This is a genomic window from Roseomonas sp. WA12 (assembly GCF_054165765.1).
In genome coordinates this window covers 2,699,654-2,922,375 of sequence record NZ_CM135108.1, presented here as the reverse complement: position 1 = coordinate 2,922,375, position 222,722 = coordinate 2,699,654, and the positions used below count along the sequence as shown (strand labels likewise).

Below are 222,722 nucleotides of genomic sequence, written 5' to 3'. Positions count from 1 at the left end.
CGGAAGACAATAAATTTTTCATATCAATGCTTTGGCACTCTCGCTCCGCGAGTGCTGCCGGACTTGACGGAAAGGGGGGTGATCCCCTAGATCGCTGGCACTCACCGGGGGCAAGTGCTAACGGGCCCTCGGGGGCCCTGGCCCAGGCTTCCCGGCCGGGTTCATCCCAAGAGATCAGACTGAGGAGAGAACCGCATGACGAAGTTTCGTCCCCTGCACGATCGCGTTCTCGTCCGTCGCGTGACGGCCGAAGAGAAGTCCAGCGGCGGGATCATCATCCCCGACACCGCCAAGGAGAAGCCCCAGGAGGGTGAGGTCGTCTCCGTCGGCGCCGGCGCGCGCAACGAGGCCGGCCAGGTCGTGACGCTCGACGTTAAGGCTGGCGACCGGATCCTGTTCGGCAAGTGGTCGGGCACCGAAGTCAAGCTCGATGGTGAGGAGCTCCTGATCATGAAGGAGTCCGACATCATGGGCATCGTGGAGAAGGCCGCCTGATCGCTCCGTAAGGAGCTGATCGGCGCTTTCCCAACACAAGAAAGGACATTCAGATGGCTGCGAAGGACGTCAAGTTCGGCGCCAGTGCCCGCGAGCGCATGCTGCGCGGCGTGGACATCCTGGCCGATGCCGTGAAGGTCACGCTGGGCCCCAAGGGCCGCAACGTCGTGCTCGACAAGAGCTTCGGCGCGCCGCGGATCACCAAGGACGGCGTGACCGTCGCCAAGGAGATCGAGCTGGCCGACAAGTTCGAGAACATGGGCGCGCAGATGGTGCGCGAAGTGGCCTCGAAGCAGAACGACTTGGCCGGCGACGGCACCACGACCGCGACCGTGCTGGCCCAGGCCATCATCCGCGAGGGTGCGAAGGCTGTGGCCGCTGGCCTCAACCCGATGGACCTGAAGCGCGGCGTCGACAAGGCCGTGGCCGTGATTGTCGCTGACCTGCAGAGCAAGACCCGCAAGATCACGACCTCCGCCGAGGTCGCCCAGGTTGGTTCGCTCTCCGCCAATGGCGAGACCGAGATCGGCCAGATGATCGCCGAGGCGATGGAGAAGGTTGGCAACGAGGGTGTCATCACCGTCGAGGAAGCCAAGTCCATCCAGACCGAGCTCGACGTCGTCGAGGGCATGCAGTTCGACCGCGGCTACGTCTCCCCGTATTTCATCACGAATGCGGAGAAGATGATCGCCGAGCTCGAGAACCCGTACATCCTGATCCACGAGAAGAAGCTCTCCCAGCTGCAGCCGATGCTGCCGCTGCTGGAAGCCGTCGTGCAGTCCGGGCGTCCGCTGGTGATCGTGGCCGAGGACATCGAGGGCGAGGCCCTGGCCACGCTCGTGGTGAACAAGCTGCGTGGCGGCCTGAAGATCGCGGCCGTGAAGGCCCCGGGCTTCGGTGATCGTCGCAAGGCGATGCTCGAGGACATCGCCATCCTGACGGGTGGTGAGGTGATCTCCGAGGATCTCGGCATCAAGCTCGAGACCGTGACGCTCAACCAGCTCGGCCGTGCGAAGAACATTCGCATCGAGAAGGAGAACACCACGATCATCGACGGCGCCGGCGAGAAGTCCGCCATCGAGGGCCGCGTGGAGCAGATCAAGGCGCAGATCGAGGAGACCTCCTCGGACTACGACCGCGAGAAGCTGCAGGAGCGCCTGGCGAAGCTGGCTGGCGGCGTTGCCGTTATCCGCGTCGGCGGTTCGTCCGAGGTCGAGGTGAAGGAGCGCAAGGATCGCGTCGACGACGCGCTGCATGCGACCCGCGCCGCGGTCGAGGAAGGCATTGTTCCCGGTGGTGGCGTTGCCCTGCTGCGCGCCAGCCTGAAGCTTTCCGAGCTCAAGGGCCTGAACAACGACGAGCAGGTCGGGATCGAGATCGTTCGGCGCGCCATCGCGGTGCCGCTGAAGCAGATCGCCGAGAACGCCGGCAAGGACGGCGCGGTGATCGCCGGTGAGGTGCTCCGCTCGGACGTCTACGAGTACGGCTATGACGCCCAGACCGACGAGTACAAGAACCTCGTCGAGGCCGGCATCATCGACCCGACCAAGGTCGTTCGCACGGCGCTGCAGGATGCCGCTTCGGTGGCCTCGCTGCTGATCACCACTGAGGCGATGGTGGCCGAGCGTCCGTCCAAGGCGTCGGCCCCGGCCGGTGGCCCCGGCGGCGGCATGGGCGGCATGGGCGACATGGACTTCTGATTTCCGCGGGGATCGGTTTCGGTCCCCAGGGTCAGCGGTTACGAGAGGGGGCGGTCCGGCGACGGGCCGCCCCTTCTTCGTTGATGGGTGGGTTGTACAGCGCGGAGGTGGCGCGATGCCGACAGGCACGGTGGTCTGGTACCAGCCCCACAAGGGGTATGGCTTCATCCGGCCGGATGACGGCGGGCCGGATGTGATGGTGCATGAGACAGTGGTGGAGGCGGCCGGACGGCGGGAGCTGAAGAAGGGCGAGGAAATTGCCTATGAGGCCGAGCAGCTTCCGAAGAAGCCGGCGCCGATCGTGACGCGCATCATTCCGGGGTAGAGCGGCGGCGGCCGAGGCTCAGGTTCGTCGAGCGTATCCGCGGCATTCAGGTTCAAGGCCTTAAAGGCCCTCAGAGATCCTGGCGATCCAGGTCACTAGACGCTTCACCGGCCCGCACTGGCGGCGGGCCGGAGAGGCTGGTCATGGCGCAGGGGAGCTGCCGCCTTCTTGGCCGCCTTCGGCTAGGGGAGCGGTGGATCGCGCTCCAGCCGCCAAGGCGGGGTGTTACTCCTCCCAGACGCGCAGCGCGGAGACCTTGCGGAGTACGCCCTTGGCGCGCTCGGCCTGATCGGCATTCGCGGCGTCCACCACCAGGGAAACGACGGCCTTCTCGGAATCGGGCTTCACGTCGGGGGCCGCGGCGGAGGCGACCCCCTCGCTGGCCGCACCAGCGCCAAGGCCGGCGATCGCGGCCGCGGCGATGGCCGGAAGGGCCGCGCCGCCCGTGGCGATCACGGCACCAGCCGCCGCCATCCCGGCGCCCGAGGCAGCGAGGCCGGTACCCATGGTGCGGAGGTTGCGGTGCTCGTCCTCCTGCAGCTGGCCGTCGGTCTCGTTCGGGGCCTGGGGCGGCTGCTGGGAGACCTCGGCGGTGTGCAGCGTGATCTGGGCACGCGGAATCGCATCGGCGTTCAGGTACTGCAGGGCCGCCTCGGCGTCCTCATGCGTGGCGAAGGTCGCGATGACCTTGATGTTGGACTGGTTCGTCGTCTCGGGCATATCATGCTCCCTTCGGGATGTCATGGCCTGCAACGCGGCTACCGCGGGGTTGTTGCCCGCGAGAGCGGCGCGACGACGGTGGTTCGATCGAAGCGGCGGCGAGCCGCCTTTTCCGAACGAGGGCGGGGTAAGCGGGCGAGCGACCAAGCGCGAGGAAGTCAGGCGCTATCGCTCCGGCAAGTACGCCTCTCTTCCTTCCCGGGCCGCCTGGAACAGGCCCAGCTCGGCGCAGCGCTCGACGGACATCGTCACCATGCGCGGGCCCGCTGCCGACTCGTAATGCACAACCGCCACCCGGCGGCCGGCCGAAGGGTCGAACACCTCCTGGGTGGCGATTACCCTGATCCGGCCAGGCGGAAGGCGGAGCGTCATCCACCAGGGTTGTGCGCTTTCCGCGGCCTGCGCATTAGCCTGCGCTAAGGAACGTCCTCCGGCCGGAGCCGGGGAGGTCAGATGATCTGGAAACGCGCCTTGGCGGCCCGCTCGATCGCGCCGGCGATAAGGCGGTCGAGGTCGAGGGTGATTCGAAAATCCTGCAGGAAGCGGAGCTCATCCTGGCTGGCGTCACCGTCGGCGGCGGCGATCTCGCAGGCCAGGAGATAGGCCGTTTCGCGCAGGCGCTGGGGCAGGGCGTCGCGGATCATCTCGGCGGCGCGGTCCAGGCCGTCGGCCTCGTCGAGCAGGGCGAGGACGATCTCGGTGACGGTGTCGATCTCGCTGGCGTGGAAATCCCCGAAGACCGGCAGTTCCCGCACCAGGCGGGACATGGCGGCGAGTTCGGCATCGGTCATGCCGCGGTCACTGACGCCCATCAGCACCATGGCGCAGACCAGGGCTTCCTGCGCGGTGAAGCGCGTGGGCAGGGGGGTGGGGGCTGAGCCGTCCATGATGTGCGTATCCATCTTGGGGGAAGGGTTCGCCCGCCGGCCGCGGCGCGTCAATCGGCGGGCTGATCACCATTCAGGAAGCGCCGCGTTTCCCGCACGGCCTCGGCCAGGCCCATGCGACGGGGGATGACGCCTTCGGGCAGGCCGGCGAGGAGGCGGGTGGGCGCGCGGGCGTCCAGCAGGACGAAGACGCCGCGGTCGTCGGCGCGGCGGATCAGGCGGCCGAAGGCCTGGCGCAGGCGGTGGCGGGCGATGGCGTCGTCATAGGATTTGGGCCGCCCGCCGGAGAGGTGGGTGCGGCGCTCCCGGTGCAGGATGGTGGGGCGGGGCCAGGGGATGCGATCGAAGACGAGGAGGCGGAGGGAGCGGCCGGGCACGTCCACGCCGTCCCGCAAGGCATCGGTGCCCAGCAGGCAGGAATCCTCCTCGGCGCGGAAGACGTCCACCAGGGTGGAGTTGTCCATTGCGTCCACATGCTGGGCGTAGAAGGGCAGGCCGGCAGCCTCCAGGCCGGGCGCCATGCGGGCATGGGCGTCGCGCAGGCGGCGAATAGCGGTGAAGAGGCCGAGGGCACCGCCGCCCGAGGCGCGGAAGAGCTGTTCCATGGCCATGGCGGCCTGGGGACCGTCCCGGGAGACGTCCGTCACCACGATGGCGAGCGTCTGGTTCGGGTAGTCGAAGGGGGACGGCACCGCCGCGCGGATGGGCGGGGAGGGGAGGTGGTTAGCACCGGTGCGGGCCTCGGCCTCTTCCCAGGCGGCTTCGCCATCGGGCTCTCCGCTGTCGCGGAGGGTCGCGGAGGTGATGAGCAGGCCATGGGCGGGGGCGGCGACGATGGCTGAGAAGGGCTCGGTGGGGTCGAGGAAGTGGCGGTGCAGGGCGGCGTCGATCACCCGGCCCTCGCGGCGGGTGATGGCGAGCCAGTCCACATTGGCGGGACGGGTGCCGGGCTCGGGAGGGCGCTGGGCCAGGGATTTGAGCATGGCCCGCCAGGCGCCGAGGGGGCGGAGGCCGCGCCGGTCCACAGTGCGGCGGGCGGTGTCCAGGCGGATGCGGTCGCCGGTCTCGAGTTCCTCGTCGGGGTCCTCAAGCAGGCCGGTGATGCGGGCGTGGAGAGCGCGGAGCGGGGTTTCGATGAGAGAGAGGGCCTCTTCCAGCGCGGCGCCGGCCTCCCCGACCCCGGGGTTGAGGGGGTGGAGATCGCATTCGGCGTCGTAGCCCGCATCCGCCTCGGCGGAGCGGGCAAAGACCTGGAGGATGACGGTGCGGAGGAAGGCTTCTCCCGGGTTGGTGTGTGCAGGATGCCCGGGAAGATCGTCCTCGCCCTCATAGCTGTCGCGGTCGTCGGCCTCGCCGAGGCGGGAGGACCAGCCGGGGCCGGGGAGGCTGCCCGCGTGGCGCAGGGCTTCCTCCACCAGGGGGAGAAGGGCGGGATGGTCGGTGGTGATCTCCTCCAGGCGCCGGCGGAGGCCGCGGGCGCGGCCGCGGGCGCCCTCCGCACCGAGGAGCCAGCGGCGGAGCTCGGCCATTTCGCCACCGGATATCTCGGCGGAGAAGGCGCTGTCTGCGGCGTCGAAGAGGTGGTGGCCCTCATCGAAGACGTAGCGCAGGGCGGGCTTGTCCTCGCCACCGCCCAATGCGGCCTGGATCATGACGAGGGCGTGGTTGGCGATGACGAGGCGGGCGGTGCGGGCGCGGCGGATGGAGTGCTCCACGAAGCAGCGGCGCCAGTGCGGGCAAGCGGAGTGGATGCACTCTCCGCGGCGGTCGGTGAGGCCGGCGACATGGCCCCAGGGGAAGAGCTCGGCGATCCAGCCCGGGAAGTCGCCGCCCTGCATGTCGCCGTCCCTCGTGGCGGCGGCCCAGCGCGACACCAGGGAGAGGGCGAGGAGGCGGGAGGGCATGGCGCCGTTCACTGCTTCCTCGTGGTTCAGGAGGCAGAGATAGTTCTCGCGCCCCTTGCGGATGACGACGTGGCGGCGGCGCTCCTCCGGGTCGGGGTAGAGGCGGAACAGCTCCTGGTCGATCTGACGCTGCAGGTTGCGCGTGTAGGTGCTGACCCAGACGGGGGCGCCGTTGCGCTCGGCCCAGAGCGAGGCGGGGGCGATGTAGCCGAGGGTCTTGCCCGTGCCGGTGCCGGCCTCGGCGAGGACGAGACGCGGTTGGCCCTCGGCCTCGCGTGGGGCGAAGGCCATGCTGGCGGCGCTGGCGTAGTCGGCCTGGGCGGGGCGGGTCTCGGCGCCCTGGCCGAGGATCTCGGCAAGCCGCTTGCGGGCCTCCAGCGGGGCGACGGGAATGGAGGCGGGCGGGGTGGGAGGGGCGGTCTCCTCCCATTCCGGCAGGTGGCGCCAGACCTTCAGGCCGTCATTGGCGGCGCGGGCCTCGGGCTGGCCGAGCGCGGCGAGGATGCTGGGCGCCCAGACCCAGTCATTGGCGTCACGCAGCCGGGCGGCGAGCTGGGCGGCGTCTCGGTTCGGCAGCGCGTGGCGGGTGGTGGCGAGACGGCGGAGGAGGGTGGTCGCGATCTCTGACAACAGGATGGCAGCGGCCTCGTCGTCCTTCGGAGCGTCCAGGTCGAGCGCCAGGGCCAGGCCGCGCGGGGTGGGGGCCGCGGGCTGGGCGGGAAGGACAAAGGCGAAGAGTTCGAGCAGGTCGTAGGCGACCGGGAAGGGGACTAGGCCCAGGCGGCGCGCGGTGGCGGGTGCGTGGACGAGGATCGGGGGCGGGAGATCAGCCAGACGCCGGGTGAGGGTTCCGGTGGGAAGGGTCTCGATCTCGCCATCCGGGGTGAGGAGGGTGGCGCGGCCAATCCCGGCCACCAGGGAGGGCGCCTCGGGCAGTAACAGGCGGGGGGTGGCGGAAGCGGGAGCCAAATTCGGGGGCATCGGCGGCTCTATACCCGCTTTGTTCGCCTGGGGGAGCCCGGTTAGGGCAGAGGGGAGGCGGATCGGTGATGTGCCGTCCAGTCCGGCGGCTGCGCGTCGGTGAAGGACGAGGCGGTGTTGTTCTCTCCCCAACGATAGTCCGAACCTATCCACCGTATGGGGCATTTGTATTTCACGCCCGGGAATCAACTCCCTAGCATCGCGCTCTTGCTACGACATTGCGGGAGGCACAGACGATGTCGGACCAGACCAAAGGGGTAGGGCTGACCACCCGCCAGGGCCATCCTGTCTTCGACAACCAGAACACGCGCAGCGTCGGTTCGCGTGGGCCGCTGGTGCTGGAGGACTATCAGTTCTTGGAGAAGATGTCGCATTTCGACCGGGAGCGCATCCCGGAGCGGGTGGTGCATGCCCGCGGCGCGGCGGCGCACGGCATCTTCGTGCCGACGGGCAAGGCGGGAGATGATCCCGTCACCAAGTACACGCGCGCCAAGGTGTTCACCCCCGGCACGCAGACGCACATCTTCCTGCGCTTCTCCACCGTGATCCATGGCGGGCACAGCCCGGAGACGCTGCGGGATCCGCGGGGCTTCGCCATCAAGTTCTACACCGAGACCGGCAACTGGGACCTGGTGGGCAACAATCTGAAGGTGTTCTTCATCCGTGACGCGATGAAGTTCCCGGACATGGTCCATGCCTTCAAGCCGGACCCGGTCCACAACCGGCAGCAGATGAACCGGTTCTTCGACTTCGTGAGCTGCACGCCCGAAGCCACGCATATGATCACCCATCTGTTCTCGCCCTGGGGCATTCCGGCCACCTATCGCGAGATGCAGGGCTCGGGCGTGAACACCTACAAGCTGGTGGATGCCGAGGGCGGGACGGTGCTGTGCAAGTTCCATTTCCAGCCGCGGCTGGGGGTGCGGAACCTGACCGCCGAGCAGGCCTCGGCCATCCAGGCGATGGATTTCAACCACGCCACTGGCGACCTGTGCGACGCGATCGAGCGCGGCGAGTTCCCGGAATGGGATATGTTCATTCAGGTGATGAGCGACGACGAGCATCCCGAACTGGACTGGGATCCGCTTGAAGTTACCAAGCTGTGGCCGGAGGAGCAGTTCCCCTTCCTGCATGTCGGGCACATCCAGCTGAACCGGAACCCTGCCGACTACCACAATGAGGTGGAGCAGGTGGCCTTCGGCACGGGCGTGCTGGTGGACGGGATCGACTTCTCGGACGACAAGATGCTGCAGGGGCGGACCTTCGCCTATTCGGACACGCAGCGGTACCACGTGGGCCCCAACTACCTGCAGCTGCCGATCAACGCGCCGAAATGTCCCTATGCCATCAACCAGCGCGGCGGGCAGATGAGCTACCATGTGGACGGGGCGGAGCAGGGGACGAACCGCCACGTCAACTACGAGCCGTCCAACTTCAACGGTCTGGTGGAGCAGCCGCGGCTCGGGCCGCCGCCGCGGGTCTTCGTGCAGGGAGAGGTGGGGCGCCAGAAGCTGGAGCGCACCAACGACTTCAAGCAGGCGGGCGAGGCGTATCGCCGCTTCTCGGAGTTCGAGCGAGACGATCTGGTCCGTAACCTTGTCGGCGCGCTGTCAGAATGCGCGCCGGTGATCCGGGAGAAGATGGTCTGCTACTTCATGCAGGCGGATCGCGAGTACGGCGCGCGGGTTGCCGAAGGGTTGGGCATCGCGGTGCCGGTGCGGCAAGAGGCGGCGGAGTAAGGAGGCGTCCCAAGCGGGGCACCATGAAAGGGGCCGGGGGCTTGGGCCTCCCACCCCTTTCTGCGTCACGCGGCGTTCTCGGGCGGGAGGGGGCGCGGGTGGCCGTCCTCGCCGAGGGCGACATAGGTGAAAAGGCCTTCGGTGACCTTCTCCGGCGGCTTTCCGCCGCGCGGGCGGGCCCAGGTCCCGATCCTCACGGCAACCGAGGTCTCGCCGGATTTCTCGATCATGCAGTAGCAACTCACCTCGTCGCCGACGGAGACGGGGCGGAGGAAGCGCATCGCGTCGATGCTGACTGTGGCCACGGGGCCGCCGGCGCGCTCGGCGGCAAGGGTTCCGCCGGCCAGGTCCATCTGGGAGAGGGTCCAGCCGCCGAAGATGCTGCCGCTGGCATTCGTGTCGCGCGGCATGGCGATGGTGCGGAGCTGGGCGCCGCCGGGGATCTCGGGGGGCGTTTCGGGCAGGATCTCGGTTCCTTCGGGGGTCTCCGAAGGAAGGCCGGGAGGCCGGGGAGAGTTCCCTCTCCCCGGGCCTTTCTTCAAGCCGCCAATCTCAGGCCGCGAGCCTGACCGGCAGGGCTTCGGCGATCTGCACCGCGTTGAGGGCGGCACCTTTCAGCAGCTGGTCGCCGCAGACGAAGAAGTCGAGGCCGCACTCGCCAAAGACAGGGTTGGCGCGGATGCGGCCGGCCTCGACGTCGTAGCGGCCGCTAGCGGTCAGCGGCATCGGGTAGATCGCGTTGGCCACATCGTCCATCACCTTCACACCAGGGGCGGTGGAGAGGATGCGGCGGGCTGCCTCGGGGGTGATGGGGCGCTCGGTCTCAATGGTCACCGCCTCGGCATGGGCGCGCAGCGTGGGGACGCGCACGGCCGTGCAGGAGATCAGGAGATCGGGCAGGCCCATGATCTTCCGGGTCTCCCAGGTGACCTTCATCTCCTCCCGCGTGTAGCCGTTGGGCTGGAAGCTATCGATGTGCGGGATGAGGTTCATCGGCAGGGGATGGCGGAACACGCTGTTCTTCGGCTGGCCGCCGTGAAGCAGCATCTCCTTCAGCCCGGCCTCCAGCTCCTCCATGCCCTCGGCGCCTGCGCCGGAGGAGGCCTGGTAGGTGGAGACGATCACGCGCTTCAGGCCGAAGGCCTTGTGCAGTGGGGCCAGTGCCACGGCCAGGATGGCGGTGGTGCAGTTCGGGTTGGCGATCAGGCGGGCGCCGTTCGCGGCCCCGGCATTCACCTCGGGCACGATCAGGGGGACGTCGTCCTCGAGCCGGAAGGCGGAGGAGTTGTCGACAACCACGGCCCCGGCGGCGACGAGCTGGCGGGCATGGGCCTTGGACCATTCGCCGGAGACGGCGAGCAGGGCGAGGTCGAGGGCGGGCGGGTTCGCCTCGTCATAGACCTCGATGGTTTTCTCCCCGAAGGGGGTGGGAATTCGGGTGCCTGCGCTGCGGGTCGAGGCGAAAAGGCGCAGCTCGGTCACGGGAAGGCGGCGGTCGCCCAACACCTGCACCAGTTCCTTGCCGACGGCGCCCGTCGCACCGAAAACCCCAACGCGCATGACCTGCGATCCTTCCGAGGCGTTGTTGGGGGGCGGACCATAGATGGGGTCCTCCCCTGCCAGTGTGGCCCGGGGGTTATACAGGCGGCGGGGCCCGATGCGAGACGCGCGTTCCGTGGGGCAGGAATGCCTGCATGGCCCCGATCCCGGCAGGTTTCGCGCTGCGCGCGTTGACCGCGCGGGGACGCGGGGGCATGTGGGCCCGGCCATGGAACGTCCTCCCGCCGACCCGTCCCTGCGCGACACGCGCGCCTGGCCCTTCGAGGAGGCGGCGAAGGTCGCCGACCGCGCCTCGGTCAAGGCCAAAGGAGTGGCGCTGTTCGAGACGGGGTACGGCCCCTCCGGCCTGCCGCATATCGGGACCTTCGGCGAGGTCGCGCGGACGGGCTGGGTGCGGCAGGCCTTCGAGCGGCTGACGGGGTTGCCGAGCCGGCTGCTGGCGTTTTCCGACGACATGGATGCGCTGCGGAAGGTGCCGGACAACGTGCCGAACCCGGAGGTCCTGCGGGCGAACCTGGGCAAGCCGGTGTCGCGGATCCCGGATCCTTTCGGGACCCATGAGAGTTATGGCGCGCACAACAATGCGCGGCTACGGGCCTTCCTGGAGGCCTTCGGCTTCGAATTCGAGTTCGCCTCCTCCACCGACTACTACTCGTCCGGGCGCTTCGATGAGGCGCTGCTGCGGATGCTGGCGGTGCATGAGGAGGTTCGGCAGGTGATCCTGCCGACGCTGGGGCCGGACCGCCGGGCGACCTATTCGCCCTTCCTGCCCATCCATCCGAAGACCGGCATGGTCATGCAGGTGCCGATGGAGGAGGTGCGGGCCGAGGCCGGCACGGTGGTGTGGCGCGACCCGGCGACGGGGGAGCGGTTCGAGACGCCGGTGACGGGCGGCCATGTGAAGGCGCAGTGGAAGGCCGACTGGGCCATGCGCTGGTACGCGCTGGGCGTGGATTACGAGATGTCCGGCAAGGACCTGATTGACAGCGTGAAGCTGTCCTCGGCCATCTGCCGGGTGCTGGGTGGGGAGCCGCCGGTGGGCTTCACCTATGAGCTGTTCCTCGATGCCCAGGGCACCAAGATCAGCAAGAGCAAGGGCAATGGGCTGACGATCGACGAGTGGCTGCGCTACGCGCCGCCGGAGAGCCTGTCGCAGTTCATGTACCAGCAGCCCGGCAAGGCGAAGCGGCTGCATTTCGACGTGATTCCCCGCGCGACGGACGAGTATCTGTCGAATGTGGAGAAGCTGCGGGTGGCGGCCGATCCGGCGAACCCGGCCTGGCACATCCATGGCGGGGCGCTGCCGAACGGGGCGGGAAGCCCGATCACCTTCACCTTGCTGCTGAACCTTGCTGTCGCGGCCAATGCCGAGACGCCTGAGATGCTGTGGGGGTATCTGCGGCGGCATGCGCCCGAGGCGACGCCGGAGACCTCGCCGATGCTGGCGGTGCTGGTGGAGCGGGCCTGCGCCTATTACCGCGACATGGTAAAGCCCACGAAGCGCTTCCGCCCGGCCAGCGAGCCGGAGCGGGAGGCGCTGCTGCACCTGGCCGCGCTGCTGCGGGAGAACCAGGCGCGGATTGAGGCCCTGCCTGCCGGCGAGCGGCCGGGGGCGATCCAGGACCTGGTCTATGACGCGGGGCGGCGGGAGCCCTTCCTGCAGCCGGGCAAGGATCCGTCCCGCCCCGGGGTTTCGCGGGCCTGGTTCGCGGCCATCTACCAGGTGTTGCTGGGGCAGGAGGAGGGGCCGCGTTTTGGCGGCTTCGTCGCGCTCTACGGCATTCCCGAAACCGTCGCCCTGATCGAGGGCACCCTGAGCCGGAGCGCGGACGCCGCATGACCTGGGCGCTGTTCCGCAAGCACGGACCCACCGTTTTCGGGCTGATCCTGCTGGTGGGCGCGCTTTACGTCGTGCAGCGGGAGTTCCGCAACCTGTCCGTTGCCGATGTCGGGCGGGCATTGGAGAATACGCCGGAACGGCAGCTGTGGATCGCGGGCGGGTGGACGCTGCTCGCCTATGCGGTGCTGACGATCTACGACCGGCTCGGCTCGGTCTATGCGGGCAAGCCGATCAGCTATCTGCGGACCTCGCTGGCCTCCTTCTGCGCCTATACGCTGGCGCATAATCTCGGTTTTGCCGCGGTTTCCGGTGCGGCGGTTCGGTACCGGTTCTACGCGGCCTGGGGGCTGACGCCGGTCGAGATCGCCAAGGTGATTGCCTTCACCTCCCTCACCTTCGGGCTGGGGGGATTTGCACTGGGCGGGTTGGTGCTGTTCCTCGAGCCCTCCGTCCTGCCCTGGGTGGGGGAGGGCGAGGCGATCTCGCCCTGGGTGGCGCAGGCCGTGGGCGTGGGGATGTGGGCGATCGTTGCGGCCTATCTCGTGCTGTCCCGGGTCTGGCCGCATTTCGTCATCTTCGGGCACCAGATCGATCTGCCGGGCTTCCGCATGGCGATGGCGCAGGTGGCGTTGGCGAGCGTCGACGTCGCGGTGACGGCGGCGATCTTCTACTGCCTTCTGCCCGAGGCGCCCGGCCTGACCTTCTGGAAGTTCCTGGGCATCTACATTGCCGCCTATACGGCGGGGCTGGCGGCCAGCGTGCCGGGCGGCCTGGGCGTATTCGACGGCTTCATCCTGCTGAGCCTCGAGCCCTACCTGCCCTCCGCCCAGGTGATCGGGGCGGTGCTGCTGTTCCGGCTGTTCTACTACATCGTGCCGCTGTTCCTGGCTGGCGGGCTGTTCGCCGCCTTCGAGATCGGGCAGCGGCGGCCCTCCCTGGGGCGGATGCAGGCGGAGACCCGGGTGACGGGGGCGCTCGAGGTGCCGGTGCTGTCCGGGCTTTCTGGGCTGGGCGGGGTGGTGTTGCTGTTTGTCGGCGCGCTGCCGGCGCGGGCCACGGACATCGCCGCATGGGGCGGGGAATGGGCGGCGCTGGCGAGCCAGTTCGCGGCCTCCATTGTCGGATCGCTGCTGCTGGTCGTGTCCTATGGGATGGTGCGGCGGCTGCGGATCGCCTGGTGGGCAGGGCTGGTCCTGCTGGCTAACGCGGTGTGGATCCTGGCGGTACGAGGTGATCCCTGGTGGGTGATCGTCGGCTATCTCGGCACGGCGCTGTTCCTCGCGGCAATGCGGCACGCCTTCTATCGGGACGCCCGGCTGACGGGCGAGCCGCTCACGGCCTCCCGCGTATTCTCGCTGGCGGCGGGGGTGATTTGCGGGCTGACGCTGGCGACGGTGGCCTATCACGGGCGATTCTCCACCGCGGCCTGGTGGGAGGTGGTGGTGGAGTCCGGAGCGCCGGCGCCGCTGCGCTTCGCGGTGGGGGTAGCGGTGGCGTTGCTGCTGTTCGCAGCCTTCCGGCTGCTGCGCCCGGCGCGGATCCGGGCGGAGGATTACGATGAATCGGCGCAGGCACAATTGATGGCGCTGGGCGCACGGGTGCCTGTTCACGCGGACGGGGTGGTCTTCGCGGACGGCGGGCGGGGGGGCTTCGCCTTCCGCCGGCTGGATGGGGTCTGGGTGGCCGATGGCGATCCGGCCGGGACGGCGGAGGCGCGGATCAACGCCATCTGGAGGTTCCGCGACTTGTGCGAGGCGGCCGGGGTGGCGCCGGCCTTCGCCGGGGTCGGACAGGAGATGTTGCGGGCCTATGAGCAGGCCGGAATGGCTTCTGTGACGCTGCCCGGCGGGGTGGTAATCGCGCTGGCCGGCGACCAGGATCCGAAGAAGGTGCTGCGGCTGCTCTCGACGGGCGCGGCGGGGGACTGAATTAGTTCTGGCCGGTCTGCGGAATGCAGGGCCGGCCGGAGCCGCACTACTGGCTGGCCCAGACGATGCGGTGCATCCAGGTGAGCTCGACGAGGTCGAAGCTGTAATTCGGATGGGCGGGGTTGAGGCTCGCCAGCTCGATCCGGCGGGCGGACTGGCGCAGGAGTTCTTTGGCCATCACCTCGCCGCCCTTGGTGCGGACAACAACGCGATCGCCGCGTCGAACCGGGGCGCTGGGGGAGACGATGATGACATCGCCGTCTCGGAAGACGGGCTCCATCGAATCGCCGCTGATTTCCAGCGCATAGGCATTGGGGTCGCCGACTTCGGGAAGGCTGATTTCATCCCAGCCGCCGCCGACGGGGTAGCCGCCGTCGTCGAAATAACCGGAGCTGCCGGCCTGGGCGAGGCCGATCAGGGGGATTCGCCGGCTGGGCCGGGCGGAGGCGCGAAGGTTGCCGGTGATGAGACTGGCGAACTCGTCCATCCCGGCCCCGGTGGCGGCGAGGACCTTGGCAACGCTTTCGGTGGAGGGCCAGCGAGCCCGGCCATCGGGGCCGATGCGCTTGGAGGGGTTGAAGGCGGTCGGATCGAGCCCTGCCCTGCGGGCGAGACCGGAGGCGGAGAGGCCGTTTTCTGCCGCCAGTGCGTCGAGCGCCCGCCAGATGTCGCTGTGCTGCATACACGTAATCATATAGGCGAGGAATCTGTGGGCAACAGGAATTACATCACAGAATCGGCTTGACGGTCACAAGCCCGTGGGTCGATGTTCACGCTGTGTTCACAACCGATAGGGATCAGCCCCCGATGACCCGTCCTGCTTCCGGTGCGCTCCGCAGCACATCTCCGACACTCTCCAGCCTGGACAAGGTCCAGCCCTTCCACAGTGCGGAGGCGGCTTGGTTCTGGACCATGTCCGCCCTTATCGCCCGCCGTGACGGCGCGCGAATCGTGTCCGGGCGCGGGCTTGTCTCCCGCCCTTGCGAGCCCGACGACGTAGTGAAGTGCCTGGATCGGCTGTACCGGCACCGCCGTATCGATCTGGCCCATGCGCGAATCATGCGGATCTGGGGCGAGCGCGGCACGGCGCCGGACCCGACCGTGCTGCGCGAGCGAGGCGACCATCGACTGTGGCGGGAGGCGATGGACCGCCTCGATTTTCCGTTGCGGGCCAAGGGCATCATCACCGGGCCGGAGCCACGCGAGGAGACCGGGGCGGTCGTGGCCTTTCCTGCCCGACAGCCTGGCTGAGCCCTGCTTTCTTTCATGAGTGCCGCACCTTTCGTGCCGGCTCCCGACCTGCTCGCCGCCGTTCCGGGACACCGGGGCGGCGGTGCCGCGTTCGGGGGAGCGGCGCATCGGCGGGCCGCCGAGGCGCGGCCGCAGTCATTGTGGATTGCCTTTGGCGGTGGTGTTGATCAGGGCTGGATGCGGCTGCTTCGGCCGGGCTTCCGGCATTGCTTCGCGGCGCTGCGCGACGAAGCTGGCTGGACGGTGCTCGACCCGCTGTCCGGGCGATTGCTGGTGACGCGGCTGGAGGTCGATTCGGCGTTCGACCTGCCGGGGTTCTGGCGCCGGGCGGGCTGCCGCGTGCTCGGGCCCTTCGTGCCGGGCGCGCCTGCGCGGGCACTGCCGGCGGTTATGCCCTTCTCCTGCGTCTCGCTCTGCCGGGCCTTGCTTGGGCCGGGCGCGCCCTTCGCCGTGACACCCCACGGTCTCTTCCAGAGGTTGGAAAAAATCCCTCTTACAAAGGAAAATGTTCTTGACGAGGAGCGTTCAGTGGCGTAGATCCTCTCTCGTCAACGGGCGAGTTGCGCCCAGTCACTTCCTCCCGAACCCTGAACCTTCAGGCCTGGCCCGGATCCCTCCGGCGCCAGGTCTTTTTTCGTGGGCCCGGGCTTCCGCAGCAATCCGCATGAAGGAGCGAGCCGGCGCATGGGCGACAGCACCACTTCCCTGCCGCACCCCGAGGGAGGGGTCCTGGCATGACGCCCGAGGAAATCATCGTTCGCGCCGAGCGTGCGCTGGAGCGTCGTCGCCCTTGGGAGGGCGTCTGGCGGGATTGCTATGATCACGTACTGGCCGCAACGCCGGGGGCAGGCGGGCCTTCTCTGCATGACGGTACGGCGGCGGATGCGGCGGAGAACCTAGCCGCGTCGCTGCTCGCCGAGTTGACGCCCCCCTGGTCACGCTGGTTCGGCCTGGCCCCGATGGACGAGGGGGCCGATCCGGAACTGGCAGGGGTGCTGGAGCGTGCGGCGGAGATGCTGCAGGGCCACCTGGACCGCTCCAACTTCGCGCTCGAGATGCACCAGGCCTTCCTGGATCTGGTCGTCGCCGGTACGGGGGTGGTGCTGGTGGAGGAGGCGCCGCCGGGCGAGCCCTCGGCGCTGCGCTTCGCCGCGGTGCCGCTGCGCGAGGCGGTGCTGGAGGAGGGGCCTTCCGGCCGGCTGGACACGGTGTTCCGGCTGGTACGTCTGAGCGCCGACGCCATCGCCGCCCGCTACCCCGGCGCGATCCTGCCGACGGACCTGTTCCAGGGCGGTGATCCCGAGGCGACGCACAAGGTGATCGAGGCAGTGTGGCCCCGTTACGGCGGCCCGCGCTTCGCCGCGGTGCTGGAGCGGGACGGCAAGGGCACGCTGCTGGCCAAGGGACGGTTCGAGGACAGCCCCTTTCTCGCCTTCCGCTGGATGAAGGCGCCGGGCGAGACCTATGGGCGCGGGCCTGTGATGAAGGCGCTGCCGGATATCCGCACCGCGAACAAGGTGGTGGAGCTGGTGCTGAAGAACGCCTCCATCGCGGCGACGGGCATCTGGCAGGCCGATGATGACGGCGTGCTGAACCCGGCGACGGTGCGGCTGGAGCCGGGGGCAATCATCCCGAAGGCCGTGGGGTCATCCGGGCTGACGCCGCTGAAGGCGCCGGGATCCTTCGACGTGTCGCAGCTCGTGCTCAGCGACATGCGCGCACGCATCCGCTCGGCGCTGTTGGCGGATCGGCTGTCCGCGCCGCAGCACGCGAACATGACCGCGACCGAGGTGCTCGAGCGCAGCGCGGAGACGGCGCGGCTGCTCGGCGCGACCTATGGGCGGCTGCAGGCGGAGCTGCTGACGCCGCTGGTGTCGCGCTGCCTGTCCATTCTGCGCCGCCGCGGCGAGGTGCCGATGATCCTGCTCGATGGGCAGGAGGCGCGGATTGCCTACCAGTCGCCGCTGGCCCGCGTGCAGGGCCGGGCGGAAGCGGCGAACACGATGTTGTTTCTCCAGGCCATCGCCGCCCTCGGGCCGGCGGCCTCCTCCGTGGTCGATCTGCCGGCGGCTGCCCGGCACCTCGCCCGCACCCTTTCCGCGCCGAGCGCGGTGCTGGCGCCGCAAGCGCCCGCTGCCGTTCCGGCGCCCGTTCAGGAGCAACCCGGCGCATGAGTGAGAACCTGCTGGAGATCGGGCCGGAGACGGAGCCGGCCCCCGTTGTCGGGGCGACGCCTGCCCTTGCGGAGAAGCCGGAGGACGTGCCGGACAAGTTCTGGGATGTCGAGCGCGGCGTGCTGCGCATGGAGGCGCTGCTGAAGTCCTATCGCGAGCTGGAGCGGAAGCTTTCGGCGCGCTTTGCCCCACCGGGCGACGACGCGCCGGAGGAGGAGCGGCTGCGCTTCCGCCGCGCAATCGGCGTGCCGGACACGGCCGATGAATACGCGGTGGAGCCGAAGCATGAGCTGATCTGTGCCGATCCAGAGGTGAACCTAGCGCTGCACCGGGCAGGCTTCACTCCGGCGCAGGTGCAGCTGGTATACGATCTCGCGGCGGAGCGGCTGCTGCCGATCGTGGCCGAGGCAGCATCGCAGTTCGAGGCGGAGCGGCAGCGCGACCGGTTGCGTGCCGAGTTCGGTGGCGAGGAGCGGTATCGCCGCACGGCGAGGCAGATCGCGGACTGGGGCCGCGCCAACCTGCCGGCGGAAGTGGTCTCCGCGCTGTCCACCACGGCGGCCGGCGTGATCGCGCTGCACCGCATGATGGAGAAGGGTGAGCCGAGCCTGGCGCGCCAAGCAGCTGTACCGGAAGCGATGGACGAGGCGGCCCTGCGCCGGATGATGCGGGACCCGCGCTACTGGCGCTCCCGCGAGCCGGACTTCGTGAAGCGCGTGACGGACGGCTTCCGCCGCCTCACGGGCGGGTGATCGGACGCGCTCACCCGAATCTTCAGGAATTTCCGCTAAGGCGCTGAAACCTGAGTCGCGCCGTCGCGTTTTCCGGGTGTCCTACTGCGACGGGCGGTCACTGACTGCATCCCCCCAAGGGTGATCCCCGTTGCCGCCGGTACCGCATTCCCCCTCGTGCGGTCCGGCTACGGGGGCGGGTGGCACCCTACTTCCCCCTGGTGCCACCCGCCCCCGTCCTCTTCTCCGGAAAAGGCCCCAGCCGCTGCGCGGTTGGGGCCTTTTCTCGTTCCAGCCCCATTCCGGCGCGATCAACCCGCTCAGCCCGTGACAGCTGCTGCGGGCGCGCGTCGTTTCGCGCGTCGTCCGGCCCCGGTTCCACCCCGCTTGCGGGCACGGCGCCGGGCCAACCGGGTGGCGCGCACTCACCCCACCCTGCCGAACCCATTCCCGAAGGAGGACACGCGTGTCCGCCACGATCGACCAGGCTTTCGTCAAGCAGTTCCAGGCCGAGGTGCACGAGGCCTATCAGCGGCAGGGCAGCAAGCTGCGCCCGACCGTGCGCTCCAAGACCGGCATCCAGGGTGCGTCTACCGTATTCCCGCGGGTCGGGAAGGGTGTTGCCGCCGCCAAGGCGCGCAATGGCGTCGTGCCGGTGATGAACCTCGAATACTCCGCCGTCGAGTGTTTCCTGCAGGACTACTATGCGGGCGAGTGGGTGGATAAGCTCGACGATATCAAGTCCAGCGTCGATGAGCGCGCGGTGGTGGCGAATGCCGGCGCCTATGCGCTGGGCCGCAAGACCGACGAGCTGATCATCGCCGCCCTCGACACCGCGACGCAGGAAGCGGTTGGCACTGCGGCCGGCACGACCGACACGGACGGGCTGACCAAGGCGAAGGTGCTGCTGGCCTTCGAGGCGCTCGGCGCCGCGGACGTGCCGGATGACGGCAACCGTTATGCCGTGGTGGGCTGGAAGCAGTGGAGCCAGCTGCTGCAGATCCCGGAGTTCGCGAGTTCCGACTACATCGGCGAGGCTGACCTGCCCTGGAAGGGCATGCAGGCCAAGCGCTGGCTCGGCGCGCTGTGGATGCCGCTGTCCGGCCTGACGAAGAGCGGCAACCTGCGGTTCTGCTACTTTTACCACAAGACCGCGATCGGCCATGCGGTGGCGCAGGACATCATGACCGACATTACCTGGCACGGCGATCGCGCGGCGCATTTCGTCAACAACATGATGAGCCAGGGCTCGGTGCTGATCGACAATGGCGGTGTCGTGCGGATGCGCGCGGCGGAGTGATGGCCGCGGATGCGCGCGGCGGTTTGAGCGCGCGGATACGCGCCGCCTGACCGCGTGAACGGACCGCGCGCGACGAGAGATCGTCGTGCGCGGACCACCCCTGACGACGAGACGATGCGCGCGCTGCCCATCCCCCGGGGCCGGCGCGCGCTGCGCGTGGGGCCGGCGACCCCTGGGTTGCACCGCCTGTTCCGCGCCTAGCGTGGGCGCGACGTTCGCGGCCGCACCGGCGCCGGCCCCCGCGCATCCCCTTCCTCAACCCCTGATCCAGGGAGCATCGACCTGATGGCGCTTTCCGCCCTCGCCCTCTGCTCGCGCGCGCTGCTCAAGGTCGGCGCGCAGCCGATCACCTCCCTCGAGGAGGGGACGGCCGAGGCGGAGGTGGCTGCCAACCTGTATCCCGGCACGCGAGATGCGCTGCTCTCCTGCCATCCCTGGTCTTTCGCCACGGGGCAGATTGGGCTGAACCGGCTGGAGGCCGTGCCGGTGGCCGACATGGTCAACGCATTCCAACTGCCGCCAAACCTGCTGCGCGTGATCTCGGCGGGCAGCGGAGGTGGGCGCGGTGTTGCCTACCGCATCCATGAGGGACGGCTGCATGCCGATCCGGCGCAGGTGACGATCACCTACGTCTTCCGTTCGGAGGAGGAGACCTTTCCGCCTTTCTTCGCCTCCGTACTCGTGGCGAAGCTGGCGGCGGAGTTCTGCCTGCCGCTGACGGAGAACACCTCGCGCGCCGAGATGCTGCACCGGATCTCCGAGGGCGAGCTGCGGCAGGCGCGGCTGGCAGACAGCCAGCAGGCGACGCCCAAGGGCATCCAGGACTTCCCGCTTCTGAACGTGCGGGGTTGAGCGCCATGCCCGTGATCAAGCGCGCGAAGACGGCCTTCACGGCCGGCGAGCTGGCGCCGGAGCTTCTGGGGCGCGGTGACGTGCCGGCCTGGGGCAACGGCGCGGCGAAGCTGCGCAACGTGTTCATCCAGCCCACGGGCAGCGTGCAGCGCCGCCCGGGGCTGCGGCATCTGGCGGGCCTGCCAGGCCCGGCGCGACTGCTTCCCTTCGAGCTCAGCACGGAGATGACCTTTCTCATCGTGCTGGTGAACGGCGCGGCACGGATCTTCCAGGGCGACGTCCTCGTCACTGAGGTTCCGGGTGCGTGGACAAACGCGATGCTGCCGCAGATCACCTTCACGCAGAGGGCGGGCATGATGCTGCTACTGCATCCCGCCATGCGGCCGCAGATGATCTGGCGGAATGCGACAGGCGCATGGTCCGTCACGCCCTTCGCCTTCGCGGCCGAGCCCTTCTTCCGGCACGTACCCAGTTCCGTCACCATCACCCCGAGCGGCACGGCCGGCCTGGTGACGGCCACCACCTCGGCCGATGTGTTCGCGCCCGCGCATGTCGGCGCGCAGCTGCGGATCCGCGGTCGGCGCATGGTCATCACGGCGGTGAACACCGCCGCCACGGTGACGGGCCAGGTGGTGGACAGCCTTGTCTCCACTGACGCCACGGCGGAGTGGGACGAATCCGCCTTCAGCGGGGCGCATGGCTGGCCCGTCAGCGCCTGCTTCCACCAGGGGCGCCTGGTGCTGGGCGGCTCGCGGGACCTGCCGAACCGGCTCTGGTTCTCGCGCACCGGCCAATTCGAGAACTTCGACCTCGGTGATGGCCTGGACGACCAGGCGATCGAGTTCGCGCTGGTGTCCGACCAGCTGAACGCCGTCCGCGCGGTCTTCGCGGGGCGGCATCTTCAGGTCTTCACCTCCGGCGCAGAGTGGATGGTGACGGGCGATCCGCTCACCCCCGCCTCGATCCAGGTGACGCGGCAGACCCGTGTCGGGTCGCTGATGGACCGCAGCGTGCCGCCCCTGGACGTGGATGGCTCGACCGTCTTCGTCGCGCGCTCCGGCCGGGCGGTGCACGAGTTCTCCTACACGGACCTGCAGCAGGCCTATCAGGCCGACGATTTGGGCCTGGTGGCGCGACACCTCATCATGGCGCCGGTCTCCATGGCCTATGACGCGCGGCGCCGGCTGCTGCACCTGGCCATGGCGGATGGCGGCCTCGGCACGCTGACCATCTATCGCGGTGAAGGGGTAACGGGCTGGACGCGGCAGGAGACCGAGGGCGCCTTCCGTTCGCTCGCCGAGATGGAGGGCACGGTTTACGCCGTGGTGGAGCGCGCTGAGGGCTTCCGGCTGGAGCGCTTCGACGACGCGATGGGCGTCGACGCCGCCGTAATGGCGACGGGTAGCGCGGGCGGCACGCGGTGGTCGGGGCTCGGCCACCTTGAGGGCCGCACGGTCGCGGTGCTGGCGGATGGTGCGCCGCGCGGCGTGGCAAGGGTGGTCGGCGGTACGATCGCGCTGAATCTCGCAGCCGAGCGCGTGCAGGCCGGCCTGGCTTTCGCCCATGTGGTGGAGCCGATGCCGCCCGAGGCGCTCTCGGCCGCCGGGGCGCGGATGGGCCCGTTCCGGCTCGTCGCCGTCACCTTCAGGCTGCTCGCAACGGGCGCCCTGTCGGTTGATCTCGGCCGCGGTGTGCGGCCCGTGCCCTTCCAGCGACTGGACACGCCGATGCTGGACGCCGCGCCGCTCGCCTTCACCGGTGACGTGACGCTGCGGGGCCTCGGTTGGCGGCGGGACTCGCTCGCTCCGCTCTGGCGCATCGAGGGCGACACGCCGCTGCCCTTCACCCTGCTTTCCGTGAACACCGAGACGAGGACCACCGACTGATGGCGCAGCTCGCACCCGTCGTAACGCTCGCCGCCACCGGCGCCTCCATCTACGCGCAGAGCCAGGAGGCGAAGCGGCAGAAGAAGAATGCGCAGGTCCAGCAGAGAAACGCGCTGGTCCAGCAGGATGCGCAGCAGCAGGTGCTGGCCGTGCAGGCCACCCAGGACGCGGCCGAGCGGCAGCGCGTGCTGGATCGCAGCATCGCCTCCTCCCGCGCGCGGCTGGCCGCAGGTGGGGTAAACCCGGATGAGGGCTCCGGCGCCGCGATGGCCGCCGGGCTGCGGGCCGCCGCGCGTGAGGCGCAGGGGACGGATGATGCGGTCTATGCCGCCCGGCTCACCGCGGGGCGCAAGTCGCTGCTCGACCAGGACGCGTCGCTGACGAACTGGGTGCGCGCGGGGCAGGGTCTCGGCCGCATCGTCAAGAGCCTGCTGGACTGACCTGAACACGCCCCCGCGGCAGAACTGGAGAACCCTTGATGGCCGAGCATATCCGCATCGGCGACGTCGCGCCGCGCGTGCACTACGTGGCCGACGGCGCGCAGACCGCCTTCGTCTTTCCTTTCCCGGTGTTCAAGACCGACGATGTCGAGGTGCATGTCGACGGTCTTCGCATCGCCAGCGGCTACGCCGTCTCGGGGGCCGGGAACTCCACGGGCGGCTTCGTCACCTTTGCCGCGGCGCCCGCCGCGGGTGCAAAGGTGGTTCTGCGCCGGCGCATGATCATGGAGCGCGTCACCGACTATCAGCCCAACGGTGTGCTGCGTGCCAACACGTTGAATGACGAACTGGACCGGCAGATGGCCGCGCTGCAGGAACTGCGTGAGGACACCTCCGGCGCGCTTCGCCAGGCGCCGGGCGAGGTGGGCGGGCAGTTCATGTTGCCGATGCGCCTGGCCCGCGCCAACCGCCTTCTGGGCTTCGATAGCCTCGGCAACGTCGCCACCTTCTCCCGCGGGGAGGCAACACTATCAGTACCCTTTCCCGGAGGGATCCCGCGCTCGGTCGAGGACAAACTCTCCGAGCGCCTCTCGGCCCGCGATTTCGGCGCGATCGGCGACGGCGTGACGGATGACGGGCCGGCGTTGCAGGCGGCGATGAACGCCGCCGGCGCCTCGGGCAAGCATCTCGACATCGGCGAGGGGACCTACCGCACCACCATTCCGCTGGCACTGCCCGGCGCGGCGGCCGGGCTGACCATGCGGGGCGCCATCCTCTATGCCGGTGCCGGCGGTGAGGCCGCGCTGACGCTTGGTGAAGGGGGCGCGGTCCGCAATTGTACGAAGATCTACCAGGGGCTCCGCGTGCTGCGCGCGGGTCTTTCCTCCTGGGAGGATGAGCGCGACATCGGGATCCTGATTCGCAACCAGGATTCCGGCCTGATCGACGTGCGCCAGGTGGAGATGTTCACCATCGGTGTGCAGACCCTGGGCGTGGAGCGCGGCTTCGAGGACAGTGTGCTGTATCTCGGACGTATCGTGGACAATCGTTATGGGCTTGATGTCCGTACGGCGAGCGCGGCGGCCTGGAACACCTCCGTGCGCTATTATGGTGGGCACTTCGCCCATTCGCTGGCGACCTATCCGGACAAGGACCGCTACGGCATTCGCCTTTCAGCGGCGCCGGGTGCCTATGTGGCGCACAACCGCCACGTCTTCGACGGGCCGGCCTTCGAGTTGCAGTCACGGGACCGCCCGATCGACGGCATTCCGTTCCTGATCGAGGTGAATTCGCGCGCCGTGGTCGCCCGCAACCTGCGCATGGAGGGCTGCGATCCCTTCGTGGCGCGCCACACCGGAGGCGCGCAGGACCATGTCTATGAAGTGGCCTGGGCCAGCCAGGGCTACGGCGTGGACATCGACTACGCGGGCACGGCGACGCGCGTGGGCAGCATCGTGCGCGCCATGCACCAGGCGGCCGCGCACCGCGAGGCGAGCCGGACGCTGGCGCATGTGCCGAACCTGCGCTCTGCCGCCATCCGCTGGAACGGCACGGAGACCGGCTTCGAGACGCTGGCCTGCCTTTCCACGAATGTGAGCGGGCCGGCGACGCTTCTGCAGCATTTCACCTTCCAGGCGCTGGACAGCTACGGGCTGACCGACCGGGGCGTGATCCTGACCGGCGGGCGCGGCCTCGGCTTCGTGGTCGATACGCGGCGGTGCAAGGAATTTGCCCTGTCGGTGGACGCTGACGACCCGCGCATGGTCATCCAGTGCTTCGGTGCGGGAAACGTGCTGTTGACCGAGGCCGATGGAAGCATGGTGCGCGCCTCGGGCATGTCGCTCACCTATGTTCCTGGCCCGCGATGGTGGCAGGGGAACGCGGACAGCAACGACGCGAATCTCACCCGGTTACAGATGATACGGCTCGCGCCGCAAGTGCAGACCGCGATCATTGGCCTGGTGCGGGTCGGCACGGATTACGAGGTGCGGAGCATGCGACTGTCCTGCGATCCGTCGCAGAGCCCGGCCGTGCTCTACGGCACGCCGGAGCTGCCGTATGGCGTGCGGGACCTCAAGGCGGAGATGCCCTGGGATCCGCCCTCCATCGCTGCGGGCGTCTCGGCCAGTCTCAATGTGCCCTGCGCGGGTGTGCGGCCGGGCGATTTCGTGCAGGCGGCGTTCAGCCTCTCCACCTCGGGCGTGATGTTCCTCGCCCAGGTGGGCGCGCAGGACATCATCACGGTCACGGCCTGGAACCGCAGCGGGGCCGCGATCGACCTCGGCGCGGGCACGGTGCGTGTGCGGGCGGTGAAGACGTGATCCCGCTCACACCGGAGGAGCTGCATCGCGCGGTCCGCAAAGTGGTGGCGGATTACGAGGCCTTCGTCTCGCGCGGCCCCGCGCCGGGCACGCATGAGGACCCAAAGGCCTTCACCGCGCACCACGCGGCCGCGCGCTCCGCGCTCGCGCATCTGGAACACCTGATGAAGCTCAACCGAGGCCAGGTACAGACCGATGCGGTCGCCGAGGCGGGCGCGCTGATCACCGAGGCGCGCCGGTCCATTCAAATCGCCGAGTTGGAAGACCTGGAGGGTGAAGAACGTGCGGAGGACGACGACACCGCCTGACACGACGGAGCATGACTTCCTCGAGTTCCTCTACGCCTGGAATCTGCGCGCTGGGGTGAACACCCCCGGCGTGCATCGCCGCATCGCGCGCTGGCTGATGGCACGCCATGCCGGCGACGACCACCGCCTGCTGCTGATGGCTTTCCGCGGCTGCGGCAAGTCCACGCTCATTGGACTGTGGTGCGCCTGGCGCCTGACGGTGCAGCCGGAGCTGCGCATCCTGGTGCTGGCGGCGGACCACACGCTGGCGGCGCGCATGGTGGCAACGGTGCGCAGGATCATCGAGCGCCACCCGCTCTGCCGCCACCTGCTGGGCGGCAATGAATCCTGGGCGGCGGACCGGTTCACGGTGAAGCGCCCGGGTGCGATCCGCGAGCCCTCGATGCTCGCCCAGGGCATTGGCGGCAACGTCACCGGCGCGCGGGCGGAACTGATCGTCTGCGACGATGTGGAGGTGGCCGGCAACTGCGACACCCCAGGCAAGCGCGAGGAGCTGCGCGAGCGCCTCGCGGAATGCGAGTTCATCCTCACGCCTTCCGGCACCATTCTCTTCGTCGGCACGCCGCACTGCGCGGAAAGCCTTTACCTGCCGGCGGAGGCAGAGGGCGCCTATCTCGCCACCTACCGCCGCCTGCGCATTCCGCTGCTGGATACCGCCGGCCGCAGCGCTTGGCCGGACCGCTTCCCGCGGGAGGGCGTGCAGGTGCTGCGGGACCGCGTCGGGCCGCTGCAGTTCCGGCGGCAGATGCTGCTGGAATGCGCATCTTCCGGCGCCGCGCGCCTCGATCCCGCGCTGCTCGTCCGCTACGGCGAGGAGCCGGATTACCGGGAGGCGAACGGGCGACCGATGCTCTCGCTTCTGGGCAAGCGGCTGGTCTCGGGCGGTGGCTTCTGGGACCCTGCCTATGGCCGCCCGGGGCAGGGGGATTCCAGCGTGCTCGCCGCCACCTATGCGGACGGGGAGGGGAACCACTACCTGCACCGGCTGGCCTACATCACCCAGGACCCGGATGGCGAACCGGATCCGGCGACGCAGCAGTGCCGTCGCGTCGCCGCCATCGCGCGGGACCTGCTGCTGCCGGTGGTGCGTGTGGAAACGAACGGCATCGGCAAGTTCCTGCCGCCCCTGTTGCGGCGAGAAATGGCGCGCGCCGGCGTCGCCTGCACGGTGATGGAGCACAACAGCCACAAGGCGAAGCAGGACCGCATCCTCGGCGCGCTGGACCCTGTCATGGCCGCACGCCGCCTGCACGCGCATGAGGCTGTGTTCCGCACCGCCTTCCCGCAGGAGATGGCGGAGTGGAAACCGGGGGCGAGCGGCGTGCGGGACGATGCGCTCGATGCGGTCGCGGGCTGTCTGCTCGCCGAGCCGGTGCGTATGCCCTCGCTACCTCCGGCCTCACGCGCGCCGTCCTGGCGGGGATAGGGCCGAGAGGACCGGATTTGTTGCTCACTCTTTCGTCAGAGTGCCTGCATCCGGAAGGGCAGTCTCCCCGACGGATCTCTCGCGCCTCAGGCCACAGCCTTCTTCAGCACCTCGGTCCCGTGGCGCGCGGCCCCAGCCCCGGTCATTGCGAAGCGCCCGGGCGAGACCTCCTCGGCTAGCCCCATCCCGCACAGGCGCCTCAAGCAGGCCTCGTCCGGCAGCCCCGCCGGGCGGGTTCCGCCATGGGTCAGGAACAGCCGGTGCAACGCCGACCGGCAGCAGGTCTCGAGATACGGCTCGTTCCACATCGTCAGCACACAGCACCCTTCGCGGCGTCCCGGCAAGTCGGGGCGGCGCGCCCCCTGGTCAACCCTCGCGCCCCTGCGCGCAACCGGCGATCCCCGAAGGAGGACCCATGCCGTCCTTGCCCCCCGAACCGCAGTGGATCGCCGCCGCGGTGGAAACCCCGCTCATGGCCCTGCTCGCCTGGATGCTCCACTCCCTCCGCCGCAGCATCGCGCAGAACCCCGAGGCCACCCTGCCGCCGCCCGGCTCCGACCTGTCGGAGCACCAGGCCGCGCTGGACCGCACGCGGGACGAGCTGGCCGCGTTCAAGATGGAGGTGGCGCGCACCTACGTCCCCCTCTCTCTCATCCGCGACGTGGACGGGCGCCTGACCGCCCATCTCATCCGCATTGAGCAGAAGCTCGACGAAGCCACCCGTGCCGCCCACAGCACCGCCGCGCAGATGCGCGTGCTCGCCGAGGACCGCTGAGCCCGATGGACATGACCGAGACCCTCGCCCGCACCCTCTACGCGGAGGCCGGGGCCCGCCCCGTGCGCGCGATCGAGGCGTTGGCGGCGCTGGCCGTGAACCGCGCCCGCGCCGCCATTCCGCGCCCGCCTCGCATTCCCGGCGCCGCGCCATTCGCCCGCGGCGGCCATGCCCGCCTTGCCGAACCCGGCCCGCGCGCGCTGGAAGACACCTGCCGCGACCCCTTCCTGTTCCCCAGCCGTAATCCCCGCCACCAGGACCACACCCGCCTCGCCGCTCAGGCCCCCGGTGATGCAGCGCTCGCCATCTGCCGCCGCGTGGCCGCCCGCGCTCTGTCCGGTGCCCTGGCTGACCCGACCGGCGGCGCCACCCACTGGCACCCGGAGGAGCGACTGCCGGGCTGGGCGGTGGCCCGGGAACCGGTGGCGGAGATCTCCGGCCTCACCTTCTACCGGATCGAGACGGGTGCCGCCCCGGCCCAGCCCGCCGCCCCCGTGCTGGTGGCGAGGAGGCAGGCGGCCGCCTGAGGAAGGGGTGGGGCGTGCCGATGCCCCGCCCCTGGGCTATGACGCCGCCCATGGCCGAAGCCCCCGAACCCCTGGTCCACACACTCATGCGCGGCGCCGACTGGCGCGCTGCCCAGGCTGCCGGCGCCTATTACGGCAGCGCCGACGACCGCCGCGACGGGTTCCTCCACTTCTCCACCGCCACCCAGCTCCGCGCCAGCGCCGCGAAGCACCGCGCGGGCGAGCCGGACCTGTGGCTGATCAGTGCCGAGAGCGCCGCGCTCGGGGTGGCGCTGCGCTGGGAACCGGCCGCGGGCGGCAGCCGCCCGGGCCTGTTTCCCCATCTCTATGCAGCGCTGCCGCTCACCGCCGTGCGCGGCGCGGTGTTCCTACCCCTCGGCGTGGACGGGCTGCATCGCTTCCCGGATTGGGTATCCTAGCGCGCTGTATCCACGGTCCGCCCGATCCAGTCGGCGAGCCAGTCCGCGAGCTCCAGCGAGTTGGAGTCCTGCATCAGCATGTGGGAATTGCCAGGGATGCCCATCTCGGGCAGCACCGCGATCTCCACCTTCCCGCCCGACGCATTGGCCGCGCGCGCGAAGTCGCGGCAGGCTGCCAGGCGTGGTGCCCAGCGGGTCGATTCCTGCACGAAGTCGCCCCACAGGACGAGGATCGGCAGCCCGGCATAGGGCTTCATGTCGCCATTTGCCGCAGGGCACGCCCCTGGCTCGATCGAGACGATCCCCGCGATCCCGTCCCGGCTCAGCTCCGCCGTCTGGAAGGGATAGATGCCGGATTGCGAATGGCTGATCAGCACCGCCCGCTCCAGCCGCCGCGCCAGGGCGGAAAGCCCCGTCACCGTCGGGTTCGGCGTGGGCACGGCGAAGTTCCAGTCCGGCACCATCTGCCGCCAGAACTCCTCCAGCCCCGCCAAGGGGAAGAGCAGCCCCGGGAAAGTCTCGGGATGGCGCCGGCCGAAGCGGAAGATGGCCCAGGCATCCTCCTGCCCGGCGGCGAACACGGTCGGAAGCCCCTCCACCCCCGCCCGGCCCATCTTCACGGCGTTGATCGTCGTGGGATGGGAGGCGGAGCGGCCGCGCCAGGCCTGGTCGATCACATAGGTCGGGTGGCCGCGGCGCAGCAGGTACTCATCCCAGCCCATGCGCCCGTCCGGCGTCGTCTCCCAAGTCTTGCCCGTCAGGCAGCAGCCATGGATCAGCACCAGCGGCACGCGGGACCCGGCTTCGGCCGGCACCTGGTATCGCACATACACCTGGTCGACCGTGATCGTGCCGCTCGCCCCATAGGCGGGCTGGGTCGAAAGCGTGTCCGAATGCAGCGACCGGCCGCCGACAAAGAACGACCCTTGGCGCGCGACCGAGACCGGCCCCTGCGACACACGCGCCAAATTCGTCGCCGCCTGCGCCAGCGGCCCGACCGCGCCGGCCGGCGGTGCAGTCTGGGCGGCGGCGGGCGTGAGGGCGCCGGCCGCGAGCAGCGCGGCGATCCCCGCCGCACGGGACAGGATGGACATGGGCATCTCCTCCGTCCCGTCGAGCGCGGGATCAGGGCAGGGTAGGGCGCCCGCCCACCCCGCCGTCAATGCGGCCCTTCAATGAGCCCCGTCAGTGAGACCGGCGCTGCGCCATCACCCCCGCGAAGGCCACCACCGCCGCCCCGGCCCAGACAAGCGCGGGCGGCCACAGCCCCCACACCGTCACATCGGCGATCACCGCGAAGATCAGTGCGGAGAACTCCAGCGGTGCCAGCCGCCCCGCCGAGGCGTACCGAAACGCCGCCGCCAGGGCCACGGTCGCCCCGCCCGCCAGCACGCCGTTGGCGGACAGCGCGATCGCGTCCGGCAGCGATGGCGTCACCCATTCAATAACGGCCCAGGGCAACAGCAGCGGGAGCGCAGGCCCCGCGCTCCAGAAGATCAGCCGCGCCATCCCCGGCTCGTCCCGCAGGCTGCGGTTCAGCACCAGCACCATGGCGTGGCAGAAGCTGCCGACCAGTCCCCAGCCATAGGCCGCCCAGGACCCGCCCGCCGAGATCCCCGGCCACAGCGCCAGCAGCACGCCCAGGAACCCCACCCCGCACCAGGCCCAGGCCGAGGCCGCCACCGGCTCGTGCAGCAGGAAGCGGAACAGGGCCAGCAGCATGAAGGGCGCGGTGAAATAGACGAGGTAGCCCTCCGCCAGCGGCAGGACCTTCAGCGAGAGGAAGAACCCGGCGCCCGAGCCCACCATGAACGCCGCCCGCAGCAGCTGTGCCCCCGGCCGCCGCGTCGCCAGCCCGCCCCCGGCATGCCGCCCCAGCGCCACCCGCGCCGCGCCCAGCAGCACCAGCAGCACCGCGTAGCGAAAGGCCAGCACCTGACTGACATGGTAGCCGCCCGACAGCACCTTCGAATTGGCGTCGAGCACCGCGAAGAAGGCGAGCGCGGCCAGCAGGAGCAACGGTCCGCGCACCCTCTCGACCCCCCGGGGATGGTTCCCGTCGCTTCTCCCGCCCCGACGTCCCGTCGTCAACGCGATGCCTAGGTCTCCTCCAGGGCGCTCTTCACGGAACGGCCCCTGGCCCTTCACCCCGCACTGCGGCACAAACCTGCCCGATGCGCCCCGCCCTTGCCTCCGCCCTGATGCCGCTCGTCCGGGGCCTGGACCCGGAGGGCGCACATGAGCTCTCCCTCCGCGCCCTGACCTGGGGCCTCGCCGGCCGTGACCGGGGAAGGGATGACCCCATCCTGGCCGTCCGCGCCATGGGGCTCGACTTCCGCTCCCCGCTCGGCCTCGCCGCCGGCTTCGACAAGAATGCGGTCGCGGTGCTGCCGCTCATGCGGCTTGGCTTCGGCTTCGTGGAGGTCGGCACCACCACCCCGCTCCCGCAGGCGGGCAATCCCAAGCCCCGCATCTTCCGGCTCGAGGAGGACCGCGCGGTCATCAACCGGCTCGGCTTCAACAATGCCGGGCTGGAGGCCTACGCCGCCAATCTCGCCGCCCTGAAGCGCCCGCTGCCCGCGGTGCTCGGCGCCAATATCGGCATCAACAAAGACAGCACGACGCCCGAGCGCGACTACCCCGCCCTCTATCTCCGCGTCGCGCCGCTGGCGGATTACGTGACCATCAACGTCTCCTCTCCCAACACCCCGGGGTTGCGGGACCTGCAGGGCGAGGCACGCCTCGCCGCCATCCTCGACGCGACGCTCGCCGCCCGCGCCGAGCTGAAGCGCCGCCCGCCCGTTCTAGTGAAGATCGCCCCCGACCTGACCGAAGACGCGGTGGAGGCCATCGTCGGCACCTGCACGAACCGCGACGTGGCCGGGCTGATCGTCTCCAACACCACCATCGCCCGGCCGGACACGCTGCGCTCCCCGCAGAAGGGCGAGGTCGGCGGCCTCTCCGGCCGCCCGCTCTTCCAGCCCTCGACCGAGCTGCTCCGCCGCGTCCACCGCCTCTCCCGCGGCCGCCTCACCCTCGTCGGCGTCGGTGGCGTCGAGAGCGGCGAGACCGCCTATGCCAAAATCAAGGCCGGCGCTTCCCTCGTGCAGACCTATGCGGGCTTCGCCTATGCCGGCCCTGCCCTCATCCCGCGCGTCCGGCGCGAGCTCGCGGCCTTGCTGCGGCGGGACGGGGTGAAGACCCTGTCGGACGCGATTGGGGCCGAGGCCTGATGCGCGTCCTCGATGGCATCGCGGAGCTGGCGGGCCGCTACCGCGGCTTCGTGCTGGACATCTGGGGCGTGGTGCATGACGGCCGAGCCGCCTTCCCGGGCGTCGCCGACGCGCTGGCCCGGATGAAGGACGCGGGCGCCCGCATCGTCTTCCTCTCCAACGCCCCGCGGCGCTCGCATGTTGTGGAGGCCCAACTCACCGGCTTCGGCATCGACCGTGCGCTCTACATCCAGGCGATGACCAGCGGCGAGATTGCCTGGCGCCTGCTGCGAGACCGCACCCACCCCTTCGTGCGGAACCTCGGCCCCCGCGCCCTGCATATCGGCACGGTGCGTGACCACTCGGTGGTCGAGGATCTCGGCATCACCCTGACCGAGCAGGCGGAAAGGGCCGACTGGCTCCTCAACACCGGCCCCGACCCGGAGCGCGGCGCGCAGTCGCTCGATCCCTACGAGCCCGCTCTGCAGGCGGCGCTTACGCGGGGCCTGCCCATGCTCTGCGTCAACCCGGACCGCCGCGTCGTCTCCGGTGGCCGCCTGCTGCTCTGCGCCGGCGCGCTGGCCGAGCGCTACGCCGCCCTCGGTGGGAGCGTGCTGGAAATAGGCAAGCCCGACCCGGCGGCCTACGATCCCGTCATGGCTTTGCTGGATCTGCCGCGCAAGCACTGCGTCGCGATCGGTGACAGCCCGCACACCGATCTCGCTGGCGCCCAGGCCGCGGGGCTGGACGCGGTCTGGGCCCTAGGCGGCCTGGCCGCCGAGGAAGGCCTGGCCGAGGCCGACTCCGCTACCCTCGCCGCCCGTGCCACGGCCGAGGGCGTCACCCCCGTCGCCGCACTCCGCGCGCTCCGCTGGTGAGCGTGGGCGGGAAGGGTTCCGGGCCGCCGCCGGCCCTCTGGCTGCTGGTGGCGATGACGGGGCTCGGCCCCTTCACCATGCAGATCCTCATCCCCGCCCTGCCGCGCATGGCGGTGGACCTGGATGTGCCCTACGCCGTCGCCCAGCTCACCCTCACGCTCTATCTCCTCGGTGTCGCTCTCGGGCAGCTCCTCTACGGGCCGCTGTCAGACCGGTATGGGAGGCGGCCCGTGCTGCTCGGGGCGCTTGGCCTCTATCTCCTCGCCTCCGCCCTCTCGGCCTTCGCGCCTTCCATGGCCTGGCTCGGCGTGGGGCGGGTGGCGCAGGCGATGGGGGCCTGCTCCGGCATGGTACTCGGCCGCGCCATCATCCGAGACGTCTGGCCGCGCGAAGAGGCCGCGAGCCGAATCGGCTATGTCGTCATGGCCATGACGCTCGCGCCCATGGTTGCCCCCATGGCCGGCGCGCTGATCGAGGAGGGCTTCGGCTGGCGCGCCTCGATGATCGCCTGTCTGCTCTTCGGCGCACCGCTTCTGGCCGCCGTCTGGCTGCGCCTGCCGGAGACCCTGCGGGAGCCGCAGCCACTGCCCGGCCTCCGCGGCATGGGCCTGGCCTACATGTCCCTTCTGCGCCTGCCGGCCTTCCGCTGGATCGGCGCGGTGGGCGCTGCCTCCACCGGCGTGTTCTTCGCCTTCATGGCGGGCGCCCCCCGCGTGGCGGAGTCGATGGGCTACACGCCGCGCGACTACGCGACCGCCTTCCTCGCCATCTCCGTCTGCTTCGCCGGCGGGTCCTGGCTGGCTGGGCGTTACTCCGCCCGATTCGGCCTCGCGCGGATGCTCTCGGCCGGGCTCTGGATCATCATCCTCGGTGCGGGCGTCATGCTGGCGGTGCAGCTCCTCCTGCCGCACACGCTGATGGGCTTCTTCCTTCCGATGGCGCTGATCGCCATCGGCAACGGCATCAGCCTGCCGAACGCGGTGGCCGCCGCCATAAGCGTGCGACCTGAGCGCGCCGGCACTGCCTCCGGCCTTCTGGGCGCGATGCAGATGGGGTTCGGCGCGCTGATGACGCTGGTGAACGGTGCCTTCGAGAACGGCTCTGGCGTGACCACCGCCCTCGTCATGGCCGGATGTGGCATCGCCTCATCGATCGCACTCCAAGGTGCACGTCGAAATCTCTGACGGCGCGACCCCTCGGTCTGCGGCTCCCCGGCGTAGGTGAACACTTTTCTTCGCCTTGGGGACGGAGGAAGCACCGCTTCCAACACGTACAGCCAGTAAACCCGTGCGCCTTCAGACGATCGGCGCTCCCGCCCGCGCCTCCTGCCAGGCGATGCGGGAGAGCATGACAAGGCACGCGCCGTAGTAGTCCGTCGCCTGCGACACGCGAGGCAGCTCCTGCAGCCTGCGAGTGCGATCCGCCGTCGCCGCGGCCAGCATGGCCACGGCCTGCACCCCGGCATGTCCGGGATAAGGGGCAACGGCGTTGCTTCGCAGGTCGGCCCAGGCGGGCAAGCTGTTCATGGAATGCGGTGTCCAGAACGCGATGCTTGCCTTCAGTGCCGGGCTATCCACATGGCGGCCCCAGGCAAGATAGAGCGGCACGCGCACCGCATCCCAGGAGAAGCGCGTGGGCCAGGAGGAGGCCATGCGCATCTTGAAGCTCGCCTCGCGCGGCAACTCGATCCAGTCCGCCGGCAGACCCCAGCGGCCGAAGCGCGCCTCGCCCACGATGAACAGCCCGTCCGCCACCAGCCGGCGCCACTGCGGGCCGGGCACCACCCGCTCGAAATCCATCAGGGCGGGGAAGATATAGTAGGAGGGGTTGAGGACGACGTGGTCCTGCTTCTCGAAGCCCCGCATGGCCGGCAGCAGCACCAGGCGCCCGGCGACCTCCCGCGTGCAATGGGTCAGGATGTCGCGGGCGATCAGCCCGGCCTCCCGCGCCAGGGCGGGGCGGGAGAACAGGTCGGCGCCGCGCATCAGCGCCCAGGCGATCAGGATGTCGCCGTCCGTCGCGTTGTTGCGGTCCGCAACCGGGTCCACGGCATCGCCGCGATAGCGCCACGCGTGCAGGTTGTCCCGGTCATGCCGGAGATGGCGGCGCGTCCAGTCCAGGATGCGGTCGAATGTTGTGCTGTCGCCAGCCTCAGCGGCGAAGAGCATGCCGAAGCCCTGGCCTTCCGTATGGGTCTCGTCGCCCTTGGCGATATCGAGCACCCGGCCCTCGCGCGTGACGCAGCGGCCGCGGAACATTGCCCATTCGGTCTTAAGGTCTGCCAGCCATTCCGGCATTCCCTGGCCATGCGCCGAACGTGAAAGAAGAGCGAGGGACGGCGCCGCAAGCAGCCCGAGCAGAGCTCCGCGGCGGGTTGTCCTGGCGGAGGAACGAACTTCCGCATGCCTGAACGCGGAGTTACGGAGGGCGGGCTGTGCCCGGATCGGAGAAAGAGTAGGCGGTGGCGAGAGCAGAAAATCAGGCATTTTGATCCAGGCCTACAGAGGGGATCCGATCGACGTGTGTGGAACACTCAAACACAGCCCATAGTTGTATTGAAGCCGGTATTTTCTCCTGGTCAGGATTGAATGTGGCTTTTCTCCCACAGCCGCTTATGCAAGGACGGCCGGCCTGCGCGTTGACCCTGCGTTCACACGGGGGCAACCTTCGGCCGTGAGCGCGATCGACCCTGAAGTAGCCAGCCAATTGGCAGAGGAACTGCCCCGCGACGTGTTCGTGAGTATCGTCCGGACCTTCGAGGAGGATCTCGCGCGGCTGGTGCGGCAGATGGTGGATGCCGCACGGGCTGGCGATGTCGTCGAGTACCGGCGCGCCGCCCACAGCCTGGCCGGTGCGGCCGGCTCGATCGGCGCGAAGGCGCTGGAAACCCTGGCGCGACAGGCCATGCGCTCGGACGACCGCACCCCGGCCCAGCAGATGATCCTCGGGATCGGTCAGGAAGCAAAAGCGGCGCTGTCGGAACTGGCGGAGCTGGCCGCGGGAGAGGACGGCGCGGTCTAGCGCGTCCCGCGTCGCTACCCGGCGGTGGGGACCGGCGCCATCCCGATGGCGAGGGTGAGCTGGTCCCGCTGCACGGGCTTGGACAGGTAGTCATCCATCCCGGCCTCACGGCACTGGCGCTCGAATTCCGGCCCGACGGCGGCGGTCAACCCGACAATGCGCGTCGCCCGGTTCAAACCGCCGCCGCGAATCGCCCGCGTGGCCTCCAGCCCGTCCATGACCGGCATCTGCAGATCCATCAGGATCACGTCGAAGACTTGGGAGCGGCAGACGTCCACGGCCACAGCCCCGTTGCCAGCCACCGTCACCTCCGCCCCGATCCGCGCGAGCAGCGCGCGCATGAGGAGCTGGTTAGTGGCGTTGTCCTCCACCAGCAGGAGACGGCGCTGCCGCTCTTCCGGCGGGGGCAGGGGAGGTGCGGGTGGGGGTAGCCGGCCCACGGGAGTCAGTGCTTGGGCCACCGCCTCCATCAGCCGCTCGGGCAGGGCCGGCTTCAGCAGCATGGCGTCCACCAGGCCGGGCGGGGGACCACCAAGGGGCATCTGGTGCGCCTCTACCCCGAAGCTGCAGAGGATGAGAGCCGGATTGCCGAGCGCCGCCGCCTCGGTGCGGACATGGCGCGCCAGCTCCAGCCCGCCCATCGCTGGCGCCAGCGGCGCGCCCCCGGCCTCCAACCGCGCCGACGTTCCGGACGGCGCCCCGGCCGCGCCGTCGCCCTGCATGGTCAGGTCCAGCACGGCGGCGTGGAACGCCGTGCCGCGGCGGGCGGCCAGGCGCAGCAGGTTCAGCGCGGCGGCCCCGCTGTCAGCGGCCAGCGCCGAGGCGCCGGCGGCGGTCAGCTGCCGGACCATCACCTCGCGGTTCAGCATCAGGTCGTCCACCACCAGGATGCGGCGCCCGGCAAGCGGGGGCGGCACCACCGGCTCGGGCTGCGGCAGCTCGCCCACCACGATCCAGAAGCGGAAAATGCTGCCGCCATCCTGCCTGGGCATCGCATCGATCCCGCCGCCCATCTGCTCGGCCAGCTTGCGGCAGATGGCCAGACCCAGCCCGGTGCCCCCGTATTTCCGGCTGATCGAGGCATCGGCCTGGGTGAAGCGCTCGAACAGCATCGGCACCTGGGCCGCGTCCACGCCGATACCGGTGTCGGCAACGGAGCAGGTGAGGCACAGAGCCCCTTCCTCCTCCTCCAGCGGCGCGGCGGAGATCGCCACCTCGATCCAGCCGCTCTCGGTGAACTTGATGGCATTGCCGACAAGGTTGAACAGGATCTGCCGGAAGCGCCCGGGATCGCCCAGCACCTGGCGCGGCAACTCGGGCGGAAGTGACGCCACCATCTCCACGCCCTTGGCGGCCGCGCGCGCCGCGAACAGTTCCACGATGGTCGCGATCTCGTTCTCGAGCGTGAAGGGGATGTGCTCGTGCTCGATCATCCCCGCCTCGAGCTTGGAGAAGTCGAGGATGTCGTTCAGCACCATGAGCAGGTGCTCGGCGCTGCCCTGGATCGTCTCACCGTAGCGACGCTGGATGGGATCGAGGTTGGAATCCAGCAGCAGCCCGGTCATGCCGATCACGCCGTTCATCGGCGTGCGGATCTCGTGGCTCATCGCGGCCAGGAATTCCTCCTTCGCCGTCGTCGCCGCCCGCGCCTCGCGCTCGCTCTCGATCAGCGCGTCGCCCTGTGCCTTCAGCAGCGCCGCCTGGCGGGACATGAGCCAGAGCGCGACGAGCATGATGGCCGCGATGGCGATGCCACCGCCGATCAGCAGCGCCGCCAGCCGCTCCACACCCTCGAAAGCAGCCGCTTTCCGCCGAGCCGCCTCGATCACCAGCGTGCCCTGCCGGATGGTCGAGAAGGAGGCGAAGACGTCCTGCCCGTCCTGGTCGATGCCGGAATAGGTGCCGCTCTCCCGCCGGGGAAGGAAGTCGCGGAACAGCCAGGAGGAGGGATTGGCCTCGCCCACGCCTTCCACCCGCCCATCCGAGCGCGCCAGCAGCAGCCCGTTCAGCGCGTGGATGCGCACCGTGACCCCGAAGGCCTCCGCGTGCCGGCGACCGACGGAGATGAGGTAGTCCGGGTTGAGCAGGGCCACGGCCGCGCCGTTGAAGTCGCCCCGCGACGTGCGCAGCCCGCGGGCCAGCGGGATGGACCAGATCCCCGCTGCCTGGATGGCGCGCGCCTGCATCGCGGCCGAGCCGCCGAGGAAGCGCCCCGCTTCAGGCGAACCCAAGCGCAGCGCGGGGCCGCCCAGCCGCAGCACCCGGAACCAGTCCCGGTCCGCGACCGAGGTGCCGCGCAGGTTCTCCACCGTGGAGGCCGTGACGGTGCCCGCCGCATCGACGATCAGCACGGCGCGGAGCTGCGGCACGTCGCGGATGCGGCCGGCCAGCGCCCGGGCGGTGGCGGCGGGATCGGCTTCGGTGCTGCGCTCGGCCATGTCGAGCAGCACGAAATCCACGGTCTGGATTGCGCGGGCCAGCTGGTCGGCCAACGCTGCGGTCACGCCCATGGTCAGGCGCTCCGCGTCGTTCGCCGCCTCCCGCTGGCCTCGGTCAAAGAGGATAAGGTAAACTGCTGCGAAACAGACGCCGACCACCATCACTGTCGCCGCGAACAGGCGCCACGGCCGGGGCGTGGCCGGCTTGGCAGGGCCCAGATTGAGAACCCGGCGAAGGGAGGATGGTGTGTTGTTCATACGTCGCGCGACCGCCGCAATCATCGCAGGGCTCTGTCTCGTTTGCGAGACCGGCGGCGCGCCTGGGAGCATTTTCAATACGACTGTCGCTCAAAATCCAGATCAAGGCACAGTCTCAGGTAGTAATTCCGTGGATTCAGACCGTCTGGCGGCCGTGAAGGCGCGGCGCGAGCTGTTGATTTGCACCGTGCCGGATCTGCCTGCCCTATCCTGGCGAAACATCCGGAACGGGCAGATGGAGGGGCTGGACGCCGATATGGCGCGTGCCCTGGCAGCCCGATTTAGCGTGCGCGCGGTGTTCGTGGAGGCCGTACCCAGCACAGTGATCGGCATGATCGAGCGTGGCGCCTGCGACGTGGGGATGGGCGGCCTGGGCATCAGCCCGTCGCGTGCCACGCGGGTCGCCTTCACCAAACCCTTCCTCTCCGGCCCCATGGCCGCCGTCACGCAGCGCGCCAGCGAGCGGGTGCCGGGATGGGTCGGGATGGACCGCGATGGGATCGTGGTGGCGGTCGTCGGCGGATCGGTGGCAGAGGAGGTGATGCGCCAGCGCCTGCGCCAGGCCGAGCTGCTGACCGTCACCCCGCCCCTTATCCCCGAGCAGGAGATCGGTGCCGGCCGGGCCGATGTCTTCGTGACCGACTACGCCGATTCCCGCCGGCTGCGGGGGGACGACAGCTGGCGCGTCTCCGATGCGCCGCGCGCGCTGGGGGATACGCTCTACGCCTATGCCGTGCCGCGCGGTGATGCCGCCTGGCTGGCCGAGGTGAATGGTTTCCTCGCCTCCGTGAAAGGCAACGGCACACTGCCCCGCACGGCGCAGCGCTGGGGCCTGGGCGGGATGCTGGTGAACTGATCCCTCAGCCGAAGGAGAGTGATTCCAGCCAGCGCCGCTTGCCGCCCCCGGCCACATGCGCCTCGCCCAGCGCGCGAGCGCGGACAGGATCGCCCGCCTCGACCGCCGCCAGCATCGCCGCATGCTCCGCATTGCTCTCGCGCATGCGGTCGGGGCGGGAGAGGGAGCGCTGGCGGGCCAGGTGGCTTTCCCGGAGTAGCGAGCCGTAGAGCGTGGCGGCGCGGCGGTGCCCGGCGGCCTCGTGCAGCGCCTCGTGGAAGGCGAGGTTGCCCTGGTAGTAGGCGGCGGCATCGCCCGCGGCGGCATGCGCCTCCATCGCCACCACCTGCGCCCGGAGATCGCCCACCAGCCCCGCGGGCAGCGTGCCCGACGCCGCGCGTTCGGCCAGCCGGGCGAGGATGAAGCCCTGCAGCAGGGCGCGCATGTCATAGAGCTCCGCCAGCTCCTCGGGCTCGATGCGCCGCACGCTCATGCCCTGCCCGGCGGGGCCCGCGGTGACCAGCCCATCGCGCTCCAGCCCGCGCAGCGCTTCCCGCAACGGTCCGCGCGAGAGGCCGAGCCGCGCGGCCAGCGCCACCTCGTTCAGCCGGCTGCCGGGCGCCAGCTCGCCCGAGAGGATGAGCGCCTCCAGCGCCGCCCGCGCGCGCTCCGGTAACGGGCCCTGTGGCGGAAGGCTGTCCATGCAGGGCAGGGCATCACGCATGCGCGCTCGCTGTCAACAGGCTGTTGACAGGCTGGCCCGAAGCTCTCAGCCTCCGGGCCAACGGAGGACCAGCCATGCTCGACGCCCCCAATTCCGCCCAGGCAGGCGAAGCGGACAGGATCGCCGCGGGCGCGCTCTCCCGCTTCACCGTGCTCGATCTCACCCGCGTCCGCTCCGGCCCCACCTGCGTGCGGCAGTTGGCGGATTGGGGCGCCAAGGTCATCAAGATCGAGATGCCCGAGGGGCTGGACCAGGGCGACCCGATGGGCGGCCCCCGCGGCGGCCCGGACTTCCAGAACCTGCACCGCAACAAGCGCGGGCTGACGCTGAACCTGAAGTCGCCCGAGGGCGTCGCCATCCTGAAGAAGCTGGCCCGCGAAGCCGATGTGGTGGTGGAGAACTTCCGCCCGGACGTGAAGGACCGGCTGGGCATCGGCTACAAGGACCTCTCCGCCGAGAACCCGCGCCTCGTCTACGCCTCGATCTCCGGCTTCGGCCAGGACGGGCCCTATGCCGGGCGCCCGGGCTTCGACCAGATCGCACAGGGCATGGGCGGGCTGATGTCCATCACCGGCCTGCCCGGCCAGGGCCCCGTGCGCGTGGGCATCCCCATCGCCGATCTCTGCGCGGGGCTGTTCGCCGCGCAGGGCATCATGGTCGCGCTGCTGGAGCGCGAGGTGTCGGGCAAGGGGCAGTGGGTGCAGACCTCGCTGCTGCAGGCCCAGGCCTTCATGCTCGACTTCCAGGCCGCGCGCTGGCTGCAGGCCGGCGAGGTGCCGAAGCAGGCGGGCAACAACCACCCCACCTCCATCCCGACCGGCGTGTTCAAGACGAAGGACGGGCACATCAATATCGCGGCCACCGGCAACGCGATCTGGAAGCGCTTCGCCGCCGCTGCCAATGCACCGGAATGGCTGGAGGACCCGCGCTTCAAGGATTCCGCCGGCCGCTCCGACAACCGCGACGCGCTCAACGCGCTGATCGACGCCAAGATCGCCGAGCGCACGAGCGAGGAATGGGTGACGGCGCTGAACGAGGCCGGCGTGCCCGCGGGCCCGATCTACAACATCGACCAGATGTTCGCGGACCCGCAGGTGCAGCACCTGGGCATCGCGGCCACGCTGGACGAGGGCGGGAAGTCGCAGACCTATGTCGCGCAGCCCATCGGGCTGTCGCGCACGCCCAGCCGCATCGCCACCCACCCGCCCGCCATCGGCGAGCACTCCGCCGAGGTGCTGCGCGAGGCCGGCTATTCCGATGACGAGATCGCGGGCCTCAAGTCCCGCCAGGTGATCTAGGACCGATACGCAGATGCCCGACGCGCTTCCCCCGCCGAACCCGGCGCTTGGCACCGACAAGATGCTCTCCCGCAAGGAGGGCGGCGTCGGCTGGATGATTTTCAACAACCCCGAGCGCCACAACGCCGTCTCCATGGAGATGTGGATCGCGGGCGAGAGTATTCTGGCCGACTTCGCCGCCGATCCGGAGGTGCGCGTGGTCGTCGTCACCGGCGCGGGCGGCAAGGCCTTCGTCTCGGGCGCTGACATCTCGAAGTTCGAGAGCGAGCGCGGCAGCAAGGAATCCGTCGACGCGTACCAGGCGCAGACGGCCAAGGTGTACGAGGCGCTCTCGAACTTCCCGAAGCCCACCATCGCCGCCATCCGCGGCCACTGCATCGGCGGCGGCAGCGCCCTGGCCGTGTGCTGCGACATGCGCATCTGCACGGAGAAGTCCTCCTTCGGCATCCCGGCGGCGAAGCTCGGCCTCGGCTATCCGCTCGCGGGCATCCGGCGCCTCGTGCATCTCGTCGGCCCCTCCTTCGCCAAGGAGCTGTTCTTCACCGCCAAGCGCTTCTCCGCCGAGGATGCGCGGGTGATGGGCCTGGTAAACCGCGTGGTGGCCGATGACGCGCTGGAGACGGTGGTGGGGGACTATGCCACCACCATCGCCGGCAACGCGCCGCTGACCGTCGGTTCGGTGAAGGCCATCGTGGCCGAGGCGCTGAAGGCGCAGCCTGACGAGGCGCTCTGCGCCCGTCTCGTCGCCGAGTGCTTCGCCAGCGAAGACTATATCGAGGGCCGCCGTGCCTTCATGGAGAAGCGCCCGCCCGAGTTCAAAGGGCGGTAGCACCCCAGCGTTGAACCGGCCCCCTGAGAGACCCGCGACAGACGGGCCCGGGGGTGCCGAGGAGAGGAGCGATCCGATGGTGAACCGCCGCACCCTTCTGGGCGCGGGGCTGGGGGCTTCTGCCCTCTCCCTGCCAGCCCTTCGCGCCCTGGCGCAGGAGCCCTGGCCCAGCAAGCCCATCCGCTTCGTGGTCGGCTTCGCCGCCGGTGGCGCCACCGACATCAGCACGCGGGTGATGCAGCCCAAGCTCACCGCGCTGCTCGGCCAGCCCGTGGTGATCGACAACCGCCCCGGCGCGGGCGGCAATCTCGCCACCGAGATCGTGGTGCGCGCCCCGGCCGATGGCACCACCTTCCTGATGGGCACGATCGGCGCCCTGGCGATCAATCCCACCCTCTATGGCAGCCTGCCCTTCGACCCGCAGGCGGATTTCACCCCCGTCGCCATGGCGGGCAATGTGCTCAACGTGCTGGTGGTGCCGGCCGACCGCCCCTGGCGCAGCGTGGCGGACCTGATCGCGGCCGCGAAGGCACGGCCGGATACGATCACCTACGGATCCTCCGGCGTCGGCGGCGCGGGGCATCTGGCGGGCGCGCTGCTGGATCAGATGTCGGATGTGAAGACCGTGCATGTGCCCTATCGCGGTGGCGGGCCGATGATGACGGACCTGATCGGCGGCAAGGTGGACTACGCCTTCTCCACCGCGCCGACCGCGCTGCCCCAGGTGCAGGCCGGCCGCCTCCGTCTGCTCGCGGTTCCCACTGCGCAGCGCGTCCGCGCGATGCCGGACACGCCGACGGTGGCGGAGACGCTGCCGGGCTACGAGGTGCAGAACTGGTATGCGCTGGTCGGGCCGAAGGGGCTGTCGCCCGCCATCGTCGCGCGAATGAACGCGGTGATGCGGGAGGCGCTGGCGGATCCCGCGGTCGCGGCCTCGCTGGAAGGGCAGGGGGTGGAGCCGCTGCCGAGCTCGCCGGAAGACCTGGCCCGCTTCATCCGCGAGGAGACGGCCAAATGGGCCCCGATCGTGCGCGCGACCGGCGCGAAGGCGGAATAGGCCCATGGAACTCGGAATGCGCGGCCGCCGGGCGCTGGTGATCGGCGGCTCCTCCGGCATCGGCCTGGCCACCGCGGCCTTGCTGCTGCGGGAAGGGGCTACGGTGACCATCGCCGCGCGCGATGCGGCCCGGCTGGAGGTGGCGGCGGGCTGGCTGCGCGCCGAGGCGGGCGGTGCCATGCCGGAGATTGCCGTCTGCGACCAGTCCGACCCGGTCTCACTCGCAGCGCTGGTCGCGGGATGGGGTGATACGCCACTGCACGCGCTGGTCTGCGCTGCTGGCGGCAGCCGCCGCAGCGCCTTCGAGGACCTGTCCGACGAAGCCTGGCTGGAAAACTACGAGTTCAACATCCTCGGCACCGTGCGCGCCGTCCGCGCGCTGCTGCCGGCGCTGCGGCGGGCAGGGGATGGGCGGGTGGTGCTGCTCGGCGCCGTTTCGGCGCGGCAGCCGACGGCGCATCAGGTGGTCTCCAATGTCCACAAGGCCGGGGTGCTGGCGCTGGCCAAGACGCTGGCGATCGAGCTGGCGCCGGAGGGGATCGCGGTGAACAGCGTCTCGCCCGGCCGCGCGTTGACGCCGCTCTGGCGCAATCGCGCCGCACAGATGGCGAAGGACGAGGGGGTCGAGGTGGCCGAGGTGCTCTCCCGCGTTGCCGCCGATATCCCGATGGGCCGCCTGGGCACGCCGGAGGAGGTGGCGGCGATGGTCGCCTTCCTGGCCTCACCGGTCGCCGCCTATGTGACCGGCCAGGGCATTGCTGTGGATGGCGGGCTGCAGCGGGGCATCTAGTTCAAGCTCGGGCGTTCAACGCGAGCGCGGTGAGCTTGGTGAGATCGGTGCCGACGGTCCGCACACCGCCCACCGTGCCGGCGCCGAGCAGCGCGATAAGCTCTGAGAGCTGTTGCAGCCGTGCTGAGGCCGCACCTGCCGCCTGGCCCGTCTCCACCATCCTGCCGAACAGCGCGGTGAGGTCAACCGACGCTCCGTTCGGCACCGTGCTGCCCGTGGCGCGATAGCCGCCGATCGCGGCCGCCACTCTCGCCGCGCAGCGCCACGCGCATCATGTCCGCATCAGGGGAGCCGAACAGTTCGCGCACGGAAAGGCTGTCCCTCGCGCGCGCCGTGAATGTGGCGGCGGGTAGGGGCACACGGATGTCCACGATGTCGGCCGGCGCGGTGCTGCCCGTGGTGGAGCTGGACGAGGCCGCGGCGACGTAGCCGCTCGGGAGATTGGCGTAGAAGGCGGCCGTGCTGCTGCCAATGACGCTGGACACGGATGGCCTCCGCGATGTCCCTCGACCCTGCCGGCCTCTTCCTTAACCTTTGGTGAACGCGGCTTCCTGGGGTTCTAGCCCACGCGCAGCAGCGTCGGGCCGTGGCGCCGCAGCCATTCCTGCGCGGCCTCCCGGGCCGGGTTCAGGCGGGTGACATGGGCCCAGAAGCGGTCGGAGTGGTTTAGCTCTCGCAGATGCGCCACCTCATGCGCCACCACGTAGTCCAGCACCCAGTCCGGGGCCATCACCAGGCGCCAGGAGAAGGCGAGGGTGCCATCGGGCGCGCAGCTTCCCCATCGCGACCGCGTGTCCTTCAGCGTGACGCGGCGGATCTTCACCCCCAGCGTCGCGGCATGGCCTGCCGCCAGCACGGCGATGCGGCGCTTGGCTTCCGCCTTCAGGAAGTCTCCCACCCGGCGGGGAAGGAAGGCCTTGTCCCCGGCCACCACGATCTCGCCGTCCCACAGGATGGCGGGGCCGCGCACATTCGGATCGTGCCGGATCAGGTGTGGCACGCCGCCCAGCGGCACTCGCTCTCCTTCGGCCAGCGGTACCGGCGGCGCGAGGTTGTCCAGCCGTTCCTTTACCCAGGTCGCATGGGTGTTCAGCAGCGCCATCCCAGCCTTGCGGCTGGAGCGGGGCGGCAGGGTCACCACCACCTCTCCCGCCCGCGGGTCGATCCGCAGCGAGACCCGGCGCGCGCGCGTGGACCGGTTCCAACGCACCGGCGTCGGCGTCGGCAGGGCCAGCGGATGGGCGCGAAGGGGAACGCTCTCGGTCTCGTTATGTTCCATGCAACGGAGAATGGACCTTCGGCGGGGTCCGGTTCAACGGGTTGACAGAACCGGCCCGCCGCGTGTGGTGGGCGGGATGCGAGGGGTGCCCGAAATCAGTGGCCTGGCCGAGCCGCCGCCGCGCATGGCCTTCGCCCATGGGCTGCGCGGGCTCGCCGCACTCTCGGTGCTGCTGAGCCATTACACCGAGCATTTCTGGGACTTTCGCGAGGTAGCCGCGGCCTTCCTGGGCGCGCCTGCATGGGCAGGTCCCGCCCCGTGGTTGGCCGGGCTGCACCGAGCCTTGCCGGAGGGCTTCGCCGGGCATTTCGGCGTGGCGCTGTTCTTCCTCATCAGCGGCTTCGTTATCCCCTTCTCTCTGCTGGGTCGCAGCCGGGCCGGCTTCGCCCTCGGGCGCCTGCTGCGGATCTGGCCGACCTATGCGGTGGGTCTGTCCATCACCATGCTGGCCGTCTGGGCCTGTGCCCGGCATTTTGGCAGCCCCGTGCCCTTCGGGGCCCTGCAATGGGCGGCCCAACTCCTCTTCATCCGGGACCTGCTGGGGCTTCCCTCGATCGACGGCATCGTCTGGACGCTCGAGATCGAACTGCGCTTCTACCTGCTCTGCCTGGTTCTGGCCCCGGCTCTCCGGGTTGGGCGGGCGCGGCCGGTGCTGTCAGCGGCGCTGGGTCTTGCGGGCGCGACCGCCCTGCTCGCCGCCCTGCCGCTTCCGCCGGGCGGCCGGGCGGCGGCGGGGGAGCTGGGGGTGAGCGCTCAGATGATCACCTTCATGCTCCTCGGCACCCTGTTCTACGCCTGGCACCGGGGCACGGAGGACCGGGTACTACTGTTGGGCGGCGGCGCGGCGCTGCTGGTGCTGTTCGCGCTGCAATGGGCCGGCGGGGTGATGGCGGGACAGTTGGCGCCGGGGCTGGTGGCCTATGGAGCGGCGCTGGCGCTGTTCGCGGGCTGCTTCGTGGCGCGCGGGCGCATCGGGCGCGTGCCGGGCCTGGCCGATGCTCTCGCACGGATCAGCTACCCACTCTACGTCGTGCACGGGGTCGCGGGATACGCGGTGATCCGGCTGCTGCTCGAGGCCGGATGGCCGCCCATGGCCGCCATCCTGGCCGCGACATCCCTGGCGCTGGCTGCCGCGATCGCGCTGCACCTACTGGTCGAGGTACCGACTCAGCGGGCCGCCCAGCATCTCGGCCGGCAATCCTCTGTGTGACTCCCCGCGCCGGACTGGCGCGGGGGTCGGTCAGCCAGGATGCGCCTTGAATTCGATCTCCACGAAGGAGAAGGGCACGGTCCCGGCATTGACCACGTTGTGCTCCACCCCCGGCGGGCGGGTGTAGGAGACGCCGGCCTTGATCGTCGCCTCCCGCGTCGCGCCGCCGGGCTCCTCCAGCATCATCGTCCCGTCCGTCACGGGGACGACGAGATAGCCCCAGCCGTGTCGGTGCCACCCGGTCTCCGCGCCGGGCGGAAAGTCCCAGCGGGTGACGCGGGCGGTGTCGTCATCCGCCTGGACGGTGGCGGTGGCAGGGATGCGGCAGCGCAAGGGTTCGGACATGGGGCTCGCCTGGTCTGGTGTGCCTACTCGGCTGCAAGCGCCATGCCCGCATCGGCCAGGCCGGGCAGGGGAAGCACACCGGTCGCCTGCCAGGCCTGCCAGACGCGATCCGCTTCCTCGGCCGTGAGGCGGGTGTGCGGCGGGCGGATGTGGCGCCAGCCCTCGTCACCCGTGCTGCGCGCCAGGATTTCCCGCAAGCCGGGGATCAGCGACACGGTGGCAGCGGCATCCCGCCCGGCATTCATCATGGCCTGGGCGGCATCGGCTTCGGGGCCCGTGCGCTTGGAATAGACGATCTGGGCAAAGCGGCAGGTCAGGTTGGTGGCGGCCGTGATGCAGCCGGCGGCGCCCAGGCCCAGCAGGTGCTGGAACAGGCTGTCCCCGCCCGGATACAGCTCGAAGCCGCGGGAGGCGAAGGCGGAGAGATAGGCCTCGCCCTGCGCCCGGTCGCCCGTGCTGTCCTTCAGCCCGCGCACCACGCCCGGGAAAGCGTCCAGCAGCCGGCCGACGAGGGAGAGGGTCAGCGGCACGGCCGACTGTGCAGGGAAGTGGTAGAGGTAGATGGCCAGCCCGCCGCCGATCCGCTCGATTACTTCGGAGTAGTAGGCGTAAAGGCCGTCTTCGGTCGGGTCCTTGTAGTAGAAGGGCGGCAGGACGAGCACGCCCGGGCAGCCGAGGTCGCGCGCGTGGCGCGACATCTCCACCGTGTCGGTGATGTTGGTGAATCCCGTGCCCGGCATCATGCGCGTGACGGGGATGTCATGCGCAACCAGCTTCTCCAGGATCGTGCGCCGCTCCTGCAGGCCGAAGGAGTTCGCCTCGCCCGTGGTGCCGAGCACGCCGATGTTGTTGCAGCCATTCGCCAGCAGCCACTTCGCCAGATTTGCGGTCCGCTCGTGGTCGGGCGAGAGATCCGCGTGCACGGCGGTGATCAGCGCGGCATTCACACCGCCATAAAGCGCACCGGTCATCCGGTCTTCCTCCCGTTCCTCTTTGCGGCCGCTACCGCCGCGCGCGGTGCCCCGGCCCCCTTGCGGGATCCGGCAGGCCACCGGCCGGGCCACGTCACCACATGGTCCTCGAGAGGGCCAGCCTCGCGCTCGGAAATCGCGCGGCCGCGCACGGAAATCCCGGCGCGGTGAACGCTCTCGGGGTCGCCCGACACCAGCGGGTGCCACTCCGGAAGGTCCTCGCCTCGGGCGAGGAGATGGTAGGCGCAGGTGGGCGGCAGCCAGTCGAGCGCGGGCAGCATCTTCGCCTTCAGCTGCACGCAGTCCGGCACATGGTCCCGCCGGTTGGGGTAGTCGCGGCAGCCGCAGCCCTGGGTGTCCAGCAGGCGGCAGGCGACATTGGTGAAGTGGATCTCCTCCGTGTCCTCGTCGCGGATCTTGTGCAGGCAGCAGCGGCCGCAGCCATCGCACAGGGCCTCCCACTCCGGCCGCGTCATGGCCGAGAGGGATTTCCGCTTCCAGAAGGGTAGGGGGGTGTCCGACACGGCCCCTCCCTACACCCGCGGGCCCGCGTACTGGAAGCCGGCGCACTGGAAGCTTGACCTGCCTTCCGACTCGGCGTGAATCGGGCCATGCCTCTGGACCTCACCATCCCCGAGCGCACGGCCACCACCTGCCGTGCCGCCATGCGCTTCTGCGCCCGCAACCGCTGGGCCCCCCTGGCCGAAATGCCCATTCCCTGCGGGCGCCGGCTGGACATCATGGCCCTGACCCCCGAGGGCTGCCTCTTCGCCATCGAGGTGAAGTCCGGCCCGCGCGATTTCCTGACCGACAACAAATGGCACGAGTACCGGGACTGGTGCGACCGGCTGTACTTCGCCGTCGATGTGGACTTCCCGCAGGAACTGATCCCCGAGGAGATCGGGCTGATCGTCAGCGACGGCTTCGATGCCGTGATGGTCAGGGACACCGAGCACAAGCCGCTGGCCGGCGCCCGGCGCAAGTCGCTGATGCACCGCTACGCCGTGCTGTCGGCCGGGCGGCTGGCGGCGATGTGCGATCCGGTCGGTGCGCAGGAGATGCGGGCCGCGCTGCTCTGTGAGTAGGGCGATCCGTCAACCCCCGCCTCCGCGACCTTTGATCCTTTCATCCAGCGGAACCCCCTTGCCTCTCCGGTCGTTCTGAACAGGCGCCTGCCCCCCGGGGCGCCACCACCGGAGACACGCCGACATGAACCGCCGCTCGATCTCGCTCGCCCTTGCGGGCGCCAGCCTTCTTCCCGTCGCCGCCTTCGCCCAGACCGGCGGCAACACCGCCGATAGTGGCCGCGCCCCCGGTCCCGGCGCCACCCCGCAGGCCAGCACCCCGCCCGCCAACCTGGCCAATGCGCGGCCGGAGCAGCTGGCGATGATGGCGCACCAAGCCGGCGCCTTCTCCCTCGCCACGGCCCGGTTGGGCATGGAGCGCGGCTCCAACCCCGACGTGAAGCGCTTTGCCAATTTCGAGGTGCGCGAGCAGGAGGGCGTGGCCCAGGCGATGAAGCTGGCCGGCCACAACTTCCCCGAGCCGCAGTTTGGCGGCGAAAAGTACCAGGTGATGCAGCGCCTGCAGGCGGCCAGCGGCGCCGAGTTCGACCGCCTGTTCCTGCAGGTGCAGGAGCAGGGCCACCAGGAGCTGCTGAACCTGACCACCGCGATTGCCGAGAGCCAGGCGCCGGTGGCGGACAAGATCACCGGCCTGCTGGCGAGCGACCGGATCCGCGAGCACCTGATCGATATCGGAATGCTGCAGGGCCGTCGCTGAGCCGGCTGGGGTTTCCGTTGCGCGCGGCGGGCTGGCCCGCTGCGCGCCCACCGGGAAACCCCGATGATCGAGGGCGGTACTGGCGGCGGTACTTCTCCCGCCTAGCAGCCCTTCAGACGAAGATGGGGGGTGTCCAGAGGGGAAATTCCTTTTCCCCTCTGGAGCCACCGCCTCAGTTTACCCCTCAGCTGTCAGGCAGAAGTTCCGCAAGGCGCACGACACCGCCCCATTCCTGCACCATGATGCCGCCCGCCACCTCCTCGAGCCGGTGGTCCGCGCCCTTCACCAGCAGATCGGGGCGAATTGCCTCGATCAGCGCCAGCGGGGTCTCCTCCTCGAAGAAGGTGACGAGGTCGACCGTGGGCAGGGATGCGAGAACGGCCGCGCGCGCCGCCTCCGCCTGAATCGGCCGTGCTGGGCCCTTGAGGCGCCGCACGGTGGCATCGGTGTGGACGCCGACGATCAGCCGGTCGCACCAGCGCCGGGCCTGCTCCAGCAGATGGATATGGCCGGGCTCCAGCAGGTCGAAATTCCCGTCGGTGAAGCCGACGCGCCAGCCGCGCCGACGCCAGCGCTCCGCCACCTCGGCAGCCCGGCCGCGGGAGACGATCTTGCGCAGCGCACCGTGCTCACCGCCCAGGACCTCCAGCATCTCCGTATCGCGCGCGACGGCAGTGCCAAGCTTGCCGACCACCAGCCCGGCCGCGAGATTGGAGAGCCGCGCCGCGACAGGCATGGGCAGGCCGGCGGCCAGGCCCGCGGCCACCACAGCCACCACCGTATCGCCGGCGCCGGAGATGTCCGCGACTTCGGCCGCTTCGGCGGGGAAGTTGTGGGAGGTGTCGCCATCCAGCAGCGTCATGCCGTCGCGCCCGCGGGTGACCAGCACGGCGCCGATGCCCAGGCGGTCGCGCAGGACGCGGGCGGCGGCGAGGATGGCGTGCTCGCTGTCCACGCTCATCCCCGTGGCCCGGCGAAGCTCTGCGCGATTGGGCACCAGCAGGTCGGCGCCGGAATAGAGAGTGAAGTCCTCGCCCTTGGGGTCTACCACCACCCGCCGCCCGGCCGCGCGCGCGGCGGCGATCAGCCGCTCCGGCACGTCGCCCGAGAGGACGCCCTTCCGGTAGTCCGACAGCACCATGACCTTGGTGGCCGCCACTGTGTCCTGCGCGATACGCACCAGCCGGTCCGCCAGCCGCGGGTGGATGGACTGCGCTACCTCCTGGTCGGCGCGCAGCAACTGCTGACCGGCGGCGATGAAGCGGGTTTTCGTAGTTGTGGTGCGGCCGCCCTGGACGAGCAGCCAGGGCTCCACCCCCGGCTGGCCGCCGATCAGCCCGGTGAGGTCGGACCCCGCCTGGTCGTCGCCCACCACTGAGAGAAAGGCGACGGAGGTGCCGAGCGCGGTGAGGTTGCGCACCACGTTCCCGGCGCCGCCGGGCATCGCCACCTCCCGCTCCACCGTGAGAACGGGGACGGGGGCCTCGGGCGAGATGCGGTTCACATGGCCATAGACCGTGCGGTCCAGCATGGCATCGCCGACCACGAGCACGGAGGCGCGCCGGAGGGTTCGCACTGCCTCGGCCAGGTCGGCGGCGGCCATGGGCGGAATGGGGGTTTCGGGCGCGGGGCCAGTCATCACTCTCGGCGTAGCCCGCCGCCGGGGCGGGTGGCAACCGGCCGGGGGGCGCGGTGACGGAGCGTTAACCCCTGGGGCGGCAGATTCCCCGGTGCGATGATCCCCTTCACGCCTTCCTCCGCGCCGCTGGCCCATGAGGTGCCACCGATCGCGTCCCTTCTCTTCCGCCCCGGCCCTGGGCTGGCGCCGGAGGCGCATCGGGTCGCCCGCGCCCTTCTGGAGGATGCCGCGCGCAACCGCGGCGGCCGGGTCTCCGATGGCGGGGACGGTACCTGGCGGCTGGAGGCGGCGCCCCCGGCGCTGGAGATGGCCCGCCGCACCCTTTCCTCGGTGCTGAACGGGCGCGACGCCGCGCTGCTGACCGAGGCGCTGGCCGCGCCGCCATCCCCGCCGCCCTTCGGCACCGGGCCGGAAGCGATCCTGACGGCCCGGCCGATCGATTCTTTACTGGAACGCCGGCCGATCCTCGGCTTCGGCCCGGGCGGGGTGCCGCGGCCGGCCGGTCTGCGGCTGCTGCCCTCCTCCAGTGCCATTGCCGCTGCGCTCGGGCCGCGCTGGGCCGGCGAGCCGTGGCAGGCCCATGGGTGGGAACTGGTGGCACGCCGGGCAACGCGGCTGGTCCCATCCTTCGGGGGGCAGCTTCACCTGGATATGCCGCCGGAGGCGCTACGCGACGCCCCGGCCGATGTCCTGCCCCTGCTGCCCGCCCAGTCGCTGGCCTGCCCGCCCGCGCGGCCCTTCGCCGTGGTGGCACCGGGTGCTGTGGGGCTGGCCATGCTTGATCCGGCCCATCTGCCCGGAACCGTGCTGCATCTCGTCTTCGATCCGGCGCTGGACGGCTTGCCGCCTGGCTTCTGGCACGCGCTGAGCCCTGGTCGGGTGGTGCTGGAAGGGGTGGCCGACGCGGCGGCGCTGGAATGGGGGCTGGCGCGGGGCATGGCGCGCTTCGCCGGCCCGCAGCCCGACCGGCTTCTCGCCGCGCTCCGGCGCCGGGCGGCGGGATGATCCCCGATCCCGGGATCGTGCCGCAGCCCATCCTGCGTGCGACCTGGCCGGAGGCGTCCCGGCCCAGGAGCTTCGGCATGGAGGACCCGCCGCCGCTGACAGGGCCGGATGGCGGCGCGGCGGATCTTGCGGCGCTGGTGCGGCGCTGCCTTGCCTCGGGTTCGGTGCGCGATGTCCTGTGGCTGCGGCTTTCCCGCCTGCCCAAGGGCCTGGACCGACCGCATCACCGCCGCCTGCTGCGGGAAGCGCTGGCACTGCCCCAGCATGCCCGCCGCGCGCGGGTTTTCCATCTGCCGGATGGCGACATGGCCGTGGCGACGGCGCCGCCGGATACGCTGCGGCCTGCTGTGCTCCGCGTGCTGGACGGCGCGGCGGATGAGGCAAGGATCGCGCAGTTGGTGCTCGGCCTTCGCCTGCCCGAGCAGTCTGGCGCCCTGCTGGCCGGATTGGAGGAAAGCCTTGGCCTGGCCCGCCCCCTCGTGGAGGCCGCGCCCGAGCCTTCGGTGCTGGAAGCCGAGGCCCTGGCGGCAACCCTGCCCAGCCTCGAACGGGCTGATCCATCCCCCTATCTGCGCCGCCAGCCGATCCTGCGCCTGACGCCCGCGGGGGAATCCGCCGTGGTGGCGGACTCGCTCGTTCCGATGGTCGGTGCATTGCGCGACCGGCTGCTGCCCGGCTGCGGGCTGGACGGGGCGCCGGCGCTGGCCGCGCGGCTACGGCTGGCGCTGGAGATGCGGATGCTGGCGGGTGTCGCCCGGCCGGAATGGCTGGCGGTGCCGCGTCCGCTGCATCTGTCGCTCTCGGTCGCGGCGCTCACCTCCGATGCTTTCCTCGCACTGGATGCGCGGCTGCCGGGGGCGGTGCGGCCAATGCTGACCCTGGCCGTGGCGGCGGGGGAGGTGCTGTCGGACCCGGCGGGCTACGCGCTCGGACGGGACTTGGCGCTCAGCCGCGGCTACGGGCTGGCGCTGGAGGCACCGGGCGGCGGGGCGCTGGCGCTGCTGCCCCCGGCGCGGATTGGGGTGGGAGTGGTGCGGCTGGCCTGGAGCGATTTCCTGCCCGGTGATCCCGGACCTGCTCGTGCGCTGGGGCGGGCCGGGATGCCACTCGTCCTGACGGGAGCGGACCGGGCAGCCGCCATTGCCTGGGGCTGGGAGAACGGGATCAGCCTGTTCCAGGGCCGCGCGACGGACCGGCATCTCCGGCACTGACAGGTTGTGAAGACCGGCGTCCTGGCGGGGCGCTAGCGGGCGTCCTATGCCCGTGCGATGCGCAACACCGCCATTGTCGCCGAACCCCAGGACAGCGCCAGGATCTGGGCCATCGCGGCCGAGGGACTCACCAAGCGCTACGGCGAGACGGTGGCGGTGGATGCCCTCTCCTTCACCATGCCCCGGGGCGCCACCTTCGGGCTGCTGGGCGGCAATGGCGCGGGGAAGAGCACGACCATCGCCATGCTGCTGGGGCTGCTGATCCCGAGCGCCGGGCGCGCGCGGGTGCTGGGGCATGACATGGCCACGGACCGTTTCGCGGCCTTGGCGCGGGCGAATTTCTCTTCACCCTACATCGCCCTGCCGCATCGGCTGAGCGTGCGGGAGAATCTGAAGGTCTACGCGCATCTCTATGACGTGCCGGATGCGAGGGCGCGGATTGCGGAACTGGCGGTGCAGCTCTCGCTGACGGATCTGCTGGACCGGCCGGCGGGGGAGCTCTCTGCGGGGCAGAAGACCCGGGTGGCACTGGCCAAGTCCCTGATCAACCGGCCGGACGTGCTGCTGCTGGACGAACCGACGGCGAGCCTGGACCCGGACACGGCCGATTGGGTGCGGGGCTGGCTGGAGCGATACCGGGAGGAGAGCGGCTGCGCGATCCTGCTCGCCTCCCACAACATGGCCGAGGTGGAGCGGATGTGCGGCCATGTGCTGATGCTGAAGCAGGGACGGCTGGTGGATAGCGGCTCCCCGGCCGAGTTGCTCTCGCGCTACGGGCGGGACGATCTGGAGGAGGTGTTCCTGGACATCGCGCGGAACCGGCGGGCGGGATGACGCGCGTGGACCCACGCCCCAGCCGGTCCTCTGGCAGCGGGGCCTATGAGCAGCTGCTGGAGGCGATCGAGGGCGGCGCGCTGCCGCCTGGCACCCGGCTGCGTGAGGCGGAGCTGGCCGAGCGCTTCCGCATCAGCCGCACCCCGGTGCGGGAGGCGCTGAAGCGGCTGGAGGCGCAGGGACTGGTGCTGCACGAGCCGCATCACGGCGCGGTGGTGGCGAGCCTCGACTACGCGCAGATGACCGAGCTGTACCATATGCGCGAGGTACTGGAGGGCACCGCCGCGGGCCTGGCCGCCACCCATGCGACGCCGACCGAGGTCGAGATCCTGCGGGAGATGGTGGAGCGCGACCGCGGCCTGCTGGAGAACCCGGCGGCGCTGGCGGGCACCAACCGGTCCTTTCACCGGCAGATCCGGCTCTCCGCCCGCAACCGGTTCCTCAACACCAGCCTGGAGACGCTGCGGGTCTCGCTGGCGCTGCTGGCTGGCACCACCCTGGCCGTGCCGAAGCGCGGCGCGGAATCGGTGGAGGAGCACGCGGCGATCGTGGCCGCGATCGAGGCGCGGGATGCAGAGGCCGCGGAGGCCGCGGCCCGGCGGCACATCCGCAACGCCTTTAAGGTCCGGATCGGGCTGGAGCACGGGCCCGGCGCGGCCGGCTGAGGCCTCTGTCATGCCGCGCCCGCCAGAGCCGGCTTGATCCGCGCCCGGCGAAATCGTATCCGCTGGTATACAGTTGGAGGGCGCGATGCCGGATTTCTCGCGGGTGTGGGACGTGCTGGTGATCGGGGGAGGCAATGCCGCCCTCTGCGCCGCCGTGACCGCGCGCCAGGCGGGCTGCTCCGTGCTGCTGATCGAGCACGCGCCCAAGGCCTTCCGCGGCGGCAATTCCCGCCACACCCGCAACATGCGGACCATGCATCCCGAGCCGACCAAGGTACTGACCGAGGCCTATCTCGAGGACGAGTACTGGGACGACCTGCTGCGGGTCACCGGTGGAGAAACCGACGAGAACCTGGCGCGGATGACCATCCGCCTTACCCATGATGCGCTGCCCTTCATGGAAGAATGCGGGGTGCGGTTCCAGCCCTCGCTCTCGGGCACGCTGTCCCTGTCCCGCACCAACGCCTTCTTCCTGGGCGGCGGCAAGGCTCTGGTGAACGCCTATTTCGCGACGGCCGAGCGGCTGGGGATCGACATCCTCTACGACACGGAAGCCGTGGACATCCGCATGGATGACGGCTTCGTCCGTGAGGTGGTGATCGACCATCGCGGCTTCCCCGAGACGGTGCGCGCGAAGGTGGTGGTGGCCTCCTCCGGCGGGTTCCAGGCGGATCTGGAGTGGCTGGAAAAGGGTTGGGGGCCGGCAGCGCGCAACTTCCTCATTCGGGGCACGCCCTACGCGAAGGGCAAGGTGCTCAGGAACCTGCTGGATCAGGGCGTCGCCTCGGTGGGCGATCCCACCCAGTGCCACGCAGTGGCAATCGACGGGCGGGCGCCGAAATTCGATGGCGGCATCGTCACGCGGCTGGATTGCGTGCCCTTCTCCGTCGTCGTGAACAAGCATGGTGAGCGCTTCTACGACGAGGGCGAGGATGTCTGGCCCAAGCGCTACGCCATCTGGGGGCGGCTGGTGGCGCAGCAGCCGGACCAAGTGGCCTATGCCATCATCGACGTGAAGTCCGAGCGGCTGTTCATGCCCAGCGTCTTCCCCGCCATCAAGGCGGACAGCGTGGGTGAGCTGGCGGTGAAGCTGGGGCTGGATCCGAAGGCGGTGGAGAAGACCGTCGCCGAGTACAACGCGGCCTGCGTGCCGGGCGAGTTCAACTCCACCCGGCTGGATGGCTGCCGCACCGAAGGGCTGGAGCCGCCGAAGACGCACTGGGCGCGGCCGATCACGGATGCGCCTTTCATCGGCTATCCGCTGCGGCCGGGCATCACCTTCACCTATCTCGGCGTGAAGGTGGACGAGACGGCGCGGGTCCTGATGGATGATGGCCGCCCCTGCGCGAATCTGTTCGCCTCGGGCGAGATCATGGCCGGCTCCATTCTCGGCAAGGGTTATCTCGCCGGCTTCGGCATGGCGATCGGGACCGTCTTCGGGCGGATTGCAGGCAGGGAGGCCGCACGCAATGCGCGAAACTGAGGCCGTCACCGAAGCCCGTCGCTCGATGGAGGTGTGCAACGCCTGCCGCTACTGCGAGGGCTATTGCGCCGTCTTCCCCGCGATGACGATGCGCCGCGAGTTCACGGGCGGCGATCTGAGCTACATCGCCAATCTCTGCCACAACTGCCGGGGCTGCTACTACGCGTGCCAGTACGCGCCGCCGCATCCCTTCAACATCAACCTGCCCCAGGTGCTCGCCCAGGTTCGGTCCGAGACCTATGAGGAATATGCCTGGCCGGGGCCGCTAGCGGGGCTATTTAAGCGGAACGGCACCATCGTGTCGCTCGCCCTGGTCGCGGGCATCGCGCTCGCGTTGATCCTGACGATGGCGCTGGTGGACTCGCGCGTGCTGTATCAGCCGCAGGTCGGGCCGGGCGCCTTCTACCGCGTGATCCCCTGGTGGTTGATGGTGACGCTGGCGGGGGGAACCTCGCTGTTCGCCGTGCTGGCGCTGGCGATGGGGTTCCGCAACTTCTGGCGGGATACGGGCGGGCGGGCGGATGAGCTGCGGGCGGGCAAGCCGCTGATGGTCGCGCTGCACGACATTCTCACGCTGAAGAACCTCGGCGGCGGGGGCGGGGGCTGCAACGACGTGGACGAGGGGTTCTCCCAGGTCCGGCGTCGGTTCCACCACTTCATGTTCTACGGTTTCATGCTCTGCTTCGCCTCGACCACGACGGCGACCTTCTACGACCACTTCCTCGGCCAGATCGCGCCCTATCCCTTCTGGAGCCTGCCCGTGCAGCTCGGCACCTGGGGCGGGGTGGGGATGGTGATCGGGACGGCGGGGCTGATCTGGGTGAAGATCGTGTCCGATCCCGCGCCGGCTGCGCGCAATCTGCTGGGCGCGGATTACGCGCTGCTGGTGCTGTTGTTCCTGGCCGCGGCCACCGGGCTGCTGCTGCTGGGCCTGCGCGACACGGGCGCGATGGGCGTGCTGCTGGCGATCCATCTGGGCGTGATCTTCACGCTCTTCGCGGTGATCCCCTACAGCAAGATGGTGCACGCGGTGTACCGCTCGGCGGCGCTGTTCCGGCACGCCCTGGAGCGGCACCCGACGCCGCCGCCGGGCAACAAGCCGTCCGACCGGGCCCTGGGTTCGGCGGCGTAAAAACACTGGCCCGGCGCGCACGGCGGGCGGAACATGCGGAGGCGGCGCCAAGCCGCCCGAGGCCGAGGAGGAGCGGATGATGCTCGAGAATGCACGCAAGACGCTGCGGATCAGCCCGATGCGCGAGCGTGTCACGCCGGCCGAATGGCAGGCGCGGATCGATTGCGCGGCCTGCTACCGGCTCGTCGCGCATTACGGCATGGCGGACATGATGGCGAACCACATCTCGGTCCGTGTACCGGGGGAGGATGGGGCGTTCCTCATCAACCCCTATGGCATGATGTACGAGGAGATCACGGCCTCCTCTCTCATCAAGGTCGATCTGGACGGCAACATTCTCGCCAAGCCGGGATACGGGGATTTCAATTTCGGCATCAACCGCGCGGGCTACGTGATCCACTCCGCGATCCACGGCGCGAAGCACGAGGTCGACTGCGTCATACACACGCACACCTGGCCGGGCATGGCGGTGTCCTCGCTGGAATGCGGGCTGCTGCCGATGACGCAGACGGCGATGCGCTTCACCAATATCAGCTACCACGAATACGAAGGCGTGGTGCTGAACCTGGACGAGCAGGCGCGGCTGATCCGCAACCTCGGCAACAACAACGCCATGATCCTGCGGAACCACGGGCTGCTGACGATCGGCAACACGGTGGGCGAGGCCTTCAACGCGCTGCACCGGCTGGAGCTGTCCTGCCGCGCGCAGATCGCGGCCATGTCCTGCAACACGCCCCTGCATCCGGTTCCGCAGGCGGTGCTGGACGCGACCTTCCAGAACTACCAGCCGAATGTCCGCCGTCCCTACGGGCTGATGGAGTGGCCTGGGCTGCTGCGGATGCTCGACCGGCTCGACGCGAGCTACGCGGAATAGGGAGGCGATGCGCGCGGAGCCGGCCCCGATGCCGCGGCTCCGCACGCGACCCGATGCGCTACTCCACAGCGGCGCCGGAGACGCGGACGACCTCGGTCCAGCGCCGGATTTCGGAATCGATATAGGCGCCGAACTCGGCCGGGCTGTTGCCGACGGGATCGGCGCCCTGGTCCACCATCTGCTTCTCGATATCCGGGCGCCGGAGGATGGCGGCCGTATCCGCCTGGATCTTGGCCACGATCTCCCGCGGCGTATTTGCCGGCGCCACCATGCCGAACCAGGAAGAGGCGTCGAAGCCCGGGTACCCCAGCTCCGCCATGGCCGGCACGTCCGGCGAGGAGCGCGAGCGCTGCAGGCTGGAAACCGCCATCGGGCGCAGCTTGCCCGAGCGGATCTGCTCGATCACCGAGGGGATGGTGGCGAACATGAAGTCGATGCGGCGCGACAGCAGGTCGTTCAGCGCGACGGCGCCGCGATAGGGCACATGGGTGGTGCGGATGCCCGCCATTTGGTCCAGCAGCGCGCCGGAAAGATGGGACGAGGTGCCGACGCCGGTGGAGCCGTAGGAGAGCTCGCCGGGCTTCGCCTTCGCCAGCGCCACCAGCTCCGCCACGTTGCGTGCCGGGAAGTCCGGCGCGACGACGAGGATGTTGGGTACGCCCGCCAGCAGGGTGATGGGCGCGAGGTCCTTGCGGGAGTCATAGGGCATGGACTTGTAGAGCGACATGTTCACGGCCAGCGGCCCGACCGAGGCGACGAGCAGCGTGTAGCCATCGGGCGCCGAGCGGACGACGTATTCCGTGCCGATATTGCCGCCCGCGCCGGGGCGGTTCTCGATCACCACGGGCTGACCCCAACGCTCGGAGAGCTGGTTGCCGACGATGCGCGCGATGATGTCCGTCGTACCGCCCGCGGTGAAGGAGACGACGATGCGCACCGGCCGGTCCGGCCAGCGCGCGGGCTGCGCATGTGCAAGCACGGGTACGAGGGCAGGGGCTGCGAGCATCAGTCCGCGGCGCGTGGTGTTCATGGCGTCCTCCGTGGTCCGCGCTCCGGCGGCTCCGTTGATCTATCGTGGCAAGCGTGCGCGGTGCGGCGCAAGCGCCGATCACGCATCGGGTGAACCACCCCGGAACGGGGGACGAAGGGGAGAGAGGGATGGTCGAGACGACGCGGCGCAGCCTGCTGGCGGGTGCCAGTGGCATGGTTGCGATGCCGGCGCTGGCACAGCGCGCCTGGCCTGACCGGCCGGTGACGCTCGTCGTGCCCTATGCGGCCGGCGGCTCGAACGATGTGGTCGCGCGGCTGCTGGCGCCGAAGCTGCAGGCGGTGCTCGGCCAGTCCTTCGTGGTGGAGAACCGCACGGGGGCGGGCGGCGCGATCGGCATGGGGCAGGTGGCGCGCGGGCCGGCGGACGGCAGCGTCTTTCTCGTCTCCTCGGCCAGCAACCATGTGATGAATCCGATCGTCGCGCCCGCGCAGTCGCCGGACCCGCGCACGGCCTTCGCCGGCGTGTCGATGCTGGTGGACGTGCCGCTGGCGCTGACAGTGGCGAACCGGCTCGGCGTCTCCGACCTGCCCGGGCTGCTGGCGCTGCTGAAGCGCGAGCCGGGCAAGCATTCCTTCGCCTCCTCCGGCGTCGGCGGGTCGCAACATCTTGCCGGCGAGCTCTTCGCGATGACGGCGGGAGTGGACATCGTGCACGTGCCATATCGCGGCGGCGGGCCGGCGCTGAACGACCTCGTGGCTGGGCAGGTCTCGCTCGCCTTCCTCAACCTGCCTACGGCGCTGCCCCAGGGCGAGGCTGGGACGGTGAAGATCCTGGCCGTGGCAGGAGAGCGACGGTCGGCGCTGAAGCCGGAGATCCCGACCGTGGCCGAAAGCGGCGTACCCGGCTTCGCGGTACGGTCCTGGACCGCGCTGTTCGCCCCGCGCGCCACCCCGCCCGAGATCGTGACGCGGATGAACGCCGTAATCCGGGACGTGCTGAACGACCCAGCGACCCGGGCAAGATTGGCCGAGCTGGGGACCGAAGCCGAGCCCTCCGAGCCCGCCGAGCTGGACCGCTTCGTCCTGACGGAACTGGATCTGTGGACCCCGGTGATCCGGGCGGCGAAGGTGACGGCGCAGTAACGGCGCCGTGTGATCCCGGGGAGTTCAGGCCCGCGGTGGTTTGACCGCGGGCTGTCCGGCACTAGGTTGCGCGCCATGGCCGATCTCCACTCCCCCGCCGCGCCGCCGCGCCGGCTGATCCTCCTCCTCGGTGCCGCCGCCGCGCTGCCCTGGCCGGCACACGCGCAGGACGCGCCGGCTTCCGTTGTGGAGCGCTTCCACGGCACGTTGATCGAGCTGATGCGGAACGCCCGCAGCCTCGGCACACGGGGGCGCTACCAGCGGCTGCAACCGGCGATGGAGGCGGCCTTCGACCTGGCGGCAATGACGCGGATCGCGGTGGGCCCGGCATGGTCGCGTATGGCACCGGCCGAGCAGTCGGCGCTGGTGCAGGCCTTCTCCGAGTGGTCGATCGCGACCTATGCCAACCGCTTCAACGGCTATTCCGGCGAGAGCTTCACTACCACGGGCGAGACCACACTGCAGAGCGGCGACCGGCTGGTGCGCACCTCATTGAACCGGGTGAGCGACGCGCCGGTGCAGCTGAACTACCTCATGCGCAGCGCGGGCGGCGGCTGGCGGATCGTGGACGTGTACCTGACCGGCACGATCAGCGAACTCGCCTCGCGCCGCTCGGAATTCGCGGGCGTGCTGCAGCAGGGCGGCGCGGAGCGGCTGACGGCAGAATTGCGGCGGCGGACGGCGGAACTGCTACAGGGCTGAGCCCGCGTCAGCGGGCGCCCGGGTCCTCCAGCACGTCAATGCGGTCGCCGGCATCGCCCGTGCGGCCCAGCTCGGCCTCGCGGCGCTGCTGCCACACGCTGCGCAGCCGCGCGTAGAAGTCGAGCGAGCCGCTGCGGAGCGCGTCCAGTCCCTCAATATTCTGTTCGCGCAGGTCCACGCCGCCGACGACGGTGCGGGCCACGTTGCCCTCGAAGGGCAGGAGCCAGCTGATCGGGTTCAGGAAGCCGTCGCCCACCGTGCCCACCGTGTCCCGCACGTTAGATGGGCCGGCGAGGGGCAGCATCAGATAGGGGCCGGACTCCACGCCCCAGGAATGCAGCGTCTGCCCGAAGTCGCCGGTGCGGCGCGCGATGCCGAAATCGGTGGCAACGTCGTACAGGCCGGCGAGGCCGATGGTGGAGTTGAAGAAGAACCGCATCGTCGTGTGGCCGGCATCCAGCAGGCGGCCCTGGAGGATGTTGTTCGCGAAAATCCGCGGCTCCGACATGTTGTCCAGCACGTTGCGGACACGGGTGCGGGCGTATTCCGGCACCACCTCACGATAGCCCAGCGCTACCGGGCGCAGCACCGCGTCGTCCACGGCAAGGTTCACGTCCAGCACCTGCCGGTTCGTCTGCTCCAGCGGGTCACCGGGGGTCGAAGCCAGCTCGCCCCCTGCGTCCCGCGTGGCGCAGGCGCCGAGGGCAAGCGGGAAGAGCAGGGCGAGGTGAAGGAATCGAACCATGAAGGCAGCATAAAGGCGGCTGCGCGCCGGCACAGCCGCGATTCACGCAAGAGGTCGTGATGGCGCGCGTCAGGCCTCGGGCGGCCGAGCGAGAAGGGCAGGGCGGAAGAGAAGGGTAACCACGATCTCCCAGCCCAGCGAGATCATCAGCAGCCGCCCCATGCTGGCCGTGCCGGGATGGCTGGAGAGCCAGAGGGCGCCGAAAGCGGTGGCTGTGGTCAGCGCACTGAAGATCACCGCCCGGGTCAGGCTGGATTGCAGCAGGTCGTGCTCGCCCGCCCGCCAGGCGACCACGAAATAGATGTTGAAGGCCACGCCGATGCCGAAGAGCAGCGGCAGGGCGATGATGTTGGCGAAGTTCAGCGGCAGGTCGAGCGCGGCGCAGGTTGCGAGCGTCAGCAGCCCGCTGAGCAGCACCGGCAGCATCGCCAGCATCACATCCCGCACCCGGCGCAGAACGAGGGCGAGGAGAAGGGTGACGGCGATGAAGGAGAGCACGCCCGCCTGGATGAAGGCCGTGACCACGCTGTCCCCCGCCGCGCGGATGGAGATGGGCGGCCCCACGGCTTCGGGGGAAACAGCCTGGATGGCATCCGAGAAGCGGCGGAGCGTCGCGTTGTCGTTGGGGTCGCCGCTAGGATAGGCCTCCACCCGCGCGCGGCCGTCCCGCGCCGTCCAGTCGGCGGCAAGCTCGGGCGGTAGGTCGGCAGGGGTGACCGGACCGGCGGTGAGCAGCGCGCGGGTCTGGGCCAGGAGGGTGGCGAGGGGTGCGGAGACCGCTTGCGCCGCCGCGGCGCGCTGGGTTGGCCTGCCGGCAGAAAGGCGTTCCAGAGCGGCGGCAAGGCGGCGCGCGGCGGTCGCGGCGGTGTCCCCGGCGTCCCCGGCCGTGCGACGGAGTGCGGCGGCCGTACCGGTCATGCTCTGCACGAGGGCGGCATCGTCGGGCGGGAGAAGGGGCTCCACGCCTTCGAGCGCGGGGGCGAGGAAGGTGGCGGCGTCCTGCACCAGCGCCAGCTTCTCGAACTGCCGGGTCGGGATGAAGCTGCTGAGCGTCACCGCCCGCGAGACCTCGGGAAGGGCCTCCAGCCGCTTTGCCATGGCATCCGCCGCCGCCTGATCGGGCAGGAGGATGCTGATCGTGTTGGGTGTGCGGTCCGGGTCCGCTGAGAGGTCCCGCAGGGTGGACATGGATTCCACATGCGGGCTGCGGAGATGCAGCGGGTTGAAGTCGAAGCGCACGAAGGGAAGCAGGGCGATCGAGGCCGCGGCGGCCAGGGCCGCGGCGGCGAGGACCGCGCGACGGTGATCGCCCAGCGCCTGCTCTACCGGAGCAAGGGCGTGGTAGCCGAACTCGGCCCGCCCCTCGGCTGGCGGGCGCAGCAGCACGAGCAGCGCCGGTAGCAGCGTGATGGCGAGCAGGAAGGCGACGCCCATGCCCAGCCCCGCGATCACGCCCAGCTCGGCGACCCCGATATAGCTGGTGGGCAGGAAGGCGAAGAAGCCGGCCGCGATGGCGGCGGCGGCCAGCGCCAGCCCGCGCCCCACGCCCGAGCCGGCGGCGGCGAGGGCATCCCGGATATCCGGATGGCCCAGGCGCTCGGCCAGGGCGCGGACGCTGAGCTGGATGCTGAAATCGATGCCCAGCCCGACGAAGAGGGGGATGAAGGCGACGGAGATGAGGTTGAACCGCCCCGTGGCCAGCAGCCCCAGCCCGGCCGTGACGATCAGCCCGAGGATGGTGGTGAGAAGGATGGCCGCGACGAAGCGCGCCGAGCGCACAGCGAGCCAGAGGATGACCAGCAGCGCCGCCACCATCGCGCCGGTGACCAGCTCCGCATCCTCGGCGAGGCTGGCGAACTCCTCATCGGCCAGCGGCACGGGGCCGGTCAGGCGGAGGGTGACGCCGTGGGCGGGGTCCAGCCCCAGGCTGCGTGCGGTGGCGCGGATGGCCTCGCTGCCGGCCGCGCCGGGCTGCAGGGCGCGGAAGTCCATCACGGGCTGGACGAGGACGAAGCGCCGGAGCTCGCGCGGGCCGGGCGGCTGGCCGGCGAAGAGGCTGCGCCAGGAGAAGAAGGCAGGCCGGCCGTCCAGCACCGCCTCGAAGGTGCCGGCGAGGGCGTCGGCGGCGGGCGCGATGTCGGCCAGCGCCGCCCGGCCCTGCGAGACGCCCTCCAGCGCGGTGGAGAGGCTGCCCATCACCCCGCGCAGGCTGGGGTCGGCGGCGAGCGGGCCGAGGAAGGGCTGGGCGCGGATCAGCTGATCCGTGGTGGCCTGGACCTCCTCGAGCGGCAGGAGAAGGAGGCCGTTGCGGTCGAAGAAGGCGCCGCCATCGGGGCGGCGGACGGTGCGGAACAGGTCGGGCCGGGCGCGCAGGGCTTCGGTCAGGCGGGCCGCGGCGGATTCCGCGATCTCCGCCGTGGCGCCGTCCACCACCGCGACGACCAGGTCCTCCTGCTGTGGGAAGGCGGCGTCATAGGCGATCTCGCGCTGCCGCCATTCGAGATCCGTCGAGATCAACTCGGCGGTGTCGGTTGTCATGGCGAAATGGCGGGCGCTGTAGACCAGAGCCCCTGCCGAGAGGACGAGTGTAAGAAGGAGCACCAGCCACGGATGGGCGGCGCTGAGCGCGACCAGCCGGCCGGTCAGCGACGCACGTGGCGGTGCGCCAGGGCTGGCGGTGGTCAGGCGGCCCCCAGCTGCGGCAGGATCTCGTTCCGCGCGCGCAGCACATCCGCCTCGAAGTCGATCTCGATCCAGGGCAGGGCGGTGATGTCCTCGGCCCGGAAGCGGGCGGGTTCGGCAAGGATGAGGTCGCGGATCGCCTCCTCGTATTCCAGCTCGGCACGGCCGGCATCGACCAGACCGCGGGCACGGTCGGCCAGCGCCGCGGCAGTGGAGGCGGAGAAGCGGAAGAAGCCGACGGATTCACCGTGCCGGTCATGCGCGTGTTCCGGCCGCTTGCGGAAATCGACGATCACATCGTCCCGGAAGCAGATCTTCACGGGCTCGTCGCCGGGCTCGATTTCGCGGTCGAGCAGCAGGACGTTCTCGCCGGGTGCGGTGGTCAGGGCGCCGATCACGCGGGGGTCGTAGAGCACGTCGCCATCCATCAGCAGCACCGGTCGCCCGGCGCGCAGCGCCGCCTCTTGCACCGCGAGCGAGACAAGGCTGCCCTCGCGATAGCGCGGGTTATTGACGAAGCGCACCCGGTCCGTCCAGCCAAGGCGCGCGACCTCCGCCTGGATCTGCGCGCCTTCGAAGCCGATCGTCATGCTCACCTCGCGCACGCCGTGGCGCTCCAGCGCGTCGAGGTGCCGGGCGAGGAGGGTGCGGCCGCCGAATTCAAGCAGGATTTTCGGGCGGTCATGCGACGCGCCGAGACGTCGTCCCACCCCCGCGGCCAGGATGATCGCGGAGGGGGTTTCGGTGGCAGCGTTCAAACCGGGTGTCCTGGAAAGGCCTTCAGGCCATGTGAAACTAAAGTTACTATATAGCCCTGGCAAGAATGGCCATTCTGGCAGACCCGGATGATCCTCAGCGAAGGAAGAGGAAGCGTTTTGAGCAAGACCAGCCTGTCGGGTCCCCGCGCCGCGGACGCCCCCGTGACGCGCTTTGCCGCGCTGCGGCGCGAGATCACCTCGCCCTCCTTGTCCTTCTTGATGGAGGCGCATGACGGCCTCTCGGCGAAGATCGTGCAGGAGGCGGGGTTCCGCGGCATCTGGGCCTCGGGCCTGACGACATCCGCGGCGCTCGGGTTGCGCGACAGCAACGAGGCGTCCTGGACGCAGGTGCTGGACGTGCTGGAATACATGGCGGACGCCACCACCCTGCCGATCCTCGTGGATGGCGATACCGGGCACGGCAACTTCAACAATGTCCGCCGCTTCGTGCGCAAGCTGTGCGAGCGCGGCATCGCCGGCGTGTGCATCGAGGACAAGCTGTTCCCCAAGACCAACTCCTTTATCGGCGAGGCGCAGCCGCTGGCGGATGTGGACGAGTTCTGCGGGCGCATCAAGGCGGGCAAGGACAGCCAGACCGACGATGATTTCGTGCTGGTCGCGCGCGTCGAGGCGCTGATCTCCGGCCAGGGCATGGAGGAGGCGCTGCGGCGCGCCGAGGCCTATCATGCAGCGGGTGCGGACGCGATCCTGATCCATTCCAAGAAGGCGGATGCGGACGAGATTTTCACCTTCACCGAGCGCTGGGCCAACCGCGCGCCCGTGGTGATCGTGCCCACGATGTACTACGCGACGCCGACCGAGCTGTACCGCCAGGCCGGCATCTCCACCATCATCTGGGCGAACCATCTGCTGCGTGCCTCCATGACCGCGATGCGCGAGACGGCGGCGCGGGTCCATGAGGATGAGTCGCTGGTGCGCGTGGAGGGCAGCGTCGCCACAGTGAAGGACATCTTCCGGCTGATGGGAAATGCGGAGCTGGAGGAGGCGGAGCGTCGCTACCTGCCCGCGCGCCCCGCGCCCTCGGCCATCGTGCTGGCGGCTTCGGGCGGCGAGCTGGGCGGTCTGACGCTCGATCAGCCGAAATGCATGCTGGACATCCGCGGCCAGTCGCTGCTGCAACGCCTTGTCGGCACGCTGCGCGAGACCGGCGTGCGGGACGTGACGGTGGTGCGCGGCTATCGCAAGGAGGCCGTCTCGCTGCAGGGCATCCGCACGCTGGACAACGACCGCTATGCCGAAACGGGCGAGGCCTGGTCGCTCGCCTGCGCGCGGGAGACGATAAAGGGCGAGACGATCGTCGCCTATGGCGACGTGCTGTTCCGCCCCTACATCCTGGAAAGCCTGCTGACGAGCCGCGCCGATGTGGTGGTGGCCGTTGACACGCTCGGCGTGCAGCCGCATCCCGGCCGGCGCGACCTCGTCGCCGCCGATCGCCGCTTCTCCGGTGACTATCTCGACGACCGGCCGGCGCATCTGGAGCACATGGGGCTGGACGTGGCGCCCGATGCCCTGTGCGGCGAGTGGATGGGGCTAGTGCGCTTCAGCGCGCGCGGCGCCGAATGGCTGCGCGACGAGATGGCGGCGATGGAGGCGGAAGGGCTGCTCGAGGGTGGTGACCTGCCGCTGCTGCTCACGCGCATCGCGGCCAAGCACCCCGTGCGCGTGAAGTACTTCACCGGCCACTGGCTGGACGTGGACACGCTGACTGACCTGGCCGAGGCCCGCAACTTCACATGATCACGGCGGACGACTTCATCGCCGAGGCCGGGCGTGCCGGCTTCGACTTCTACACGGGCGTGCCGTGCAGCTTCCTCACGCCTCTCATCAACGGCGTGCTCTCCACGCCGTCCCTCGCCTATGTCGGTGCGGCGAGCGAGGGGGAGGCGGTGGCCATCGCCTCCGGCGCCTGGCTCGCGGGGCGGCGGACAGTGGTGATGTGCCAGAACTCCGGGCTGGGGAATGCGGTGAACCCGCTGACCTCGCTCAACCACCCCTTCCGCATCCCCACCCTGTTCCTGACCACCTGGCGCGGGGAGCCCGGCATCCCCGACGAGCCGCAGCACGAGGTCATGGGGCAGATCACCCAGGACCTGATCGCGCTGATGCGGCTGGAGCAGGCGCCCTTCCCGCAGGCGACGCAGGCGCTGGCACCCGCGCTCGATCACGCGGTGGAGCGGATGGAGGCGACGGGCCTCCCCTATGCCTTCGTAATCCGCAAGGACGATGTGGCGGATCGCGCGCTGAACCAGCCGCCGCGCGCGCTGCCGGGGCCCGGCCGGCGCGAGGATTTCCCGGCCAATGGCCCGCGGCCCAGCCGTGCCGCCGTGCTGGAACGCTTCCTCTCCATCGTGCCGGACGAAGCCGGGGTGATTGCCACCACGGGCAAATGCGGGCGGGAGTTGTTCACCCTCGCGGACCGCAGGCAGCACCTCTACCAAGTGGGTTCCATGGGCGGGGCAAGCGGCATGGGCCTCGGCGTGGCGCTGAACAGCAACCGGCCCGTGGTGGTGCTGGATGGCGATGGCGCGGCGCTGATGAAGCTCGGCACCTTCGCCACCATCGGTGCCCATGGGCCGGAAAAGCTGATCCATGTCCTGCTGGACAACGGCGTGCATGATTCCACGGGCGGGCAGGCCACCGTCTCGGCCTCGGTCGATTTCGCGGCCATCGCGCTGGCCTGCGGCTACCGCTACGCCGCCTCCGCCACATCGCTGGACGGGTTCGAAGCGGCCTTCCGCGCCGCCACCGCCCATGGCGGGCCGGCGATGATCCATTTGCGGATCGCGCCGGGCTCGATGGAAAAGCTCGGCCGGCCCACGGTGAAGCCGGCGGATGTGGCGCGGCGGTTCCGGGACTTCCTGGCGGAGCCCATGCCCGCGTGATCTGGACCACCGCGGTCAGCCTCGCCGTCGGGCTGGCCATTGCCGTCGCGCTCATCCTCGCCAACGATCCCGGCGAGATCCTCCGCCTCCTGCTGGAGACGGGGTGGTGGATGCCTGCCGTGCTGGCGCTGAACGTGGCGCAGATCTTCGCCTCCGGCCTGGGCTGGGGGCCGCTGATCGAGGATCCGCGCCGGCCGGGGGTGCTGGGCCTCGCCTGGCTGCGCTGGATCCGGGTTTCGACCAACGCGCTGCTGCCCATCGTGCAGGCAATGGGGGAGCTGATCCGGGCGCAGCTCCTCCTGCGCTACGGGGTGGACAAGCTGCGCGTGATCGCCAGCCTCGCCATCGATCTCGGCACGGAGATGGCCTCCCAGATCGTGTTCTCGCTGCTTGGACTGGCGGTGCTGCTGGCCATCCCGCATGCGGGCGGCAGTTCGGCAATGACATGGGCGGTTGTCGGCACCGCGCTCGGCGCCGGGGTGACGGGGGTGTTCATCGCCGCCCAGCGCTGGGGGCTGTTCCGGATGGTGGAGACGATGCTGCCGAAGCTGGCGGCGCGGGTGGGCTGGACCTCGCTCGGGGAACTGTCCGGCCTGCATGACACGGTGGTGCGGCTCTACGGCCAGCCCGGGCGGCTGTGGCGCAGCGGGCTGTGGCACTTCGCTTCCTGGCTCATCGGCGTGCTCGAGACCTGGGCCGCGCTGCGGGCGCTGGGGCTGGAGACGAGCCTGGCCGAAGCGCTGGTGATCGAGAGCCTGGGCCAGGCGGCCCGCAGCGCCGGCTTCTTCATCCCCGGCGCGCTGGGGGTGCAGGAGGGCGGCTATGTGCTGATCTGCGCGCTGTTCGGCATCCCACCGGACCGCGCCATCGCGCTGGTGCTGATCCGCCGTATCCGGGACATCATCCTGGGCCTGCCGGGGGTGATATCCTGGCGCTGGGCCGTCGCCGCCGACCGTGCCCGCCCCGAAGCCGCGGCGAGGAGCCCTTCATGAACGACAGTCCCGTCCTCCTTACTCCGGGGCCGCTGACCACGGCGGTGGAGACGCGCCGGGCCATGCTGCGGGACTGGGGTTCGCGCGACCCGGCTTTCATCGCGCTCACCGCCGAGCTGCGCGCACGCCTTCTGGCCGTGGCGGGCGGGGAGGGGACGCATGTGGCGGTGCCGCTGCAGGGTTCGGGCACCTTCATCGTCGAAGCGGCGATCGCCACGCTGGTGGGTCCGGCCGACAAGTTGCTGGTGCTGATCAACGGCGCCTATGGCGAGCGCATGGTGACGATCGCGCAGCGCCTTGGCCGCGCGGTGGAGACGCTGCGCTGGGCGGAGAACCGGCCGGTGGAAGCCGCGGCGGTGGCCGATGTTCTGCGGGCTGACCCGGCCATTACCCATGTCGCGCTGGTGCATTGCGAGACCACCACCGGCATCCTGAACCCGCTTCCCGAGATCGCGGCTGTGGTGGCGGAGGCCGGGCGGGCCCTCTTGCTGGATGCGATGAGCAGCTTCGGCGCGCTGCCGATCGATCTGGCCGCCGTGCCGGTCACCGCCGTGCTCGCCTCCTCGAACAAGTGCCTGGAGGGGGTGCCGGGGCTCGGCTTCGCGCTCGTGCAGCCGGCCGCGCTGGAACGGGCGGCGGGGAACTGCCCCTCCCTGTCCTTCGACCTGCACGCGCAGTGGACGGGCTTCGAGAAGGACGGCCAGTGGCGTTTCACGCCGCCCGTGCAGGTGGTGGCCGCGCTGGTGGAGGCGCTGCGGGCGCTCGAGGACGAAGGCGGGCCGGCGGCACGCGGGCGGCGGTACCAGGACAACTTCGACACGCTTTGGGCCGGGATGCGGCGGCTGGGCTTCGAGCTGTTTCTGGATGAGGCGGTGCAGGCGCCGATCATCGCGACCTTCCGCATGCCCAAGGACCGGCCCCTGGCCTTCCGCGCCTTCTACGACGCGCTCGCAGCGCGGGGTTTCCTAATTTACCCGGGCAAGCTGACCCAGGCGGAGAGCTTCCGCATCGGCTGTATCGGGGCGCTGGACCGCCGGGATTTCGAGCGGCTGCTGGAGGCCGTGGAGGAGACTTTAGTGGCCTTGGAGACCGCGTAGAGGTCCCGTCCCAGGATCGCCGGTACAGCTTCGCCAGCGCGCCAGCGCCAAACCCCAAAGATAGAAGGGGGTCTGGGGGGATACCTCCCCACGCCCTTGCTTCACGCCCGCTGCTGCCGCGTCCCTGCGACGGCGAGGTAAACGGCCGCGAGCGGCGTGATGATCGCGGCCGCCCAGAGCATAGGCACCGTCGCGCCCACCCAGATCAGCACGGGGACGAGGGCCAGCAGGTCGTCCGGGTCGATGGTGATGCCCGGCGCGAGGTCGTAGCCGCGCAGCGTGCCGATGCGCAGGATGTGCAGCTGCCAGAACAGCGCGCCGATCGCCGCCCCCGCCACGGCGCCGAGGATGAGGCCGGTGCTGCCGAGGACGGCCATCTGGCCGATGCCGATGCCGACGAAGGCGATGATGTTGGAGAAGCAGTCGCTCAGCAGGTCGTAACGGTGCCCGGCTGGGCTGGTCTGGCCGGTGGAGCGGGCGAGCTCGCCATCCGCGCGGTCGAGCAGCATCGACAAAAGGAAGATCGCCCCGCCGATATCCTGCCAAACCCCGGCATCCCGCGCGAAGGCGAGGGCGGCGGCGATTCCGGTGACCAGCCGAACCGTGGTGATCTGGTTAGGCGTCACCCCGCTAGGCGCAATGGCGCGCACAGCGGGGCGAACAATCCGGTGAATGACGGTGTTGGCGCTCATCGCGGAACCTTCAGGCGGCGGCCGGACGGGGCTTGCCCATGAAGCGGCGGCCGATGCGGATCCAGAAGGGCACGGTGGTCGGCCGCAGCAGGCGGCGGTCGTAGCCGGCCATGCGGCGGTCGTTCTCGGCCAGGCAGATGTCGATGAGATCGGCCGCGCTCATGCTGATGCCGATGGAGTCGGACGAGGCCGTGAAGTTGGTCTGCTTTGAGGAGCTGCCCATGTCGCGGGCCAGCACCAGCCGGTCCCAGATCAGCACGGCCCAGACGGCGGCGGTCTTCGCCAGGAAGTACGGCTTGCGCCACAGCGGCTGGCGCGCACGCTGCCAGGCCGCCCAGTTGGCGAAGAACAGGATGTGCCGCGCCTCCTCCTGGATCACCGGCTCGAAGGTGTCCACGAGATCGGGGGGGAAGTAGCCGGAGCGACGCGCGGCCTCGAACAGGCCGAAAGCGAAGAAGCTGTCGATGCACTCGCTGTAGCCGGTGCGCATCCAGCCCCATTCGACGTCACGATAGCCCGTGTATTCCGGCTCCGGCTCCAGCACGACGCCATAGGCCTCGACGAGGTTGGACAGCACCTTCTTGTGCCGGGCCTCCTCGTTGCCATCCATCACCATCGCCTCGTTCATGAGGGGATCGGTGATGGTGGCGGCGTAGTCGAGCACGCGCAGCGAGGCGCGGCCCTCGGTCTGCACGGCGATGTCCCAGATCGGCAGGCTGGTCAGGCGGGCATGAGCGTCCGCGTCCAGCTTCGGCCAGTCGAGCACGCGCGGCTTGTAGGGGTTGTGCGTCTCCAGCAGCATGCGGGCGAACATCACGCCGTGCTCGTCGCTGCCGATGCGCACGGGGCCGGGCCGGTCGAAGGTCCAGTTACGGGCGTAGTGGTCGGCTTCGGCGACCTTGGGGCTGTCGAGAGGGACGGTCTCGGCAGGTCTGGACGACATACGCGTTTCTTCCGGAACAGGTGGCGGCGCAGCGGCGCCGGGCATCGATTAATCGGTGCCTGGTGCGAAAGTGCAACCCGGTGCGCGGAACCGGAACGCTCTCTCGACTGGGTTATAGGCAATCGGAAACCCCGCGCCTAACCTCTGTAACAGGGGTGCCTTACAGGCGCCCAACGGCGAGAGGATCTGGTGCGCATGCGGGTTCTGCTGGCCCAGCCCCGGGGGTTCTGTGCGGGGGTGGTCAGGGCGATCGACATCGTCGAGCGCTCGCTCGAACGCTTCGGGGCCCCCGTCTATGTCCGTCACGAGATCGTGCACAACCGCCACGTCGTCGAGACTCTCCGAAGCAAAGGGGCGGTTTTCGTCGAGGAGCTGTCCGAGATCCCGGACGGTGCGGTCACCATTTTCAGCGCTCATGGCGTCGCGCGCTCGGTGGAACAGGAAGCGGCGGCGCGCGGGCTGCCCGTGCTGGATGCGACCTGCCCGCTGGTCGCGAAGGTTCATGGCCAGGGCAAGCGCTATGCGGCGCGCGGCCGAACCCTCGTTTTTATCGGCCATGCAGGCCATCCGGAGGTGGAGGGCACGCTCGGTCAGCTAGACGGCCCGGTGCATCTCGTCTCCTCCGCCGAGGAGGTGGCGCGGCTGGACCTGCCTGCGGATGCCCCACTCGCCTACATCACCCAGACCACGCTGAGCGTGGACGACACGCGCGGCATCATCGCCGCCCTCCGGGCCCGGTTCCCGGACATCGAGGGGCCGGACGTCTCGGACATCTGCTACGCCACCCAGCACCGCCAGGCGGCGGTGCGGGAGCTGTGCGGGCAGGTGGACTTGCTGCTGGTGGTGGGCAGCCGCAACAGCTCCAACTCGAACCGCCTGCGCGAAATCGGGGTTGAACATGGCCTGCCGAGCCACCTCATCTCGGACGGCGGCGAGCTGGACTTGTCCTGGCTGGCCGGCGTGCGGACGGTCGGGCTGACCGCCGGGGCCTCGGCGCCGGAGGAGCTCGTCCTGGATGTCTTGGCTGCCCTGCGTCGGCATACGGAGGTCGAGGTTGCGGCGATGACAGGAATCCACGAAAACATCGAGTTCCGCCTTCCGGTGGAGCTTCGGGACCCTGAGCCACGGGACGTCGAGACCAGGGCGCCATCCGCCGCGACGCTCACCCAGCCAGCCGAATAAGAGGAGCGCAGTTTTGGGCATTCCCGTGCTGCAGGCCGCCCGTATCGGGGCGTATCTGATGAAGCAGCAGCTGTCGGGGCGGAAGCGCTACCCGCTGGTGCTGATGCTGGAGCCGCTGTTCCGCTGCAACCTGGCCTGCGCCGGCTGCGGCAAGATCGACTACCCCAACGAGATCCTGAACCAGCGCCTGACGGTGGATCAGTGCATGGAGGCGATCGACGAGTGCGGCGCCCCCGTCGTCTCGATCGCCGGCGGCGAGCCGCTGCTGCACCGGGACATGCCGGAGATCGTGCGCGGCTACCTGGCGCGGAAGAAGTTCGTCATCCTCTGCACCAACGCCCTGCTGCTGGCGAAGAAGATCGACGACTACAAGCCGAACCCGGCCTTCACCTGGTCCATCCACCTGGATGGCAACGAGGCGATGCACGACAAGTCCGTCTGCCAGACGGGCGTCTATGACAAGGCGGTCGAGGCCATCAAGCTGGCCAAGTCCAAGGGCTTCCAGGTCAGCATCAACTGCACCCTGTTCAACGATGCAGACCCCGAGCAGACCGCCCGCTTCTTCGACGAGATGAAGGCAATCGGGCTGGACGGCATCACGGTCTCCCCCGGCTATGCCTATGAGCGCGCGCCGGACCAGCAGCACTTCCTCAACCGCAACAAGACGAAGGAGCTGTTCCGCGGCATCCTCGCGCGCGGGCGCGGTGGCAAGGAGTGGCCCTTCACCCAGTCCCGCATGTTCCTGAACTTCCTGGCAGGGAACGAGGCCTACAAGTGTACGCCCTGGGGCAACCCGACGCGCACCGTGTTCGGCTGGCAGAAGCCCTGCTACCTGCTCGGCGAGGGTTACACCAAGACCTTCAAGGAGCTGATGGACGACACCGAATGGGACAAGTACGGCGTCGGCAACTACGAGAAGTGCGCGGACTGCATGGTCCATTCCGGCTTCGAGGCCTCGGCCGTGACGGACATGATCAAGAACCCGATCAAGGCCCTGAAGGTCCAGCTTGGCGGCATCCGCACCGAGGGGCCGATGGCGCAGGACATCTCCCTCGATAACCAGCGTCCGGCCGACTACGTCTTCTCCGGCCATGTGGAGAAGAAGCTGACCGAGATCCGCTCGGCCAAGCACGGCTCATCCAAGGGGGCCGGCCAGCCCGGGGTGAAGCGCGTGGTGGCCGCGGAGTAACGCCCGGAAGGCCCGCTCGGCCTCCATCCCCGTCCGGATCAGGGCGGGGAGCTGGAGGGGGTGGGCCAGGAGCGAGCGCAGGACGGCGGGCAGGTCCATGCCCCCGTCCGGGCGCATCCCCACCCGCGCGGCGGGGGGAAGGCTGCGATCGGCAGCATCAGAAATCACGCGGGCGGCCGCGAAGGGGAGGTTGTGGCGCTTCGACAAGCGGGCCGCGATCTGCGACTCCATGTCCACGGCCAGGGCGCCGGTTTCGCGGTGAAGGGCGGCCTTACCAGCCGCTTCCGCGATCATGGTGTTGCTGCCAAGGATCGCGCCACGCCATGCGCCAGGCAGGGCGGCGGCGAGGCGGTCGGCCCAGGCCGCGTCGGTCGGGAAGGCCTCCGCCCCGGCCAGCACGGCATCCGCCACCACCCAATCGCCGGGCCGCAGCCCTGGCGCCAAGGCCCCGCCGATTCCGATACTGATGAGGCCCCGCGCGCCCGGCGCCAGACGCCCCAACGCCGCCTCCAGCCGCGCGCGATCGCCGCCGCCGGCAACCACCTCCACCCCCGGCCCGGAGAGGATCCGCGCCTCCCGGCGCAGCCCCGTGGCCGCGAGGATCATCACATTCCCTGCGCCGGCCGCCGCGCGTTGCTGCGCTTGAGGTTGCGATAGCGCGCCATCGCCCAGAGCGGGAAGAACTTCGGGTAGCCGTGGTAGCGAAGGTAGAAGACGCGCGGGAAGCCGCCGCCCGTATAGGCGTCCTGCTGCCACAGCCCCGTCTCGTCCTGGTTGTCGCGCAGCCAAGCAACGCCGCGCGCCACGGCCGGATGGTCCACCTCGCCCGCCGCCATCAGGGCCAGCAGCGCCCAAGCGGTCTGGGACGCGGTGGAGGGGGCAGGCTCGTAGCCGCGGTAGTCGAGGGAGTAGCTCTCGCAGTCCTCGCCCCAGCCGCCATCCGGGTTCTGGATGGAAAGCAGCCAGTCCGTCCCGCGCCGCACGCTCGGCGCCGTGCCGTCCAGCCCCGCCGCGTTGAGTGCGATCAGCGCGGACCAGGTGCCGTAGATGTAGTTCACGCCCCAGCGGCCGAACCAGCTGCCATCCGCTTCCTGCTCGCGCTCGAGATAGGAGAGAGCGGCGCGCATGCGCGGGCTGCCTTCCGGCGTCTCGCCGAGCTGGGCCATCATGCCCAGGCAGCGCGCGCTGACATCGGCGGTGGGCGGATCGAGCAGCGCGCCGTGATCGGCGAAGGGGATATTGTTCAGGTAGTAATGCGTGTTGTCGACGTCGAAGGCGCCCCAGCCACCATTGCTGCTCTGCAGCCCCTCGGTCCATTCGGCGCCGCGCGCGATCGCCTCGTCATAGCCGGTGCCGAGCGACAGCTGGTGCCGGGCGCGGTCCATCGCCATCACCACCACGGCGGTGTCGTCGAGATCGGGGTAATGCGCGTTGCGGTACTGGAAGGCCCAGCCGCCCGGGCGGACATGCGGGCGCTGCTCGGCCCAGTCGCCGCGCACCTCCAGCTCCTGCAGCGGCTTCAGCCAGTCCAGCGCTTGCGGGACGGTGGATTCCGCCAGCTCGCCGCCGGCCTCCATCATCGCATGCGCCGTCAGCGCCGTGTCCCAGACCGGAGAGACGCAGGGCTGGCAATAGGCCTCGTCCTCGCGGATCACGAGGAGCTTCTCGATGGACTGGCGGGCGATGGCGCGGTCGGGGTGGTCGGGCGGGTAGCCCAGCGCGTCATACATCATTACGGCATTGGCCATGGCCGGGTAGATCGCGCCCAGCCCGTCCTCGCCGTTCAGCCGCTCAGTCACGAAGTTTACGCAGCGCTCGATGGCATGCTGGCGCAGGCGGCGGGGCCAGAGCGGCTCGGCCACCTTCAGCCCGCCATCAATGCCGTTGAAGAACAGGGCCCAGGCGGGATGGCGATGCGTGCGCGCCCGCTTCCAGGCCAGGCGCGGGCGCGTGAACAGCTCCTGGATTTGCACGCCGCGCGGGTTGCGGGCCCGCACGCGCAGGGTCTGCAGCACCAGCAGCGGCACCAGCACCGTGCGCGCCCAGTAGGACATGCGGCCGATATGCACGGGAAACCAGCGCGGCAGCAGCATCACTTCAACGGGGATGGTGGGCACGCGGCGCCAGGGGATTTCCCCAAACATCGCCAGAAGGATGCGGGTGAAGACATTGGCGCGGCCGGCGCCACCATGGGCGAGGATAGCCGCGCGGGCGCGGGCCATATGCGGCGCATCCGGGCTGTCGCCGATGATCTTCAGGCAGAAATACGCCTTCACCGACGCGCTGATGTCGAAGGCGCCGCCATGGAACAGAGGCCAGCCGCCATGCTCGCCCTGGATGCGGCGCAGATAGGCGCCGATTTTGCGCTCCAACTCCGCATCCTCGGGCTCGGCCAGGTGCTGGCGCAGGAGCACGTATTCGGCGGGGATGGTGGCGTCCGCCTCCAGTTCGAACACCCAGTGGCCGTCCGGGCGCTGCTGGCGCCGCAGCGCCTCGGCCGCGCGCGTCACCCCGGCCTCGACCTCGTCGAGCCAGGTATCGGCGGGAAGCAGGTCCACCGGCCCGTCCGTCATGCACCGCCCGCCATGGCCTGGGCGCGCCCCTTCCACATGCCGCCCTTGCCGCGCCAGACCTGCCAGGCGGATTGCAGGGTGAACAGGGTATAGGCGGCGCCGATCACGGGCAGGGCGAGACCCCAGAGCGGCGAGACCCGGTAGAAGCGGAGCATGGGCTGGAAGGCGAGGGCCATCATCGCCCAGGCCGCTACCCCCACCAGCCGCGCCGCACCAGCCCCGAAGAGCGCAAGGCAGGGCGGCACCAGATAGGTGAGCCCCATGCCGGCCACCGTGCCCGCCAGCAGCAGCGGCGAGTAGCCGAGCTGGGCATAGGCGGAACGAGACACCATCCGGCCGATCTCGGCCACGCTGCCATAGGGGCGGAGGCTCTTCGCGCGGCGGGTCAGGCCCAGCCAGATCGGCCCCTGCGCCTTCAGCCGGCGGGCCAGGGCGCAGTCGTCGATGATGGCGGTGCGGATGGAGGCGATGCCGCCCGCGCGCTCCAGCGCCTCCCGCCGGACGAGCATGCAGCCGCCGGCGCCGGCGGCCATGCGGCGGTGCGGGTCGGAGGCCCAGGCGAAGGGGTAGAGCATGGCGAAGAAGAAGACGAAGGCGGGGATGAGGAAGCGCTCGGCCGGGGTGGCGCAGGACAGCTCGGCCATTAGGGAGACGAGGACGCGGCGGCCGCTCTCGGCGCGGGCGACCAGGGCGCGGAGGTTGCCGGGCTCGTGGCCGATATCGGCATCGGTCAGCAGGATGAACTCGGGCGCGCCCTTGGTGCTGGCGTGGCGGATGCCCTGCTCCAGCGCCCAGAGCTTGCCGGTCCACCCGGCGGGCAGGGCAGCGCCCTGAAGGATGTCGAGCGGCGCCTCGCCGGCCACCCCGCGGGCCGCGGCGGCGGTGCCGTCCGTGCTGCCATCATCCACCAGCACCACTCGGAAGGGACCGGGATAGTCCTGGCGCATCAGGCTGCCGATGGATGCCGCGATCACATCCGCTTCGTTCCGCGCGGGAACTACGGCGACCACGGCGGGCCATGCGGCGGGCGCGGGCGGCTCATTACGATCGTCGCGGTCCCGCGCCAGCCAGAAGCCGCCGCGGGCGAGCAGCAGCACCGCCCAGATGGCCAGCGCGACCAGGCCGAGAAGCAGCGCCACGGTCACAGGTAGCCCGCGCCCCGGAACCAGCCGAGCGCATCCGCCACCCCCTCCTGCCAGGGGCGCGCGCGGTAGCCCAGCTCGCGCTCCGCCTTGGCCGAGGTGAAGAACATGCGGTAGCGGGACATGCGCAGCGCATCCACGGTCAGCAGCGGCTCCTTGCCCGTCAGCCGCGCCACCGTCTCGGCGCCGAGCGCCAGCGGATAGAGCGGGCCGCGCGGCAGCTTCACCCGCGGCGGCTTCCGGCCGGTCAGCCGGGCCACCTCCGCCAGGAACCCCTGCAGGAACACATCCTCGCCGCCCAGGATGTATCGCTCGCCGATGCGGCCGTGCTCGAAGGCCAGCAGATGGCCCGCCGCGATGTCGTCCACATGGGCGAAGTTTAGCCCGGTCTCCACGAAGGCCGGGATCTTGCCGCGCGCGGCATCCAGGATGATGCGCCCCGTGGGGGTGGGGCGGATGTCGCGCGGGCCGATGGGGGTGGAGGGGTTCACGATGACGGCGGGCAGCCCGTCCCGCTCCACCATCGCCTCCACCACGCGCTCGGCCATGGTCTTGCTGCGCTTGTAGGTGCCGATGGCCTCGGTCGGCGCCATCGGCGCCGTCTCGTCCACCGGGGCGGTGGCGCCGGCGACACGTAGCGTGGCGACGCTGCTCGTATAGACCACGCGCTCCACCCCGGCCCCGAGCGCGGCCAGCATCAGCGCGCGCGTGCCCTCCACATTGACGCGCAGCAGCACCACCGGATCGGGCGCCCAGAGCCGGTAGTCGGCCGCGACATGGAACAGGTGCCGGGCGCCCTGCATGGCCCGGCGCAGGGAGGCGGGGTCGGTCAGGTCGCCCTGCACCGGCTCGCAATCCAGCCCGTCGAGATTGCCGCGCGGGCTACTCGGGCGGACCAGGGCCCGCACATGTAGCCCACGGGCGACGAGGAGGCGCGCGACCGCGGAGCCGAGGAAGCCGGAAGCGCCTGTCACCAGGACGGTATCGCCCGGCCGGAGTTCCGCCGCGGCGGGGCGCGCGGTGTCCTCGGCGGGGCCGGTCGGCGGGTCGATCGACCGGTCAGCGTGTGAGATGTCCCACTCCCGTTCCTGTGAGCCCGGCGCCGGTGATGCAGGCCTGCCGGCGGGGGCGGACACTAGGCCAGATGGCCCGCGCTTCGCAATTTTTGACACGCGATCAGAGGGTATCCCCTGCTGTATGGCAGCGCTGTAATCAGCGCCTTGGCGCAGGGTTTTGACGGTTCAGCCCGCAGAGCGGACCGGGCCGGCGTCCTGCCCCGGCGGGCGCAGGTCTCCTTCGAGCTCCCACGAAGGCGGGAGCGGTGCCTTGCAAAGGTGTCGGGCGCATCGTGACATCGCCGTGGGCGCGGCGTTTGCATCGCTCGGCCTGTTCCGACCCGAGGGTGAAGCCTGATCCATGCCGCTCCACGTCGCCCTGACCCACCGCACCAGCTACCGCTACGACCGGCCCGTCTCGCTCGGGCCGCAGACGATCCGGCTGCGCCCTGCGCCCCATGCGCGCACGCCCATCCTCTCCTACGCCCTCTCGGTCGAGCCGAAGCCGAATTTCGTCAACTGGCAGCAGGACCCGCAGGGCAATTTCCTCGCCCGCGTGGTCTTCCCAGAGCGCGTGACGCATTTCGACGTAACGGTGGACCTGCTGGCCGACATGGCCACGATCAACCCCTTCGACTTCTTCCTGGAGCCCGAGGCCGAAACCTGGCCCTTCACCTACGATCCCATGCTGGAGCGGGAGCTCGCGCCCTTCCGGCGGACGGACGAGGCCGGCCCGCTGCTCTCCGCCTTCCTGGCCGACATCCCCCGAAATGAGGGGCAGGGGACGGTCTCCATGCTGACCGCGCTGAACGGGCGGTTACAGGGGCAGGTCTCCTATGTCGTGCGGATGGAGCCGGGCGTCTGGACGCCCGAGGAAACGTTGGGCGCCTGCAAGGGCTCCTGCCGGGACAGCGCCTGGGTGCTGGTGCAGGTGCTGCGCCATCTCGGGTACGCCGCCCGCTTCGTCTCCGGCTACCTCATCCAGCTCGTGCCCGATGTGAAGCCGCTGGAGGGGCCGTCGGGACCGACCGAGGACTTCACCGACCTCCATGCCTGGGCCGAGGTCTACCTGCCCGGTGCCGGCTGGATCGGGCTCGACCCCACCTCCGGCCTGCTGACGGGCGAGGGGCACATCCCGCTCGCCGCCACGCCCGAACCCGCCTCCGCCGCGCCGATCACCGGGATGATCGAGCCGAGCAAGACGGAATTCGATGTCGAAATGAAGGTCACGCGAGTGCGGGAAACCTCGCGCGTGACGAAACCCTATTCCGAGGGCCAGTGGGCTGCGATCCGCGCGCGTGGCGCGGCAGTGGACCGGCTGTTGGCCGCCGGCGACGTGCGCCTGACCATGGGCGGCGAGCCCACCTTCATCGCGGCCGACGACATGGACGCGGCGGAGTGGAACACGGCCGCCCTCGGCCCGACCAAGCGCCGCTATGCCGGCCGCCTGCTGCGCCGCCTGGCCGCGCGCTGGTCGCCCGGCGCCGTGCTGCAATACGCGGCGGGCAAGCACTATCCCGGCGAGCAGCTGCCGCGCTGGGCGCTGTTCTCCCATTGGCGGAAGGATGGCGAGCCGATCTGGAGCAATACCGCGCTGCTCGCCTCCGACGAGGATACGGACAACGCGACCGCCGCTGACGCCGCCCGCTTCCTGGGCACGCTGGCCGAGCGCCTGCAGGTGGATCCCGCCCTGGTCACGCCGGCCTATGAGGACATCCACTACTTCCTGTGGCGCGAGCACCGCCTGCCCGCGAACGTGCTGGCGGAGGACGCCAAGCTGCGGGACCCGTTGGAGCGTGCGCGGATGACCCGCGTCTTCGCGCAAGGGCTCGCCTCGCCCGTGGGCAGCGTGCTGCCGATCCGCCGCGTGATGCAGGACGGCACGCGCCGCTGGCAGTCCGGCCGCTGGTTCCTGCGCGGGGAGAAGCTGTTCCTCGTGCCCGGTGACAGCTCGATCGGCTTCCGCTTGCCGCTGGAAAGCCTGCCCTGGATGTCCGAGGAGGATGCGGCGCGGAACATCGAGCCGGAGCCCGATCCCTTTGCCCCCGTCGCGCCGCTGCCACCGCGGGAGGTGTTCGGGCGCGTGATGGCTCCGAACGCAGCCGTACCCGCTCCGGCACCGGCGCTGGCACCTGCGGCGCAGCAGCCCTTCCGGCGTGTGGCCGGGCCGGACGAACGCGGCACGACGAACGGCCTCGCCAATGGCGTGGAGGGCTTCCGCCCTGTGCCGCAGGACCTGCCGGTGGCGGGCAGGAGCGACCCCGGCGTGGTCCGCACGGCGATGACGGTGGAGGCCCGCGGCGGCATCATCCATGTCTTCTTCCCGCCGCTGCAGCAGGCTGAGGACTGGCTCGACCTCGCCGCCGCCGTGGAGGCTACGGCGGAGGAAATGGGCCGCAGGGTGGTGCTGGAGGGCTACTTGCCCCCGCGCGACCCGCGTCTGCTCAGCTTCTCCGTCACCCCCGATCCTGGCGTGATCGAGGTGAACGTGCATCCCTCGGGCTCCTGGAACGAGCATCTGGAGCGGACGGAGGCGCTGTACGAGGACGCCCGCCAGCTCGGCCTGGCTTCCGAGAAGTTCATGCTGGACGGGCGCCATGTCGGCACCGGCGGCGGCAACCATGTGGTGATGGGCGGCGCGACCCCCGCCGACAGTCCCTTCCTGCGGCGGCCGGACCTGCTGAAGTCGCTGCTGGGCTTCTGGCACAACCATCCCAGCCTTTCCTACCTGTTCTCCGGCCTTTTCATCGGGCCGACGAGCCAGCACCCGCGCGTGGATGAGGCACGGCAGGACAGCATCGCGGAGCTGGAAGTCGCCTTTTCCCGCATCAAGGCGGGAGAGGAGACGCCGCCCTGGCTGGTGGACCGGCTGTTCCGCAACCTGCTCGTGGATATGACGGGCAACACGCACCGCACCGAGTTCAGCATCGACAAGCTCTTCGCGCCGGAAAGCGCCTCGGGCCGGCTCGGCCTTGTGGAGTGGCGTGCGGCGGAGATGCCGCCGCATCCGCAGATGGCGGCGGCCCAGGCCCTGCTGCTGCGCTCCGCCATCGCCGCCTTCTGGCGTCATCCCTATGAGCGTCGGCTGGTGCGCTGGGGCACGCGGCTGCATGACGATTTCATGCTACCGCATTTCGTCGCACAGGACTTCCACGATGCGCTGGACGAACTTGCCGCGCTGGGCTGCCCAATGGAGCGCGACTGGTTTGCGCCCCATTTAGAATTCCGCTTCCCGCTCATCGGCGAGGTATCGCTGCGCGGCATGGGGATCGAGCTTCGCCACGCGCTCGAGCCCTGGCACGTGCTGGGGGAGGAGCCCGCCGCTGGCGGCACGGTGCGCTACGTGGACAGCTCCACCGAGCGCGTGCAGGCGCGCGTCACGGGCTGGGTGGAGGAGCGGTTCATCCTGTCGTGCAACGGGCGCGCGGTGCCGCTGACGCCCACGGACCGGCAGGGCGAGTATGTCGCAGGCGTGCGCTTCAAGGCCTGGGCGCCGCCCTCCGCCCTGCACCCTACCGTGCCCGCGCAGTCGCCCCTGGTCTTCGACCTGTATGACCGTTGGACCGGGCGCAGCCTGGGCGGGCTGACGCATCACGTCGCCCATCCCGGCGGCCGCAACTACGAGACGCTGCCGGTGAACGCGAACGAGGCCGAGGCGCGGCGCCGTATCCGCTTCCAGCCCTTCGGCCACACGCCCGGGATGATGGAAGAGCCGCCTCTCGTGATCGCGCGCGAGGCGCCGCGCACCCTCGATCTACGTCGCGGCGCGGTCTGAGCGGAGCGGCCGCCCGCCGCCATCCGGCAGCGGGCGGCTACCCTGTCAGCTGTTCGTGCTGCTGCCCCGCACGAGGTCATGGATGAAGCCGAGCTTCCCGATCACCGTAGGGGACAGAACGAAGGGGTAGAGATCCGGCTGACCCATGCTGCGATTCAGGCTGTTCACCGCGAAGGCGAGCGGCAACCAGTCGTCGATGATCCGGATAAGGTTCGGCTCCTTGTACGGGTCGTAGTCGATCCGCGCCTGCATCTCGCCGGTCGTGTCCAGCTTGGGCTGCACGCGCAGGCCGAAGGAGCTGGCGGTTTCCAGCGTGTCGATGATGTGCAGGTAGTGCGCCCAGGTCTCGGCGAAATCCTCCCAGGGATGAGTGGTGGCGTAGGCGCTGACGAAGTGCTCCTGCCAGTCGGCCGGAGCGCCCTCGTTGTAGTGGCGCTGCAGGGCCGCGCCGTAATCCTGGCTATCGTCGCCGAACACGGCGCGGCATGCATCGAGCCGGCCGCCGTCGCGCACCAGCTTGTCCCAGAAGTAATGGCCGACCTCGTGCCGGAAATGGCCGAGAAGGGTGCGATAAGGCTCGCCCATGGTCTTGCGCCGCAGCTCGCGCTCGGCGTCGTCCGCCTCGTCCAGCGCGATGGTGATCAGGCCGTTGTCATGCCCCGTCATCACCTTCGGGCCGGACGGGTCGGGTGAGGCCGCCAGGAAATCGAAGGAGAGGCCTTCAGGGTCCTCATTGCGTGTCGCTAACGGCAGGCAGAAGCGGACCAGGCTGTAGAACAGCCGGTGCTTGGCCGCCTCCAGCTTCCACCAGTTCAGCCGGTTCTCCGGTACCGAGGTGTCGGGGATGAGGTGGTTGTGCCGGCAAGCGGCGCAGTAGCGCTCGGGCGACTCCGCCGGGACGGTCCAGTTGCACACGTCCAGTTCGGCATTGGCGCAGAAGCGCCGGGGCTGGTCGGGCGTGGCCAGCGGGCGCCAGGCATCGCCCTGGCCTCCGTCCGGCTCGCTCGCCGGCTCCAGTGCGGACAGAACGGCGCCATCGGGCAGGTAGCCCAGGCGGAAGCTGCAGCGCTCGCACCGGGTGTTCTCGAAATAGAGCATCTGCTCGCAGTTCTGGCACCTGAACAGCCGCATGGGTCGGATCTCTGCGCGGGAGTGGACGACCGGGGTCGTGACGGGTGGGAACGCCCCGGGGCGGGCTCCTGTTGCAGCGCGGCGCGCCGGCCGGCGCAGCGGCGGAGGTTCACGGCGCGTCGGCGGCGGTGCAGGATCGGTTCGGTTTTGGGAACGGGGGATGCGATGGCGTCGGAGGGAGGGCTGACGGGCCGTCGTATCCTCGTGGCCGAGGACGAGTTCTTCATCGCCGACGAAGTGGTCCATGCGCTGGAAGGGGAAGGGGCCGTGGTGATCGGCCCGGCACCGACCGTCGCGCAGCTACTTGCCCTGATGGAAGCGGCGGAGCGGATCGACGGTGCGGTTCTGGACGTGAATTTGAACGGCGAGATGGTCTGGCCGGCCGTGCCCGCCCTGCTGGCCCGCGGCGTGCCCGTCCTGCTCGCCACCGGGTATGATGCGGCGGTGGTGCCGGCGGATTATTCTCATCTGCCGCGCTGCGCGAAGCCGGTGGCCATGGCCGACCTCACCCGGGCGCTGACCCGCGGGATGGCCTAGGCGAAGGCTCTCCAGAAGAACACGGCCGTCATCGCAGCGCTGAACAGCACGACGAAGCCTCGCAGCACCGGCGCGGGCAGCCGGCTGGCGAAGATGGCGCCCACATATCCACCGATGATCGCGGCGACGAGCATCACCGCTGTCTCCGGCCAGTGCACTGGCCCGGCCACCGCGAAAATCACCACTGCGACGAGATTGGCCGCGCTGACCAGCAGCGTCCGCAGCGCGCTCATCGCCTTGATGTCCATTTCGCCGAGCAGGCCCCAGACGGCGAGCATCATGATGCCCACTCCGCCGCCGAAATACCCGGCATAGACCGAGAGCAGAACCTGCGCCACGATCACCGCCCCGCGCCCCACGCGCACCCGCTTGCGCAGCGCGGCACCGAGCGGTCGGCCGAAGGCGAAGGCCAGGGTGCCGACCAGCATGAGCCAGGGCAGCAGCCCGTCGAAGGCGCGCTGCGTGGTCGCCAGCAGCAGCAGTGCCCCGGCCAGCCCACCGCCGAGGCTGATCAGGATAAGCGTGCGGAGCGGGATGCCCTGCAGCGAGCGGTAATCATGCCGCCAGGCCCAGGCGCTCGTCAGCGTTCCGGGCAGGAGGGCGACGGTGCTGGACGCGTTGGCCGCCACCGAGGGCAGGCCCGCGAAGACCATGGCCGGGATGGTAACGAAGGAGCCGCCCCCCGCGGCCGCGTTGATGGCTCCAGCCAGGAAGCCGGCGGCGGCGAGAAGGAGGATGGTCTGGGGATCCATCGCGCCAGCCTGCCCCAAGGGGGCGGGCGGCGCATCCCTGTTAGCCGCGGAACCGTCCGACCGGGATGCCGGCAATGCCCACATCAAGCGACAGCAGCCGGCCATCCTCCGGCCCGGCCCCTTCGCCCCGCGCGCTGGTGACGAACAGGGTGCGCAGACCCGGCCCGCCGAAGCAGGGCATGGTGGGATGGGCAACGGGAAGCGGCACCACCCGGTCCAGCGTGCCGTCGGGCAGCCAGCGGTTCAGGCACCCGGCGGAGTAGCCGGCGGACCAGTAGCCGCCCTCCGTATCCACGGCGCCGCCATCTGGCACGCCGGTGGCGCTATCCGGGCGAGCGATCTCACGGCGGTTGGAGACGGCGCCGGTCGCGGGATCGTAGTCCCAGATCCAGAGGGCCGGGGCCTCGCTGTCGCTGTGCCAGAGAGTGCGGCCGTCCGGGCTCCAGGCCAGGCCGTTGGAGATGATCAGGCCCTCCGCCAGCAGCGCGCAGTCCCGCGAGCCGGGGTCGAGCCGCCACAGAGCGCCGGTGGGCTTCTTCTCCGGCGTGTCGTTCATAGAGCCGACGAGGAAGCGCCCCTCGGGCGAGACCTTGCCGTCATTCAGCCGGTTCCCTGGCCGGTCCGGCTCCAGCGCCGCCACGCGCTCCAGCGCGCCGGTCCCATGCTCAAGGCCGTGAGGCTCGAAGCGATGGATGCCGGAGCGTAGCCCGAGCAGCAGGCCGCCATCCTCGCGCAGGCCGAGGCAGCCCACTGGTTCCGGCATCGGCCAGCTGCGCGTCGTGCCGGTGGCGGGATCGGTCAGGTGCAGGGCCGGGGCGGGGATATCGACCCACCAGAGAAGGCCGCTCGCGTCATCCCAGACCGGGCTCTCGCCATTGGCGGCGATGGGGGCGAGATCGAGGATGCGGACGGGGCTGGTCATGCCGGTGGAAACGCCGCGCGGCAGGACTTGGGGCGACCCCGGCCGCGTTCGACGCCCGTCAATTTCCCGAGCGGCGACCCGAAGGGCCCGGTCCGGCGCGATGGCCGGACCGGGCGCGTTGGTCAGTCCTCGCGCACGCCCAGCACGCGGCTGAGCCGCGCAACCGCTTCTCGCGCCAGCCCAGGGCTGACGGCGAAGCAGATGCGGATGAAGCCCTCGCCCTCCGGCCCGAAGGCGGTGCCAGGAGCCACGCCTACCTTCGCCTCTTCTAGCAGGCGGAAGGCTAGGTTCAGGCTCGTCTCGCCCGTCTCCACCTTGGCCATCAGGTAGAAGGCGCCCTCGGGCGGGAAGACCGTGACGCCCTTCAACCGCGACAGCCCGTCCACCATGATCTGCCGGCTCTCCGCGCAGCGGCCGACCATGGTGCGGATGAAGCTGTCCCCTTCCTCCAGCGCCGCGACGGCGGCGTGCTGGATGAAGGTGGGGATGGATGTGGTGTTGTACTGGCCGAGCTTGCCGAAGGTGGCCGCCAGCCCATCCGGATAAACGATCCAGCCGGCGCGCCAGCCGGTCATCGCCCAGTTCTTGGAGAAGGTGTTGGTGACGATCAGCCGGTCCGAGGGCGTGCAGATCTGCAGGAAGGAGGGCGCGATCGCGTTGCCATAGGTGAAGTGGGCATAGACCTCGTCGGAGATGATCCAGAAGTCGTGCTTACGGGCGAGATCGAGCAGCGCCTGCATCTCGGCCAGCGGCATCACCCAGCCCGTGGGATTGGAGGGCGAGTTCACCACCAGGATGCGCGTGCGCGGCGTGATCGCGGCCTCGATATCCGCCAGTTCAAGTTTGAAGTGGCCATCCGCCGAGCGGCGATAGGGCACGGTGACCGGCACGGCCCCGTTCACCCGCGCGGCCTCGGCCAGGTTGGGCCAGTTGGGGGAGGGGATGATCACCTCCTCGCCCGGTTCGATCAGCGCCTGGCAGGCCTGCATGATGGCGTTCATGCCGCCGGCGGTGATGGCGAAGCGCTCGGGCGCCACCTCCACACCCCAGTGGCGGCGGTGGTAGTCAGACAACGCCTGGTGGAGCCGGGGAATGCCGCGGGAATAGGTATAGCGGGTCTCGCCGGCCAGCATGGCGCGATGCGCGGCTTCGACCACGAAATCCGGCGTCGGGAGGTCGCCCTCGCCGATCCAGAGCTTCACTACATCCGGGTCGTCGCGCCCACGATCGGCGACCATGCCGATCTGGCTGGTGCCTACGCCCCGGATGCGGCCGGGAAGGGTCTCCGCGAGGTCGGCGATCACGGCGGACGCGTCGGGGACTGGGTGTTGGGCGGCACTCAAAAGGCGGGATCCTTCCGGGACGCGGCCCGGGCACGCCCGCCGGAGGGACGGGCCGCGGCGGGGCCGGGCAGATGACCCTCTAGCTTCTGCCGTGCCGCCCGCAGCGGGGGAAGGGGGCGGGCCGGGGAACCTCGCACGGGGCCCCAGACAGAATCCGGCTGCACGGCCCGCGGTGCTTGGGCAGGCGCCATCCTCCGCCCAGATCAGGCAGCGTGCTCGCCATTGGGTTGAGGCGCCCCTGGGGATGCCCGAGCTTCCTGGCGTGGCCTATTCGGCTTCCGCAGCGCTAATGGAGCGGCGTGCCATCTCCAGCGCCCCGGTGCGGGAACGGGCGGCGCCCACGAAGCGGCGGAGATGGACGAAGGCCGCGTCGGCCACCCCGCTCACCCCGGCAAGCTCCTCGTCCCGCAGCCCCGCCCAGGCCTCGGGCAGCGGCAGGCGCTGGGCGAAAGCGCCCGGCTCGGGCGGCATGGAATCCACCATCCAGTTGCCACTCACCACCGGGAAGATGGCGTAGAGAACGGGCAGGCCATGGGCGAAGACAGGGTCCTTCCAGGGCATCCTGCGATCCAGTTCCAGCACCCGTGGGTCGGCCGAGGCGGCGTGGGCGGCGAGCACCACGGCCTCGGCTGCGAGCCGGGCCCGCACCGCCTCCGCCCGCCGGCGCAGGAAGGATTCGGCGAGGGTTGAGGCCTCGCGGAAGGCGGCGTCCTCGGCCGCGACGTCGCCGGCGGCAGGTGAATCCCAGGACGGATTGAGGTCCCCGACCGCGGACCCGAGGCCCAGCGCGTCCCCGGGCTCGCCGACGCCGTTGTCGATCTCATCGATCCGGCGGACCACCTCTCCGTCGATTGTGGCCGCGACCGCGGGCGCAAGGTCGGCACCTGCCGGCCCCAGCAGGGCCCGCGTCGCCGCCTCTCCGTGACTCTGCCAGACCAGGCCGGCGGCGCTGTAGGGCGTGCCGTCCGCGCGGGAGGGCGCGCCGCGCTGATGGTGGTCGAAGCGGGAGCGGGATGGGTCGTGAATGGTGCCGACATCCCAGACGATATCGGCGCCCTCGATCACCCGCTCGTCGCGCGTGCGGACAAGGTCGTGATCCGTCCCGGCCTCCCCCAGGCCGAGGGCGAGGCGCAGCACGGCGTAGGCGAAGGCGTCATCCAGGTGGAAGGCCCCGTTATGGGTGGCGAGGACGGGCCGGGGACGAGGCGAAGGGCTTTCCATCCCGAATCCCTAGCCGCTGGCTGGGGTAGCGGCCAGATGCATTGCACCCTTACGGGGTGGGGCAGAGCGTCCCGTACGCACATGCGGCCTTCCTTGTTGCTTGCCGGCACGGCCGCAATGCACCATCTGGAACGCCTGTTCCCCCGAGCCGGATGCCCGCATGCGTTTCCTCCTGCCCATTGCCGCGCTTCTCGCCCTTATTGCCTTCCAGCGCCCGGACTGGGTGCGGGACGTGGATGGCAGCCTGCGGGGGGCAAAGTCGCGCTTCGCGGATCTCGGCGCCGCACTCGGCATCGCCCCCGAACGCCGCAGCACCGCGGACCGGGCACCGATCCGCGAGCCCGACCGTGCCGTCGCGCTGCGCGCCATCGGCCGCGCCGCCGAAGCGCAGCAGGATGCGCAGGGAATGGATGACCGGGATCCCACGGCGCGGGACCGCGTGCAGGAACTCCTCCGCTCTGCCACCGCCACCCTGGCCGGGAGCGAGGCGATGGGTGAGCTGCGGGCCATGCAGGATGCGCGCGCCCGCGTCGCCGAGCTGCGTGAGCGGGTGGCGATGGCGCGGATCGCCGGTACCGAGACCGCCGATCTGGAAGCGCAGCTTTCGCGCGCCGGGGCCGAGGCCGCGCGGCTGACCGAGACTTTCACGGGCAAGCTCGCCGGGCTCGGCGTTCAGATCTCGCGCGAGGCGGCGGAGAACCTCGCCGTCTCCGTGAACGGGGACGACGTGGTGGCGCTGCTCGCCGCCTACTCCAACGTAGAGAAGCTGGAGGCCGAGCTGCGCGGACCGGTCGGCGAGGCTTCGGATAACGAGGCGGTGCTGCGCCGCTACTACACCATCCACGCGACGCTGCTGGCGGTGTTGGAGACGGTGCAGGGCGAGGTCGTCTCGCGCATCGACAATGTCTACTTGCCACGGCTGGAGGCGATCGACCGCGAGACGCGCGAGCTGCGCCAGGACGCGCAGGGCCGGCTGCGCGGGATGCGCGATGCCGGGCTGCGCGCCTCGCTGGAATCCAACCTGCGCACGCAAGAGACGACGCTGCGCGCGACGGAGCTGTATCGCGGCCATCTGAAGGAGCAGCGCGGCAATCTCGCCCAGGCGCTGGAGCGGACGCGCGCGGCGAAAGGCGTGGCGGACAACACCGCGCGCACCGCGGCGCTCGCCTTCGACGTGGCGCAGATGATGCGCAACACGGATCGTGACTTCGGCGCCGTGATGGCGATCCGCCCGCCCGTTATTGTGCCCTTCGAGGGCGAGGCGCTGCGCCGCGAGTTCGAAGGACTGTCCCGCCGGCTGGGGCAGCAGCCCACGAGCTGACGGGCACAAGCATGCCCCGCGCGCCCACGCGGCCGAAGCGAACGAGTTGCGGCGTGCTGGTGAGCGATGGTCCGCAGGTGCTGCTGGGCCATGCCACGCGCTCGGTGCTGTGGGACATTCCCAAGGGGGTCGCGGAGGCGGGCGAGGCCTTCGTGGACGCTGCCGCGCGCGAGTTGCGGGAGGAGACGGGATTGGTCGTGCCCGCGGCAGGGCTGAGCGATCTCGGCGTGCATCGCTATCTTCCGGGCAAAGACCTCGCGCTCTTCGCTTGGCCGGTGGCGGCCATGCCGGATCCGGCCGCGCTCCGCTGCACCTCCTTCATGCGAATGCCCGGTGGTGGTTTGATCCCCGAATTCGACCGCTTCGCCGTGCTGCCCTGGGACGAGGCGCTGGGGCGTGTGGGGAAGAATCTCGTGCGCGTGCTGGGCGCGCTGCGCGAGGCGCCGGGCTGGCCCTTTCCGCAATAGGCGCGGGCTCTCAATCCGCGGTGATGCGGGCGGTACGAATGACGCCCGACCATTTCGTGATCTCGCCCCGCAGATACGCCGCGACCTCGTCGGGGCCCGCCGGGAAGGGCTCCAGTCCGAGCTCGGCGAAGCGGGCGGCAAGCGACGGCAGGGCCTCGCGCGTGGCGGCGTCCAGTCGCTCGATCACGAGGCGCGGCGTGCCGACGGGGGCGAAGAGGGCGGTCCAGACGCCCATCTCGAAGCCCGGCACGGTCTCGGCCACGGCAGGGATGTCGCGCAGCGCTTCCAGCCGCCGCGGGGCGGTGACGCCGAGGGCCACGAGCCGACCGTCGCGCGCATGGGGCAGGGAGGAGGGCAGGGTGTCGAACATCAGGTCCACCTGGCCCGCGACCACTGCCGACGCGGCCGGCGCCGTGCTGCGGAAGGGGACGTGCAGCAGGTCCACCCCCGCGATCGACTTGAACAGCTCGCCCGCGAGATGGCTGGAGGTGCCGTTGCCGCCGGAGGCGTAGGTGAGCGCGCCCGGCTGCGCCTTCGCCCGTGCAACCAGCGTCGCGACATCGCGGATGCCCTTGGATGGATGTGCGACGAGAAGGTTGGGGCTGCTGGCCACGCCCGATACGGGCGCGAAATCCGCGACCGGATCGTAGGACAGGGTGCGGTACAGCCCGACATTCATCGCATGGGTGCTGATCGTTCCCATCAGCACCGTGTAGCCGTCCGGTGCGCTGCGGGCGGCAGCCTCCGTCCCGATGATGCCGGCGGCACCGGCGCGGTTGTCCACGGCCACGGGCTGGCCCAGTGCGGTGGCCAGCCGCTCGGCGAGAACGCGCGCGGCGATGTCGGTTAAGCCGCCGGGGGCGAAGGCGACGATCATGCGGATGGGCCGTGCGGGCCAGGATTGCGCGCTCGCCCCGCGCGGGAGGACGGCCGGCAGGGCGGCGGCGGCCGACAGGATGCGGCGGCGCGTGAACATGGTGTTTTCCTCCGGTGCCGTTCTGGCGGCGGCGCAAACTCGCGCCGATGGCGCGGGGCTGGCAAGGCGCTGGGGCGTTGGCGGGGGCGGATGCCGGGTCTAGCCTCGGCTTCAGGGCGCATCAGGGCGGCCGGGGGAACATCCAGCGTGATCCATGTCATCGCCATCATCACCACCAAGCCGGGCATGCGGGATGCCGTGCTCGAGGCCTTCCGGGCGAATATGCCCGCTGTTCATGCGGAGCAGGGCTGCATCGAGTACGGGCCGGCCATCGATGCCGAGGGCGCGGGCGGGATCCAGGCTCCGCTCGGGCCCGATACCTTCATGGTCGTCGAGAAGTGGGAGAGCCTGGACGCGCTGAAGGCGCATGCCGCGGCGCCGCATATGGCGGCCTACGGGGCGCGCACGCGGGAGATGGTCGCCAGCCGCGCCGTGCATGTGCTGTCACCAGCGGGATGATCGGGGTGGCCGGGGGGCCGTGAGCCCGCCGACCGACACTGCGGCGGGTGCAATGCCCCGGAAGGGTGCCCCGCCGCGGCCATCGCAGTTCCCTTACCGCGCACTGCCCTGGGTACGGCGGGCCGTCATTTCCAGCAGCAGGGCCAGGGCACCGAGCGCGGCGCCGAACCCGCAGACCGCAGCCCAGCCCCCGAGGTCCCAGGCCGTCATCGCGCCGGCGGAGCCTGCCGCGCCGCCCAGGAACATCCCCGTCATGAAGATCGTGTTGATCCGGCTGCGGGCATCGGGCTGCAGGGCGTAGATGACGTGCTGGTTGGAGACGAGCGCGCTCTGCACCCCGAAGTCGAGCACGATGACGCCCAGCACCAGCCCTCCGATGGCCGGCCAGGCGCCGAACACGGCCCAGGCCAGGAGGGTGAGCAGCGCGCCCAGTCCGATCACGAGCCGCGGGCCGCGCTTGTCGGCAAGCCGCCCCGCCAACGGTGCCGCGGCAATGCCCACCGCGCCGACCACGCCGAACAGCCCCGCCACCTCCGCGCCCAGGCCGAAGGGTGGCGCCTCCAGTCGCAGGGCCAGCACGGTCCAGAAGGTGGAGAAGGAGGCGAAGAGGGCCGCTTGCATCAGCGTCGCCCGGCGCAGTGCCGGCTGACCGCGCCAGAGATCCAGAAGCGAGCGCAGGGCCGCGCCGTAGCCGATCGACGCCGCTGCGAGCCGGCTGGGCAGGGTGGCCGCCATCAGCGCGGCGGCGCCGAGCGCCATGGGCACGGCGAGCCAGAACATCGCGCGCCAGCCGCCATGGGCCGAGACAAAACCGCCCAGGGTCCGGCTCAGCAAGATGCCCGCGAGCAATCCGCCCATCACGATGCCCACCGTCGCGCCTCGGCGCGAGGGATGCGCGAGATGCGCGGCGAAGGGCACGATCTGCTGGGCCACCGTGGAAGCCATGCCGAGGATGAGCGAGGCAAGGACGAGGACTGGCGCACTGGGCGCCATCGCCGCCAGGGCAAGTGCCCCGGCCAGCACCACGAACTGCCCGACGATCAGCCGCTTCTGGTCAAGGAGGTCACCCAGCGGCAGCAGCAGGAACAGGCTGGCGGCGTAGCCGAGCTGGGTTGCCGTCGGGATCAGGGCGGTGGCCCCGGAACCGGCGAAATCCTGCCCGATGATGCCGAGCATGGGCTGGTTGTAGTAGATGTTGGCGACGGCGATGCCCGCGGCGGCTGCCATGGCGAAGGTCAGGCCGGAGCCGAGGCCATGGGGTGCCTGATCTTGCCTGGCACGATCGACGGGCGGGTTTGAACCGGGAGCATCCAGCATCGGTCTGGGTTCCTTGTGCGGTGCACCCAATCTGCGCCTCCGAGCTCTCGCGCTGTAGATCCCTCTTTCGAGCGGGCCGTATAACCCGTGGCGTTATGATCAACCTGAACAATGTCGCCGTGCTGGTGGAAGCGGTAGGCGCCGGCAGCCTTGCGGCAGCGGCGCGCCGCCTCCGCATCACGCCGATGCTCGCTTCCCGCCGACTCGCGGAGCTGGAGGCGGAAGTTGGGGCCCGGCTGATGCATCGGACGACCCGGTCGCTGGCGCTGACGGCGGAGGGCGAGGCCTTCCTGCCCCATGCTCAGGCACTGTTGGACGAGGAGGCGCAGGCCCGCGCCGCCGTGCGTCCGGCCGCCCTCGGCCTTACCGGCACCCTGCGCCTGACGGCCTCGGTTCCCTTCGGCCGCAAGGTCGTGGCGCCGCTCGTGCCCGTTTTCCTGCGGGATCATCCCGGCCTGGAGGTTGATCTCCTGCTGAACGACAGCATCGTGGATATTGTGGCCCAGGGACTGGACCTCGCGATCCGGATCGCCCTTCTGCGGGAGAACACGCTCGTCGCCCGCCGCCTGGCGGACAACCCGCGCCGCCTCTATGCGGCCCCGGCCTATCTGGCGGAGCACGGTGCGCCGGCGATCCCGGCCGACCTCGCGCGCCACCGGTGCCTGATGCTGACGGGCACGAGCCACTGGACCTTCGGCGCGGGCGGCAGGACGCTGCGGCAGCGCGTCTCCGGCCCCTTCACCTCCAGCTCGGTTGAGGCATTGCACCAGGCCTGCCTCGGCGGCCTTGGGATCGCGATGCTTTCGGAGTGGGATGCGCAGGAGGAGGTCGCGACCGGGCAACTGCTTCCCATCCGGATGGAGGCAGGCGAGCCGGAGCCATTGACGATTTGGGCCGTTTACCCGAGCGCCCGCCTGACACCACCGAAGGTCCGGCTGTTCATCTCGGCCCTGGAAGGACGTTTGCAGGGAGCATGATCTGCTCTGCCATGATGCAGAGAACTGGGCTTCCTGGAAAACTCATTGAGTGCTGCGCAGCGGTACACTCAGGACGGCGGGCCAGAAGTTCACGTCGCCAGAATGGTGCCAGTAGATCCCGCCTCATGCGCGTGACGCGCATTTTGTACCGTAGGCAGCAAGTCTAGGGAGGTGGTGCCCAGGAGTGGAATCGAACCACCGACACTGCGATTTTCAGTCGCAGTATAGCCGCCGACATGGGACGACATGCAGGGTCCGCGAGACGACATGCACCGACTAACGTATTGACGCAGCACGTCGGCACTGCGACTTAGCGCGAAGGCGGGCGACATGCGCGGACCCGCCTCCTATTTGCGGTGGGTCCGCAGAGGGTCCGCGAAAGGTCTGCCAGGAGCGTGCGATGCCGAAGCTGACCGATGCCGTGGTGAAGGCGCTGACCTGCCCCGAGGGGCGGAAGGATGCACTGTTTTTCGATGATGAACTGCGGGGATTTGGGGTTCGGGTCACGACCGGCGGCGCCCGGTCGTTCCTCTTGCAATACAACCGTCCGACCGGGGGCAAGGGCCGCGTCGTGCTGGGCGCGTTCGGCACGGAACTGACCACCACCCAGGCGCGCCGGAAGGCCGAGGCGGTCCGGGGCGAGGTGGTGGCGAAGCGCGATGTTGTGGGCGAACGCCGCGAGGCTGCCGCTGCGGCGCGCGCACGCGAGGCCCAGGCGAAGGCCACCGCCGCCTCTGCCGCCTATACCTGCGAGAAACTGGTGGAGGGCTGGGCTACCGCGCACCTTGCCCAGCGTTCCGCGTCCTACGCCGCCAGGACGCCGCGCGAGGTCCGCGCGGTGCTGGGCAAGATGTGGCTGGCCGCCCCTGCCGCTAGCCTCGCCCGTGCCGATGCGGTGGCGCTGCTGGACGCCGCTGCCGCCGAGCGCGGACCCGTCGCCGCGAACCGCCTGTTGGCCGTCCTGCGGGCCTGCTGGGGCTGGGCCATGAAGCGCGGCAGCCTGACCATCAACCCGTGGTCGGGCATCCCCCGGCCGGGTGTGGAGAAGTCCCGGGAGCGCGTCCTGACCGATGTCGAGGTGGCGGGGTTGTGGAAGGCTACCAGCGATACGCCGGCCCCGTTCGGCGCCATCGTCCGGCTGCTGATGTTGACGGGCCAGCGCCGTTCCGAGGTCGCGGGGATGGCGTGGAACGAACTGCGCCTGGACTGCCCGGAACCCGTATGGGTCATCCCGGCCGGGCGGGCGAAGAACGGCCGCGAGCATATCGTGCCGCTGCCGCCGCAAGCGCTGACGATCCTGCAGGACGTGCCTCGGGTGACGATCGACGGCGAGCCGGCCGCGCTGGTATTCGCCAACGCCAAGGGCACCGCCCCAAGCGGATTCGGCAAGGTGGTGGATCGCCTTGAAACCCGCCTCGCCGCCGTGCTGGCCGAGGCTGGTGCTCCCGTTCCCGCACCGTGGGTGCTGCACGACATTCGCCGCACCGTCGCCACAGGCCTGCAACGGCTGGGCGTGCGGCTGGAAGTGACCGAGGCCGTATTGAACCACGTCAGCGGGAGCCGGGCCGGCATCGTGGGCGTCTATCAGCGCCACGGGTGGGCGAAGGAGGCGCGGGCTGCGCTGGCAGCGTGGGAGGGGCACGTCCTGCGGGTCGCGGAGGGCAAGCCGGAGGCGGTTGTGACCAACCTGCGCACGGCTCGCACCAGGAAAATGTCTGCTTGAGGTGAGATAATCATGACTACACGTGATTATCTCGGGGTTCGTGGTCTGCCGAATTCGCTGAAACCATGCTTACTCAAGGTTATATTCTTTTTAGAAAATAGAGATCAAACCGTAGTTTTGTTGGCGGTGGTAACTTAAATACTTTCGAGGCAGCGCAAGTCGCGCCGCTTCTGAAAGGCCCCCGAGATGGATAAGACCAAGTCCTCCAAGACCGACAAGCCGAAGTCGTTCTGCTACCTGACCGAGATTGAGGTTGCGGAACTGCTGCGCGTCACGCCCCGCACCACGCAGCGCTGGCGTGTGTTGGGGACCGGGCCCGCGTTCATCCGTGCCGGTCAGCGCCGGGTCCTCTACGACCGCACCGCCGTCGAGGCGTGGGCCGCGAGCCGCAGCTTCACGTCGCACGCCGCCGAGGCCGTGGGCCATGGCGCACCGCAGCCTGCCGCCGCGCAGCAGAGCGTCGCGGCCTAGAGCCGGCGCAGGGGCACCTGACCATGCAGCCCGCGCTGCCCCCGCAGACGGTGATCGGCTTCAACTACGCCGGCGTGTCGCCAGCCGATGCGGAGCTGCTGCGCGTTCACGCCGCCTCTGCCCGCCGCGTGCTGGCGCAGGGCGATCGGCTGGTGGGCGCCCTGTTGCTGGAAGCAAAGAAAATCCTGCCTCACGGGCAGTTCGGCGCATGGGTCATGGCCGAGCTGAACATCGGTTCCCGGCACGCGCAGCGCCTCCTGGCCGCTGCCCGGGTCCGCGCCGAAAGCGACAAGTTGTCGCATTTACCGACCAGCGTTTTGGTCCTGCTGGACGCGCCCCAGGTGCCGTCCGAGCTGGTGCAGCAGATTGCGGCCGAGGCCGAGGCCGGTGCGCCGATCAACGCCAAGATCATCGCGGATCGGATCGAGGCCGCCCGGGCCGGCGAGCGCGAGGTGAAGCGCGTCGCCGTGTCGCGCCGCTGTTCCGAAACCAAGGCGCGCGCCCTGATCCAGCACCAGCAGGCGAAGCGGGATGAGGGGCAGCGCCTACTTCGGAATGTTCACCCGGAACTCTGGGACGATCTGCCGGCAGGCGATCAGAAGCTGGCCGAGAGGCTACGCCGAAAGGCCCTGAAGGCCGCCGAGGACGCTGCCAAGCGTGAGGCAGCGCGAGAGCTGGCCAAACTCTACCCCGAAGCCCTGCCGCTGATCCGTAGGCTGCTTGGCGCTTCCGCATCCAGCCGCGCCCCGCTGCTGGCCGCGACTGAGAAAGCGGCCCAGCGCCGCCAGCAGGCCGCCTGATCCATGGCCGGCCTGCCCCGCACTCGCGCCGCCCACCGTGCGCCACCGGACCCCTACGCCACGTTGCCGCTGCGGCTGCTGGTGGCACCGGCCGTGCGCGACCTGGACGATGTGGCGCAAGGCCTGCTGCTGCTGGCGCACGCCAACTGGACGCCGGGGCGGACCGAGGCCGAGCCGGGCACTACGGCGGTTCCGTTCAGCGTAGCCGTCGAAGTCCTCAAGTGCCGCCGCAGCGCCGTGACTGCAGCGTTTGAAGAACTCGCGCATGTCGGCCTGATCGTTCTGGCGGCGCCGGCCATCCGTCCCCGGACGATGGGGGCAGGCCGACCCCGCGCCGCGACATGGCGGGTTCTCTCCCGCGAGGCGGGGACGAAGCTGCCCCTGCTGGCACCGGGGCAGCGCCCGCCTGAAGGCGCGTGGCGGCCCCCGAACGAGCGCCTACGGCGAGATGTGGCGGCCCTGCGTGGTGACCCGCTGCGGCTGCTGCTGGCGCTAATTTCGCAGCGTGGCCGCGACCGCCATGGTGCGCTGGTAGATCGCGCGCCCTTCGCGGTCAGTGCGGCCGAGGCTGTCCACCTTCTGAACCATAGCCTGCGCTGGGACCTTGCGTCCCGGGCGACCGCCGCCCGGGCGATCGTCAAGCTGGTTGCCCACGGCGCCCTGCATGTCGTGGAGCCCAGCAAAGGCAGGCGGCCGACGACCTACAGGTTCAGCGCCTCTTACGCTGGCCGAGAGCGGCACCTGAAAAGCAATTCCCCGGTCTCCCCCGTGAGACACAACAGGCCCGAGCAGTATCCCCAGCGAGACACAACGGCTTTGCGTCTCACCAGGGATACTGCTGACGCCCCGCCGACGCCCGCTTGTGTCTCACCAGGGAGCCCTCTTGAAGAGAACCATGCCGCTCTGCGGAGCGAGGCTGCCGTGTCTCTCGTCCAGGCCTCTGCGGTGCCAGCCTCTGCTGCACCGCTGCCCGCCTCCCCGGCACTGAACGCCGAGCGCCCCCAGCCTCTCCCGATCCCTCCCGCTGCTGCCCGCCCCCGCCATCGCGGCCGGGCCGGCTCTGCTGCGGCCGCCCTCCCCGAAAGGCTCGCGCTATGACCCGCCGCTCCCCAAACCCGCCGACCCCGCCGACGCCGATGGTCCGCCCCGGCCTCCCGCCGCATGACGCTGTGCAGCGGATGGAGGCCGGCCGCGCTGCCGCCGCTGCTGCCATCACCGAGACGATCCGGAGCGGCGACCCGAAGGCCGTGGAGGACATGATGGCCTCCACCTTGGACGCCTGCCCCTGGTGGGCTTCGGGCGTAATCCAGGCCACCGCCCAGCACCTCGCCGCCCTCGGCCAGCGCGGGAAGCTGCGGCTGGTGGAAGGGGGCCGCCGTGGCTGACAATGCAGCCAAAGGCCGGCGCCGTGGCCCTGGGCGCCCCTTCGGGCCCGGCAAGAGCGGGAACCCGGCCGGTAATCGCAGCGGCTCCCGGCCGGCCGCCTTGTTGGCGCTGGACGAGATGGCCGCAGCGGACGCCGCCGAAATCCTGCGCGGGATTTTGAACCGCGCCAAAATGGGCGACGCCGAGGCGACCGCGCTGGTGATGGCCAGACTGTGGCCGCCCAGGCGCGGCCGGCCCGTCCACATGCCCGAGTTGGCGCAGGCCGCCACCGCCGAGGACGCGTTCCGCGCGCTGCTGGCGGCCGTGGGCCGGGGCGAGGTCAGCCCCGAGGAAGGCGAGGCCATCGCCAACCTGATCGCCGCCCGCCGCCGCTGGGCCGGCATGCCCGAGCGTCCCGGCGGCATGGAGCGCGAAGCCGCCGAGCTGCTGGGCTTCCCCCTCTCGTGACCCCGAAGCGCCTTCACCCCCTCACCCCGGAGCATGTCATGCCGACCAACATCACCGTGCCGAAGCCGCACCTTCGCGCCACCATTCTGCAGGAAGTCCGCAAAAGCGGGCTGCTGACCGTGGCCGTCGAGCCTGTCGGCTTCGGGGAGAACGAGGACCGGGACGCCCTCCTGCAGCGTCTCGGGCACGGGGCGATGAAGGCGAACGCGCGGCCACCCAAGGAGAAGCTGCACCGCGAGCTGGGCGTCTTGGTCGACTCCATCGCCATCACCACCGACGTGGCGCAGGCCTTGGGCGCACCACCGGAGAAGGCCCGGTTGATCTGGTCCTTCAAGCTGACGCCGGCCGGGTGGGCCGCCCTGGACAAGGGCAATCTGAACCTGACTGCCATTGCCACGCAGGACGTGCCCTTCAGCATGGTGGAGAGCGACTTGCCCCTGGCCGAGCAGAAGCCGCGCCCCGTCGCCGTCACCAAGGCCCGCCAGGGCCCCAGCCTGGACTTCGACGCCGCCTTGCGCGCCCGCAGCGCCTTAGCGCCCCGCCAGCGCGTCCAGAAGGGCATCCTGCCCGCCCCGGAGCTGCCGGCGCCTGCCCGGCCGGCCCCGGGCGAGCTGGCCGCCCACGCCCGCAAGCTGGCCGCCGCCGATCGCCAGCGCCGCGCCGCCCAGGGCATGCGCCAGGGGCCCACGCCGGCCGAGATTGCCCCGGTGCCCGGTGACGCCCCCCTGACCCGCGCTGCCCGCCTCCTGCGCGCCCAGGACGATGCCCGCACGGAAGCCCAGGCCGGCCGGCGCCGCCTCGCCTAACCCACGATCCCCATCACAGGAGCTTCCCATGCCCGATGCCGCCCCCCTGTCTGCCGACCGCGCTGCCGCGATCCACGATGCCCTGACGGGGCTGGCGATGGATCGCCAGGGCCTTCCCCGCGAGCTGCCGCCCATGCCGGCCGTCACCGCCCTCCGCGAGGCCCAGGCCCGCCTGCAGCACGTCCACGACCGCACCGCCCAGCGCGACGCGGACACCACCCTGGCCGCCACCGAGGCCGGCGAGGCGAAGCGCGCGGCCGAGACTGCCGAGCTGCGGTTTGAACTGGGCCAGTCTGACGGCCCCGAGCTGGACGAGGCCCGCAGCAATGCCGCCGCCGCCCAGGCCCGCGCCGCCGAGCTGGCCGCCGCCGTGCAGGTGCTGCGCGCTGCCGTCCCGCAGGCCGAGCGCGCCGTGGCCGAAGCCGGCGAGGCGGCCCGGGCAGAGTTGTGGAGCATCGCCCGCGATCGGCGGGCCGCCGCCGTGCGTCGGTGGGACGCGCTGGTGCCGGCGATGCGTCAGATCGCGGGCGAGCTGGAAGCGATCGGGACCCTGATGGGTGACCGCTTCGCGGACACGCTGCTGCGCGACGTTCCCGCCAGCCTGGACGGGTCCGGGGAACCCCTGCGGCCTGCCACCCCGACCGATGAGCAGATGGACGAGCTGCAGGCCGTGCGGCGCGCCGTGGATGAGGCCGCACGCATCGCGGACCGGCTGGCCCGCCAGCGCCCTGTCTGATCCCACCTTCCCCGCCGTGCAGGGCATGCGTGGCGGGGCGACGGGGCGGCGCGCCGGGGTTTACCCTATCCCCAGCCTAGGCGGGCCGCCCCACTTTCTAGGCTCTTACGGGGTGGGGGAGGCAGCTGTGCCAACATGGGGAGGGAGGCTCCACCAACCACGCCTGACAGGATGAATAAGCCCCTTCTCGGCTAGGCGGTGCAGGTGAGAGCGGAAGGTTACGTCTTTCACGGGAACTTGGGCGTACCTGAGTTCTGACCAAATGAAGCGCACTGGAACTGGCTGGCCCGCTGTTCTGAGGATATCGAGAATCCTGCTTTCGACCACGATCCGGTCGAGGCTGTTCCTTCGCGTCACCTCTCGTCCACTTGATGCGGTCTGCTTGCTTCTTGCAAGAAGGCGGTTGAGGGCCAGCCGCTCTGCTTGAAGTTCGCTGATTCTACGGTCGATGTCGGCCAACTGCTCTAGCACCCTTTGCTCAAGGGCATTGGCGACTGCAGGCTGATCCATGTTGCAGATGATATTCTTGCAACAAACTCAGCGCAACAACACGTTCTCTAGAGCCTCAAAAATACGACCCTCCAGGGGTCTTGACAGCATCCCAGGTTCCTGATAGCAACAAAACCTTGTTTTGTTGCTATCAGGAACCTGATGAGGGTCGGCTAGGCCTTACTATTCAGGTGTTGCACTCTTCAAGTTCGGAGCCTACATCCGCATCAACACGGCCGGCCCCTCTGCACTCTCGGGTGTACGGGTCGGTTTTCTTTTTGTGGATGGTGCCACTGACGCCCCCCACTGCCTCTCTTGTGCACTTTGCCAAGCCGCATCTTGATCTTGCAGGGCAGATGGCTCTCCTAAAGAGCCGAAACATGCTCATCACGGATGATGCTCGTGCGCTTAGTTGCTTAGAGCGCAGCGGCTACTATCGCCTTAGTGGGTACTGGTATCCCTTCAGAGAGAGCACGCCGGTACCACGCGCTGATGGTGAAGTGGACGTTGTGGTGCATGATCAGTTCCGCAACGACACCACGTTTGAGCAGGTACACAACCTGTACGTGTTCGATAAGCGCCTGCGAATGCTGTTCATGGACGCAATCGAGCGTGTCGAAGTGGGACTGCGGGTGGCTGTCGCGTTGCGCCTAGGCGCACGTACGCCGTGGGCGCACCGAGATGCCAGCGAACTTCACCCCAACTTTTCCCGGGTGCCTCCCACTCCGGGCTCCGTGTCAGCTCATCAGGACTGGTTGAACAATCAGGACCGGCTGGCCCGCCGCTCAAGTGAGGACTTTGTGAGTCACTTTCGCGCAAAGTACTCTGACTCGCTGCCTATCTGGATCGCGATTGAATTGTGGGACTTTGGCCTTCTCTCCAAGCTTTTGGGAGGGATGAAGCATGCCGATCTTAGTGTGATTGCGGGTCAGTACGGGCTGCCCCGTCGTGATCTGCTCACCACATGGGTTCGTTCAATCAGCCACGTTCGTAACATCTGTGCCCATCATGGCAGGTTATGGAACCGAGCTCTTTCGGATCAGCCAAAGCTTCCTCGGCTTGGCGAGGTTCCTCTACTTGACCACATTGCATCTAACCAGCCGACAACTTCACAACTCAAGCTGGCACAAACCCGTGTCTATGCTGCCGCATGCGCCATCCAGTACTTCCTGCGGTACATCAATCCCGCCACCACCTGGGCACATAGATTGAGTGAGCACCTGGATACCTTCCCAGGTGAGCCGGGCAACTGTGTCAGTCTGGATCAGATGGGCTTTCCAACAGACTGGACGACTTTGCCATTGTGGAACTGACCCGCGCCCTCCTGCCGTCAAAAAGGCGACGATAGAAGATTTGGGCGGCTAACGAAATTAGTCGCGAGGACGAGAGAGTGCGGTTCCCTCCTGCAACCCTCCCGATACCGGCCCCTCTACCAAGAAGAATTTTCCAAAAGGTCCGCAAAGGGTCCGCAGCGAATAGATCGCCTGCTCTCATCCGAGGCTGAGCTTTGCAATCTACTGAAAACTAAGAAGAAGATGGTGCCCAGGAGTGGAATCGAACCACCGACACTGCGATTTTCAGTCGCATGCTCTACCAACTGAGCTACCTGGGCCCAAGCAAGCGGAACAAGCCGCCGGCAGAGGAGGCGGGGGATAAACGATGCCCTGGCGCCTGTCCAGGGCGTGAATCGTCATTCCGTCTCCTCATCGTCCTCCGTCTCGGGCGCGCCAGGGATGGCATAGGTCCCCCCCAGCCAGCGGCCGAGATCGACCGAGCGGCAACGGGGCGAACAGAAGGGTCGTGCGGCCGGATCGGCGGGACGGCCGCAGACGGGGCAGCCGGATTTCGGGTCAACGGGCATGGGGCGGTGCCTCCTCGATCACCTCCGCGCCCGGCGCCAGCGCCGGGTCGGGGCGAGGGGAGATGGGGTGGGCTGCGCTTGCCGCGAAGTCCTCCAGCGCACCGGGAAGGTCGCGCAGTGCGGCCAGCACGGCCGGGTGCGCGCGCAGGGCAAGGGGAACGGCGGGGCGCGACCGGGCCTCCCGGGCGGCGCGGCGCAGCGCGGCCAGGCCGTGGGAAAGGGCGGAGAGCGGCTGGCCCAGGATCTCGTGGAGCGGGGGGTGGATCCGCGTCCGCACCATCTCCATCAGCCCGAGCCCGGTCAGCCCCACCACCCGCAGCAGCGGGTCCGCGCCAGCCGCGGAACGTAGTGCAGGCAGCAGCGCGGCGCGGGAGGCGGCACTGCCTCCCGCAAGGTCAAGCAGGATGGGGCCGGCGAGATGGCGCAGGCGGATCTGACGGGCGGCCTCGGCGAGCGCCGCGGCGTTCACCTCGCGATGCGCGCCCGAGGAGCGGCCGGCGGCCGCACCGGTGTCAACGTCGAGCGCCGTCAGCGCTGGAGTGGGCGAGACGATCAGTCGTCCGCCGCCGGGGAGCGGCACCTCGGGCAGGGCCAGCTCATCGAAAGCGGCCTCGACCGCATCGTCGAAAGCGGGATGGGTAAGAAGCCGCGCGCGTTCCGGGCCGAGGGCGGCACGGAGGCGTGCAGCCTCGGCCGCGCTGTCCGTCAGGACGGGCAGGGTGGGATGGGTGGTGGCGAGGCGGAGCGCAGCATCCGGCCCGCGGCGAAGCAGGCGGGGCGGACCGTCTCGCGGTAGATCCTTCGGCACCCCGGTCCCGGCCAGGCGCGGTCCCTTGCCGCCCTGGGCAGCGCGGGTGACGCGGAGCGGCAGATGCGTGCCTTCAGCCAGCCCCTCGCCGCCTTGCGCGTCAGGCAGGAAGCCGCTGAGGCCACCCTCCAGCGCGACGAAGGCGCCGGAGAGGGCGGGCATGCGGGCGGCGATCCGGCCGATGTGGAAATCGCCTACCCCGTCGGGGCGCGCCGGGCGCTCGACGAAGGCGGCGTCCAGCTGGCCATTGCGCCAGAGCGCGACGCGGCGCTCCCCGGGAGAGGCGGAGACGAGAATGGCGGCGTCGGCCACGGCCTATCGCCTAGTGCGGCGAAGGGTGCCCTTCACGGCCTCAGCCAGCCCACGCCGCGCAGGAGCTGGGCCGTCTCGAAGAGTGGCAGCCCCACAACATTGGAATGGCTGCCGGAGAGGAACTGCACGAAGACCTCCGCCCGCTGGTGGATGGAATAGCCGCCGGCCTTCCCCTCCCACTCGCCGGAAGCGACGTAGTCCGCCATCTGCGCATCGGTCAGGCGCTGGAAGGCTAGGGTGGTCTCGACCACGCGGGTCCGCAGCGTGCCGTCGGGCGTGACCAGGGCGACGCCGGTCGTCACGCGGTGCCGGCGGCCGGAAAGCAGTTCGAGGAAGCGCCGCGCCTCGGCGGCATCGGCGGGCTTGCCGAGGATCCGGCGGCCCACGCCCACCACGGTGTCCGCAGCGAGCACCAGGGCGCCGGGGTTACGGGCAGCGACAGATTCGGCCTTGGCGCAGGAGAGGCGGCCGGCGAGCTGGCGGGGCTGCTCGGCCTTGCGCGGTGTCTCGTCGAGATCGGCGGGATCCACGCGGTCCGGCACGATGCCCAGCCGGGCCAGCAGGTCCAGGCGCCGCGGGCTGGCGCTGGCCAGCACGAGAGGCGGGCGGGTCGCGGCGGCGACCTCGGCCGGTGCGGCCTGGTCCAGCGCGGCGCTCACGGATGCACCTCGGCGAGGAACGGAAGAACCTTCACTTGAAGCGGAAGGTGATCCGGCCCTTGGTCAGGTCGTAGGGGGTCATTTCGACGTTCACGCGGTCGCCGGCCAGCACGCGGATGCGGTTCTTGCGCATCTTCCCGCTCGTATGGGCGAGAACCATGTGTTCGTTGTCCAGCTTCACGCGGAACATGGCGTTGGGCAGCAGCTCCACCACCTGGCCGCTGAACTCGATCATGTCTTCCTTCGACATGCGTATCCTTCATCATCGCGGGGGCGCCGCGACCCTGCATCGATGAAGGGGCGGCGCATGATCAGCGGGCAGCGCGGTCGCGCGTCCGGCCCGGCACGCGAAAGGGCGCGGCCCCGTAAGGGGTCCGCGCGATCTGTGTCAGAGCAACGGGAACATGATGCCCCGGGGGGCCAGGGTCAAGGAAAGCGGCCCTGCATCGGTGGATTGCCGTTCCGCGATGCGCCAGGGCCGCACCTTCAGGCGATGCCGATCCGCCCGGCGATGCTGCGGGCATGGGCTTCCAGCCCTTCCGCCCGGGCCAGGGCCACGGCGGCGGGGCCGGTGGCGCGCAGCCCGGCTTCCTCGGCCGCGATCCAGGTGGTGCGCTTGAGGAAGTCGAAGACCGACAGCCCCGAGGCGAAGCGCGCCGTGCGGCCGGTGGGCAGGACGTGGTTGGGCCCCGCGACGTAATCGCCCAGTGCCTCCGGGCACCAGGGGCCGAGGAAGGCCGCGCCGGCGTGGCGGATGCGGGCGAACAGGGCCCGCGGATCAGCGACCATGATCTGCAGGTGCTCCGGCGCCAGCCGGTCGGCCAGCGCAGCACCCTCGGCCCAGTCCCGCACCAGGATCACGGCGCCGTGCCGGGCCCAGGATTCGCCGGCAATGGCGGCGCGGGGCAGGGTGGCCAGGGCGGCCTCCACGGCGGCGGGCACCGCATCGGCCAGGGCCGGGCTGTCCGTGACGAGGATGGATTGGGCAGCCTCGTCGTGCTCCGCCTGGGCCAGCAGGTCCATCGCCACGCGGGCGGGGTCCTGGTCGCCATCGGCCAGCACAACCACCTCGGAGGGGCCGGCGATGGAATCGATGCCGACGCGGCCGAAGACCTGGCGCTTGGCTTCGGCGACATAGGCGTTGCCGGGGCCGGTGATCTTGTCCACGGGTGCGATGCTGGCTGTGCCCCAGGCCAGGGCCGCCACCGCCTGCGCCCCACCGATGCGCCACACCTCGGTGACGCCGGCGCGCTGCGCGGCGGCCAGCACCAGCGGGTTCAGCTCCCCATCCGGCGTCGGCACCACCATCGCCACGCGCCCCACCCCCGCCACGCGGGCCGGGATGGCGTTCATCAGCACGGAGGACGGATAGGCCGCCTTGCCGCCGGGCACGTACAGCCCGGCCGCGTCCACGGCATTCCAGCGCATGCCCAAGGTCAGCCCGGCCGGGTCCGGCACGGTGATGTCGGCGGGCATCTGCGCCTGATGAAAGGTCTCGATACGGGTCGCGGCGGTGTCCAGCGCAGCCATCAGCTCGGCGGGGATGGAGGCGGTGGCAGCGTCGATTTCCTCGGCCGTCACGCGCAGCGCAGCGGCGTCGCGGGGCTGCCAGCGGTCATACCGGGTGGTGAGGTCCAGCAGGGCGGCGTCGCCCTCGGCGCGGATGCGGGCGATGATCTCGGCGACCGCACCATCCACGCGGGAGGTGGTGTCGCGCGCCATGTCGAGCAGGGCGAGGAATCCGGCCTCAAACCCGGCGTCCCGCGTGTCCAGTTTCTTCATGCCGAAAGGGCTTCCCGGAAGCGCGCCAGCCAGCCGCCGATCAGCTCCGGCTCGGTCTTCAGCGCCGTGCGGTTGACGATGAGGCGGGAGGTGACCTCGGCGATCACCTCGCGCTCCACAAGGCCATTGGCCTTGAGGGTGGAGCCCGTCTGCACGAGGTCCACGATCAGGCGCGACAGGCCAAGGGAGGGGGCAAGCTCCATCGCGCCGTTCAGGTGCACGATCTCGGCCTGCACGCCTGACGCGGCGAAGTGGCGGCGGGCGATGCCCGGATACTTGGTCGCCACCGTCACGCGGGACCAGCGGTCGGCTTCCTCGGCCACCGAGTCGTCCACGGGGCCGGCGACGCTGACGCGGCAGCGGCCGACGCCGAGATCGAGGGGGGCGTAGATCTCCGGGTAGTCGAACTCCATCAGCACATCGGCGCCGCAGATGCCGATCTGCGCGCCGCCATGGGCGACAAAGGTGGCGACATCGAAGGGTCGCACCCGTACGACGTCCAGCCCGGGATGGTTGGTGGGAAAGCGGAGGTGGCGGCTGTCCTCGTCATGGAAGTCGCCGCCCGGCACCAGCCCGGCCGTGGCCAGAAGCGGCTGCACCTCCTTGAGGATGCGGCCCTTGGGAAGTGCCAGGATCAGGTTTGTGGTGCCTGTCGCACCGGGAACGAGGGGGGAGCTGATGAGCTGGTCCATGCGGGAGTTTAGCACCGTGTTTGCGGCACTTGGATGAAGGAATCGTGCGCTTCTGCCGTGCGCTAGCCGGGAAGCCGCTCGATATCGGCGCCGACCGCAGCCAGCTTCGCCTCCAGCCGCTCATAGCCGCGGTCGAGGTGATAGACGCGGTTGACGATCGTCTCGCCGCCCGCTGCCAGCCCGGCGAGGATGAGGGAGACGGAGGCGCGCAGGTCGGTCGCCATCACGGGCGCGCCGGAGAGGCGGGAGACGCCGCGGACGATGGCGGAGCGGCCCTGGACGTTGATGCGCGCGCCCATGCGGTTCATCTCGGGCACATGCATGAATCGGTTCTCGAAGATCGTCTCGGTGATCATCGAGGCGCCTTCTGCGACGGCCATCACGGCCATGAACTGGGCCTGCATGTCGGTGGCGAAGCCCGGGAAGGGCTCGGTCATTACGTCCACGCCGCGCAGGCCGGAGGTGCGGCGGATCATCACCCCGCCGGCGCGGCCATTGGCGGGCACCTCGTCCAACTCCACCCCGGCCTCGCGCAGCACGCGGGCGACGGAGCCGAGATGCTCCATCCGCGCTCCCTCGAGCAGCACCTCGCCTCCTGTAACGCCCACAGCGCAGGCGAAGGAGCCGGCCTCGATGCGGTCGGGCACGATGGCGTGGGTGGCGCCGTGCAGGGTCTTCACCCCCTCGATCCGCAGCCGGTCGGTGCCGACGCCCTCGATCCTTGCGCCCATGGCGATGAGGCAGTGGGCGAGGTCGTCGATCTCGGGCTCGCGGGCGGCGTTCACCAGCTCCGTCAGGCCGTCGGCGAGGGTGGCGGCCATCAGCAGGTTCTCGGTGGCGCCCACCGAGACCTGGCTGAAATAGATCTTCGCGCCGCGCAGGCCGCCTGGGGCGGTGGCGTTCATGTAGCCAGAGTCGAGGTCGATCTTCGCCCCCATCTCCTCCAGCCCCTTGAGGTGCAGGTCCACGGGCCGGGTGCCGATGGCGCAGCCGCCGGGCAGGGAGACCTTCGCCTCGCCGTACCGAGCCAGCAGCGGGCCGAGCACGAGGACGGAGGCGCGCATCTTCCGCACGAGGTCATAGGGGGCGACGAGGTTGGTCGCGGCCCCGCCCAGGGTCATCGTGCGGGCACGCGTGTCATGCTCCACCGAGAGCCCGTGCTGCTCCAGCAGCCTGGCCATGGTGCGCGTATCGTCCAGCGCCGGGGCGTTGGTGAGGACCAGCGGGCCGTCGCTGAGCAGGCTCGCGGCCATGAGCGGGAGTGCGGCGTTCTTGGCGCCGCCGATGGGGATGGTGCCCTTGAGCGGGCGGCCGCCGCGAAGACGGATGCGGTCCATGGTCCTGTTCGCCCTTACAGCCGCGGCAGCGCGACGCCGCGCTGGCGCATGTATTTCCCGGCGCGGTCCGCATAGGACACGTCCGGCGCCCCCTCTCCTTTCAGGAAGAGGAACTGGCAGATCCCTTCATTCGCATAGATCCGGGCAGGGAGGGGGGTGGTGTTGCTGATCTCGATCGTCACCTGGCCTTCCCATTCGGGTTCCAGCGGGGTGACGTTCACGATCAGGCCGCAGCGGGCATAGGTGGATTTGCCCAGGCAGATCACCAGCACGTCGCGCGGGATGCGGAAGTACTCGACCGTGTGAGTGAGCACGAAGGAGTTCGGGGGCACGATGCAGGTGTCGCCCGTGCGGGTGACGAAGCCCGCATCCGAGAACTCCTTCGGATCGACGATGGCATTGTCCACATTGGTGAAGATCTTGAACTCGGCGGCCGCGCGGGCGTCGTAGCCGTAGCTGGACAGGCCGAAGGAGATCACGCCCTCCCGCCGTTGAGCTTCCACGAAGGGCTCGATCATGCCGTTCTCCGTCGCCATGCGGCGGATCCAGTGGTCGGGCATGATTGGCATCGCGGAGTTCCCCCTTACGCATCCCCTGAGGGAGTGCCGGGCGGGATAGACCCTGGATGTCGGGGCGGCAACCGGGCGCTGATGGAGCCCTGCTTAGTCCTGGCCTGGGTCCGTCGCGGGGGGGAGCTGGTCGCGGGACTGGTCGCGCGTCCGCTCCCGGGATTGGGCTTTCCGGCGCCGCAGGTTTTCCCTTAGGGCAGTGGCCAGGCGTTGCTCGCGTTCGGACGGGGCGGGGCGGGGCGGCGGGTCCGCGGGTTCGTCTTTCATTGGGCAGCCATTCCGAGGATAGGGCGGGGCGTCAAGGCTATCGCAAGGGCAAGGGTTGCGTGGGGCGGGCACACCGAGTAGGAACCGCCTCGCCTGCGGGCCGGAATGCTGCCGTAGCTCAGTGGTAGAGCACTCCCTTGGTAAGGGAGAGGTCGAGAGTTCAATCCTCTCTGGCAGCACCATTCCCTTTCAGCAGCTTGGACCCCTTATTTCCTGGGTTCAGGCTCGGGATTTTCCATCCGTTCTCCTCTCCTTTGCGGTCTCAGGCCGACTTCGCCCGCCTCTGTCGCGGCGCGCGGGTGGGTTCAGCTGCGCTCGTGGTGATCTGCGCCGATGGCGCTGGAAGCTTCCCGGAGGGGGATCCGAGCTGTGGTGGCCGTAGACCTGCTCCATCATCGTCAAGTCTGGCTGCTCCGGCCACACCTGCTCTGCAGTCGGCCGAGGAGGCGGCGCCCGTCTGGCGGTGCTATCCTCCTGACGGCTGGAAATGGCTGCGAGGCGCGAGCATGAGTCGGCCGGGTCAGAAGCGCGGCCGGGCACACCCATTCATCTCGGGCCGGCTACGCTGGCGGAGACTATCGGCAGACGAGGGTGTAATAGCAGCCGGACTGTACGCCGCCCTTTGCCGCGCTCGAGTGCGGAATTGCGATCAGCCCCTGTGGTTACTCAGAGGCACCACGGTTGGACGTGGGTGGAATCGAGTGGTCGAGCCACCTGCCAACGAGTGAAAGTGTGCAGGTGTAGATTACCATGCCTCTCGCATCGCGGACGTCCACGATGAAGTCGCGTCGTGACCCGTCAGGTAGATTGTCTCTCAAGATGTTTGGAAAAGCGCACTGAGCTGTCTGCCGGGCAGTCTCTCGACTGTCACAGTCCTGGCCCATGTCATCCCGCCTGAACTCCACACCATCAAACGTGTCGAAATAGTACTTGGCCATCGCCGATCGAGGCGCTTAGGCCGCGTCAAAGTCAATCATTTCCAAACGACGCCGAATCAATCCTTCGCCGGCTATGCCGTGCCTTGCGATCATCCGCTCAATGGAACGCAACGCTTTCCACGGCGAGAACGCCGGGAAGTGGGATGAGACCAAGCGCCTCACCGCTCAGGATGGTGAAGTAAGCGGTTTCCATCGTGGACGCGAGTTCCGCCCGCACCTTGGCCTCACCCACCGGATCGTCCCCGTAGGGTGCGAGCTGCAGCACCGTTATCATCTGCCGGCGGATTTCACCCATCCTTCTGAGCCGCAGAGACGGATTCGGCTCGTTCTCGATTGCGGTTCGAAGCGCGGCGACAAAGGCTGTAGCTAGGTTCTCAGTGAGCAGGCGCGCCATTTTTACGAATGCCTCAAAATGCGGTGCAGTGATCAGATGCATTAATGTGTCTAAAAAAAATTAAGTGCACCTCGCAGTTGCGAGAGCGAGTGGACTTTCAACCCTGCCATGTCCGTAGCGCAGGGGTTGGATTGTTCGTCGCGCCTGATCGGATGAGCACGCCCCAAGTCAGCGCAGCCCTCGAGGCGGGTGGTTGAATGGGTAAACCCCCTTTCTAACCACTTAGCTTTCCTCCATTTTTACGAAAATGGGGTGGTGCACCGCGTACGTCCTCTGTGCAGAAACCGCCCCTAAAAGGGCAGTGCCGCTTTCCCGAGACAGCTAGTGTTTGGAGGCCCGAATCTGCGTGCGAACGGCTTCGAGGCCGCTTGTGTAGCCAGGGAGGGGCCCGGTCCGGAGTGATTGTTGTCGGAAAGGTGGGGCGCTGCATGGCTACGGCCCTCAAAATGGCCGAGCGCCTGGACCTAAATGACCGGAGCGTCGAGGAACTGCAGAGGGCTGGGTTCTGCCCCGGGGTAAGCGCAGCGCCCTGGAACTCGGGGATTGTCGTTTCGCTAACATTCGGCGCGTGCAAGAGCAGGCCGCGCCCGCACGAAGGACAGCAAGCACTTGATCGCTACTGAGCGCCTATCTGGCCGCCGAGCAGGCCGACGCAGTAGTGGTAAGAAAGCGGCCACATGCGGCGAGATGGTGACCATCTCGGCCGAGATTTGCCTTGTGGTTACGATAATTGAGCTTCTCAGAGCGCGGCCCGGGAAGGTTTACGGTCGAGTTGGTTGTGGGGTGGCGTGCGGGATGGAGCGCCCGCATTGCCGCCAGAAGCGCGAAGAGGCATCGCTGGACCTGGGGTATCCCCAGAGGACAAGCACAATTATCCGTTCAGTGAATTGCGACGGGCTCCGTGATGGACGCATGATTGCTCTGCCCCAGCGCTTCGCTGCTTAGGATGGTGAAGTAAGCCGTCTCCATCGAGGAGGCGAGTTCAGTTCGGAACTTGCGCTCGCTCTCCGGGTCCTTTCCGTATGGGGCGAGATTCAAGACCGCCGTCATCTGCCTGCGCATGTCGCCCATAATAGCGAGGCGCCGTGCCGGGTCAGCTTCGGCCGAGATTACCCTCCTGAGGGCGGTAACGAAGGCCAAGACGAGATCTGCCGAGAGCGTTTGGGCCATTGGGTCTCCGAGTACCTCAAAGAGCGTGATCCAAGCATGCGCGACTCAAGCGGCAAGTAACGGTCAGCACACTTCGCGGTTGCGATATCGTCGGGCAAACACAATTCGAGACGCCGTCTGGGTCCAGGGGCATCTGCAGTCAAGCCAGGAGCAGGATCCTCAGGCCTCCACTGGACCTGTGGAGGAAAGGCGCTGGGTGGACGGCATCCCGCAAATGTGTTCGGGTACGGAACTGCGATCGATCTTCAGGATACAAGCGTTACCAATGCGTTGCGGATTGTAGCATAAACACAACCTCAGATTGCTTTTGTCGAACGGTGAGGCATCTTTCGGTTGTGAGAGCGTTTTCCCAAAAACAGGGATTAGGAGGAGTTGAGGATGTACGGTTCGGTCAGCCCTCAAGCCGGCGCCGCCCCGATCAGGATCAAGCCTGAGATCGTCGACGTGATTCAAGAACTGGCTGCCTATGCCAAGAGCCAGCAGATGAGCGCCGCGGACGAGGTCCTCGCCGAGTTGCTCTGCGCGCTTTATAGGCAGCCGACCCCGGCCCGCTGATTGAGCGGAAGCATTGTGCGCGCGGTTGCAACCGATAAATCCGGCTTTCGGAAATTGCAGAATCACCTCAAGGGCGCTCGTGCAAAGGCGTGGGAAGTGACCGTTGGGTGATCCTGGAAGGGCAGAGCGTGAGGTTCTTGCCGGCGCAGTCGCCGCGGCGGTCAGGACGGTCCTCGGCTACGTGGATTCAGACGAGCGGTCGCATGCCCTGCAGCATGTGCTTGTCGAGATGAACCACTGCTTGGCTTACGCACCCATGGCCGGTGTGCCGTGTGTCGATATGTCCGCCCGGGCCATCATTGCTGCGACGCTTGCGACACAGGACTTCTAAGCAGCGCGTTCGCTTGCCGCATTCTTTCCTCAAACCAATCCTTCTGACATTTCTAACACGAGCGTCGGTTTGGGCCGATATTGTGCACCGATGTCGTTCGGGGGTGCTCCAGAGTTGAATTGGCTCTTTGCGGCTAGCGCGGGTGCCGAAAGTCAGCCGACTGCCGCCTCAAACCAGGGCTGCCTCAGTCGAACGAAGCCCATACGCACACTGGCCTGCCCGGGCGTGCTGCAACGCAAGCCGCTGGAACGGGGGCACCAAATCCGTGCGGGTCAAGGTCACATCCAACCGTTGAGAGTGAGTGGCTAGCCGAAAAGACTGACGCCTAAAGGGTAGAAGGCGCTCCAGAGAAAACCGAGAGACCCAGAATCGCCAGGCCGGCATGCCAGGGTTATTATTGTGGCGACCGGCGATTGCCTTCAGGACCTCCGGAAAAGCCGAGGCATATGGACCTCCGGAAAAGCCGAGGCATATGGACAGCGCCACCATCGTGTCTCCACCTTAGGCCAATGGTGGGGAAGACGGTCCCCCACGCAACATCGAAAGATGAGGCGGCTAGAGCGCGGCTGAGAGACCTCGTGTTGCCACAGCAGGTGTCAGAGCCTGCCGAGTGTCCCGGCTGTAGGGCTAGTATCAGAGGACGCAGGTGCACAAGCCGTGCCCGCGTCCGTGTAAAGGACGGCCAGGAGCTCGGTCAGCAGATCATCGGCGTGGCTGAGGCCAGTGGCACGCACATGGCTGGCGAGCTCGCTGATGGCGGAAAGAACGCCCTCGCGCGGCAGCCCCAATTCTTGCGGAGCTGATGACCGGACCGGACTCGAAAAACCCCTATCGCTCATGTCGGATTCCACGGGCTGACGACACTCGGCGCCCAGATGGCGCCTGAACCGCCCCTCATGGGAGGCTATCCTGCCCTGCAGGAAAAAGGGAGAAAAACTTCGGCCCTGCCCGACCTCGATGCGACGCGGATCGTTGGTGTGCCATCAGTCAGCAACATCTGTGGCCACGCGGCCTGGGGCGACGGGGTTGGGCTCGCGCCATGGTCCGCGCCAGCTTCGAGTGGGAGGAAAGCATCTTGGAATCAAGGCCGCCCATGCAGCCCGCGGAAGCCGAGGATGCGCTGGAGCATGCGGTGACGGAGGCTCTGGACCGTATCCTGTCCCGGATGCCGGCGGAGCTGCGGGCAGACGCCTTGCGGTCCCTGCGGTCGGAGCTGGAGCGCTGCCTGGCCGAGGCGCCGGTGAGCGGTTCATCCATGGACGCGATCCGGATGCGGGCCCGCTTCTCCGCCGCCATGGCCGCCTTTGGCCCGAAGGAGACAAGGCCTACCGATCGTTAGAAGGGGCGTAGCGGGAAGAGCCATCCGCCCGGCCCAAGAGGGGAGGCAGCCGCCGGCGCCTCCCTGCCCGTGTTCAGGTAGGGTTCACCACCAGGGTCTCAGCGGCGAGTGTCACCGTCCCCGCGCCGGTCATCGCGACCGGGGCGTTCAGCGGCGAGACCAGCAGCGGATTGCCGCCGGAGCTGGCGTCGTAAAGCCCCACATGCGTCAGCGTGCCGACGGAACCGGAGAAGACGAAGCGGAGCGCCTCGGCATTCCGCTGAGCGCCCGTTCCCGTGAAGGTCACGCGCTGGCGGGCATAGCCGCCGCCCACGGGCTCACCGCCGAGTCCAGTTGCGGCAGTGCCGCCAGTGCCGAGGGCGGCGTAGACGGTGCTGGGCAGGCCAGGGGCCCGGGCGCAGATGGCGCGGGCCAGCAGATTGCGGGCGTAATCGGTCAGGTCGGACATGGATGTCTCCGTCTCTGCTAAAGGGAGGTGAGGGCCTGCAGGGTCGCGTCCGGCAGGCGGGAGAGGTGAAGGGTCAGCGGCCCGATCTCGCCGTTCAGGGCCAGGTCGTAGGCGCGGGACCCGTGGCCGATGACGAGGGCGGTGAGGTCCGGCGGAACGACGGTCCCCGCGGCGGAAGCGATCGTTCCCCCATTCAGGCAGGCCGAAACCCCGTCCGCGCCGTAGGACACCGCGAAGCGGGCGATGGCGCCCGCGGCCACGCTGCCGACGACGAGGTCGAGCGCGGTGGCCGCCCCGCTTCCCACCAAGCGCAGAGCACCCGTCGGTAGAACCCGCAGCGTCAGCCGGTTGGCATTCGTCCCGTCATCCAGTTGGAAGATCCCGGCGGACAGGTTCGCAGGCGGCAGTTGCGGCAGCAGGATGGTGCCTACCAGCGTGCCCTGCACCCGCTGGGCAGCGGAGAGCGGAAGGATGGGGGCGTCGACGGCGCGCGTGCTGGCCGCGATCGCGCCGGCAGGTGGCAGGATCGGGCTCGAGGCCGAGGCGGCCTGCTCCGCCTGAACGCCCGCCAGGTCGATGGTGAGGTTGAGTGCGGCCCCGCTGGCTACCGCCAGGCGGAGAGTGGGAAGAACGGAGGTCGTCGTGGAGCCGGTCACGAGCCGCGATGCTTCGGCGCGCCGCCAAGTGGTCGATAAGCTCACGGCGGATCCCGTGGTTAGCGAGCCCGCCGTGGTGTTCGCATACTCGCGGACCTCGGACTGCCAGGTAAGCGTCCCGACCGCCGGCGCGCCGGGCGCGAGACGCACCAGATGCGAGCAGGTCCAGGTCTGCCCGGGGGCCGCCGCGATGTTCCCGATGGCGTCGAGATTGGGGCGAATGGTGCTGGCCGCCGTCGAGGTGCCGAAGAGGCGCAGGCGGACATAGGGAAAGCCGCCATCCATCCCCGTTCCCACCACCTCCCATGTCAGCCCCGGGAAGGCAGGAAGTGCCCATCCGGTTGGCAGGGAACCGCCGGAACCGAGGGATCCCGGCACCGTGCCCTCCCCGCGCGGGTTGCGGGCGCCGTTGGTGCGCGCGGCCTCGATGAGCAGCCGGCGTGCCGCGCCGGTCAAACGTGGCGCGTTGGACGCGGCCTGCTGCCAGGTCACGCCATCGGCGCCGAGCGCCATTGCCGTTGAGGCGCGGGAGAAGACGATGCCGGGCGCGAGCGCCTCCCCCGCGATGAGCCGGAGCGAACCGGTCCCGCTCTCGAGCGCATGGACAATGAGTGCTGCCCCGATCATCAGGGCGCCCCTGCGCCGGAGAGCTGACAAAGCCTCGTTGCCCCGCCATCCGGCGAGTAGACGAGCAGGCTGGCGATGCCGCCGGCCCGGATCCGCGTGAGGCCGTCGGGGTTTACGACTCCTGTCGAAAAGCCCGAGAGGTTCACCGCGAGATCCGCCCCCGTCCGGTTCACCACCATGCAGGCGAAGCCGTTGGCGGTTGCCGACCAGTCCAGGAACAACGCGGCGCCCGGATTGGCGACCAGCAATCGGGCATTGTGCGCCGAGAAATTGAGCGCTATGGACGAAGCAATCAGGGCCACCGGCATGGGCCGCGCGGTGAGGATGTTGTCCACATAGTTGCGCGTGGCCGCCTGCAGGGGCGACGCCGGATCGGCGGGCAGGTTGAGCGGCCCGGTCAGCGTCACGGCACCGCTGGAGGCGACCCGGAGGCGCTCCGCCACCGCGCCGCCCGACCGCGTCTCGATCACCAGCGCGCCGGCCTCCGCACCCGCGGCCACGCCTTCGGCAATGGCAGAGACACGGGCATAGGTCACCTCCGCGGCGGCGCTGTTGTTGCCATTGCCCTCCAGCGAGAAGAGGCGGTCGTTTGCCGCCGGCGCGGCCGAGACGCGGCGCAGGCGCAGGGTCAGCGGCTGGGTCATGCCGGCACCGCCGACAACATAGGCAGGATTCGGATTGGAGCCGGGGTCGCCGGCCAGATACACGTCGCTGCCGACGACGCTGAGCGAGGCAGCTGCCGTGTCGGCATTGCCGTGCAGCCGCAGCATGGCGCCGGCACCGGTGCTGCGGCGATGCAGCGCGACCACGCCGTCCGAACGCGCCGAGAGCCGTGTCTCGATGACACCCGCGGAGGAGATCGCGGCCAGTTCCGACTGGCCGCCGATGATGCGCGCCACGCCCGGCGCGCTGGCCATGCGGCTGCCGGCGATCTGCATCTTCAGCAGCGCCGCGGCGCTCTGCCCCGTGAAGCTCGTGCTCTTCAGATCGCAGCCGAGGAGCTGCAGGCTGTCGGCGGCGTCGAACACATGGACGCCGCCATAGATGTCGCAGCCCATCAGCACGAGCCCGCCATCCTGCAGCTCCACCGAGCGGCCGGAGCCACCGGGAAGCATGACGCCGGCGATGGTATTCTGGTCGGACGCCTGGACGTTGACGACGAGTGGCCGGCCTTTGCTCGACCAGAACCCGCCGTACCACTTGTTCCGGTTGGCCTGGCCGGTGATCTGCACGCCGATGGTCGCGGGATCCACCACGATGCCGTCCACGCCGCAGTTCACGAACTGGGCGGAATGCGTCAGGTCGTCCAGGTGCCAGCCGATGTCGTGGCCGAATTCGAAGCAGTTGACGAAATTCGGCATGTCCGCGTCGTAGATCCAGAAGGCCTTGCCGCGCCGGTGGTTGGGCGCGGGATTGACCGATCCGCCGCTGGTGTAGGCGCCGGCGAAGGCGCTGCCCGCGAGGTCGATCACCGTGGCATTGGGCGTGGCGGCGACAGTGAAGCGCCCGTTCGCGCCCGCCACCCCGCCGATGCCGCCGACCACCACCAGATCCCCGGGCAGCAGCTCATGCGCCGTGCTGGTGGTCACCCGGACGAGGCCGGCGCCGTTGTTGGCGCAGCCGCTGACCGCGTAGGTGGCCGAGGAGAAGCTGCGGCCCGTGGTGGCCAGCGGATGCCAGTTGATCCGCTCGTTCTGCGCGATGTCGTAGGACCGCCCGAGATAGAGGCCGTTGGTGCAGTCGCCGACGATGTCGCGGATGCGCGTGCGGCTGGCGCCGTTGCTGTACACGCCCCAGGTGAAGCCGATGATGAGCAGCCCGCGCACGGAGGCGTCAGTGGCGTTGGTGACGCTGCTGCCCGTGGTGCCATCGCCGATGCTGACCGCGGTGCCGGAAAAGGCCGCCGTGCAGTCCAGCGCCTCGCGCAGCGTGTTGGGCCCGATGAAGCCCTTGCGCAGGACTGCCACCTGCTCCAGCGATGCGTTGCGCCGCAGGCGGATGGTGCGGGCCGGGTTCAGCATCAGGCAGTAGGGCAGGGCGCTGTAGTCGTTGTTCACGCGGAAGCCGCCGGGATCGATCCCGCCCTGGAGCGTGACATTGGCGGGGATCACGAGGTCCGCGCTGTCGATCAGGTAACGGCGCGGCCCGACCATCACCACCCCGCCGCCCGCCGATGCGGCGGCGTTGAGGGCGGCCTGGAATGCGGCCGTGTCGTCGGAGGTGCCATTGCCGGCCGCGCCGTAGTCGCGGACATGCAGGGGTCGGTCGGCCATCACCGCGTTGCGGATCTGGCCGAAGCTGGCGCGGCGCGTTTCCGCCGAGGCGCCCACGCCCTGCACGAAGGGTGAGATGTCCGTGTCGGCGAAGGAGGAGGCGGGCGGGAGGTCGCTGATCTTGCTGTCGGGCATGGTGGGCTGGCAGCTCCGGAAGGGGGCGGGGCGTAAGGTGCGGGGAAGGGGAGGCGCTACATCACGAGCCTGGAACCGGTCTCCGCGAGCATGCCGAGCCCGCTCTCGATGAGCAGCGCGAAGGCGGAGAGCACCACGAAGGAGGGAGAGAGCTGCGCCACCAGCGCATCCGCCGCGTCCTCCGCCTTCAGCCGGTAGCCCGTGCCCGGCACGGGCGCCGTCAGCGTGGCGATGGCGCTTCCCGAGGCGACCGCGGCGGTCGTCGGCCCCACCACCACGGTTCCGGCCGCGTTGACGATGCTGAACCTCACCGAGGTGGTCGCGCCGGAGGCGGCGGCCTGCACGGTGAAGGTCTCGCCCTGGTTCACGCCGCTCGGCACCGGGCCGAGATTGATGCAGCGCGCGACCGCCGCCGCAGCAAGGTCCGCCTCGATGTCGAGCGAGCCCGCGCCGTTCAGCCGCAGCGGGGAGGAGGTGGCATCGACGACGAGCCCGTTCCCGACCTCCGCACCGGCGCGGACCGGCAGGATGGCCGTCGCGTCCGCCGCCTGCAGCACCATCATGTGGCCGGAGAGCAACCGGTTGCCCGCCGCCGCGAAATACCCGGCCGACAGCACCGTGGCCCGCGTGTCGCCTGTCTTGTAAAGCCACAGGGTGAAGCTGTCGGCGGCAACGATCGGGATCAGGTTGCTGGCAATGTAGGGCATGCGGGCATGGCTCCTGCCGGAAGACGCGGGGCGGGCGCGAAAAACCCCGCGCGGCAGGGCCGGGCGGGGCTGAAAGGGTGTCTGGAGATGCGGGCGCAGTTGTCCCGTTGGCAGGAGGGGAACTACAGGACCATCCGCCTCAAGTCAAGAACAAGTTCCTATTTCAGTCCAGAAAACATACCCAGCTTGCGCGCGGCCCGCTTCCACATAACCTGCGCCCTTCCAGCGCCCCTTCGGGAGACGGCATGAGTCCTTTTCGCCCCCTGCTGCCAGCCCTCCTGCTGCTGGCATCCGTCCTTGCCGGACCTGCGGTGGCGCAGCAACCGGTCCTGAACGTGTACAACTGGGCCGACTACATCGACGCGCAGGCGATCGAGGGTTTCCAGCGCGAGACCGGCATCCGCGTGCGCTACGACGTGTATGACAGCCTGGAGACGCTGGAGGGCAAGCTCTCCGCCGGGCGTTCCGGCTACGACGTGGTCGTGCCCACCAGCGAGCCGAGCTTCGCCCGCCTGGCGCGTGCCGGCGCCCTGCGCGTGCTGGACCGCCAGGCCATCCCGAACTGGGCCAACCAGGATCCCGCGCTGCTTGCCCAGGTGGCCGGCAGCGATCCCGGCAACCGCCACGGCGCGATCTACCTATGGGGCACGATCGGGATGGGCCTGCGCGCGGACCGCATCCGGGCCCTGGCGCCCGACGCACCGCTCGACAGCCTCGACCTCATCCTGAAGCCTGAGAACGCCAGCCGCATCGCCCGCTGCGGCATCGCCATCATGGACAGCGGCATCGACGTCATCCCCTCCGTCCTCCGCTGGCTGGGCAAGGACCCGAACAGCGCCGATGCCGCCGATGCGCGGGCGACCGAGGCGGCGCTGCTGGCGATTCGCCCGCATGTGCGCGCCATCATCCCCTCCGCCGCCATCACGGACGCACTGGCGCAGGGCGAGTACTGCGCCGTGCTCACCTATTCCGGCGATGTCGTGCAGGCGCAGAGCCGCGCCCCGAATGGCGGCCTGAGCTACGCCCAGCCGAGGGGCGGCGCGCAGCTCTGGTTCGACATGCTGGCCATTCCCGCGGATGCGCCGAACCCCGATGCGGCGCAGCGCTTCATCAACTACATGCTGCGACCCGAGGTGATCGCCGGCGTGACCAACCAGGTGCACTATCCCAACGCCGTCCCCGCTTCCCGCGCGCATCTGCGCGCGGAGGTCGCGGCGGATCCGAACGTCTATCCCTCGGCGGAGGCCGTTGCGCGCAGCTTTACCGTCGCCGCCCCCGGCCCGGCCGCCGAGCGCACCCGCGCCCGCTCCTGGTCTCGCTTCAAGGCCGGCCGTTGACGGGCGGTGCCGCGCGGCCGCTGACCCCGCCACGCCTCTCCCTCCATGGCGTCACCCGCCGCTTCGGCGCCGTGGCGGCGCTGGACGGCGTCTCGCTCGATGTCGCGCCGGGCGAGTTCCTGGCCCTGCTCGGTGGCTCGGGCTCCGGCAAGTCCACCCTGCTGCGCGTGGTTGCCGGTTTCGAGACACCCGATGCCGGCACCCTGCAGCTGGACGGTACGGACCTGCTCGGTACGCCTCCGCACCGCCGCCCCGTGAACATGATGTTCCAGTCCTACGCGCTGTTCCCGCACATGACGGTCGCCGCCAATATCGGCTACGGCCTCAGGCGCGAATCCCGCCCCCGTGCCGAGATCGCCGCCCGCGTCGCCGAGGCCATCGCCCTGCTGCGGCTGGACGGGCTGGAATCCCGCCGACCCCACGCACTGTCCGGCGGCCAGCGCCAGCGCGTGGCCCTGGCCCGCGCCCTGGTGAAGCGCCCGCGCCTCCTGCTGCTGGACGAGCCGCTGGGTGCGCTCGACGCCAATCTGCGCGAGCGCACCGGCTTCGAGCTGCGTGCCATCCAGCGGGAGAGCGGCGCCGCCTTCATCATGGTCACCCACGACCAAGCCGAGGCCCTGGCCCTCGCCGACCGCGTCGCGGTGATGGATCGCGGCCGCCTGCTGCAGGTCGCCCCGCCGCGCGAGCTGTACGATCGCCCGGCCACCCGTTTCGTCGCCGAGTTCCTTGGCGCCGCCAACATCCTGACGGGTAGCCGCACCGCCGATGGCGCGCTCGATTGCCCTGGTGCCGCCTGCACTCTCCGCGCCGCCGCGCGCTTGCCGGAAGGCGTCGGCGCTGTTGCCCTTCGCCCCGAACGCATCCGCCTCGCGCCGGCCGAGGGCGAGAACAGCGCTGCCGGCAGGGTGGAGGAGGCGGCTTTCCGCGGGGAGAGCAGCATGCTCCTCGTACGCCTGGTCGGTGGCGCCCTGCTGCGCGTTTCCCATGCCGAGGAGGACGGTGCGCCGCCGCCGCGCGGCGCGGATGTGCGCGTGACCTGGGATGCTGCCTCCGTGGTGCCCCTACAGGGATGAGGATCGCGCTCCGCTTGTTCCCCGGCCTCTGGCTCGCGCTGCTCGTGGCCGCGCCGCTGGTGCTGGTCGGCATCATGGCGCTGTCCTGGCAGGCCGAGGGCGTGCCTCCCTACGCCACCCCCTGGGCAGGGCAGGGGGTTAATCCCGAAAACCTCCGGCTCCTCGCCGAGGATCCGCATTACCGCGCCGCACTGGTCCAGTCCCTCATCACCGCCGCGCTCACCGCTGCGCTCTGCCTGCTGCTGGCCATGCCGATGGGCATTGCCATCGCTCGCGCCGGTCGCTGGCGCGACGCGCTGCTCGGCGCCGTGCTGCTGCCCTTTTGGACCGGCTTTCTCATCCGCATCGGCGCCTGGATAGGCCTGCTGCGCGACGAGGGCTGGATCAACAGTGTTCTGCGCAGCCTGGGCCTGACGGACCAGCCCATCCCGCTGCTCTACAGCCACGGCGCCATGCTCGTCGGCATGGTCCACGCCTACCTGCCCTTCGCGGTGCTGCCCATCTTCGCCGCCGCCACCCGGCTGGACCCCGCGCTGGAACAGGCCGCCGCCGATCTCGGCGCCACGCCCGGCCGCGCTTTCCTCACAGTCACCCTGCCGCAGCTCGCCCCCAGCCTTGCCGCGGCCTTCCTCCTCGTCTTCATCCCGGCCGCGGGCGAGTACGTGATCCCCGAGCTCCTCGGCCCGTCCGACGCCACCCTCGTCGGCCGCGTGCTGTTCCAGGAGTTCTTCCAGAACCGCGACTGGCCGGTCGCCAGCGCCCTGGCCCTGGCCCTGCTCGCGCTGTTGATCGGCCCGATCATCCTGTTCCAGCGCTTGGGCCGGCATGCATGACGCCCCGCTGGCTCAGTCCCGCCCTCTGGTCAGGCCTCGCATTCCTCTGGCTGCCCGTGGTCCTGCTGGTCGCCTACGCCTTCTCCGGGGACGCGGTGCCCTTCCGCTGGGGCGGTTTCTCGCTCCGCTGGTTCACGGCCCTGGCCGCCAATGACCGCCTGCTTGAGGCCACTTGGTTATCCCTCCGCGTCGCCGCCGGCGCGGCCAGTCTCGCGGTCCTTCTCGGCGGTGCCATTGGCTGGGTCCTGGCCCGCCACGGCCCCTTCGCCGGGCGCTCGGCGCTCGGCGCCCTGGCCGGTGCGCCGCTGGTCCTGCCGGAGGTGGTGACCGGCCTTTCCCTCCTTCTCCTCTTCGTGGCGCTCGAGGCCGCCACGGGCTGGCCGGCAGGGCGGGGCGCGGTCACCGTCCTTCTCGCCCATGCCACGCTAGGCAGCGCCTATGTCGCCGTCATCGTCCAGTCCCGCCTCGCGACCGCGGACCGGGACCTGGAGGAAGCGGCGCTGGATCTCGGCGCCACCCCGGCCACCACCTTCGCCACCATCACCCTGCCGCTCATGGCGCCGTCGCTGGCCGCGGGCTGGCTCCTCGCCTTCACCCTCTCGCTCGATGACGTGGTGCTGGCCTCCTTCACCTCGGGCCCGGCCGGCACCACCCTGCCGGTCGCCCTCTTCTCCATGCTGCGCCTGGGCATGACGCCGGAGGTGAACGCGCTGGCCACGCTCCTGCTCGCCGCCGCCGCGCTCACCCTTGGCGCGGTCGGCCTTTTGTTGCGTCGGCGGGACTGAAATGCGGATTCCGGCGGTTCCGCCTGCGGGCGAGGGGGGGTAGGGTCCGCGCCGTCACGAAACCGACAAGTCCGAGAGCGATGACCCTTACCGCCGAGCGCCTGAACAAGATCTCCCCCTCCCAGACCATCGCCATCTCCACCAAGGCGCGTGAGATGAAGGCGGCAGGGCGGGACATCATCAGCCTTTCGGCCGGCGAGCCGGACTTCGAGACCCCGCGCAACGTGAAGGATGCCGCGATCCGCGCGATCGAGGCCGGCGAGACCCGCTACACCGACGTGTCAGGCACCCGGGCCATGCGCGAGGCTGCCGCGGCCAAGTTCAAGCGCGACCACGGCCTGGACTACAAGCCGGAGGAGATCACCGTCTCCACCGGCGGCAAGCAGGTGATCTTCAACGCGATGATCGCGACGCTGGACAAAGGCGACGAGGTCATCATCCCCGCCCCCTGCTGGGTGTCCTACCCCGACATCGTCGCCCTCGCGGACGGCACGCCCGTGATCGTCGAGGCCGGCCCGAACCAGGGCTTCAAGATCACCGCCGAGCAGCTCGAGGCCGCGATCACCTCGAAGACCAAGTGGTTCATGCTGAACAACCCGTGCAACCCCACGGGCGCCGCCTACACGGCCGAGGAGCTGAAGGCTCTCACCGACGTGCTGCTGCGCCACCCCAATGTGTGGGTCTTCACGGACGATATCTACGAGAAGCTCGTCTATGATGGCTTCAAGTTCGCCACCGTCGTCGAGGTGGAGCCACGCCTTCGCGACCGCACCGTGACCATGAACGGCCTGTCGAAGGCCTATGCGATGACCGGGTGGCGCCTCGGCTATGCCGGTGCCCCGGCCGCGCTGGCCAAGGCGATGGACAAGCTGCAGAGCCAGTCCACCTCCAACACCTCCTCCATCACCCAGGCCGCTGGCGTCGAGGCGCTGAACGGCCCGCAGGAGACGGTGGAGGAGATGCGCCAGGCTTTCGAGCGCCGCCGCAACCTCGTCGTCTCCATGCTGAACGAGGCGCCGGGCATCCATTGCAACACACCGGAAGGCGCCTTCTACGTCTTCCCCTCCGTCACCGGCTGCCTGGGCAAGACCACCAAAGGAGGCAAGCTGCTGAGCACGGATGAGGAGTTCGTCCTCGCCTTGCTGGAGGAGGAGGGCGTCGCCACCGTGCACGGCTCCGCCTTCCTGTTCCCGGGCTACATGCGCATCTCCTACGCCGCGGCCGACGACCAGCTGAAGGAAGCCTGCACGCGCATCCAGCGCTTCTGCCAGGGCCTGCACTGATCTTCGCCTTCCGCCCTGCCGCGGAGAGCGACTTCGAGGCCCTGCTCGACCTCTCGATGCGGGTGATGCGCCCGCATTTGGAGCGGCTGGGGCGGTACGACCCCGCCCGCCGCCGTGCCCGGATGCGGGCGGGCTTCGACCCAGCGGCCTTTCGCCTGATCGAGAGCAACGGCCGCGTCCTCGGCTGCGTCGCGGTGCTCGATGGGGCGGATTACCGCGAGATCCACTCCTTCTATCTCGAACCGGATGCGCAGGGCCGCGGGCTCGGCCGCGCCGTGCTGGACGCCATCCTCGCGGAGCGGCCGGGGATCCCGACGCGGCTGGAGGTGCTGAAGCAAAGCCCCGCCGCCCGCTTCTACGAGCGCGCCGGTTTCCGCCTGACAGAAGAGACCGGGTTCGACCGCCTCTACGAGCGCCCCGCGGCCGCGCCCGGGGTTGGCGCGGCCCCGCCCGGGGCCTAGTTTTCGCCCGCCTTGTTGCACCGACACTGCTGGAAGTTCCCGAATGCCCGCCCTCGCCCAGAGACTGCAGGAGATCCAGGTCTCCGGCTCCACCCGCATGTCGATCCGCGCGCGGGAACTCCGCGAGGCCGGGCACAAGGTCATCAGCCTCACCGTCGGCGAGCCGGACTTCGCCACCCCGCCCCATGCGATCGAGGCCGCGCACCAGGCCGCCCTAGCGGGCAAGACCAAGTATCCCCCGAATGACGGCTGGCCCGAGCTGAAGGCCGCCGTGCAGCGCAAGTTCCGGCGCGAGAACGGGCTGGATTACGCGCTGAACGAGATCCTGATCGGCAATGGCGGTAAGCAGGTCATCCTGGATGCGCTGCTGGCCAGCGTGGACAAGGGCGACGAGATCGTCATCCCCACCCCGTTCTGGTCGGCCTATGCCGATATCGGCAAGCTGGCGGGCGGCGTGCCCGTCCTCGTGCCCTGCCCGCAGAACAACGGCTTCAAGCTGCGCCCCGAGGACCTCGATGCCGCCATCACGCCGCGCACGAAATGGGTGGTGCTGAACTTCCCGAACAACCCGTCCGGCGCCGCGCTGACGCGTGACGAGGTGGCGGCGCTTGCCGCCGTGCTGATGCGCCATCCCCATGTCTGGGTGATGTCGGACGAGATGTACGAACACATCAGCTACGTCGAGACGGGCTTCCACAGCATCGCCGCCGTGGAACCCGGCCTGCGCGATCGCGTGCTCACCGTCAGCGGCGCCTCCAAGACCTATGCGATGACGGGGTGGCGCGTCGGCTTCTGCGGCGGCAACCGGGCGCTGATCAAGGCCATGACCAACATGCAGAGCCAGACGACGAACGGCATCGCCACCGTCGCCCAGGCCGCCACCATCGCCGCCCTCGATGGCCCGCAGGACGGCGTGGCCGAGCGCGCCCGCATCTACCGCGAGCGCCGCGACATCGTGGTGGCGATGCTGAACGAGGCCCCCGGCCTGCAGTGTCACCACCCTCAGGGCGCCTTCTACGTCTATCCCAGCGTCGCCGGCCTGCTGGGGCGCAGCAGCGCCGGCGGCCGCCGGCTGGAGACGGATGAGGACGTCGCGATGGCGCTGCTGGAGGAGAACCACGTCGCCACCGTCGCCGGCACCGCCTATGGCATGAGCCCCTATATCCGCCTCTCCTACGCGACGGACACGGAGACGCTGCGCGAGGCCTGCAGCCGCATCCAGGACTTCTGCCGGGGCCTGACGTGACCGCGATCATCCGCCCCGGCCGCGACGCCGATGCGGAAGCCTTCATCCGCCTGATCGGCGATGCCTGGGCCGAGTACCCTAACTGCGTGCTCGACGTGGACGCCGAGGTGCCCGAGCTCCGCGCCCTGGCGCATCACTTCGAGAAGGTCGGCGGCGCCCTCTGGGCTGCCGAGCAGGATGGCGAACTCGTCGGCATGGTCGCCACGCGCCCGCTGCGCGACGATGATGAGGCCTGGGAAATCGGCCGCATGTACGTCGCGAAATCCGCGCGCGGCACCGGCCTCGCCCACACCCTGCTGGACGGCGCGGAGCGCTACGCCGTCGAGCACGGCGCCCGCCGCATGATCCTCTGGACCGACACGCGCTTCGAGGCGGCGCACCGCTTCTACGAGAAGCGCGGCTATGTCCGCGCCGGCTCCATCCGTATCCTCGACGACATCTCCAAGTCCCTCGAATTCCGCTACGCCAAGCCCGCGACGGGCGTGGTGGTGGAGGTGCTGGATGCTGCCGCCGCGGCCAGCGCCGAGCGCCGCCTGGCGGAGATCCTGGCCGCCTGCGTCAATGCCGGCGCCTCCGTCTCCTACCTGCCGCCCCTTTCGGGCGAGGCCGCCCGTGCCTACTGGCGCGGCGTCTCCGCCGATGTCGCCACCGGCCGCGTGGTGCTCCTCGCCGCGTGGTGCGACGGCCAGCTCGCCGGCACCGCGCAACTCGTCCTCGCGCAGCAGCCCAACGCGCCCCATCGCGCGGAGGTGGCGAAGGTGCTGGTGGACCCGGCCTTCCAGCGCCGCGGCATCGGCCGCGCCATGATGCAGCGCGTGGAGCAGACCGCGCGCGCCACCGGCCGCAGCCTTCTCGTTCTGGATACGGAAGCGGGCAGCGGCGGTGAGCCCCTGTATCGCGGCCTGGGATGGCAGGAGGCCGGCCGCATCCCCGGCTATTCGCGAAGGGCCGATGGCAGCCTGCTGGACACGATCCTGTTCTGGAAACGGCCGTGATGACCGAGACCCTCATCACCCCGGCCTGGTGTCGGATGATGGCAGCCTACAACGCCGAGATGAACCGCCGCTTGCTCACGGCCGCCGCGCGGGTGCCCGACGCGGCCCGGCGCGAGCCCCGCGGTGCCTTTTTCGGCAGCCTGCACGGCACGCTCAACCATCTGCTCTGGGGCGACATGCAGTGGATGTCTCGCTTCGACGGTGGCCCGAAGCCCTCGGTGGCGCTGAAGGAAAGCCCGGCGATGGAGCCGGACTTCGCCACTCTCTCCGCCGCCCGCACCGCAGTGGATGCCCGCATCACCGGCTGGGCTGAGGGCATCACGCCGGAATGGCTGGCCGGCGATCTCACCTGGTACAGCGGCGCCGCCGGCCGCGAGGTGTCGCGTCCCCTCGGCCTGCTGGTCACGCATTTCTTCAACCACCAGACCCATCACCGCGGGCAGGCGCACGCCTTGCTCACGGCCGCCGGTGAGGACACCGGCGACACCGATCTTTTCCTGGTGATCTGAGCCGGATCAGCCCGGCGAGCGCTCGAGCAGCTCGACCCGAACCTGCTCTGGCCCCTCGACGAAGGCGATCCGCGTCGTCGGGTTCGGGTTGCTCGGCTCCATCACGATCCGTACGCCCTTGGCGCGCAGCTCCTCGACCACGGCGTCGATCCCCGTGACCGCGAGCGCCAGATGCTCGATGCCGAGGAAAGGCGCGGGCGGGACGGACGGCGTGCTGGCAGGCACCCGGTCGATGAACAGGTTCAACCCACCGAGGTCCAGCACCACCCGCAGGCTCGTCGGCGTCTCCTGCCGGCGGACCTGAACCGCCTCGAAGCTCTCCACGAACCAAGCGCCCGTCGCATCGGGATCGGGACTGCGGAGATGCACATGGTCGAAGGCGAAGCGGGTCATGGCAGCATCCTCAACGGGCGACGTTGATTCCGGCACTACCACCCACATAGGCCCCGCGCGAGCCCTCCCGCGGCTCGCAGGCGGCAAGCCCGAGCAGCGCCACCGCCACCAGCATCACCCTGATCATACCGGCTGGCCCCCATGGTTCGGCAGGTCGTTCAGATGGCACCGGCTCTTGTGCCCCGGCGCCACCTCGACCAGCGCCGGGATCTCCACCCGGCAACGATCGAAGGCGTGCGGGCAGCGCGGATGAAAGTGGCAGCCGGCCGGCGGGTTGAGCGGGGAGGGGATCTCCCCGCGCACCACGGCGAAAGCCTTCTTCCGCGCCTCGATCCGCGGCACGGAGGCGAGCAGCGACTGGGTATAGGGGTGGTTGGCGCGGGCGAAGACGACATCGGTCGGCGCCTCCTCCACCACCCGGCCGAGATACATGATCACCACCCGGTCGCTCAGATGCTCGACGACGCCGAGATCGTGCGAGATGAACAGGTAGGTGAGGTCCAGCTCCCGCCGCAGCTTCATAAACAGGTTCAGGATCTGCGCCTGGATGGAAACGTCCAGCGCCGCCACGGACTCGTCGCAGACCAGGAATTCCGGCTGCACCGCAAGGGCGCGTGCGATGCCGATGCGCTGCCGCTGCCCCCCCGAGAACTGGTGCGGGTAGCGCGACTTGAAGGAAGGATCGAGCCCCGCCCGCCGCATCTGCTCATCCACATAAGCGCTGAAGCCCGCCCGCGTGGTCAGCCCGTGGAACAGCGGCGCCTCGCCGATTATCTCGGCCACCTTCAGGCGCGGGTTGAGCGAGGACATCGGGTCCTGGAAGATCATCTGCGCCTGCAGCGTCGCCGCGCGCGATTCCTTGCCCTGCAACCCCGTGCGGTCCTTCCCGCGCCACAGGATGCTGCCATCCGAAGGCGGCAGGATGCCCGCCACCATGCGCCCGAGGGTGGACTTCCCGCAGCCGGACTCGCCGACCAGCCCCACCACCTCGCCGCGGCGGATGGTCAGGTCGACCTTGTCCACCGCATGCACCACCTCGTCGCGCAGCGGGGCGCCCAGCTTGGCGAGGATCTTGCCGGCGAAATCCAGCCGCTTGGCGAAGCGGCGGGAGACACCCACCACCTCGATCATCTTCTCGCCCTGGGCCCGCGCGGCCGAAGCCGCCTGCTCCGGGGTCTGGATCGCCTCGCTCATGCGGCCACTCCCGCGTCCTCGAGATGGGGCCGGAAGCAGCGCGCCTCATGGGCGGGCAGGATCTCGGCCATGGGGGGCGACTGGCGGCACACATCCGCTGCACGCGGGCACCGTGTCTGGAACGGGCAGCCCGGCGGCAGGTTCAGCAGGGACGGCGTGGTCCCCGGGATCTGCCGCAGCGGCTCGCCACGCTTGTTGCGGCTGGGCACGGAACCCAGCAGCCCGACCGTATAGGGATGCAGCGGATGATCGAGCACATCGACGACCGATCCGTACTCGGCAATTTCGCCCGCATACATCACGGCAATATCGTCCGCGAGACCGGCGACGACGGAGAGGTCGTGCGTGATCCAGATGATGGAGGTGCCAGTATTGGCCGCCAGCTTCTGTACCTCGGCTAGGATCTGCCCCTGGATCGTCACGTCCAGCGCCGTCGTCGGCTCGTCCGCCACGATCAGCTCCGGCTCGTGCAGCAGGGCGATGGCAATCGCCACGCGCTGCCGCATGCCGCCCGAGAACTGGTGCGGATAGGCTTTCAGCCGCTCGTCGGGGGAGGGGATGCCCACCATGCCCAGCGTGTCCCGCGCGCGCTGGCGGGCGGCCTCATGGCTGATCTTCCGGTGGGCCTGCATCGTCTCGATCATCTGCGTGTCGATGCGCAGGACCGGATTCAGCGTCATCATCGGGTCTTGGAAGATCATGGCGATGCGGTTGCCGCGAAGCTGCCGCATCTCCTCCTCCGAGGCCGAGACGAGGTCCCGCCCGTCGAACAGGATCTGCCCACCGGTGATCCTCCCGGGCTCGTCCACCAGCCGCATGATGGAGAAGCCGGTGACGGTCTTGCCGGAGCCGGACTCGCCGACCAGCCCCAGCACCTTCCCCCGCTCCACGGTGAAGGACACATCGTTGACGGCCGGCACGACGCCGGCGCGCGTGAAGAACTTCGTCTGCAGGTTCCGGACCTGCAGGGTGGGGGGCGCCGCGGAGGCGGGGACGGAGGGCTGCACGTTACTTCTTGAGCCGGGGGTTGAGGACGTCGCGCAGATGGTCGCCGACCAGGTTGATCGAGACGATGGTGATGAGCAGCGCGATGCCGGGATAGAAGGAGATCCAGTACTTGCCCGAGAGCATGTACTCGTAGCCATTGGCGATCAGCAGCCCGAGCGAGGGCTCCGTGATCGGCACGCCCAGGCCGAGGAAGGACAGCGTCGCCTCCAGCGCGATGGCGCGGGCGATCTGGATGGTCGCCACCACGATCAGCGGCGGCATGCAGTTCGGCAGCAGGTGGCGGAAGATGATCCGCCGCGTCGGCAGTGCCAGGCACTGTGCCGCCTCCACATACTCCCGCCGCCGCTCCACCAGCGCCGTGCCGCGGATGGTCCGGGCATAATAGGCCCATTCCACCACGATCAGCGCGATGACGACGTTCATGATCCCCTTGCCGAGAAAGGCCAGGATCATCAGCGCCGAGAGGATCGTCGGGAAGGAGAGCTGGAGATCGACCAGCCGCATGATGATCGTATCGGTCTTGCCGCCCGCATAAGCCGCGAGCATGCCGAGCGAGGCACCCACGATCGCCGCAACGATCGCGGAGCCCGCGCCCACGACGAGGCTGATCCGGAGCCCGTACATGATGCCCGAGAGCATGTCGCGCCCCTGATCATCGGTGCCGAGCCAGAAGGTCATGGTGTCGTCGCCGTTGCGCGACCCCGGCTCGAGCCGGCCGTCCATGATGTCGAGCTGGGCAAGGTCGTAGGGGTTCTGGGGAGTGATCACGGGCGCGAGGATCGCAATCAGCACGATCGCCACGAAGACAATCAGCGCGCCGAGGGCGATCTTGCTCTCCGCGAACTCCGAGACGAAGCGCTGGAACGGCGTCTCGACGCGCGGTGCCTTGACGGGCGGGACGACGGGCGTGGGCTCGGCGGTGGTGACGCTCATCACTTGCTCTCCAGCCGCACGCGGGGATCCAGCACGGAATAGAGCAGGTCCACCACCAGATTGATGATGATGAACATCAGCACGATGCTCATCAGATAGGCCACGATGACCGGGCGATCGAGCACGTTGATGCTGTCGATGATCAGCTTGCCCATGCCCGGCCAGGCGAACACGCTTTCCGTCACCACCGAGAAGGCGATGGTCGAGCCGAGTTCCAGCCCCACCACGGTGACGACGGGGATCAGGATGTTCTTGAACACATGCACGCCGATCACCCGGCTGGGCGAGAGCCCCTTGGCGCGCGCGAACTTCACGAAGTCCATCAGCATCGTCTCCCGCACGCCCGCGCGGGTCAGGCGGATAACGAGGCTGATCTTGAAAAGCGCCAGGTTCAGCGCCGGCATTGCCATATGCGCCAGCCCATTCCAGGTCAGGAAGGACCAGCGCATCCCCAGCAGTTCCACCGTCTCACCGCGCCCCGTGCTGGGCAGCCAGCCGAGCTGCACGGCGAACACCATGATCAGCATCAGCCCCACCCAGAAGGTCGGCAGGGAAAAGCCGAGGATGGAGCCCGCCATGATCGCCTTGGCACCGGCCCCGTTTGGCCGCAGCCCGGCATAAAGGCCGAGCGGCAGCCCCACCAGGATCGCCAGGAAGGTGGCGCCGAAGGCCAGCTCCAGCGTCGCCGGCGCTCGCTGCCCGATCAGCTTCAGCGCCGGCTCGTTGAATACGAAGGAGCGGCCGAGGTCGCCCTGCAACGCCGCGCCGAGGAAGGAGAAATACTGCTCCCACAGCGGCTTATCGAGCCCGAGCGCCGCGATCGCTCGCGCCCGCTCCGCCTGGTCCGCATCCGGCGAGATCAGGATCTCCACCGGATCGCCGATCGCGTAGACGCCGATGAAGACGATGACCGACATCGCCAGCATCACCAGCGCCGCCTGGATCAGCCGGCGCAGAAGATAAACGCTCATCTTTTACTTCCCTCGGGCGCGGCCGCGACTCTCTCGGCGGCACCCTTCATGGCTGGGCAGGGCGCGGATCGGGTGCCCGAAGGGCCCCATCCACGCGCCTCGTCAGGGTCCGCGCCTGTGCATCGGGCAGCACAGGAACCACGGTGGCGGCCGGCAGCAGCGTCGTCATCGCCTTCACCCCTGTCCGAACTGCCATGTCGCCGCTCAGGGCTGCGCCGGGCTGATGTCCTGCGCGCGCGTCAGCTCATCCGCACGCGCCTCGTGCCGCAGCCCGCGCCGCATGGCCCAGATGTTCTTCTGGATATGGATCGGGATGATGCCGACGTCGTCCATGGCAATGGTCGTCGCCTCGCGCAGCACCGCCTCGCGCCGGGCGTCATCCAGCGTCCGCAGCCCTTCGTCGAGCTTCGCATCCATCGCGGGGTTAGAATAACGCCCGCGGTTGGACCCGCCCCAGCCGCGCGCCGGGGTCGCCGTTGCCAGCAGCGAACGCAGCGGGCTGGTCGGCTCGCCGGAGGAGGTGCCCCAGCCCACCAGCATGGCGGAAAGCTCCTGCCGCCCGGCCCGCGCCACGAATGTGGCCCAGGGCTGCCCCTCCACCGCGGTGCGCACGCCGATGCGCGTCCACATCTGCCCGATCGCCTGGATGATCCGGGCATCGTTCATGTAGCGATCGTTCGGCCCGTGCAGGGTGATGCGGAAGCCCTGCGGATAGCCGGCCTCGGCCAGCAGCCGGCGCGCGGCATCCGCATCGGCCCGCGGCACGCGCCGATCGGGCAGGGCGCCGAAGGCGGTGGGAGGCAGCAGCTGCGTGGTGGGGCTGGAGGCGCCCTCCATCACCCGGTCCGTGATCGCCTGCCGGTCGATGGAAAGAGACAGCGCCTGCCGCACCCGAACATCGCGCAGCGGATTGCGCGGCAGCGGCTTGCCGTCATTGTCGGTGATGAACGGCGTGGAGCCGTCGCGCGAATGGTCCAGCGCCAGGAAGATCAGCCGCAGCCCGTCCACCTCGCTCAGCTGCACGCGCTGGTCGCCGCGCAGCTTGGCGATGTCGCTCGTCGGCACCTGATCGATGAAGTCCACATCGCCCGAGAGCAGCGCCGCGGTCCGCGCCGCATCATTCGTGATCATGCGGTAGTTCACGCGCTGCCAGTGCGGCCTGTTGCCGAAATAGGCGTCGTTGCGCGTGTACTCGATCCGGTCGCCGCTGCGGTAGCTGGTCATGCGGAACGGACCGGTGCCGATGGCCAGGCGGCCGGAGTTGAACTCCTCCGTCAGCGGGTTCGCATGGGTCTCGCTGTCCAGCATCTGGATCTGGCCGAGATCAACGGGCAGGAGCGGGTAGGGGCCATTGGTGTGGAAGCGCACCGTCAGCGGGTCCACCACCTCCACGCGCTGGATAGCGCGGGTGTAGATCCCATAGGAGGACGGGCTGTTCGGCACCGTCGGCACGCGGGCGATGGTGAAGGCCACGTCCTCGGCCGTGAAGTCGTTCCCGTTATGGAATTTCACCCCGGGCCGAAGCTTGAACTCCCACACGCTCTCGGAGATCGGCGTCCAGCTCAGCGCCAGCCGGGGCTCGATGCGCGCCCGGGCGTCAAAGGCCGTGAGGCTGTCAAACAGCATGTCGGCCACCGCGTAGTTCGGTGACAGCGCATGGTAATGCGGATCGAGCGAGGTAACGGGCGCGCCGACAGCCAGGTTCAGGGTCTGTGCCCCCGCTGCGCCAGGCAGCGCGAATGCCGAAAGGGCGGCCGCAGCGGCCACCGACACGATCTTCTTCTTCATAACAGTCCCCCGGGTTTCCCGATGGCGCCTTCCCGGGCCTGTTCTAGCAGTCCGTGGCCTCTCCCGCTAGTTTGCGACATCCGAGATTAAAAATGGGAGAGATTAACGTGACAGCGCCCATCAGCCGACGCCTCTTTGTCACAGCCGCTGCCGCCCTGGCAGCCATCACCGGCGGGCTTGCCCCTTCGGTGGCCGATGCTCAGGGCGCCCCGGCCCCCGCGGGCCGTCCGCTCAACATCGGCATCGGCGGCGCCGTCACATCACTCGATCCGCATTTCTACAACGCTGCCCCGAACAACAGCCTGTCGATGCACATCTTCGACCGGCTGGTGGAGCGCGACGCCCAGACCCGCCTCGTCCCCGGCCTCGCCCTCAGCTGGACGCCCGTCTCCGAGACGGTGTGGGAGTTCAAGCTGCGCCCGAACGTGAAGTGGCATGACGGCAAGCCCTTCACCGCCGATGACGTGGCCTTCACCATCGAGCGCACGCCCAACGTCCCGAATTCCCCGGGCGGCTTCGGCGGCTTCGTTCGGGCGATCCGCCGCGTCGAGGTCGTCGACCCGCTGACGATCCGCTTCCACACCGCCGCTGCTGCTCCGTTGCTACCGACCGAGCTCGGTTCCGTCGCCGTCATCTCCCGCCATGTCGGCCAGGGTGCGGCCACCGAGGACTACAACTCCGGCAAGGCCGCCATCGGCACCGGCCCTTACAAGGTCGCCTCCTACGCCCCCGGCGACCGGACGGAGCTGGTCCGCAACGACGACTGGTTCGGCCCGAAGCAGCCCTGGACCCGTGTCTCCTACCGCTTCATCGGCAACGACAGCGCCCGTACGGCGGCGCTCCTCGCCGGCGACGTGGACCTGATCGACCAGGTTCCCACCAGCGACCTCGCCCGCCTGCGCCGCGAGAGCCGCGTCACCCTCGCCGAGGTCCAGGGCGTGCGCGTGATCTATCTGGTTCCGGACCGCTCGCGGGACAGCAACGTTCCCTTCGTCACCGACAATGCCGGCCAGCCCCTGCCGAAGAACCCCTTCAACGACCTGAAGGTGCGCCGCGCGCTGTCGCTTGCCATCAACCGCGAGGCCCTGTGCCGCCAGGTGATGGAGGGTACTGCCGCGCCCACCGGTCAGTGGCTGCCCCCCGGCTCCTACAGCTACAACCCCGAAGTGAAGGCCGACGCCTTCAACCCCGACCAGGCCAAGGCACTGCTCGCCGAGGCGGGTTACCCGCAGGGCTTCAAGCTCACCCTGCACGGCCCGAATGACCGGTACCCGAACGACTCCCGTATCATCCAGGCCGTCGCCCAGATGTGGCAGCGCGTCGGCGTTCAGACGACGGTGGATGCGCTGCCCTGGGCCAGCTTCTCGGTCCGCAACAACCGGCAGGAATTCGCCATCCGGCTCCTCGGCTGGGGCAGCGTGACGGGCGAGGCGTCCTACACCCTCGTCAACATTACCGGGACCTTCAACCCGGAGAAGCGCCTGGGCGCCAACAACAACGGCCGCTACGTCAATCCGGAGCTGGACGCGCTGACCGAGCGCGCCGTCGCAACCCTCGACGACGGCACACGCGAGAAGCTGCTGCAGCAGGCGGTGAAGATGGCCATGGACGACCTGGCCTTCATCCCGCTCTTCCAGCTGGTGAACCTCTGGGCCCTGAAGCGCGGCCTCGCCTACGACGCGCGCGCGGACGAGCGCACCCTGGCAGCGTCGGTGACACCGGCCGCCTGATGCGAAGCGGGGTCCGGAAGGCCTGGCCTTCCGGACCCCGGATCCCACGGCACCCTTTCCACGTGCCCCTACCGGGCGCGCTACTCCTCGTCGGCCTCCGCCACCGGCAGGATCATCGTCTCCTTCGCCGAGGACAGCGCGACAACAATCTCCGTCCGCTCCACCCCGGTCTGACCGCGCACCTCGTCGGCCACGAAGCGCTCCAGCGCTGCAAGATCCGGCAGCCGCAGCTTCAGCATGCAGTCCCAGGCCCCGCTCACCGCGTGGCACTCCAGCACCGCGCCGGCGCGGCGCATCGCCTTGCGGAAGGCGCCGTCGTCGCGGCCGGGCCGAAGCTTCACCATCACGAAGGCCAGCAGGGGGCAGCCCACGGCCGCCGGGTCGAGCGCCGCGTGCCAGCCGCGGATGGTCCCGCGCTCCTCCAGCCTCTTCACGCGCTCGGCCGTCGCGGAAACCGAAAGGCCGGCGACCTTGGACAGTTCCGACAGCCCCGCGGCGCCGTCCTGCTGCACGGCGATCAGGATGTTGCGGTCAATCTCGTCCATCAGGTGAGCGTAGAGCCTCTCGCCGTCGCTGAAAATCGCCCCGGAGCGTGAATAGGCCCGGAACGAGCCGGCAAGCGAAGCGCGTGCTGCAAAAACGGAACTTACCGGAGATCCCGGCCCGGTCCGTGCGCAGGGAAGGGGAGCTCGCGCTCCCCCGTCATCGGGCCCTGCGGCCCGCGTCGCCCGGACAGGCTCAGAGGACTGGTACTGTCCGGGCCAGGCGCCGCCTGCGGTAGAAGCGCCGGAACAGGAGCACCGCAAGAATCAGCAGAGCGCCGCCGGCAATGGCGTGGAACAGCCGCTCGGGCCCGATCAGACCACCCAGGAACCAGCCCGCCGCCACGAAGCTACCCGCCCAGACACCGGCCGCGATGAAATTCAGCACGGCGAAGCGAAGCCGGCCGATACCCGCCAGCCCACAGGCCGCGGCCGCCACGTTGCGGATGCCGTAGAGGAAGCGGAAGGTCAGGATGAAGATGGTGCCGTACTGCAGCAGCATCGTGGTGGCGCTGGCCATCTTGGCCTCGGCCTTCGGGTAGCGCTTCATGATGCGCGGGCCGTATTTCCGCCCAAGGGTGAACCAGGTCTGGTCCCCCAGGAAGGAGCCGATCCAGACGGCTCCCATCAACAGCCAGGGGTCCACGGCACCGGTCATCGCCCCGATGGCGGAAGCGGCCAGCACGAAGGTCTCACCCTCGAAGAACGCCCATAGCGCCGCCAGAAGATAGGCGGCCGCACCCCAGTCAGCCCAGAACTCTGCCACGCGAGCCCCCAGTCCTTTGGAGCATTATTACCGGAGCGTCATCCTCAAGAAAGCGAAATCGATTCCTTGTCGCACAAAGGAGACGGATTCTTTCGGCAAGGCGCCTGGGCATGAATATGAGAAGGGGCGCCGCAAGGCGCCCCCTCCCATCAACACATCTTTGGCCGCAATCAGATGTAGTGCTCGCCCAAAGGAGCGAAGCCATTGAAGGCCTGGCTCGCATAGGTCGTCACATAGGCGCCGGTCGAGAGGATCTCGATCCGGTCGCCGGGCTGGAGCGCCGCCGGCAGCCGGTAGTTTGACTTCTCGTAGAGCGTATCGGTGCTGTCGCAGGTCGGCCCCGCGATCGTCACCGGCCCCTCCTCCAGCCCGTCATGCGGCGTGCGGAAGGCGTATTTGATCGACTCGCCCTCCGTCTCCGCCAGCCCGCCGAAGCGCCCGATGTCCAGGTACACCCAGCGCACCGGATCGTCCTTCGCCTTGCGGGAGACGAGCACGACCTCGGCCGAGACCACCGCCGCATCCGCCGCGATGAAGCGGCCGGGCTCGACCACGATGTCGGGCAGGGCATTGCCGAAATGCTCCGCCATCGCGCCCATGATGGCCGCGCCGATATCGTCGATCTCCGGCACCTCGGAGCGGTAGCGCACGGGGTAGCCGCCGCCCAGATTCACCATGCGAACCTTCACCCCGGCATCGCGGAGGTCGGTGAACAGCATGGCCACCTTGGCGATCGCCGCCGCATAGGCACCCGGGTTGGTCTGCTGGCTGCCGACATGGAAGGAGAGGCCGAAGGGATCCAGCCCCATCTCGCCCGCCTTGATCATCAGCTCGCGCGCCATCTCGACCTCGCAGCCGAACTTGCGCGACAGCGGCCACTCGGCGCCATCATTGCCCACCAGGATGCGGCAGTACACGCGGGCGCCGGGCGCCGAACGGGCCAGCTTCTCCAGCTCACCCTCGGAGTCGAAGGCAAACATCCGCACGCCACGGGCATAGGCGGCCCGGATGGCGCTCTCCTTCTTCACGGTGTTGCCGTAGGAGATGGACTCCGCCGCCGCGCCGGCCTCGAGCGCCGCCGAGATCTCCTCGAAGGAGGCCGCGTCGAAGCAGGAGCCGAGCCCCGCCAGGCGCTCCAGGATCTGGTGCGCCGGGTTGGCCTTCACGGCATAGTAGATGCGAGCCAGCGGCAGGGCCGTCTGCAGGCGCCGGTAGTTCTGCTCGATGCGGTCCACGTCGAGCACCAGGCACGGCGTCGCCGGCTGCACATCGGCCAGGAACTGCGCGATCTTCGGAGTCATAGCACCCACCCCCAATTAGAGGCGGCAAGGCCTCCGCAACTGAGCGGGTTCCCTGCCAAGATTGACGAACGGTCGAACGAACCAGCGACCAAGTGAGAGCCTGTCAGGTCTTGCCGACAGGGGTTGCCAGAACGCTTGACGTCGTTGCGTAACCTTGCGGGCCAGAGGCACGTGCGTACTGCGTCTGTGGGGCAGATAGCCCCCGTGCCCCGGGGGTGCAAGGCCCATCTCGACCCCAGGACCCGATTTTTTCCGTGAGGCATCAGAACCGCCGGAAAGGTCCCGGATTAACTTGGAAGTGACCGGCCGAAACCCGGGCCGAACTGCATGGCGACCGGTCGGATTACGGCGTCGAAACCTCCACCGGCACGCGGTAGGCACGCAGGAACACCTCAACGGCCTGATCCACCACCGCGCCGATCGCCGTGTCGCTCGGCACTGGGCCACCCAGCACGGTTCGGAGGTACAACTCGCCGCGCAGCAGCCCCATCATGTGGTCCGCCGCCACCACCGGATTGGCATCGGGGCGCAACCGCCCCTGGCGCTGCTCCTCCTGGATCCGACGCGTCAGCCAAGCATGGCCCGATCCAGGCCCGGCCTCGTAGAAGGCGCGTGCCAGATCCGGGAAGCGGGCGCATTCCGCGATCACGGTCCGATGGATCGCCACGCTCTCCGGCTGCAGCAGGAAGCGCATCCAGAGCCGCCCCATCTCCCGCAGCGCCCCGTCCGCCGTGGCGGCGTGGGACGCGATCTCCTCCGACTGCGCTGCGATGGTCGTGCAGCGCTCCCCCACGATGGCGCCGAACAACGCCTCCTTGCTCGCGAAATGGGCATAGACCGTGGCCTTGGACACGCCGGCCTCCTTCGCCACCGCGTCCATGGAGACGGTGGCGTAGCCCACGCCCATGAACAGCCGCGCCCCGGCAGCAAGGATAGCGGACCGCTTGGGCGAGGTTTCGGTGGCAGAGGCGAGGGCGAGGGACAAGGGAGCGGGAACCTCCGGGGCAGGGAATTGCGCCATCATGTGATACTGAACCGTCCAGTTTTCCATGGACAACCCACTGGCCGCATCCCATTTAGAACACTGAACTGAACGGTTCAGTTGCCATGAATGCCCGGACACCGACCATCCCCGACACCGAACCCCGTGCCAGCGACGCCGCAGCCGCCGCTCCGGCCGAAAAGCCCCGCCGCTCCCGCTTCCGTCGCGCCCTCCCGCTGATCGCCCTACTGCTCCTGGCCGGCGGTGCAGTTGGCGGGACCTGGTACTGGAAGGTCGGCCGGTACATGGAATCCACCGACAACGCCTATGTCGGCGGCGACATCGCCGTCCTCTCCTCCCGGATCGAGGGCGACGTTGCTCGCATCCTCGTGGCCGACAACCAGGCAGTAGATGCCGGCCAGCCCCTGATCGAGCTGGACCGCCGCGACTGGCAGGCGCGTCGCGATCAGGCCGCCGCTGCCCTGGCCGAGGCCGAAGCCAATATCGGCACCCTCGCCGCCCAGCGCGCCCAGGCCGGGGCCCAGGTCGCCTCGGCCGAGTCTCAGATCGCCCAGGCCGAGGCCGACCGCGTCTTCGCTGTCACCGATGCTGGCCGCGCTGGGTCGCTGGCCTCCAGCGGCTTCGGGACGCGGGAAGCCGTGGACCGCACCACCGCCGCCCGGCGGCGGGCGGAAGCTGCGGTTGCCGTCGCCCAGGCCGGCCTCGAATCTGCCCGCGGCGCCATCCCGGTGCTTGAGGCCCAGGCCCGCTCCGCCGTCGCCCGCCGCGATGCGGCCCGGGCGGCACTCGAACTGGCAGAGGCTAATCTCGACTACACGACCATCCGCGCGCCCTTTGCGGGCGTCGCCGGCAACCGCGCCGCCCAACTCGGCCAGCACGTCCGCGCAGGGCAGAACCTGATCGCGGTCTCTCCGCCCGCCGAGCGCCTCTACATCACGGCCAATTTTAAGGAGACCCAACTCCGCCGCATCCATGAGGGGCAGCCGGTGGAGCTCTCAGTGGATGCCGGCGGCGCGCTCCATGCCACGGTGCAGAGTCTGGCGCCCGCCACCGGCGCCCAGTTCTCCCTGCTGCCGCCCGAGAACGCGACCGGCAACTTCACCAAGATCGTCCAGCGCGTGCCCGTCCGCATCGCTGTCGAGCCCGGACAGAATGTGGCCAATCTTCGCCCCGGCCTGTCGGTCGAGGCCGAGGTGGACACGCGCGACGACCCGCACGCCCCCCGTTCCCTCCTCGGCGCCGCCGCCTCGATCATCGGCCGCTGAGGACGCGAGACGAGCACCATCGCCATGTCCGCCAGCACGGCCGCTGCCGCGACCCCCGCCATTCCGGCCCCTGCCCCCCAGGCCGGGATCGCGGGCGTGTCCGGGCGGCACTTCCTGGGGTTCATGACGATGGTGCTCGGCATGTTCATGGCGATCCTGGATATCCAGATCGTCTCCGCCAGCATTGGTGACATCCAGGCCGGCCTCGCCGCCAGCCCGGACGAGGCGAGCTGGGTGCAGACCTCCTACCTGATCGCGGAGATTGTCATGATCCCGCTCTCAGGCTTCCTCTCGCGCCTGCTCTCCACCCGCGTGCTGTTCACCATCTCGGCCACGGGCTTCACCATTTTTTCCCTGCTCTGCGCCACCGCCTCGTCCCTGCCGGTCATGATCCTCGCCCGCGCCTGCCAGGGCTTCCTCGGGGGCGCGATGATCCCGACGGTCTTCGCCACCGCCTTCATCCTGTTCAAGGGCCCGCGCAGCGCCAGCGTCTCCGTCCTTATCGGCCTGACCGCCACCCTCGCCCCCACCATCGGCCCGACGCTCGGCGGCTACCTTACGGAGAGCCTGTCCTGGCACTGGCTCTTCCTCATCAACGTGCCCATCGGCGCGATGATCGCCGTCGTTGTCTGGAACACGATGGACATCGACGAGGGCGATCCGCGCCTCTTCTCCCGCTTCGATTGGTGGGGGCTGATAGCCATGGCTGTCTTCCTCGGCAGCATGGAATACGTGATGGAGGAGGGGCCGCGCTGGGACTGGCTGGACGATCCCACCATCGCCACCTTCGCCGGCGCAGCCCTCATCGGTGGCCTCGTCTTCTTCTGGCGTGCTTTCATCCGCCAGGATCCGATTGTGGAGCTGCGCGCCTTCGGCAACGCCAACTTCGCCTTCGGCAGCGTCTTCGCCTTCCTCGTCGGCATCGGCCTCTACGGCGCGGTCTATCTCGTGCCGCTCTTCCTCGGGCGCATCCGCGGCTACAACTCGCTGCAGATCGGCGAGACGATGTTCGTCACGGGCTTGGCCATGTTCCTGGCCGCCCCCGTGGTAGGCCGCCTGACCCGCGTGCTGGATCTCCGGATCCTGCTCGGCTTCGGCATGGGCACCACGGCCATTGCCATGTGGATGACCTCTCAGCTCACGGCGCAATCCTCCTTCGCCGAGCTCTGGTTGCCCCTCTCTCTCCGCGGCGTCGGCACGATGTTCGCGATGGTGCCGGTGAACCAGGTGGCGCTCGGCACCCTGCCGCCGGCCAAGATCAAGAACGCATCCGGCCTGTTCAATCTCATGCGCAACCTCGGCGGCGCCGTCGGCCTCGCCCTCATCAACACGCTGGTGATCGACCGCTCCGCCGCTCACCGCCTGCACTTGGCGGAGGCCACCAATTGGGCCCGCCCAGGTACCTCGCAGACGATTGACTCCATCGCCTCCGCCCTCACCCCGCGCCTGGGCGAGGCGGCCGACCATGCGGCCCTCGCCCGCGTCTCTGCCATGATCACGCGGGAGGCGCTGATCCTCGCCTATAACGACGTGCTGGTGGTCATCGCGGCCCTCTTCGCGCTCTCCGTTCCGTTGGTGCTGCTGGTCAAGGCGCCCAAGCCCGGGGGAGGGGGCGGCGCCGCGCATTAGCGCCGGCATCATCGCCCTGGCCTTGCGCCCACCGCGGCCCGACCCCTATGCCCGGCCCGCCATGCCCCGCCCCTCCCCAGGCCGCCCCGGCGCGTGCCCGTGAGCACCACGCTCGACGCCTTGCGCCGCGGCACCCTTGCCGGGGCCCGCACGCTGAACCTCGCCGGCCTCGGCCTTACGGAGCCGCCGCCCGAGCTCCTCGGCCTGGCGGAGACGCTGGAGGTGCTGGACCTCGGCCGCAACGCGCTCACCAACCTGCCAGCGGACTTCGCCCGTCTCCGCTGCTTGAAGATCCTGTTTCTCTCCGGCAATCCGATGCAGCGCCTGCCCCCGGTGCTGGGTGACCTCCCTGCCCTCGGTCAGCTCGGCGCCCGCGGCTGCGGGATGCGCGACATCCCCGCCGAAGCCCTGCCTCCCGCACTGCGCTGGCTCACCCTCACCGACAACGGCATCGAGCAACTCCCGGCCGCCCTCGGTGACCGCCCCGCGCTGCAGAAGCTGATGCTGGCCGGCAATCACCTCTCGGCCCTGCCCGAGCGCCTCGCCGAGACACCAAATCTCGAACTGATCCGCCTCTCCGCCAACCGCTTCGAGGCCCTGCCGCCCTGGCTCTCGGGCCTTCCGCGCCTCGCCTGGATTGCCTGGTCCGGCAACCCTCTCGACCGCGAGGTCTCCTTCGCTGCGGCCAATATCCCTTGGGACGCGCTGCAACCCGGCCCGCTGCTGGGCGAGGGCGCCTCCGGCCGCGTCCATCGCGCTCTCTGGGGAACCCGCCCAGTTGCCCTCAAGCTCTTCAAGGGCGCCATGACCAGCGACGGCCTGCCCGAGCGCGAGATGGCCGCGCTCCTCGCCGCCGGCGAGCACCCCAACCTCACCGGCGCCCTCGGCCGCGTCGTCGGTCATCCCGAGGGGCTGGACGGCCTGCTCATGTCCCTCCTGCCCGAGACCTGGCGCCCCCTGGCCGACCCGCCCAGCCCCGAGGGCTGCACACGCGACGCCTACGACCCCGCCCTACGCCTCTCTCCCGAGGCCGCCCTCCGGCTGGCGCAGGGCACCGCATCTGCCGCCGCCCATTTGCACGCGCGCGGCCTGCTGCACGGCGACCTTTACGCCCACAACCTCCTCTGGGATGGCGGTCCGGGCCGCGGCGTTCTCAGCGATTTCGGCGCCGCCTCTACCCTCCCGGCCGGCGCCGCGGGCCAGGCTTTGCAGCAGATCGAGACCCGCGCCTGGGGCATCCTCCTCGGCGAGCTGCTGGACCGCTGCACCACCGAGCCGCCCGGAGCCGCCGCCCTCCGGGCCCTGCAGCATCGCTGCACCGCCCCGGTCCCCACGGATCGCCCGCTGATGGCGGAAGTGCTGCGCGCGCTCCCTCCTTCCTGAGCGCCCTGCGTCAGCCTTTTTCGCGCCCCTGCGTTATCGCGGGCAGAACGCGCCCGCCCGCGCGAGGAGAGCCCGCATGAACGTCATCGCCCTGTCCCGCTCGCTTGGTTGGCTCAGCGTCGGCCTTGGTGTCACGAAGCTTGTAGGCGGCCGCAGGCTGGCGGAAATGCTGGGCATGACGGGCCGCACGGGGCTGATCCGAATGTTCGGCCTGCGCGGCGTGGCCATCGGATCCGCCATCCTTGCCAACCCCGCTTCGGCACCCCTGCTCTGGACCCGGGTTGCTGGGGACGCGCTGGACGCCGCTGTCCTCGTCGGCACCCCGTCCTACGGGCCGCGCCAGCGCGCCAATGTGAAGCTGGCCCTGGCCGGGCTGGCGGGCCTCGCCCTGCTCGACTTTCTCTGCGCCTCCCGCCTTGGCACGGACAGCGACAGGGAGATGGGATACCTGCCGCCCTACTGGGAGGACTGAGGGGAACCGACCGGGGCCGCCTCCGGCCTAGCGGATCAGTCCCGCCATCGGGCTCGACGCATCGGCGGAATAGTTCCGCGGCATCCGCCCGGCGAGGTAGGCATGGCGCCCGGCCTCTACCCCCGCCTTCATCGCCCGTGCCATCCGCACCGGGTCCTTCGCGTGGGCGATGGCGGAGTTCAGCAGCACCGCGTCGCAGCCCAGTTCCATAGCCTGCGCCGCCTCGCTCGCCGTGCCGATTCCGGCATCCACCAGCACCGGCACCCCAGCGTTCTCAATGATCGAGCGCAGCATGAACGGGTTGGTCAGTCCAAGCCCGGACCCAATCGGCGCGCCCAGCGGCATCACCGCCACGCAGCCCATCTCCTCCAGCCGCTTGGCGGCCAGCGGATCATCGGCGCAATAGACCATGACCTCGAAGCCATCCTTGATCAGGGCCTCCGCCGCCTCGAATGTCGCGGGCATGTCCGGGTACAGGAAGGGCGGCGGGCCCAGCACCTCCAACTTCACTAGGTTCCAGCCCCCGGCCTCCCGCGCCAGGCGCAGGGTCCGCACTGCCTCCTTCGCCGTGTGGCAGCCGGCCGTATTGGGCAGATAGGTGTAGCGGTCGGGCGGGACGAAATCCTGCAGCATCGGCGCCCCGGGGTCCGACAGGTTCACCCGCCGCACCGCAACCGTCACCATCTCCGCACCCGAGGCCTCGATCGCGGCCGCGGTCTCCTCGAGCGACTTGTACCGCCCGGTCCCGACCACAAGGCGGGAGCGAAAGCGGCGCCCCGCCACCTCCCAGGCATCGGTGTCGCTGTCCTGCGGGGCCGTCATCACGCCATCCATGGCCTCAGCCTCCCCCAATGAAATGCACGATCTCGAGCTGGTCTCCTGGCCCGAGCAGCGTCGTCCCATAGGCCGAGCGCGGCACGATTTCCTCATTCCGCTCCACCGCCACCTTCCGCAGGTCCAGCCCCGCCTCCGCCAGGAAGGCGGAGAGCGCCATGGGGGCGGGCAGGGCGCGGGCCTCGCCGTTCACGGTGATGGCGACCGCGCCGGGCGTGGCCGTGAGAGGTGCTGCGGACATGGTCGAGTGGATGTGGCACGGGGTGCCGCCGGGTTGAAGGGGCAGGCCTTGTCCGCGCGTCCCGCCGGCGGCATGGAAGCTGCCATGAGAACGCGCGTGAAGGTCTGCTGCATCGCCTCGCCCGAAGAGGCCGAGATGGCGATCGCGGCCGGCGCAGACGCCCTTGGCCTGGTCGGCGCCATGCCGTCCGGCCCCGGCCCGATCCCGGATGACCGCATCGCGGCCATCGCCCGTCTGGTTCCGCCCCCGGTCGCTACCTTCCTGCTCACCTCGGAGACGACGGCCGAGGCCATCTCCGCCCATATCCGCGCTACTGCCCCCACCGCGATCCAGGTTGTCTCCCATATCGACCCGAAAGAGGCCGCCGCACTGGCTGCGCTGGAGCCGCAGGTCCGCCGCGTTCAGGTGATCCATGTGGAGGGAGAGGACGCGCTCGGCCTCATCCCCCTCTACGCCCCTCATATCCACGCTTTCCTTCTGGATTCCGGCCGGCCCAACGCCACCGTCCGGGAACTCGGCGGCACCGGCCGGGTGCATGATTGGGAGATCAGCGCCGCCTTCGTGCGCGCCAGCCCCGTCCCGGTCTTCCTTGCGGGCGGGCTGACGCCTGCAAATGCCGGAGACGCCGTGCGCCGCGTCCGCCCCTATGGCCTGGACCTCTGCTCCGGCGTCCGGACCGGGGGACAGCTGGACCCGGTGAAGCTCGGGGCCTTCATGGAATCCGTACGCTCGGCGGATTGCAGCCCTGCCTGAGGGCGCCCCCCGGTTTGCGTGCCCACGGGACAGCGTGCTAGCCCGCCCGGCCAGAAACCCGGAACGACCGGGAGCATCGGAACCAGGCCTGTGGAACCCCCGCTGATCGCCGTCCTCAACGGCCCCAACCTCAACCTGCTGGGCACGCGCGAGCCCGAGAAATACGGCACGGCGACGCTCGACGACGTCGAGGCGCTCTGCGCCGAGGCGGCGGAGGAGCTGGGGCTGGCGATCGACTTCCGACAGACCAACCTGGAAGGCGAGCTGATCTCCTGGGTCCAGGAAGCCCGCGGCAACGCCGCCGGCATCATCATCAACCCCGCGGGCTACTCCCACACCTCCATCGCGTTGATGGATGCGCTGCTGGCGGTGGACCTGCCGGTGGTCGAGGTCCATATCACCAACATCCACCGGCGGGAGCCCTTTCGGCATCTCTCCTACGTCTCCCGCGCGTCGGTTGGCGTGATCTGCGGCCTGGGGGTCGGGGGCTATGCCCTCGCGCTCCGCGCGATCGCCGGCATCATCGGTCAGGACGACACGGCATGAGCGGCCTTTCCTTCGACCCGGACGCGATCCGCGCCCTGGCCAAGATCCTTCGTGAAACCGATCTCACCGAGATCGAGCTGGTGCAGGACGAGAGCCGCATCCGCGTGGCCCGCACCGCGCCGGCCCAGCAGGTGGTGCAGTCCGTCGCCGCGCCGGCCCAGGCGGCCATGGCGCCCGCCGCCATGCCGGCCCAGGCCGCCCCCACCGCGGTGGTGAGCGACGAGGTCACCGCGGCCACCCCGGGTGCCGTCACCTCGCCCATGGTTGGCGTCGCCTATCTCGCGCCCGAGCCCGGCGCCGCGCCCTTCGTCATGCTGGGCGGCAAGGTCGCGCAGGGCCAGACCGTCCTGCTCATCGAGGCGATGAAGACCTTCAACCAGATCAAGGCCCCCAAGGCCGGTACGGTGACCCGCATCCTGATCGAGAGCGGCATGCCCGTGGAATTCGGCGAGCCCCTGCTGGTCATCGAGTAGCCGCCGCGTGCCCTCCTTTATGAAGCCGGCCTTCAACAAGATCCTCATCGCCAACCGCGGTGAGATCGCGCTCCGCATCCACCGCGCCTGTCAGGAAATGGGCATCCGCACGGTGGCGGTTCACTCCACCGCCGACGACACGGCGATGCATGTGCGCCTGGCGGATGAGAGCGTCTGCATCGGCCCGCCCTCGGCGCGCGACAGCTATCTGAACGCCGCCGCCATCCTCTCGGCCGCCACCATCACCGGCGCCGAGGCCATCCATCCCGGCTACGGCTTCCTCTCCGAGAACGCCAACTTCGCCGAGATGGTGGAGGCGCACGGCATGGCCTTCATCGGCCCGACGGCCGAGCACATCCGCATCATGGGCGACAAGATCGCTGCCAAGGGCGCGATGCGCCGCCTCGGCGTGCCTCTCGTCCCCGGCTCGCCCGGCGCACTCGCCACGCTGGATGAGGCGCGCGAGATCGCGGACCAGATCAAGTACCCCGTGCTCATCAAGGCCGCGGCCGGCGGTGGCGGGCGCGGCATGCGGGTCGCCCACACGGCCGACGAGCTCGAGGATGCCTGGCGCAACGCCCGCAACGAGGCGAAATCCGCTTTCGGCGACGACAGCGTCTACATGGAGAAGTATCTCGATCGGCCCCGCCATATCGAGATGCAGATCATGGCCGATACCCACGGCAACGTGGTGCATTTCGGCGAGCGCGACTGCTCCCTCCAGCGCCGCCACCAGAAGATGGTGGAAGAGGCCGGCAGCCCCGCCATCTCCGCCGCCGTGCGGGACGCGCTGGGCGAGACGGTGACGGGCGCCCTCAAGCAGCTCGGCTATCGTGGCGCCGGCACGCTAGAATTCCTGTACCAGGACGAGCAGTTCGCCTTCATCGAGATGAACACCCGCCTGCAGGTGGAACATCCGGTGACGGAGATGGTCTGCGACGTGGACCTCGTGCGCGAGCAGATCCGCGTCGCCGCCGGCGAGCCGCTCGGCTACGAGCAGAAGGACGTCCGCTTCAACGGCCACGCCATCGAGTGCCGCATCACCGCCGAGGACCCCGTGACCTTCGCGCCGTCCCCCGGCCGCGTGACCGCCTATCACGCCCCCGGCGGCCTCGGTGTGCGCGTCGATAGCGCGCTCTACGCCGGCTATTCCGTGCCGCCGCATTACGACAGTCTCGTCGCCAAGCTCGTCGTTCGCGGCGCCACCCGCGCCGAGGCCATTGCCCGCTGCCGGCGCGCACTGACGGAAATGGTGGTGGACGGCATCCGCACGACCATCCCGCTGCACCAGATCATCATGGATGATCCGGAGTTCCAGGACGGCGACTATACCATCCACTGGCTGGAACGCTTCGTCGCGCGCCACACGCCCGGCGGCTGAACTGAGCCGGGCGCGGTGCCCGATGGCGCCGCGCCCGGGATCGGCCTATCCTCGCCCCATGCGGACCCGCGCGGATCGGCCCTTTCTCGCGTCACGGCGGCCCCGATGAGCCGTCGCGCCCTTCCGATCACGCCCGAACTCGTCCTCCGTGCCTATCGCGCCGGCCTGTTCCCCATGGCCGAGGGCCGCGCTTCCGGCCGCCTCTACTGGCTAGACCCGAAGCTGCGCGGCATCCTGCCGCTGGACCGCTTCCACCTGCCACGCCGCCTCCGCCGCACCGTCCTCTCCGGCCGGTTCGAGGTTACGGCCGACACCGACTTCCCTGGCGTTCTCGCTGCCTGCGCCGCCCCCGCCCCGGGGCGGGAGGACAGCTGGATCAACCCGGAGATCGAGGGCCTCTTCAACACCCTCCACGGCATGGGCCACGCCCATTCCATCGAGACGCGGCTGGACGGCGTCCTCGTCGGCGGCCTCTACGGCATCCGCATCGGCGCAGCCTTCTTCGGGGAAAGCATGTTCGCTCGCGCGGACGATGCGTCCAAGGTCGCCCTTGTCCACCTCATCGCCCGCCTTCGCCGCGGCGGCTTCACCCTGCTCGACACGCAGTTCCTAAATGATCATCTCGCCCGCTTCGGCGCGGAGGAGATTCCCCAGGCCGATTACCGCGTTCGGCTAGCCCTTGCCGTCGACAAATCCGCCACCTGGCTCTCCGTCCTCTCACCCGAGGCGTTGTCGGGGGAGGTAGAGGCGCTGCGCGACGTCACTCGCGGCTGAAACACGGAGAGCGCGGCCGCGCGTGATGGCGGCGCTTCGGCATGGTCGGTGCCCTCCAGCGCACTCAGGAAGTTCCGCGCCCAGTCCGATACCCCGTGCTCGCACAGCCGGCGGTACATCGACGAATGCCGCTCGCGCCGCTCCGCCAGCGGCATGGTCAGGGCGGTGTTCATCGCCTCCGCCATGCCGACCGCGTCCAGCGGGTTCACCGGCAGCGCCTCGGGCATCCCCTCCGCCGCGCCGGCAAAGCGGGAGAGCACCAGCACGCCGGGATCCTCGGGATCCTGCGCCGCCACATATTCCTTGGCCACGAGGTTCATTCCGTCCCGCAGCGGCGTCACCAGCCCCACCTGCGCCATGCGGTAGTAGCCGGCGAGCGTATCGCGCGCGACGGCCCGCCCGACATAGCGCACGGGCGTCCAGTCAGCTTCTGCGTAGTCGCCGTTGATGCAGCCGGCCAGATGCTCGATTTCGCGCTTCAGGTCCTTGTAGCTCTCCACGTCCTCGCGCGAACGCGCCGCGACCTGCAGATAGGTGACCTTGCTGCGATGCTCGGGGAAACGCTCCAGCAGCGCACCGAAGCCCTTCAGCCGCTCGGGCAGTCCCTTCGTATAATCCAGCCGCTCCGCCCCGATCACCAGGGACCGCCCGGCCAGGCTGGAAGCGAGACGCACGGCATCGGGCGTCTTCACGCTCTTCGCCGCGACATCGGCAAACTCCTCGGTCGCGATCGCGATCGGGAAGCTCCGCAGCCGCGTCCGCCGCCCGCGGAACCGCACCTCGCCGCCCGGCCGCAGCTTCATCCCCGTGCCCTGGGCCATGCAGTCCATCAGCCCCGTCAGGTCCCGATGCGTCTGCACGCCGACCAGGTCATAGGCCAGCAAATCGCGGATCAGGTCTTCCGCCCCTGGCATGGCCGAGAACACGGCCCAGGGCGGGAAGGGGATGTGGTGGAAATAGCCGATCCGGTGCTTCGACCCACGCGCCCGCAGCTCGGCTCCGAGCGGGATCATCTGGTAATCATGCACCCAGATCGTGTCGTCCGGCCGCAGCAGTGGAAGCAGCTTTTCGGCGTAGCGCCGGTTGACGATGCGGTAGCACTCCGCCTCGTCACGGTCATAACTCAGCAGCCCCAGGCGGAAGTGGAACATCGGCCAGAGCGCCGAGTTCGCGTAGCCCGCGTAGAACCCCTCATAAGCCTTTTTGGAAAGGTCGATGACGGCATAGTCCACCCCGGCCCTTCGGGCATGGCGCACCAGATCCGCCGGTTCCTCCGAAGCCGTGCCGCTCCACCCGAACCACAACCCGCCGCGGTTGCTGAAGGCATCCTTCAGAGCCACCGCCAACCCCCCGGCAGCGGGAGGCTCCCCACGCTTGGGCACCGGCACGCGATTCGAGACGATGACGAGCCGTCCCACTATTCCACCCTCCCGAATTCCATCATGCCGCCGCGTGCCCTCGCCGTCGCACACCAAAGATAGGTCGGCACCCCCGCACGGTGACCCCTGTCACTCCTTATTCTCGCCTTAATCTGGAACAGCGGAGGCGCGGGGCAGTTGCCAGCCTTCCTGCTCGCCCGACCTTCAGCCGTTCTCGCCAAGGATGGAGGTTGCCACCCGGCTCAGCCAGGCACGGACGAGCGCCGGCCGGCCCGCGAAGTCATCCGGCACCCGCAGCCCATAACCGCCATACTCGGCGCAGGCTGCCATCCCGTCCTCATCGGTGATGTCGTCCCCGATGAAGATCGGCCGCCGGCCCGCAAAGGGTGGGATCGCCATCAGGCGCCGGACCGCGCCACCTTTATCCGCCCCCACCGGCCGCAGGTCCGCGGCCGCGTGGGAAGGCACCACATGGAAGCCGCGAGCATCCTCACGCAGCAGCTCGGCCAGCAGGGCCAGCGCCTCAGGCTCCGCCTCCGGCCGCTGGCGGAAATGCAGCACCATCCCGTGGGTCTTGTGCTCGGCGAGGGTGCCGGGACGGGCTGCCGCCCATTCATCCGCCGCTCGCCGCCATTCCGGCGAGGGCACGGGCAGGGGAGGGGCGCCGGGCAGGGAGGGGTCCAGCACCGCCCCGTGCTCCGCTCCGATCGGCAGGCTGGGCACCCCGGCCAGGCCGCGCGCCACCGCCAGCCCACGCCCCGTCACCACGGCCACCGCGCCGCCGAGCGCCGCCTGCAAGCGGGTGAGCAACTCCGGCAGATCCTCCGGCACCGCCACGGCGTCGGGCCGCGCGGCAATCTCCAGCAGCGTGCCGTCCATGTCGAGGAACAGGGCCGCGTCCGGCCCGGGGATGGGCGGGCCAGCTGCGACCGCCGTGTCGCCCGAAGAAGAGGAAGAAGCCGTCATCGCGCCTCCAGCCGCAGGCTCAGCGGCAGTCGAGGATCCGCAGATCGTAGACCGGGTGTTCCAGCATATGCGCAGCGGGCGCATTGGCCAGCATCCAGCCCCGGAAGGCCGGGGGTGCGTTGGGCGCCAGCAGCGTGTCGCGCACTTCGATGAAGGCGGCAGCATCCGGCACTTCGTCCGGTGGCCGGGCGTTGCAGGCGCGCACGGTGACAGAGAGCGTGCCGAAGCGCACGGGCTGATCCACCACCGCATCCAGCACCGTGATCCGCGCCGTCACCTTGTCGAGCGCCTGGAGCTGCGCTGTGCGCTTCCGCACCCAGGCCGCTTCCGCCGGCGGCCCCTGGTCCGAGCCCTGGGATGCGGGCGGCGTGCCCTGGCCGAGGGCTGGCCCCACCAGCGCCAGCATCAGCGAGAGGACGAGCGCGCCCCTCACGCTGCGCGCTCCGCATCCGGCGCGCCACGCCGCGGGCTGGGCAGGGCGGCGACCAGATCGGTCAGCACCCGCCGCATTGCCGCCTCGTCCACGCCCATCAGAACCGCGTCCTCGAAGGCATCCCGCAGCACCTGGGCAACCTCGGTGTGGTTCTCGGACAGCATCTTCAGCTTTCCCCGGCAGGAGACCGGCGCGCCATCGGTACCGGGCCACAGCTCCGGCGGGGCAAGCGGATCATTCACCCCGCCGCCGCTCACCGCGATCCGCCCGCAGGAGCCGCGCCCCCGCTGGCAGCGGCGGTGCCCCCATTCTCGCCCTGGCGGCTGCTCGCGAGCTCCGTCACCGAAAAGATGAAGCGGCCGAGAAGACTTTCGAGGCTGACCGCGGACTGGGTGATCTTCACCTCGCCACCGGTCGCCAGGTTGCGATTGCTGCCCCCCGGCACGAGCGCCACGTATTTCCCGCCCAGCAACCCTTCCGAAGTAATCTCGGCCGAGCTGTCATCCGGCAGCCGCAGGGCCGAATCGACGTTCATCGTCAGCACCGCGAGGAAGGTCTGCGGATCGATCCGCTGGGCGGTCACGCTGCCCACCTTCACGCCGGCGATACGCACATCGGCCCCGGCCGCCAACCCATCGATCCGGTCGAAGCGGGCGGTCAGCACCAGCCCGCTGCCGCCGCCAGAACGGCCGGAATTCGTGACCGCATAAGCGAGGAATAGCACGGCCGCGACCAACACCAGCGCCCCGGCCGCGACCTCGGCGAACCCGCGCCCCTTCACGCGAACAATCTCAGGAATGAAACCGGCATCAGGACCTTCATCAGGACCCCGGGGTCCAGGCCTCGTAGTCGCCCGTGGTCGGCTTCCGCTGCCCACCGGCCTGGTCATGCCCCTGCGGGCGATAGGCGCTCGGCGTCCCCGTCAGGTTCCGCTGGTGCGGCTTCATCCAGGGCAGGCGGCGGCCGGCATCGAGGGGCGAATCCATCATGAAGTGCAGCCAGCCGTGCCATTCCGGCGCCACCGCACTCGGGTCGGCATCGCCGGCATAGACCACCCAGCGGCGCTTGCGGCCATAGTTCAGGTAGTCGCGGCGGCTCTCGAAATAGACGTTGCCGTCGGAATCTGTGCCGATCCTGCGGCCGGTGAGGCCGGAGAGCCAGCGCTGCATGGCGGACATGGAGGGGCTCCTGCCCAAGAGGGGGCGGAAATGGGGGAGGGGCAGCATATGGCACGGCAGGGGCGCCGGTGAAAGCCGCCGGGTCCGTGGCACGGACGCGCCGGAGGGAACTCTCCGTCCAGGCACCCGATCTTGTGTCCCTGGGCCGTCCGACCCACGAGATACCCACCTTCACCCCCGCCGCCGGCGCGCCTATGGTCGCCACATGACGCGCAGCGACGGACCGATCCGGAACACCTTGTGGGAAGGCGTTGCCCTCCGCCGCACCCGCGCGGGCGCTGATCCGGATGCGAATCCGCGCCTTGTTGCCCTGCCTGCGAACTGGGATGACGGCGCCGCCGAGGCTCTGGCCGCGCTGGCGCCGGGGGAGTGCCCGGTCTCGCTGCCGCGCCTCGCCGAGGCCTGGATTCGCCGCGCCGCCTCCCGTGGCCGCAAGCTCGCCATCCTTGAGAGCGCCGAGTCGGCCGAGCGGTTCGCCGCCGGGCTGCGCGCCCTCCTCCTCTCGCGCCGCGGCGCGCCCGGGGCTGGCACCTGGGCAAACGATCCGGCGGCCGAGCCGCGCTTCGTCCTCAACCTGCCCGCGTTCCTCGACGGCGATGGGTTCGACTCGGTTGGCTACGCCGCTGCCGTCCGCCTGGGCGTGACCACGCTCGAGATCCTGGGCGCCGCGAAGGCCACTCGCCTGCGCCTCGGCTTCGCCGACCTCGCCGGGCTGCTCGCCGGACTCGGGCTCGATTACGAGTCGCCCAAGGCGCAGGCGACCGCTGCCGCCATTGCCGCCCTCACGCGCGGTACGGCCGAAGCCGCTTCAGGCGACCTCGCCGAGGGCTTCGGTGCTCGCGAGCCGGTCTCGCTGATCTGGCCGACGCCCCCCAAATCGACCCCTGTCCCTGGCCTGGCCGAGGCCGCGCGCGCCGCGCTGGACGCTGCTGCCGGCGCCCCCGGCCTGCGCCACGCCGCCCTCCTCGCCCTCTCCTCTCCGGATGCGGTGGAAGCGCTGCTCGGCGCCGAGACCGGCGGATTCGCCCCGGCCGCCGCCCCGACCCGCCTCATCTCCACCGCGGACGGCGAGCTAGCGGAGATGCCGACCCGTGCCGCCCTGCGCGCCGGCGATGCGGCCGTCCGCCTCCTCGCCCCGCGCGGCCCCGAGGCCCGTGCCGCGATGGCGGCCGTCCTGCAACCCTGGCTCGGGGCTGCTCCGGCCGCCGTGCCCGCCCGCGCTCCTCGCCCGGCCCCCAAGTCCCGCCCCGCCAACCAGGGGCATGCCCATCATGGCCGCGGCGCCGTGTGGCGCGTCTCCATCGGTGGCCACCGGGTCACGCTGCGCACGCTGGAAGGTGCGACCGGGCTGGAGGAGATATCCCTCTCCCTCGCCAAGGACGGCGCAGCCTTCCGGGCAGTGGTGGACGCGCTCTGCCATTCCGTGACGATCGGCCTCGCCGCCGGTGTCAGCCTGGACGACTACGTCCAGTCCTTCGCCTACACGCGCTTCGGCCCCGCCGGGGTGGTGGAGGGTGACCCGGCGATCCAGCGCGCCTCCTCGATGCTCGACTGGGCCTTCCGCCGGCTGGCGCTGGACCACCTTGGCGGCCGCGTCCTACCCGACCCGAGCGAGGAGGAGTGCGGCGCCGAGCATCCCGGCACCGCGGCCCAGCAACTTCCCCTCCTGCCCGACCTCCCTTCTACCCCCGCGCCGGCTGCCCGCCGCCGCGCCCTTCGTCTGGTGGGCTGAACCATGGCTTCGACCGATCGCATCGCCGCCCGCCTCTCCGAGCTGGGCGTGGTCCTGCCGGAGGCGGCGAAGCCCATCGCCAACTATGTGCCCGCCGTGATTACGGGTGACCTGCTCTTCGTCTCCGGCCAGGTGCCGATGCGGGAGGGCAAGATCGCCTATACTGGCAAGCTGGGCGACGGCGTGCCGGTGGAGATGGGGCAGCAGGCCGCGCAGCTCTGCTTCATCAATGTCCTCGCCCAGGCAAAGGCCATGTTGGGCAGCCTGGACCGTGTGACCCGGGTGGTTCGCCTCGGCGGCTTCATCGCGGCCGTTCCGGACTTCACCCAGCACGCCCAGGTGATGAACGGCGCCTCGGACATGGCCGTCGCCGTCTTCGACGACCTTGGCCGCCATGCCCGCAGCACCATCGGCGTCCCGTCTCTGCCCGGCGACGCCGCGGTGGAGGTCGAGGCCGTGTTCGAGATCGCGTGACGGAAGCGGAAGCCCTCATCCGCCGCTGGATGGAGAGCGGCAACCACTCCCTCCTGGCCGAGGATGTGTCCTGGCGCGTCTCGCCCGGCTATCCCGTGCCGCGCACGGAATGGCGCGGGCGCGCAGCGGTGGAAGGCGAGTTCTTCCCCACGCTCCGCCGCCACTTCCCGCACTGGCGCATCGCGGTGGAGTGCTTCACGCCCCTGGCCGATGGCCGCCTCCTCGCCTCGGGTGCCTATGACGCGCGCGATGCCGCTGGCCGCACCGGCCGCGCGCCCTTCCTGCACATCTGGACTGTGCGCGGCGGCGCGATCGCCGGGGTGGAGGCCGTCGCCGATTTTGGCGAGTTCGCGCCCCTGGTGCAGGGCTGATCCCCACCGCTTGCACCCGGCGCCGGGCGCCGCACATGGGGCCCCATGCCCTCTGAGCTGACCCTCTCGCTGAATCCCCGCATCGCCGACATCCCCGCCACGGAGTGGGATGCCTGCGACGCCACGGAAAACCCCTTCACCTCCCATGCCTTTCTCCTGGCCATGGAGGAATCCGGCTGCACCGGCCCGCGCACGGGCTGGCTGCCGCAGCATCTGGCCCTGCGCGACGGATTCGGCGCGCTGGTTGCGGTGGCGCCGGCTTATGTGAAGGGGCACTCCTACGGCGAATACGTTTTCGACCATGGTTGGGCCCGCGCCTTCGAGCAGGCGGGCGGCGAGTACTACCCGAAGTTTCAGGTCGCGGTGCCCTTCTCCCCCGTGCCCGGCCCGCGGCTGATGGTGCGGGAGGGAACGGGCGTGCCGCATTCCGCCCTCGCCCAAGCCCTGGCGCAGGCGACAGAGGCGCTGTCCCTCTCCTCCTGCCACGTCACCTTTTGCACGCGGGACGAATGGGACGCGCTGGGTGAGGCCGGCTGGCTGCAGCGCCAGGGCATGCAGTTCTACTGGACGAATGAGGGCTACGCTAGCTTCGACGACTTCCTTGCCGCACTCTCATCGCGCAAGCGCAAGTCCATCCGCCGCGAGCGCCGCGACGCGCAATCCGCGGGGCTGACGATGCGGATCCTGCGCGGCTCCGAGATCACGCCCGAGACCTGGCGCCTGTTCCACAAGTTCTACCGCAGCACCACCGACCGCAAATGGGGCAGCGCGTATCTGACCGCCCGCTTCTGGCCGCTGATGGGCGAGCGCCTGGGCGACCGCGTGGTGCTGATGGTCGCGGAGAAGGACGGCAAGCCCGTCGCCGGCGCGTTGAACCTGATGGGGCGTGACGCGCTGTATGGCCGCAACTGGGGCAGCCTGGTGGAGGCGCCCTTCCTGCATTTCGAACTCTGCTATTATCAGGCGCTCGACTTCGCCATCGCCAATGGCCTGTCCCGCGTGGAGGCCGGTGCGCAGGGCGAGCACAAGATCCAGCGCGGCTATCGCCCCGTGCCAACCTATTCCGCCCATCTCATCGCCCATTCCGGCCTGCGCCGCGCTGTGGCGGATTCGCTCCGCCATGAGCGCACGGCGATAGAGCAGGAGATGCTCGAGCTCGACGCCCTCTCTCCCTTCCGCCGCGACGACGAGGCGTGCTGACCGCCTACGCCCAACTCGCCGGTTCCATGATCCTGACCGGCGCGAATGTGGCGGTGGCGAAGGCGCTGGCGGGCGCGCTGCCCGTGCCGCTCATCCTCGGCCTGCGCTGCCTCATCGCCTGCGGCGTGCTGTTGCCGCTGGCGTTGTTGCGGGACAGCGCACCGCGGCCCGCGCGGCCGATACTATTGAATCTTTTTCTCCAGGCCGCGACGGGCACCGTCCTCTACAACGTCGCGCTGCTGGCCGGCCTGCGCTTCACCACGGCGCTGGAGGGCGGGCTCGTTCTCGCCACCATGCCGGCCGTCGTCGCCCTCGGCAGCGCCTGGTGGCTTCGGGAACGCATCCCGCCGCGCGGCTGGGCGGCCGTGCTTCTCGCCGCCGCCGGGATGGCCGCGATCGTCCTCGCCCGTGGCGGGGAGGGGGAGGGGAGCGCCCTCGGCAACGGCCTCATCTTCCTCGGTGTCTGCGGTGAGGCCGCCTACGTCCTGCTCGCCAAGCGCGCGGCCGGCGCCCTGCCACTGCTGACCGCAAGCCTGTGGATGCAGGGCTTCTCCGCCGCGCTGCTGCTGCCCGCCTGGTTGCCCGAGGCAGGCGCGGTCGCGCGGCTTGCCGATCCGTGGCTCCTGGCACTGCTCGTCTTCCACGCGCTCACCGCCAGCGTGCTCTCGCTCCTGCTCTGGTATGGCGGGCTTCGCCGCGCCCCGGCCGGAACCGCGGGCATCTTCACCGCCTTCCTGCCCGCCACGGCCGCCGCCGCCGCCATCCTGTTCCTGGGCGAGCAGCCCACCGCCAGCCACGCGTTAGGCTTCGGGTTGCTCCTCGCCAGTATGCTCCTCGCGACCTGGCCATCGAGGACCCTGCGCTGAGACCCTGGCTGACGCTGACCGTGCCCGAACTCCTCGCGCTCTCGCCCGAGGACGTGGCCGCACGCCTTGCCTACGCCCAGGCCGCCCGCCACGCGACGCTCGAACTCGCCCAGCGCGCCGCCTGGGTTTCCACCGCGCGCCTGTTGCAGGCCGCACTCGCCGTGCCGGAGGCGGACGGCTGGACGGTGATGCTCGAATACGACCTGCTGCGGCTGGAGAAGCGCGCGGATTGCGTGATCCTGACCGACCGCGCTGTGGTGGTGCTGGAGATCAAGGACGGCGCGACGGCCCACAGCCCCGCCGATCTCCGTCAGGCCGAGGACTACGCGCTGGACCTTCGCGACTTCCACGCCGGCTGTCGCACCGGTCCGGTCGTGCCCGTGCTGGTGGCCACTCACAGCCAGTTTGCCGGCTTTGACCCACCTCTCTTCTGGGATGGCGTCCCCCCGCCCATTCGCACGAACGGGCGACGCCTGGGCGACACGCTTCTCTCGATCCACGCCGCCATCGGCCCGCCTGCTGTGCCGCTCGATCACACTGCCTGGCTCGCGGCACCCTACCGTCCCGTGCCGAACGTCCTTGAAGCCGCGACGATGCTCTTCGACCGGCACCGCAGCGCCGAGATGGTCTCCGCCCGAGCCGATGCCGCCAACCTGAACCGCACCACCGAGGCCGTGCGCCGCGCCATCGAGGCCGCCCGTGGCGCCGGCGAGCACCTCGTCGTCTTCGTCACCGGCATCCCCGGCGCGGGCAAGACTCTCTGCGGCCTCAACATCGTCTTCGGCGCGCTGCGCGGCGATGGCGCCGCTTTCCTCACCGGCAACGCACCTCTGGTCGAGGTGCTGCGCGAAAGCCTCGTCCGGCAGGCCGCGCCGGAGGGTGGACGAGCCCGCGGCCAGGCACGCGGGCAGGCCATCACCGCGCTCCAGAACGTCCACTGCTTCCTTGAGCACTATGTCCAGCGCCCCGAGGAGATGCCCGAAGCCCGCGTCATCGTCTTTGACGAAGCTCAGCGTGCCTGGGACCGCACCCAGGCCACCAAGCCGTCCCAACGCCGCGGGGCCAGCGCGCTGACCGACAGCGAGCCAGCCCATACGCTCGAGATCATGGCGCGCCACGCGGATTGGTCGGTTGTCGTCGCCCTGATCGGCAACGGGCAGGAAATCAACACGGGCGAGGCCGGGCTGGCCGAATGGGGCCGCGTCGTCGCCGAAAGCCCGGGCTGGCGCGCGGTCGCGCCGCCCCGCGTGCTGTCCGCGCCTCTTCTGGCGCAACGCCTGTCGAACGAACCCCGGGCCTGGCTGACGCTGGACGAGGATCTGGACCTGACCGTCCCGATGCGCTCCGTCCGCGACCCGCAGGGTGCGCCCTGGGTCGATGCCGTCCTGCACGGCGATGCGGGCGCGGCCGCCCGCATCGCGCAGGAAGCTAGCGGCGTGCCCTACTTCGTCACGCGCGATCTCGCGGCGATGCGCATCGCCCTGCGCCACCTCTCCCGCGGCCTGCGCCGCGCCGGCCTCGTCGCCTCATCCGGCGCCCGTCGCCTGCGCGCCGAGGGGCTGGGCGTGCAGGCCGCGGACATGCCCCACTGGTTCCTCGACCGATGGCCCGATATCCGCGCCTCCGACGCGCTCGAAACCTACGCCACGGAATATGATTGCCAGGGGTTGGAGCTGGACCAGGTCGGCCTCGCCTGGGGCGGCGACATGTTACGAGGGCCAGGAGCGTGGCAGATGCGCACCCTGTCCGGCGCGCGCTGGAACACGGTGCGGAATGAGACCGAGCGTGCCTTCATCCTCAACACCTATCGCGTGCTGCTGACCCGCGCCCGTTATGAGACCGTGATCTGGATCCCGCCCGGCAGCCCGGCCGGGGACCCATGGCACGACCCCACGCGCCATGCCGAGGAGATGGACGCCCTCGCCACCTATCTCCTCTCCTGCGGAGCCCGCGCGCTGGAACCCGTACCAGCCGCTGCTCACGACGCGGCCCTGCTATAAGCCGCCCATGCGCAGCGCCCTCCTCGCCCTTCTCCTGCTCCTCGCCGCACCGGCCGGTGCGGCGGAGCTGAAGCTCGCCACCTGGAACATCGCCTGGCTCACCACCCGCCCGGCCGGCGACCCCGACCTGCCGAATGACGTCGCCCCGCGCAGCCGGGAGGACTTCGCCCGCCTGCGGGCCTACGCCACCCGCCTCGCTCCCGATATCCTGGCGCTGCAGGAGGTGGACGGCCCCGAAGCCGCCGCCCTCGTGCTGGATCCCGCGGAATGGACGTTCTTTTTCCCCGAGGAGCGCGACGTGCAGCGCGCCGCCGTCGCCGTTCGCCGCACCATCCCCGCTCGCCAGAACCCCGACCTCGCCGCGCTGGACATCCAGCCGGAGGCCCGCTTCTCCCTCCGCCGCGGCGTGGACGTGACAGTGGGGGAGGGGCCGTCCTCGTTGCGCGTCCTCTCCCTCCACCTTCGCGCCGGCTGCCGCGAACCGGATGACCGTGGCCGCGAATGCGATGGTCTTACACGCCAGGCCGCCATCCTCGCCGGCTGGATCGAGACGCGGCAGGCCGAGGGCCAGGCCTTCGCCATCGCTGGCGACTTCAACCGCCGCTTCGACCGTGACCCCGCGATCCTGCCCGCGCTGGAACGCGCCGCCCCGCTGCTGCGCGCCACCGCCGGCCGCTCCAACCCCTGCTGGGGCGGGCGTCCCTTCATCGACCACATCCTGCTCGGCGGCGCCGCGCGCGGCTGGATGCGGCCGAACAGCCTCCGCGTGATGGTCTATGCCGAGCGCGAGCCGGAGTGGCGCCGCCGCCTCTCGGACCATTGCCCCGTCAGCCTGGTGCTCGACATCCCCTGACCACTTCGCGCGTTGCCCTGGCGGACCACACGCCGGAAGCCCGCATGACCGCCCAGCCCAACCTCCGCTCCTTCGTCGCCGCCCGGCGTATCACCGACGGCACCGATTTCTCCCTTGCCATCCTCCGCACCGACGAGGATGGCGGCCTCGACCTCGACAAGAAGGAGGGCGAGGAACGCTTGAAGGCCGTCGTCTCACGCATCGCCGAGCAGCAGGAACGCCTCTACGCCGATGCCCGCTGGTCCGTCCTCGCCATCTTTCAGGCGATGGATGCGGCGGGAAAGGACGGGGCGATCAAGCACGTCTTCTCCGGCGTGAACCCGGCGGGGATCAATGTCGAGTCCTTCTCCGCCCCTAGCACGCTGGAGCGCTCGCACGGCTTCCTCTGGCGCCACGACGTCGCGCTGCCGCGCCGCGGGCGCATCGGCATCCACAACCGCTCCTGGTACGAGGAGGTGCTGGTCGCGCGCGTGCAGCCCTCCATCCTGCATGCGGCGCCGCTGCCGCCCTCCCTCGTCGGTCCGGGCATCTGGGCCGAGCGGCTGGAGGACATTGCGGCGCATGAGCGCTACCTTGCGCGTCAGGGCACGCTGGTGCTGAAGTTCTTCCTCCATCTCGGCGAGGAGGAGCAGCGGGAGCGCCTTCTGGCCCGTATCGACGAGCCCGCGAAGAACTGGAAGTTCCGCGTCGGTGATCTCGCGGATCGCGCGCGCTACGCCGATTACATGGCGGCCTATGAGGACGCGATCCGCACGACCGCCGCCCCGCACGCCCCCTGGTTCATCATCCCCGCCGATCGCAAATGGCTCGCGCGGCTGATGGTGGCGGAGGCGATCGCGGGGGCGATGGAATCGCTCGACCTGCAATTCCCCCGTCTCGATTCGAGCGCGCAGGCAGCGCTGCTGCGCGCGCGCGACGCGCTCCGCTGAGGCGCGGCAAGGGCGTGACCACGCATTCGTGAATCTGCGGGAAATTCAGTGAGTGCGGGCGCTTCGCAGTGGCGCACCCGCCTTGGCGGCCCGTGTTAACGTAACGCAATGCACAGGGCGCGATTGGCGCTGCACCATGCGGGCGCTTCGTGCTCTGAAGTGCATGCGCGGCACTTGTCCCGCGCCGAGGACCCCTGCATGGCTGAACCGCGCCCCTCCCGTCGTCACTTCCTCTTCGCCACCACCGCGCTGTTCGCGGCGACTGCCGCTTCTGCCAGGACCATCCGCGACCTGCCCTGGACGGGGAATGAGGTGTACCCGCCCACCGAGGCCCGCCCCGGCCCGTGGCTGTTCTTCACGGCCGATGAGGCCGCGGCGGTGGAGGCCATCGTCGATCGCCTGATTCCGGCGGATGAGCTCGGCCCGGGCGGCAAGGATTCCGGCTGCGCCATCTTCATCGACCGCCAGCTTGCCGGCCCCTATGGCCGCAACGAGGGCATGTACATGCAGGGGCCGCACCCCTCGAACCCGCTGCCCACCCAGGGCTACCAATCGCCGCTCACCTTCGCGCAGGCCTATCGCCGGGATCTGGCCGGTCTCGCCGCGCATGTTGCGCGCAACTTCGGCGGCCGGAAGGTCCCGCAGCTCTCGGCGGAGGAACTCGACCGGCTGCTCACCGCGATGGAGAAGCGCGAGGCGAACACGCCCGAGTTCAACGGCAGCAGCTTCTTTGATCTTATCCACAACAACACGATGGAGGGCTTCTTCGCCGACCCCATCTATGGCGGGAACAAGGACATGGTGGGCTGGAAGCTCCTCGGCTTTCCGGGCACGCGCTACGACTACCGGGACGTCATCGCGCGCCCGAACCAGCGCTACACTCTTCCGCCCGTCAGCCTGATCGGCCGGCCTGAATGGAACCGTCCGGCGGCCGGAGGGCGTAGCTGATGCGCCGCCTTCCCCGCAAGGACGCTGTCATCATCGGCCTCGGCTGGACCGGCGCCATCATGGCCCATGAGCTCTGCCAGGCCGGGCTGCAGGTCGTCGCCCTCGAGCGCGGCCCGTGGCGCGACACGGCAAGCGACTTCAACATCGGCACCGCACCCGACGAGCTGCGCTACGGCATCCGCGGCGAGCTATTCCTGAACAACTCGCAGGACACGGTCACGGCGCGCAACACCGTGGACCAGGTGGCGCTGCCCATCCGCAAATGGGGCAGCTTCCTGCCCGGCAACGGCGTCGGCGGCGCGGGCGTGCACTGGAACGGCCACACCTGGCGCTTCCTGCCGAGCGACTTCAACATCCGCAGCCACTACCTGGAGAAGTACGGGGAGGGGATCTTCCCCGAAAACCACAGCATCCAGGATTGGGGCATCAGCTATGACGAGCTGGAGCCGTATTACGACAAATTCGAGTACATCGCGGGCATCTCCGGCCAGGCCGGTAACGTCAACGGCCAGATCCAGCAGGGCGGCAATCCGTTCGAGGGCTGGCGCCAGCGCGGCTATCCCACTCCGCCGCTGAAGGGCCAGCACGCGCAGGACCTGTTCAGCCGCGCCGCGACGGAGCTGGGCTTCAAGCCCTTCCCGATGCCCTCGGCCAACATATCGCAGGCCTATACTAACCCGCTCGGCGTCACCCTTGCGCCCTGCACCTATTGCGGCTTCTGCGAGCGCTTCGGCTGCGCGAACTACTCCAAGGCCTCCGCGCAGACGACCATCCTGCCCGTGCTCATGCGCCACCCCGGCTTCGAGGCGCGCGTGCAGTGCGAGGTGGTGCGCGTGCTCAAGAGCGCCGACGGCAAGACCGCCACCGGCGTCGTCTATGTCGATGCCCAGGGCGAGGAATGGGAGCAGCCGGCCGATCTCGTCATCATGGCGGCCTACCAGCTGTGGAACGTGCGGCTGATGCTCTATTCGGGAATCGGTCGCCCGTATGATCCCAGCAGCGGCGAGGGTGTGGTGGGCAAGAACTACGCCTACCAGGCCAATTCCTCGGTCAACGGCTTCTTCGACAACAGCCACGCCTTCAACCATTGGGCCGGCGCCGGCTCCCTCGGCGTCACCGCCGATGAGTACAACGGCGACAACTTCGACCACAGCGGCCTGAACTTCGTCGGCGGCGCGAACATCAACTGCACGAGCTTCCACGCCCGCGCCATCTCCGCGCGTCCCATCCCGCCCGGCACGCCGCGCTGGGGCAGCGCCTGGAAGAAGGCGACGCGGGACAACTACAACATCACCGCGAATGTCGGCAGCCAGGGCAGCGTGATGTCCTTCCGCGACAACTACCTGGACCTGGATCCCACCTACAAGGACCGCCTCGGCCGCCCCTTGCTGCGCATGACCTTCGACTTCAAGCCGAATGAGGAGCGCATGTCGGCCTATGTCACCGACAAGATGGTGCCGATCATGCGTGCCATGGGCGCGAAGCAGATCATCGCCAATCCGAAGAAGGGGCCGTGGAACGTCGTCCCCTACCAGACCACGCACAACACGGGCGGCGCGATCATGGGCGACAATCCCCGGACATCGGCGGTGAACAAGTTCCAGCAGGTGTGGGACATGCCGAACGTCTTCGTGCTCGGCGCCTCCGCCTTCCCACAGAACGCCGGCTACAACCCGACTGGAACGGTGGGCGCGCTGGCCTATCTGGCGGCGGATGCCATCACGAAGCAGTATCTGAAGAACCCCGGCCAGCCGCTGGTGCAGGCCTGATGCGCGCCCCCTCCCTCCGGAAGGCGCTGCTGGCCGCCACCATCGGCCTCGCCACCCTCTTCGCCGAGACGCCGCTAAAAGCCGCGCCCGACAATTACGACCAGGTCGAGCGCGGCCGGTACCTCGTCATCCTCGGCGACTGCGTGGCCTGCCACATGAACCCGAATGGCGAGAAGACGGGCTCGCAAGGCTTTGTGGGCGGCCGCCCGATCGAGACGCCCTTCGGCCTGATCGCCACCCCCAACATCACGCCGGATCGCGAGACCGGCATCGGCACCTGGAGCGCCGACGAGTTCTACCGTGCCATGCATGAGGGCGTGCGGCCCAACGGCGCGCGCCTCTATCCCGCCTTCCCCTATACCTACTTCACGCGCATGACCCGCGGAGATTCCGACGCGATCCACGCGTATCTCAACACGCTGGAGCCGGTGCGGAACGCGGTGGATCGCGACACGCTGCCCTTTCCCTTCAACATTCGTGCCTCGATGCTCGCCTGGAATGCCCTGTTTTTTGAGCCGGGCGAGTTCCGGCCCGACCCGAACCGCTCGGCCGAATGGAACCGCGGCGCCTACATCGTCGAGGGCCCCGCGCATTGCGGTGCCTGCCACACGCCTAAGAACATGCTCGGCGGCGACCGCAACAGCGAGCATTTTGCCGGCGGCCCCTTGCAGGGCTGGTTCGCGGCCAGCATCACCAACGACCAGCGGCTCGGCCTCGGCGGCTGGAGCGCGGACGAGATCGCTGAGTATCTGAGGACCGGCCGCAACACCCGCAGTGCCGCCTCCGGCCCGATGGCGGAGGTGGTGATGTACTCCACCGCACTGATGACGGATGCCGACCTGCGCGCCATCGCCACCTATCTGAAGGAGCCGGCCGTCCAGCCCGCAGCCGTGCCCGCGCGCACTCCTGTGGCGTCGAACGATGAGCGCATGCGGATGGGCGAGGCGCTCTATGTGGATCGCTGCATGGCCTGCCACACCCGGGACGGGCAGGGGGTGCCGAACATGTTCCCCCGCCTCGCCGGAAGCCAGGTGGTGCAGCAGGAAGGGCCCGAGACCGTCGTTCGCGTGGTGATGCAGGGCGTCCGCGCGGCCTATACGCCGCACGCGCCGACTTCGCCCGCCATGCCGCCCTTCGGCTGGCGGTTCAGCGACGAGCAGGTCGCCGCCGTGACCACCTATATCCGCAACGCCTGGGGCAACGCCGCGCCCCCGGTTACCGTGGATGAGGCGCGCCGCATGCGCGACACGTTGCGCGACCGCCCCTGACGAACCGCGGATCGCCCGCGGGGCAACACCTTCCCGCGGGTGGCGTTGGGACGGCTATGCTCTCACGCCGTCTCGTTCTCGCCGCCACCGGTCTTGCCGCCGGCTGCTCTCCGCTCGATCTGGCCAACGGACTGACCCCGGGCGGGGGTGTCCGCCTCGAGGCGGGGCTGCCCTACGGGCCGGGCGAGCGCGGTCGCTACGACCTGCACATCCCGCCCGGCGCTCGGCCCAACACACCGTTGCTGGTCTTTTTCTACGGAGGCGGCTGGCGTTCCGGCGCTCGCGGGGACTACGGCTTCGCGGCCCGCGCGCTGGCGTCACTCGGACTGGTGATTGCCGTGCCGGACTACCGCCTTTTCCCGGAAGTCGGCTGGCCGGAATTCGTGCAGGATGGCGCAGCAGCGATTTGCGGTATCCGCGCTGGCGCCGGGCGGGATCGCCCCCTTTTCGTCATGGGCCACTCTGCCGGTGCCTTCATCGCGATCAGCCTTGCAGCAGACCCTCGCTGGCTAGGCGAGCGCCGCGCTGGGATGGTAGGCGCGATCGGTTTGGCCGGACCCTATGAGTTCGGGCCCGAGGAGGATCCGGCGGGCATCTTCACCAATGCACCAGGGCGTCGTGCCCGCGCCGCCCCGGCCGTGATCACGGAGCTTCGCGGGACGCCGCCACTGCTTTTGCTGCACGGCGAGGCGGACGACACGGTCCGGCCTGCACAAACCCGGGACTTCGCCGCCCTCGCCACGGCGCAGGACGTTGCCGTGGCAACCCGCCTCTACCCCGGGGTCGGCCATATCGGCATCCTTGCCGCCCTGGCGAGCCCGGTTCGGGCGCTTGGCCTCGAAGGCGCGCCGGTGCTTAACGATATCGGCGCATGGCTAGCCACCAGACGCGCCATTCAGGCCGACCTGGGCTGAGCCGTCAGTTTGTTTCGATTTTGAGGGCCTTCTGGTCCGTCCAACCGATCTCCGGGCGGGCGCCCAGGCGTCCAGCACCCTTCCGGCCGGGAAGGGTGACGAACGGATCCTCTCCCGGATTGGACAGCATCCAGTCCTCCACCGCTTCGAGCGCGGCGAAGCTCGTCTCTCCATTCACGGCGTAGACCATACCGTTTCGCTCGAAGGAGGCGATCGGACGACCTGGTACACCGACCGCACCGTCCAGGCGTTCCCAATCGGGCTGGGCCAGCCGGCGAGGCCGGGCAACACGGTCGAGGAAGGTCTGGAAGTCCGGCAAGATCGTTTTGAGGCCCGGCTTGCTTCCGCCCGAGCCCCCGTCATCCGGTTCCAGCCCAAGGGGATCGGAATGCCCCGATCCCCCTGTGCTCCTCGCGCGCGACCATCTTGCAATCGCCAAGAAGAGAAGGATTCCAACCATCAGGAGCCCTAACGGCCCCAGAATGAATCCAACCCGGCCACCCATTCCTGAACCTCACCCTTCCAAGCAGGTATGCGGCGCGCCATCGGTGCGGCGGGTCACCCCGCCGCCTCCGGCTCGCGCTCCGCCTCGCCATCGCCATCAGGGCCGCCCTCGTGACCGCCCTCGCCCTCTTCAGGCTTGGGTAGGGCCGGCGGGGGCGCCTCGGCAACGTCGAAGGTCAGTGCACCATCCTTTAGCCCGACCTTCACCGAACCACCCTTCACCAGCTTGCCGAACAGCAGTTCCTCGGCGAGCGGCTTCTTGATGTACTCCTGGATCACGCGGGCCAGCGGCCGGGCGCCGTAGAGCCGGTCGTAGCCGCGCTCGGCCAGCCACTCCTTGGCGGCGGAGGACAGCTCGATCGTCACGTTCCGATCCGCGAGCTGAGCCTCCAGCTGCATCACGAACTTCTCGACGACGTTGCCCACGATCTCCGGCGTTAGCCCCGCGAAGGGCACGATGGCGTCCAGGCGGTTGCGGAACTCCGGCGTGAACATGCGGTTGATCGCCTCGGTGTCCTCGCCGATCCGCACGCTGCTGCCGAAGCCGATGCCCGGCTTCGCCATGTCGGCCGCGCCCGCATTGGTCGTCATGATGAGGATGACGTTGCGGAAATCGACCGTCTTGCCGTTGTGGTCCGTCAGCTTCCCGTGGTCCATCACCTGCAACAGGATATTGTAGAGATCCTGGTGCGCCTTCTCAATCTCGTCGAGCAGGAGCACGGCATGCGGGTGCTGGTCGATGCTGTCGGTCAGCAGGCCGCCCTGGTCGAAGCCCACATAGCCCGGGGGCGCGCCGATCAGCCGGCTGATGCTGTGCCGCTCCATGTACTCGGACATGTCGAAGCGGATCAACTCGATGCCGAGCGTCTTGGCGAGTTGCTTAGCCACCTCCGTCTTGCCGACGCCCGTGGGGCCGGAGAACAGGTAGTTGCCGATCGGCTTCTCCGGGTCGCGCAGCCCGGCGCGGGCCAGCTTGATCGCCGCTGAGAGGGCGTCGATGGCCTGGTCCTGGCCGAACACCATCGACTTCAGGTCGCGCTCCAGGCTGCGGAGCGTCTCCTTGTCGTCGGTGGAGACGGACTTGGGAGGAATGCGCGCGATCTTCGCGACGATGTCCTCCACGTCCTTCAGCGTGACCATCTTCCGCCGCTTGCCCTCGGGCAGCAGCATCCGGCTGGCGCCGACCTCGTCGATCACGTCGATCGCCTTGTCCGGCAGCTTGCGGTCGTGGATGTACTTGGCCGAGAGCTCCACCGCGGCGCGGATCGCCTCGGGGGTGTACTTTACCTTGTGGTGCTTCTCGTAGTTGGTCTTCAGCCCGGTCAGGATCTTCACCGCATCCTCAACCGACGGCTCATTGACGTCGATTTTTTGGAAGCGGCGGACCAGCGCGCGGTCCTTCTCGAAGTGCTGCCGGTACTCCTTGTAGGTGGTCGAGCCGATGCAGCGCAGTGTACCCTGGGCCAGCGCCGGCTTCAGCAGGTTCGACGCGTCCATCGCGCCGCCCGAGGTCGCACCGGCACCGATGACCGTGTGGATCTCGTCGATGAACAGGATGGCGCCCGGCTGGGCCTCCAGCTCGTTCACCACGGCCTTCAGCCGCTCCTCGAAGTCACCACGGTAGCGCGTGCCGGCCAGCAGGCTGCCCATGTCCAGCGCATAGATGGTGGACTTCAGCAGGACATCGGGCACGTCCTCCTCGATGATCCGCTTGGCCAGACCTTCGGCGATGGCGGTCTTACCCACGCCGGGGTCGCCCACATAGAGCGGGTTGTTCTTGGTCCGGCGGCACAGGATCTGGATCGTGCGCTCGATTTCCTCGGCGCGCCCGATCAGCGGGTCGATCTTGCCCTGGCCAGCCTTCTTATTGAGGTTGACGCAATAGTTAGACAGCGCGTCGCCGCCGCGCTTGGCACCGCCCTCGCGCCGCTCCTCACCACCACGGTTTTCGCCCTCGCCCCCCTCATCCTTGCCCGCATTGCCCTGAACAGGGCGCGTGGCACTGCGGCCGGGAGCCTTGGCAATGCCGTGGGAGATGAAGTTGACCGCATCCAGCCGGGTCATGTCCTGCAGTTGCAGGAAGTAGACCGCGTGGCTCTCTCGCTCGGAGAACAGGGCCACCAGCACATTGGCGCCGGTCACCTCGTCACGCCCGGAGGACTGGACATGGATCGCCGCGCGCTGGACCACCCGCTGGAAGCCGGCAGTCGGCTTGGGGTCACCCCCACGGTCGGTCACCAGCCCGGCGAGATCCTTGTCGAGGAACTCGGCCAAGTCGCGCTTGAGCTTGTCCACATCCACGCCACAGGCGCGGAGAACGGTGGTCGCATCCGTGTCCTCCGCCAAGCTGAGCAACAGGTGCTCGAGCGTGGCGTATTCGTGCCGCCGCTCGGAGGCGAGGCCCAGGGCGCGGTGGAGCGTCTGTTCTAGGTTACGGGACAGCATATTCGACGCTCCCCTGTCATATCGGCCGCCGGGATCTCCCGCGAGGCGTCCCCCTGGACACCGAGCTTGGGGCGGCCGCAGTACGAAAGTCTATATTGTGACCCTTCCCCCGAACGCCGAGGGGAGGGACCGGTTACGCGGTGTTTCAGCCACCGTATTTTGTCACTGGATCGACCATCTCTGGTTCCGACTCAGTCCTTCTCGATCGTGCACTGCAGAGGGTGCTGGTTCTGGCGCGCCAGGTCCATCACCTGGGTCACCTTTGTTTCCGCAACCTCGTAAGTAAACACGCCGCAGACCCCGACCCCACGCCGATGGACATGGAGCATGATGCGCGTCGCTTCATCCCGGTTCTTCTGGAAGAAGCGCTCAAGGACATGCACGACGAATTCCATCGGCGTGTAGTCGTCGTTCAGCATCAGTACTTTGTACATGGTGGGCTTGCGCGTCCGCGGACGCGCCTTGACCACCACGCCAGTCGTCGGGTTGCCATCGCCCCCCGCGCCACCATCACCAGGCGGCGTGTTGGGCCGTGTCGGCGCGTTATCCCTATCCGGCCCACCCTTGCCGGGCCCAATCTTGGACGGATCGTCGGGGGTGTTGCCCGGCTTGCCGCTTGGGCGCCTGTCCTGCTCTTTCATCGCCCTGCCATGGTCTCACGGATCGCCGGCTGGCCAGAAGGCTGCCGCCGCTGCGCTGGATGCCGAATAAGGATATCGGATCGGATCGCACGAGGTGAAGCCTCTCGCTCCACGCCGATATGGGTTCATTACCCCGGCCCTGCCAGGGTGGCAGCGCGGCTGCGGGCCGTGCAGGCCGCATGCCAGCCTACGACAAACGCGGAACCCAGGCTGCCGACCCAGGCTTGCCAGCTCCCAAACGCGAAAGGCCCCGCCCACCGGCCCGGAGGGGCAGGCGGGACGGGGCCTTCGCTGCGGCGGGGCCGGCAGGGTCACCCCCGCGGCCCGCACCGGGTCGGGCTCAGGCCGCGATCGGCTTGGCCGCACGCTCCATGGCGATGGAGACGCGCTGGCCGACGGGGGCAGCCACCTGCTCGGCGAGGCGGAAGGAGGCCTCCTGCATCTTCGCCGTCTCGGACATCACGCGGTCCATCGCGCCGCGCGCATAGGTCGCCTGGATCTCGGCGGCCTCCTTCAGGCTCTTCACGCCGGAGAGGGCGCGGGCGCCCTCGAGCGCGTGGTCCGTCAGGGACTGGGCGAAGGCGAAGACCTGGCGGCTGAGGTCCTGCGAACCGGTCATCCAGGTCTGGGCGACCTGGGCGAGGGTCTCGGCATTCCCGCGGGAGAACTCGGCGAGCTCCTGAGCGGCCTTGAGGCTGCCCTCAGCGGCCTTCGTGGCCTGCTCCATGCCGCGCTCCATGGCGGTGCGGAGCTGGGCGGTGCCGGCCTCGGCGATATTCGCGGAAGGCGCCATGGCGGCCGTCATCGACGGGGTGCTCATGGCGGGGGCAGGCGAGGAGTTGGCGGTGCTCACCGTCTCGGTCGCCATGCGGGCAATCTTGGGGGCTTCGTTGGCCATGTGACGCGGTCTCCTGGAAGTCCTGGCGGGGGGCGCCATGGTCTTGGGCCATGGCGCTTTGCTGCGCTGCAACATCGGACTTCTAACAATCGCAACGATGCGCGGTCCAGAACTTTTTGCACTGCACCATAAAGAATCTTCGCCCTCACGAAACTTTTTTGGCGCAGGGAAAATGCTGCAATAACCTGATTTTAGGAGATATCGCTGCAACTTACGGTAGACAGTCCGCGTGGAAGCCCCCTATCGTTCCAACCGGTTTGGCTGGGGGGCCAGGCCGAAGACGACGGTTCCGTGGGGACGGGTCCGGGACGAGGATAGGGGGAGCCAGCATGGCAATGGGTTTCGCGGCCTGGTACGGCCGCCAGCGTGACGGTGCGCGCTCGATGGCCCGGAAGGTGCTGGCCTCTCGGCTGCGGCCCCGCCAGGCAGGCTGGGCAGTCGCGCTGCTTCCCGCCCTACTGGCCGCACAGCCCGCCTCTGCCCAGATCGGCAGCGAGCGCTATGCGTCCTTCGTCATGGACAGCCGCACCGGCCAGGCGCTCGGCGGCGCGAGCGCGGACGAGCCGCGCTACCCCGCCTCCCTGACCAAGATGATGACCCTCTACATGCTGTTCGAGGCGATGCGCGAGGGGCGCATCACCATGGCCAGCCGCATCTACATTAGCGAGGAGGCGAACAGCCGCCAGCCCTCGAAGCTCGGCGTGCCGCCCGGGATGACGATCCCCGTGGAGGTCGCGATCTATGCACTGACCATGAAGTCCGCGAATGACGTGGCCGTCGCGGTGGGCGAGGCCCTGGGAGGCAGCGAGGCGCGCTTCGCCCAGATGATGACGCAGAAGGCGCGTCAGCTCGGCATGACCAATACCACCTTCCGCAACGCTTCCGGCCTGCCCGACTGGGACCAGATGACGACGGCGCGGGACATGGCCACGCTCGGACGCCGCCTCTTCCTCGATTTCCCGGACCAGTGGCACTACTTCGGCAACGCCACCATCCGCGCCGGGAATTACGCCTTCCGCAACCACAACCACATGCTCGGCAATGTCGAGGGTGTGGACGGGGTGAAGACCGGCTTCATCAACGCTTCCGGCTTCAACAACGTCATCTCGGCGCAGCGCCAGGGACAGCGGGTCTTCGTCTCCGTCTTCGGCGGCAACTCCTGGATCGAGCGCGACCGGCACGCGGCGATGCTGCTGGACGACGGCTTCGCCCGGCTTGGCGTGCAGCCGCCAGCGCGCATCCCGGATGCCGCGATGGCCATGGCCACGCCGCGCGCGCCCTCCATCCTCGGCCGCGCCCAGGCTGCCACGCTTGCCCGCGTTCAGGCCGAGCCCCCGGCGCCGCGCTCGAATATTCGCCAGGTCTCGCTGCGCGTGGCCCGGCCGGCCGCGGCGGCCCAGGCCGCCGAAGCCCGAGGGCGCCAGGCCGTGGCCGGCAACCGCGGCTCCGCCCGGCCCGCAGCTGCCCGCCGCGTGGTGGAGCAGGGTGACGGTGGCCGCCTCGTTCGCGTCGGCACCCCTGCACGCCGCGCGGCCGCGGCACCTGCCCCGGCGCGCCCTGCCGCCAAGCCGGCCCGCCGCGACCGCCGCTGATCTTTCGGCCCGGCTCGGAATTCGAAGGGGGACCGGTTCGCCGGTCCCCCTTTTCTGTTCAGGCCATCCCGCCGCGGGCGGAAATCGGCCAGAGGCATTCCACCCGGCCGTTGCGGACGCCGACATACCAGTCGTAGCGATCCACCGTCGGGTCGCAATGGCTGGGCACCAGCCGCAGCTTCTCCCCGAGCTTCGGCCGGGCGCCGCCCGTGACCGCCAGTGCTCCGTGCTCATCCGAGGCACCGGCATAGCGAACGCCCTCCCGCTGCCAGACGAGGGGAAGCCCTGAGTCCACCGCCACCGCCTTATGGCCGGCATCCAGAACCGCCACGCCGTCGCGGGGGGCGGACATCACCTGGGACAGCACGAACAGGCTCTGCCGAAAGGCCGGCGGCTCGCCATTGGCCGCGTAATCGGCGTCCATGAAGGCGTAGGACCCGGCCTGGATCTCGGTCCAGAGCCCTGCCTCCAACTCGAGCTCATAGGTGCCTGTGCCCGCACCGCCCACGATGCCGCAGGACAGGCCGCGCTGGGTGAGCTGTTCCACCGTGCGTCGCACCCCGTCGGCCGCGAATCCGATCGCGGCGCGCCGCTCTTCCACGGTGCGGCGATGCTGCGCGCCGCCGTGATAGGCCTGCAGCCCGCCGAAGATGAGATGCGGCGAGGCCGCGATGCGCTCGGCCAAGGCCACCGCCTCTGGACCGGGCGCCACGCCGCAGCGCCCGCCGCCGACATCGATCTCCACCAGCACCTCCATCCGGCGCCCAGCGGCCTCGGCGACCGCGGCGATGATGTCGACACCGGCCGCGTCATCGGCGCAGACCATCACCCGGGCGATGCCGCCCAGGGCGGCCAGCCGGCGGAGCTTGCGCGGATCCACCACCTCGTTCGAGACGAGGATGTCGGGGATGCCGCCCCAGGCCAGCGCCTCCGCCTCGGCCACCTTCTGCACGCACTGCCCGATCGCGCCACGCCGCATCTGCTGCTGCGCCACCACCGCCGATTTGTGCGTCTTCGCATGGGCACGCAGCCGAGCGCCGGTGCCGGCGAGCCGCGCTGCCATAGCATCCAGATTGGCCTCGAAGGCGTCGAGATCGATCAGGAGGGCAGGGGTGTCCACCTCCTCCTCGCGCATTCCTGGTTCAGCGGGAGGGGATTGCAGCATTAGCTCACTCCGTGGTCCCGCGGAGTCTACTGCGGACCGACCGCGCCGTCAGCGGCCGGCCAGTCAGCCCTGGCGACGCGCCGCCGCGATCAGCGCCTCGGCCGGCACGAAGCCCAGGAAGCGCCAGGCCTCGCCCTCCGGCCTGAACAGCCCGAGGCTCCCCTCCGCGAACTCCTCCTGCGAGAGCGAACGGCCGAGAATCATCCCGAGTGGCACGATATGGCCGATCAGCACGCGGTTTGGTCCACCCGTGGGGCGACCCAAGAGGGCCGAGACCTCGGCCGCGTCCTGTCGCGCATCACCGGAGGTGTAGTCGTCGGCGATCAGCGCCGGATGCACCCGCGCTTCACCAAAGGCGAGCCGGGCCGTGTCCTGGGCGCGGAACACCGGGCTGGTCAGCACCTCCGCAATGGGTATGCCCAGGCCACGGGTGGCACCGCCCAGAGCGCGCGCCTGTGCCTCGCCTGCCGGGCTGAGATTGCGCTGTCCCGCCCGATCCCCCAGCCGGCCCGTATCCCTCTGGCTCCGGTCCGTGATCGCGTGCCGCAGATAGAGGTTCAGCCCTCCCCGAAGCAGCATTGGAAGCGCCTGCTCGGCTGGCGGGACGGTCTGGGCCGCGGCCGGGGTAGCGAGGAGGAGCAGAAGGGCCGACCGACGTCGCATGCTGCATCCTGGCGCAGCCTTCCGGCCCGGCCAATCGCCGGCGGCTGCATCCGCCGTCAGCGGAGAGCTTGCGCCATGAACCGAGGAACGACCCAGGCACGCGCACGCACGGGGCCGCGCGGGGTCAGCGCCCGCACCGGAATCAGCCGGTAACAGGCGCCCTCGTAGCGCCTCAACGCCGCCATCGCATGCGGGGCAGGGCGGATAAGCGCGCCATCAACGCACTGGCCGGGACTGGGAAGAAGGCTGGGGTAGGGTGTGCCCCGGAAAACCACCCGCCCGAAGCCCTTCAGAGACGCCGGCCGCATGGTCCGGGGGAGGCGGGCATCACCGGACCGGCGCGCAAGGATGCGCCGGTCCAGCAGGGTGCCGTAGAGAAAGAGGGGGGCGCTCAGTGCCCCGCATTCTCGCCGGAGAAGTCAGGCGCGGCCAGGCCGCTGGCTTCCAGCTGCTTCGCGATACCGGCCTTGAGGCGCTCCAGCCCCTCGGGGCTCTTCGCCTCAGCGCGCGCAACCAGCACGGCCTGGGTGTTCGAAGCGCGGAGCAGCCACCAGCCGTCATCGGTCAGCACGCGCACGCCGTCCACGTCCTGCACCTTCGCGCCCTCGGCGGCCAAGCGGGACTTCACCTCCTGCACGACGACGAACTTGCGGTCCTCCGGGCAGTCGAAGCGCAACTCGGGCGTATTGATCACCTTCGGCATCGCGTCCCGAACCTGGGAGAGCGTCTCGCTCATCCGCGCGATGATGCCGAGCAGGCGAACGGCCGAGTAGGGCGCATCGTCGAAGCCGTACCACTTGTCCGCGAAGAAGATGTGGCCGGACATCTCGCCGGCCAGAGGCGCGCCGGTCTCGGCCATCTTCGACTTGATCAGCGAATGGCCCGTCTTCCACATCAGCGGCTGGCCGCCGGCCTTGGCCACCTCGTCGAACAGCACCTGGCTCGCCTTCACGTCGGCGATGATGGTGCCGCCCGGCTTGGACTTCAGCACGTCGCGCGCCAGCACGACGAGAAGCTGGTCGCCAAACAGGATGTTGCCGTCATTGTCCACCACGCCGATGCGGTCGGCGTCGCCATCGAAGGCGATGCCGAGATCGGCTCCCTGGCGGGCCACCTCGGCGATAATCTGCTCGAGGTTCTTGGCCACCGTCGGGTCCGGATGGTGGGCCGGAAAATTGCCGTCGATCTCGCCGTTGATGACGGTGTGCGTGCCGGGCAGGCGCGCGGCCAGCATCTTGGTGATCTCGGCGCCCGAACCATTGCCCGGGTCCCAAACCACGTTCAGCTTGCGGTCGCCGCCGTCATAATCCTGCAGCAGGCGCGCCACGTAGTCTTCCGAGATGTCGACGGTGCGGGAGGAGCCCTGGGCCTCCGCCACCACGTCGCCAGCCGCTGCTATCTGGCCGAGGTTCTGGATGTCGGCACCGAAGAAGGGCTTCTTGCCGATCATGGACTTGAAGCCGTTGTAGTCGGGCGGGTTATGGCTGCCCGTGACCATCACGGCGCCATCCGTCTTGAAGTGGTAGGAGGCGAAATACAGCATCGGCGTCGGCGCGCAGCCGATACGGATCACCTCCATCCCGCAAGCCATCAGGCCGGCGACCAGCCGCTCCTCGAGCATCGGGGAGGAGAGGCGGCCGTCATAGCCGACCGCCACCTTCGTCCCGCCCGCACGGCTCACGATGGAACCGAAGACTCGGCCGATCGCGAAGGCATCCTCGCCGGAGAGGGTTTTCCCGACCACGCCGCGGATGTCGTACTCGCGGAGACTCGTCGGGTCGAAGCGGTGGCTGAAGCTGGTCATGGGTTCTGGGCGTCTCTCAGGGGCGTCCGATGGATTGGTACTGGAACCCGGCCTCGCGGAAGGCGGCCGGTTCCCAGGCATTGCGGAGATCGAGCACGACGTCGCCCGCCATGGCGGCCTTCAGCCGCTCGGGGGCGAGGGCGCGGAACTCGTTCCACTCGGTCAGAAGCACCAGCGCGTCCGCACCCTCGACGGCATCGAGCGCGCTCTCGGCAAAATGCGTGGCGGCGGGCATGAGCTGGCGCGCATGCCCCGGCTGCGGGTCGTAGGTGCGGATGGTGGCACCGGCCGCGGCCAGACGGGGCACGACGACGAGCGAGGGCGCGTCGCGCATGTCGTCCGTCTCGGGCTTGAAGGTCAGGCCGAGCACGGCGATCGTCTTGCCCGCGACCGAGCCGCCCATGGCCGCGATCACGCGGTCGGCCATGGCCTCCTTGCGCGCATCGTTGGCGACGATGGTCTGCTCGACGATGGTGGTCGGCGCGCCCAGCTCCTGCGCAGTGCGGGCGAGCGCCAGCGTGTCCTTGGGGAAGCAGGATCCGCCATAGCCCGGCCCGGCATGGAGGAACTTGCGGCCGATACGGCCGTCCAACCCCATGCCGCGCGCCACGTCATGCACGTCGGCGCCGGCCTTCTCGCACAGGTCTGCCATCTGGTTGATGAAGGTGATCTTCACCGCGAGGAAGGCGTTGGCTGCATACTTGATCAGCTCGGCGGTCTCGAGACCGGTCTGCACGATCGGCGTCTCAATGATGTAGAGCGGGCGATACAGGCGGCGCAGCACGGCGAAGGCGCGCTCGCTCTCGGCACCGATCACCACGCGATCCGGGCGCATGAAGTCGCCGATCGCATTGCCCTCGCGCAGAAATTCCGGGTTGGACGCGACGTCGATCTCGATCTCCGGCCGCGTCTTCTGAAGGATTTCCTTGATCTTGCGACCGGTGCCGACCGGCACGGTGGACTTGGTTACCAGGACCAGCGGTCCCTTCGCCGCGCGCGCTACCTGTTCCGCGGCGGCGAACACATAGGAGAGGTCGGCATGGCCGTCGCCTCTGCGCGACGGGGTCCCGACCGCGAGGAACACGGCGTCCGCCCCCTCCATGGCTTCCGACAGGTCGGTCGTGAAGGAGAGCCGGCCGTCCCGGACATTCTCCATCACCAGCTTGTCGAGGCCGGGCTCGTAGATCGGAATCCGACCCTCCCGGAGGGCCTCCACCTTCGACACCTCGGTATCGACGATGCAGACATCGACGCCAAACTCGGCAAAACAGGCACCAGAGACGAGGCCGACATAGCCGGCTCCGATCATCGCGACGCGCATGAATCCCCCCTGGTCATCTCCCGGCGCCGCCGGGAGGTTTGCAACGCAACATGCATATCGCCTCGACGCCGCCGGGTCGATACGGCCCGGCGACAGTCAGGGCGCCGGGCTCACGCCCCGCGTTTCATCCCATGTACTGCGGTAGGAAGGCGCGGACCGCATCGGCCAGGTCGGGGCGCTTCAGGGCGAAGGCGATCTGCGCCTCGAGGAAGCCCGACTTGTCACCGCAATCGAAGCGGCGGCCTTCGTAGCGGAGGCCGTGGAAAGGCTGGCTGCCGATGAGCTTGGCCATGCCGTCGGTGAGCTGCACCTCCCCGCCCGCACCCTTTTCCATGGCGGCAAGATAGCCGACCACCTCGGGCATCAGGACGTAGCGGCCGATAATGGTGAGGTTGGAAGGCGCATCCTCGACCTTCGGCTTCTCGACCAGCCCCTTCACCGAGACGAGCCTGCCCTTGTCCTCCTGCACGTCGAGCACGCCGTACTTGTTGACCCGCTCCATCGGCACCTCCTCGATGGCGACGACGTTCCCGCCGGTCTCCATATAGGCGTCCGCAAGTTGCTTGGTGCAGGAGACATCGCACTGCATGAGGTCGTCCGGCAGCAGGATGGCGAAGGGGTCATCGCCGATAAAGGAGCGCGCGCACCAGATTGCGTGGCCGAGTCCCATCGGGACCTGCTGGCGCACGGTGCTGATGCTGCCCGGCGGCAGGGCGCTGGCGCGCAGCTCGGCAAGGATGGCGTCCTTGTGGCGCTCGGCGAGCGTCCGCTCCAGCTCATAGGCCACGTCGAAATGCTCGACGATCGCGGTCTTGCCGCGGCCGGTGATGAAGCAGAACTGTTCGATCCCGGCGTCCCGCGCCTCCTCCACCGCGTACTGGATGAGGGGCTTGTCGACGACCGGCAGCATCTCCTTGGCCAGCGCCTTGGTGGCGGGAAGGAAACGGGTGCCCAGGCCCGCGACGGGCAGGACGGCCTTCTTCAACGGCTTCGGCACGGGTGCGGGTCCCCCCTCAAATGGTCGTCGGATTCAGTCGGCCGCAGATGTGCCATGGCCGGATGCGGTTGGGAATGTAGAGCCTGATCTGGGGGAAAATACGGCAGGCCGGGTTAACCTATGAGGGTGTCTCGTGCCGCGTTCAGCCGTGCCGCGAGCCAGTCGCTTCCGCCGGCATCGGGATGCGCCGCCCGCATTAGCCGGGCATGGGCGGTGCGGATCTCGGCCTCGGTCGCGCCCTCTGCCAAGCCGAGCACGGCCAGGGCCTCCGCCCGTGCCGAAAGAGGCACCTCGGTAATCTCGCGCCAGCCGGGATGGGCGCGGTCCAACCAGGCCTCAAGGAGCGGAACGCTTTCCGGATCCTCCGAGGCAGCCTCGCCGAGCAGGGCGTGCAAATCCTCCAGCGCGAGATCCGCCAGGTCGCGCCCGGCATGGATACCGCGCCGGACGCGGCCGGAAAGCGTGCCGGAGGAGGGGTCGAGGCGCATCGAGAGCATCGCCGTCTCGACCGTATCGGCCGGGGTAGCGGAGCCGAGCGGTGCGGGTGGCTGGCGGGCTTTCCACCAGCGCCAGACCGCCGGCCCGAACAGCGCAAGCGCCCAGGCCACCTGCCCACCGCGCCCGGAGACGAGCAGGACGAGCACAAGCACCAGCCCCGCACCGGCCAGGGCAGCGGCCAACGCCGTCTTCACCCCCGAGATGCTGGCGGTGCTGAAGGCCCGCAGGCCGAACACAGCCAGCACTAGCAGGGCCGCGCCCGCGGCAACCGCGATCACCGCCTTGGCCCGCCAAGCTGGGCCAGGAGGGCGCCCGCGCCCGGCAGCCGTGCCAGCGCCTCGCGGCCGCCTGTGGCGAAGGTAGCTGCGCCGCGCAGCAGGGCCGCCAGGGCACCGGGGCTGCGGTGGTCGAAAGGTGCCCAGGCCCCGCCCGAAGCGCGGGCAATGCCGCGCAGGGTAGGGGTAGCGCCGGGGTCATCCCCCTCCTGAAAGACGAAGGCCGGGGTTCCCCGGGCGCCCAGCCGGGCCGCGGCGGCTACCAGCGGGGCGGGTTCCTCCTCCACCGCGTCCCCGATGAAGACGAGGGCATGCAGCCGGGCTGCGGACGCCTCCGACTCTGCATGGCGCAGCAGGCGCAGGATCTGCGTGTGCCCGCCGCGGCAGGAGACCCCACCCATCGCGGCCGCTAGGGCACGCGATTCGGTCACGAAGGGCGTAGCGCGGAACTCGCCCTGGCCGCGGTAGAAGGCGAGGCTGACCGAGAGGCTTCCCGCCGCCGCCGCGAACATCTCCGCTTGCAGGTGGCAGGCCCGGTCCCAGCTGGGCTGCCGGCTGGCGGTGGCATCGACGGCAAAGAGCAGGCGAGCGGGCGACGGCGCCGCGCGCAAGGCGGGCAGGGCCGCCGCCCGTTCCAGGAAGGCGGCTACGGCGGTGCGGGGCGCGACAGGGACCGGCGGCTGGGCCATGCCTTGAATATGGGGTGCCGGGGCGGGGGAGGGAACGGCGCGGAAGCGGTGGCCTTTCGCCGATGCCTCTCCTAGCCTCCCCGAAACCACGGGAGAACACCGGCCATGACCCGTCGCCATTTGCTTCTCGCGGGCTGCATCGCCCTGCCTGTCGCCTTCGCTGCCGGACTCGGCGCGCATGCGCAAGCCGAAGCCGAACGGCAGCTCGATGCCGCCATCGCGCGCCTTCGCAGCGGGCTTGGCCCGGAGGGCGCGGTGGAGTGGCAGAGCCGCAGCGTGGATCCGGTCAGCGGCACGGCGCGCCTGGCGGGTGTCACGGTCCGTCGCGGGGCGGAGCGGATGACGGCCGAGGAGGTGGTGCTTGGCGGACTGGCCGGCGATCGCGTCGGCCGTGCCGTGCTGAGCGGCCTTCGGATGGAAGGCGTCACCACCGAAAAGCCCGGCCGCATCCTCGCGACCGTCGGGCGGGTGACCTTCGCCGGTCTCGTCCTTCCGGCCGTCCCGGGTGCTGCCCCGGGCGCGGCCTCGGTGGACTGGTCGGCAGCCTCCGCGGAGGAGGCGCTGGCCGAGGGCATGCGGATGGAGAACCCCGGCCGCGGCGATGCCGAACTGGGCCGGCTGAGCCTCGCCGGCTACGCGCCCGGCCGGCTGCGCGAGGCGGTGGTGGAGGGCTTCCGCTTCACCGACCGCAACGACGGCGAGGTGCGCATCCGGCTGGGCCGTGCCCGCCTGGCCGGGGCCGAGGTGCCGCGGATCGGCGGCGCGATCGACCCCTGGGCGCTGGCCGCTGATGCCGTCGAGCTGGAAGGGGTGGAACTGGCCGTCGAGAAACAGCAGGTCACGCTGCGCCTCGGGCGCGCCCAGGCTGAGGGCTGGGGGCCGGGCCGCCTGGCCACGATCGGCATCGAGGGCGTGGGAGTGCAGGGCGAGACGCCGGAGACCGGGCCTTTCACGGCCGAGCTGGGCCGCATGTCCGTCAAGGGCGTGGCGGTGCGCGACATGGCCCATGCTTTCACCCATGACGTGAACCCGCCACAGCTCGGCCCCGGGCAAGAGCAGCAGGCCGAGGTGGAGGGCTTTGGCGTCTCTACCAACGGGGCGCCCCTGCTGCAGGTCGGCCGGATGCGGGCGCGCGCCGGATGGGACCCGGCGACCCCCGGCATCGAGCTCGGCAGCGTCGGCGTCGAGGGCCTCGCCCTCGACCTGCCGGCTGAATACGGCGGGTCCTGGCTGGACGGGCTGGGCATCAAGCGGGTGCTCGGCGCGCTGGAGCTGGGCACCCGCACCAACCGGGCGGAGCGCCGGCTGGTGACCGACCCTCTGTCGCTGCGGGCCGATGGCCTTGCGCGGCTCGGCTTCACCGCCGACCTCCGCGGCTTCGAGGTTCCCGCGCCAGGGCAGCCGGTGGCGGACGACCCGATGGCAATGATGGCGAGCTGTAGCATGGCGGGCTTCACCATGCGCTACACCGATGACGGGCTGCTGCGGGCCATCGTCGCCCAGCAGGCGCAGCAGCAGGGCGTGCCGGAGCGGCAGCTTCGGGAAGGCTACGCCTCCATGGTGATGCAGATGCCGATCCCCGGGGCGGGCGCCGGCAAGGGCGGCGCCGAGCTGGGGCGGCTGCGCTCCGCCCTGGCCTCCTTCGCGCGCGACCTGGGCACGATCGATGTCTCGTTGCGGCCAGCCAAGCCGGTGCCGCTGATGGAAATGATGGCCGTCAGCTCCATGCCGCCGGACGAGTTGGTGCGGCGGATGAACATCACCGCCACGGCGACGCCGCCGGGGCGTTGACCCAACCCCGGCCCGGCGTCGCTAGGACGCCGGGTCCGGCTGGGCGGCCGCGATGGCCGAGAGGTTGACGATGCCCCGCGCCGTGGTGCTGGGCACCATGACATGCACCGGCTTGTTCATGCCGAGCAGGATGGGCCCGACCTGAAGCCCGTCCGCTGCCGCCCGCAGCAGGTTGCAGGCGATATTGGCCGAATCGAGATTGGGGAAGACCAGCAGGTTGGCCGAACCGGTCAGGCGCCCGTCCGGCACCGTGCGGTCGCGGATGCTGGGCTCCAGCGCGGCATCGGCATGCATCTCGCCATCCACCTCGAGCTCCGGATCCCGCGCGTGGATGAGCTTGAGTGCGCGCCGCATCTTGCGGGCCGAGGGCGCGTCCGACGCGCCGAAGGAGGAATGGGAGAGCAGCGCCACCCGCGGTGTGACGCCGAAGGCGCGGACCTGCTCGGCGGCCAGCAGTGTCATCTCCGCGATCTGCTCATCGTTCGGGTCCACGAGTAGGTGGGTGTCCACGAAGAACAGGGTACCTGCGGGCAGGATCACGCCCGTCATCGCATAGACGCGGCCCGCATCCGGGCGCTTGCCGACGATGTCGAAGGCCTGGTGCCAGTGCGTCATCCACTCGCCCGTGCCGCCGACGATCGCGGCATCCACCTGGCCCGTTTCCAACAGCATCGTCGCGGCAACGGTCGGCCGGGTGCGGAGGGCGCGGGCGGCGGCATCGGGCGGGATGCCCCGGCGGCCGACCTTGCCCTGGTACAGCGCGAGAAGCGGCGCGAGGGTCTCGGAATCGGTCGAGGGGTCCAGCACCGTCACGCTGTCCTCGAGATCCATGCGCAGGCCCATCATGCGCACCTTCTCCGCGATCACCTCGCGACGGCCGATGAGCACGGGCTCAGCGATCCCCTCGTCCAGCACGGTCTGCACGGCGCGCAGCGTCCGCTCGTCCTCGCCTTCGCCATAGGCAATGCGGCGTGCGGCATTGCGGGCGGCGGCGAAGACCGGGCGCATCAGGTCGCCCGAGCGGAAGACGAAGCGCTCCAGCTCGCGCTTGTAAGCGTCGAAATCCTCGATCGGGCGGGTGGCGACGCCGGATTCCATCGCGGCCCGCGCCACCGCCGGCGCGATCTCGAGGATCAGGCGCGGATCGAAGGGCTTGGGGATGATGTAGTCGGCGCCGAAGATCGGCGCCTGGCCGCCATAGGCCGCGACGACGACCTCGCTCGCCTCGGCCCGCGCCAGCCGCGCGATGGCCTCTACCGCCGCGACCTTCATGGCCTCATTGATGGTGGTCGCGCCCGCATCGAGTGCGCCCCGGAAGATGAAGGGGAAGCAGAGGACGTTGTTGACCTGGTTCGGGTAGTCCGACCGGCCGGTGGCGACGATGGCATCCGGCCGCGCGGCGCGCACCGCCTCCGGCAGGATCTCCGGCTCCGGATTCGCCAGCGCCAGGATCAGCGGGCTCGGCGCCATGGAGGGCAGCCATTCGGCCTTCAGCACGCGGGGCGCGGAAAGGCCGAGGAAGACGTTCGCGCCGGGCAGCGCATCGGCCAGCGTGCGCGCATCGGTCGCGCGGGCGTAGCGCGACTTGTACGGATCCATCAGGACCTCGCGGCCCTCATAGACCACGCCCTCGATGTCGCAGACCGTGATGTTCTCGCGCCGCGCGCCCATGGTGACGAGCAGGTCGAGGCAGGCCAGCGCGGCGGCGCCGCCGCCCGAGGTGACGATCTTGCACTCGGAGAGCTGCTTGCCCTGCACCAGCAGCCCGTTCCGCACCGCGGCTGCCACGATGATGGCGGTGCCGTGCTGGTCGTCGTGGAACACCGGGATCTTCATCCGGGCGCGCAGCGCGCGCTCGATCTCGAAGCACTCGGGCGCCTTGATGTCCTCGAGGTTGATGGCGCCGAAGCTCGGCTCCAGCACCGCCACCGCCTCGATGAACTTCTCGGGGTCGCGCTCATCGACCTCGATGTCGATGGAATCGATGTTGGCGAACTTCTTGAAGAGGACCGCCTTGCCCTCCATCACCGGCTTGGAGGCCAGCGCGCCGATCGCGCCCAGCCCCAGCACCGCCGTGCCGTTGGTAATGACGGCGACCATGTTGCCGCGCGTGGTGTAGTCATAGGCCTTCGCCGGATCGGCCGCGATTTCCATGCAGGCCGCCGCGACGCCCGGCGAATAGGCCAGGCCAAGATCGCGCTGGGTCGCCATGCGCTTGGTGGGCTCGATCGACAGCTTCCCGGGGCGCGGAAGGCGGTGATAATCGAGCGCGGCTTTGCGGAAATCCTCGTCCATCCCGCGGTTATGGCCCTGGCAGCGGCGCGGCGCCAGACGGCATGGCATGCGGGAACCGCCGTCCATCCCTCGCGTTCGGCGCATGGCAGGAACAGGGAAGGGCAAGCATGCCAGGACCATCGGACGATCCGGGCGGCGAGCCCCGGCCGGGAGACCGCGCATTGACCGGCACGCCCGGAACAGAGGAGGTCGTCTGCCAGGAGTGCGAGGGGAAAGGGGAACTGATGGGCAAGCCGTGCCTGGCCTGCAACGGCACGGGCATGGTGATCGGACGTCCTGGATCGGACGATCCGCTGCCGATGGGGTAGGCGGGAAAAGGTGCCCTGTGAGTCCGGTGCGTGGCGCGCTACATGCGCCGGGCGGGCGCCATACGGGCGGCCCGAGGTGACACCGGTGAAGAAGATGGTGCGGTCAAGAAGATTCGAACTTCCACGGGGTTTCCCCCACCAGCACCTCAAGCTGGCGCGTCTACCATTCCGCCATGACCGCATGCAGAGGACGGTGTCTGATCCGCTCCGCGGCGGGGCCTATAGCCGATGAGCGCGGCGGCATCAACTGGGCACGATGCCCCGGAGTGGCTGATTTCCGACGGACGCATCCCCGTCCCCGACGCGCTGGCCGCGATGGAGGCCCGGGTGGCCGGAATCCGCGCCGGCACGGCGGGGGAGGCGGTGTGGCTGGTGGAGCACCCGCCGAGCTACACCGCCGGCACCTCCGCACGGGCGGAGGGGCTGCTGGACACGCGCTTTCCCACCTTCGAGGCCGGGCGCGGCGGGCAGTGGACCTATCACGGGCCCGGCCAGCGCACCGCCTATGTCATGCTCGACCTCACCCGTCCGCATGGCACCGTCCAGGCCCGCGACGTGCGAGCCTATGTCCACGGCCTCGAGGAATGGATGATCCGGGCTCTGGACCGCTTCAACGTCAGGGGGGAACGGCGAGAGGGGCGCGTCGGCATCTGGGTGGCGGATCGCAGCACGGGGACGGAGTCGAAGATCGGCGCCATCGGCGTCCGGGTCTCCCGCTGGGTATCCTGGCACGGGATCGCGTTGAACGTGGAGCCGGACCTCGGCCATTTCGGCGGCATCGTGCCCTGCGGGATCACGGGGCACGGTGTGACCAGCCTGCACGCGCTGGGCATCCCGGCAACGATGGAGGAGACGGATTCCGCGCTCATCGCCGCCTGGGCAGAGGTCTTCGGGAACCCTGACTGACCGCGCGCCGGGCTTCGCGAACCTTGCGTGCTACGGTGCTCGGCCGGAAGGGCTCGTCGTCGCCGAGGTGACGCTGCGCAGTTGGCGCGCGGATGCATGGAATGCCGGAACGAAGAAGGGCGCCCCGAGGGGCGCCCTTCCTGATCTCAGCGACCGCTGTCGCGGAAGTCGCCTTCCCGCCAGGACCGATCCTTGCGCTCGCCGCCACCGGCGCCCGCACGGGCCGGCTCCGGCCGGCGCTGCCCCCCGGAGGGAGTGCCCGACCGACCGGGCTGGCCCTGGCCGCCGGGCTTGCCGCCCCCGTGGCCGCTGGGGCGGCCCTGAAACTGCCGCTGGTCGCGCCGGGGCGCGTCGCTGCGCGGCGCGCGGTGCTGCTGCTGCTGGCGATTCGGCCGGCGCGGCACGGGGCCGGTCGGGATCTCGCCCTCGGCCGGAACCTCCTGCCGCGTCAGCTTCTCCACCGCGCGGAGCAGGGAGATCTCGTCGGGTGCCACCAGCGCCACCGCCTCGCCCGAGGCGCCGGCACGGGCCGTGCGGCCGATGCGGTGCACATAGGTCTCCGGCACCTCCGGCAAATCGTACTGGATGACATGCGTCACGCCGTCCACGTCGATGCCGCGGGCGGCGATGTCGGTCGCCACCAGGATCGGCGCGGTGCCCTTCTTGAAGGCCTCCAGCGCCCGCTCGCGCTGGCCCTGGCTCTTGTTGCCATGGATCGCGCCGGCGGAGAGACCGTCCTGCTCCAGCTGCTTCACGATGCGGTCGGCACCGTGCTTGGTGCGGCTGAACACCAGGGCACGGCCCACGCCCTCACCGCGCAGCAGGTCGGCCAGAAGGGCGCGCTTGCCGTCGGCACGGGTGTGGATCACGCGCTGGTTCACCCGCTCGGCGGTGGTGGCAACGGGCGTCACCTCCACGCGCACGGGGTCGGGCAGCAGCTCTTTCGCCAGCTTGGCGATGTCGTCCGGCATGGTGGCCGAGAAGAACATCGTGTGCTTCGTGCGGGGCAGCATGCCGGCGATGCGGCGGATGGAGGGCCAGAAGCCGCGGTCCAGCATCTGGTCGGCCTCGTCGAGGACAAAGACCTCGATGCCGTCGAGCTTGAGCGCGCGCTGGTTCAGCAGGTCCATCAGCCGGCCAGGCGTCGCGATCAGCACGTCCACGCCCTTGGCCATGGCGCGCTTCTGCGGGTTCTCCGGCACGCCACCGAAGACCAGCGCGGTGCTGGGGCGGATGTGGCGGCCATAGGCCCGCACGCTCTCATGAATCTGCGAGGCCAGCTCGCGGGTCGGCGAGAGGATCAGCACGCGGCAGGTGTAGGGGGCTGCGCGCTTCGGGTCGTTCGCCAGCCGGTGCAATAGGGGCAGCGAGAAGGCGGCCGTCTTGCCGGTGCCGGTCTGAGCGATGCCCAGCACGTCGCGGCCCGCGAGGGCGGCGGGGATGGCCTGGGCCTGAATCGGGGTGGGAGTGGTGTAACCCTCTTCCTCAAGCGCGCGCAGAAGGGGCGCGGCAAGGCCGAGCTCGTTGAACTGTGTCATGGATTCCAATCGGGCACGGCCCATCCGGGGCCGCGCGATGCGGGTGGAAGCGCCCCGCGTGTCCGGTCGCATCCAGGGTATCGGAAGGTCTGACGCCCCGGTCAGGGCCGCGCGCATCATGCGCGTGGCGGCCGTTCACGCGGCCGGGGCGGGGCCACGGCTGGGCCGGGCACCGGTACGATATGGCCTCTTTCGTGCTGCGGTGCAAGATAAAGAAGGAAAACGGGGTCCTAACCCTGCCGCGGGAAGCGCTTCTGGAACCAGTCGTCCAGCATCGCCTTCTCCAGGAACAAGTGTCCGCCCGGCTGGATGTGCCCCGCCCGAAACTCGAAGGCCTGATCCTGCAGGACCTCGTCCCCGGCAGCAGGCACCCGCTCCCTGCCGCGCAGGCTGTAGCGAAGCGTAATTTGCGGCCAGTCCACCCCACGGACGATGCGGGTGTCGCGCGCCCCCAGGCTCAGCGGGTCGTAGCGCCCGGCAGGTCGATATCGGTGACCTGCATGTCAAACAGCTGGCTCTCCGGCAGGCCGTGCTGGGCCAGGCGACGGACATGGTCGGCCAACTCGCGCAGCGTGGGTTCCTCGGGGCCGATCCGGTGGTCGCCGGTCACGCTAGCATCCGTGAAGCGCTCAGGCGTCACGAACTCCCCCCGCGCCTCACCGGCCCGGGCCATGTTTGCCGCGCAGAACGCGGCGAGGATGGCCGTAACGGCCGTTCGGGAGCGCATGGCATCCACCCTCTGCTGTTCGATCCCTGGCCGCCCAGATGGGATTGTGGCGCGGGGCCGGAAAGAGCCATGCACTGCTCGGGATAGTCGCCGCCTTGACGGGGAGCGGCGGCCCGGCCACGGGGATGGGATGGGGCGGCAGCAGCTTTTGCATCTCACGACCGGGCGGCCAGGATGGCGACAGAGGCTGGCGCGGGTGGCGCTGGTGCTGCTGCTCGGGCCGCTCCTGCTGATCGCCCTGTTCCGCTTCGTGCCGGTGCCTTTCACCCCGCTGATGATGATCCGCTCGGTTCAGGGTTACGGGTGGGAACGGGATTGGGTCCCTCTCGAATCCATTGCGCCCGCTCTGGCTGAATCGGTGGTGTCGGCGGAGGACAACCTGTTCTGCACACAGGTCCTCGGCTTCGACTTCGCGGCACTCCGCGGCGAGATCGGCGACCTGATGGAGGGCGAGCGCCCGCGAGGCGCCAGCACCATCACCATGCAGACCGCGAAGAACCTTCTCCTCTGGCCCGGCCGGGACCCGCTGCGAAAGCTGGTGGAGGCCTGGCTGACGCCGCAGGTGGCGCTGCTCTGGCCGAAGCGGCGGGTGATGGAGGTCTATCTCAACATCGTGGAGTTCGGCCCGGGCATCTACGGAGCCGAGGCCGCGGCGCGGTCCTTCTTCGGGAAGTCCGCGGCCAATCTTTCGCGGCGGGAGGCAGCGCGGCTGGCGGCGGTGCTGCCCAGCCCGCTCAACTGGTCCGCCGCTCGGCCGTCCGAGCATGTGCAGGGGCGCGCAGGCGTGATCGAGCGACGCATCGGCCAACTCGGGCCCTTGCTGGACTGCCTGCGTTAGAGCGCACGACATCGGCGGCCGTCCCGGTCCGCCAGGGAAGAGGTGAGCATGCCGACGAGTCCCCTGTTCGAACCGCTTGTGCTGGGCGGGCTGGAACTGCCCAACCGCATCATCATCGCGCCGATGTGCCAGTACTCGGCCGAGAATGGGCAGGCGGGCGACTGGCACCTGATCCATCTCGGCCAGCTCGCCCTCTCCGGCGCCGGGCTGATGATCCTGGAAGCGACGGCTGTGTCGCCAGAAGGCCGTATTTCGCCCGCCGACCTTGGCCTGTACTCGGAGGAGGACGAGGCGGCGCTGGCACGGGTGATGAAGGCCGTGCGGGCGCATTCGCCCATGCCGGTCGCCATCCAGATCAGCCATGCCGGCCGCAAGGCGTCCAGCCGCGCCCCCTGGGATGGCGGTTCCCAGATCCGGCCGGACGAGCCGGGCGGGTGGCAGACAGAGGCGCCCTCAGCCATCCCGCATTCCCCGGATGAGGAGGCGCCGGTCGCTCTCGACGCCGCCGGCCTCGCGCGGGTGAAGGACGCCTTCGTGGCAACTACCCGCCGCGCCTCAAGGCTGGGGCTGGACGCGATCGAGATCCACGCCGCCCACGGCTACCTGCTGCACCAGTTCCTCTCGCCCCTGGCGAATCAGCGGGAGGATGAGTACGGCGGCAGCCTCGAGAACCGGATGCGCTTTCCGCTGGAGGTTTTCGACGCCGTGCGCGCCGCCTTCCCGGCCGAGCGCCCGGTCTGGGTGCGGGTCTCGGCCACCGACTGGGTGCCGGGCGGCTGGGACCTGGAGGAGACGGTCGCCTTTAGCCAGGCGCTGCGCGATCGCGGCTGCGCCGCCATTCATGTGAGCACCGGCGGCGTCTCGCCGGCCCAGACCATCCCCCTCGGCCCGGGATATCAGGTGCCGCATGCGGAGCGGGTGCGGGAGGCGGTCGGCCTGCCGACCATCGCGGTGGGGCTGATCACCGAGCCGGAACAGGCCGAGGCGATCATCGCCGAGGGCCGGGCGGATGCCGTGTCGCTTGCCCGCGCCATGCTCTACGACCCGCGCTGGCCCTGGCACGCCGCCGCGAAGCTGGGCGCGCATGTCAGCGCGCCGAAGCAGTACTGGCGGTCCCAGCCGCGCGAGTACAAGGACCTGTTCGCGGGCGCGGCGCACGGGCAGCGCTGAGCCGGCCGGCGCCGCCCCGGCCGGGGCGGGTTAGCGGCTGCTGCCCTGGCCGAGGAGCCATCGCAGCAGCACCTCCCGCGAAGCCGGGTCGCCATGGATCACCGGATGGCCCGACCAATCCGAGCGGAACAGCGTGCTGCCGGGAATGGCGGCCACCAGTGCCTCGCCCATGGCGGTGGGCACGATGTGATCCGCCTTGGAGACCATCACCAGCGTCGGCGGTAAGGTCTTCGCCGCGCCGCGGATGGCGGCAATGGCATCCATCGGGTGGCGGTTGAGCCATGCCACCGCTGGCACCCAGGGCATGTGGATGCGGATGGTCTCGGTCATCGAAGTGAAGCCGCTGTCGATCACCAGCAGGTCGGCGGCGCCCTTTGCCGCCAGATGAATGGCGGGGGCGGAGCCAATGCTCTCGCCCAGCACCGCCAGCGGCCGGCCCGGCCATCGATCCCTCGCCCAGGCTGCGCTGGCCTCGGCGGTCGCCCTGAGCGAGGCCTCGGAGGGCACGCCGGGATTGCCGGAATAGCCCGGATACTCGGCCGCCAGCACGGGAATGCCGGCCCGGGCCAGCATCTCGGTGTTGATGGCCGCGAAGGCGGCGCGCGAGCCGTTTCCGTGAAGGAAGAGCAGAACGGGCGCGCCGGGATTGGTGCCCGTATCGGCGTAGAGGAGGGCAAGCCGGCCGGAGCCGGGGGCTTCCACATGCCCGACCTGCCAGATGCCGGAGGGGGCGACCGGGGTGCCGTTATGCCGGACCGGGAAGATGAAGCGCTCCTGCATGGCCCAGATCGCCACGATCGGGGCCAGCGCGAGGAGGACGAGAAGGACCAGGGTGAGGATGACGGGGCGGGCCAGTGCTTGCACAGGGCGTCCTTCCACCGTGTCGCGGCGGAACAGAGCGGGCAGGGTCTAAAGGGTCGGGCGGCGCTGGAAGCCAGGTTCCTCCGGCGCCTCGGCGAAGCTCTCCTCGATGCGGTCCACCCGCGCGAGCGGTGGGCCACGCCGGGCGGCGAGGAGGACGGCACCGACGGCCGCTTCCTCGCCGGAGAGAAGGGCCTCCACCGTGCCGTCCGCCCGGTTGCGGACCCAGCCGCTGAGGCCAGCGGAGCTCGCCTGCCTGATCAGCCAGTCGCGATAGCCGACACCCTGCACCCGCCCCTCGATGCGGAGCAGCCGGGCTTTCACCGCGCAAGCTCCAGCAGGCGCGCGGAGAGAGCAATATCCTGGGCGATGCGGGCACGCCGGGCCAGGGCTTCGGAATCCGTGCCCCAAAAGGCTTCCTGGTAGGTCTCGTCGAGGATGGTCAGGCGATGCGCCTCCGCCGCGTCGATCCGCCCAGCCGAGAGCGCCAGGCCGAGGACAAGGCTGCCCAGCGCCGGCACGACGATGCCGAGCGCAGAAAGGCCAAAGGCGGAATGCGCCGCCACCGCCCGGTGCAGCGCACGGAGCGATTCCGGCGGCTGGGCGACATGGATAATGCCGGTGGCGAGGTTGAGCGGCGCATCGAGATGGAGCGCCGCCCAGTCCAGCAGCGGTTGCCAGTTCTCGGCCTGCAGCGCGGCCAGCCGGCGATCCTCGGCGCGGTAGCAGAGCAGGTCGGACTCGCCGTACTCCGCGATGGCGGCGGCGCTCGGCTCTGGATCGGGCGCAATCCGGTCCACGGCGGTGCCGACGAGACGGGTGAGGGGGACCTCCTCCATCGTCATCTCGGCGCCCTTCTCGCCGCCGGCGACGTGCCATTCGGCCGCCACCGCCTCGGCCAGGGGGCGGCTGTGCAGGTGCAGGGTGGTGCCGCCCGGCAGACGCAGCGGGCGGCCATCAAGGGCGATGCCCCAGCCTGAATCGACGGGCTGGACGGCGGCTTCGGACCAGAATCGCTTCATGGGGGCGGAGGTGGGGTCTCGGGGGTGTCCGTGGCAAGCTGCCCGGCCATGGGAACGGCAATGATCTACGGGGCAGCGGCCTTGGCAGAAATCGGCGGGTGCTTCGCCTTCTGGGGATGGCGCCGCATGGGCTGGTCCGCCTGGGCGCTGGTGCCGGGGCTGGGCTGCCTGGTGCTGTTCGCCTGGCTGCTGACGCTGGTCGAGACTTCCGCCGCGGGGCGGGCCTTCGCGGCTTATGGCGGGGTGTATGTGGCGATGTCGTTGGGCTGGCTCTGGGCAGTTGAAGGACAGGTGCCGGATACCTGGGATCTGGGCGGGGCGGCCCTGTGCCTGTCGGGGGCGGCTGTCGTTCTCTGGGGGGCTCGTTAGGGCCGGCCAGAGCGGATCAGCGAAGGGATCCGGCCAGACTGTAGTCAGGGGCTGGCCAGGTCAGGTCGCGATGCCACCGCCGCCCGGTCCCGGAGGGGGAAAGCTCCCGGTCCAGTGGCCGAGGCCGGTGTCGCAGCAGCTCCGGGTGAAATCCAGGAGGTCACGGACGGTGATGATCCTGTTCGTGTTCATCGAGTTCCGGCCGGTGCTCAGCCAGGGATGAAGGGCGACGAGGGGTGCCGGGTAGCCGAGCCCCTGGGCTCCGATGAGAAGCAGCCGGAGAGTGCTCGTGACGCAGTTCTGCCTCCTGTAGATGAGGTGAGAGTTCTCGTGGCTTCGGAAGCTGGCGAGGATGTATTCCGTCCCGGACTTGTACGGGCCGTGCAGCCCACCCGAGAGATACTCCGCCTGCGCATACTGGCGCATTTCTCCCGTATCCAGCCCTTCGGCCGTAATCTCGACCGGGTCGCCATAGGTGAGCCTGTCGCTCTCCACGCTCTGCTCATGCCTCGGATACATGGAGCGGATGGGCCGTCGCACCGCCTCTCCGTCCCCGCTCGGGCTAATCGCGAAGGCCTGTTCCGAAAGGCCGGATTTCCCAGTGCGCGCACCGGGCGCCGGCCGCCAGCTGCTGTAGACGCCCTCCATGCGGACGGCGCAGTGCCCAGTGCCCTTCTGCAGGAAAAAGAAGAAGGTTGCCGTGCCCTTGAGGGAGCGACTTCCGGACATCCTCGTCTCCTCCAAGAGGCGATTTGACAAGCGATTGGGTTCGAGGCCCCTCCGCGTGTCAAGCAACGGCTGCATGGTCGAAAGTCGCCATGCGGCGCCGAGATGCCTCTCGTTCCGCAGCGCCGGTTGGTGCTGCGGAGGGGCTGAGGATCAGTTCAGTTCGTTCTTGTAGAACCGCCCGTCCCGCATGATCGCGCGCATCGCCGCGCCCTGGTTCTGCAGGACGCCGAGGTCCTTCAGCGGATCGCCATCCAGCACCAGCAGGTCCGCCTTCGCGCCGGGTGCGAGGACGCCGATGCTTCCCTCCATCATGCAGAGCCGGGCGGCCAGGGTGAGGGCTGAATGGATCACCTCATGCACCGGCAGCACGCGGGCGCGAATTTCGAACTCCATCGACTGGTACTTGTGCAGCCCGCCCAGCAGATCCGAGCCATAGGCCATGGGAAGGCCGGCGCGGCGCATGATGTCGAGCGATTCCAGCCCGGCGGTGCGCACCGTTTCGATCTTGGCCACCGATTCCGGGCCGAGGCCGAGCGCCTCGCCCTCCAGCGCCAGCCCCTCATAGGCGGAGAGGGTGGGGCAGGCGATGGCGCCGGCGCGCGCGGCCAACTCCGCGGTCTCGGGCTGAATGAGGTTGCAGTGCTCGAGGGAGTGGACGCCGCACTCCACCGCACGGCGGATCGCCTTGTCCGTGTAGAGATGGGCGGCGACATAGGTGCCGGCATTCTCAGCCTCCTCCACCGCCGCGCGGATCTCGTCCCGCGAGAAGCCGAGGGCGTGGATGGGATCGTTGGGCGAGGCGACGCCGCCGTTTGCCATGATCTTCACGAAGCGCGCGCCGGATTTGATCTCCTCCCGCGCCGCCTTCCGCACGGCATCCACCCCGTCGCAGATGCGGCCGAGCGAGCCGACGCGGTTGGCGAACACGCCCTCGCGGTCGTCCGAGCGGGCGCGGAAATCCGAGTGCCCGCCGGTCTGGCCCAGCGCCTTGCCGCAGGGGATGACGCGCGGGCCGTCGATCAGGAACTCATCCACCGCGACGGCAATCCCGGGCTCGGCCCCGCCGAGGTCGCGAACGGTGGTGAAGCCGCGCATCAGCATGCCGTTCATCACGCGCGCGGCGCGCATCATGGCAAGCGAGGAGGGCTGCGCCGCGTTCTCGGCCAAGTTCACCATCGAGGCGATGACATGCACATGCGCGTCCACCAGCCCGGGCATGATGGTCTTGCCGCGCAGGTCGATGCGGGTGGCCGAGGCCGAGGTGATCGGCCGGTCGGACACCTCGCGAATGCGGTCTCCCTCGACCAGCACCTCCATGCCGCCGCGCAGCGCGGTTGCGCCCGGTTCCAGGAACCCGCCATTGGTAAAGATGTAGCCTGTCATCGTCCGTCTCCGTCTCAGCGCGCGACCGCGTAGCCCTGCATGCCGCGCGGATTGGCGGCTGCCTTGACCTGATACCCGTCCCCATCCGCTTCCCGCGCGCAGGCGGAAAGGCGGCCCTCGGACCAGTCCTCGCCCACCGTCACCTGATGGCCGCGGCGGCGTAGCTCCTCGACCGTGGCAGCGGGGAAGCGGCTTTCGAGCGTGAGCGTGCCGTGGGCGGTCTCGCGCGGCCAGAAGGAGGAGGGCGCATGGTCCGTGTGGAAGGCAGGCGCGTCGATCGCTTCCTGCAGGTTCATGCCGTGATGGGCGTGGTGCAGGAACAGCAGCAGGGACCATTGCTCCTGCTGGTCCCCGCCCGGTGTGCCGAAGGCGAGATAGGGCTTGCCGTCCCGATAGGCGAAGCTCGGCGTCAGCGTCGTGCGCGGCCGCACGCCCGGCGCCATGGAGGAGGCGAGCCCCTCCTTCAGCCAGAACATCTGCCCGCGCACGGTGATGGAGAAGCCGAGACCGGGCACCACGGGGCTCGACTGGAACCAGCCACCCGAGGGCGTGGCGGCCACCATGTTGCCCCAGCGATCGACGACATCGACATGGCAGGTGTCACCGCGATGCGTGCCGGCGGCGGTGGTGACGGCCTCGCCCGCAAGGTCGTTCGGCGCGCGCGCATCCTCCCGCGCCACGGTGGGTTCGCCGGTGCCGACGCGCGGCTCCTTGCGCGTGCCGGCGGGCATGAGCGGGGGCAGGACCGGCTCGCGCCCATCCGGGCGGCCCGGGCGGAACTCGTGCGATGCCGTCTCGCCGATCAGCGCGCGCCGCTGGGCCGCATAGTCCATCGAGAGAAGCGTATCCAGCGGCACCGGCGCGCTGTCGCCATACCAGCAGTCACGGTCGGCGAAGGCGAGCTTGATGGCCTCGGACACCACATGCACGAACTCCGGCCCCAGCGGGTCCATCGCCGCCAGATCGTAGCCGGAAAGGATGTTGATCGCCTGCAGGAAGGACGGCCCCTGGCTCCAGCCGCCGCATTTGAACACGCGGTAGCGGCCGTGATCGGCGTGGACCGGGCGTTCGACGGGCACCTTCCAATCCGCCATATCCTGGCCCGTCAGCAGGCCCCGGTTGTGCCGGCCAGACACGTCCCACACCTCGGTGGTGCGATAGTAGCGGTCCACGGCTTCGGCGACCGGGCCGCGATACCAGTAATCCAGCGCGCGGTTGATCTGCGCCTCGCGGTTGCCGGTGGATTCGGCATCGGCCAGCAGCGCTTCGAGGGTGGCGGCCAGCGCCGGGTTGCGGAAAAGGCGCCCGGTCTCCGGTACCGCGCCGTTCGGCAGGTAGATCTCGGCCGAACTCGGCCAATGCGTCTCGAACAGCTCCTTCACGGAGGCGACGGCGGCGGGGATGCGGGGCACCAGTGGATGACCCTCCCGCGCGTAGAAAATGGCAAGCGACAGCACCTCACGCAGCGTTGCCGTGCCATGGTCCCGCAGCAGCGTCATCCAGGCCCCGAAGGCGCCGGGCACGCAGGCCGGCAGCAGGCCGGAACCGGGCACGAGGTCCAGCCCCAGCCCGCGCAGCCGGTCCATCGTCGCGGCGGCGGGGGAGGGGCCCTGGCCGCAGATCACGATCGGCTCCGCCGCGCCGGCCGGGCAGGCCAGAATGGGCGCGTCACCGCCCGGCCCGTTCAGATGCGGCTCCACCACCTGCAGCACGAAACCAGAGGCCACCGCAGCGTCGAAGGCGTTGCCGCCGCGCTCCAGCACGCCCATTCCGGCGGCAGAGGCTAGCCAGTGGGTGGAGGCGACGGCGCCGAAGGTGCCGCGCAGCTCGGGGCGGGTGGTGAAGCCGGGCATGGTCAGCGGGTTCCGAAACGGGCGGGGTTGAAGGGGGCGAGGTGCAGGCCCGGCGGCGCGCCGGCGACCAGCGCCGCGACCAGACGGGCCGTGCCGGCCGCCAGCGTGAGGCCGAGATGCTGGTGGCCGGTGGCGACAAAGGCGTTCGCCATACCGGGGGCGCGGCCGATGGCGGGCAGGTAATCGGGCAGGCTAGGGCGGTCGCCATGCCAGCGAGATGTCGGCTCGGCGGAGGTGCCGAACAGCGCGCGGGCGTGGCGGACCAGGATCTCCGCGCGGGACCAGTCCGGCGCGCGCGTCGCAGCGCCGAGCTCCACCGTGCCGGCGAGGCGCGTGCCGTGCTCCATCGGGGTCGCGATGAAGCCGCGTTCGGAGAAGGAGACGGGGCAGGGAAGGGGGACGGCGCCCAGCGGCAGCATGGCGTGGTAGCCGCGCTCGGCTGTCAGCGGCAGGTGCAGGCCGAAGATCGGCGCCAGCCGCGCGCTTGCCAGCCCGGCCGCCAACACCACGGCCTGCACCGCCTGCCGCCCGGCCGGCGTCTCAATCGCGTCGATCCGAGCGCCGTCTCGGTGAAGGCCGGTCAGCGGTTGGGCAAGCAGTTGGCCGCCCTCTGCCGCCACTCGGGCCGCCAGGTCGCGGACCAGCCGCTGCGGCTCGATGGCGTGCGCCGCCTCGGGGAAGAAGTGCCCTCCTGTGACGGGCGCGGTGAGGTTCGGCAGGCGTTCCCCAATTTCGGGAAGGGAGAGGGCGACAAGCCGGACGCCATGCGCCGCCATGACCGCCGCCTCGGCCTGCGCGGCCTTGAGCCCGGCCGGGCTTTCGGTAAGGGCCAGGGCGCCTTGGTGCCGAAGCAGCTCCGCCAATGCTGCGGTGTCCAGCAGGTCGCGCCAGTCCTGCACCGCTGTCCGCAGCACGGAAGAGAGCGCGAGGGTGCCGGCCTGCAGCCGGGTCGGGCGCGCGGCGGCTGCGAGGCGAAGGAACCAGGGCAGCATCGCCGGCATTCCGCGCCAGCGCAGGGCGAGCGGGCCGGAGGGGTTCGCCAGCATCCGCGGCACCGCGGCCAGCATCTCCGCCCGGGCAAGCGGCTGCACCTGCTCGATGGCGATATGCCCGGCATTGCCGGCGGAGCAGAGCGAGCCGGGCGGCGCGGGATCAATCAGCAGGACCGGTTTTCCCATGCGCTGGATCGCGCGCGCGCAGGCCGTGCCGATCACGCCCGCGCCGATGATGGCGACCGGCCGCTCCGTCACCCGCCGCTCCGTCACACCAGGAAGCCGGCGCGCAACGGGTCGCGCTCGTTCACGAAGATGGTGTTGATACCGTGGGTCCGCGCCCAGCCGGCGATGCTGGGGATGATGGCGGCGTGGTTGCCCACCGTCGCGCGTCCTTCCACCCGGCCGTCGAACAGCGTGCCGATGATGCTCTCATGGATGAACTCGTCACCGATGGAGAGCTTTCCGCGCGCCTCGAGCTGCGCCATGCGGGCGGAGGTACCCGTGCCGCAAGGGGAGCGGTCCACAGCCTTGTCGCCGTAGAACACGGCGTTGCGGGCATGAGCGCGGGGATCACGCGCGCCGCCGGTCCACATCACATGGCTGACGCCACGGATGGTGCTGTCCTCGGGGTGCACGACATCGACGATCTCGTTCAGGCGCCGGCGCAGCTCGGGGCTGTGGCGGAGCACGTCGTCGGCGGAGAACTCCTCCAGCCCCGCGAAGCCCGGCTGCGGCTCCACGATCGCGTAGAAATTGCCGCCATAGGCGATGTCCACGCGCAGCCGGCCCATGCCGGGCATCTGCACCTCCACTTCGGGCAGGGCGAGGAAGGAGGCGACGTTGCGGATGCGCACGCTGTCCACATGCTCGCCGCGGCGCTCATAGGTGGCGGCGATGCGGCCGGCCGGCGCATCGAGGTTCAGCTCGCCCTCCTTCGCCGGGCGGGCCAGGCCGTTCTCGATCGCCATCGTCACCGTGCCGATCGTGCCGTGGCCGCACATGGGCAGGCAGCCCGATGTCTCAATGAAGAGGATGGCGATGTCGCAATCCTCCCGCGTCGGCGGGTACAGGATGGACCCGGACATCACGGAATGCCCGCGCGGCTCGAACATGAGGGAGCGGCGGACCCAGTCGTGGTGATTGAGGAAATCCATCCGTCGCTCGCTCATCGTGGCGCCGCGCAGGATCGGGCCGCCGCCGGTGACGAGGCGGACGGGATTGCCGCAGGTATGGCCATCGATGCAGGAAAAGGTGTGGTTGCCCGGCGGAACCGGCATCTCAATCCCCTGCATCGGTCCACTCCCCTGTGCTGCGGCCCGGCAAGCCTACGGGACATTTTATCCAATTGACAGTCTGGCTGGCTTGGCCCTTGCATGGTCGTCATGGGCAAGGCGCCGCACGGGCAGCGCCGCGCAGGATGCTGTCGTGGAGAGACAATTGACGGGGATTGCGGCGGCCGAGGGACGGGCAGGCACGGGCGTCTTCGCCCGGCTGCTCGTGCGCGCGCTGATCACCCTCGGCGTGCTTGCCATGGCTGTGCCGCTGGTGATGACCGCTTATATCAGCCTGTTCCGCGACGCGGTGGTGGTGTTCCCGCCCTCCGGCTACGCCCTCTCCTGGTACACGCGCATCCTCGAATTCCCACGCTTCGGCGAGGCGCTCGGCACCAGCCTGCGCATCGCCGCGATGGCGACGCTCGGCAGTCTGGCGCTCGGCATCCCGGCAAGCCTCGCCCTGGTACGCTACCGTTTTGTAGGCCGCGGGCTGCTGAACGTGCTGCTGCTCTCGCCGCTCACGGTGCCGGGCGTGGTGATCGGCCTCTCGGTTTATGTGCTGGTGGTGGAGACCGAGATCGCGACCGAGGCGCCGCTGATCGGCTCCGATATCGTGCTCGTCGTCGCGCATCTGCTCATTACCGTGCCCTGGGTGATCCGGTTGTGCGTGGCCAACCTGATCGGGCTCGACCGCTCGATCGAGGAGGCCGCCGCCAATCTCGGCGCCCGGCCTTGGACGGTGCTGTGGCGGGTGACGCTGCCGATGATGCGCCAAGGCATCCTGGCCGCGGGCCTCTTCGCCTTCATCGTCTCCTTCGAGAATATCGAGATGACGCTGTTCCTCATCGCACCCGGGCAGACCACCCTGCCGATCTCGGTGCTGCAATACCTGGAATACCGGGTGGACCCGTTGGTGGCCGCGGTGGTGATGGTGCAGACCCTCGTCATCGCCGGGCTGCTGTTGTTGCTGGACCGCTATGTGAAGCTGAGCCGCATCGTCTCATGAGCGAACCCTATCTCCGCATCGAAGGATTGACGAAGCGCTTCGGCACCGCGGTGGCGGTGCAGGACGTGACCCTCTCCGTCCGGCAGGGGGAGATGCTGGTGCTGCTTGGCCCCTCGGGTTGCGGCAAGACCACCACGCTGCGCATGGTCGCGGGCTTCGTGGAGGCCAGCGAGGGCCGCATCCTGTTGCAGGGCCGGGACTATGCCGGCCTTCCGCCGTACCGGCGCGAGATGGGAATGGTGTTCCAGAGCTACGCGCTGTTCCCGCATATGACGGTGGCGCAGAACGTCACCTTCGGCTTGCGGATGCGCAAGCTGCCGCGTCCTGAGGTGGAGACGCGATTGGCCGAGACGCTGGAGATGGTGAAGCTCACCGCCATGGCGGACCGCTATCCGCGCCAGCTCTCGGGCGGACAGCAGCAGCGCGTGGCGCTGGCTCGCGCCCTGGCCATCCGGCCAAAGGTGCTGCTGCTGGACGAGCCACTCTCGAACCTCGATGCCAACCTGCGCCAGCAGGTGGCGCGCGAAATCCGCGGGCTGCAGCGCGCGGCGGGACTGACCGCGCTGATGGTCACCCATGACCAGGACGAGGCCATGATGATGGCCGACCGCCTTGTGGTCATGAACGAGGGCGCCGTGCAGCAGGTGGGCACGCAGGAGGAGCTGTACGAGCGCCCCGCCAACCCCTTCGTCGCGCGCTTTATCGGCCACAGCAATCTCGTGCCCGGCACGCTGGCCGATGGCGCGCGGCTGGTGCTTCCAACCGGCGGCGCAATCCGCCTCGCCGGCGACTACGCGGCCTCCGGCGACTGCACCCTGGCCATTCGCCCCGAGCGCATGCGGCTCTGCGGGCCGGAAGATGCCGGCGCACGCGTTCAGGGCGTGGTGGAGGACGCAACCTATGTCGGCGCACATATTGAGGTGCTGCTGGCGCTGCCGGACGGCACGCGTGTGATCCTGCACGACCCCACCGATGGCGGCGCCGCGCGGCGCATGGCGCCGGGCGACCGGGCAGGGATCGCCTGGGACGCGGCCAGCGAAAGACTGTTTGATTCCGCCGGTGCGCCTCTCGCGGCGCGCACGGCGGTACCGGCCTGAACCCCTGAAGGAGCCCATCATGCGTGCACGGGATCTCGGTGCCTCTCGGCGGCAGCTGCTCGGCCTCGCGGCCGGCGCGGCGGCGCTGCCCTTCATGCCCCATCTGGCCCAGGCACAGCCCTCAGGGCGGATCGTGGTCAGCACCTGGGGCGGCGACTATGCCGGCCTGCTGGGCAGCAACATCGATCGGCCGCTGATGGCGCCGAAGGGCGTCGAGGTGACGCAAGACGTGGGCACCGAGCCCGCCCGCATCGCCAAGCTGATCGCCCAGCGTCGTCTGCCGCGCGGCAATGTGGACATCATCTGCGCCCAGGCCCCCGCCTCCTACGACCTGAACGAGGCCGGGCTGCTGGAGCCGTTGGACGAGAGCAAGGTTCCCAACATGCGGCACCTCCTCCCGGAGCTGCGCACGGGCTACGCCCTGCCGCACATCTTCAGCCCGCAGATCTTCATCTACAACACCGAGCGCGTGCAGGCACCGCCTGCCACCTTCGCCGACCTGCTGGCAGACCGGTACAAGGGCAAGGTCGGGCTGCTCGACAACAGCTTTATCTACATCGTCATGGCCGCCGCCCTGGCGAAGACGGGCGACGCCATGAACGTCAACGCCGCCAAGCCAGATCTCGAGAAGCTCGTCCGCGACGGCAACAAGACCTACACCGTGACCGACGCCTTCGCCCCCGCGCTGCGCTCGGGCGAGATCGATGTCGGGCCGGTCTGGCAGGCGCGCACGATCTTCTGGCAGAAGGCCGGCGTTCCCGTGCGCAGCGCCTTCCCGAGCGAGGGCAGCGTCGTCTACGTCTCCTCGATGAGCGTACCGAAGAACGCGCCCAACAAGGCGGCCGCCTTCGCCTACCTAAACGCCATGCTGGAGCCTACGGCGCAGCGCGGCTTCGCGGACAGCATGGGTTACCTGCCCACCAGCACCCAGGCGACGCTGGAAGGCGAGGTGGCGCAGCGCTTGGCCTTGCCGGATCCGCGCCCGAAGCTGGTGGCACCGGACTACGCCAAGCTCGCCGGCGTGCGCGACGACCTGAACGACTGGTGGCGCCGTCTACTGGACGGGCGATGAGTCCTCCGAGCCGGAAACAGGGGCTGACCGCCGGCCTTCTGATCGGGCCGGCGACGATGGTGGTGCTGGGGGCGCTGATCGCGCCCCTGGTGCTCCTCGCGCGCTACAGCCTCAACCGCTACGACCGCACGAACTTCATGGTCGAGGCGGTGACGCTGGAGAATTATCTGCGCTTCCTGTACGACCCCTTCTACACGGGCGTGCTGTGGACGACGCTCTGGATTGCGCTGGTCACGACCGTGCTCTGTCTCCTGTTCGGCTTTCCCATCGCCTATCGCCTCGCGCGGTCGCAGAGCCGGTGGAAGTCGGCAGGGGTGCTGCTGGTGATCCTGCCGCTGTTCATCGGCAGCACCGTGCGCGCCCTGGGCTGGATGGGCGTGCTTGGGCGCGGCGGGTTGGTGGACAGTGCCGTTGCGGCAGCCTCGCCCGGTTCCAGCTTCCCGTTGCTCTACACGCCCTTCGCGGTCGTGCTCGGGATCCTCTCCATCAATCTGCCCTACATGATCCTGACCCTGCAGAGCGTGATCGAGGGAATCGACTCCCGCATTGAAGAGGCAGCGGACAGCCTGGGCGCCGATCCGTCCCGCCGGTTCCTGCACGTCGTCCTGCCGCTCGCGCTGCCCGGACTGGCGACGGGCGGCGTGCTGGTCTTCATCCTGGCGATGAACGCCTATGCCACGCCGCTGCTGCTGGGCGGGGCGCGGTTCCAGATGATGGCGCCGATGCTGTTCCGCGAATACGCCGTGAACAACAACTGGCCCTTCGCGGCCGCGATCGCCTTCATCCTCATGGTCACGACGCTGACGCTCACGGCGGTCTCCTCCGCCTTCGTGCAGCGGCGTTACAAGGCCGCCTGAGGATGGCGAAGCTGCAGCGCCGGACGGTGGTGGAATCCGCGACCGAGGAGCTGCGCCGGCGCATCCTCTCGGGCGGCTTCCGCGCCGGCGAGGCCCTGCGCCAGGACGCGCTGGCCGAGGAGTTCGGCATCAGCCGCATCCCCCTGCGCGAGGCCTTCCGCCAGCTGGCCGCCGAGGGACTGGTGACCATCCACGCGCATCGCGGCGCGGTGGTGAGCACCCTTTCGCCCGAGGAGATCGCCGAACTCTTCGACCTTCGCGCGCTGCTGGAGCCGGACCTGATCCGCCGCGCCGTGCCGCGGCTCACCGCAGCGGATTTCGCGGAGGCGGCGCGCATCCTGGAAGCCTATTCCGCGGCGATCGACCGGGATGATCTGAACGCCTGGGGCGAGCTGAACACGGAGTACCACCTAGCGCTCTACCGCCCGGCCGGACGCGCCCAGTCGCTCTCGATCGTTCGTACCTTGCTTGCGAATACGGACCGCTATACCCGGCTGCAACTCGCCCTGGCCGGCGGCACGGATCGCGCAAAGATCGAGCACGCTGCGCTTCTCGACATCTGCCGCCGGGGTGCGGCGGAGGAGGCCGCCGACTTCACTCGCCAGCACGTGCTGGAGGTGCGGCAAGACCTGCTGCGGTTGATCGATGGATCGTCGCAGGGAGAGGCACCCGAAGCGGCAGGGTGAGGGTGCCACCGGGTGTCTGGCCCCAAGGCTGAAACGCTGGCACAGCGATTGCGATGAGACCCTGTGTAGGGCTCGAATTTTGGAGGGCCAAGGCGCCGCCCGGACTATCCGAAGCGGCCAGCGGTTCGCGACGAACCTGCAACTCGGGAGCGTCATGCCGCTGGCGGACGGAATGGACCGGTTGCAGGATGTCCGCTGGTGCCATGATGGTGCGCGGTGGGGCGGGAACGAAGGGCATGGCGGGATCGGGCATGCAGGTCTTGCAGGGATGAGCGGGCTGACACTGGAGGTACGCGACCTCGCCGTGACCTTCGCCACCGAGCGCGGGCCGCTTCGCGTGCTGGACGGCATCTCCTTTTCTCTGCCTGCCGGCCGCACGGTGGCGCTGGTGGGAGAGAGCGGTTGCGGGAAATCCGTGGCATCACTCGCCGTCATGGGGCTGCTGCCACCGAGCGCGACGCTGGAGGGCACGATCCGGTTGGAGGGGCGCGAGATCGCCGAACTGCCTCCGGAGGAGCGCCGCAAGCTGCGCGGCGCTGACCTTGCGATGATCTTCCAGGAGCCCATGACGAGCCTCAACCCGGCCTTCACCGCGGGCGAGCAGGTGGCGGAGGCACTTCGGCTGCACCAGGGCCTCGATCGTGCCCGAGCGCATCAGGCCGCCGTGGCGATGCTGGAGGCGGTGCGCATCCCCGAGGCGGCGCGGCGGGCGCGGCAGTACCCGCACCAGCTATCCGGCGGCATGCGGCAGCGCGTGATGATCGCCATGGCGCTCGCCTGCCGCCCGCGCGTTCTGATCGCGGACGAGCCGACCACGGCGCTGGACGTGACCGTGCAGGCGCAGATCCTGGCCCTGCTAGACGAGATGCGCGGCGGCACGGGTACGGCGGTGCTGCTGATCACCCATGATCTCGGCGTGGTGGCGGACCATGCGGACGAGGTGGTGGTGATGTATGCCGGCCGCGTGGCCGAGACCGGCCCCGCCGCGCAGGTGCTGGCCATGCCGCAGCACCCTTACACCGTCGGCCTGCTCGGCGCCGCGCCGCGGCTGGACGGTGCGCCGGGTTCGCGGCTGGCGACGGTGGAGGGCACGGTGCCCGACTTGGCCGACCCGCCCGAGGGCTGCCGCTTTAAGACGCGGTGCCCCTTCCGCATCACAATCTGCGACACCACGCCACCGCTCCTCGATGTCGGCCCCGGGCACCGCGCCGCCTGCCACCGCGCCCCGCTCGAGCAGATCCTGGAGGCTGCGTGAGCACGCCCCTTCTGGAACTCGAAAACGTCACCCGCCACTTCCCCGTGCGCGACGCCCTCGGCCGTCGACGGGGCGCCGTGCGCGCGGTGGATGGAGTCTCCTTCTCCGTCGCCGAGGGCGAGGTGCTGGCGGTGGTCGGCGAGAGCGGCTGCGGCAAGTCCACCCTCGGCCGGCTGGCGCTTCGGCTCGACGAGCCGGATGCCGGCAGCGTCCGCTTCGCCGGAATCGACCTGCGCGCCATGAAGCCGGCCGCGTTGCGCGCACAGCGCCGGTATATGCAGATGATTTTCCAGGACCCCTATGCCAGCCTCGATCCGCGCATGACGGTGGGGCAGGCCGTGGCGGAGCCGCTGCGCCTGCACGGCATCGTGCCGCGCGCGGAGGAGCGCGCGCGGGTCCAGTCGCTGCTGGCGCGCGTGGGACTGCGGCCGGAGCATTTTGATCGTTGGCCGCATGAGTTCTCCGGCGGCCAGCGCCAGCGCATCGCCATCGCGCGGGCGTTGGCCAGCGGCCCGCGGCTGATCGTGGGAGACGAGCCGGTCAGCGCGCTCGATGTCTCCGTCCAGGCGCAGGTCATCAACCTGCTGCAGGACCTGATCTGCGAGTTCCGCCTGGCCTTCGTGCTGATCAGCCACGACCTCGCGGTGGTGCGCCACGTCGCGGACCGGGTGGTGGTGATGTATCTGGGGCGGATCGTGGAGGAGGGACCCGCGGCCCGCGTCTTCGCAATGCCGCGCCACCCCTACACCCGCGCGCTGCTCGCCTCCGTGCCCGGCGCCGGGCCAAAGGGGCCGCCTCTGCAGGGCGACCTGCCGAGCCCCATCTCACCGCCTGCCGCCTGCCGCTTCCACACGCGCTGCCCCCATGTGCAGCCGATCTGCCGGGAGGTGGACCCGCCGCTCGTCGCGGGCGCGACGTCCACGACGCCCGCGCATCGCGCCGCCTGCCATTTCCAGGACACGCTGCCGCCCATGCCTCCCGCGGCCCACGCGGCTGATGGCGGCGAGCGCCTGGCGCGGCTGCAGGCCTTCTTTGCCTCCAAGCCCGCCAGCCCCCAAGAGATCGGAACCGACGCATGACAGCCCGCCCCCTCGCGCCGCTCGCCCTGGCGGCGGCCATCCTCGCCGGCGTGCCGGCGGTGGCGCAGACGCTGCCGAACATCCGCATCGGGCTGCGCGAGGACCCGGACATCATGGATCCGACGCTGGCGCGCAGCTTCGTCGGCCGCATCGTCTTCGCCAGCCTCTGCGACAAGCTGTTTGACATCAACGACAAGCTGGAGATCGTCCCGCAGCTTGCCACCGGCCATCGCTGGGAGGACCCGAAGACCCTCATCATTACCCTGCGCGAGGGCGTCACCTTCCATGACGGGGAGCGCATGGATGCCGAGGCGGTGCGCTACTCTCTGATGCGGCACCTGACCATGCAGGGCAGCTTTCGCCGCGGCGAGATCACTGATCTCGAGAGCGTGGAGGTGATGGACCCCACCACGGTGCGCCTGCGCCTGAAGCAGCCCTCCTCGCCCTTCCTCAGCCAGCTCACAGACCGCGCGGGCATGATCGTCAGCCCCAAGGCGGCCGAGGCCGCGGGGCGCGACTTCGGCGCCCGGCCGGTCTGCGCCGGCCCCTTCCGCTTCGTCGAGCGCGTGGCGCAGGACCGGATCGTGCTGGAACGGTACCCCGCCTACTGGAACGCGGCGAACATCCACTTCAACCGCGTGACGTTCCAGCCCATCACGGACAGCACGGCACGACTGGCCAACCTACAGTCCGGCACCTTGGAAGTGGCCGAGGTGACCAGCCCGAGCGACGTGCCCTCCATCCGGCGCGACCGGCGGTTGAGCCTCGCGACCGTGGACGGGCTCGGCTACTGGAACGTCATCTTCAACATCGGCAACGGCGCACGCGCTCAGTCGCCCATCGGCCAGGACCGCCGCGTGCGCGAGGCCTTCGACCTGGCGATCGACCGCGAGGCGCTGATCCAAGTCGTGTACGAAGGCCTGCACACCCCCGCCTCCCAGCCCATCCCGCCGGCCTCGCCCATGCATGTGCGCGACCTGCGCGTGGCTCCGCGCAATCTTGACCGTGCCAGGGCCCTGCTTCGCGAGGCGGGCGTGCGCACACCGGTTCCCGTTGACCTGATGGTCGCCAACAGTCCGGAGCAGCGCCAGGCCGCCGAGGTGATGCAGTCCATGCTCGCCGAGGCCGGGTTTGAACTGCGGATCGTCGCCACCGAATTCGCCTCTGCCCTTCAGGCCGGCGTACGCGGCGATTTCCAGGCCTATCTCAACGGCTGGTCCGGCCGGCCCGACCCGGACGGCAACAGCTGGACCTTCATGCACAGCCGTGGCGCGCAGAACGACGGCAAGTATTCCAACCCCGAGGTGGACGTTCTGCTCGACGGGGCGCGGACGGAGGCGGACCCCGCCAAGCGTACCGCCCTCTACGCCCAGGCTTTCCGCATCGCGCTCACGCAGGACCATGCACGCGCCTACCTGTGGCATCCCAAGACCATCGTGGCGCACACCACGCGGCTGCAGGGCTTCACCCTGCTCCCGGACGGGCTGATCCGCCTGCAGAACATGCGGCTCCGCTAGCGCCATGTGGGGATGGCTTCTCCGGCGGCTGGGGCAGATCATCCCCACGCTGCTCATCCTCTCGGTGCTGATCTTCGCCCTGCAGCAGCTGATGCCGGGCGACCCGGCCATCATTATGGCGGGCGAGGAGCGGGGCGATCCGCAGGTGCTGGCCGAGATCCGCGCGGAGCTGATGCTCGACCGCCCATTGTGGGAGCAGTACGGCGCTTGGCTGTGGCGCCTGCTGCATGGTGATCTCGGCTTCTCCTGGCGCATCCGCCAGCCCGTCGGCTCTCTCATCCTGGAAAAGCTGCCGGTCACGCTGCAGCTCGGCCTCATGGCCTTTGTCATCTCCGTGGCGATCGGCGTGCCTGCGGGCATCATTTCCGCCGCCTATCGCGACCGCCCGGCCGACTGGGCCGCGAACGGCATCGCGCTGGCGGGCATCTCCACGCCGAATTTCTGGCTGGGGATCATGATGATCCTGCTGTTCAGCGTGCAGCTGGGCTGGCTCCCGCCCTCCGGCTACGTGCCACTCACCGAGGACTGGCGGCAGTCCCTGGCTACCACCATCATGCCCGCCTTCGTGCTGGGCGGCGGCATCGCCGGGGTGTTCATGCGCCACACCCGCGCCGCGATGATCGGCGCGCTCGGGCAGGACTACGTTCGCACCGCCCGCGCCAAGGGCCTGCCCGAGCGCGTGGTCATTGGCCGCCACGCGCTGCGCAATGCGCTGATCCCGGTGGTGACGCTGGGCACGATCGAGCTGGGCCGGCTGCTGGCCGGCGCGGTGCTGACGGAGCAGATCTTCTCCATCCCCGGCTTCGGCAAGCTGATCGTGGATGCTGTGTTCAACCGCGACTACCCGGTGGTGCAGGGGGTGGTGGTGGTCACGGCGGTGATCTTCGTCAGCCTCTCCCTCATCGGGGACATGCTCTACATGGCCATCAACCCCCGGCTGCGCACGGCATGAGCGCGACCGCGACCGTTCCCGCCGTGCCGCGCGCCGACAGCCCCGGCCGGCGCGCGGTCCGGCGCTTCCTGCGCCACCGGCTGGCGGTGCTGGGCCTCGCCGTGGTCCTGATCTTCGTGCTGGCGGCCGCCCTGGCGCCCTGGATCGCGCCCTACGATCCCATCGCCACCTCCTGGTCCCGCATCCGCCGCCCGCCCTCCGAACTGTTCTGGTTCGGCACGGACGAGAACGGGCGCGATGTCTTCTCCCGCGTGCTCTGGGGCGCGCGGGCCTCGCTCATGGCCGGTGCGCTCTCCGTCACGGCCGCGCTGCTGCTGGGCGTGCCCTTCGGCCTCCTGGCGGGGCTGGCGGGCGGCTGGGTGGATACGGTCATCTCCCGCGTCACCGACGCGATGCTCTCGGTGCCCTTCCTCATCCTCGCCATCGCCCTCGCGGCCTTCCTCGGCCCCGCGCTGGAAAACGCAATGCTCGCCATCGCCATCTCCGCCAGCCCCATCTTCGTGCGGCTGTCGCGCGGCATGGCGATGGAGGCGAAATCGACGGAATGGGTGGAAGCCGCACGCTCGCTCGGCAATCCGCCCTGGCGGATCGCGCTGGTGCATGTCCTGCCCAACATCGTGCCGCCGCTCCTGGTGCAGGCCACCCTCTCGATCGCGGAGGCGATCATCGCGGAGGCCTCGCTCTCCTTCCTCGGGCTGGGCCAGCAGCCTCCCAACCCGTCCTGGGGCTCGATGCTCAACGCGGCGCAGCGCTTCCTCACCCAGGCGCCGTGGATGGCGATCTATCCCGGGTTGGCGATCTTCCTGGTGGTGCTCGCCTTCAACCTGCTGGGCGACGGTCTGCGCGACGCGCTTGATCCGCGGGGGCGGGGCCGCTGAGAAGGCCGGGGGAGCGAATTCCCCCGGTCCCCCTCCTTTTTCTCGGGTGTTTGCTGGCGCACCCGCGGCCGTTGTTCCGCGGCAGCCCGATAGAAAAAGATGAGGGGTCCGGGGAAAATTCCTTCTCCCCGGCCTTTCAAACCTCGAAGGCTTCCCCCGGCACAGGCACCCGCACCCGCCCGGCCTGCGCGCCCATCTCCCGCAGGAACTCGTCCGCGGACGGCGCGATGATCGGGAAGGTGCCGAAGTGGCAGGGGATCACCACGGGCACATCCGGCAGGAAGCGCGTCATCGCCAGCGCCGCGCCGCGCGCGCCCATGGTGAAGCGGTCGCCCATCGGCACCATGGCCACCTTCGGCCGGTACAGCTCGCCGATCAGCGCCATGTCCGAGAAAACATCCGTGTCGCCCATGTGGTAGACCACGGGCTGGGCGGAATCCTTGGGCGTGATCACCACGCCGTTCGGCAGGCCCAGATCCTGGATCACGCCGTTCTCGTCCATCGCGGCCGAGGAGTGGAAGGCGATGGTCAGCGACACCGTGAACTCGCCCTGGTCGGTCGTGCCGCCGGTGTTCATCGGGTCGGTCTTCGCCACGCCCTTGCGGCTGAAATACTGGCACAACTCGGCATTGGTCACGAGCTTGGCGCCGGTCGCGGCGGCGATGGCCGCGGTGTCGCCGGTGTGGTCGCCATGGCCATGGGTCAGCACGATATGGGTCGCCCCGCGGGAGGCCTCCTCCACCGTGCCCTTGAAGGTGGAATTGCCGGTCAGGAAGGGGTCGATCAGCACCACCGCGCTGCCGAATTCCAGCCGGAAGGCCGAGTGTCCGAACCAGGTGATCTTCATGCGGCTCTCCTCTCCTGGGCAGGCCAGGACGCGCCGTGTTTAGCCGCGGCGGGGAAGGGCGGCCAGCAGAGCCAGTGCAAAAGCCCGTGGGCGGGTCAGCCCGTCACGGCCCCGCGCACCCGCTCCATCCCATGGAAGACCGTCACCGTGTCCCGCCGCGCTACCGCGACGAGGTTCATGTCCAACGCCCGCGCCCGGTCCAGCGCCAGCGCGGTCGGGGCGGAAATGGCGACGAGACAGCGCGCGCCGATGGAGGCCGTCTTCTCCACCAGCTCGAAGGAGCAGCGGCTGGTAACGACGACGAAGCCCTCCGCCGCCTGCACGCCCTGCCGCATCAGGGCGCCCGCCAGCTTGTCCAGCGCGTTGTGCCGGCCGACATCCTCGCGCACCGCGATCAGCCGCCCGTCCGGCCCCGCGAAGGCGGCGGCGTGAACCGCGCGGGTCTCGTCATTCAGCGGCTGGGCGCCCTCCAGCGCATCCACCGCGCGGCGGATGGCGATCAGGTCGATCGCGGGCGCAGGGCCCTCCGGCGGCATTGCCTGGGGCATCTGGTCCAGCTCCTCGATGCCGCAGACGCCGCATCCCGTCCGCCCGGCGATGGAGCGCCGCCGTGCGAGATGCGCGGTCAGCGCCGAGGGGGCGAGCCGGATCGCCAGCCGCAATCCGCGCGGCTCCGCCTCCACCGCCACCTCCCGGATGCCGGACGCATCGGCGACGATCCCCTCCGTCAGGCTGAACCCGTAGGCGAAATCTTCGAGATCGGCCGGCGTCAGCATCATCACGGCGAAAGGAACCGAGGAATAGACGAGGCTGACCGGCACCTCCTCCGGCACGGCCCGGGTGGTCGGCCGGGCCTCGCCATCGGCGCCGAGGATGAGCGCGGTGGCGGGGCGGCTGCTCGGCGGCAGGGAGGCGGACTCGGTCATGCCCCTGGATTCGGCACCGCTGGGCTCGGGATTCAAGGGGCCTACGCGTCCACCCCCGCCACCACCCGCCCGGCGCAGGGATTGCCGCCGAGCCAGTAACAGAGCTCCGCCGGCGCCTCGACGCGGAACAGCGCCAGGTCGCAACGCATCCCCGGCGCCAGCACGCCCCGATCCGCCAGGCCCAATGCCGCCGCGGCGTGGCGCGTGACGCCCAGCAGCGCCTCCTCCACCGTCAGCCGGTACAGCGTACAGGCGAGGTTCAGCATCAGCAGCAGGGAGCGCGCGGGGGAGGAGCCCGGGTTCATGTCCGTCGCCACCGCCATCCGCAGCCCGGCCGCGCGCATCGCGGCAATGTCGGGATGCCGCTCCTCGCGAATGAAGTAGGTCGCGCCCGGCAGCAGCACCGCGACAGTGCCCGCCGCCGCCATCGCCGCCAGACCCTCGGCCGAGGCATGTTCCAGGTGATCGGCCGAAAGCGCGCCGTACCGCGCCGCCAGCGCCGCGCCGCCCAGGTCGCTCAACTGGTCCGCATGCAGCTTCACGGGCAGGCCGAGCGCACGCGCGGCCGCGAACACCGCCGCCGTCTCCTCCGGGGTGAAGGCGATGCGCTCGCAAAACGCATCCACCGCATCCACCAGCCCTTCCTCGGCCAGGCGGGAGAGCATCTCGATGACGAGCGCCGCATACCTCCCCTGCCGCCCCTTGAATTCGGGCGGCACCGCATGGGCGCCGAGGAAGCTGGTCGCCACGGAAACCACCCGCTCCCGTCCCAGCGCGCGCGCCGTGCGCAGCATCCGGCGCTCGGCCTCGAATTCCAGCCCGTAGCCGGACTTCACCTCGATCGTGGTCACGCCTTCCGCCAACAGCCCATCCAGCCGCGGCAGCGCGGCGGCGAGCAGCACCTCCTCATCCGCCGCGCGCGTAGCCCGCACGGTGGACAGGATGCCGCCGCCCTCGCGCGCGATCTCCTCATAGCTCACGCCCATCAGGCGCCGCTCGAACTCACCGGCCCGGTCGCCGCCGAAGACGAGATGGGTGTGGCAATCCACCAGCCCCGGCAGGATCCAGGCGCCGCCGCAATCCGTCTCCGGCGCGTCATGCGCCGGAAGCTCCGCGCGCGGCCCCACCCAGGCGATCCGCCCATCCTTCGCCGCCAGCGCCGCATCCCGGACCACGCCCAGCCCGTCCTGCATGGTGCAGAGATGGGCGCCGACCCAAACCCGGTCGAACCTAGCCACGGGCGATCTCGGCGAAGCGCCTCTCCTCGATGAGCCCGGAGACGACCGCGATGTCGGGCGCCATGTACCGGTCCGCGTCCCAGGCCGCCGCCACGCCGCGCACCAGCCCATGCGCGGCCTCGAGCGGCATGGAGGAGCGCAGCGGGCGATGGAACTCGATCGCCTGCGCCGCGGCCAGCAGCTCGATCGCCAGGATGTCGCGCAGGTTGCGCGCCATCGGCAGCAGCCGCAGCGCGGCGCCGGTCGCCATGCTCACATGGTCCTCCTGGTTGGCGGAGGTCGGCATGCTGTCCACGCTGCGCGGATGGGCGAGCGATTTCTGCTCGCTCGCCAGCGCGGCGGCCGTCACCTGCGCGATCATGAACCCGGAATTCAACCCGCCCTCGCGCACGAGGAAGGCCGGCAGGCCGGACAGTGCGGGATCGGTCAGTAGCGCGATCCGCCGCTCCGACAGCGCGCCGATCTCGGCCAGGGCAAGGGCAAGATGGTCCGCCGCGAAGGCCACCGGCTCCGCATGGAAGTTGCCGCCCGACAGCACCTCGCCTTCCGTGACGAGCGGGTTGTCCGTCACCGCATTCGCCTCGCGCTCCAGTACCGAGGCCGCATGGTCCAGCGCGTCCAGGCAGGCGCCCATTACCTGCGGCTGGCAGCGGATCGAATAGGGGTCCTGCACGCGCGGATCGTCCACCCGATGGCTCTCGCGGATGGCGCTGCCCGCCATCAGCCCGCGCAGGAAGGAGGCCGCCCGGATCTGCCCGGGCTGGCCGCGCAGCGCGTGGATGCGCGCATCGAAGGGCGTGTCGGAACCCCGGACGCCCTCCGTGCTCATCGCCCCCGCCACCAGCGCGGTGGCGAACAGGTCCTGCGCCCGGAACAGCCCGACAAGCGCGATGGCGGTGGAAACCTGCGTGCCGTTCAGCAGCGCCAGCCCCTCCTTCGGGCCGAGCGGCAGGGGCGAAAGACCCAGCCGCGCCAGCGCCTCCCCGCCCGGCAACAGCCGGCCGTCCAGCACCGCCTCGCCCTCGCCGATCAGCACCATGGACAGATGCGCGAGCGGCGCCAGGTCACCGGAGGCCCCGACGGAACCCCGCGCCGGGATCACCGGCAGCGCATCCGCTTCGAGCAGCCGCAGCAGCGCCTCCACGGTCTCCTCCCGCACCGCGGAGGCCCCGCGCGCGAGGGACAGCGCCTTCAGCGCCAGCACCAGCCGCACCACGGGCCGGGGCAGGGGCTCTCCCACGCCCGAGGCATGGCTGCGCACCAGGTTCAGCTGCAGCCGCACCAGCGCATCCGGCGCGATCCGGGTGCCCGCCAGCTTCCCGAAGCCGGTGTTCACCCCGTACATCACCTCACCCGCCTCAAGCCGCGCGGCGAGCGCCGAATGGCTGGCCCGCACCGCCTCACGCCAGCCCTCGGGCAGTTGGAGCGGCGCGCCATCCATCACGGCGCGCAGATCGGTCAAGGTCGCCATCAGGATTGCACCATCGGCAGATCGAGCCCGTAGGCCCGTGCACAATCCTTCGCCAGCTCGTAGCCCGCATCCGCATGGCGCATCACGCCGGATGCCGGATCGTTCCACAGCACCCGCTTGAGCCGCCGCGCCGCATCCGGCGTGCCATCCGCCACGATCACCATGCCCGCATGCTGCGAGTACCCCATGCCGACGCCGCCGCCATGATGCAGTGACACCCAGGTCGCGCCCGAGGCCGTGTTCAGCAGCGCGTTTAGCAAGGGCCAGTCGGACACGGCGTCCGACCCATCCATCATCGCCTCTGTCTCGCGGTTCGGAGAGGCGACGGAGCCGGAATCCAGGTGGTCCCGCCCGATCACGACAGGCGCGGACAGCTCGCCCGACGCCACCATTTCGTTGAAGGCCAGCCCCAGCCGGTGCCGCTGGCCCAGCCCCACCCAGCAAATCCGCGCCGGCAGCCCCTGGAAGGCGATGCGCGCCTGCGCCATGTCGAGCCAGCGATGCAGATGCGGGTCGTCCGGGATCAGCTCGCGCACCTTGGCGTCCGTACGGCGGATATCCTCGGGGTCGCCCGACAGCGCCGCCCAGCGGAAGGGCCCGACGCCACGGCAGAACAGCGGCCGGATATAGGCCGGCACGAAGCCCGGGAAGTCGAAGGCCTCGGCCAGCCCCTCGTCCTTCGCCATCTGGCGGATGTTGTTGCCGTAATCCATCACCACGGCGCCCATGCGCTTGAAGTCGAGCATCGCCTGCACATGCGCGACCATGCTGTGCTTCGCCGCGGCCGCGACGGCTTTCGGATCACTCTCCCGCTTCGCGTGCCACTCGCTCAGCGTCCAGCCCGCGGGCAGGTAGCCGTTGGAGGGATCATGCGCGGAGGTCTGGTCCGTCACGATATCCGGCACCACCCCGCGTCGCACCAGCTCCGGGAACACCTCCGCCGCATTGCCCAGCAGCCCGACGCTGACCGCACGCTTCTCGATGCAGGCCGCGCCGATCATCGCCAGCGCCTCGTCCACGCTGGAGGTGCGGTAGTCGAGGTAGCGCGTCTGCAGCCGCTTCTCGATGCTGCTCGGCTGGCATTCCACCGCCAGCACCGAAGCGCCCGCGAAAACGCCCGCCAGCGGCTGCGCCCCACCCATGCCGCCGAGCCCGCCGGTCAGGATCCAGCGCCCCGACAAATCACCGCCGAAATGCTGCCGCCCCGCCTCGGCGAAGGTCTCGTAGGTGCCCTGTACGATTCCCTGGGACCCGATATAGATCCAGGACCCGGCGGTCATCTGCCCGTACATCATCAGCCCCGCGCGATCGAGCGCATTGAACTGCTCCCAATTCGCCCAGGCCGGCACGATGTTGGAATTGGCGATCAGCACGCGCGGCGCATCCGCATGCGTCTCGAACACGCCCACGGGCTTGCCGGACTGCACGAGCAGGGTCTGCGTGTCATCCAGCCGCCGGAGCACGTCGCAGATCATCTCGTAGCTGCGCCAATCCCGCGCCGCGCGCCCGATCCCGCCATAGACGACGAGCGCGCCGGGGTTCTCCGCGACTTCGTCATCCAGGTTGTTCATCAGCATCCGCAGCGGCGCCTCCGTCACCCAGTGCCTGGCGGAAAGCTGGCTGCCGCGCGCGGCCCGGATGGCCGGCGCGTTGCGGAGGCGGGGATTGTCCATCGTCACGTCCTCAGAAGCTGTAATGGCCGTGCGGCCCGTCCTGCATCCGGTATCGGCCGGAGAGCTCGAAGCGGCTTGCGGGCTGGGTCAGGCGGGAGAAGGTCGTGGCCTCGCCACGGCGGAAGGTGCGCCGGCGGATCACCAGGCAGGGATCGCGCGGCCCCACCGCGAGAAGCCGCGCGACCGGCGCATTGGGAAGGATGGCCGTCACGGCCTGCTCCATCTCCGTCACCTCGCCAACCTCGCGCAGGAAGTCGTAGCTCGTGCGGCCGGAGAAATCCTGCTCCGCATAGCCGGGCGCGTAACCCGGGCGGATGAACCGCTCCTCCAACTGGATCGGCAGCCCATCGCCCAAATGCAGGATCATCGACCCCACCACCCGCCCGCCGCGCGGCAGGCCCAGCGCATCCGCCGCCTCCTCGGTCCGCGATGCAGTGCCGAGCGCCAGCACCTCGCAGGACCACTCCATCCCGCGCCCGCGGATCTCCTCCGCGATGCTCTCGATGCTCGTCAGCCCCGTGCGCGGCTTTCCTTCCGCGACGAAAGTGCCCACCCCCGGCACCTTCCGCAGCCGTCCCTCCCGCGCAAGCTCGGCGAAGGCACGGTTCACGGTGATACGCGAGACGCCCAGCATCGGCCCCAGCTCGTTCTCGCTGGGAACTCGCGCATGCACGCCCCACTCGCCCGAGGCGATGCGCGACAGCACGAAGTCCTTCACCGCCACGTAGCGCGGCTTCGGCGCGCCGCCATCCGGCACGGCGTCAGCCCGCCACCAGCGTCTTGCGGTAGCCGAAGGCCTGGTCGAACCGGTTCAGGATATGGCGCCCGGCGGTGATCGGCTCGTAGCGCGCCTCGCCCTCCGGCGTGCCGAGCTCGCGCGGGTCGATCAGCGCGCCGAAATCCGGGTCGTGGAAGGTGGCGATCGACATCCTCTCCCGCCCGCTGCGGTTCACCACACGATGCGGGGTGGAGGCGAAGCGGTCGTTGCTCCAGCGCCCGAGCAGGTCCCCCACATTCACCACGAAGGTGCCGGGCAGGGGAGGGACGTCGATCCAGCCGCCGCTCTGCCGTTCCCGCACCTGCAGCCCGCCATTGTCGTCCTGCCACAGCAGCGTGATGCAGCCGAAATCCGTGTGCGGGGCCAGGCCGAAGATCTCCTCCTCCGCGCCAACCTCCTGCGGCGGGTAGAAGATCGCCTGGGTCCGCTGCAGCGGCTTGGTGTAGCGCGGCACGAAGAAGCCCTCATCCAGCTCCAGGCTGACCGCCACCGCCCGCAGCAGCCGCCCGCCTAGCGCGAACATGGCGTCGTAATAGGCCGACATGGCCGGGCGCAGCGCCGGGGCGAAATCCGGCCACTGGTTCGGGCCGCGCAGGGGCTCCCCGGCCAGCACCGCGGGGTCGTCCGCCGGCAGCTCCAGCCCGATGGAGAAGAACTCCTTGCGGTCGGTGTGCTTCGCGCCTTCCATCAGCGCCCCGCCCATGGCGTGCCAGCCGCGATGCAGGGCATTGGCGCGCACCTGCGCCTTCGTCTCGGCGGGGAGACGGAAGAAGTCGCGCGCGGTGCCCGCCGCCCCGGCGATCACGGCCTCTGGCACGCCATGGCCGGAGACGTAGAAGAAGCCCGGACCGGTGCAGGCGGCGCGGATCGCGGCGGCCACCTGCGGCACGGCATTTGCTGATCCGCCCACCAATCCCGAAACATCGATCACGGGGAGAGAGGTCATGCCCGCCATGCGCTTTGCCCCATCCGGCTCGCCCGACTTTCAGGCGGAGGGACCAGAACGTCCCTTGATCGACCGGCAACGGGAAGCTTACGATTATGACCTGTCATGTCAAGTTGGTCATGTCTGGCGCGAGCGCAGCAGGACCGTCACCATCCCATCAGCATCAGGCCCGGAGTCGTCCGCGGCGGCAGGAGAAGCAGGATGAGCATCACGCGACGTGGCCTCGGGGCAGGTACCCTCGGCGCCGGCTTGGCCACGGCCTTCATCCGGCGCGCCGCGGCGAACAATCTCGACAAGGCTAAGCGTGCCGGTGAGCTCGTGGTCGCCACCGAGATGCATTTTGCGCCCTTCGACTTCACCGAGGGCGGTCGTCAGACCGGGTTGAATGCCGAGCTCTTCGCCGAGTTCGGGAAGGATATCGGCGTGAAGATCACCTTCCAGGACCTGCCCTGGCCCGCCGTGCTGCCTGGCCTGGAAGCCGGCCGCTACGACCTGGTCGGCGGGCCCGCCACCATCACCAAGGCGCGCGCCGAGCGCTACCGCTTCTCCGTCCCCGTCGCCGAGGCGACCGTCGCCTTGCTGCGGCGCACCAACGACGCCAGCATCACCAAGCCGCAGGACATCGCCGGCAAGCAGCTCGGCGGTGCCACGGCCACCGCGCAGCTCGCCCAGTTCCAGGCCTTCGTCGCCACCCTGCCGGGCACCACGCCGCCAATCCGCGAATACCCGTCCTTCTCCGAGGCCTATGCGGATCTCGCGGCCGGTCGCGTCGTGGCGGTCGCGAACTCCCTGCCCAACATCGCCTATGTGGCCAAGCAGCGCCCCAACGTTTTCACGGTGGTGCAGCCGCCCTTCGGCACGCGCTCCTTCTTCGGCTACATCAGCCGCAAGGATGCAGATTCCGCGCCGCTGATGGATGCGCTGGACGCGACCATCGTGAAGATGCGCAACGACGGCCGGCTGGCCGCCATGCAGACCAAGTGGTTCGGCCAGGCCTTCGAGACGCCCGACCGCCCCATCGAGCCCGCGCTCTAAACTTCGGTGGACTGGAACTTCATCCAGGAGGCCCTCCCCGCGCTGCTGCGCGGGGCGGTGGCCACGGTGGCGGTCTCTCTGGCCGCCATCGCACTCGGCTTCGCGGCGGGGGCGGTGCTCGCCGCCGCCGCCACCTCCGGGCTGCGCGGGCTGCGAGCCTTCGCCACCCTCTACATCAGCTTCTTCCGCGGCGTGCCGCTGCTGGTGCAGCTCCTGCTCGCCTATTACGCGCTGCCCTTCGTGGGGTTGGATATCCCCGCCATCGTCGCGGCGGTCGGCACGCTTGGCCTGTGCTGCGCGGCCTATATGGCGGAAATCCTGCGCGGCGGCCTGGCCACCGTGCCGCCGGGCGCGGTGGAGGCCGCGCGCCTTCTCGGGCTCACCCGCGCACAATCCTTCCTCCGCATCCGCCTGCCCATCGCGGCGCGCGCCATGCGCCCGGCCATCGTCGGCGAGGCAATCATGATCATGAAGGCCTCCTCCCTCATTTCCATGGTGGGGATTCTTGAACTGACCCGCGCATCCCAGGCACTCGCCTCGTCCACCTTCATGCCGCTGGAATCCTACGCTCTCTGCGGCGCCATCTACCTGGCCATCAACTTCGTGCTGATGGCGATCGGCTGGGAAGGGCGCCGCATCGCATGAGTGTCGTCGCCGAAACCCTCGGCGCGGTGGTGCGCGGCCTGCCGCTTACCATCGGCATCTGGCTCGCCTCCGTCGCGACCGGCCTGGTCCTGGGCGTGCTCGTCGCCTGCGCGCGCCATTTCGGCCCGGCCCTGCTGAACGCCGTGCTGGCTGTCCTGGTGGAAGTGGTGCGCGGCGTGCCCTTCGTCGTGCAGGCCTTCCTGCTCTACTATGGCGGCCCCTTCATCGGCCTGGATCTGACGCCGATCCTCGCCGGCTGGCTCGCCCTCTCCATCTACGCCTCCGCCTATTTCAGCGAGGTCTTCCGCGCCGGCTTCCGCTCCATTCCGCCGGGCCACACGGAGGCGGCGCGCCTGCTCGGCCTTCCCACGCACCAGACCATCCTGCGCATCCTCCTTCCGGAGATGGCGCTCTCCGTGCTGCCGGCCCTTGCCAATCTCGCGGTCATCCTCATCAAGGAGACCGCCATCCTCTCCATCATCACCGTGCCGGAACTCACCTTTACCGTCTCCGGCGTTGGCAGCGCCACTTTTGCCTTCGCCCAGACCATGGCGGCGCTCGCGCTCACCTACTGGGCGCTGGTCGAGCTCACCGCCTTCGCCGCGCGGCGCCTGGAACGCGGCATCGCCCGCGCCACCCTCGGAACAGCATGATGACAACGCCCTTCCTCCTCGCCGAGAAGCTGGAGCGCCGCGTCGGCGACACGCAGATCCTCGCCAGCATCGATCTCGCCGTGGAAAAGGGCCAGGTCGTCGGGCTGATCGGCCCCAGTGGCTCCGGCAAGTCCTCCCTGCTCCGCTGCATCGCGGGGCTCGATCCGCTCACCGGCGGACGCGTGCTTGTGGAGGGCCGCGCGCCCATGCCGGGCGACGGCACGGTCGGCATGGTGTTCCAGCAGTTCAACCTCTGGCCGCATCTCACCGCGCAGGAGAACGTCGCCCTTGCCCTTCGCCTCGTGCGCAAGCTGCCGCGCGCTGAGGCCGCCGAGCGTGCCCAGGCGATGCTGGATCGCGTGGGCCTGCTGAAGCTTGCCGGCCGCCGTCCCGCGCAGCTTTCGGGCGGCCAGCAGCAGCGCATCGCCATCGCGCGCACGCTGGCCATGGAACCCCGTCTCATCCTCTTCGACGAGCCCACAGCCAGCCTCGATCCCGAGCTGACGACGGAGGTGCTGGATGTTATCCGTGGCCTTGCCGAAACCGGTATGACCATGCTCGTCGTCTCGCACGAGATGGGTTTCGTTGCCTCGGTCGCCTCCCGCGCGGTCTTCCTCGACCACGGCCGCGTGCTGGTGGACGGACCCGCACAAGCCGTGTTCCGCGATGCCGAGGAACCGCGCCTTCGCCGCTTCCTCGCCACCTATCTTCAGCGCGTCGCTTGGGCGCCCGATCCCGCCCCGCAACCCATTCCGGCCCCCGCCAGTACAATGTCCCTCCTCGGCCTCTCTCCTTCGGAGCCCTTCGCGCTGCTCGGCGGCACGCAGGACCCAGCGCAGCCGCTAGCCGGCTTCTCGCTGCTCGATGCCGTCGCAAACCCGCCCGGCGAGGGCCTGCCGATCTCCAGCCCCAAGCCGGGCGCCTGACCCATGGCGGCTGCCCGTGTGGCCGTGACTACCTACGGCGCCCGTACCCTGCGCCCTGCCTAGTCGCATCAAGCGCCATGAGCCTCACCTTGCGGCCGGGAGCAGCCAGCGCGACCATCGGGGCAGTCCAAGGACCACCCTCGATGCAGCGACGCGCCCTTCTCTCTCTCACCGCCCTCGCGCCGCTCGCCGCGGAGGCCCAGGCGCCGGTGCAGCCGCGTTGGGCGCCGGAGGCGCCGATCCGGCTGGTCGTACCCTTTGCCCCCGGCGGCTCTCAGGATGTCCTCGGCCGCCTCCTCGCCCAGGCGGCGGGGCCCTTACTCGGCCAGACCGTCGTTGTGGAGAACCGCGCGGGCGCCGGTGGCGTGCTGGGCGCGGAAGCTGTCGCGCGGGCGGCGCCGGACGGCCTCACCCTTCTCCTCGCCACCGCCGGCCAACTCACCATCGCCAAGGCGATCGGCCGCCGCCTGCCTTACGACCCAATCACCGACTTCGCGCCGATCCTTCACCTCAGCGACAGCCCTGTCGCCCTGCTCGCCGCCCCGCAGCTTCCAGTCGCCGACGCACAGGCGCTGCTGCGCCTGGCACGGGAGGCGCCGCAGCCGCTGCCCTATGCCTCCACCGGCATCGGCACCAACACCCATCTCATCATGGAGGACCTGAAGGCGCGCGAGCGCCTGAATGTCGAGCATGTGCCCTATCGCGGTGCGGCGGCAGCCTTCAACGATCTCGCGGCCGGGCGCATCGCGCTGATGTTCGTCTCCGTTCCCTCCGTGCTCGCCGCATCGGGCGCGCAGTTCAAGGTGATGGCCGTCACCTCGCAGAGCCGCTTTCCGGCCACCCCCGACATTCCCACACTTATCGAAGCCGGCGTCCCCGGCTTCGAGGCCAGCATCTGGACGGGCCTTTCCGCGCCGCGCGGCACGCCGGCGCCGATCGTCACACGCCTCGCCGAGGCCTTCCGCACGGCGATGGCGAGCGATCTCGTCCGCACGCGTCTCGATGGTCTCGGCGTTACCCCGAATGGCGGCGATGGGGCGGCCTTCGCCGCAGTGCTGCAGGCCGACCTCGACCGTTGGACCCGAGTTGCCGCGCCGCTCGACATCCGGTTGGACTAGGGCGCGCCGACCTAGTTGTTCTGTCGGCCGATCAGCGCCTTCGCGGTTACAGCCACCTCCTCCGCGATGATGGCGCGCAACTCGGCTCCTTTGCTCGGCTGCGCCGTGGACAATATGTTTACCACGAGTTCTACCTCCACCGCAGCTTGGCGGAGAAAGGCGACTGGGTCGGACGCGGCGCGCGCACCGTCCTGAAGCGCTGCGCGTACCCCCTCGGCAATGAGCTCGCGCACGACCGCGTCCTGCATCTCCGCGCGCCCTGCCGCCTTTGCGCGGGGCCGGCCCGCCGCAGGACCGTCAGCCATTCTGGTAAAGGGCCACGTGCCGCACTCCATCGCAGTGTCCGTACCGGGATCGGGCGGGACGGGGCGGAACATGCGGCGTGCCGCCCGGGGCAAACAGCCAGGTCGTAACGATGCCCGCGATTGGCCCTGCCTATGCACCTCGCCCGATGCCATGCCGCAGCGCTGAATCGAGCGCTTCAGAAACGAGCGGATCCACCAACGGGTTTCGCCGGAGATTTCGGGCCCATAACACTTCGAGCGCGGTGACCGTGGCCTCCGTCACCGGCATTGCCAGCCCGCGCTCGCGCGCGAGCCAGAGATAGAAGGCCAGTCCGTAGGGCACGTCCTCGGTCACATAGCGCGTCTCCATCGACGTAGGGCCTGCCACAGACCCGCGCGAGATGGCGATGGCTGCCGCTATCTCCTCCAGCGGACCGAGCGGCACGCCATTGGCGCGATGCAGAGACTCGCCAAGGCTGAGCACGGTGATCCCGAAGGACTCTGCCAGCGCCCCGCGCTCCGCGGCCAGCGCCTCCATCATGCGGCAGGCGGCGGGCGTCATCAGCGCGTATTGCGGCCAGTCCTCCGCGCGCTCGATGCGCGTGACGTTGGTGAGTGCGAGCACGGCATGGATGATGGGGTTGGCATTGGCGAGCCCGGCATGCAGCGCGTTGGGCGCCGCGGGGCTGGCATGCCCGAACAGCGCCGTTGCCAAGGCCCCCATGTCAGGCGCGGCTGAGGCGGGCAGGGCGGCCATGTCCACCGCGGCGCGGATAGCGGCCACCCGCACCCGCCCGGGTGCGACGCGGCGCGCGGTCACCGGAGTGGTGGCCATGGCGCCGATCGCGGCCCGCCGTGCGGGCGCTCCGCGCGCAGCCAGCAATGCATCCAGCGCCAGCGGCGCGAGCGACGCCGCGGGCGCAATCAGCAGCGGAAGCTCCGGGGGCAGCACCTCCGCGATGCGCGGCAGCAGCGAGGGCAGCGCATAGGCGGGCACTGCAAGTAGCGCGACATCTACGTCGTGCAGCGCCTCCGCCAGATCGGCCACCACGCGTAGCGGCAGGTTGCCGGTGACGGCGCCCTCCGCCTCAATCGAGTCCCCGATCCCAGCGGTGCCCGCACCCGAGGGCGACCAGATCGACACCGAATGTCCGCGCGACGCCGCCAGCACCGCCGCCGCCGGCCCAACCGCACCCGCCCCCAGCACAGTCAAACGCATGGCCACCCCTCCATCCCTGCCGCGCGATCATCCCGACGCAGCCCCTGCCGGCAAGCGCCCATTTCCATCCGGCCGCCGATCACGCCTAAGCTCGCGCAACCGCCTTCGGGAGCTCCGATGATGACCCTTTCGCGCCGCAGCGCCCTGCTTCTCTCCGCCGCAGCCCTGCTGCCCGCAGCCCATGCGCAGCCGGCCCCCTCGGGCGATGCCTGGCCCAACCGCCCCGTCCGCATCATCGTGCCCGCGCCAGGCGGCGGTGGCACGGCGGATACGCTGGCCCGCGTCTTCGCGCAGGAGCTGGAGAAGCGCATCGGCCAGCGCGTGATCATCGACAACCGCGGCGGTGCCAACGGCAACATCGGAGCCCTGGCTGGCGCGCGCTCCGCACCCGATGGCTACACGATCCTCTGGTCCTGGGCCGGGACGCTGGCAACCGGCCCCGCCCTCTACCGTGATCTGCCGTTCGACCCCGAGAAGGATTTCGAACCGGTCATCCTCATCGGCAACGTCCCCAACGTCCTCGTCGTGAACAAGGACCTACCGATCCGCAACCTCGAGCAGTTCGGCGCCTATGCCCGCACGAATCCTGGCGCCATCAATTTCGGTTCCACCGGCAACGGCTCGTCCATGCATCTCGCGGGCGAGCTCTACAAATCCCTCACCGGCGCGCAGATGACGCATGTGCCCTACACCTCGCCGGCGGCGGGCGTGACGGACCTCCTTTCCGGCCGCATCCAGGCGATGTTCAACCTCATCACCGGCGTCGGCCCGCAGGTGCGCGCGGGCGCGGTCACCCCCATCGCCATCCTGGACGACCGCCGCTCTCCCCAACTGCCTGACGTGCCCACCACCGCCGAGCTCGGCATGC

General features: G+C 69.8%; 219 protein-coding genes, 4 tRNA genes and 1 pseudogene (1 of these 224 cut by a window edge). 118 read left to right on the top strand and 106 right to left on the bottom strand.

Annotation, left to right across the window (positions count from 1 at the left end; genetic code table 11):
* Positions 1-195: 195 nt before the first annotated feature.
* The 3 genes from groES to ACVBD7_RS14060 all read left to right on the top strand — a co-directional run bounded on the left by groES (position 196) and on the right by ACVBD7_RS14060 (position 2,520).
* The gene (groES, locus tag ACVBD7_RS14070) at positions 196-495 is read left to right on the top strand and encodes a co-chaperone GroES (RefSeq protein WP_458093858.1); all 300 of its coding nucleotides are present in this window, start codon (positions 196-198) and stop codon (positions 493-495) included.
* 53 nt (positions 496-548) lie between these two features.
* Entirely contained in the window at positions 549-2,195 is a 1,647-nt protein-coding gene (gene groL, locus ACVBD7_RS14065; RefSeq protein ID WP_458093857.1) for a chaperonin GroEL, read from the top strand.
* Between the two features lie 115 nt (positions 2,196-2,310).
* Positions 2,311-2,520, top strand: coding sequence for a cold-shock protein (locus ACVBD7_RS14060; RefSeq protein ID WP_458093856.1), 210 nt, complete (start codon positions 2,311-2,313; stop codon positions 2,518-2,520).
* Positions 2,521-2,745: 225 nt separating this feature from the next.
* Here ACVBD7_RS14060 and ACVBD7_RS14055 read toward each other — a convergent pair whose 3' ends face one another.
* The 4 genes from ACVBD7_RS14055 to ACVBD7_RS14040 form a co-directional block, all read right to left on the bottom strand.
* Positions 2,746-3,240, bottom strand: a complete 495-nt coding sequence (locus ACVBD7_RS14055) for a hypothetical protein (protein ID WP_458093855.1) — start codon at positions 3,238-3,240, stop codon at positions 2,746-2,748.
* 165 nt (positions 3,241-3,405) lie between these two features.
* The gene (locus ACVBD7_RS14050) at positions 3,406-3,612 is read right to left on the bottom strand and encodes a hypothetical protein (RefSeq protein WP_458093854.1); all 207 of its coding nucleotides are present in this window, start codon (positions 3,610-3,612) and stop codon (positions 3,406-3,408) included.
* A 77-nt stretch (positions 3,613-3,689) separates the two neighbouring features.
* Entirely contained in the window at positions 3,690-4,127 is a 438-nt protein-coding gene (locus ACVBD7_RS14045) for a tellurite resistance TerB family protein (protein ID WP_458093853.1), read from the bottom strand.
* A gap of 50 nt (positions 4,128-4,177) precedes the next feature.
* Entirely contained in the window at positions 4,178-7,012 is a 2,835-nt protein-coding gene (locus ACVBD7_RS14040) for an ATP-dependent DNA helicase (RefSeq protein ID WP_458093852.1), read from the bottom strand.
* 236 nt (positions 7,013-7,248) lie between these two features.
* Here ACVBD7_RS14040 and ACVBD7_RS14035 point away from each other — a divergent pair, with 236 nt between their 5' ends.
* Positions 7,249-8,751 (top strand): catalase, encoded by a 1,503-nt coding sequence (locus tag ACVBD7_RS14035; protein ID WP_458093851.1) that lies wholly within the window; start codon positions 7,249-7,251, stop codon positions 8,749-8,751.
* Between the two features lie 65 nt (positions 8,752-8,816).
* Here ACVBD7_RS14035 and ACVBD7_RS14030 read toward each other — a convergent pair whose 3' ends face one another.
* Positions 8,817-9,161 carry an acyl-CoA thioesterase gene (locus ACVBD7_RS14030; RefSeq protein WP_458097704.1) on the bottom strand — a complete coding sequence of 115 codons (345 nt, stop codon included), beginning with the start codon at positions 9,159-9,161 and terminating at the stop codon, positions 8,817-8,819.
* Positions 9,162-9,303: 142 nt separating this feature from the next.
* On the bottom strand, positions 9,304-10,311 hold the full coding sequence (locus tag ACVBD7_RS14025; RefSeq protein ID WP_458093850.1) for an aspartate-semialdehyde dehydrogenase: 1,008 nt from the start codon (positions 10,309-10,311) through the stop codon (positions 9,304-9,306).
* Between the two features lie 208 nt (positions 10,312-10,519).
* On the opposite strand from ACVBD7_RS14025, the gene ACVBD7_RS14020 reads away from it, so the two are divergent.
* A complete protein-coding gene (locus ACVBD7_RS14020) occupies positions 10,520-12,151 on the top strand; it encodes a lysine--tRNA ligase (protein ID WP_458093849.1) in 1,632 nt (543 codons plus the stop codon).
* A complete protein-coding gene (locus ACVBD7_RS14015) occupies positions 12,148-14,079 on the top strand; it encodes a phosphatidylglycerol lysyltransferase domain-containing protein (protein ID WP_458093848.1) in 1,932 nt (643 codons plus the stop codon). Before ACVBD7_RS14020 ends, ACVBD7_RS14015 begins: the two co-directional genes overlap by 4 nt.
* Positions 14,080-14,125: 46 nt before the next feature.
* Here the strand turns inward: ACVBD7_RS14015 and ACVBD7_RS14010 are convergent, their stop codons facing one another.
* Positions 14,126-14,761 (bottom strand): S24 family peptidase, encoded by a 636-nt coding sequence (locus ACVBD7_RS14010; protein WP_458093847.1) that lies wholly within the window; start codon positions 14,759-14,761, stop codon positions 14,126-14,128.
* A gap of 125 nt (positions 14,762-14,886) precedes the next feature.
* Here ACVBD7_RS14010 and ACVBD7_RS14005 point away from each other — a divergent pair, with 125 nt between their 5' ends.
* The 11 genes from ACVBD7_RS14005 (at position 14,887) to terL (ending at position 26,768) form a co-directional block, all read left to right on the top strand.
* Complete coding sequence (locus ACVBD7_RS14005; RefSeq protein ID WP_458093846.1) at positions 14,887-15,330, top strand: hypothetical protein; 444 nt, start codon at positions 14,887-14,889, stop codon at positions 15,328-15,330.
* 15 nt (positions 15,331-15,345) lie between these two features.
* Positions 15,346-15,867 carry a hypothetical protein gene (locus ACVBD7_RS14000; protein ID WP_458093845.1) on the top strand — a complete coding sequence of 174 codons (522 nt, stop codon included), beginning with the start codon at positions 15,346-15,348 and terminating at the stop codon, positions 15,865-15,867.
* A gap of 197 nt (positions 15,868-16,064) precedes the next feature.
* The gene (locus tag ACVBD7_RS13995; protein WP_458093844.1) at positions 16,065-17,504 is read left to right on the top strand and encodes a portal protein; all 1,440 of its coding nucleotides are present in this window, start codon (positions 16,065-16,067) and stop codon (positions 17,502-17,504) included.
* Entirely contained in the window at positions 17,501-18,256 is a 756-nt protein-coding gene (locus ACVBD7_RS13990) for a capsid assembly protein (protein ID WP_458093843.1), read from the top strand. The genes ACVBD7_RS13995 and ACVBD7_RS13990 overlap by 4 nt, the downstream gene beginning before the upstream one ends.
* A 445-nt stretch (positions 18,257-18,701) precedes the next feature.
* Complete coding sequence (locus ACVBD7_RS13985; protein WP_458093842.1) at positions 18,702-19,535, top strand: phage capsid protein; 834 nt, start codon at positions 18,702-18,704, stop codon at positions 19,533-19,535.
* Between the two features lie 285 nt (positions 19,536-19,820).
* Positions 19,821-20,387, top strand: coding sequence for a hypothetical protein (locus tag ACVBD7_RS13980; protein WP_458093841.1), 567 nt, complete (start codon positions 19,821-19,823; stop codon positions 20,385-20,387).
* 5 nt (positions 20,388-20,392) lie between these two features.
* Positions 20,393-22,273, top strand: a complete 1,881-nt coding sequence (locus ACVBD7_RS13975) for a hypothetical protein (RefSeq protein ID WP_458093840.1) — start codon at positions 20,393-20,395, stop codon at positions 22,271-22,273.
* Complete coding sequence (locus ACVBD7_RS13970) at positions 22,273-22,713, top strand: hypothetical protein (RefSeq protein ID WP_458093839.1); 441 nt, start codon at positions 22,273-22,275, stop codon at positions 22,711-22,713. Before ACVBD7_RS13975 ends, ACVBD7_RS13970 begins: the two co-directional genes overlap by 1 nt.
* Before the next feature lie 38 nt (positions 22,714-22,751).
* The gene (locus ACVBD7_RS13965; RefSeq protein WP_458093838.1) at positions 22,752-25,034 is read left to right on the top strand and encodes a phage tail fiber protein; all 2,283 of its coding nucleotides are present in this window, start codon (positions 22,752-22,754) and stop codon (positions 25,032-25,034) included.
* On the top strand, positions 25,031-25,342 hold the full coding sequence (locus ACVBD7_RS13960; RefSeq protein ID WP_458093837.1) for a hypothetical protein: 312 nt from the start codon (positions 25,031-25,033) through the stop codon (positions 25,340-25,342). The genes ACVBD7_RS13965 and ACVBD7_RS13960 overlap by 4 nt, the downstream gene beginning before the upstream one ends.
* The gene (terL, locus tag ACVBD7_RS13955) at positions 25,317-26,768 is read left to right on the top strand and encodes a phage terminase large subunit (RefSeq protein WP_458093836.1); all 1,452 of its coding nucleotides are present in this window, start codon (positions 25,317-25,319) and stop codon (positions 26,766-26,768) included. The genes ACVBD7_RS13960 and terL overlap by 26 nt, the downstream gene beginning before the upstream one ends.
* Positions 26,769-26,854: 86 nt before the next feature.
* On the opposite strand, the gene ACVBD7_RS13950 is transcribed toward terL, so the two are convergent.
* Positions 26,855-27,076, bottom strand: a complete 222-nt coding sequence (locus ACVBD7_RS13950) for a hypothetical protein (RefSeq protein WP_458097703.1) — start codon at positions 27,074-27,076, stop codon at positions 26,855-26,857.
* Between the two features lie 107 nt (positions 27,077-27,183).
* Between ACVBD7_RS13950 and ACVBD7_RS13945 the strand changes: the two genes are divergently transcribed.
* From ACVBD7_RS13945 to ACVBD7_RS13935, 3 genes are read left to right on the top strand one after another with little or no spacing between them, the layout of a single operon-like run.
* Positions 27,184-27,543 carry a hypothetical protein gene (locus ACVBD7_RS13945; RefSeq protein ID WP_458093835.1) on the top strand — a complete coding sequence of 120 codons (360 nt, stop codon included), beginning with the start codon at positions 27,184-27,186 and terminating at the stop codon, positions 27,541-27,543.
* 5 nt (positions 27,544-27,548) lie between these two features.
* On the top strand, positions 27,549-28,070 hold the full coding sequence (locus ACVBD7_RS13940) for a cell wall hydrolase (protein WP_458093834.1): 522 nt from the start codon (positions 27,549-27,551) through the stop codon (positions 28,068-28,070).
* Positions 28,071-28,090: 20 nt separating this feature from the next.
* Entirely contained in the window at positions 28,091-28,489 is a 399-nt protein-coding gene (locus tag ACVBD7_RS13935) for a DUF952 domain-containing protein (protein WP_458097702.1), read from the top strand.
* Here ACVBD7_RS13935 and ACVBD7_RS13930 read toward each other — a convergent pair.
* Complete coding sequence (locus ACVBD7_RS13930) at positions 28,486-29,583, bottom strand: hypothetical protein (RefSeq protein WP_458093833.1); 1,098 nt, start codon at positions 29,581-29,583, stop codon at positions 28,486-28,488. The genes ACVBD7_RS13935 and ACVBD7_RS13930 overlap by 4 nt on opposite strands.
* Positions 29,584-29,674: 91 nt before the next feature.
* Complete coding sequence (locus tag ACVBD7_RS13925; RefSeq protein WP_458093832.1) at positions 29,675-30,520, bottom strand: DMT family transporter; 846 nt, start codon at positions 30,518-30,520, stop codon at positions 29,675-29,677.
* A gap of 143 nt (positions 30,521-30,663) precedes the next feature.
* Here ACVBD7_RS13925 and ACVBD7_RS13920 point away from each other — a divergent pair, with 143 nt between their 5' ends.
* The 3 genes from ACVBD7_RS13920 to ACVBD7_RS13910 are packed head-to-tail and all read left to right on the top strand — an operon-like array spanning position 30,664 to position 33,763.
* Positions 30,664-31,722, top strand: coding sequence for a quinone-dependent dihydroorotate dehydrogenase (locus ACVBD7_RS13920; RefSeq protein WP_458093831.1), 1,059 nt, complete (start codon positions 30,664-30,666; stop codon positions 31,720-31,722).
* Positions 31,722-32,579, top strand: a complete 858-nt coding sequence (locus tag ACVBD7_RS13915) for a TIGR01459 family HAD-type hydrolase (RefSeq protein ID WP_458093830.1) — start codon at positions 31,722-31,724, stop codon at positions 32,577-32,579. Before ACVBD7_RS13920 ends, ACVBD7_RS13915 begins: the two co-directional genes overlap by 1 nt.
* On the top strand, positions 32,576-33,763 hold the full coding sequence (locus ACVBD7_RS13910) for a multidrug effflux MFS transporter (protein ID WP_458093829.1): 1,188 nt from the start codon (positions 32,576-32,578) through the stop codon (positions 33,761-33,763). Before ACVBD7_RS13915 ends, ACVBD7_RS13910 begins: the two co-directional genes overlap by 4 nt.
* 111 nt (positions 33,764-33,874) lie before the next feature.
* On the opposite strand, the gene ACVBD7_RS13905 is transcribed toward ACVBD7_RS13910, so the two are convergent.
* Entirely contained in the window at positions 33,875-34,876 is a 1,002-nt protein-coding gene (locus ACVBD7_RS13905) for a glycosyl hydrolase family 8 (RefSeq protein WP_458093828.1), read from the bottom strand.
* Between the two features lie 376 nt (positions 34,877-35,252).
* Here ACVBD7_RS13905 and ACVBD7_RS13900 point away from each other — a divergent pair, with 376 nt between their 5' ends.
* Positions 35,253-35,600: an Hpt domain-containing protein gene (locus ACVBD7_RS13900; RefSeq protein ID WP_458093827.1), complete on the top strand. Its 348-nt coding sequence runs from the start codon at positions 35,253-35,255 to the stop codon at positions 35,598-35,600.
* Between the two features lie 14 nt (positions 35,601-35,614).
* On the opposite strand, the gene ACVBD7_RS13895 is transcribed toward ACVBD7_RS13900, so the two are convergent.
* Complete coding sequence (locus ACVBD7_RS13895) at positions 35,615-38,296, bottom strand: response regulator (RefSeq protein WP_458093826.1); 2,682 nt, start codon at positions 38,294-38,296, stop codon at positions 35,615-35,617.
* 130 nt (positions 38,297-38,426) lie between these two features.
* Between ACVBD7_RS13895 and ACVBD7_RS13890 the strand changes: the two genes are divergently transcribed.
* Complete coding sequence (locus ACVBD7_RS13890; protein ID WP_458093825.1) at positions 38,427-39,152, top strand: substrate-binding periplasmic protein; 726 nt, start codon at positions 38,427-38,429, stop codon at positions 39,150-39,152.
* A 4-nt stretch (positions 39,153-39,156) separates the two neighbouring features.
* Here ACVBD7_RS13890 and ACVBD7_RS13885 read toward each other — a convergent pair whose 3' ends face one another.
* Positions 39,157-39,855, bottom strand: coding sequence for a GntR family transcriptional regulator (locus ACVBD7_RS13885; RefSeq protein WP_458093824.1), 699 nt, complete (start codon positions 39,853-39,855; stop codon positions 39,157-39,159).
* A gap of 74 nt (positions 39,856-39,929) precedes the next feature.
* On the opposite strand from ACVBD7_RS13885, the gene ACVBD7_RS13880 reads away from it, so the two are divergent.
* The 4 genes from ACVBD7_RS13880 to ACVBD7_RS13865 all read left to right on the top strand — a co-directional run bounded on the left by ACVBD7_RS13880 (position 39,930) and on the right by ACVBD7_RS13865 (position 43,829).
* Entirely contained in the window at positions 39,930-41,153 is a 1,224-nt protein-coding gene (locus ACVBD7_RS13880) for a CaiB/BaiF CoA transferase family protein (protein WP_458093823.1), read from the top strand.
* 13 nt (positions 41,154-41,166) lie between these two features.
* Positions 41,167-41,982: an enoyl-CoA hydratase gene (locus ACVBD7_RS13875; RefSeq protein WP_458093822.1), complete on the top strand. Its 816-nt coding sequence runs from the start codon at positions 41,167-41,169 to the stop codon at positions 41,980-41,982.
* A 76-nt stretch (positions 41,983-42,058) separates the two neighbouring features.
* Positions 42,059-43,039: a Bug family tripartite tricarboxylate transporter substrate binding protein gene (locus tag ACVBD7_RS13870; protein WP_458093821.1), complete on the top strand. Its 981-nt coding sequence runs from the start codon at positions 42,059-42,061 to the stop codon at positions 43,037-43,039.
* Between the two features lie 4 nt (positions 43,040-43,043).
* Positions 43,044-43,829, top strand: coding sequence for an SDR family oxidoreductase (locus ACVBD7_RS13865; RefSeq protein WP_458093820.1), 786 nt, complete (start codon positions 43,044-43,046; stop codon positions 43,827-43,829).
* Between the two features lies 1 nt (position 43,830).
* Here the strand turns inward: ACVBD7_RS13865 and ACVBD7_RS13860 are convergent, their stop codons facing one another.
* The 3 genes from ACVBD7_RS13860 to ACVBD7_RS13850 form a co-directional block, all read right to left on the bottom strand.
* Positions 43,831-44,034: a hypothetical protein gene (locus ACVBD7_RS13860; protein ID WP_458093819.1), complete on the bottom strand. Its 204-nt coding sequence runs from the start codon at positions 44,032-44,034 to the stop codon at positions 43,831-43,833.
* Positions 44,012-44,314 carry a hypothetical protein gene (locus tag ACVBD7_RS13855; protein ID WP_458093818.1) on the bottom strand — a complete coding sequence of 101 codons (303 nt, stop codon included), beginning with the start codon at positions 44,312-44,314 and terminating at the stop codon, positions 44,012-44,014. The genes ACVBD7_RS13860 and ACVBD7_RS13855 overlap by 23 nt, the downstream gene beginning before the upstream one ends.
* Before the next feature lie 74 nt (positions 44,315-44,388).
* The gene (locus ACVBD7_RS13850) at positions 44,389-45,108 is read right to left on the bottom strand and encodes a M48 family metallopeptidase (RefSeq protein ID WP_458093817.1); all 720 of its coding nucleotides are present in this window, start codon (positions 45,106-45,108) and stop codon (positions 44,389-44,391) included.
* Positions 45,109-45,193: 85 nt separating this feature from the next.
* Here ACVBD7_RS13850 and ACVBD7_RS13845 point away from each other — a divergent pair, with 85 nt between their 5' ends.
* On the top strand, positions 45,194-46,318 hold the full coding sequence (locus tag ACVBD7_RS13845; RefSeq protein ID WP_458093816.1) for an acyltransferase family protein: 1,125 nt from the start codon (positions 45,194-45,196) through the stop codon (positions 46,316-46,318).
* A 30-nt stretch (positions 46,319-46,348) separates the two neighbouring features.
* Here the strand turns inward: ACVBD7_RS13845 and ACVBD7_RS13840 are convergent, their stop codons facing one another.
* The 3 genes from ACVBD7_RS13840 to ACVBD7_RS13830 are packed head-to-tail and all read right to left on the bottom strand — an operon-like array spanning position 46,349 to position 48,158.
* Positions 46,349-46,663, bottom strand: a complete 315-nt coding sequence (locus tag ACVBD7_RS13840; protein ID WP_458093815.1) for a cupin domain-containing protein — start codon at positions 46,661-46,663, stop codon at positions 46,349-46,351.
* Positions 46,664-46,686: 23 nt separating this feature from the next.
* Positions 46,687-47,634, bottom strand: coding sequence for a dihydrodipicolinate synthase family protein (locus ACVBD7_RS13835; protein WP_458093814.1), 948 nt, complete (start codon positions 47,632-47,634; stop codon positions 46,687-46,689).
* Positions 47,631-48,158 (bottom strand): YcgN family cysteine cluster protein, encoded by a 528-nt coding sequence (locus ACVBD7_RS13830; protein ID WP_458093813.1) that lies wholly within the window; start codon positions 48,156-48,158, stop codon positions 47,631-47,633. The genes ACVBD7_RS13835 and ACVBD7_RS13830 overlap by 4 nt, the downstream gene beginning before the upstream one ends.
* An 87-nt stretch (positions 48,159-48,245) precedes the next feature.
* Between ACVBD7_RS13830 and ACVBD7_RS13825 the strand changes: the two genes are divergently transcribed.
* Positions 48,246-48,719 carry an MmcB family DNA repair protein gene (locus ACVBD7_RS13825; protein ID WP_458093812.1) on the top strand — a complete coding sequence of 158 codons (474 nt, stop codon included), beginning with the start codon at positions 48,246-48,248 and terminating at the stop codon, positions 48,717-48,719.
* A gap of 124 nt (positions 48,720-48,843) precedes the next feature.
* Positions 48,844-49,416 (top strand): DUF4142 domain-containing protein, encoded by a 573-nt coding sequence (locus tag ACVBD7_RS13820; RefSeq protein WP_458093811.1) that lies wholly within the window; start codon positions 48,844-48,846, stop codon positions 49,414-49,416.
* A gap of 184 nt (positions 49,417-49,600) precedes the next feature.
* Here ACVBD7_RS13820 and ACVBD7_RS13815 read toward each other — a convergent pair whose 3' ends face one another.
* A complete protein-coding gene (locus ACVBD7_RS13815) occupies positions 49,601-51,055 on the bottom strand; it encodes a PfkB family carbohydrate kinase (RefSeq protein WP_458093810.1) in 1,455 nt (484 codons plus the stop codon).
* 96 nt (positions 51,056-51,151) lie between these two features.
* On the opposite strand from ACVBD7_RS13815, the gene ACVBD7_RS13810 reads away from it, so the two are divergent.
* The 7 genes from ACVBD7_RS13810 to ACVBD7_RS13780 all read left to right on the top strand — a co-directional run bounded on the left by ACVBD7_RS13810 (position 51,152) and on the right by ACVBD7_RS13780 (position 58,259).
* Positions 51,152-52,060 carry a hypothetical protein gene (locus ACVBD7_RS13810; protein ID WP_458093809.1) on the top strand — a complete coding sequence of 303 codons (909 nt, stop codon included), beginning with the start codon at positions 51,152-51,154 and terminating at the stop codon, positions 52,058-52,060.
* Positions 52,057-53,271, top strand: coding sequence for a hypothetical protein (locus tag ACVBD7_RS13805; RefSeq protein ID WP_458093808.1), 1,215 nt, complete (start codon positions 52,057-52,059; stop codon positions 53,269-53,271). The genes ACVBD7_RS13810 and ACVBD7_RS13805 overlap by 4 nt, the downstream gene beginning before the upstream one ends.
* A gap of 57 nt (positions 53,272-53,328) precedes the next feature.
* A complete protein-coding gene (locus ACVBD7_RS13800) occupies positions 53,329-54,105 on the top strand; it encodes an ABC transporter ATP-binding protein (RefSeq protein ID WP_458093807.1) in 777 nt (258 codons plus the stop codon).
* Entirely contained in the window at positions 54,102-54,770 is a 669-nt protein-coding gene (locus ACVBD7_RS13795) for a GntR family transcriptional regulator (RefSeq protein WP_458093806.1), read from the top strand. Before ACVBD7_RS13800 ends, ACVBD7_RS13795 begins: the two co-directional genes overlap by 4 nt.
* An 85-nt stretch (positions 54,771-54,855) precedes the next feature.
* A complete protein-coding gene (gene tcuA / locus ACVBD7_RS13790; protein WP_458093805.1) occupies positions 54,856-56,253 on the top strand; it encodes an FAD-dependent tricarballylate dehydrogenase TcuA in 1,398 nt (465 codons plus the stop codon).
* Positions 56,240-57,385, top strand: a complete 1,146-nt coding sequence (gene tcuB, locus ACVBD7_RS13785; RefSeq protein ID WP_458093804.1) for a tricarballylate utilization 4Fe-4S protein TcuB — start codon at positions 56,240-56,242, stop codon at positions 57,383-57,385. Before tcuA ends, tcuB begins: the two co-directional genes overlap by 14 nt.
* A 76-nt stretch (positions 57,386-57,461) precedes the next feature.
* A complete protein-coding gene (locus ACVBD7_RS13780; protein ID WP_458093803.1) occupies positions 57,462-58,259 on the top strand; it encodes a class II aldolase/adducin family protein in 798 nt (265 codons plus the stop codon).
* 58 nt (positions 58,260-58,317) lie between these two features.
* On the opposite strand, the gene ACVBD7_RS13775 is transcribed toward ACVBD7_RS13780, so the two are convergent.
* Positions 58,318-59,289, bottom strand: coding sequence for a Bug family tripartite tricarboxylate transporter substrate binding protein (locus ACVBD7_RS13775; protein WP_458093802.1), 972 nt, complete (start codon positions 59,287-59,289; stop codon positions 58,318-58,320).
* A gap of 128 nt (positions 59,290-59,417) precedes the next feature.
* Between ACVBD7_RS13775 and ACVBD7_RS13770 the strand changes: the two genes are divergently transcribed.
* Complete coding sequence (locus tag ACVBD7_RS13770) at positions 59,418-60,392, top strand: Bug family tripartite tricarboxylate transporter substrate binding protein (protein WP_458093801.1); 975 nt, start codon at positions 59,418-59,420, stop codon at positions 60,390-60,392.
* Positions 60,393-60,467: 75 nt separating this feature from the next.
* Positions 60,468-61,094: an ABC transporter substrate-binding protein gene (locus ACVBD7_RS13765; RefSeq protein ID WP_458093800.1), complete on the top strand. Its 627-nt coding sequence runs from the start codon at positions 60,468-60,470 to the stop codon at positions 61,092-61,094.
* A 7-nt stretch (positions 61,095-61,101) separates the two neighbouring features.
* Here the strand turns inward: ACVBD7_RS13765 and ACVBD7_RS13760 are convergent, their stop codons facing one another.
* The 3 genes from ACVBD7_RS13760 to ACVBD7_RS13750 all read right to left on the bottom strand — a co-directional run bounded on the left by ACVBD7_RS13760 (position 61,102) and on the right by ACVBD7_RS13750 (position 65,279).
* Positions 61,102-61,839 carry an MlaA family lipoprotein gene (locus ACVBD7_RS13760; RefSeq protein ID WP_458093799.1) on the bottom strand — a complete coding sequence of 246 codons (738 nt, stop codon included), beginning with the start codon at positions 61,837-61,839 and terminating at the stop codon, positions 61,102-61,104.
* A 69-nt stretch (positions 61,840-61,908) separates the two neighbouring features.
* Complete coding sequence (hpnN, locus tag ACVBD7_RS13755; RefSeq protein ID WP_458097701.1) at positions 61,909-64,473, bottom strand: hopanoid transporter HpnN; 2,565 nt, start codon at positions 64,471-64,473, stop codon at positions 61,909-61,911.
* Positions 64,474-64,520: 47 nt separating this feature from the next.
* Positions 64,521-65,279: a phosphocholine cytidylyltransferase family protein gene (locus tag ACVBD7_RS13750; RefSeq protein WP_458093798.1), complete on the bottom strand. Its 759-nt coding sequence runs from the start codon at positions 65,277-65,279 to the stop codon at positions 64,521-64,523.
* 117 nt (positions 65,280-65,396) lie between these two features.
* Between ACVBD7_RS13750 and aepX the strand changes: the two genes are divergently transcribed.
* The 4 genes from aepX to ACVBD7_RS13730 are packed head-to-tail and all read left to right on the top strand — an operon-like array spanning position 65,397 to position 70,271.
* Positions 65,397-67,037, top strand: a complete 1,641-nt coding sequence (gene aepX / locus ACVBD7_RS13745; protein WP_458093797.1) for a phosphoenolpyruvate mutase — start codon at positions 65,397-65,399, stop codon at positions 67,035-67,037.
* Positions 67,034-68,182, top strand: a complete 1,149-nt coding sequence (aepY, locus tag ACVBD7_RS13740; RefSeq protein WP_458093796.1) for a phosphonopyruvate decarboxylase — start codon at positions 67,034-67,036, stop codon at positions 68,180-68,182. The genes aepX and aepY overlap by 4 nt, the downstream gene beginning before the upstream one ends.
* Complete coding sequence (locus ACVBD7_RS13735) at positions 68,179-69,174, top strand: lysylphosphatidylglycerol synthase domain-containing protein (RefSeq protein WP_458093795.1); 996 nt, start codon at positions 68,179-68,181, stop codon at positions 69,172-69,174. The genes aepY and ACVBD7_RS13735 overlap by 4 nt, the downstream gene beginning before the upstream one ends.
* Positions 69,171-70,271, top strand: coding sequence for a 2-aminoethylphosphonate--pyruvate transaminase (locus tag ACVBD7_RS13730; protein WP_458093794.1), 1,101 nt, complete (start codon positions 69,171-69,173; stop codon positions 70,269-70,271). The genes ACVBD7_RS13735 and ACVBD7_RS13730 overlap by 4 nt, the downstream gene beginning before the upstream one ends.
* 101 nt (positions 70,272-70,372) lie before the next feature.
* Here the strand turns inward: ACVBD7_RS13730 and ACVBD7_RS13725 are convergent, their stop codons facing one another.
* Together ACVBD7_RS13725 and ACVBD7_RS13720 are read right to left on the bottom strand one after the other, a co-directional pair.
* On the bottom strand, positions 70,373-70,963 hold the full coding sequence (locus ACVBD7_RS13725) for a CDP-alcohol phosphatidyltransferase family protein (RefSeq protein WP_458093793.1): 591 nt from the start codon (positions 70,961-70,963) through the stop codon (positions 70,373-70,375).
* A 10-nt stretch (positions 70,964-70,973) separates the two neighbouring features.
* On the bottom strand, positions 70,974-71,906 hold the full coding sequence (locus ACVBD7_RS13720; RefSeq protein WP_458093792.1) for a ferritin-like domain-containing protein: 933 nt from the start codon (positions 71,904-71,906) through the stop codon (positions 70,974-70,976).
* Positions 71,907-72,101: 195 nt separating this feature from the next.
* On the opposite strand from ACVBD7_RS13720, the gene ispH reads away from it, so the two are divergent.
* Both ispH and hpnH read left to right on the top strand, forming a co-directional pair.
* Positions 72,102-73,088: a 4-hydroxy-3-methylbut-2-enyl diphosphate reductase gene (gene ispH, locus ACVBD7_RS13715; RefSeq protein ID WP_458093791.1), complete on the top strand. Its 987-nt coding sequence runs from the start codon at positions 72,102-72,104 to the stop codon at positions 73,086-73,088.
* 13 nt (positions 73,089-73,101) lie between these two features.
* Entirely contained in the window at positions 73,102-74,277 is a 1,176-nt protein-coding gene (gene hpnH, locus ACVBD7_RS13710) for an adenosyl-hopene transferase HpnH (RefSeq protein ID WP_458093790.1), read from the top strand.
* Here the strand turns inward: hpnH and ACVBD7_RS13705 are convergent.
* From ACVBD7_RS13705 to hpnA, 4 genes are read right to left on the bottom strand one after another with little or no spacing between them, the layout of a single operon-like run.
* Positions 74,224-74,883: a phosphorylase family protein gene (locus ACVBD7_RS13705; RefSeq protein ID WP_458093789.1), complete on the bottom strand. Its 660-nt coding sequence runs from the start codon at positions 74,881-74,883 to the stop codon at positions 74,224-74,226. The two genes, hpnH and ACVBD7_RS13705, sit on opposite strands and share 54 nt — an antisense overlap.
* A complete protein-coding gene (gene shc, locus ACVBD7_RS13700; RefSeq protein WP_458093788.1) occupies positions 74,883-76,850 on the bottom strand; it encodes a squalene--hopene cyclase in 1,968 nt (655 codons plus the stop codon). The genes ACVBD7_RS13705 and shc overlap by 1 nt, the downstream gene beginning before the upstream one ends.
* Positions 76,847-77,995, bottom strand: a complete 1,149-nt coding sequence (locus ACVBD7_RS13695) for a glycosyltransferase (RefSeq protein ID WP_458093787.1) — start codon at positions 77,993-77,995, stop codon at positions 76,847-76,849. The genes shc and ACVBD7_RS13695 overlap by 4 nt, the downstream gene beginning before the upstream one ends.
* A complete protein-coding gene (gene hpnA, locus ACVBD7_RS13690) occupies positions 77,992-78,969 on the bottom strand; it encodes a hopanoid-associated sugar epimerase (RefSeq protein ID WP_458097700.1) in 978 nt (325 codons plus the stop codon). The genes ACVBD7_RS13695 and hpnA overlap by 4 nt, the downstream gene beginning before the upstream one ends.
* Positions 78,970-79,408: 439 nt before the next feature.
* On the opposite strand from hpnA, the gene ACVBD7_RS13685 reads away from it, so the two are divergent.
* Complete coding sequence (locus tag ACVBD7_RS13685; protein WP_458093786.1) at positions 79,409-82,822, top strand: transglutaminase family protein; 3,414 nt, start codon at positions 79,409-79,411, stop codon at positions 82,820-82,822.
* A gap of 45 nt (positions 82,823-82,867) precedes the next feature.
* On the opposite strand, the gene ACVBD7_RS13680 is transcribed toward ACVBD7_RS13685, so the two are convergent.
* Positions 82,868-83,953 (bottom strand): zinc-binding metallopeptidase family protein, encoded by a 1,086-nt coding sequence (locus tag ACVBD7_RS13680; RefSeq protein ID WP_458093785.1) that lies wholly within the window; start codon positions 83,951-83,953, stop codon positions 82,868-82,870.
* A gap of 165 nt (positions 83,954-84,118) precedes the next feature.
* Here ACVBD7_RS13680 and ACVBD7_RS13675 point away from each other — a divergent pair, with 165 nt between their 5' ends.
* Positions 84,119-84,490: a response regulator gene (locus ACVBD7_RS13675; protein WP_458093784.1), complete on the top strand. Its 372-nt coding sequence runs from the start codon at positions 84,119-84,121 to the stop codon at positions 84,488-84,490.
* Here ACVBD7_RS13675 and ACVBD7_RS13670 read toward each other — a convergent pair.
* From ACVBD7_RS13670 to ACVBD7_RS13655, 4 genes are all read right to left on the bottom strand, one after another.
* Entirely contained in the window at positions 84,487-85,242 is a 756-nt protein-coding gene (locus ACVBD7_RS13670; RefSeq protein ID WP_458093783.1) for a sulfite exporter TauE/SafE family protein, read from the bottom strand. The genes ACVBD7_RS13675 and ACVBD7_RS13670 overlap by 4 nt on opposite strands.
* Before the next feature lie 40 nt (positions 85,243-85,282).
* Positions 85,283-86,164 carry an SMP-30/gluconolactonase/LRE family protein gene (locus ACVBD7_RS13665; RefSeq protein WP_458093782.1) on the bottom strand — a complete coding sequence of 294 codons (882 nt, stop codon included), beginning with the start codon at positions 86,162-86,164 and terminating at the stop codon, positions 85,283-85,285.
* Positions 86,165-86,286: 122 nt separating this feature from the next.
* Positions 86,287-87,507 carry a pyridoxal phosphate-dependent aminotransferase gene (locus ACVBD7_RS13660; RefSeq protein WP_458093781.1) on the bottom strand — a complete coding sequence of 407 codons (1,221 nt, stop codon included), beginning with the start codon at positions 87,505-87,507 and terminating at the stop codon, positions 86,287-86,289.
* A 267-nt stretch (positions 87,508-87,774) separates the two neighbouring features.
* Positions 87,775-88,728, bottom strand: a complete 954-nt coding sequence (locus tag ACVBD7_RS13655; RefSeq protein ID WP_458093780.1) for an MYG1 family protein — start codon at positions 88,726-88,728, stop codon at positions 87,775-87,777.
* 160 nt (positions 88,729-88,888) lie between these two features.
* On the opposite strand from ACVBD7_RS13655, the gene ACVBD7_RS13650 reads away from it, so the two are divergent.
* Together ACVBD7_RS13650 and ACVBD7_RS13645 are read left to right on the top strand one after the other, a co-directional pair.
* On the top strand, positions 88,889-90,049 hold the full coding sequence (locus tag ACVBD7_RS13650) for a hypothetical protein (RefSeq protein ID WP_458093779.1): 1,161 nt from the start codon (positions 88,889-88,891) through the stop codon (positions 90,047-90,049).
* An 11-nt stretch (positions 90,050-90,060) separates the two neighbouring features.
* Positions 90,061-90,516, top strand: coding sequence for an NUDIX domain-containing protein (locus ACVBD7_RS13645; protein WP_458093778.1), 456 nt, complete (start codon positions 90,061-90,063; stop codon positions 90,514-90,516).
* Between the two features lie 10 nt (positions 90,517-90,526).
* Here ACVBD7_RS13645 and ACVBD7_RS13640 read toward each other — a convergent pair whose 3' ends face one another.
* Positions 90,527-91,492, bottom strand: a complete 966-nt coding sequence (locus tag ACVBD7_RS13640; RefSeq protein WP_458093777.1) for a Bug family tripartite tricarboxylate transporter substrate binding protein — start codon at positions 91,490-91,492, stop codon at positions 90,527-90,529.
* Positions 91,493-91,639: 147 nt separating this feature from the next.
* Between ACVBD7_RS13640 and ACVBD7_RS13635 the strand changes: the two genes are divergently transcribed.
* Positions 91,640-91,951, top strand: coding sequence for a putative quinol monooxygenase (locus ACVBD7_RS13635; RefSeq protein WP_458093776.1), 312 nt, complete (start codon positions 91,640-91,642; stop codon positions 91,949-91,951).
* A gap of 93 nt (positions 91,952-92,044) precedes the next feature.
* On the opposite strand, the gene ACVBD7_RS13630 is transcribed toward ACVBD7_RS13635, so the two are convergent.
* Positions 92,045-93,268 (bottom strand): MFS transporter, encoded by a 1,224-nt coding sequence (locus ACVBD7_RS13630; RefSeq protein WP_458093775.1) that lies wholly within the window; start codon positions 93,266-93,268, stop codon positions 92,045-92,047.
* 95 nt (positions 93,269-93,363) lie between these two features.
* On the opposite strand from ACVBD7_RS13630, the gene ACVBD7_RS13625 reads away from it, so the two are divergent.
* A complete protein-coding gene (locus ACVBD7_RS13625) occupies positions 93,364-94,245 on the top strand; it encodes a LysR family transcriptional regulator (RefSeq protein ID WP_458093774.1) in 882 nt (293 codons plus the stop codon).
* A 172-nt stretch (positions 94,246-94,417) separates the two neighbouring features.
* Here the strand turns inward: ACVBD7_RS13625 and ACVBD7_RS13620 are convergent.
* Positions 94,418-94,526 (bottom strand) — tRNA-OTHER (locus ACVBD7_RS13620).
* 119 nt (positions 94,527-94,645) lie between these two features.
* On the opposite strand from ACVBD7_RS13620, the gene ACVBD7_RS13615 reads away from it, so the two are divergent.
* From ACVBD7_RS13615 to ACVBD7_RS13580, 8 genes are all read left to right on the top strand, one after another.
* The gene (locus tag ACVBD7_RS13615; protein ID WP_458093773.1) at positions 94,646-95,968 is read left to right on the top strand and encodes a tyrosine-type recombinase/integrase; all 1,323 of its coding nucleotides are present in this window, start codon (positions 94,646-94,648) and stop codon (positions 95,966-95,968) included.
* Between the two features lie 186 nt (positions 95,969-96,154).
* Positions 96,155-96,439, top strand: a complete 285-nt coding sequence (locus tag ACVBD7_RS13610) for a helix-turn-helix transcriptional regulator (RefSeq protein WP_458093772.1) — start codon at positions 96,155-96,157, stop codon at positions 96,437-96,439.
* 23 nt (positions 96,440-96,462) lie between these two features.
* Complete coding sequence (locus tag ACVBD7_RS13605; RefSeq protein WP_458093771.1) at positions 96,463-97,239, top strand: hypothetical protein; 777 nt, start codon at positions 96,463-96,465, stop codon at positions 97,237-97,239.
* 1,094 nt (positions 97,240-98,333) lie between these two features.
* Positions 98,334-98,624: a hypothetical protein gene (locus ACVBD7_RS13600; protein WP_458093770.1), complete on the top strand. Its 291-nt coding sequence runs from the start codon at positions 98,334-98,336 to the stop codon at positions 98,622-98,624.
* Complete coding sequence (locus tag ACVBD7_RS13595; RefSeq protein WP_458093769.1) at positions 98,617-99,072, top strand: hypothetical protein; 456 nt, start codon at positions 98,617-98,619, stop codon at positions 99,070-99,072. Before ACVBD7_RS13600 ends, ACVBD7_RS13595 begins: the two co-directional genes overlap by 8 nt.
* Positions 99,073-99,110: 38 nt before the next feature.
* Positions 99,111-99,878: a hypothetical protein gene (locus ACVBD7_RS13590; RefSeq protein WP_458093768.1), complete on the top strand. Its 768-nt coding sequence runs from the start codon at positions 99,111-99,113 to the stop codon at positions 99,876-99,878.
* A gap of 28 nt (positions 99,879-99,906) precedes the next feature.
* Positions 99,907-100,614 carry a hypothetical protein gene (locus ACVBD7_RS13585; protein WP_458093767.1) on the top strand — a complete coding sequence of 236 codons (708 nt, stop codon included), beginning with the start codon at positions 99,907-99,909 and terminating at the stop codon, positions 100,612-100,614.
* 869 nt (positions 100,615-101,483) lie between these two features.
* Entirely contained in the window at positions 101,484-102,416 is a 933-nt protein-coding gene (locus tag ACVBD7_RS13580) for an Abi family protein (RefSeq protein ID WP_458093766.1), read from the top strand.
* Between the two features lie 223 nt (positions 102,417-102,639).
* Here the strand turns inward: ACVBD7_RS13580 and ACVBD7_RS13575 are convergent.
* The 9 genes from ACVBD7_RS13575 to dcd all read right to left on the bottom strand — a co-directional run bounded on the left by ACVBD7_RS13575 (position 102,640) and on the right by dcd (position 109,123).
* A tRNA-Phe gene (locus ACVBD7_RS13575) sits at positions 102,640-102,715 on the bottom strand.
* Positions 102,716-102,793: 78 nt separating this feature from the next.
* On the bottom strand, positions 102,794-102,964 hold the full coding sequence (gene yacG, locus ACVBD7_RS13570) for a DNA gyrase inhibitor YacG (protein WP_458093765.1): 171 nt from the start codon (positions 102,962-102,964) through the stop codon (positions 102,794-102,796).
* Positions 102,954-104,084, bottom strand: coding sequence for a ribonuclease E/G (locus ACVBD7_RS13565; protein WP_458093764.1), 1,131 nt, complete (start codon positions 104,082-104,084; stop codon positions 102,954-102,956). The genes yacG and ACVBD7_RS13565 overlap by 11 nt, the downstream gene beginning before the upstream one ends.
* A 32-nt stretch (positions 104,085-104,116) precedes the next feature.
* Positions 104,117-104,743 (bottom strand): Maf family protein, encoded by a 627-nt coding sequence (locus tag ACVBD7_RS13560; protein WP_458093763.1) that lies wholly within the window; start codon positions 104,741-104,743, stop codon positions 104,117-104,119.
* A 31-nt stretch (positions 104,744-104,774) separates the two neighbouring features.
* Positions 104,775-104,993 carry a translation initiation factor IF-1 gene (gene infA / locus ACVBD7_RS13555; RefSeq protein WP_007003972.1) on the bottom strand — a complete coding sequence of 73 codons (219 nt, stop codon included), beginning with the start codon at positions 104,991-104,993 and terminating at the stop codon, positions 104,775-104,777.
* A gap of 236 nt (positions 104,994-105,229) precedes the next feature.
* A complete protein-coding gene (hisD, locus tag ACVBD7_RS13550) occupies positions 105,230-106,525 on the bottom strand; it encodes a histidinol dehydrogenase (protein WP_458093762.1) in 1,296 nt (431 codons plus the stop codon).
* Positions 106,522-107,217, bottom strand: a complete 696-nt coding sequence (gene hisG / locus ACVBD7_RS13545) for an ATP phosphoribosyltransferase (RefSeq protein WP_458093761.1) — start codon at positions 107,215-107,217, stop codon at positions 106,522-106,524. Before hisG ends, hisD begins: the two co-directional genes overlap by 4 nt.
* A gap of 62 nt (positions 107,218-107,279) precedes the next feature.
* Complete coding sequence (gene murA, locus ACVBD7_RS13540) at positions 107,280-108,554, bottom strand: UDP-N-acetylglucosamine 1-carboxyvinyltransferase (RefSeq protein WP_458093760.1); 1,275 nt, start codon at positions 108,552-108,554, stop codon at positions 107,280-107,282.
* Between the two features lie 14 nt (positions 108,555-108,568).
* On the bottom strand, positions 108,569-109,123 hold the full coding sequence (gene dcd / locus ACVBD7_RS13535) for a dCTP deaminase (protein WP_458093759.1): 555 nt from the start codon (positions 109,121-109,123) through the stop codon (positions 108,569-108,571).
* A gap of 374 nt (positions 109,124-109,497) precedes the next feature.
* Between dcd and ACVBD7_RS13530 the strand changes: the two genes are divergently transcribed.
* A tRNA-Thr gene (locus ACVBD7_RS13530) sits at positions 109,498-109,572 on the top strand.
* A 480-nt stretch (positions 109,573-110,052) separates the two neighbouring features.
* Here the strand turns inward: ACVBD7_RS13530 and ACVBD7_RS13525 are convergent.
* The 3 genes from ACVBD7_RS13525 to ACVBD7_RS13515 all read right to left on the bottom strand — a co-directional run bounded on the left by ACVBD7_RS13525 (position 110,053) and on the right by ACVBD7_RS13515 (position 111,892).
* A complete protein-coding gene (locus ACVBD7_RS13525; RefSeq protein WP_458093758.1) occupies positions 110,053-110,328 on the bottom strand; it encodes a DUF6894 family protein in 276 nt (91 codons plus the stop codon).
* Between the two features lie 97 nt (positions 110,329-110,425).
* Positions 110,426-110,764, bottom strand: a complete 339-nt coding sequence (locus ACVBD7_RS13520) for a hypothetical protein (RefSeq protein WP_458093757.1) — start codon at positions 110,762-110,764, stop codon at positions 110,426-110,428.
* Positions 110,765-111,601: 837 nt separating this feature from the next.
* Positions 111,602-111,892 carry a hypothetical protein gene (locus ACVBD7_RS13515; RefSeq protein ID WP_458093756.1) on the bottom strand — a complete coding sequence of 97 codons (291 nt, stop codon included), beginning with the start codon at positions 111,890-111,892 and terminating at the stop codon, positions 111,602-111,604.
* A gap of 378 nt (positions 111,893-112,270) precedes the next feature.
* Here ACVBD7_RS13515 and ACVBD7_RS13510 point away from each other — a divergent pair, with 378 nt between their 5' ends.
* Together ACVBD7_RS13510 and ACVBD7_RS13505 are read left to right on the top strand one after the other, a co-directional pair.
* Positions 112,271-112,447, top strand: coding sequence for a hypothetical protein (locus ACVBD7_RS13510; RefSeq protein WP_458093755.1), 177 nt, complete (start codon positions 112,271-112,273; stop codon positions 112,445-112,447).
* A gap of 1,424 nt (positions 112,448-113,871) precedes the next feature.
* Complete coding sequence (locus tag ACVBD7_RS13505; RefSeq protein ID WP_458093754.1) at positions 113,872-114,117, top strand: hypothetical protein; 246 nt, start codon at positions 113,872-113,874, stop codon at positions 114,115-114,117.
* A gap of 73 nt (positions 114,118-114,190) precedes the next feature.
* Here ACVBD7_RS13505 and ACVBD7_RS13500 read toward each other — a convergent pair whose 3' ends face one another.
* From ACVBD7_RS13500 to ACVBD7_RS13485, 4 genes are read right to left on the bottom strand one after another with little or no spacing between them, the layout of a single operon-like run.
* Positions 114,191-114,565: a phage tail fiber protein gene (locus ACVBD7_RS13500; protein WP_458093753.1), complete on the bottom strand. Its 375-nt coding sequence runs from the start codon at positions 114,563-114,565 to the stop codon at positions 114,191-114,193.
* A gap of 17 nt (positions 114,566-114,582) precedes the next feature.
* Positions 114,583-115,848 (bottom strand): hypothetical protein, encoded by a 1,266-nt coding sequence (locus tag ACVBD7_RS13495; RefSeq protein WP_458093752.1) that lies wholly within the window; start codon positions 115,846-115,848, stop codon positions 114,583-114,585.
* Entirely contained in the window at positions 115,848-118,256 is a 2,409-nt protein-coding gene (locus ACVBD7_RS13490; protein ID WP_458093751.1) for a glycosyl hydrolase family 28-related protein, read from the bottom strand. Before ACVBD7_RS13490 ends, ACVBD7_RS13495 begins: the two co-directional genes overlap by 1 nt.
* Positions 118,257-118,312: 56 nt before the next feature.
* Complete coding sequence (locus ACVBD7_RS13485) at positions 118,313-118,963, bottom strand: hypothetical protein (RefSeq protein WP_458093750.1); 651 nt, start codon at positions 118,961-118,963, stop codon at positions 118,313-118,315.
* Between the two features lie 245 nt (positions 118,964-119,208).
* Here ACVBD7_RS13485 and ACVBD7_RS13480 point away from each other — a divergent pair, with 245 nt between their 5' ends.
* The 9 genes from ACVBD7_RS13480 (at position 119,209) to ACVBD7_RS13440 (ending at position 127,485) form a co-directional block, all read left to right on the top strand.
* Positions 119,209-120,300 carry an extracellular solute-binding protein gene (locus tag ACVBD7_RS13480; protein ID WP_458093749.1) on the top strand — a complete coding sequence of 364 codons (1,092 nt, stop codon included), beginning with the start codon at positions 119,209-119,211 and terminating at the stop codon, positions 120,298-120,300.
* Positions 120,297-121,373, top strand: coding sequence for an ABC transporter ATP-binding protein (locus tag ACVBD7_RS13475; protein WP_458093748.1), 1,077 nt, complete (start codon positions 120,297-120,299; stop codon positions 121,371-121,373). Before ACVBD7_RS13480 ends, ACVBD7_RS13475 begins: the two co-directional genes overlap by 4 nt.
* Positions 121,370-122,206 carry an ABC transporter permease gene (locus ACVBD7_RS13470; protein ID WP_458093747.1) on the top strand — a complete coding sequence of 279 codons (837 nt, stop codon included), beginning with the start codon at positions 121,370-121,372 and terminating at the stop codon, positions 122,204-122,206. Before ACVBD7_RS13475 ends, ACVBD7_RS13470 begins: the two co-directional genes overlap by 4 nt.
* Positions 122,203-122,991 carry an ABC transporter permease gene (locus ACVBD7_RS13465; protein ID WP_458093746.1) on the top strand — a complete coding sequence of 263 codons (789 nt, stop codon included), beginning with the start codon at positions 122,203-122,205 and terminating at the stop codon, positions 122,989-122,991. The genes ACVBD7_RS13470 and ACVBD7_RS13465 overlap by 4 nt, the downstream gene beginning before the upstream one ends.
* Before the next feature lie 80 nt (positions 122,992-123,071).
* Positions 123,072-124,274 carry a pyridoxal phosphate-dependent aminotransferase gene (locus ACVBD7_RS13460; RefSeq protein WP_458093745.1) on the top strand — a complete coding sequence of 401 codons (1,203 nt, stop codon included), beginning with the start codon at positions 123,072-123,074 and terminating at the stop codon, positions 124,272-124,274.
* A 65-nt stretch (positions 124,275-124,339) separates the two neighbouring features.
* Positions 124,340-124,735 carry a GNAT family N-acetyltransferase gene (locus tag ACVBD7_RS13455; protein ID WP_458093744.1) on the top strand — a complete coding sequence of 132 codons (396 nt, stop codon included), beginning with the start codon at positions 124,340-124,342 and terminating at the stop codon, positions 124,733-124,735.
* A gap of 43 nt (positions 124,736-124,778) precedes the next feature.
* On the top strand, positions 124,779-125,981 hold the full coding sequence (locus ACVBD7_RS13450; protein ID WP_458093743.1) for a pyridoxal phosphate-dependent aminotransferase: 1,203 nt from the start codon (positions 124,779-124,781) through the stop codon (positions 125,979-125,981).
* Positions 125,978-126,976 (top strand): GNAT family N-acetyltransferase, encoded by a 999-nt coding sequence (locus ACVBD7_RS13445; RefSeq protein WP_458093742.1) that lies wholly within the window; start codon positions 125,978-125,980, stop codon positions 126,974-126,976. The genes ACVBD7_RS13450 and ACVBD7_RS13445 overlap by 4 nt, the downstream gene beginning before the upstream one ends.
* On the top strand, positions 126,976-127,485 hold the full coding sequence (locus tag ACVBD7_RS13440; protein ID WP_458093741.1) for a DinB family protein: 510 nt from the start codon (positions 126,976-126,978) through the stop codon (positions 127,483-127,485). The genes ACVBD7_RS13445 and ACVBD7_RS13440 overlap by 1 nt, the downstream gene beginning before the upstream one ends.
* Before the next feature lie 6 nt (positions 127,486-127,491).
* Here the strand turns inward: ACVBD7_RS13440 and ACVBD7_RS13435 are convergent, their stop codons facing one another.
* The 7 genes from ACVBD7_RS13435 to ACVBD7_RS13405 all read right to left on the bottom strand — a co-directional run bounded on the left by ACVBD7_RS13435 (position 127,492) and on the right by ACVBD7_RS13405 (position 133,772).
* A complete protein-coding gene (locus ACVBD7_RS13435) occupies positions 127,492-127,878 on the bottom strand; it encodes a VOC family protein (RefSeq protein WP_458093740.1) in 387 nt (128 codons plus the stop codon).
* A gap of 123 nt (positions 127,879-128,001) precedes the next feature.
* Positions 128,002-129,009, bottom strand: coding sequence for an ABC transporter ATP-binding protein (locus ACVBD7_RS13430; protein ID WP_458097699.1), 1,008 nt, complete (start codon positions 129,007-129,009; stop codon positions 128,002-128,004).
* A 59-nt stretch (positions 129,010-129,068) separates the two neighbouring features.
* The gene (locus ACVBD7_RS13425) at positions 129,069-130,079 is read right to left on the bottom strand and encodes an ABC transporter ATP-binding protein (protein ID WP_458093739.1); all 1,011 of its coding nucleotides are present in this window, start codon (positions 130,077-130,079) and stop codon (positions 129,069-129,071) included.
* Position 130,080: 1 nt separating this feature from the next.
* Positions 130,081-131,013, bottom strand: a complete 933-nt coding sequence (locus ACVBD7_RS13420; protein WP_458093738.1) for an ABC transporter permease — start codon at positions 131,011-131,013, stop codon at positions 130,081-130,083.
* On the bottom strand, positions 131,013-131,984 hold the full coding sequence (locus ACVBD7_RS13415; protein WP_458093737.1) for an ABC transporter permease: 972 nt from the start codon (positions 131,982-131,984) through the stop codon (positions 131,013-131,015). Before ACVBD7_RS13415 ends, ACVBD7_RS13420 begins: the two co-directional genes overlap by 1 nt.
* A gap of 46 nt (positions 131,985-132,030) precedes the next feature.
* Positions 132,031-132,180 carry a hypothetical protein gene (locus ACVBD7_RS13410; RefSeq protein WP_458093736.1) on the bottom strand — a complete coding sequence of 50 codons (150 nt, stop codon included), beginning with the start codon at positions 132,178-132,180 and terminating at the stop codon, positions 132,031-132,033.
* 8 nt (positions 132,181-132,188) lie between these two features.
* A complete protein-coding gene (locus tag ACVBD7_RS13405) occupies positions 132,189-133,772 on the bottom strand; it encodes an ABC transporter substrate-binding protein (protein ID WP_458093735.1) in 1,584 nt (527 codons plus the stop codon).
* 107 nt (positions 133,773-133,879) lie between these two features.
* Between ACVBD7_RS13405 and ACVBD7_RS13400 the strand changes: the two genes are divergently transcribed.
* Entirely contained in the window at positions 133,880-135,502 is a 1,623-nt protein-coding gene (locus ACVBD7_RS13400) for an ABC transporter substrate-binding protein (RefSeq protein WP_458093734.1), read from the top strand.
* 80 nt (positions 135,503-135,582) lie between these two features.
* Here the strand turns inward: ACVBD7_RS13400 and ACVBD7_RS13395 are convergent, their stop codons facing one another.
* From ACVBD7_RS13395 to ACVBD7_RS13380, 4 genes are all read right to left on the bottom strand, one after another.
* Positions 135,583-136,047 carry an Lrp/AsnC family transcriptional regulator gene (locus ACVBD7_RS13395; protein WP_458093733.1) on the bottom strand — a complete coding sequence of 155 codons (465 nt, stop codon included), beginning with the start codon at positions 136,045-136,047 and terminating at the stop codon, positions 135,583-135,585.
* Positions 136,048-136,240: 193 nt separating this feature from the next.
* Positions 136,241-136,810 carry a DedA family protein gene (locus tag ACVBD7_RS13390; RefSeq protein WP_458093732.1) on the bottom strand — a complete coding sequence of 190 codons (570 nt, stop codon included), beginning with the start codon at positions 136,808-136,810 and terminating at the stop codon, positions 136,241-136,243.
* A gap of 170 nt (positions 136,811-136,980) precedes the next feature.
* Positions 136,981-138,111 carry a type III PLP-dependent enzyme gene (locus ACVBD7_RS13385; protein ID WP_458093731.1) on the bottom strand — a complete coding sequence of 377 codons (1,131 nt, stop codon included), beginning with the start codon at positions 138,109-138,111 and terminating at the stop codon, positions 136,981-136,983.
* Positions 138,112-138,454: 343 nt separating this feature from the next.
* Positions 138,455-139,096 (bottom strand): TetR/AcrR family transcriptional regulator, encoded by a 642-nt coding sequence (locus tag ACVBD7_RS13380; RefSeq protein ID WP_458093730.1) that lies wholly within the window; start codon positions 139,094-139,096, stop codon positions 138,455-138,457.
* Between the two features lie 122 nt (positions 139,097-139,218).
* On the opposite strand from ACVBD7_RS13380, the gene ACVBD7_RS13375 reads away from it, so the two are divergent.
* The 4 genes from ACVBD7_RS13375 to ACVBD7_RS13360 all read left to right on the top strand — a co-directional run bounded on the left by ACVBD7_RS13375 (position 139,219) and on the right by ACVBD7_RS13360 (position 143,863).
* Positions 139,219-140,379: an HlyD family efflux transporter periplasmic adaptor subunit gene (locus ACVBD7_RS13375; protein WP_458093729.1), complete on the top strand. Its 1,161-nt coding sequence runs from the start codon at positions 139,219-139,221 to the stop codon at positions 140,377-140,379.
* Between the two features lie 24 nt (positions 140,380-140,403).
* Positions 140,404-142,008, top strand: a complete 1,605-nt coding sequence (locus tag ACVBD7_RS13370) for a DHA2 family efflux MFS transporter permease subunit (protein ID WP_458093728.1) — start codon at positions 140,404-140,406, stop codon at positions 142,006-142,008.
* Between the two features lie 99 nt (positions 142,009-142,107).
* A complete protein-coding gene (locus ACVBD7_RS13365) occupies positions 142,108-143,391 on the top strand; it encodes a leucine-rich repeat-containing protein kinase family protein (RefSeq protein ID WP_458093727.1) in 1,284 nt (427 codons plus the stop codon).
* 76 nt (positions 143,392-143,467) lie between these two features.
* Positions 143,468-143,863 (top strand): hypothetical protein, encoded by a 396-nt coding sequence (locus ACVBD7_RS13360; RefSeq protein ID WP_458093726.1) that lies wholly within the window; start codon positions 143,468-143,470, stop codon positions 143,861-143,863.
* A 27-nt stretch (positions 143,864-143,890) separates the two neighbouring features.
* Here ACVBD7_RS13360 and ACVBD7_RS13355 read toward each other — a convergent pair whose 3' ends face one another.
* Positions 143,891-144,685 (bottom strand): thiazole synthase, encoded by a 795-nt coding sequence (locus ACVBD7_RS13355; RefSeq protein WP_458093725.1) that lies wholly within the window; start codon positions 144,683-144,685, stop codon positions 143,891-143,893.
* A 16-nt stretch (positions 144,686-144,701) separates the two neighbouring features.
* The gene (thiS, locus tag ACVBD7_RS13350) at positions 144,702-144,938 is read right to left on the bottom strand and encodes a sulfur carrier protein ThiS (RefSeq protein WP_458093724.1); all 237 of its coding nucleotides are present in this window, start codon (positions 144,936-144,938) and stop codon (positions 144,702-144,704) included.
* Between the two features lie 84 nt (positions 144,939-145,022).
* Here thiS and ACVBD7_RS13345 point away from each other — a divergent pair, with 84 nt between their 5' ends.
* From ACVBD7_RS13345 to aat, 5 genes are all read left to right on the top strand, one after another.
* Entirely contained in the window at positions 145,023-145,691 is a 669-nt protein-coding gene (locus ACVBD7_RS13345; protein ID WP_458093723.1) for a phosphoribosylanthranilate isomerase, read from the top strand.
* A gap of 90 nt (positions 145,692-145,781) precedes the next feature.
* The gene (gene aroQ, locus ACVBD7_RS13340; protein ID WP_458093722.1) at positions 145,782-146,237 is read left to right on the top strand and encodes a type II 3-dehydroquinate dehydratase; all 456 of its coding nucleotides are present in this window, start codon (positions 145,782-145,784) and stop codon (positions 146,235-146,237) included.
* The gene (gene accB, locus ACVBD7_RS13335; RefSeq protein WP_458093721.1) at positions 146,234-146,710 is read left to right on the top strand and encodes an acetyl-CoA carboxylase biotin carboxyl carrier protein; all 477 of its coding nucleotides are present in this window, start codon (positions 146,234-146,236) and stop codon (positions 146,708-146,710) included. Before aroQ ends, accB begins: the two co-directional genes overlap by 4 nt.
* Positions 146,711-146,729: 19 nt before the next feature.
* A complete protein-coding gene (gene accC / locus ACVBD7_RS13330) occupies positions 146,730-148,091 on the top strand; it encodes an acetyl-CoA carboxylase biotin carboxylase subunit (RefSeq protein WP_458097698.1) in 1,362 nt (453 codons plus the stop codon).
* Positions 148,092-148,196: 105 nt separating this feature from the next.
* Positions 148,197-148,865, top strand: coding sequence for a leucyl/phenylalanyl-tRNA--protein transferase (gene aat / locus ACVBD7_RS13325; RefSeq protein ID WP_458093720.1), 669 nt, complete (start codon positions 148,197-148,199; stop codon positions 148,863-148,865).
* Here aat and ACVBD7_RS13320 read toward each other — a convergent pair.
* From ACVBD7_RS13320 to ACVBD7_RS13295, 6 genes are all read right to left on the bottom strand, one after another.
* Positions 148,751-150,283, bottom strand: a complete 1,533-nt coding sequence (locus ACVBD7_RS13320; protein WP_458093719.1) for an alpha,alpha-trehalose-phosphate synthase (UDP-forming) — start codon at positions 150,281-150,283, stop codon at positions 148,751-148,753. The two genes, aat and ACVBD7_RS13320, sit on opposite strands and share 115 nt — an antisense overlap.
* 165 nt (positions 150,284-150,448) lie before the next feature.
* Positions 150,449-151,210 carry a trehalose-phosphatase gene (gene otsB / locus ACVBD7_RS13315; protein WP_458093718.1) on the bottom strand — a complete coding sequence of 254 codons (762 nt, stop codon included), beginning with the start codon at positions 151,208-151,210 and terminating at the stop codon, positions 150,449-150,451.
* Positions 151,211-151,229: 19 nt separating this feature from the next.
* The gene (locus ACVBD7_RS13310) at positions 151,230-151,643 is read right to left on the bottom strand and encodes a DUF2155 domain-containing protein (RefSeq protein ID WP_458093717.1); all 414 of its coding nucleotides are present in this window, start codon (positions 151,641-151,643) and stop codon (positions 151,230-151,232) included.
* Positions 151,640-151,885 carry a hypothetical protein gene (locus ACVBD7_RS13305; protein WP_458093716.1) on the bottom strand — a complete coding sequence of 82 codons (246 nt, stop codon included), beginning with the start codon at positions 151,883-151,885 and terminating at the stop codon, positions 151,640-151,642. The genes ACVBD7_RS13310 and ACVBD7_RS13305 overlap by 4 nt, the downstream gene beginning before the upstream one ends.
* Before the next feature lie 11 nt (positions 151,886-151,896).
* Complete coding sequence (mlaD, locus tag ACVBD7_RS13300; protein WP_458093715.1) at positions 151,897-152,424, bottom strand: outer membrane lipid asymmetry maintenance protein MlaD; 528 nt, start codon at positions 152,422-152,424, stop codon at positions 151,897-151,899.
* A gap of 40 nt (positions 152,425-152,464) precedes the next feature.
* Positions 152,465-152,821 carry an NADH:ubiquinone oxidoreductase subunit NDUFA12 gene (locus tag ACVBD7_RS13295; protein ID WP_458093714.1) on the bottom strand — a complete coding sequence of 119 codons (357 nt, stop codon included), beginning with the start codon at positions 152,819-152,821 and terminating at the stop codon, positions 152,465-152,467.
* 205 nt (positions 152,822-153,026) lie between these two features.
* Between ACVBD7_RS13295 and ACVBD7_RS13290 the strand changes: the two genes are divergently transcribed.
* The 12 genes from ACVBD7_RS13290 (at position 153,027) to ACVBD7_RS13235 (ending at position 166,145) form a co-directional block, all read left to right on the top strand.
* A complete protein-coding gene (locus tag ACVBD7_RS13290) occupies positions 153,027-154,553 on the top strand; it encodes a hypothetical protein (protein WP_458093713.1) in 1,527 nt (508 codons plus the stop codon).
* 3 nt (positions 154,554-154,556) lie between these two features.
* A complete protein-coding gene (locus tag ACVBD7_RS13285; protein WP_458093712.1) occupies positions 154,557-155,027 on the top strand; it encodes a RidA family protein in 471 nt (156 codons plus the stop codon).
* Positions 155,024-155,398: a nuclear transport factor 2 family protein gene (locus ACVBD7_RS13280; protein ID WP_458093711.1), complete on the top strand. Its 375-nt coding sequence runs from the start codon at positions 155,024-155,026 to the stop codon at positions 155,396-155,398. The genes ACVBD7_RS13285 and ACVBD7_RS13280 overlap by 4 nt, the downstream gene beginning before the upstream one ends.
* Before the next feature lie 45 nt (positions 155,399-155,443).
* Complete coding sequence (locus ACVBD7_RS13275; RefSeq protein WP_458093710.1) at positions 155,444-156,598, top strand: GNAT family N-acetyltransferase; 1,155 nt, start codon at positions 155,444-155,446, stop codon at positions 156,596-156,598.
* Complete coding sequence (locus ACVBD7_RS13270; protein ID WP_458093709.1) at positions 156,592-157,464, top strand: DMT family transporter; 873 nt, start codon at positions 156,592-156,594, stop codon at positions 157,462-157,464. The genes ACVBD7_RS13275 and ACVBD7_RS13270 overlap by 7 nt, the downstream gene beginning before the upstream one ends.
* 20 nt (positions 157,465-157,484) lie before the next feature.
* A complete protein-coding gene (locus ACVBD7_RS13265; RefSeq protein WP_458093708.1) occupies positions 157,485-159,464 on the top strand; it encodes a DNA/RNA helicase domain-containing protein in 1,980 nt (659 codons plus the stop codon).
* A gap of 7 nt (positions 159,465-159,471) precedes the next feature.
* Entirely contained in the window at positions 159,472-160,317 is an 846-nt protein-coding gene (locus ACVBD7_RS13260) for an endonuclease/exonuclease/phosphatase family protein (protein ID WP_458093707.1), read from the top strand.
* A gap of 44 nt (positions 160,318-160,361) precedes the next feature.
* Positions 160,362-161,246, top strand: coding sequence for a PPK2 family polyphosphate kinase (locus tag ACVBD7_RS13255; protein ID WP_458093706.1), 885 nt, complete (start codon positions 160,362-160,364; stop codon positions 161,244-161,246).
* 198 nt (positions 161,247-161,444) lie between these two features.
* Positions 161,445-162,194: a gluconate 2-dehydrogenase subunit 3 family protein gene (locus tag ACVBD7_RS13250; RefSeq protein WP_458093705.1), complete on the top strand. Its 750-nt coding sequence runs from the start codon at positions 161,445-161,447 to the stop codon at positions 162,192-162,194.
* Entirely contained in the window at positions 162,194-163,963 is a 1,770-nt protein-coding gene (locus tag ACVBD7_RS13245) for a GMC family oxidoreductase (protein ID WP_458093704.1), read from the top strand. The genes ACVBD7_RS13250 and ACVBD7_RS13245 overlap by 1 nt, the downstream gene beginning before the upstream one ends.
* Entirely contained in the window at positions 163,963-165,231 is a 1,269-nt protein-coding gene (locus tag ACVBD7_RS13240) for a c-type cytochrome (protein WP_458093703.1), read from the top strand. The genes ACVBD7_RS13245 and ACVBD7_RS13240 overlap by 1 nt, the downstream gene beginning before the upstream one ends.
* Before the next feature lie 56 nt (positions 165,232-165,287).
* Entirely contained in the window at positions 165,288-166,145 is an 858-nt protein-coding gene (locus ACVBD7_RS13235; RefSeq protein ID WP_458093702.1) for an alpha/beta hydrolase, read from the top strand.
* A 4-nt stretch (positions 166,146-166,149) separates the two neighbouring features.
* On the opposite strand, the gene ACVBD7_RS13230 is transcribed toward ACVBD7_RS13235, so the two are convergent.
* From ACVBD7_RS13230 to ACVBD7_RS13215, 4 genes are all read right to left on the bottom strand, one after another.
* Entirely contained in the window at positions 166,150-166,464 is a 315-nt protein-coding gene (locus ACVBD7_RS13230) for a hypothetical protein (protein ID WP_458093701.1), read from the bottom strand.
* A gap of 239 nt (positions 166,465-166,703) precedes the next feature.
* Positions 166,704-169,094: an ATP-dependent Clp protease ATP-binding subunit ClpA gene (gene clpA / locus ACVBD7_RS13225; protein ID WP_458093700.1), complete on the bottom strand. Its 2,391-nt coding sequence runs from the start codon at positions 169,092-169,094 to the stop codon at positions 166,704-166,706.
* A gap of 191 nt (positions 169,095-169,285) precedes the next feature.
* On the bottom strand, positions 169,286-169,735 hold the full coding sequence (gene clpS / locus ACVBD7_RS13220) for an ATP-dependent Clp protease adapter ClpS (RefSeq protein ID WP_458093699.1): 450 nt from the start codon (positions 169,733-169,735) through the stop codon (positions 169,286-169,288).
* A gap of 340 nt (positions 169,736-170,075) precedes the next feature.
* The gene (locus tag ACVBD7_RS13215; protein ID WP_458093698.1) at positions 170,076-170,633 is read right to left on the bottom strand and encodes a phasin family protein; all 558 of its coding nucleotides are present in this window, start codon (positions 170,631-170,633) and stop codon (positions 170,076-170,078) included.
* 329 nt (positions 170,634-170,962) lie between these two features.
* Between ACVBD7_RS13215 and ACVBD7_RS13210 the strand changes: the two genes are divergently transcribed.
* On the top strand, positions 170,963-172,225 hold the full coding sequence (locus tag ACVBD7_RS13210; protein ID WP_458093697.1) for a D-alanyl-D-alanine carboxypeptidase family protein: 1,263 nt from the start codon (positions 170,963-170,965) through the stop codon (positions 172,223-172,225).
* Between the two features lie 58 nt (positions 172,226-172,283).
* On the opposite strand, the gene ACVBD7_RS13205 is transcribed toward ACVBD7_RS13210, so the two are convergent.
* The 8 genes from ACVBD7_RS13205 to ACVBD7_RS13170 all read right to left on the bottom strand — a co-directional run bounded on the left by ACVBD7_RS13205 (position 172,284) and on the right by ACVBD7_RS13170 (position 179,637).
* Entirely contained in the window at positions 172,284-173,390 is a 1,107-nt protein-coding gene (locus ACVBD7_RS13205) for a DSD1 family PLP-dependent enzyme (protein ID WP_458093696.1), read from the bottom strand.
* A 63-nt stretch (positions 173,391-173,453) separates the two neighbouring features.
* On the bottom strand, positions 173,454-174,053 hold the full coding sequence (locus ACVBD7_RS13200; protein ID WP_458093695.1) for a histidine phosphatase family protein: 600 nt from the start codon (positions 174,051-174,053) through the stop codon (positions 173,454-173,456).
* A gap of 56 nt (positions 174,054-174,109) precedes the next feature.
* Complete coding sequence (locus tag ACVBD7_RS13195; RefSeq protein ID WP_458097697.1) at positions 174,110-174,403, bottom strand: gamma-glutamylcyclotransferase family protein; 294 nt, start codon at positions 174,401-174,403, stop codon at positions 174,110-174,112.
* A gap of 41 nt (positions 174,404-174,444) precedes the next feature.
* Complete coding sequence (pgmG, locus tag ACVBD7_RS13190; protein ID WP_458093694.1) at positions 174,445-175,857, bottom strand: phosphoglucomutase/phosphomannomutase PgmG; 1,413 nt, start codon at positions 175,855-175,857, stop codon at positions 174,445-174,447.
* 16 nt (positions 175,858-175,873) lie between these two features.
* Positions 175,874-177,178, bottom strand: coding sequence for a UDP-glucose dehydrogenase family protein (locus tag ACVBD7_RS13185; protein ID WP_458093693.1), 1,305 nt, complete (start codon positions 177,176-177,178; stop codon positions 175,874-175,876).
* 124 nt (positions 177,179-177,302) lie between these two features.
* Complete coding sequence (galU, locus tag ACVBD7_RS13180; protein WP_458093692.1) at positions 177,303-178,175, bottom strand: UTP--glucose-1-phosphate uridylyltransferase GalU; 873 nt, start codon at positions 178,173-178,175, stop codon at positions 177,303-177,305.
* A gap of 113 nt (positions 178,176-178,288) precedes the next feature.
* Entirely contained in the window at positions 178,289-178,951 is a 663-nt protein-coding gene (locus tag ACVBD7_RS13175) for a hypothetical protein (RefSeq protein WP_458093691.1), read from the bottom strand.
* Positions 178,948-179,637 carry a VWA domain-containing protein gene (locus tag ACVBD7_RS13170; RefSeq protein WP_458093690.1) on the bottom strand — a complete coding sequence of 230 codons (690 nt, stop codon included), beginning with the start codon at positions 179,635-179,637 and terminating at the stop codon, positions 178,948-178,950. The genes ACVBD7_RS13175 and ACVBD7_RS13170 overlap by 4 nt, the downstream gene beginning before the upstream one ends.
* A 105-nt stretch (positions 179,638-179,742) precedes the next feature.
* Between ACVBD7_RS13170 and ACVBD7_RS13165 the strand changes: the two genes are divergently transcribed.
* Positions 179,743-181,428: a hypothetical protein gene (locus ACVBD7_RS13165; protein ID WP_458093689.1), complete on the top strand. Its 1,686-nt coding sequence runs from the start codon at positions 179,743-179,745 to the stop codon at positions 181,426-181,428.
* A 21-nt stretch (positions 181,429-181,449) separates the two neighbouring features.
* Here the strand turns inward: ACVBD7_RS13165 and ACVBD7_RS13160 are convergent, their stop codons facing one another.
* Positions 181,450-183,723 carry an NADP-dependent malic enzyme gene (locus ACVBD7_RS13160; RefSeq protein ID WP_458093688.1) on the bottom strand — a complete coding sequence of 758 codons (2,274 nt, stop codon included), beginning with the start codon at positions 183,721-183,723 and terminating at the stop codon, positions 181,450-181,452.
* A gap of 107 nt (positions 183,724-183,830) precedes the next feature.
* Between ACVBD7_RS13160 and ACVBD7_RS13155 the strand changes: the two genes are divergently transcribed.
* Positions 183,831-184,031: a hypothetical protein gene (locus tag ACVBD7_RS13155; protein ID WP_458093687.1), complete on the top strand. Its 201-nt coding sequence runs from the start codon at positions 183,831-183,833 to the stop codon at positions 184,029-184,031.
* A 95-nt stretch (positions 184,032-184,126) separates the two neighbouring features.
* On the opposite strand, the gene ACVBD7_RS13150 is transcribed toward ACVBD7_RS13155, so the two are convergent.
* A tRNA-Leu gene (locus ACVBD7_RS13150) sits at positions 184,127-184,212 on the bottom strand.
* Between the two features lie 47 nt (positions 184,213-184,259).
* Here ACVBD7_RS13150 and lipB point away from each other — a divergent pair.
* Entirely contained in the window at positions 184,260-184,937 is a 678-nt protein-coding gene (gene lipB, locus ACVBD7_RS13145) for a lipoyl(octanoyl) transferase LipB (RefSeq protein WP_458093686.1), read from the top strand.
* A gap of 146 nt (positions 184,938-185,083) precedes the next feature.
* On the opposite strand, the gene ACVBD7_RS13140 is transcribed toward lipB, so the two are convergent.
* On the bottom strand, positions 185,084-186,475 hold the full coding sequence (locus ACVBD7_RS13140; RefSeq protein WP_458093685.1) for a DEAD/DEAH box helicase: 1,392 nt from the start codon (positions 186,473-186,475) through the stop codon (positions 185,084-185,086).
* A 230-nt stretch (positions 186,476-186,705) separates the two neighbouring features.
* Positions 186,706-187,148, bottom strand: a pseudogene (locus tag ACVBD7_RS13135) (DUF3016 domain-containing protein).
* Positions 187,149-187,350: 202 nt separating this feature from the next.
* Here ACVBD7_RS13135 and mtgA point away from each other — a divergent pair.
* Together mtgA and ACVBD7_RS13125 are read left to right on the top strand one after the other, a co-directional pair.
* On the top strand, positions 187,351-188,040 hold the full coding sequence (gene mtgA / locus ACVBD7_RS13130) for a monofunctional biosynthetic peptidoglycan transglycosylase (RefSeq protein ID WP_458093684.1): 690 nt from the start codon (positions 187,351-187,353) through the stop codon (positions 188,038-188,040).
* 48 nt (positions 188,041-188,088) lie between these two features.
* Positions 188,089-189,210, top strand: a complete 1,122-nt coding sequence (locus tag ACVBD7_RS13125) for an NADH:flavin oxidoreductase/NADH oxidase (RefSeq protein WP_458093683.1) — start codon at positions 188,089-188,091, stop codon at positions 189,208-189,210.
* Between the two features lie 30 nt (positions 189,211-189,240).
* Here ACVBD7_RS13125 and ACVBD7_RS13120 read toward each other — a convergent pair whose 3' ends face one another.
* From ACVBD7_RS13120 to ACVBD7_RS13110, 3 genes are read right to left on the bottom strand one after another with little or no spacing between them, the layout of a single operon-like run.
* Entirely contained in the window at positions 189,241-190,074 is an 834-nt protein-coding gene (locus ACVBD7_RS13120) for an alpha/beta hydrolase (protein ID WP_458093682.1), read from the bottom strand.
* A gap of 45 nt (positions 190,075-190,119) precedes the next feature.
* Positions 190,120-190,395: an acylphosphatase gene (locus ACVBD7_RS13115; RefSeq protein WP_458093681.1), complete on the bottom strand. Its 276-nt coding sequence runs from the start codon at positions 190,393-190,395 to the stop codon at positions 190,120-190,122.
* Positions 190,392-191,093: an ATP12 family chaperone protein gene (locus ACVBD7_RS13110; RefSeq protein WP_458093680.1), complete on the bottom strand. Its 702-nt coding sequence runs from the start codon at positions 191,091-191,093 to the stop codon at positions 190,392-190,394. Before ACVBD7_RS13110 ends, ACVBD7_RS13115 begins: the two co-directional genes overlap by 4 nt.
* A gap of 48 nt (positions 191,094-191,141) precedes the next feature.
* Here ACVBD7_RS13110 and ACVBD7_RS13105 point away from each other — a divergent pair, with 48 nt between their 5' ends.
* Entirely contained in the window at positions 191,142-191,462 is a 321-nt protein-coding gene (locus ACVBD7_RS13105) for a YnfA family protein (RefSeq protein WP_458097696.1), read from the top strand.
* 60 nt (positions 191,463-191,522) lie between these two features.
* On the opposite strand, the gene ACVBD7_RS13100 is transcribed toward ACVBD7_RS13105, so the two are convergent.
* From ACVBD7_RS13100 to ACVBD7_RS13080, 5 genes are all read right to left on the bottom strand, one after another.
* Positions 191,523-192,191 (bottom strand): hypothetical protein, encoded by a 669-nt coding sequence (locus ACVBD7_RS13100; protein WP_458093679.1) that lies wholly within the window; start codon positions 192,189-192,191, stop codon positions 191,523-191,525.
* A gap of 150 nt (positions 192,192-192,341) precedes the next feature.
* Entirely contained in the window at positions 192,342-193,574 is a 1,233-nt protein-coding gene (locus ACVBD7_RS13095) for an amidohydrolase family protein (RefSeq protein ID WP_458093678.1), read from the bottom strand.
* Positions 193,575-193,588: 14 nt separating this feature from the next.
* Entirely contained in the window at positions 193,589-195,427 is a 1,839-nt protein-coding gene (locus tag ACVBD7_RS13090) for a gamma-glutamyltransferase family protein (protein ID WP_458093677.1), read from the bottom strand.
* A 2-nt stretch (positions 195,428-195,429) separates the two neighbouring features.
* Positions 195,430-196,677, bottom strand: a complete 1,248-nt coding sequence (locus ACVBD7_RS13085; protein WP_458093676.1) for an NAD(P)/FAD-dependent oxidoreductase — start codon at positions 196,675-196,677, stop codon at positions 195,430-195,432.
* 11 nt (positions 196,678-196,688) lie between these two features.
* The gene (locus ACVBD7_RS13080; RefSeq protein ID WP_458093675.1) at positions 196,689-197,699 is read right to left on the bottom strand and encodes a 4-hydroxyproline epimerase; all 1,011 of its coding nucleotides are present in this window, start codon (positions 197,697-197,699) and stop codon (positions 196,689-196,691) included.
* 148 nt (positions 197,700-197,847) lie between these two features.
* Here ACVBD7_RS13080 and ACVBD7_RS13075 point away from each other — a divergent pair, with 148 nt between their 5' ends.
* The 10 genes from ACVBD7_RS13075 (at position 197,848) to ACVBD7_RS13030 (ending at position 208,095) form a co-directional block, all read left to right on the top strand.
* Positions 197,848-198,702 carry an ABC transporter permease gene (locus ACVBD7_RS13075; protein ID WP_458093674.1) on the top strand — a complete coding sequence of 285 codons (855 nt, stop codon included), beginning with the start codon at positions 197,848-197,850 and terminating at the stop codon, positions 198,700-198,702.
* Positions 198,699-199,799, top strand: coding sequence for an ABC transporter ATP-binding protein (locus ACVBD7_RS13070; RefSeq protein ID WP_458093673.1), 1,101 nt, complete (start codon positions 198,699-198,701; stop codon positions 199,797-199,799). Before ACVBD7_RS13075 ends, ACVBD7_RS13070 begins: the two co-directional genes overlap by 4 nt.
* Positions 199,800-199,818: 19 nt before the next feature.
* Positions 199,819-200,871 (top strand): extracellular solute-binding protein, encoded by a 1,053-nt coding sequence (locus ACVBD7_RS13065; RefSeq protein WP_458093672.1) that lies wholly within the window; start codon positions 199,819-199,821, stop codon positions 200,869-200,871.
* Positions 200,868-201,728 carry an ABC transporter permease gene (locus ACVBD7_RS13060; RefSeq protein ID WP_458093671.1) on the top strand — a complete coding sequence of 287 codons (861 nt, stop codon included), beginning with the start codon at positions 200,868-200,870 and terminating at the stop codon, positions 201,726-201,728. Before ACVBD7_RS13065 ends, ACVBD7_RS13060 begins: the two co-directional genes overlap by 4 nt.
* A 2-nt stretch (positions 201,729-201,730) precedes the next feature.
* A complete protein-coding gene (locus ACVBD7_RS13055) occupies positions 201,731-202,414 on the top strand; it encodes a GntR family transcriptional regulator (RefSeq protein WP_458093670.1) in 684 nt (227 codons plus the stop codon).
* Between the two features lie 154 nt (positions 202,415-202,568).
* Positions 202,569-203,669 carry an ABC transporter ATP-binding protein gene (locus ACVBD7_RS13050; protein ID WP_458093669.1) on the top strand — a complete coding sequence of 367 codons (1,101 nt, stop codon included), beginning with the start codon at positions 202,569-202,571 and terminating at the stop codon, positions 203,667-203,669.
* Positions 203,666-204,748 (top strand): ABC transporter ATP-binding protein, encoded by a 1,083-nt coding sequence (locus ACVBD7_RS13045; protein ID WP_458093668.1) that lies wholly within the window; start codon positions 203,666-203,668, stop codon positions 204,746-204,748. The genes ACVBD7_RS13050 and ACVBD7_RS13045 overlap by 4 nt, the downstream gene beginning before the upstream one ends.
* On the top strand, positions 204,745-206,265 hold the full coding sequence (locus ACVBD7_RS13040; RefSeq protein ID WP_458093667.1) for an ABC transporter substrate-binding protein: 1,521 nt from the start codon (positions 204,745-204,747) through the stop codon (positions 206,263-206,265). Before ACVBD7_RS13045 ends, ACVBD7_RS13040 begins: the two co-directional genes overlap by 4 nt.
* Before the next feature lie 4 nt (positions 206,266-206,269).
* Positions 206,270-207,217 (top strand): ABC transporter permease, encoded by a 948-nt coding sequence (locus ACVBD7_RS13035; protein WP_458093666.1) that lies wholly within the window; start codon positions 206,270-206,272, stop codon positions 207,215-207,217.
* Complete coding sequence (locus tag ACVBD7_RS13030; protein WP_458093665.1) at positions 207,214-208,095, top strand: ABC transporter permease; 882 nt, start codon at positions 207,214-207,216, stop codon at positions 208,093-208,095. The genes ACVBD7_RS13035 and ACVBD7_RS13030 overlap by 4 nt, the downstream gene beginning before the upstream one ends.
* 136 nt (positions 208,096-208,231) lie before the next feature.
* Here the strand turns inward: ACVBD7_RS13030 and ACVBD7_RS13025 are convergent, their stop codons facing one another.
* From ACVBD7_RS13025 to ACVBD7_RS12995, 7 genes are all read right to left on the bottom strand, one after another.
* On the bottom strand, positions 208,232-208,942 hold the full coding sequence (locus tag ACVBD7_RS13025; RefSeq protein WP_458093664.1) for a metal-dependent hydrolase: 711 nt from the start codon (positions 208,940-208,942) through the stop codon (positions 208,232-208,234).
* Between the two features lie 95 nt (positions 208,943-209,037).
* Positions 209,038-209,868, bottom strand: coding sequence for a formate dehydrogenase accessory sulfurtransferase FdhD (fdhD, locus tag ACVBD7_RS13020; protein ID WP_458093663.1), 831 nt, complete (start codon positions 209,866-209,868; stop codon positions 209,038-209,040).
* A gap of 41 nt (positions 209,869-209,909) precedes the next feature.
* Positions 209,910-211,061 (bottom strand): imidazolonepropionase, encoded by a 1,152-nt coding sequence (gene hutI / locus ACVBD7_RS13015; RefSeq protein WP_458097695.1) that lies wholly within the window; start codon positions 211,059-211,061, stop codon positions 209,910-209,912.
* A 37-nt stretch (positions 211,062-211,098) separates the two neighbouring features.
* On the bottom strand, positions 211,099-212,577 hold the full coding sequence (hutH, locus tag ACVBD7_RS13010) for a histidine ammonia-lyase (RefSeq protein WP_458093662.1): 1,479 nt from the start codon (positions 212,575-212,577) through the stop codon (positions 211,099-211,101).
* Positions 212,577-214,250 carry a urocanate hydratase gene (gene hutU, locus ACVBD7_RS13005; RefSeq protein ID WP_458093661.1) on the bottom strand — a complete coding sequence of 558 codons (1,674 nt, stop codon included), beginning with the start codon at positions 214,248-214,250 and terminating at the stop codon, positions 212,577-212,579. Before hutU ends, hutH begins: the two co-directional genes overlap by 1 nt.
* Positions 214,251-214,260: 10 nt before the next feature.
* Positions 214,261-215,007: a UTRA domain-containing protein gene (locus ACVBD7_RS13000; RefSeq protein WP_458093660.1), complete on the bottom strand. Its 747-nt coding sequence runs from the start codon at positions 215,005-215,007 to the stop codon at positions 214,261-214,263.
* A 4-nt stretch (positions 215,008-215,011) separates the two neighbouring features.
* A complete protein-coding gene (locus tag ACVBD7_RS12995) occupies positions 215,012-215,974 on the bottom strand; it encodes an isopenicillin N synthase family dioxygenase (protein WP_458093659.1) in 963 nt (320 codons plus the stop codon).
* A gap of 201 nt (positions 215,975-216,175) precedes the next feature.
* Here ACVBD7_RS12995 and ACVBD7_RS12990 point away from each other — a divergent pair, with 201 nt between their 5' ends.
* From ACVBD7_RS12990 to ACVBD7_RS12970, 5 genes are all read left to right on the top strand, one after another.
* On the top strand, positions 216,176-217,009 hold the full coding sequence (locus ACVBD7_RS12990; protein ID WP_458093658.1) for a transporter substrate-binding domain-containing protein: 834 nt from the start codon (positions 216,176-216,178) through the stop codon (positions 217,007-217,009).
* A 6-nt stretch (positions 217,010-217,015) separates the two neighbouring features.
* The gene (locus ACVBD7_RS12985; RefSeq protein WP_458093657.1) at positions 217,016-217,654 is read left to right on the top strand and encodes an amino acid ABC transporter permease; all 639 of its coding nucleotides are present in this window, start codon (positions 217,016-217,018) and stop codon (positions 217,652-217,654) included.
* Positions 217,651-218,307: an amino acid ABC transporter permease gene (locus ACVBD7_RS12980; protein ID WP_458093656.1), complete on the top strand. Its 657-nt coding sequence runs from the start codon at positions 217,651-217,653 to the stop codon at positions 218,305-218,307. Before ACVBD7_RS12985 ends, ACVBD7_RS12980 begins: the two co-directional genes overlap by 4 nt.
* Positions 218,307-219,233 (top strand): amino acid ABC transporter ATP-binding protein, encoded by a 927-nt coding sequence (locus tag ACVBD7_RS12975; RefSeq protein ID WP_458093655.1) that lies wholly within the window; start codon positions 218,307-218,309, stop codon positions 219,231-219,233. The genes ACVBD7_RS12980 and ACVBD7_RS12975 overlap by 1 nt, the downstream gene beginning before the upstream one ends.
* A 143-nt stretch (positions 219,234-219,376) precedes the next feature.
* On the top strand, positions 219,377-220,351 hold the full coding sequence (locus ACVBD7_RS12970) for a Bug family tripartite tricarboxylate transporter substrate binding protein (protein ID WP_458093654.1): 975 nt from the start codon (positions 219,377-219,379) through the stop codon (positions 220,349-220,351).
* An 11-nt stretch (positions 220,352-220,362) separates the two neighbouring features.
* On the opposite strand, the gene ACVBD7_RS12965 is transcribed toward ACVBD7_RS12970, so the two are convergent.
* Together ACVBD7_RS12965 and ACVBD7_RS12960 are read right to left on the bottom strand one after the other, a co-directional pair.
* On the bottom strand, positions 220,363-220,599 hold the full coding sequence (locus ACVBD7_RS12965; RefSeq protein ID WP_458093653.1) for a hypothetical protein: 237 nt from the start codon (positions 220,597-220,599) through the stop codon (positions 220,363-220,365).
* A gap of 187 nt (positions 220,600-220,786) precedes the next feature.
* A complete protein-coding gene (locus tag ACVBD7_RS12960) occupies positions 220,787-221,854 on the bottom strand; it encodes an NAD/NADP octopine/nopaline dehydrogenase family protein (RefSeq protein WP_458093652.1) in 1,068 nt (355 codons plus the stop codon).
* Between the two features lie 117 nt (positions 221,855-221,971).
* Here ACVBD7_RS12960 and ACVBD7_RS12955 point away from each other — a divergent pair, with 117 nt between their 5' ends.
* On the top strand, positions 221,972-222,722 hold the 5' portion of the coding sequence (locus ACVBD7_RS12955) for a Bug family tripartite tricarboxylate transporter substrate binding protein (RefSeq protein ID WP_458093651.1). 242 nt of this gene lie beyond the right edge of the window; 751 of the gene's 993 nt are visible here — the first part of the coding sequence; its start codon is at positions 221,972-221,974; the stop codon falls past the right edge of the window.

Coding starts and splice junctions, on each gene's coding strand:
- ACVBD7_RS13275 (WP_458093710.1), top strand. CDS start 155,444: ATGCCCTCTGAGCTGACCCTCTCGCTGAATCCCCGCATCGCCGACATC.
- ACVBD7_RS13035 (WP_458093666.1), top strand. CDS start 206,270: ATGTGGGGATGGCTTCTCCGGCGGCTGGGGCAGATCATCCCCACGCTG.
- ACVBD7_RS14040 (WP_458093852.1), bottom strand. CDS start 7,012: ATGCCCCCGAATTTGGCTCCCGCTTCCGCCACCCCCCGCCTGTTACTG.
- ACVBD7_RS13625 (WP_458093774.1), top strand. CDS start 93,364: ATGATCAACCTGAACAATGTCGCCGTGCTGGTGGAAGCGGTAGGCGCC.
- ACVBD7_RS13865 (WP_458093820.1), top strand. CDS start 43,044: ATGGAACTCGGAATGCGCGGCCGCCGGGCGCTGGTGATCGGCGGCTCC.
- ACVBD7_RS13885 (WP_458093824.1), bottom strand. CDS start 39,855: ATGCGTGATGCCCTGCCCTGCATGGACAGCCTTCCGCCACAGGGCCCG.
- ACVBD7_RS13205 (WP_458093696.1), bottom strand. CDS start 173,390: ATGCTGCAATCCCCTCCCGCTGAACCAGGAATGCGCGAGGAGGAGGTG.
- hutI (WP_458097695.1), bottom strand. CDS start 211,061: ATGCAGGACGGGCTGGGCGTGGTCCGGGATGCGGCGCTGGCGGCGAAG.
- ACVBD7_RS13915 (WP_458093830.1), top strand. CDS start 31,722: ATGCGCGTCCTCGATGGCATCGCGGAGCTGGCGGGCCGCTACCGCGGC.
- ACVBD7_RS13255 (WP_458093706.1), top strand. CDS start 160,362: ATGACCGCCCAGCCCAACCTCCGCTCCTTCGTCGCCGCCCGGCGTATC.
- ACVBD7_RS13850 (WP_458093817.1), bottom strand. CDS start 45,108: ATGGAACATAACGAGACCGAGAGCGTTCCCCTTCGCGCCCATCCGCTG.
- ACVBD7_RS13460 (WP_458093745.1), top strand. CDS start 123,072: ATGACCCTTACCGCCGAGCGCCTGAACAAGATCTCCCCCTCCCAGACC.
- ACVBD7_RS13215 (WP_458093698.1), bottom strand. CDS start 170,633: ATGGCCAACGAAGCCCCCAAGATTGCCCGCATGGCGACCGAGACGGTG.
- ACVBD7_RS13730 (WP_458093794.1), top strand. CDS start 69,171: ATGAACGACAGTCCCGTCCTCCTTACTCCGGGGCCGCTGACCACGGCG.
- ACVBD7_RS13610 (WP_458093772.1), top strand. CDS start 96,155: ATGGATAAGACCAAGTCCTCCAAGACCGACAAGCCGAAGTCGTTCTGC.
- ACVBD7_RS13770 (WP_458093801.1), top strand. CDS start 59,418: ATGGTCGAGACGACGCGGCGCAGCCTGCTGGCGGGTGCCAGTGGCATG.
- infA (WP_007003972.1), bottom strand. CDS start 104,993: ATGTCGAAGGAAGACATGATCGAGTTCAGCGGCCAGGTGGTGGAGCTG.
- ACVBD7_RS13525 (WP_458093758.1), bottom strand. CDS start 110,328: ATGGCCAAGTACTATTTCGACACGTTTGATGGTGTGGAGTTCAGGCGG.
- ACVBD7_RS13105 (WP_458097696.1), top strand. CDS start 191,142: ATGGGAACGGCAATGATCTACGGGGCAGCGGCCTTGGCAGAAATCGGC.
- ACVBD7_RS13260 (WP_458093707.1), top strand. CDS start 159,472: ATGCGCAGCGCCCTCCTCGCCCTTCTCCTGCTCCTCGCCGCACCGGCC.
- ACVBD7_RS12975 (WP_458093655.1), top strand. CDS start 218,307: ATGACAACGCCCTTCCTCCTCGCCGAGAAGCTGGAGCGCCGCGTCGGC.
- ACVBD7_RS12990 (WP_458093658.1), top strand. CDS start 216,176: ATGAGCATCACGCGACGTGGCCTCGGGGCAGGTACCCTCGGCGCCGGC.
- ACVBD7_RS13155 (WP_458093687.1), top strand. CDS start 183,831: ATGCCAGGACCATCGGACGATCCGGGCGGCGAGCCCCGGCCGGGAGAC.
- ACVBD7_RS13420 (WP_458093738.1), bottom strand. CDS start 131,013: ATGAGCGTCACCACCGCCGAGCCCACGCCCGTCGTCCCGCCCGTCAAG.
- ACVBD7_RS14060 (WP_458093856.1), top strand. CDS start 2,311: ATGCCGACAGGCACGGTGGTCTGGTACCAGCCCCACAAGGGGTATGGC.
- ACVBD7_RS13950 (WP_458097703.1), bottom strand. CDS start 27,076: ATGTGGAACGAGCCGTATCTCGAGACCTGCTGCCGGTCGGCGTTGCAC.
- ACVBD7_RS13345 (WP_458093723.1), top strand. CDS start 145,023: ATGAGAACGCGCGTGAAGGTCTGCTGCATCGCCTCGCCCGAAGAGGCC.
- groES (WP_458093858.1), top strand. CDS start 196: ATGACGAAGTTTCGTCCCCTGCACGATCGCGTTCTCGTCCGTCGCGTG.
- ACVBD7_RS14030 (WP_458097704.1), bottom strand. CDS start 9,161: ATGCCGCGCGACACGAATGCCAGCGGCAGCATCTTCGGCGGCTGGACC.
- ACVBD7_RS13250 (WP_458093705.1), top strand. CDS start 161,445: ATGGCTGAACCGCGCCCCTCCCGTCGTCACTTCCTCTTCGCCACCACC.
- ACVBD7_RS13405 (WP_458093735.1), bottom strand. CDS start 133,772: ATGAAGAAGAAGATCGTGTCGGTGGCCGCTGCGGCCGCCCTTTCGGCA.
- ACVBD7_RS13935 (WP_458097702.1), top strand. CDS start 28,091: ATGCCCCGCCCCTGGGCTATGACGCCGCCCATGGCCGAAGCCCCCGAA.
- ACVBD7_RS13440 (WP_458093741.1), top strand. CDS start 126,976: ATGACCGAGACCCTCATCACCCCGGCCTGGTGTCGGATGATGGCAGCC.
- ACVBD7_RS13905 (WP_458093828.1), bottom strand. CDS start 34,876: ATGCCGGAATGGCTGGCAGACCTTAAGACCGAATGGGCAATGTTCCGC.
- ACVBD7_RS13200 (WP_458093695.1), bottom strand. CDS start 174,053: ATGCGACGTCGGTCGGCCCTTCTGCTCCTCCTCGCTACCCCGGCCGCG.
- ACVBD7_RS13490 (WP_458093751.1), bottom strand. CDS start 118,256: ATGCCCGACAGCAAGATCAGCGACCTCCCGCCCGCCTCCTCCTTCGCC.
- ACVBD7_RS14020 (WP_458093849.1), top strand. CDS start 10,520: ATGGAACGTCCTCCCGCCGACCCGTCCCTGCGCGACACGCGCGCCTGG.
- clpS (WP_458093699.1), bottom strand. CDS start 169,735: ATGAAAGAGCAGGACAGGCGCCCAAGCGGCAAGCCGGGCAACACCCCC.
- ACVBD7_RS14005 (WP_458093846.1), top strand. CDS start 14,887: ATGACCCGTCCTGCTTCCGGTGCGCTCCGCAGCACATCTCCGACACTC.
- ACVBD7_RS13875 (WP_458093822.1), top strand. CDS start 41,167: ATGCCCGACGCGCTTCCCCCGCCGAACCCGGCGCTTGGCACCGACAAG.
- ACVBD7_RS13665 (WP_458093782.1), bottom strand. CDS start 86,164: ATGACCAGCCCCGTCCGCATCCTCGATCTCGCCCCCATCGCCGCCAAT.
- ACVBD7_RS13385 (WP_458093731.1), bottom strand. CDS start 138,111: ATGACTCCGAAGATCGCGCAGTTCCTGGCCGATGTGCAGCCGGCGACG.
- fdhD (WP_458093663.1), bottom strand. CDS start 209,868: ATGACCGAGTCCGCCTCCCTGCCGCCGAGCAGCCGCCCCGCCACCGCG.
- ACVBD7_RS12995 (WP_458093659.1), bottom strand. CDS start 215,974: ATGACCTCTCTCCCCGTGATCGATGTTTCGGGATTGGTGGGCGGATCA.
- ACVBD7_RS13160 (WP_458093688.1), bottom strand. CDS start 183,723: ATGGACGAGGATTTCCGCAAAGCCGCGCTCGATTATCACCGCCTTCCG.
- ACVBD7_RS13725 (WP_458093793.1), bottom strand. CDS start 70,963: ATGAGCGCCAACACCGTCATTCACCGGATTGTTCGCCCCGCTGTGCGC.
- ACVBD7_RS13485 (WP_458093750.1), bottom strand. CDS start 118,963: ATGCCCTACATTGCCAGCAACCTGATCCCGATCGTTGCCGCCGACAGC.
- ACVBD7_RS14050 (WP_458093854.1), bottom strand. CDS start 3,612: ATGACGCTCCGCCTTCCGCCTGGCCGGATCAGGGTAATCGCCACCCAG.
- aat (WP_458093720.1), top strand. CDS start 148,197: ATGAGCCGTCGCGCCCTTCCGATCACGCCCGAACTCGTCCTCCGTGCC.
- ACVBD7_RS13705 (WP_458093789.1), bottom strand. CDS start 74,883: ATGATCCTCGCGGCCACGGGGCTGCGCCGGGAGGCGCGGATCCTCTCC.
- ACVBD7_RS13920 (WP_458093831.1), top strand. CDS start 30,664: ATGCGCCCCGCCCTTGCCTCCGCCCTGATGCCGCTCGTCCGGGGCCTG.
- ACVBD7_RS13775 (WP_458093802.1), bottom strand. CDS start 59,289: ATGAACACCACGCGCCGCGGACTGATGCTCGCAGCCCCTGCCCTCGTA.
- ACVBD7_RS13675 (WP_458093784.1), top strand. CDS start 84,119: ATGGCGTCGGAGGGAGGGCTGACGGGCCGTCGTATCCTCGTGGCCGAG.
- dcd (WP_458093759.1), bottom strand. CDS start 109,123: ATGCCAATCATGCCCGACCACTGGATCCGCCGCATGGCGACGGAGAAC.
- ACVBD7_RS13170 (WP_458093690.1), bottom strand. CDS start 179,637: ATGGCCCAGCCGCCGGTCCCTGTCGCGCCCCGCACCGCCGTAGCCGCC.
- ACVBD7_RS14035 (WP_458093851.1), top strand. CDS start 7,249: ATGTCGGACCAGACCAAAGGGGTAGGGCTGACCACCCGCCAGGGCCAT.
- ACVBD7_RS13355 (WP_458093725.1), bottom strand. CDS start 144,685: ATGACGGCCCCGCAGGACAGCGACACCGATGCCTGGGAGGTGGCGGGG.
- ACVBD7_RS13600 (WP_458093770.1), top strand. CDS start 98,334: ATGACCCGCCGCTCCCCAAACCCGCCGACCCCGCCGACGCCGATGGTC.
- ACVBD7_RS13970 (WP_458093839.1), top strand. CDS start 22,273: ATGGCGCAGCTCGCACCCGTCGTAACGCTCGCCGCCACCGGCGCCTCC.
- ACVBD7_RS12965 (WP_458093653.1), bottom strand. CDS start 220,599: ATGCAGGACGCGGTCGTGCGCGAGCTCATTGCCGAGGGGGTACGCGCA.
- lipB (WP_458093686.1), top strand. CDS start 184,260: ATGAGCGCGGCGGCATCAACTGGGCACGATGCCCCGGAGTGGCTGATT.
- ACVBD7_RS13295 (WP_458093714.1), bottom strand. CDS start 152,821: ATGTCCGCCATGCAGCGCTGGCTCTCCGGCCTCACCGGCCGCAGGATC.
- ACVBD7_RS13945 (WP_458093835.1), top strand. CDS start 27,184: ATGCCGTCCTTGCCCCCCGAACCGCAGTGGATCGCCGCCGCGGTGGAA.
- ACVBD7_RS13285 (WP_458093712.1), top strand. CDS start 154,557: ATGGCTTCGACCGATCGCATCGCCGCCCGCCTCTCCGAGCTGGGCGTG.
- ACVBD7_RS13430 (WP_458097699.1), bottom strand. CDS start 129,009: ATGATCGAGGTGGTGGGTGTCTCCCGCCGCTTCGCCAAGCGGCTGGAT.
- tcuB (WP_458093804.1), top strand. CDS start 56,240: ATGCGCGAAACTGAGGCCGTCACCGAAGCCCGTCGCTCGATGGAGGTG.
- ACVBD7_RS13840 (WP_458093815.1), bottom strand. CDS start 46,663: ATGTCCGAACCCTTGCGCTGCCGCATCCCTGCCACCGCCACCGTCCAG.
- ACVBD7_RS13930 (WP_458093833.1), bottom strand. CDS start 29,583: ATGTCCATCCTGTCCCGTGCGGCGGGGATCGCCGCGCTGCTCGCGGCC.
- ACVBD7_RS13495 (WP_458093752.1), bottom strand. CDS start 115,848: ATGATCGGGGCAGCACTCATTGTCCATGCGCTCGAGAGCGGGACCGGT.
- aepY (WP_458093796.1), top strand. CDS start 67,034: ATGATCACGGCGGACGACTTCATCGCCGAGGCCGGGCGTGCCGGCTTC.
- ACVBD7_RS13815 (WP_458093810.1), bottom strand. CDS start 51,055: ATGACTGGCCCCGCGCCCGAAACCCCCATTCCGCCCATGGCCGCCGCC.
- ACVBD7_RS13765 (WP_458093800.1), top strand. CDS start 60,468: ATGGCCGATCTCCACTCCCCCGCCGCGCCGCCGCGCCGGCTGATCCTC.
- ACVBD7_RS13410 (WP_458093736.1), bottom strand. CDS start 132,180: ATGGCAGTTCGGACAGGGGTGAAGGCGATGACGACGCTGCTGCCGGCC.
- ACVBD7_RS13975 (WP_458093840.1), top strand. CDS start 20,393: ATGCCCGTGATCAAGCGCGCGAAGACGGCCTTCACGGCCGGCGAGCTG.
- ACVBD7_RS13810 (WP_458093809.1), top strand. CDS start 51,152: ATGATCCCCTTCACGCCTTCCTCCGCGCCGCTGGCCCATGAGGTGCCA.
- ACVBD7_RS13795 (WP_458093806.1), top strand. CDS start 54,102: ATGACGCGCGTGGACCCACGCCCCAGCCGGTCCTCTGGCAGCGGGGCC.
- otsB (WP_458093718.1), bottom strand. CDS start 151,210: ATGACGGCTTCTTCCTCTTCTTCGGGCGACACGGCGGTCGCAGCTGGC.
- ACVBD7_RS13210 (WP_458093697.1), top strand. CDS start 170,963: ATGGCAATGGGTTTCGCGGCCTGGTACGGCCGCCAGCGTGACGGTGCG.
- ACVBD7_RS13090 (WP_458093677.1), bottom strand. CDS start 195,427: ATGCCCGGCTTCACCACCCGCCCCGAGCTGCGCGGCACCTTCGGCGCC.
- hutH (WP_458093662.1), bottom strand. CDS start 212,577: ATGGCGACCTTGACCGATCTGCGCGCCGTGATGGATGGCGCGCCGCTC.
- ACVBD7_RS13165 (WP_458093689.1), top strand. CDS start 179,743: ATGACCCGTCGCCATTTGCTTCTCGCGGGCTGCATCGCCCTGCCTGTC.
- shc (WP_458093788.1), bottom strand. CDS start 76,850: ATGACGGACGGGCCGGTGGACCTGCTTCCCGCCGATACCTGGCTCGAC.
- ACVBD7_RS12970 (WP_458093654.1), top strand. CDS start 219,377: ATGCAGCGACGCGCCCTTCTCTCTCTCACCGCCCTCGCGCCGCTCGCC.
- ACVBD7_RS13895 (WP_458093826.1), bottom strand. CDS start 38,296: ATGAACAACACACCATCCTCCCTTCGCCGGGTTCTCAATCTGGGCCCT.
- ACVBD7_RS13065 (WP_458093672.1), top strand. CDS start 199,819: ATGCGTGCACGGGATCTCGGTGCCTCTCGGCGGCAGCTGCTCGGCCTC.
- ACVBD7_RS13125 (WP_458093683.1), top strand. CDS start 188,089: ATGCCGACGAGTCCCCTGTTCGAACCGCTTGTGCTGGGCGGGCTGGAA.
- ACVBD7_RS13455 (WP_458093744.1), top strand. CDS start 124,340: ATGCGCCCGCATTTGGAGCGGCTGGGGCGGTACGACCCCGCCCGCCGC.
- ACVBD7_RS13060 (WP_458093671.1), top strand. CDS start 200,868: ATGAGTCCTCCGAGCCGGAAACAGGGGCTGACCGCCGGCCTTCTGATC.
- ACVBD7_RS13825 (WP_458093812.1), top strand. CDS start 48,246: ATGCCTCTGGACCTCACCATCCCCGAGCGCACGGCCACCACCTGCCGT.
- ACVBD7_RS13590 (WP_458093768.1), top strand. CDS start 99,111: ATGCCGACCAACATCACCGTGCCGAAGCCGCACCTTCGCGCCACCATT.
- ACVBD7_RS13645 (WP_458093778.1), top strand. CDS start 90,061: ATGCCCCGCGCGCCCACGCGGCCGAAGCGAACGAGTTGCGGCGTGCTG.
- ACVBD7_RS13290 (WP_458093713.1), top strand. CDS start 153,027: ATGACGCGCAGCGACGGACCGATCCGGAACACCTTGTGGGAAGGCGTT.
- ACVBD7_RS13995 (WP_458093844.1), top strand. CDS start 16,065: ATGACGCCCGAGGAAATCATCGTTCGCGCCGAGCGTGCGCTGGAGCGT.
- hisG (WP_458093761.1), bottom strand. CDS start 107,217: ATGGACCAGCTCATCAGCTCCCCCCTCGTTCCCGGTGCGACAGGCACC.
- ACVBD7_RS12980 (WP_458093656.1), top strand. CDS start 217,651: ATGAGTGTCGTCGCCGAAACCCTCGGCGCGGTGGTGCGCGGCCTGCCG.
- ACVBD7_RS13515 (WP_458093756.1), bottom strand. CDS start 111,892: ATGGCCCAAACGCTCTCGGCAGATCTCGTCTTGGCCTTCGTTACCGCC.
- ACVBD7_RS13630 (WP_458093775.1), bottom strand. CDS start 93,268: ATGCTGGATGCTCCCGGTTCAAACCCGCCCGTCGATCGTGCCAGGCAA.
- groL (WP_458093857.1), top strand. CDS start 549: ATGGCTGCGAAGGACGTCAAGTTCGGCGCCAGTGCCCGCGAGCGCATG.
- ACVBD7_RS13580 (WP_458093766.1), top strand. CDS start 101,484: ATGCTCATCACGGATGATGCTCGTGCGCTTAGTTGCTTAGAGCGCAGC.
- ACVBD7_RS13370 (WP_458093728.1), top strand. CDS start 140,404: ATGTCCGCCAGCACGGCCGCTGCCGCGACCCCCGCCATTCCGGCCCCT.
- ACVBD7_RS14010 (WP_458093847.1), bottom strand. CDS start 14,761: ATGCAGCACAGCGACATCTGGCGGGCGCTCGACGCACTGGCGGCAGAA.
- ACVBD7_RS13685 (WP_458093786.1), top strand. CDS start 79,409: ATGCCGCTCCACGTCGCCCTGACCCACCGCACCAGCTACCGCTACGAC.
- ACVBD7_RS13820 (WP_458093811.1), top strand. CDS start 48,844: ATGAACCGCCGCTCGATCTCGCTCGCCCTTGCGGGCGCCAGCCTTCTT.
- ACVBD7_RS13670 (WP_458093783.1), bottom strand. CDS start 85,242: ATGGATCCCCAGACCATCCTCCTTCTCGCCGCCGCCGGCTTCCTGGCT.
- ACVBD7_RS13055 (WP_458093670.1), top strand. CDS start 201,731: ATGGCGAAGCTGCAGCGCCGGACGGTGGTGGAATCCGCGACCGAGGAG.
- ACVBD7_RS13800 (WP_458093807.1), top strand. CDS start 53,329: ATGCGCAACACCGCCATTGTCGCCGAACCCCAGGACAGCGCCAGGATC.
- hutU (WP_458093661.1), bottom strand. CDS start 214,250: ATGGACAATCCCCGCCTCCGCAACGCGCCGGCCATCCGGGCCGCGCGC.
- ACVBD7_RS13465 (WP_458093746.1), top strand. CDS start 122,203: ATGACGCCCCGCTGGCTCAGTCCCGCCCTCTGGTCAGGCCTCGCATTC.
- ACVBD7_RS13990 (WP_458093843.1), top strand. CDS start 17,501: ATGAGTGAGAACCTGCTGGAGATCGGGCCGGAGACGGAGCCGGCCCCC.
- ACVBD7_RS13450 (WP_458093743.1), top strand. CDS start 124,779: ATGCCCGCCCTCGCCCAGAGACTGCAGGAGATCCAGGTCTCCGGCTCC.
- thiS (WP_458093724.1), bottom strand. CDS start 144,938: ATGTCCGCAGCACCTCTCACGGCCACGCCCGGCGCGGTCGCCATCACC.
- ACVBD7_RS13110 (WP_458093680.1), bottom strand. CDS start 191,093: ATGAAGCGATTCTGGTCCGAAGCCGCCGTCCAGCCCGTCGATTCAGGC.
- ACVBD7_RS13500 (WP_458093753.1), bottom strand. CDS start 114,565: ATGTCCGACCTGACCGATTACGCCCGCAATCTGCTGGCCCGCGCCATC.
- ACVBD7_RS13100 (WP_458093679.1), bottom strand. CDS start 192,191: ATGTCCGGAAGTCGCTCCCTCAAGGGCACGGCAACCTTCTTCTTTTTC.
- hisD (WP_458093762.1), bottom strand. CDS start 106,525: ATGAAGAAACTGGACACGCGGGACGCCGGGTTTGAGGCCGGATTCCTC.
- ACVBD7_RS14015 (WP_458093848.1), top strand. CDS start 12,148: ATGACCTGGGCGCTGTTCCGCAAGCACGGACCCACCGTTTTCGGGCTG.
- ACVBD7_RS13650 (WP_458093779.1), top strand. CDS start 88,889: ATGCGTTTCCTCCTGCCCATTGCCGCGCTTCTCGCCCTTATTGCCTTC.
- ACVBD7_RS13235 (WP_458093702.1), top strand. CDS start 165,288: ATGCTCTCACGCCGTCTCGTTCTCGCCGCCACCGGTCTTGCCGCCGGC.
- ACVBD7_RS13940 (WP_458093834.1), top strand. CDS start 27,549: ATGGACATGACCGAGACCCTCGCCCGCACCCTCTACGCGGAGGCCGGG.
- ACVBD7_RS12960 (WP_458093652.1), bottom strand. CDS start 221,854: ATGCGTTTGACTGTGCTGGGGGCGGGTGCGGTTGGGCCGGCGGCGGCG.
- ACVBD7_RS13585 (WP_458093767.1), top strand. CDS start 99,907: ATGCCCGATGCCGCCCCCCTGTCTGCCGACCGCGCTGCCGCGATCCAC.
- ACVBD7_RS13070 (WP_458093673.1), top strand. CDS start 198,699: ATGAGCGAACCCTATCTCCGCATCGAAGGATTGACGAAGCGCTTCGGC.
- ACVBD7_RS13375 (WP_458093729.1), top strand. CDS start 139,219: ATGAATGCCCGGACACCGACCATCCCCGACACCGAACCCCGTGCCAGC.
- ACVBD7_RS13520 (WP_458093757.1), bottom strand. CDS start 110,764: ATGCATCTGATCACTGCACCGCATTTTGAGGCATTCGTAAAAATGGCG.
- ACVBD7_RS14025 (WP_458093850.1), bottom strand. CDS start 10,311: ATGCGCGTTGGGGTTTTCGGTGCGACGGGCGCCGTCGGCAAGGAACTG.
- ACVBD7_RS13805 (WP_458093808.1), top strand. CDS start 52,057: ATGATCCCCGATCCCGGGATCGTGCCGCAGCCCATCCTGCGTGCGACC.
- ACVBD7_RS13415 (WP_458093737.1), bottom strand. CDS start 131,984: ATGAGCGTTTATCTTCTGCGCCGGCTGATCCAGGCGGCGCTGGTGATG.
- ACVBD7_RS13030 (WP_458093665.1), top strand. CDS start 207,214: ATGAGCGCGACCGCGACCGTTCCCGCCGTGCCGCGCGCCGACAGCCCC.
- ACVBD7_RS13505 (WP_458093754.1), top strand. CDS start 113,872: ATGCAGCCCGCGGAAGCCGAGGATGCGCTGGAGCATGCGGTGACGGAG.
- ACVBD7_RS13655 (WP_458093780.1), bottom strand. CDS start 88,728: ATGGAAAGCCCTTCGCCTCGTCCCCGGCCCGTCCTCGCCACCCATAAC.
- ACVBD7_RS13720 (WP_458093792.1), bottom strand. CDS start 71,906: ATGTCGTCCAGACCTGCCGAGACCGTCCCTCTCGACAGCCCCAAGGTC.
- pgmG (WP_458093694.1), bottom strand. CDS start 175,857: ATGACCAGCTTCAGCCACCGCTTCGACCCGACGAGTCTCCGCGAGTAC.
- ACVBD7_RS13245 (WP_458093704.1), top strand. CDS start 162,194: ATGCGCCGCCTTCCCCGCAAGGACGCTGTCATCATCGGCCTCGGCTGG.
- ACVBD7_RS13040 (WP_458093667.1), top strand. CDS start 204,745: ATGACAGCCCGCCCCCTCGCGCCGCTCGCCCTGGCGGCGGCCATCCTC.
- ACVBD7_RS13140 (WP_458093685.1), bottom strand. CDS start 186,475: ATGACACAGTTCAACGAGCTCGGCCTTGCCGCGCCCCTTCTGCGCGCG.
- ACVBD7_RS13240 (WP_458093703.1), top strand. CDS start 163,963: ATGCGCGCCCCCTCCCTCCGGAAGGCGCTGCTGGCCGCCACCATCGGC.
- accB (WP_458093721.1), top strand. CDS start 146,234: ATGAGCGGCCTTTCCTTCGACCCGGACGCGATCCGCGCCCTGGCCAAG.
- ACVBD7_RS13435 (WP_458093740.1), bottom strand. CDS start 127,878: ATGACCCGCTTCGCCTTCGACCATGTGCATCTCCGCAGTCCCGATCCC.
- ACVBD7_RS13780 (WP_458093803.1), top strand. CDS start 57,462: ATGATGCTCGAGAATGCACGCAAGACGCTGCGGATCAGCCCGATGCGC.
- clpA (WP_458093700.1), bottom strand. CDS start 169,094: ATGCTGTCCCGTAACCTAGAACAGACGCTCCACCGCGCCCTGGGCCTC.
- ACVBD7_RS13680 (WP_458093785.1), bottom strand. CDS start 83,953: ATGCGGCTGTTCAGGTGCCAGAACTGCGAGCAGATGCTCTATTTCGAG.
- ACVBD7_RS14000 (WP_458093845.1), top strand. CDS start 15,346: ATGAGTGCCGCACCTTTCGTGCCGGCTCCCGACCTGCTCGCCGCCGTT.
- ACVBD7_RS14045 (WP_458093853.1), bottom strand. CDS start 4,127: ATGGACGGCTCAGCCCCCACCCCCCTGCCCACGCGCTTCACCGCGCAG.
- accC (WP_458097698.1), top strand. CDS start 146,730: ATGAAGCCGGCCTTCAACAAGATCCTCATCGCCAACCGCGGTGAGATC.
- ACVBD7_RS13470 (WP_458093747.1), top strand. CDS start 121,370: ATGAGGATCGCGCTCCGCTTGTTCCCCGGCCTCTGGCTCGCGCTGCTC.
- ACVBD7_RS13760 (WP_458093799.1), bottom strand. CDS start 61,839: ATGGTTCGATTCCTTCACCTCGCCCTGCTCTTCCCGCTTGCCCTCGGC.
- ACVBD7_RS13835 (WP_458093814.1), bottom strand. CDS start 47,634: ATGACCGGTGCGCTTTATGGCGGTGTGAATGCCGCGCTGATCACCGCC.
- yacG (WP_458093765.1), bottom strand. CDS start 102,964: ATGCCCGTTGACCCGAAATCCGGCTGCCCCGTCTGCGGCCGTCCCGCC.
- ACVBD7_RS13480 (WP_458093749.1), top strand. CDS start 119,209: ATGAGTCCTTTTCGCCCCCTGCTGCCAGCCCTCCTGCTGCTGGCATCC.
- ACVBD7_RS13360 (WP_458093726.1), top strand. CDS start 143,468: ATGAACGTCATCGCCCTGTCCCGCTCGCTTGGTTGGCTCAGCGTCGGC.
- ACVBD7_RS13185 (WP_458093693.1), bottom strand. CDS start 177,178: ATGCGCGTCGCGATGATCGGAGCCGGCTATGTCGGCCTCGTCTCTGGT.
- ACVBD7_RS13880 (WP_458093823.1), top strand. CDS start 39,930: ATGCTCGACGCCCCCAATTCCGCCCAGGCAGGCGAAGCGGACAGGATC.
- ACVBD7_RS13510 (WP_458093755.1), top strand. CDS start 112,271: ATGTACGGTTCGGTCAGCCCTCAAGCCGGCGCCGCCCCGATCAGGATC.
- ispH (WP_458093791.1), top strand. CDS start 72,102: ATGCGGGTTCTGCTGGCCCAGCCCCGGGGGTTCTGTGCGGGGGTGGTC.
- ACVBD7_RS13640 (WP_458093777.1), bottom strand. CDS start 91,492: ATGTTCACGCGCCGCCGCATCCTGTCGGCCGCCGCCGCCCTGCCGGCC.
- ACVBD7_RS14055 (WP_458093855.1), bottom strand. CDS start 3,240: ATGCCCGAGACGACGAACCAGTCCAACATCAAGGTCATCGCGACCTTC.
- ACVBD7_RS13870 (WP_458093821.1), top strand. CDS start 42,059: ATGGTGAACCGCCGCACCCTTCTGGGCGCGGGGCTGGGGGCTTCTGCC.
- ACVBD7_RS13095 (WP_458093678.1), bottom strand. CDS start 193,574: ATGACAGGCTACATCTTTACCAATGGCGGGTTCCTGGAACCGGGCGCA.
- ACVBD7_RS13615 (WP_458093773.1), top strand. CDS start 94,646: ATGCCGAAGCTGACCGATGCCGTGGTGAAGGCGCTGACCTGCCCCGAG.
- ACVBD7_RS13395 (WP_458093733.1), bottom strand. CDS start 136,047: ATGGACGAGATTGACCGCAACATCCTGATCGCCGTGCAGCAGGACGGC.
- murA (WP_458093760.1), bottom strand. CDS start 108,554: ATGGACCGCATCCGTCTTCGCGGCGGCCGCCCGCTCAAGGGCACCATC.
- ACVBD7_RS13965 (WP_458093838.1), top strand. CDS start 22,752: ATGGCCGAGCATATCCGCATCGGCGACGTCGCGCCGCGCGTGCACTAC.
- ACVBD7_RS13980 (WP_458093841.1), top strand. CDS start 19,821: ATGGCGCTTTCCGCCCTCGCCCTCTGCTCGCGCGCGCTGCTCAAGGTC.
- ACVBD7_RS13025 (WP_458093664.1), bottom strand. CDS start 208,942: ATGAAGATCACCTGGTTCGGACACTCGGCCTTCCGGCTGGAATTCGGC.
- tcuA (WP_458093805.1), top strand. CDS start 54,856: ATGCCGGATTTCTCGCGGGTGTGGGACGTGCTGGTGATCGGGGGAGGC.
- ACVBD7_RS13050 (WP_458093669.1), top strand. CDS start 202,569: ATGCCGCTGGCGGACGGAATGGACCGGTTGCAGGATGTCCGCTGGTGC.
- ACVBD7_RS13080 (WP_458093675.1), bottom strand. CDS start 197,699: ATGCCGGTTCCGCCGGGCAACCACACCTTTTCCTGCATCGATGGCCAT.
- ACVBD7_RS13605 (WP_458093771.1), top strand. CDS start 96,463: ATGCAGCCCGCGCTGCCCCCGCAGACGGTGATCGGCTTCAACTACGCC.